The following is a 230,686-nucleotide window of genomic DNA, read 5'->3' as shown; positions in this document are numbered from 1 at the left end:
GGGTGAGGGCACCGGAACCTTCCCACCGCTTGGCAGTTTGCCTGTCACTCAAAAGGGAGCCGTCATGAGCCGCAACACACTGATCGCTGTCATCATCATTCTTCTGATCATCTTCGGTGGTTGGTCGTTCATGGGCGTCTGACGCCTACCCTCGCCCGTTCACCATCATCTCGGATCGCGTGTTCGGCTCGATTGTACTGTTTTCGGCCTTTGGCTATTGAGATGAACGGCCGCGTATTCCACGTGGCCGTTGGGGCACTGTGCCGCCTGGGGAACACTGCAATGAAGTCCGCCGTCCTGTCCGTAGCCGCTTTCGCGTCTTTGGCATTGGCAACCACCGCATCAGCCGAAGATCTGGTCTTCACGCTGAACAACAACACCGATTTCACCTTGATGGAATTCTACGCCTCCCCCACCGATGTATCGAACTGGGAAGAGGATATTCTCGGCGCGGATGTCCTCTCTTCCGGACAGAGCGTCCAGATCACCATCGCAGACGGCCGGTCCGCCTGTGACTACGATTTGCGCATGGTCTTCGATGACGGCGACGTCGTGGAAGATGCCGCTGATCTTTGCGAGACGGGCAGCTACACGGTCGAATGACCCGCCGAGTCGGCCAAGTGTCATTGGCTGCTTATTGAGCTTCCGATAAACTAAAAAGGCAACGAGTCGCTGATCGTGACCCGCCGGGCCGTCTGACGGTCCGGCTTTGCCGCAACCTTTCCCATGGAAGTTCGTTGCGTCCGCAGAATTGGTGTCCATGGTTGTTCCTGGTGAGCGGCCAAACGGCCTCTCATCGCTCAACCAAGGTTATCCGCCCGTGAGACGTCTCGATATCATTGATGGAATGCGAGGCTACTTCCTCGTTTTCATGCTGATCAACCACCTCGTCTTCATTGGTGGGTATTGGCTGGTCGAGATCAACCATCGCCAACTGGCGTTTGTCGAAGACGCTCAGGGTTTTGTGTTTCTGTCGGGTCTGCTGATCGGCCTGGTCTATGCCCGCAAGATGCTGAAATACGGCAAGGATGAAGGATCGCGCAAAGTCTATTCGCGCGCGTTCGAACTCTACCGCTACGCCATGGGGCTCATTCTTGCCGTGCTGCTCGTGCGGATGGTGCTGCCAGGTGGCCACGAAGCCTGGTGGAACTGGCTGGGCGATACCGATTTCAGCGATCCGCTTCGGCTGGCCGCCATAGCGACGTTCATCTTCCAGCCGACTTTCATGGACATCCTGCCGCAATACACGGTCTATCTCCTCTTCGCGCCCACCCTCATCTGGCTGACGCTCAAGGGACAGTGGCGCACCGTGATGGTCGGCTCCTTCCTGGTCTGGTTTGCCGCACAGCTCGGCGTTCACCGCCTGGTCACGGTACCGCTCGATACGTTGGTCGAAGGCTCGGACGAACAGGGCGTGCGCGTCAGCTTCAACATGATGGGCTGGCAGATCGTCTTCTTCACAGCGCTGGTGCTCGGCACGCTCACAGCGCAGAAGAAGATCGATTGGACGTCGATTTTCGCCCCGGAAAAGACCTTTTGGCCCAAAGTCGCTCTGATCACCGTGCTGTTCTTCCTGCCGCTGCGTGTCGCTACAGCACACGGCTTCATGCCGGACTTCATGATCGGCAAGTTCGCCTCGCTCGAAGTGCGCGCCGATTTCGGCCCGGTTTATCTCGTCAACTTTATCGCCGTCGCCTTCGGTATGGCGTGGCTCCTGATTGCGGGCCCGCGTCACTCCAATGCTGTGGTGCGTGCTGTGGCCGATGGCCTGATCTGGGTCTTCACCCTTCGCTTCCTGCAACTGCTCGGCCGTCACTCCCTGCAGGTCTATGTCTGGCACGTCGTGATCGTCTACGCAGTCTATTATGTGGACCAGCGGACGCCGGAGTTGTCGCAACTCACGAAGACGGTGATCGCGGTCGTCTCGATCGGTCTGCTCGCCTTGCCGGCGATCTGGCGGGAGCGCGACAAGTTCTTCGGTGCAGGCGAGGCCGTGGCGGTCGGCAATACCATGGGAGCGACACCAGCCTCTGCGACCACGAAAGCAAGTGCGAGGATTTCGCCGAAATAGCCTGTGGCGTGCGATCCCTGCCGATATTCATGTCAATGAAAATCGCGTGACTTCGGTATGATCCGCACATTGCGCGGGTGGCGCCCGCCCTCGCCCTGGCGGGTATAAGTTGGGTGGGTAACCTCGTCGGCGCGTGACAATTCGATGCTGGCGGAATGGACATCGGACAGCATCGCGAGATCCCCCGTGCGGTCATGCACGGCAGTGACCATGAGATGCACCACGCCTTCCTTGCTTCTTTGGATCTGAGCTTCGACCACGACGAGCTTTGCGCTCATCACGGCGCGTCGATACCTGTCGAAAAGCCGCGACCATAAAAGCGTATTGGCGACGCCTGTCTCGTCCTCAAGCGTCATGAAGATCGCGTTGCCCTTGCCGGGCCGCTGGCGCACCAGAACCACCCCCGCAACCTTGACGAACGCACGGTCCGGCATCTCCCCTGACTGAGCGCAGGAGATGATGCCTTCGCTGCGAAATCGCTCGCGCAGAAAAGCGATTGGATGCGCCTTGAGCGAGAGTTTAACAGTCTGATAATCGGCAACGACTTGTTCGGCGAGCGGCATGGGTGGCAGGCGGGAGGGTTGTTCAAGCCCGAGTTCCTGCTGCGCGGCCGCGGCAAAGAGCGGCAGCGGCCGATCTTCCGGCAACCGCCGCACGGCCCACAGCGCATCACGCCGGTCGACGCCAATCGACCGAAATGCATCGGCATCGGCCAGGCCTTTCAGCGCGCGGTGTTCGAGCTCGACCCCATGCCACAGGGCTTCGATGCTCGCATAGCCACGGCCACGCCGGGAAACGAGCGCTTGCGACCAGTCCTCGCGAAACCCATCCATCTGCCGAAAGCCGATGCGCAGGGCGAGTTTACCATTCGCCGCCCGCTCCAGCGTGTTGTCGTGGTGGCTGTAATTCACGTCCACCGGCCGCACTTCCACCCCGTGCTCACGCGCATCGCGCACGATCTGCGCTGGAGCGTAAAAGCCCATGGGCTGGGAATTGAGAAGCCCACAGGCAAAGACCGCCGGATAATGGTGCTTGATCCAAGCCGAGACATAGACGAGGCGTGCGAAGGAAGCCGCGTGGCTTTCGGGAAACCCATACTCACCAAAACCCTTGATCTGCGCAAAGCAGCGCTGGGCAAAATCCCGGTCGTAGCCGCGCCGCGCCATGCCATCCACCATCATTTCCTCGAAACGGCCGATCGTGCCGTTGTGGCGGAAGGTTGCCATCGCCTTGCGGAGCCCGTTCGCTTGGTCCGGCGTAAATTCCGCCGCCGTGATCGCCAGCTGCATTGCCTGTTCCTGGAAAAGCGGCACTCCCAATGTGCGGGAAAGAACATGCTTGAGCTCGTCCGGATCATGTGGCGGGGCGGGCGAAGGAAAATGCACCTCCTCAAGCCCATCGCGCCGCCGCAGATAGGGATGAACCATGTCGCCCTGGATCGGCCCGGGCCGCACGATCGCCACCTGGATGACGAGATCGTAGAACTCTTTCGGCTTGAGGCGCGGCAGCATGTTGATCTGCGCCCGGCTTTCCACCTGGAAGACGCCGATGGAATCGCCCTTCTGAAGCATGCGATAGACATCGTCATCGTGCTTGATGGCAGCAAGATCGAGGTCCCTGCCCTCGTGCAGCCGGATCAGGTCGAAGCATTTGCGAATGCAGGTCAGCATGCCGAGCGCCAGAACGTCGACCTTCATCAGCCCCAGTTCGTCGATATCGTCCTTGTCCCACTCGATGAAGGTGCGGTCCTCCATCGCCGCATTGCCGATCGGCACCGTCTCGTCGAGCCGCCCGTTGGTCAGCACGAAGCCGCCCACATGCTGCGAGAGGTGGCGCGGAAAAGTGAGAAGCTGGCGGGCGAAATCGAGCGCGCGGGCGATGACGGGATTGTGCGGATCGAGCCCAGCCTGGCGCACATGGCTTTCCGGAATGCTGTCGCCGAAACTCCCCCACACCATGCCGCCGAGACGCGCCGTCACGTCGTCGGTCAGCCCGAACACCTTGCCGACTTCGCGGATGGCGCTGCGCGGCCGATAGCGGATGACGGTTGCGGCGATACCAGCGCGTAGCCGTCCATAGCGCTCATAAAGGTGCTGGATGACCTCTTCGCGCCGCTCATGCTCGAAGTCGACATCGATATCCGGCGGCTCGCGACGCTCCTCCGACAGAAAGCGCGCAAAGAGAAGATTGCTGGTCGCGGGATCGACCGAGGTAATGCCGAGCACGAAACAGACCGCCGAATTGGCGGCGGATCCACGGCCCTGGCACAAAATGCCCCGGTTGCGCGCAAACTGCACGATATCGTGGATCGTCAGGAAATAGCGCGCATAATCGAGCTTCGCGATCAGCGCGAATTCCTGCTTCAGAAGCGCATCCACCTTGGGCGGAACGCCATCGGGGTAGACCCAGCCGGCATGTTTCCAGGTGAGTTCCTCCAGCCAGCCCTGCGGCGTCTTGCCGGGCGGCACCGGTTCGTCCGGATACTCGTATTTCAACTGATCGAGCGAAAAATCGATGCGGGCGAGGAAGTCCGTCGTTTCGCCGATGGCCTCCGAGCAGTCGCGAAAGAGCCGCTGCATCTCGTGCGGTGGCTTCAGATAGCGCTCGGCATTTTCCTGAAGCAGGCGGCCTGCCGCCTCGATCGTCGTCTTCTCGCGAATGCAGGTGAGCACATCCTGCAGGGGCCGGCGTTCATGTGCGTGATAAAGCACATCGTTGAGCGCCATCAGCGGCACGCGCGCCGCATCGGCCAGGGACTTCAGGGCGACGAGGCGGCGCCGGTCATCCCCTCGACGACCCATGGCCGCGCCGAGCCAGACGGAGCCGGGTGCCGTGCGTGAAAGCCGCGCAAGCGTGGCTTCCACCTGGTCAAGCTGATCGGGCGGCATGACGATGAACAGAAGATCGGCCGAAAGCGACAGGAGATCGGCGAAGCTCAGGATGCAATCGCCCTTCTTCGTGTCGCCCATCTTGCCCTTCGTCAAAAGTCGGCAAAGCCTGCCCCAACCGGCCCGGTTTTCCGGATAGGCGAGAATGTCGGGCGTGCCGTCGGCGAAGACGAGCCGGGCGCCGACGACCAGCTTGAAATCGAGCCTGGCACCCTTTCCATACTGAGCGGCGTAATCGGAATTCAGCTCGTTGAGAGCGCTATAGGCGCGGACGACGCCCGCCACCGTGTTGCAATCGGCGATGCCGATGCCCGCATAGCCGAGTTCCAGCGCGCGGGTGATGAACTCATGCGGATGGGAGGCCCCGCGCAGAAAGGAGAAATTGGTGGAGACCGCAAGTTCGCCGTACCGCATCATGCGAAGATCCCATGCAGGAACCAGCGCGGATTGGTGACTTCCATCCCGTAGAGCCCTTCGCGATAGACCCAGAACCGGCGCCCAGCGGTATCCTCGAGCCGGAAATAATCGCGTGTCATCGCCTGTCCGGCATCGCGCCACCACTCCTGCGCAATGCGTTCCGGACCTTCCGCCTTGACGATCGCATGCTCGACCCGGCGCCAGAAGAAGCGATGCGGCGGGCCATCCGGAACCGAGGCGGTGACATCGATCGCATGGGGCGGCGTGAAGAGAAAAAGCGGACGCAAGGGCGGCTCACCACTGTCCTGCACCACCCATGTGATCGCCGACTGCTCCGATGACAATGCCGGAATGGCTTCGGCGGCACGTTCGGGAATATGCGTATCGCGCGAAACGAAGCGCACCACCTGCTCGGGCGAAAACCGGGCACTCAGGCGCTCCACCAACTCGCTCGCCTCTTCGGTCGGAACGCCTTTCGACGAAAGCTCCTGCGCCTCGGGAACGAGCGTTTCGCTGAAGATGACGGACAGGCGGATCAGATCGAAGCCGAAGCCAGGATCCAGCGGATCGGCAAGCCCCTCGAGCTTGGCATCGTAAAGGCGCATCAGCGCAGCTGGATCGCGCGAAGGCCGTGCCGTTTCCACCGGAATGCGCGTCACCTTGCCGTCGGCCCGGAAGAAAGCCGCCTCGAAAAGCCGGCCGCCCTTGCCGCGCTGCTGCAAAAGTTCTCCCGCCTGCCCCGCAAGGTGGCGCAGGCACGCCCGAATGTCCTCCTCGTAGCCGATCGGCTCGCCGAACCGCTTTTCCACGATGATGTCACCGACCGTGCGACGCGGCGTGATCGATGAGCGGCGCCGCCCCATCACGAGATCGAGCCGGTAGGCAAGTTCCGGCCCGAAGCGCGCGACAAGAGGTCCGCGCGGACGCGCCGCGACATCACCGATGCTCCTGAGCCCGGCGCGGGCGAGCCCGTTTTCGATCTCCGCGCCAAGACCAAGGGCGGCCACGGGCAAGGGCCGCACCGCCTGCTCTTCACTGCCTTCAGCCACGATACCGCCTGACCCGAACTGCGCCATGGCGCGCGCCGTATCCGGCGCCGAGGCGATCGCGGCGAAGGTCTTGAAGCCTGCCGTTTCGAACTTGTCTGCGATATCCTTCAGCATGGCCGCCTCGCCGCCGAAAAGATGAACGCAGCCGGCGATGTCCAGCATGAGCCCTCCCGTGCCATCGAAACCGACGAGCGGCGTGAAGCGGTCGCAGGCATCGGCGAGCCGTTCCAGCATACGCCGGTCTGCTTCCGGCGCCGTCTCGCACACCTCGATATCGGGCACGCGCGCCCGCGCATCGGCAAGCGTGAGCCCCGGCGACAGGCCGAGCGCTCGTGCCGCCGGGTCGGCGGCGGCAAGATGCAAGGCGCCCTTCACCTTCTCGACGATGACGAGAGGCTTCGACAGGCTGCTGCTTTTCTCTTTCGGCGCGTCTTCAGCCTGTCTTGCGGAAGGGCTTCTGGTCTTCTGGCGATGCAGCCGGTCGGTCGACAGGAAGGGAAACCACAGAGCCAGGAAGCGGCTTTGCGGCGCTTCGCTTGGGTGTTGCGAGGGGCTCGTCGAAACGGGCAGGCTGTGCTGCGGAGAGATCGAAGCTTTTGCGGTCACGGTTCCACTCCAAATGCCAGCGCCCGCCCGCAATGCCGGCGCGATGACGGTCCAAAAGAATATCGAAGACAGGATTGGACGGTGCCCCGGCCGCAAGCCCCACCGAGGGTGCCGCCCTTACCTGCCATCGGGTGAGTGAAGAACTGGGCTGCGGCTGCCCCGCCGCCCGAAGGACGAACCCCGTCACGCCGGAACGTGAGGCCGCCAGCATCATGCGGCGGCTGGCTGTCAGGTCGAGAAACCCTGCCTTGCCCCAGATTTCCAGGAGAACGGCGCCAAGAGCCGGGGACCGCAAGGCCTCAAGCCCCGCCCGTAGAACCATCGTCTCGCTTTTTGCCGAAATCAGCAAAACCCGGTCCGGATCGATGCCGAACTGCGCAAGGCCGGGCGCATAGAGATCGCCCTGCTCCAGCACCGCAAATGCATGCCGCACCCAGACGATGTGCCGCCCCTCTCCGGCGGCGCGCAGGGCAAGCGCAAGCGCAAACCCGGCGCTTGCACCCGCATCGCCCACTTCATGGGCAAAAACCTCGTGCAGGCATCCCCGCGGAAGCCCACAGCCCAAGGCTGCGTCGACCTGATCGACACCCAGAGTAAAGCCTTTCTCCCCCGGCGATCGCGCCGGTTCCAGTGCAGCCAGTTGCTGCTTTAGCTGGGAAAGGGTGGAGGACATGGAGATCAGGCTCGATCGTCGGTTGGAGGTTAATTTCAATGTTCATGATATGTTCTATTTAGGACTCAGCTTCAGCAAAGAGTCAACAACCACGCCGGCCATGTTTCAGACAGTTGCGCGCGGACGACGTTTACGTCAAAGTCAGATCAATTAGCGCGGACGGTGCGGGTGTCACACCCGGCAAATCCTGCTAGCTTCACAAACCAGCGTGGGACGGCGCCGAGGTTTGAGAGGAATTGCCAAAAAGACCACAAGATACCGGGAGGGCATCGTGGAACCAAATATCAGGACAACCGACCAGAACTCCGCCAAGCTCTGGCTGAATTCCTATCCGCCGGGGACACCAGCCGACATCGGGCCATTGGCCTACGCCTCTATCGGCGAATTGATCGAAACCGCCTGCAAGCGTTTTGCCGAGCGACCGGCCTTCACCTGCATGGGCAAGTCCATCAGCTATGCGGATCTTGACACCCATTCCGCCGCGCTCGGTGCCTGGCTGCAAGGCAAGGGCCTGAAGCAGGGTGACCGCGTTGCCGTGATGATGCCGAACATCCTGCAGAACCCGGTTGCGATCGCAGCCGTGCTGCGCGCGGGCTTCGTCGTCGTCAACGTCAATCCGCTCTACACGCCGCGCGAATTGCAGCATCAGCTGAAGGATTCCGGCGCCAAGGCGATCATCATCCTCGAAAACTTCGCCCACACGCTGCAGGAAGTGGTCGCCAAAACCGACGTCAAGCATGTCTGCGTCGCAACCATGGGCGACATGATGGGCCTCAAGGGCCACATCGTGAACCTCGTGGTCCGCAAGGTGAAGAAGATGGTGCCGGCATGGAGCCTGCCCGGCCACATTCCCTTCAAGACTGCACTTGCCGAAGGGCGCGGCAAGGCGTTCACGCCTGCCAAGGTCAAGCCGGATGATATCGCCTTCCTGCAATATACCGGCGGCACGACGGGCGTTTCCAAGGGCGCGGTTCTCAGCCATTCGAACGTGTTGTCGAACGGTGCCCAGATCAATCTCTGGCTGCAGGCAGCCTTCCTCAACAAGGAGCGGCCGGATCGGCTGGTCTTCGTTTGCGCGCTGCCGCTCTACCACATCTTCGCGCTGACGGTGAATGCCATCATGGGCATCGACCAGGGCGCGCAGAACATCCTGATCCCCAATCCGCGTGACATTCCGGGCTTCGTCAAGGAGCTTGCGAAATATGAGGTCCACATCTTCCCCGGCCTTAACACGCTCTTCAATGCGCTGCTCAACAACGATGATTTCAAGAAGCTCGACTTCAGCAACCTCATCCTGACGCTTGGCGGCGGCATGGCTGTGCAGCGTCCGGTGGCCGAGCGCTGGCACCAGCTGACCAACTGCCCGATCTCGGAAGGTTACGGGCTTTCCGAAACCTCGCCGGTCGCCACCGCAAACCGCTTCGACCGCGCCGAATTCACCGGCACGATCGGCCTGCCCCTGCCCTCCACGGAGATCGCGATCCGCGACGAGGACGGCAAGGATCTCGGCATCGGCGACGTCGGCGAGATCTGCATCCGCGGCCCTCAGGTCATGAAGGGCTATTGGCAGCGCGACGACGAGACGGCCAAGGTGATGACGTCGGATGGCTTCTTCCGCTCCGGCGACATGGGCTACATGGACGAGGACGGCTACACCAAGATCGTCGACCGGAAGAAGGACATGATCCTCGTCTCCGGCTTCAACGTCTATCCGAACGAGGTCGAGGAAGTGGCCGTGTCCCATCCGGGCATCGTCGAAGCGGCAGCCATCGGCCTGCCCGATGAGCACTCCGGCGAAGTCGTGAAGCTTTACGTCGTCAAGAAGGATCCGTCCCTCACCGAAGACGACGTGAAGAAGCACTGCGCCGAAGGCCTGACGAACTACAAGCGCCCGAAATACGTGGAGTTCCGCGACGAACTGCCGAAGACCAACGTTGGCAAGATCCTGCGCCGCAAACTGCGCGACGAGTAAACTCAAATAGCGAGGCAGGCGAACCGCCCTGCCTCGCTATTTCCCGCTGCTATCAGAGATGATCAGGCTGAAGCCCGGTTTGCTTGGCAATTCGGATCATCATTCGAGGACCGATTTCTTCGCCATCGTGGAATGCGAAGACCACATCGGACCAACCTTCTCGTTCGAGCACCTTATGAGAACCGCTCTGACGCTTGACGGACCATCCGATCCGCTGAAGAGCCACCAGAACGCGACGAGCAGGATGAGAGCCGAAACGGCTCATGCAGCAACGATGAACAGTCGGCCGAGTTCGGGGATGACTTCTCCGTGCTCAAGGCGATCGGCCAGGACCCGGAGAGCGAGCGCTTCGACTTTGCCTTCAGCTTCCGCCTGGCTCTCTCCATAAGCCATGACACCAGGGAGATCGATGACTTCGGCAAGCCAGCGCCCGTCATCTTCCTGCTCAACTTCGATGCGCAGCATGCCGATCTCCCTGCCGATGCAACCTTCTACAGCAAAATCCACCGTCGCGGCAATTTTTGCCAAGCCTCATCACCCTTGAACAGCCCTCTCAGACCGCGCATAGAACAGTCCAGCCCCCAAGCGAAGACAGGCACGCACCATGACCGCAGATGCTCGCAAGACCACCCTCGACGCCCTGAAATCGCATGCGAAAACTGCGGCCCCGGCCGATATGCGTGCGGCGTTTGAGGCGGACCCGTCGCGCTTTACGCGTTTTTCGGCTCGGCTCGACGATCTGGTGCTCGACTATTCCAAATGCCGCATCGACGATGCGACCATCGCGCTTCTCGAACAGCTCGCCATCGACAGCAACGTCGAGGCCAGGCGGGACGCGATGTTTTCCGGCGAGGCGATCAACACGACGGAAGGCCGTGCAGTGCTGCATACGGCGCTACGCAATCGTTCCGGCAAGCCGATCATGGTCGACGGCAAGGATGTCATGGGCGACGTGCAGGCCGTGCTGCAAGCGATGGGAGACTTCGCCGAGGCGATCCGCAGCGGCGCGGCCAGCGGCGCGACCGGCAAGAAGATCACCGACATCGTCAATATCGGCATCGGCGGATCGGACCTCGGCCCGGCCATGGCGACGCTGGCGCTCGCGCCCTATCATGATGGGCCAAAGGCGCATTTCGTCTCGAATGTCGACGGCGCGCACATCGCCGACACGCTGAAGCCGCTCGATCCCGAGACGACGCTCGTCATCATCGCATCGAAGACCTTTACGACCATCGAGACCATCACCAACGCCCAGACCGCGCGCCGCTGGCTGGTGGACGCGCTCGGCGAAGCGGCCGTCGGCAATCACTTCTGCGCAGTTTCGACCGCGCTCGACAAGGTCTCAGCCTTCGGGATCAGCGAGAACCGCACCTTCGGCTTCTGGGACTGGGTGGGCGGGCGCTATTCGATCTGGTCGGCCATCGGCCTGCCGCTGATGATCGCCGTCGGCGCGGAGAATTTCGGCCGCTTCCTTGATGGCGCCCACGGGATGGATCGCCATTTCGCAGAGACACCGATCCGTCAGAACCTGCCGATGCTGCTCGGCCTAATCGGCTTCTATCATCGCGTTGCCTGCGGCTACGTCTCGCGCGCGATCATCCCCTACGACCAGCGTCTTTCCCGTTTTGCCGCCTATCTGCAGCAACTGGACATGGAATCGAACGGCAAGGGCGTCACGATCGACGGCACTGCTGTCGATACGCCAACCGGTCCCATCGTCTGGGGCGAGCCGGGCACCAACGGTCAGCATGCGTTCTTCCAGCTGCTGCATCAGGGCACCGACATCATCCCGGTGGAATTCATGATCGCGGCGAACGGTCACGAGCCCGATCTTGCGCATCAGCACCAATTGCTGATCGCCAACTGCCTGGCGCAATCGGAAGCGCTGATGCGCGGCCGCACGCTCGCCGAAGCGCGCCAGCAGCTGAAGGACAAGGGCGCATCCGATGCAGACGCCGACCGTATCGCGCCGCACCGGGTGTTCACCGGCAACCGCCCATCCATCACCCTCGTCTATGACAGGCTGACGCCCGAAGCGCTCGGCCGCCTCATCGCGCTTTATGAGCACCGTGTCTTCGTCGAAGCGCAGATCTTCGGCATCAACGCCTTCGACCAGTGGGGCGTGGAACTCGGCAAGGAGCTCGCAACCGGCCTGCTGCCCGTCGTCGAAGGCAAGGATGCCGGCGAAGGCCACGATGCCTCGACACTCGGGCTCGTGAAAACGATCCGGGACCTGCGCGGCGCCTGACGCTCAGGGCGTATTACTCAGAATCCGATTTCGTGCGCCCAGGGCGGGTTGGCGCCCGGGCGCGACACGGTCACCGACGCGGCCTTTGCGCCGAGCGACAGCGCATCTGCAATTGCATCTTCGCCGAGGTCGGCAATGGCAGCCTTCGTCAAAAGAGATGCACGGTCGAGCGAGGCCAAAATGCCCGCGTTGAATGTATCACCGGCCCCGACCGTATCGGCCACATCAACAGGATTACCCGGCACGCTGACGCGGTGGCGGATCGAAAGCCCGACTGCGCCTTCGGCCCCTTTCGTGACGACGACCAGCGACGGGCCAATTTTCAACCATTGCGCGGCTGCCGCCTCGGGCGTATCGAAACCGAACCAGGCCAGATCTTCATCCGACAGCTTCACGATGTCGCTCATGGCGATCATCCGGTTCATCCGCTCCAGATGCGCCTGCCGGTCGCGAATGAAGCCCGGGCGAATGTTGGGGTCGAGCGAGATCACGCGGCGTGCCGCCTCGCGCTTCATCAACGCCTCGTAGGTCGAGCCGCACGGCTCCGAGATCAGGCTGATCGCCCCGAAATGCAGCGCCGTCACATCCGGCCCGAACGTGGGCAGGTCGGCATCGGTGATCATCCGTCCGGCAGTGTTCTCATCGAAGAACGCGTAGCTCGCATGACCGTTGGTGAGCTTCACGAAGGCGAGCGTCGTCGGCTGGTCGAGGGATGCGCAATGGGAATGGTCTACATGCGAACTGTCGAGCGTCGCCCGCAGCACATCGCCGAACATGTCGGAGGATAGCCCCGTGAAGAACCCGGTGGGAATACCGAGCCGCCCGAGCGCGATGGCTGTGTTGAACACCGCCCCTCCGGCATAGGGTGCGAAAGCGTCCTCGCCGGTGACCCACTTGCGCGGCAGCATGTCGATCAAGGCTTCACCACAGCAAACGATCATCGCACCCCTCCCAAGAATTCAATCGATTTAATCAATTCGGCCGTTCGTGGCTAGCCCAGTCGCTGCTCGAAATCTTCGTAGCCGAATGTCTTGACGATCTCGACGGCATCCGTGCGAGCATCCCAAGTGGCGATGGAAGGCAGCGGCGTTCCGTTGAAGGTCGTGTTCTTGACCATCGTGTAATAGGCGAGATCGAGAAAGACGAGACGGTCGCCGATCGTTGGCCGGGTGGCGAAGCGGTAGGTACCGATCACGTCGCCGGCCAGGCACGTCGGCCCGCCGAGACGCATTGTCAGATCGTCCGCCTCGGACGCTGCCAGGTTGCGCGGCAGAGCCTGTGCGCCGATGAGCTCCGGCGTGAACGGCGCTTCGATCACATCGGGCATGTGGCACGTCGCCGAAGCATCGAGAATGCCGATGGCGGCCCCGTTCTCCGCGATGTCGAGCACTTCCGCGACCAGCGCGCCCGCATGCAGCGCCACCGCCGTGCCGGGCTCGAGATAGACCTTGAGGCCCGTGCGGGCGCGGAAGGCCTTCAGGCGCTCCACCAGCGTGTCGATCGGAAAGCCACCCTCGGTGATCAGCAGCCCGCCACCGAGATTGATCCAGCGCACCGCACCGAAGAGATGCGCGCATCGCTCTTCGACAGCGCTCAGCAGTCGGTCGAACGCATCGAAATCATGATCGCAAAGCGCATGGACATGCAGACCACCGAAAGGCGCCAAGTCCTCAACAGTGATCGCGTCAGCCGGTACGCCGAGCCGCGACCACGGTGCACACGGATCGTAAAGCGGTTGCGCCACTTCCGAATGCCCCGGGTTGATGCGCAAACCGAAATCAACGCCCGATGCGGCTTGAAGCTGCCCTTGGAAACGCTGCCACTGATGGAGCGAGTTCAGGATGACATGATCGGAATGTTCGAGAATACCTTCAATGTTCGCGGCCGAAAGCCCGGGTGCGTAGGTGTGGACCGCGCCGCCGAACCGCTCGCGCCCGAGACGTGCCTCGTAAAGCCCGCTCGCCGCTGTACCCGACAGATATCGACCGATCAGGTCACCAGCGCCGGGAAAGGAGAATGCCTTGAGCGCGAGCAGGATCTCGACGCCTGCGCGCTCGCCGACGGATTGCAGAAGCTTCAGATTGTCCTCGAGCTTGACGAGATCGATGACATAGCAGGGGCTGGATACACGGCTGGGATCGAAGCGCTCGAAATTGCCCGCCATCAGGCCGCACCCGGCTTTGCGAACGGCCAGGAGCCATCGAGCGGCAGTTCTGTCTCGTGCCAGTCGATGCCGGTTTCCGGCATCAGCTTCAGGAACGGATCGGGATCCAGTTCCTCCATATGGGTCATGGTCTCAGGGTTCCACGTGCCGTTCGCCATCAGCCGGATCGCGGTGATGACGGGAACGCCGGTCGAATAGGAAATCGACTGGCTGCCGACCTCCTCGTAGTTTTCCGCATGGTCGCAATTCGACCAGATGAAGAGCCGCTTCTCCTGACCATCCTTCACGCCGCGAATGTCGCAGCCGATGCAGATCTTGCCTTCGTAGTCCGGTGCGAGCGACGACGGATCCGGCAGGAGCGCCTTCACGAGACGGTTCGGTGCAACCTCGACCCCATCGACTTCCACCGGAATCGAAGACGTGAGCCCCAGATTGTCGAGGACGTTGAACACTTTGAGATAGTGCTCGCCAAAGCCCATCCAGAAGGTGATGCGCTCAGTGCCTGGAAAGGTGTAGGCCAGCGACTGCAGCTCGTCGTGCCCCATGGAATAGACGCGGTGCGAGCCAACCTGCGGCAGGGTGACGTCCATCCATTCGGAATGGTGCGGGATGGTCTTCCACGCACCGCTTTCCCAGGTGATCACGTCTTCCTTCACCTCGCGCAGATTGACGTCCGCATCGAAATTGGTCGCGAAATATTTGCCGTGGCTGCCGGCATTTACGTCGATGATGTCGATCGAGGAAATGCTGTCGAAATGGTGCTTGCGCGCATGGGCGCAGAAGATGTTCACGACGCCTGGGTCAAAACCCATGCCGAGAAATGCGTTCAGCTTCTTCTCGGCGAACTTTTCGCGGCGTGGCCACTCCACATAGGAATACCAGGGCGCCTTGATGTCCTCGACATGCTCGTCCTCGCCAAGCGCGGTGTCGAGATAATGCGTGCCCGTGGCCAAGCAGGCGTCGAGGAGCGTCTCGTTGCAATAGGGCGACGCGACATTGATCAGGATCTGCGCGCCCATCTCCGAGATCACGCGTTTCACATCCTCGAGGTTGCGCGCGTCGATGACCGTCGTCTCGATTAGGGCACCCTCGCCCGGCGCAGCCCAACGCTCCTGCACCTCTTGCGCGATCGCGGCGAGCTTATCCGCATTGCGTGCTGCGAGAACAATCCCGCCGAACTCGGCGCGGAACTGGGCTGCCTTGTGAACTGTCACCTGGCCGACGCCACCGGCACCGACGATCAAGAGCTTCGGCTTCGTCACGGCCTGTCTCCCTCGTTGAATGTTTGAGCTAAGAAAAGAAAATCAGGATTGCGGCAGTTCGGAAATACCGCCATTGCGCGCCGACCATGCAAGCGGCGCATTGAGAAAGGCTTCCACCTCCGACAACGTCTGCTCGTCGAAGAGTTTCTGTTCGCGCGCAACGGCCAGCACATTGCGCCAGGTGGAGACATAGTGGAGCCGCACATTGCCGTTTTCGAAGCGCTGCTCGGCTTCGGGAAAGATGCCGTAGAAGAAGAGCGCGATACCGTGATCGACGACCCCGCCAGCCGCGCGGATCGCGTCGATGAACTTGAACATGCTGCCACCGGCTGTCGTCAGGTCCTCGATGACGAGCACACGCGCACCTTCCGGCATGTGCCCCTCGATCTGCGCATTGCGGCCGTGGCCCTTCGGCGCCTTGCGCACATAGATCATCGGCAGCCCGAGCCGATCGGCAAGCAAGGCCGCGAATGGGATACCGGCCGTCTCGCCGCCGGCAATGCAGTCGAACTGCTCGAAACCTGCATTGCGCAACAGCGTACCAGCGGCAAAATCGATGACGGCAGAACGCACGCGCGGGTAGGACAAGAGCTTGCGGCAGTCGATATAGACGGGGCTGCGCATGCCCGACGCGAGCTTGTAGGGCTCGTCCGCCTTGAAATGCACAGCCTTGATCTCAAGCAGCATTTTCGCGACGAGTTCGGCGGCCACATCCTTGTCGGGGAAGCTGTTGGCGAACATCGGCGGATCCTTGACTGTCTGATCGGGCGGGCGGGAAGACCGGGCGCCGGTTGATTAGCAGCAAGCGATGCGCGGCGCTACCCGTCAGACGACATCCCAGTGAACCGGGAACATCGGGTCGAAGAGCGTGACTGGCCCGGCGCCCGTTTCGATCTTTGCTGGGTAAGCGACCGGCTCGGCGCGCTTGCTCAGCGTCATCGTGCCCGTGTTGACCGGAAGGCCGTACCAGGCCGGCCCGTTGAGCGAAGTAAACGCCTCCAGCCGGTGCAGCGCGCCCTCCTCCTCGAACACGTGCGCAAGCAGCGGCATCGTGTTCGTGGCGGTGAAGATGCCGGCACAACCGCAGCCGCATTCCTTCGTGGCATCCACGTGCGGTGCAGAATCCGTGCCGAGGAAGAACCGCGCGTCGCCCGACGTCGCGGCAGCGCGCAGCGCTAGGCGATGCGTCTCGCGCTTTGCGACCGGAAGGCAGTAATAATGCGGGCGGATACCACCTGCGAGGATCGCATTGCGGTTGATGATCAGGTGGTGGGTGGTGATCGATCCGGCGAGATTGCTGGAGGACGATTTGATGTAATCCACGCCATCCTTCGTCGTGACGTGCTCCATCGTGATCTTCAGTTCCGGCAGCCTCGCGCGCAGCGGCGCCAGCACCCGCTCGATGAAGACCGCTTCCCGGTCGAAGATGTCGATCGCAGGATCCGTGACCTCACCATGGACACAAAGAGGAAGCCCGATCGATGCCATGCGCTCCAGGATCGGCATGACCTTGTCGATGTCGCGCACGCCGCTTGCCGAATTGGTGGTGGCGCCGGCCGGATAAAGCTTCACCGCAGTGACGAGGCCGCTGGCATGGGCGTCCGCCAGATCATCGGCGTCGGTCGTTTCCGTCAGATAGAGCGTCATGAGCGGCTCGAAATCGGACCCTTCCGGCCGCGCTACCAAAATACGTTCGCGATAGGCGCGCGCATCGGCTGCGGTGACGACCGGCGGAACAAGGTTCGGCATGATGATCGCGCGTGCGAAATGCGCCGTCGTGTGCGGCAGCACGCCCTCCAGCATCGCCCCGTCGCGCAGATGCAGATGCCAGTCGTCGGGGCGGCGGATGGTCAGTTCGGTCATGAAGCGTGTCTCGCGAGGCTTGGATGTCGCCCTTCGTTAGCAGAGCGGGTCGGCCGAGAACAATCGCCGCAGTGCTTGTTGTTCACGGCGCACCGCGGCTATATCGAGGCCGCAACGATGACAAGGGAGAGCATCATGGATCTCGGATTGACCGGCAAACGCGCGCTCGTGCTTGCCTCCACGCGGGGCCTCGGTCTCGGCATCGGCACCAAGCTCGCCGAAGAAGGCGCACATGTGCTGCTGTCCGGCCGCTCCCGCGACAAGCTTGAACACGCCGTCACCATGATCCGCGAAGCCGGTGGCAAGGCCGATTTCGTCGAAGCCGATCTCACCGATCCGGGCGTCGTGGACACACTCGCCGCAGCAGTTGCCGAGAGGCTTGGCGGCATCGACATCCTCGTCAACAACACCGGCGGCCCGCCCCCCGGCGCAATGACCGACGCCTCGCTCGAGGTTCTCGCCAAGCAGTTCGACACGATGGTGCTGCGCGTGATGGCGATCACGCAGCGCTTCCTGCCTGCGATGAAGGAGCAAGGGTTTGGCCGCGTCCTCACCGTCGCATCCTCCGGCGTCATCCAGCCGATTCCCAATCTCGGCCTTTCCAATGCGCTCCGCTCCGCACTGGTCGGCTGGTCGAAATCGATGGCAAATGAGAACGCCGGTGCCGGCGTCACCTTCAACATGCTCCTGCCCGGCCGCATCCAGACCGAGAGGGTCGATGAGCTCGACGAAGCCAATTCCAAGCGCACCGGCAAGCCGATCGAAGACATTCGCGAAACCGCTCGCGCCTCTATTCCTGCTGGCCGCTACGGCACCGTCGAAGAATTCGCCTCCGTCGCCGCGTTCCTCGTGTCGGTGCCCGCAAGCTACGTGACCGGCGGCCTGATCCGCTGCGACGGCGGCGCGATCAAGTCGGTGTGAGAGAGCAGTGGGGGCGCCGGCGTTGACAGAAATCAGCCCGCCGCCCCATATCTCTTCCATGAGCGCAGCGGTGCGAGGTACCGCGAAAGGATCCGGTGATGCGACCCGAGCATGAATTCTTTGTCGCTGTCGAATGGGATGAGGAAGCACAGGTCTGGTACGTCGCCGATAGCGATGTTCCCGGCCTTGCCACTGAGGCGCCATCCATGGATCAGATGATCGCCAAGCTGAAAGTGATGGTGCCTGAGCTTCTCGAGGAGAACGGCGTCATCGAGGCTGTCCACGCAGAGGTGCCGTTTGCGCTGATGGCGAACGTCGCCGGCATTGCATCGCGCGCCTGACGCCGACGGATGCCGGGCTACACCAAAGCGGTCAAAGACATCCTTCGCGAGAACGGTTGCGCATTCTTCCGCCACGGCAAGGGCGATCACGATATCTGGTGGAATCCGACGACCGGCAAGAAATTCCCAGTCGATAGCGACATCAAATCGCGCCACACCGCCAACCAGATCATGAAGCAAGCCGGCATCGACCACAAATTCTGATCGACTCACCGGCTCACCTTGTCCGCCAGCCGCTCCAGCATCCCAAGGCACTGGTCGAGTTGGTCGAGACTGATGAATTCGTCCGGCTTGTGGGCCTGCGCGATCGAACCGGGTCCGCAGACGACGGCCGAAATGCCGGCCTTCTGAAAGAGGCCGGCCTCGGTACCGAAGGAAACGACGTCGGCCTCGTTGCGGCCCGTCAGTTCGCGCGCGATGGCAAGCGCTTCGGAATGGCTCGCCGGCTCCAACCCTTCGACCTCGCCGATCACGTGGGTCACGATATCGGTTGCTGGGTCGACCGCATGCATCGCCGGCCTCAGCACCTGATCGACGAAGGCACGCATCTCCGCCTTGACGAAATCAGCGTCGGCGGAGGTCACCGGCCGCATTTCCCAGTCGACGCGGCAGTCGCTCGCCACCACGTTGCGTGCCGGACCGCCGACGATGGCGCCGGCCTGAAGCGTCGTCCACGGTGGCGTGAACGGGCTGCCTTCAGGCGACCGCGCCTTCAGCGGCTCGCGCAATTCGAGCAGGCGCGTGATGTAGCTGACGGCGTATTCGATGGCATTCACGCCCGCATCGGGGATGGAGGCATGGCCGCCCGAGCCGGTGAAATGCGTCGTGTACTCGAAGCACCCCTTGTGGCCTTCGATGATGCGCATCTCTGTCGGCTCGCCGATGATGACGGCCGACGGCCGAATGCCTGCTTCGGCGAGATCGGCAATCAGCGCCCGCGCGCCGAGGCAGCCGACCTCCTCGTCATAGGTGAAGGCGAAATGCACGGGGCGGGCGAGATTGCATGCGGCGAAGACCGGTGCCATGGCAAGACATGCAGCGATAAAGCCCTTCATGTCGCAGGTGCCGCGCCCGTAGAGCAGGCCGTCGGCTTCCCGAAGCGCGAACGGATCGCTCGTCCAGTCCTGCCCCTCGACGGGCACGACATCGGAATGGCCCGAAAGCACGATGCCGCCATCCCCGCCGGGCCCGAGCGAAGCGAAGAGGTTCGCCTTGCCGCCGTCGGGATCCTGCGAGATCCGGACTTCCGCGCCGGATTGCTTCAGCAGGTCCGCGGCATACGCAATCAGATCCACATTGCTATCCGACGACACCGTCGGATAGGCGATGAGATCGGCAAGGATCGCGCGGGTCCGCTCCAGCAACATGAAGCCCGTTAATCCTTCACATACATTTTGCGGGGACGGTTGCAGAGGCATTCGGCCGCCGCGCCGTCGCGGATCAGGATGCTCTCGGTGATCTCGAGCCCCCAATCCTTCATCCAGAGCCCCGGCATGAAATGGAACGTCATGCCGGCTTCAAGGATCGTGTCGTCGTTCTCGCGGAACGAGATGGTCCGCTCGCCCCAGTCTGGCGGATAGGAAATGCCGATCGGATAGCCACAGCGTGCGCCGCGATCGATGCCGATCTTCTCGAGCTCGTAATGGAAGGCCCGCGCCACGTCGCCGGCCCGCGCGCCGGGACGCGCCGTTTCGAGCCCAGCTTCAAGGCCGAGCACCACGGCCATTTCCGCATCGAGCAGGTATTGCGGCGGCTTGCCGAGAAACACCGTCCGGCAGAACGGCACGTGATAGCGGCGGTAGCATCCGGCGATCTCGAAGAAAGTCGCCTCGCCCTGTTTGAACGGCTGCGCGCTCCAGGTGAGGTGCGGCGCCGCTGCATCCGATCCGCTTGGCAACAGCGGCACGATGGCCGGATAGTCACCCCAGATGCCCTCTTCCGTTCCGTCATCGAGACCACGGATCGTGTCCGCATAGATCTCGGCCACGACCTCGTTCTTCTTCATGCCCGGCTCGACGCGCTCCACGATTCCATCGACGACCTTCTCCGCGATTAGCGCCGCCTTGCGCATGAAGGCGAGTTCCTCGTTCGACTTGACCGTGCGCTGCCAGTTCACCAGCCCTGTCGCATCGCTGAAGGTTGCGTTCGGCAGCTCGTATTCGAGCACGAGGTAGGCTTTGGCGGAGAAGTAATAATTGTCGAGCTCGAGCCCGATGCGCGACGACGAATGGCCTTTGTCGCGGATCAGCGCGGCCAGCGTCTGCATCGGATGAATTTCGCGCGACTGCACATAGTGGTCGGCATAGGGAACGCAGCGCGCGTCCTCCATGTAGACGGTGCGCACCGCCCCATTGGCATCCTGCCCGCGGCCCCACCAGATCGGGTCTTCATCGTGGAAGATGAGCACGCCCTGGTGAACGTAGAACGACCAGCCGTCATAGCCGGTCAGCCATGCCATGTTCGAAGGATCCTCGACGAACAGGACGTCGATCTCCTGTTGCCGCATGGATTGGCGCACCAGACGCAGGCGGCGCTCATATTCGGCGTGGCTGAAAGGCAATGCAATGGCAGGCATCAGCAGACTTCCCGATCTAAAACGACATTTTTAGGCACCGTCACACTATGCCTACACTACAAGCAGCACGGGCAACAGCCTGTCTGAATGCGACGTCCGGATGCCGCGACGAGCCAGGCTCTTGGAGCCTTAAACGGGGCGAACTTGACAGCGCCGACGCCGCCGTGGTCGGCTTGCGGCTTCCAGAACCCATGAAATCGCGGAAATTACCGGAGAACGCTCCGTGTTGACCTCCCCAAGCATCAGCGACATCGAGCAGGCACAAGCGAACATTGCAGGCCATGTGCTCCGCACACCCCTCGTCGAAGCCACGGCATTGTCCCGTCTCCTTGGCACCGAGCTTCTCCTGAAGCTGGAATCGCTGCAGCCCATCGGTGCGTTCAAGCTGCGCGGGGCCGTCAACGCGATCATGCAGCTTCCCGCCGATGTTGCCGGTGTCACCTGTTGCTCGACCGGCAATCATGGTCGCGCAGTCGCCCATGCCGCCAAATCCCGTGGCATTCGTGCGGTTGTCTGCATGTCATCGCTCGTACCGAAGACCAAGGTGGACGGCATCCGGGCGCTTGGCGCGGAGGTGCGGATCGTGGGAGTTAGCCAGGATGATGCGCAGGAGGAAGCGGCGCGCCTGGTGGCCGAGGAAGGCCTGGTGGATATCCCGCCCTTCGACCATCCGCATGTCATCGCCGGACAAGGTACGATCACGCTGGAGATGCTGGAAGACCGGCCCGACATCGAAACGCTGGTGATCCCGCTTTCCGGCGGTGGGCTCGCCGCGGGCATGGCACTTGCCGCCAAGCACATAAAGCCCTCGATCCGGTTTGTGGGCATCTCGATGGACCGCGGCGCGGCAATGCACGAAAGCATCCGCGCCGGCCGTCCCGTCGCTGTCACCGAAGTCGCGAGCCTCGCCGATTCACTCGGCGGCGGCATCGGGCTCCAGAACCAACACTCGTTCGAGCTCTGCCGGAACTTCTTGGATGAAACCATCCTCGTCACCGAAGACGAGATCTACCGGGCGATGCAGGCCCTGTTCTACGAGGAGCGCATCGTGGCCGAGGGCGCCTGCGTGGTGGGCATCGCCGCGATCATGGCTGGAAAGCTCAAAGAGCTTGAAGGTCCAGTCGCGACCGTCATCACCGGACGCAACGTCGATATGGGCGTCTTCAACCGCATCATGGCGGGAGACGACATCGTCCTTGGCGACGTCACCGTAGAAGGAAGGACCTACGACCATGGCTGAGCCACGCGACGTTCTCATCCTCACCGAGCGCGACCTTCGCGAACTCGTCCATTTGGACCATGCAGCCATCGACGTCGTGGAAAAAGCATTCGCGGCTTTGGCAAGCGGCAAGGTCGTGATGCCGCCGATCCTGTCCATGGCGATCCCCGAGGCGCATGGCGAGGTGGACGTGAAGACCGCCTACATCCCCGGCTTCGGAGGCTTTGCCATCAAGGTGAGCCCCGGCTTCTTCGACAATCCGAAGCTCGGCCTGCCGAGCCTGAACGGCCTGATGATCCTCTTTTCAGCACGCACGGGCCTCGTCGAGGCACTGCTGATGGACAATGGCTACCTCACCGACATCCGCACGGCAGCAGCCGGCGCGGTCGCCGCGAAACATCTCGCGCCGCAGACGGTCGATACGGCTGCTGTCTTCGGCACCGGCGTCCAGGCGCGGCTGCAGATGAAGGCGGCGCATCTCGTCCGGCCGTTCCGCAAGCTCATCGTCTGGGGCCGCGATCGGGCGAAGACGGAAGCCTGCGCCGCCGATCTTGCCGCAGAGCTTGGCATCGAGGTCGTCGCCGAACCGGATGGCGAAAAGGCCGTCGCCGAAAGCCAGCTCGTCGTGACGACGACGCCTGCCCGCGAACCGATCCTGAAGGCTGAATGGCTGCATCCGGGCCTCCACATCACCGCAATGGGTTCCGACAGCCCTGAGAAGAACGAAATCGAACCAGAGGCCCTCGCCCGCGCCGATCTCTACGTCGCCGATCGTGCAAGCCAGTGCGAAACGCTCGGTGAACTGCGGACCGCAATGGAAGCCGGGCTTTGGGGAGCAGGTCAGCCGGTCGAATTGGGTGACATCGTTGCGGGCAAGGTCGAAGGTCGCATGTCCGAGGATGCGATCACCATGTGCGATCTGACTGGCACCGGCGCGCAGGACACCGCCATTGCGACCTTTGCCCTCGGGGTTGCCAAGGCGGGGGGTAAAGGTTCAAAAGTGGCCCTATAGGCCCGCACCTCCGATTTTTGCCGCAAAATGCGCCATGGAGGGGCCCGAAGGCCCGGCCGCTGCATCGAATTGCCGGCAAGAGGGCGCTGGAAACCAAGAGACCACCCGACGGAGTAACCATGCTCAGGAACGACCAGCTCGACCAGTGGGACCGCGAGAATTTCTTCCACCCCTCCACGCATATGGGCCAGCACGAACGCGGTGAAAGCGCCAACCGCGTCATCACCGGCGGCTCGGGCGTCTATATCGAAGACCGCAACGGCAACCGTCTCCTGGATGGCTTTGCCGGCCTCTACTGCGTGAATGTCGGCTATGGCCGCCAGGAAATCGCCGATGCGATCGCCGCCCAGGCCAAGGAACTGTCCTACTATCACGCCTATGTCGGCCACGGCACGGAAGCCTCCATCACGCTTGCGAAAATGGTGATGGACCGCATGCCCGAGCACATGTCGAAGGTCTATTTCGGCCTTGGCGGATCGGACGCGAACGAGACCAACATCAAGCTCGTCTGGTACTACAACAACATCCTCGGCCGTCCCGAGAAGAAGAAGATCATCTCGCGCTGGCGCGGCTATCACGGCTCGGGCCTGATGACCGGATCGCTGACCGGCCTGACGCCCTTCCACAACAAGTTCGACCTGCCGCTCAGCCAAGTGCTGCACACCGAAACGCCGTCCTATTTCCGCCGGCCCGATCTCGACATGAGCGAAGCCGACTTCGTCACCCATTGCGTCGACAAGCTCGAAGAGATGATCGCGGCGGAAGGCGCCGACACCATTGCAGCCTTCATCGGTGAGCCGATGCTCGGCACGGGCGGCATCGTTCCCCCGCCGGCCGGTTACTGGGATGCCATCCAGGCGGTGCTCGACAAGCATGACATCCTGCTCATCGCCGACGAAGTGGTCACCGGTTTCGGCCGTCTCGGCACCATGACGGGCTCGGCGCATTACGGCCTGAAGCCCGACATCATCACCATCGCCAAGGGCCTGACCTCGGCCTATGCGCCGCTGTCCGGGTCGGTCATTTCGGACAAGGTCTGGCAGGTTCTGGTGAAGGGTTCCGACGAGATGGGGCCGATCGGCCACGGCTGGACCTATTCGGCGCACCCGATCGGCGCGGCCGCCGGCGTCGCGAACCTCAAACTCGTCGACGACCTCGGTCTCGTCGAGAATGCGGGAACGGTCGGCGCCTATCTGAACGAAAAGATGAAGGACGCCGTCGCCGATCACCCCCAAGTCGGTGATGTCCGCGGCGAAGGCATGCTCTGTGCGGTGGAATTCGTCGACGACAAGGCGAGCCGGAAATTCTACGACCCCTCCCGCAAGATCGGCCCGGCCGTCTCAGCGGCTGTCCTGAAGCAGGGCGTCATCGGCCGTGCGATGCCGCAAGGCGACATCCTGGGCTTCGCCCCACCGCTTTGCCTGACGCGCGAGGAAGCCGACAAGATCGTCGACGCCACGCGCACCGCATTGATCGAAGTCTTCGGCTGATCGTCGCCAAAGGGCTGGTCACCAAAATCGTGCCCAGCCCTCATGGTTCGACAGGCTCACCATGAAGGCTGGATGCGCGCTCAGGCTTCGCGCATCAATGTGTGCTGGTCGATCAGATATTTGTCGAAGAGCGGCAGGCTGGCTGCGCCAAGCGCCCGCGCGATGGAGCCGATGGAGCCGGCCTCGACATTGGGCGTATCAATGCCCTGCAGATCCATCGCGGCGATGGCCGCCCGGGTTTCGATCACGAGCGCCGCGCGCACGGCCTGCGGCATCCCGCCATCGATGATGACCGTTTCGAAATCGATGATCGAGACGGATGCCACGATGGCATAGGCGAGACCGGTGGCGACGGTTGCGATCCAGCGGTCCACAGACGGACCGAATTGCGACCAGTCCTCCGGTGTCTGCCAGAGCGGCGAGGGATCGATGCCGTTGGCGACCAGCATCTTTTCCAGCACCATGATGGAGGCCTGGTCGATCAATTGCTCCGTCCCACCGCTGCGGCCCGGAACAGGCATGGAGCCGAGCGCGCCGGCATTGCCGCTGCGCCCCGCATAGAGACTGCCGTTCAGCACGATGCCGCCGCCGATGAAGGTGCCGACATAGAAATAGATGAAATCCTGGCGGCTGGCGCGCTCGCCGAAGATAAGCTCTGCCGCGCAGGCCGCCGTCGCATCGTTCTGAAGATAGACAGGAAAGTTGCAGATCGCATCGATCTCGCGCTTTAGGTCGAAATGCCGCCACCGGTCCATCTGCGCCTGTGGCGCACCCACCTCATCGTGCCAGTTCCAGAGCTGAAACGGCATGGCGATGCCGAGCCCGGCGATGCGGCTTTGCTGGTCGGCACCGAGCGCCGCGATCATCTCCGCCAGACCCTCGCGCACGAAGGCCAAAATGGCATCGGGATCCGGATAGGCGTAGCCCGCATGCCGGCTTGCGACCGGCTGGCCGAGGAAGTTGATGACGATGAGATCGGCGCTGCGCCGGCCGACTTTCAGGCCGATGAAGAAGGCACCTTCCGGATTGATCGACAGCGGCACCGAAGGTTGCCCCACCTTGCCGCGAATGGGCTCGCCGCGCACCAGCAGCCCGTCGGCTTCGAGTTCGCGCATGATGACGGAGATGGTTTGAGCGGAAAGGCCGGTCATGCGGGCGATCTCGGTCTTCACCAGCACGGCATGGCGACGAACGAGGCTCAGCACGAGCCGTTCGTTGTAGGCGCGCATCCCGCTCTGGTTCGAGCCGCGCAATTGCTGGCCGCCGGCCTCTTGCAGCCCGCCCGTCAGCGCCATTGATGTCCTCCCTGCCGATGCCAGACGTCCTTCGCAGGTCTCCCCGGCAGAGACAAGATGAGCGCGACATGGGCAACGTGTCAATAACTAAATAAGAGTGATTTATTTATTGACACGCGTCGACGCTTGGTGTTTCGTTTGCTCAGCGCCGGACAGGGAGTGGTCCGGATCGTCATTCTGGGAGGAACATCATGACACGCTACGCCATTCTCGCGTCGACTGCCCTTGCCGCCGTCACCGCCGGCTTCATTATGGCCACGCCCGCCAAAGCGCAGGATACGGTCAGCGCCTGCCTTATCACAAAGACCGACATCAACCCCTTCTTCGTCAAGATGAAGGAAGGCGCCACCGCCAAGGCCGAAGAACTCGGTGTCGAGCTGTCCACCTATGCCGGCCGTGTCGATGGTGACCACGAAACCCAGGTCCAGGCGGTCGAATCCTGCATCGCCTCTGGCGCAAAGGGCATCCTGATCACGGCGTCCGACACCAAGGCGATCGTAGACGTCCTCAAGACTGCCCGGGACAACGGCGTGCTCGTCATCGCCCTCGACACGCCGCTCGAGCCCATCGACGCCGCCGACGCCACCTTCGCGACCGACAACTTCAAGGCCGGCGAACTGATCGGCCAGTGGGCGGCAGCCCAGCTCGGCGACGAAGCCGCCAACGCCAAGATCGCGATGCTGGACCTTTCGCCCAGCCAGCCTTCCGTCGACGTGCTGCGCAATCAGGGCTTCCTATCCGGCTTCGGCATCGAGCTCGGCGATGAGAACATGATCGGCGACGAGGAAGACGAACGCATCGTCGGCAACGACGTGACCGCCGGCAATGAGGAAGGAGGCCGCCGCGCCATGGAAAACCTTCTTCAGGTCGATCCGGAAATCAACGTCGTCTACACGATCAACGAACCGGCAGCGGCAGGCGCCTATGAAACACTGCGCTCCTTCGGTCGCGAGAACGACGTGATCATCGTGTCCGTCGATGGCGGCTGCCCAGGTGTCCAGAACGTGCAGGAAGGCATCATCGGCGCAACCTCACAGCAATATCCGCTGGAGATGGCGGCGCTTGGCATCGAGGCCATCGCGAAATTCGCCGAAACGGGCGAGAAGCCCGAGCCGACCCCGGGCCTCGACTTCTACGATACCGGCGTGCAGCTCGTGACCGATCAGGCGGTCGACGGCGTCGAGTCGATCAGCGTCCAGGAAGGCCTGGAGCTCTGCTGGGGCTGACAGCTTTCTGCCGGGCGGAAGACAGGAGCTGTTTTCCGCCCGGATCCGCCATCTGGCGTGATCAACAGGCCACTTCGTCCAAGCCATTGTGCACCGCAGATTGATTGGCGGTCCATTCCGCTTCACGCTCTTCGTCGCGAACGATGGGAGGTTCCACCATGACCACGACAGACCAGCCCTCGGCTGCGGTGCGAAGCCGGCAATCCTTCGAGGAAACCCTGGAGGCGAGCGACCGCAGGGTCGCTGAATTCGAAGCGCGCAATCAGACTGTCATCGAGCGGTTGCAGCACTTCCTGCATGGCAATCCGACCATGGTGCCGGTCATCGTGCTGCTGGTGTCGGTCATTGCCTTCGGGTTTGTAGCTGGCGACCGGTTCTTTTCCGCATTCAACCTTTCGCTGATCATGCAGCAAGTTTCCATCATCGGCATCCTCGCCGCAGCTCAGAGCCTTGTCATCCTGACGGCCGGCATCGACCTGTCCGTCGCAGCCATCATGGTGCTGATGTCGGTTATCATGGGCAATCTCGCCGTATCCATGGGCGTGCCGGCGCCAATCGCCATACTGGTCGGTTTTGTCGGTGGCACTGCAGCCGGCGCAATGAACGGCCTGCTCGTGACGCGGTTAAAACTGCCGCCCTTCATCACGACGCTCGGCACCTGGAACATCTTTTTCGCGCTCAATCTCTGGCTCTCCGGAGCCCAGTCGATCCGCAGCCAAGACATCGATGCCGAGGCGCCGATCCTCAAGCTTTTCGGCCAGAATTTCGGCATGTTCGGCGCGCAATTCTCCTATGGGTCCGTGCTGATGGTGCTGATCTTCGCCGCGCTCTGGTACATGCTGAACCGCACCGCCTGGGGCCGGCATGTCTATGCGGTCGGCGACGACCGGGAAGCAGCCGATCTCGCCGGCATCCGCACAAATCGAATTCTCGTTTCCGTCTATGCGTTGGCAGGCCTCGTCTGCGCGCTCGGCGCCTGGGCCTCCATTGGCCGCGTCGGCTCGGTCTCCCCCCAGAGCTTCTATGAAGGCAATCTGCAGTCCATCACGGCTGTCGTCATTGGTGGCATCTCTCTCTTTGGCGGCCGTGGATCCATCATGGGCCCATTGATCGGCGCCCTGATCGTGGGTGTCTTCCAGTCCGGCCTTCGCCTCGTCGGTGTCGATGTTCTCTGGCAGGTCTTCGCCATTGGCTGGCTCATCATCATCGCGGTCGCGATCGACCAGTGGATCAGAAAGGTTTCGGCATGAGCACGGTTTCAGAAAATGCGTCTCGCCCGATCCTGAAGGCACGCGGTCTCGTGAAACGCTATGGCCGCGTAACTGCTCTCGACAACGCCGATTTCGATCTCTATCCGGGCGAGATCCTCGCGGTCATCGGCGACAATGGGGCGGGCAAGTCCTCGCTGATTAAAGCGCTATCCGGCGCCGTCACGATCGACGATGGTGAGATGGAGCTCGAAGGCAAGCCGATGCGCTTCTCCTCGCCCATGCAGGCGCGCGAGGCTGGCATCGAAACCGTCTACCAGACGCTGGCGCTTTCCCCCGCGCTCTCGATTGCCGACAACATGTTTCTCGGCCGCGAAATCCGTAAGCCAGGTCCGCTCGGCTCCATCTTCAAGATGCTGGACAGGAGCGCCATGGAGCGCATCGCCCGTGAGAAGCTCTCCGAACTCGGCCTCATGACGATCCAGAACATCGCCCAGCCGGTCGAGACCCTGTCGGGCGGCCAGCGCCAGGGCGTCGCGGTTGCGCGCGCTGCAGCGTTCGGTTCCAAGGTCATCATCATGGACGAACCGACAGCGGCGCTCGGCGTCAAGGAATCCCGTCGCGTGCTCGAACTGATCCTGGATGTGCGCAAGCGCGGCATTCCGATCGTGCTCATCTCACACAACATGCCCCATGTCTTTGAAGTGGCCGATCGCATCCACATTCACCGGCTCGGGCGAAGGCTGTGCGTCGTCCGGCCGGGCGATCATTCCATGTCCGATGCCGTCGCCTTCATGACGGGGGCAAAATCTCCGCCTGAGGATGTTCTGGCCGCATGAACCCAAGCGTCGAGGTCCTCGCGCAACAGGTCGCAGAACGTGCATCCGGTCGCGACCGCTTCGTCGTTGCCCTGGCGGGTCCGCCCGGTGCCGGCAAGTCGACCGTGGCGGAGCGGCTGGTCAAAGCGTTGAACCAAAGAAGCGAAATCGCAGCCTTACTGCCGATGGACGGGTTTCACCTCGATAACATCGTGCTCGAGGCACGGGGCCTGACGCATCGCAAAGGAGCCCCCGAGACCTTCGACGCGCAAGGCTACGTGTCCCTCCTCCAGCGCGTTCGCGCCGTTCCCGCTGCCGAGATAGCCGTCCCCTTATTCGACAGGATGCTCGATCTCGCCCGTGCCGGAGGCGCGATCGTCGCACCGCATCACCGGATCATTGTGACGGAAGGCAATTATCTCTTGGTGGACCGGTTCCCATGGGCGGACCTCTCCTCCCAGTTCGACCTGACGATCTGGCTCGATGTGGATGACGACACGCTCCAAGAGCGCCTCATCCGCCGCTGGCTTCACCACGGACTGTCGAGGGAAGCCGCCATCAGCCGTGCCCTCGACAACGACATGCAGAATGTCTCTTGGGTGAAACGCCTCTCCGGACCGGCGGACATCACGCTGCGATAGTCATCCCCGCAGCCGCGATCAGGCCGCTGCCTTGAGCTCCACGGCGGCCTCACCTTCGACCAGGGTGCGATGCAGGCTCTTTACCGCGACATCCATCGCCTCCTGCGCCACGACGATCTGGACATCGACGCCACGGCCCGTTTCATGCGCACCGAGCGGCTCGATGCCGGCATCCTTGAGCGCGATCAGAGAGTTCAGCATCACGTCGAGACCGCGCAGTTCGCGACCGATGGCTGATACGATCGCCACCTTGCGGACCTTGATCTCGGCGGAGGGATAGAGAGCGGCAAGGTCATGCTCGACCCGCCGAATGCTCTTGAGCGACCCCTCCAGATAATGCGTGATCGTGTTCGCATTGGAGGTTTTCGAGACGATCCACACGCGATGACGCTTCAGCGCATCGAGAATGGCCGCGTCGTAACCCTTCACACCCACCATGTCCTGCTCGAACAGCTCGAGTGCGATGACCGGCAGACCGGTGATGATCTCGACGCGAGGTTCGCTCGCCGGCTCGGCATCGATCAAGGTGCCGGGATCGTGCGGCTCGAATGCATTGGCGACCCGAAGCGGAATTCCCGCCTGGCGCAGGGTCTTCGCGGCCTTGGGGTGGATGGCTTCCATGCCCATGTTCGACAGTTGATCGGCGACATCGTAATTGGTGCGCCCGATCTTCTTGACCGCATCGACACCGACGAGCTTCGGATCGGCGCTCGACAGATGGAATTCCTTATGGATCACCGCTTCGCGTGCCTTGGTCAGGGCAGCGATGCGGGCAAATGTCACTTCGGAATAACCGCGGTCGAATTCCCGCATCAGGCCTTCGCGGCACTGTGCGTAACCGGTCGCGATCGGCAGTTCCTGCGCAAGATCGATGTCGGCAAAAGCCGTTTCGATGCGAACGTTGAGATCCGGATGGCTTTCGTCGCGCCAGCCGGTGAGGTCCACGAAGCGCGCATTGACGCCGTGGCGACGCAGAAGCAGCACGGTCGTGAAGGCCGAATGTGCCTCGCCGAGGCCCGACAGCAGCTCACGGGTCGTCATCATGTGCTCTTCCAGCCGGAAATGGCCGTAAGAGCAGAGGCGCTGCAGGTCGAACAGACAGGTGCGGGCACCTTCTATGCGCTCGCGAACGAAATCGTCGGCCACCTTTCGGTCACCGGCATCGCTCAGGATCTCGGCGTTCTTTTCCCGCATCATGATGCCGACACGGTTCAACTGATCCATCCAGCCATGATCGTTGTCGGCATTGGAGAACAGGGCATAGACGCCGGGCTCGTCGGTCTTCTTGTGCTCCAGAAGAGCGTTGGTCATGCCGGCATAGGCCGAAACCACGAAGACGCGGTTGTAGAGATCGCTGCCCTCGCGATCTCCGATCCAGATGCTGTCGATGAGTTCGCGCGAGCGGCTGATCGACGTGCCACCGATCTTCTCGACCGTGTGGACACCGCGCGTCTCGTTCATGCTGTCGGTCATACTCATTCCACTCTCCGTGCCGCTGGTGGCGGCATCTTGTCTGTGTCCAGGGCTTGAGGCGACGGCAGGGATCAGCCCGCGGCCGCCTGCTGGTGCTCGTCGGCGCTCGCATAGGAACCATCCGCCCGGTGAACCTCGTTCCCCGTCACCGGCGGATTGAATACACAGGCCATGACCATCTCGGTCTTGCCGCGCAGGATATGCCTGTCGTGTTCATTGAGCGCGTACATGACGCCCGGGCGAATTTCGTGCACCTCGCCCGTTGCCAGATCCTCGATCGAGCCTTCACCTGAGATGCAATAGACGCTTTCGAAATGGTTCTTGTAATGAAACTGCAGCTCACCGCCCGCGTAAATCGTGGTGATGTGGAAGCTGAAGCCCATATTGTCGCCGGCAAGCAGAAGACGAACCGAGTTCCAGCCCTCTGAATCCACGCGGCGCTCGGTGTTCTTTGCAGTGTGCAGATCTCTGACGATCATGTGATAGTCCTTTTTTAAGTCTTCTTGGGAAGATGCGCTGGGACGGCGGCTATTCAGCCGCCATCTTGTGCGCCGAGAACTTCTCGGCAACCGCAGCTTCCAGAATATCGAGGCCCTTGGCCAGCAGCTCCTGCTCGATCGTCAGCGGCGCGAGTATCTTCACGACCTCGTCGTGTGCGCCGGACGTTTCGATGATGAGACCCTGCTGGAAACAGCGTTTGCAGATATCACCAGCAACCTCGCCGGTTCCAACATCCACACCGCGCATCATGCCACGTCCCTTGAGGCGGGCACCCGGTACCATGTCGGCGATGGCCTCAAGGCGTTCCTTGAGATAATCGCCCTTTACCTGGACATCCTGCTGGAAGGCGTCGCTCTTCCAGAATTTCTCCAGAGCGACACGTGCCGTGACGAAGGCATGGTTGTTGCCGCGGAACGTGCCGTTGTGCTCGGCCGGGCCCCAGATATCGTGCTCCGGCTTGATCAGCACGGCCGCAAACGGCAGTCCAAACCCGGAAAATGATTTCGCCATGGTGACGATGTCGGGCGACACACCCATTTCCTCGAACGAGAAGAACGTACCTGTCCGGCCGCAACCGGCTTGGATGTCGTCGATGATCAGCAACGCGCCATGCGCGCGAGCGATTTCTTCGATGCGCTTCACCCACTCAGCCGAAGCGGCGTTGAGGCCACCCTCGCCCTGAACGGTCTCGAGCATGATCGCGGCGGGTGTATCGATGCCGCTGGACGGATCGTCGAGCATCTTTTCCAGCATCTGCGCCGTGTCAATCTCGTCGCCATGATAGGCATCGAATGGCACGCGCTGCACGTTCGAGAGCGGTGCCGAGGCGCCGCCGCGGTGGTAGCCGTTGCCCGTCGCAGCCAGTGCACCCATGGTCACGCCATGGAAGCCATTGGTAAAGGAGATGATGTTCGTGCGGCCGGTCACCTTGCGGGCAAGCTTCATGGCTGCCTCAACGGCATTGGCACCGGTTGGGCCCGTGAACTGCACCTTGTAGTCGAGGCCACGCGGTTCGAGAATGATCTCTTCAAAGGCTTTCAGGAAAGCCGACTTCGAAGACGTGTGCATGTCGAGGCCATGAGTCACGCCATCGCTCGTAATGTAATCGACCAGCGCGGCCTTCATGTCAGGATCGTTGTGGCCGTAATTCAGCGAGGAGCAGCCGGCGAGAAAGTCGATGTAGTCGCGGCCACTCTCGTCGCGCAGCACCGCGTTGCGGGCCGATGAAAAGACGTTCGGGAAGCTGCGGCAGTAGCTGCGCGCTTCGGATTCGCGACGTTCATAAATGGTTTTATCAGTCATGGTCATAGTCGTCATGGTGCCACTCCAGTGTCTGGATTGGTGAAAGTCTCGAAGGGTGAAATGGAGAACTGATCAGGCAGCGAAAGCGATGCGTACGCTATCTTCGAAGGTGATCGTCACCATATGCTCGGTGTCGTGTTCGCCGTCGAAATGCTCGTCTTCGCGAAAGTATGGCCGATCCTGAAGCTCGGCGCCTGACTGTTTGGCAAACGAGCGGAACAGCGCCCAGCTTGCGTCATTGTCCTTGGTAATCGTCGTCTGCACGCGCTCGATCTCGGCGCATTCCTTGCGGCGCATCAGTTCGGCCAGCATGCGCTTGGCAATCCCCCGCCCCCGGGCCTTTTCCGATACCGCAACCTGCCAGACGAAGAATGTTTTCGACGCATCAGGTTGGATATAACCCGAAATCCAGCCGACGATTTCGCCGTTCAGTTCCGCAATGATGCAGGTGTCCGCGAAATGGTCGCACTGCAGGAGATTGCAGTACATGGAATTCTCATCGAGCTTACAGGTGCCCGCGATCAGTCGCCAAACGTCGGCGCCATCGCTCTTTTTCGGCTTGCGAAAGCTGACGCCGTCAACCGGCCGCTTGCGGTGCCCCGAAAGTTCGATCGTCTGATGTGTCATTGTCCCGTCCGCCTTGGTCTTATTTATTTGATAGCCGAAATATACAGCACCCACAGATCGATTCAACGATCACGCCGCATTTCAGGCATTTTTTACAGGAGAGCCGGGGTTCCAAGGAATAATGATCTTTTTTACCGGATGATTGAGTGTCTTGGCGAATGGCATTCTACAAAAGCCGATCCTGAATTCGTTCGATGGACGAAATTCATTGCACGCTTTAAAGACAAACGATGTTGGAAGACCCCTTCGAAAGGCTAAGGAAATGCACGAGCGAACGCATGCGAGCCTCGTAGCGCTGCGGCGCATTCTCAAGGCAACGGATCAGCATGCCCGGGCACTGTCGCGCAGTACCGGACTGACTGCCGCGCAACGAGTCTTGATGCAGATTATTGGGGAGGCCGGCGAGACGACGCCGAAGGAGATTGCGGCACGGGCTCGGATCAGCCAGGCGACCGTGACGTCTTTGATCGACAAACTGGAACGGCGCGGCTTCGCGACACGCATTCGGGGTGAAAGCGACCGGCGACAGATCTGGATCAGCCTGACACCTGAAGGCCGCCAGACGATGGAGACGGCTCCCGATGCGCTCCAGGAATTATTTTCTCAGCGCTTCGAGGCCTTGGAAAACTGGGAACAGGCGATGATCGTCTCATCGCTCGAGCGCGTCGCAACGATGCTGAACGCTCATGCGATCGATGCCTCCCCGCTATTGGACGGGGCGGCGATCGATCGCTGAGAGAGAAGACGTCGAGCTTATTGAATGCGGCCGAACGTGTAGGTGAGGCCAACGCCGCCACGGAACTGGTTTTCCGAAGCGGTGATCGAGCTGTCGGCCGCATCTCCGATGAGGCGTGAATAGCCGACGCTGCCCGTGAACGTCGCGCGCTCGGTCAGGCGGTAGTCGAAGGCAAGATCGAGCGCCACATTCTTGAAACCGCCATCGGCATCATAAGGTGCAAGCCCCGCAACAGATGAAGCCGCCTGCGCTGGAGTCACCGAGAAGTAGGTGTCCATGTAGTCGTCCGACGCGTAGGCCGTGGAGAGCGTCGCTGTCATGTCCAGCCGGTCGGTGATCGTGTGATCGACGCCTGCCGCAACCTTGATCTGGTACCCGGCGTCATCCTGGCCGGTCACCTGCTTGGCGAAGGCGGCATCGATGAAGAACGGTTCGAACTTGTAGCCGGCATAACCGCCGACGATGAGGCCGCCATCGACATCGCCGATACCGTTGATGAGATCGGCGTCATCCTGGTCGCGACCAAACGTATAGCCGGCGAGCGGGCCGAATTCGAAGCCCTGATGCTGGATGACAGCGAAGCGGACATCGTCGAGTCCACGGAGCGTGAAGCGGTCACCGAGACCAGGTCCATCGCCATAAAAGCGCGGATAGACGATCGGGAAACCGACGACGCGATATTCATCCGAGCCTTCGTAGACCGGCGAAATGAATGCATAGCCACCGGCAACGATGCCGAAGGGCAAACCGCCGCTTTCCTGGATCACGGGATCCTGTCCCATCGGGACCGCGCCCATGGTCGCATCGGCCGCAAGAGCAATCGATGCCGAAAGGCCGGAAAAAGCAGTGGCAAGCGCAACAGCAAGTTTCATCGTCATAAAATGGTCGTTCCTCTGAATGGGCAGGAAGCCCCCGCGCTGCCGAGACAGCGCTTTCCCTCGTCTTTTGCTAGTCAGCGCGTCGGATACGGTCAACGCCGAATATCGGTTCACCGCTCACGCGGCATGCGATTGTGCGTGAGGGTTGCGATTGAGCACCGATCGGTTCAGCGCGGCTGCGATCGAAACCCAAACGAGATAGGGCACGAAGAGAAGGGATGCAGTTGAAGACACAGACCATGAGGTAACGATGAAGCCTGCGATCGCGAGCCAGAGCACACTGACCTCCATCAGCGCCAGATTCATGCGCCGTCGGCCGAAGAACAGCCAGGACCAGGCCGCATTCAAGATGAGCTGCGCGCCCCAGAGAACAGTCGGCAGCGACCAGCCGGCCTCACGCCAGACCAGCCAGCCTGCCGCCGCAATCATGACGTAAAGGATCGACCAGACAATCGGAAAGGCGATGTTCGGCGGCGTCCAGGAAGGCTTGTCGAGCCGCTCGTACCAGGGGCCGGGCTTGAAGATCGCCCCGGTGGAAGCGGCGGCAAGGACGAAAATGACGAAAACTGCGAGTGCCATGGACCTGACTGGCTCCGGATGAAGGCGGTTCTTGCACCCAATGGTGCGCGATGTCGGAAGTTCCGATCGCTCTCGTGCGTGACGATCCGACGGCAGTCATCATACCCCACCGGCTATCGGAATCTGGCCCAAAGATCGGTCAGGTGACTGACAAAAGCGAGTGTCAGAAGCACGAGGACTGCGACGTCCAACCCGGCGACCGCCACCCGGTAGACGGCGAGAATGAGAAAGATACCCGAGAGCGAGGTCGCGACATAGCCGATCCCCGCCTTTCGGCCAGAGCGAAAGGCTGGTCGGACAAGCAACACCGTTTCCGCAGAAAGGATGGCCAGGGCGAGGAGCGCCACGCCGCCTCCCTCCAGGAGCCAGGCCATCATGCCTTGGCGATGCCCATCAGATGCGACATGTCCTTGAGAAAGACGCGCAAATGCGCCATCGGCTCGCGCCGCACGATCTTTTTGTCGAGATAGGATTCCCAAGTCAGCTTCTGGACGTCGGGATCGCGGCACATGGACACGAAGCGCTCGCGGCGGCCATCGCTCGAGTACCAGAAATACTGCATCATGCGCAGGATGAAAAAAGTCCGCCCATGCATGCGGGAGAATTCGTGCCGGACGCTTTTCAGCGCGCGGACATCGTTGGTCCGCAGCGTTTCCTGAGCGGAACGGCCCGCCAGTTCGCCGCTGCACATGGCGTAATAAATCCCCTCGCCGGAAGACGGCGCCACGACGCCGGCGGCATCGCCTATCAGGAGAACGCCGCGGCCGTTGTCGAAGCGCTTCAATGGATAGAGCGGCAGCGGCGCACCTTCCCGCCGCACGATGTCAGCATCTCCAAGGCCGGACCTGCGGCGCAATTCGCTGGTCGCAGCTTTCAGATCGAAGCCCTTTTTAGCACTGCCGACGCCCACGCTGGTGACCGGCCCGTGCGGAAACACCCAGCCGTAGAAATCCGGCGAAATGGCACCGTCATAAACGACGTCGCACCGCGATTTGTCGAAGTCTCCGCTTTCGGGCGAACGAACGATCTCGTGATAGGCAAATACATAAGGCGGCCGCGCAGCGGGTGAAAACATCTGCCGCCGCACGGCTGAATTCGCCCCATCAGCGCCGATGACGAGACGCGACCGACACGAAACCCGCGCACCATGGACGTCGCGGTAGTCGAGCGCAAAGCCGCCACCATCTCGTTCTTCCACGTGTTCGAACGTGCCTCGCTTCAAATCGGCGCCGGCATCCTCAGCACGCTGTCTCAACCAGCGATCGAATTTCTCGCGATCGACCATGCCGACATAGGATGTGCCAGCACGGCGGCGATGGCCGTCGATCGTCATTTCGACCGCTTGCGACTTGGGCGATATGATCCGCGCCGTGGCGACCCGCGCCACGATCTGCTCCGGCGGAACCTCGAAATCCTCGATCAGCCGGGGCGGCACGGCGCCACCACAGGGCTTGGGCCGCCCTTCCCGATCAAGCAGCAGAACGCTGGCGCCGGACTTGGCGAGCTCATACGCGGCAGTCGCTCCTGCCGGGCCTCCACCGATAATGGCAACGTCGTATTCGGCAGGGCTCATGGCTTACTCCGCGGGTTGCAGAACATCTGGTGAGGGCGAGGTCGTCGCGCGTGGCCTTGCCGCGGACGGCATGGCGATCGCGAGAGCGACGGCGGCGGCAATCAGAAAGAGACCGGCTTCGATCATGAACACCAGCGCGTAAGCCTCTTCGACGGGAAGAACGGCACGCGCGATGTCGACGACGATCGTGCCCGCAAATCCGCCGAGCCCGAAGGCAATCGCCTGCGCCGCGCCCCAGAGGCCCATGCGCATGCCTTCGCGCGGCCGTTCGCCCGGCCGGTTGGCAGCACCGGCAAGCGCCATCATGGAGCCGATCGCAGCAACCGCGAAGACGCCATTGGCAAAACCAAGCGCGAACACATTGGCTGTGAGCGGCCATACGCCAGCGCTCTGAGAGGATGCCCCGAGAAGAGCAAGCGCCATGGCCGAAGCGATACAGCCAGTGACCGTGAAGATCTTCAAAACGCCTGGGCGCGTGCGCCCAAGGCTGCTGCCGAGAAGGCCCACCAGAAGCATGCCGATGAAGACACCGCCGCTCTGAATGCCGGAAAGCGTCGTGGTTTCACCGGGCGTCATGGCGAAGACGAGGCCAGCATAGGGCTCCAGGATGAGATCCTGCGCACTGAAGGCGAGCATCGACAAAAAGACAAAGATGGTGAAGCGACGCGCCTGCCGGTCGGCCCATGCATCGGCCAGGCTTTCACGGAACGACACCTTTGCCACCACCTGCTCGGGTGCAAGCTGGGAAGTGCGACGCAATCTGCCTTCGATGCCGGCAAGCGACAGGCCAGCCAGCGCCAGCGCGGCGACACTGACGATCGCGGTGACGACGACGAGCCGCCCCGGCGTGAAGGGATCGAGAAAGGCGCCCGCAGCAATGGACGTAATCGCCATTCCTGCAATCATCATCAGCCAGACGAGGGTGGCGGCTCCCGCGCGGCGAAGTGCTGCCGTATTCGTGGCCAAAAGCGCCAGCAGCGAGGTGCCGGCAGCACCGATGCCGATCCCGATCAAAATGAAGTCGACCACCGCGAGTGCCATGCCCAGCGCGAAGTTCGTCACCATCACAGCGCTTGCAGCGGCCGCACCTACACTGCCGAGACCAGCAAGCGCGAGGCCGCCGAGAATCCACGATGTGCGCCGACCGCCGATATCGGATCCATGGCCCCAAAGCGGCCGCGTGATCTGCACGCCATAATGAAGCGTCACCAGGATCCCGGGCACCATGGCGGCCAGCGCCAGCTCAACGACCATCACCCGGTTCAGCGTCGACGTTGAAAGCACTGCAATGGCGCCGAGCGAGGCCTGCACCAGGCCCAGCCGGACGATATCGATCCAGCCAAGGGCGCTAAGGGCATTGCTCTGCTTCGCGCCGCCCATCGTCAAAGCCCGCCCTGAACGCCGCGAAGCGCAAATGCCGCAGCGAGCATGCCGAGAACGTAGAGCGTCGTGCCGGTTGCGTTGTACCAGGCTGCACGTCCTTCCGGATCGGCGAGAAGCCGGCGCATGAGGCCAAGCTGCACCACGATCAGGGCCGCAACGATGGCGGCATGCACTGGCGCGCCCCAAACAATGAGCAGAGCCACCACGGCAAATTGCGCCGCAGCCATGAAGAAACAGGCGACCCGGCAGGCTCGATCGGTTCCGAGCGTCACCGGCAGGGACGCGAGCCCCATCCGCCGATCACCCTCGACAGCCTTGAAATCGTTGAGCGTCATGATCCCGTGCGCGCCGATGCTGTAGAGCAGCGCGATGATCAGCGTCTTGTGGCCCGGATAGCCGCCAATCGCCGCAGCCGCGGCCGTGAACCAGGGCAAGCCTTCGTAGCAGAGCCCGACGGCGGCGGCGCCGAGCCAGCCATTGCGCTTCAAGCGCAGCGGCGGGGCGCTGTAGATCCAGGCAAGAACAAGGCCCACCACGGTAGCGCCAAGCACCCAGGGGCCCAGCAGATAGCCAATCCAGAGCGAAATGACGCTCGCCATGGCGGCAATGTAAAACGCCCAGCGTCCCGGCATGCGGCCGGACGGTACCACCCGGTGCGGCTCGTTGATCGCATCGACGAACCGATCGTACCAATCATTCGCCGCCTGGCTTGCGCCACAGACGAGCGGACCGGCGAGGAGGATGCCGAGAACGATGGCGACCCAGCGCTCCTGGAGCGGCACGCCGGATGCCACAACCCCGCAGCCGAACGCCCACATGGGCGCGAACCACGTGATTGGCTTCAACAGCGCGATCGTCGCCGAAAGCGTTGGGTAGGCAGGATTCGGATGCGCGGTCGCAAATTGGGCCATAGCAAAAGCTACGACTGACGTCTTATACTGTCAATTTAAATTGACATCATTCCTCGCCGGTGAAGTCAGCGAGATTATAGCGACGCAGCTTGATGTAGAGGCTCTGGCGGCTCAAGCCCAGCATTTCGGCAGCCGATGCGCGATTGTTGCCCGTGAGACGAAGCGCGGATTCGATGCACATTTTCTCAATGATATCGGACGTGTCCCGAACGAGATCCTTGAGGGGAACGCGCCCGACCAAGTCCGCAAATTGCTCCACCTGATAGGGCAAGCCGCCCTCGCCGGCTGTGCGCACGACATCGGCAGCAGCAGCCGCAACCTCCCTGATCGAAAACCCGAACGTGCCGCCAGCCTCGTCGATCTGTCCAGCCGACAATTCGACATCGTGCCGCCCGCCAAAACCGTCGCGCAGGATCGTCTGAAACCTGCTGACGACCCGGTGCTCACGCAGGTTGGACAGAATAATCTGCACGTCCACGCCCGTAACGCCGAGCCAGTTGTCGAGCGACTTTCCCACCACCCTTTCCGGGCTCAGCACCCGAATGAGATCGAGAAAGGCGGGATTGGCCTCCAGCACGACGCCCTGCCGATCGGTCACCACATGGCCATCGGGCAAACCGCTGAAGAAGTCCTTGCCATAGGCCTCGCCGGCCAATGGGCTTCCACTCGGCTTGATACGAATTAGAAGCTCCACCGCCCCGGCAAGGCGAAACGGAATGATGGAGAGAGTGAGAGCACCGATACCATCGGCGGCATCGACGACGATCTGCTCAGAAACCCCACGCGCACGCACGTCGGCAAGCGTCGCCGCCAGTTCGGCGGGCTCGCTTGCAGCCAGCAGCTGAACGGAAGACATGCCGATGAGCTTCGCAACCGGGCGCCCGAAAAGCCGACCCGCAGCTTCATTGGCATCGATGATGCGCAGGCTTGTGCCGTCGAGGGCGACCAGCCCTTCATCTTCCGCCTGGAACAGCACGCGATACCGGGCTTCCGCATCTCGCAGCCGGCGATAGTCGCGCTCCATCTCGATCTGAGCCGCCACCAGTCTTTGCTGCATTTGCGCGACGCCGCGCAGATCCGAGCCGAGAGCGAGATGGACTTTCTGATCCGGGAAGCTCAGAAGCGCATAGGACACCGGCAGATCGGGAAACCCGGGAGCCGGATGATTGACCTGCCGCGCTCGTGTGCGTGAATTGCGTGCGGCATCGGCGAGCAGCGCCTCGACCTTTTCGAGGCTTTCGAGCGTCACAGTCTCTGCGAAAAGCCGGCCGACCCAGGATTCCGGCCTGTATCTCGACAGATCTCGGTCGCGATAGGCGACGTCGATGACGGTGCCATCGGCGTTCAGCACGAGCGTGATGTCGGATGCGGTCTGAGCGATCGCCAAGATAGCAGCCGGGCCGAGATCACCCAGCAGGGATTGCTGGCTCGCAAAGGAGCGACTGAATTCGTCGGCAGGTTGATGGTCCATCAAGGCCGTCCAGTTCCTTTACCTACCGCGCCAAAGCTTGCTCCCGCCCCACATGCGATCCCAATCGCAGCTGCGCAAGAAAAACCGCCGTGTCGGGATCCGTCGCCAAGAAGTCCGCACCGACACCAACGGCGTACTCTGGGCGACTGACGAACGCATTACCTCCGACGAGGAATAAAACGTCCCGGGTCTTCTCCCTGTTACGCACGTTCCCGATAAACAATGTCAACCTGTCGAGCAAGCATTCGGCAGATAGAGACAGCCCTACCAGATCGTATCTGTGCATAACCAGTGCCGTCATGAGTTCGGCCTCGTCGGCTCCGGTGCGCAGGTCGACGGCATAACCGGCACGCTCGAATGCCAGCGCCACGTAATGAAGGCCGAAATCATGCGTCTCACCCGGCGCCGCGGAAAGCAGGATGGAGCGGGCACCGACCTGAGGCGGTCGATGGCGCTGCCGAACTTCCTGCACGAGAAGACGCTTCAGCCTTGAGACAGCGACCGTAACGTCGAGAAACGACCAGGCATCGCTGGACCAGTAGGCGCCCGCAAGCCGTGCGGCCGGCGCAAACACTGCATCCTGAATGGTTTGTCGCCGTTGCAACCTGTCGCGCAAAATGTCCACCGCACGCTCGCACGCCCAAAAGCCGGGCGCCCGCAACGTTTCGGTAAAAGCCGCAATCATCATGTCATCGATAGGCAGCAGCGGCGCAAATGGGCGTTGCGCACCGATCTGCCGCAGGTAATCGGCAGGCCGACCGTTCAAGCCGACCGCTTGGATACGATGTGCAGTATCGCTCATGGGCCACCTCGCTCGACGACCCCATCGCCATGACTGGTGTTGATCGGGCACCAAAGAAGGGCGTCGGTCGCTCCGGCGCCGGCACATCATCAGTGTCATTGGAGCATGACCCAATTGCAGCCCATTGTAAATCTAGATGTACGTCATGTTTAGTTGACACATGCCTTTGCGCGGCGGTACTCTCCATTCAACAGCTGCAGTTCAGTGCAGCAGGAGGCAAGGCGCATGGCGGGATCGAGTATCAGGCAGTGCGTAGCGCTTTATACGGTTGAAGAGCGCGCCCGCCGGGACCGGACCGTGTGGACCCTGGTTCAGGGGATCCTTGCGCCGATACAGTTCCTTGCCTTCGTCGTCTCCGCCCTCTTGATTGCGCGCTATCTCGCAACCGGTGAGGGGGCGACGGCTGCGCACACATCCATCGTAGTCAAGACCTTGCTTCTCTATGCGATCATGATCACCGGCTCGATCTGGGAGAAGGTCGTGTTCGGACGCTACCTTTTCGCACCCGCCTTCTTGTGGGAAGACATGTTCTCGATGGTGGTGCTGGCGCTTCATACCGCCTATCTCGCGGCGCTTCTTTCAGGCGCCCTGGAGACCACACAGCTTCTCTGGTTGGCGGTGGCCGCCTACGCAACCTATGTCATCAACGCCGCCCAGTTCATCGTGAAGCTGCGGCAGGCCCGGCTTTCACGCAGTGACGACGCGACCGCTGCCTCCTATGCAGGAGGCGCAGCGTCATGACCACCGTGCTCGACCGGACAACCTCACCCGCAACGCCTTCTACCTCGCCTGCGCCCCTATTGCGCGAACGCGGTCAGCGCGAAGTCTTCTGTGGCCTCACCTCCATCATCTGGCTGCACCGCAAGCTGCAGGACGCATTCTTCCTGATCGTCGGATCACGGACATGCGCCCATCTCATGCAGTCTGCCGCCGGCGTGATGATCTTCGCGGAACCCCGTTTCGCGACCGCCATCATTGAAGACCGCGACCTTGCCGGCATGGCGGACCTGCACGACGAACTGGACCGCATCGTCGCCCGCGTCGTGGCAAGACGGCCGGAAATCCGGATGATCGTGCTCGTCGGCTCCTGCCCGTCGGAAGTGATCAAGCTCGATCTTTCCAAGGCGGCCGAACGGCTGCAGGCCCGCGGCCAGCACGCTGGCGTTCGCTTCCTCACCTATACCGGAAGCGGCATAGAGACGACGTTCACCGAAGGCGAAGACCGGTTTTTGGCAAGCCTCGTGACGGCCCTGCCCGCGCAGGAGCAGAACGCCAAGCCGCGCCTGCTCGTTGCCGGCTGTCTGGCAGACGTGGTGGAAGACCAGTTCCGCCGCATCTTCACCGCGCTTGGGATTGAGCAGGTCGATTTTCTGCCGATGCGCGAAAGCACGGTCATGCCGTCCGTTGGCCCGTCGACCACGGTGCTTCTGGCGCAGCCCTATCTCACCGAAACCGCCCGTCTCCTGCAGTCTCGCGGTTGTCAGCTGCTGCATCCGCTGTTTCCGCTCGGCGAAGAAGGCACGACTGCCTGGCTTCGGGCTGCGGCAGACGCATTCGGCGTCGACCCCGGCCGGTTCGAAGCCATAACCCGGCCCGGACGAGACCGCGCCCGCATCGCCATGACGCGCGCCCGCTCCGAACTTGAGGGCAAGTCGCTCTTTCTGTTCCCCGATTCCCAGCTGGAGCCGGCCCTGGCCCGCGTGCTGTCGCGCGAAGCAGGCATGGTGCCGATCGAAGTTGGCACACCTTTCCTCAACCGGCAGCACCTGTCTGCCGAACTCGCCCTGCTGCCGAGCGATATCACGCTCAGCGAAGGCCAGGATGTCGACAGCCAGCTCGACCGGCTGCGCGATGCTGCGCCTGACCTTACCGTCTGCGGCATGGGCCTTGCCAATCCGCTCGAGGCGGAAGGGTTCGCGACCAAATGGTCGATCGAGCTCGTCTTCACCCCCATCCAGGGCTATGACCAGGCCGGCGATCTCGCCGAGCTGTTCATGCGCCCCTTGCGCCGTCGCGCGCTTCTTCAGACCGGGAGAGCGTGATGCAGCTTGCGATGTGGACATATGAAGGGCCACCCCATGTCGGCGCGATGCGGATCGCAACCGCCATGCGCGGGCTTCATTACGTGCTGCACGCACCGCAGGGCGACACCTACGCCGATCTGCTGTTCACGATGATCGAGCGCGATGCCAAACGTCCGCCGGTTACATACACCACCTTCCAGGCGCGCGATCTCGGTGCCGACACCGCAGCGATCTTCAAGACCGCGTGCGCCGACGCCGAAGCGCGCTTCAAGCCGGACGCCATGATCGTCGGCGCCTCCTGCACGGCAGAACTTCTGCAGGACGATCCGGGCGGGCTTGCCGCGGCCCTCGGCCTTTCAATTCCCGTCGTGGCGCTGGAACTGCCTTCCTACCAGAAGAAGGAAAACTGGGGCGCGTCGGAAACCTTCTATCGCCTCGTCCGCAGCTTCGCTGCCGGCCCGACGCCCGAGGGCCGCAACCCGGCCAGCTGCAATATCCTTGGCCCTACCGCACTCGGCTTCCGCCATCGCGACGACGTCGAGGAAATCTGCCGGCTGCTGGTCTCGATCGGCGTAACGGTCAATGTGGTCGCCCCGCTCGGCGCCTCCGTGCACGATTTGACCCGGCTTCCGCAGGCTGCCTTCAACGTCGTGCTCTACCCCGAGATCGCCGCGACGAGCGCCAATTTTCTGAAAGAGCGTCACGGTCAGCCTTTTACCAGGACGGTTCCCATCGGCAGCGGCGCTTGCCGCGATTTCGTTGCAGAAGTGGCGCAACTGGCAGGTCTCGATGTCGAGGCGGCGCTCGCCACGATCAAATCGCGGGCACCGTGGTACGCTGCCTCGATCGATAGCAATTATCTCACCGGCAAGCGCGTCTTCATCTTCGGCGATGCGACCCATGCCATCGCCGCCGCTCGGATCGCGCGCGACGAGCTCGGCTTCAACGTTTGCGGTCTCGGCACCTACACGCGCGAATTCGCCCGCGACGTTCGAGCAGCTGCGAAGACTTACGGCCTCGACGCACTGATCACCGACGATCATCTGGAAGTCGAGGATGCCATCATCGCGGCCCAGCCGGAACTCGTGCTCGGCACGCAGATGGAGCGTCATGTGGCCAAGCGGCTGCATGTTCCCTGCGCGGTCATTTCCGCGCCGGTTCACGTGCAGGATTTCCCGGCGCGTTACTCGCCGCAGATGGGACCCGAAGGCGCAAACGTCATTTTCGACAGCTGGGTCCACCCGCTGATGATGGGCCTGGAAGAACATCTCCTCGGCATGTTCCGCGACGACTTCGAGTTTCACGACGGCGCCAACCCTTCGCACCTTGCTCCCGCAAGCCAGAAAACCAGCGAGCCTGAAGCACCGCAGATCGTCGCCCAGAGTGCTCCCAATTGGGCTCAGGAAGCCGAAAGCGAACTGAAAAAGATCCCCTTTTTCGTCCGCGGAAAGGCCCGCCGCAACACAGAACGTTTCGCCGCAGACCACGGTCTGTCCACCATCACAATCGAGACGCTCTACGATGCAAAAGCGCATTACAGCCGGTGAGACGACGCCGATCGCCGTGACCATCGTGACGCTCGACAGTCACATGGCTAGCGCGGTCGAGCGTGCGGGAAGGCTTCTAGCGCCGGAGCTACCGGGGCTTCGCCTCACACTACATTCCATGGCCGAATGGGGCGACGATCCGCTCGCTGCCGATCGTTGCCGCGACGACATCGCATCCGCCGATATCGTCATCGCCAACATGATCTTCATGGAAGAACACATCCGCACCGTCATGCCGTGGCTGAAGGCGCGGCGGGATGCGTGCGATGCCATCATCGGCTGCCTCTCGGCCGGTGAAGTGGTGAAGATCACGCGGCTTGGCGATTTCGCCATGAACAACCCGACCGGTGGCATCATCGGCCTGCTCAAGCGTTTGCGGGGCGCCGCCAAGCCAGGTCAGCAGGCGGGCCGCCAACAGGTTCGCATGCTGAAGCAGCTTCCGCGCATCCTGCGCTTCATTCCGGGCAAGGCGCAGGACCTGCGCGCCTACTTCCTCACGCTGCAGTACATGCTCGCCGGTTCGGACGAGAATATCGCCAACATGGTCCGCTACCTTGTCGGCCGATACGCATCGGGCAATCGCGCCGGCCTGCGCGCGGTCGTCGATGCCAAGGCACCGAACGAGTATCCGGAAGTCGGCGTCTATCACGCGAACCTGACGGCCCGTGTGAGCGATCGCGCTGAGGTGTTGCCGCGCCGGGCTGGGCACGGCGGTACCGTCGGCCTCATCATCATGCGGTCCTACGTGCTCGCCGGAAACACGGCCCATTACGACGCCGTCATCCAGGCAATGGAAGCGCGCGGCCTGAACGTCGTGCCCGCCTTCGCAGCGGGCCTCGATGCCGGCCAGGCCGTGGAGAGATTTTTCCTTGGTGACGACCGGCCGCGGGTCGATGCCGTGGTCTCCCTCACCGGTTTTTCCCTGATCGGGGGACCCGCCTACAACGACTCGCACGCCGCACAGACGCTTCTTGCCCGCCTCGACGTGCCGTATCTCTCAGCCTGTGCCATCGAGTTCCAGGGTCTGGACCAATGGCACCGCTCGGGCGAGGGCCTGACACCGGTGGAAACAACCATGATGGTCGCTCTTCCGGAAATCGACGGCGCGGGTGGCCACATGATCTATGGCGGCCGAGCCGGCTCCGCTGGCGGACGCGACATGCAGCCGGAGCCTGAGCGCGTTGCGATGCTGGCTGCAAGGGTCGAGCGTCTCGTCCATCTGCGCCGTTCGCAGCGCGCCGATCGCAAGGTGGCGATCGTACTCTTCAATTTTCCGCCAAATGCCGGCGCCACGGGCACGGCTGCCTATCTCTCCGTCTTCCGCTCGCTCTTCAACACGATGAAGCGCATGCAGGCGGAAGGTTATGACGTCGCTCTTCCCGAAAACGCCGACGCGCTGCGCAAGGCTGTGCTCGAAGGAAATGCTGCACGGTTCGGTACACCGGCCAACGTCACCGCACGCATTTCGGCCGAAGACCATGTGCGGCGCGAACCGCATCTGGAAGAGATCGAGCGGCAGTGGGGCCCGGCGCCGGGCCGCGATCTGACCGATGGCCAGAACATCCAGATCCTCGGCGAGCGCTTCGGCAATGTGCTGATCGCCATCCAGCCGGGGTTTGGCTACGAGGGCGACCCGATGCGGCTGCTGTTTGAGCGCAGCTTCGCACCGACACACGCGTTTTCCGCCTTCTATCGCTATTTGCGCGAGGATTTTGCGTCGGATGCCATCCTGCATTTCGGCACCCACGGCGCGCTCGAATTCATGCCGGGCAAACAAGCCGGGCTTTCCGGCGATTGCTGGCCGGATCGTCTCATCGGCAGCGCACCGAACATCTATTTCTATGCCGCGAACAACCCGTCGGAAGGCACACTCGCCAAGCGCCGCTCCGGCGCAACGCTCGTCAGCTACCTGACCCCACCCGTCACGAAAGCCGGCCTCTATCGCGGCATGGTCGATCTGAAATCGGCGATCGATCGCTGGCGTGCCACCCCGCCAGCCGCGCATCGCGAACGTGTCGCGTTGGCCCAGTTGATCCGCACGCAGGCAGCCGCACTCGATCTCGTCCCCGAAGATGCCGTGTTCGACGGGGCTGGCAGCGATGAAATCGCGGCACTGATGCGCGATCTCGCTGAGCTGGAAGCAACGCTCATCCCGCACGGCATGCATGTAGCCGGCGAGCCGATCACCGCATCCGAGCGCGTGGATCTTCTCAAGGCAATCGCCGAGGCCGATCAGCAGGCTGCGCTGCCACCCGAAGTGATCGACATGATCGCGAATGGCGCCGATCCCTCTCTTGCTCTCAAGGAGCACGGCATCGCTCCAACCGGCGCGGTATTCATTCTCGCCGAACGCCTGGCCACGGCGAACGGGCATCTTTCGACCGACAGCGAGCTCACCGGCCTGATCGCAGCGCTCGACGCCCGCTTCATCCGCCCGGTTGCCGGTGGCGATATCGTTCGCACGCCTGAAATTTTACCGACCGGCCGCAACATTCATGGCTTCGATCCCTTCCGGCTCCCGAGCGCCTTTGCCTGCGCCGATGGCCGCGAACAGGCGGAGAAGCTGCTGGCCCGCCATGTGGCCGATACAGGCCGACTGCCGGAATCCATCGCGCTCGTTCTCTGGGGCACCGACAACATCAAGAGCGAAGGCGGCCCGATCGGTCAGGCACTGGCTTTGATCGGCGCAGCGCCCCGCTTCGATGGCTATGGCCGACTTGCAGGGGCCGATCTCATCCCGCTCGATCAGCTCGGTCGGCCTCGTATCGACGTGGTCATGACGTTGTCGGGCATCTTCCGCGACCTGCTTCCGCTTCAGACCAAGCTTCTGGCAGAAGCATGCCAATTGGCTGCCGCCGCGGATGAACCTCTCGACATGAATTTCGTCCGCAAGCATGCCACCCGCTACGCGGAGCAATCCGGCTGCACGCTCGAAACAGCCGCATTGCGGGTGTTCTCAAACGCCGCCGGCACCTATGGCTCCAACGTCAATCAGCTGATCGACAGCGGAGCCTGGGACGGCGAGGACGAACTGGCCGAAGCCTATCAGCGCCGCAAATGTTTCGCCTACGGCGTGGACGGCAAGCCGGTGCGCCAGGCGGAACTTCTCGGTGATATCTTGGCCAATGTCGATGCCGCCTATCAGAACCTGGAATCGGTCGAACTCGGCGTCACCACGGTCGACCACTATTTCGATACACTCGGCGGCATCAGCCGTGCGGTGAAGCGTGCAAGCGGCACGGACGTTCCGGTCTATGTGGGCGACCAGACCCGCGGCGCCGGCAAGGTGCGCACGCTCGCAGAGCAGGTCGCAATCGAGACCCGCACCCGCACGCTGAACCCCAAATTCTACGAGGCGCTGCTCGATCACGGCTACGAAGGCGTGCGCCAGATCGAGAGCCACGTGACGAACACGCTCGGCTGGTCGGCCACAACCGGCCAGGTCGCGCCCTGGATCTACCAGAACATCACAGAGACATTCGTGCTGGATGAGGCCATGCGTCGCCGCATGGCCGAACTCAACCCGCAGGCTTCCGCGCGTCTCGCCGGTCGCCTGATCGAGGCCCATGAGCGCCGTTATTGGCAGCCGGACGCCGAAACACTCGACGCCTTGCTCGAGGCGAATGACGAACTCGAGGACCGTCTCGAAGGCATATCGGTGGAGGCCGCAGCATGAACGTCTATACACGACCAGACCTCAAGGGCCGCGGGGACGGAGAAGGCAGCGTCCAGGTTCACCTCGATCCCGACCTGAAGATCGAAACCGCAAAGGTTTTCGCGATCTATGGAAAGGGCGGCATCGGCAAGTCGACGACCTCGTCGAACCTGTCGGTGGCTTTCTCGCTGCTCGGCAAGCGCGTTCTGCAGATCGGTTGCGATCCCAAGCACGATTCGACGTTCACCCTCACGAAGTCGCTGATCCCGACCGTCATCGACATCCTCGAAGAGGTGGATTTTCACACCGAGGAATTGCGGCCGGAAGACTTCGTCTTCGAAGGCTATAACGGCGTGCGCTGCATCGAGGCAGGTGGTCCGCCCGCCGGCACGGGCTGCGGCGGCTATGTCGTCGGCCAGACGGTGAAACTCCTGAAAGAGCATCATCTCCTGGAAAATACCGACATCGTCATTTTCGACGTTCTCGGTGACGTCGTCTGCGGCGGCTTTGCATCGCCTCTGCAACATGCGGAGCGCGCGCTTGTCGTGGCCGCCAACGACTTCGACTCCATATTCGCGATGAACCGCATCATCGCGGCAATCAAGGCGAAGTCCAAGAACTACAATGTGCGTCTGGGTGGCGTGATCGCCAATCGGTCCCACGCGACCGACGAGATCGATCGTTTCAACGCGGCTGTCGGCCTGGAACGGCTAGCGCACATCCCGGATCTCGACGCCGTCAGACGCTCGCGCCTGAAGAAGTCGACGCTGTTCGAAATGGACCTGACGCCGGAAGTGGAGCGCGCCCGCGCCGAATACATGGCGCTCGCCCGCACGCTTCTTTCCGACAACCGGGAGTTCGATGCGCAGCCGATGAAGGATCGGGACATCTTCGATTTCCTGGGGTTCGAGTGATGGAGAGCCCGACCTACAAAGCCCGGCGCGACGAGGTCCGCACCTATTTCGACTCGACCGCGCTCGATGCCTGGAAGCGTTTCGCAGGGGGCTCGCCGCTTGGCCGCATTCGCGACAGCGTGCGCGCGGGCCGCAGCCAGATGCGGGAGACGATCCTGTCGCGCCTGCCTTCCGACTTGCAGGGCTGGCGCATCCTTGATGCAGGCTGCGGCACCGGCGCAATCAGCGTCGCTCTGGCGCGGCGCGGCGCAAGCGTGGTCGGCGTCGACCTTTCGCCCGAAACGATCGCCTATGCGCAAGAGAACCTGCCTGCCGATTGTCGCGACGGCGCAATCGAGTTCCGACATGGCGACATGCTGGACAGCGGGCTCGGTCCGTTCGACGCCGTGGTGGCGATGGATTCGCTCATTCACTACAGCACCCCGGATGCCGTGGAGGCACTGGCACGGCTCGGCGCCCGCACACGCCACACACTGCTCTTCACCTATGTACCGCGCACGCCGCTCCTGGCCGCGATGCACCTGACCGGCCGGCTTTTCCCCAAGCGCAGCCGCGCACCGTCCGTCACGCCGACATCACCCGAAGCCATAGCGGCGCAGATCGCGGAGTCTCCGGCGCTGATCGACTGGCAGGCCTATGATCGCAGCCGCGTCAGCCACGGCTTCTACACCTCCGAACTTCTGGAGTTGATGCGGCGATGAGCACTGCGCGCAGCCAGAAAACGGGCATGGCGTTGCTTTGGCGCTCGGTGGGAACGCGCTTCCTGCCGTTTGCCGATGCCGCGAGCCCCGGGCTGCCGCTTGCACGCCTGCTTCGCCTGTCGCTCTTCCAGGTTTCCGTCGGCATGGCCATGGTGCTGCTGACCGGCACCTTGAACCGCGTCATGATCGTCGAGCTCAACGTGCCGGCCGCATTGGTCGCGCTGATGGTGGCGCTGCCGATCGTGGCGGCCCCGTTGCGCGCGCTCATCGGCCACCGCTCCGATACCTATAGCTCCTATCTCGGTTGGCGCCGGGTCCCCTTCATCTGGATGGGCACACTGCTTCAGTTCGGCGGCCTCGCTATCATGCCCTTCGCGCTCCTGCTGCTTTCGGGTGATGGCCACTACGGGCCGCTGGGCGGGCAGATCGGCGCCGCGCTCGCGTTCCTGCTGGTTGGCGCCGGCATGCACATGACGCAGACCGCCGGCCTCGCACTCGCCTGCGATCTCGCAGAGCCGAAAAACCGGCCGCGCGTCGTCGCGCTGCTTTATGTTTTCCTCTTGGTCGGCATGCTCATCTCCGCGATCGTCTTCTCCGCCCTGCTCGCCGACTATTCGCATCTCCGGCTGATCCAAGTCGTGCAGGGCGCCGCGATGGTCACGATGGCGCTGAACGTGATCGCGCTCTGGAAGCAGGAAAGCCGTGATCCGGTACGCACGCGCCATGACCGCCCCCGCCCGGCCTTTGCCGAAGCCTGGGCGTCGTACATGGCGTCTGGCCGCTCGGGACGACTTCTCGCTGCGCTGGCTTTGGGAACGGCCGCATTTTCCATGCAGGATGTGCTGCTCGAGCCCTATGGCGGGCAGGTGCTGGCCTTGCCGGTCGGCGCCACGACGATGCTCACGGCCATTCTCGCAACCGGTACGCTGCTCGGTCTCGCCATCGCTGCGCGTCTTCTGTCATCGGGCTTCAACGCCTATCGCCTTGCAGCCATCGGCGCGCTGGTCGGTGTTCCGGCCTTCTCGCTCGTCATCATCGCGTCACCGCTGGAATCCGCCCTGATCTTCCGTCTCGGCACGGCATTGATCGGGCTCGGTGGCGGCCTTTTTGCGGTCAGCATGCTGACCGCAGCCATGGACCTTTCCGACAATGGCGACAGTGGTATTGCGCTTGGCGCTTGGGGCGCGGTGCAGGCCACTTCCATGGGGCTCGGTATCGCGGCTGGCGGCCTTATCCGCGACGGCGTCACGCACCTTGCCGCGCAAGGCTCGGTCTTCGACCAGGTCTCGGCCGGCTACGGCGTCGTCTACCACATCGAAATTGGACTGCTCTTCGCCACGCTCATCGCGATCGGCCCGCTTGCCCGATACCCGGGCCCACGGACCGGCACCCCGCGCGAACGCTTCGGCATGATGGAATTCCCCAACTAGCTCGGGGATTGAGGAAGGACATGGCAATGGAAATCGGCGCAATCACAGGCTACATGGACGTTGCTCAGCTGGCGCTTTACGCCTTCTGGCTCTTCTTCGCCGGCCTCATCTTCTACATCCGTCGCGAAGATCGTCGCGAGGGCTATCCGCTCGAGCGTGATCCCACCGGAGAGATCCATCGACCAAATGAATTGTTGATGGCGGAGCCGAAGACCTTCTTCCGCCCCCACGGTGCCGGCACCTATACCGTACCCAACAACAAGCGTGACAACCGCCCGATCGCCGCAGCCCGACTGGCGCCCTGGCCCGGCGCGCCTTTGACGCCAACCGGCAATCCTCTCGTCGACGGCGTCGGCCCGGCCGCCTGGGCGGAGCGTGATGATCGCCCCGACATGACGCATGATGGCCGCCTGCGCATCGTGCCCTGGTCGAGCGACACGCATTTCATGATCGCGACGGGGGATTTCGATCCCCGTGGCCTGCCAGTGATTGCCGTTGACCGCCGACAAGTGGCCACCGTCACCGATCTCTGGGTCGATCGGGCCGAGCACATGGTCCGCTATCTCGAGGTGGAACTGACGGGCGGGCGCCACGTGCTCGTTCCGCACAATCTCGCACGCATCAAGAAAACGCAGGTCGACGTGAAGTCGCTGACATCTGCCCAATTCGCAGACGTGCCGGGTCTCAAAGCAATGGACCGGATCACGCTGCTCGAGGAAGACAAGATCATGGCGTATTTCGCGGGAGGCCATCTCTACGCGATACCCGAGCGTCTGGAGCCACTGATATGAGCGCTGTCTCCCACGACGATTTCGCGTTCGACCACGCCCCTGGACTGCCCGAAGCCTTGCCCCAGAACGAGGCGCTTCTCTGGCAGGGCTCGCCGGACTGGCGCACGCTTGCAAGGGAAGCCTTTCACCTGCGCGCCGTGGCGATCTACTTCGGGCTTCTGCTTGCCTGGCGCTTCGTGACGGCACTCTATGATGGTCTTGGCGTCACAGCCGCCCTGGTCCATGCCGCCTGGATGGTGCCGGTGGCGCTCGCCGGCATCGGCATCCTGCTCGGTCTCGGCTATGCCTATGCGCGGACCACGATCTACACACTGACGAGCAAGCGCCTGCTGATCCGCTCGGGCCTCGCGCTTCCCGTCACGCTCAACATTCCCTTCGCGCGCATCGAGAGTGCCGCTGTGCGGCCACTGACGAAATCCGGCGCAGGCAATATCGCCTTGAGGGTCGCGCGTCCGGATCGGATCGCCTGGCTCCTCCTCTGGCCGCATGTGCGCCCGTTGTCGCTGCGCGATCCCCAGCCGATGCTGCGTGCCGTTGCAGATGCGGATGTCGTGGCCAAGCACGTTGCCCGTGCGCTGGCCGCCGACGCCGGCCAGGTTCAGCCGCGCTTCACCGTTGTCTCGAACGTAGAGCGGCCTGCCCAACAGGTAGCGCAGCCCGCACCGGCAAGGGGATAATCTGATGGCGCCGATCAACATCATGTCAAAGCCCGGCCAGCAGCGCATCTATGCGAGCCCGCTCGCCTGGATGGTCGCGGTCATGGTGTTGTCGATCGGCTTCGCTGCGGTCGGCGGGTTCGGCCTGGGCGCAATCGATCGGCCGGCCCACACGGTCGCCGCGGTACAGCTTTCTTTTGCGGATCGCTCCAACGGCGCTGTTGATGTGATCGATGCCCGCACCGGCCATGTGCTGCAGCGCGTAAAGCCCGGCGAAGGCGGCTTCCTGCGCGCCACGATGCGCGGGCTTGCCAACGAGCGCAAACGCCGCGACATCTCTGACGACCTCCCCTTCGCGCTTGAGCGCACGCAGGACGGCCATGTGCTCCTCTCCGATCCGGCAACCGGCCGGCTCGTCGCGCTGGATGCCTTCGGCCAGACGAACCGGGCCTCCTTCGAGCGCTTCCTGGACGACCGAAAACTCGCCGCGGCACTGCCGAACACTTCTCAGGGAGAACGACCATGATGATGGAAAAGCTCACGCTCACGCGCACCCGGATCGACCTGCCCTGCCGCATCGAGGTGTGCCACACTTTCGAAAGCCTACACGCGCACATGGAATTGTCCGGTGACATCGAAATCGAGCCAGGCGACAGCGTGCATGTCCACGGCCCGGAGATCGCCGTGCCCTATGGTGAAACGGCCATCTTCAACCGCATGGCAACGGTGACCAAGGCATCCTCCCCGGAGAAGCTTTGGGTGCGCATGACCGGCGACTTCGAATTTATGGAACTCTTGGAATTCAGCTTCTCGTCAGGAGAACGGCTATGACCATCGAAACACTCTCTCTCCAGTCGCGCGACACGACGGGCATGGCGACCGAAACCACCATGCTCTCGCCGCGCTTCTACACGACCGATTTCGCGGAGCTCGACCGCACCAATGTCGAGCCCGTGCGCCGCGAGTGGGATGCCCTCATCGCCGAAATGGAAGCCGATCCCAACAAGGGCCATTTCAAGCGCGACGAGAACTGGGACAAGATCGATTTCGAAGCGCTGCCGGAAGGTCTCCGCAACGAGTTCGTGGATTTTCTCGTCTCTTCGCTGACGGCAGAATTTTCAGGCTGCGTGCTCTACAAGGAGATGAAGAAGCGCGGTCAGAACCCGGACATCGTCAAGCTGTTCGGCCTGATGAGCCGCGACGAGGCCCGCCATGCCGGGTTCATTAACGATGCGCTCAAGGAATTCGGCATCGGCGTCAATCTCGGCTTCCTGACGAAGGCGAAGAAATACACCTTCTTCCGGCCGAAATTCATCTTCTACGCCACCTACCTGTCCGAAAAGATCGGTTACGCGCGCTACATCACCATCTACCGGCACCTCGAGCGTCACCCGGAGCGCCGCTTCCACCCGATCTTCAAATGGTTCGAGAAGTGGTGCAACGACGAGTTCCGGCACGGTGAAGCCTTCGCTTTGCTGATGCGGGCCAATCCCGATTATCTGGCCGGCACCAACAAGCTCTGGGTGCGCTTTTTCCTGCTCGCAGTATTCGCCACGATGTATGTCCGCGATCAGGCACGCCCGGAATTCCACAAAGCGCTCGGCATCGATCCGGTCGAGTACGACTACCGCGTCTTCCACCTGACGAGCGAGATCACGCGCCAGGTGTTCCCGCTGGTGCTCGACATCGACAATCCGAAATTCGCGCGCGGCCTGGAGAAGCTCAGCGTCATCAACGCCAAGCTGAACGACCTCAACGGCAAGCAGGGCGTGAGGGCGAAAGCTTCGCGCGCCATGCTGATTGCACGCGCCGGGGCGATCTTCGTCCGCCTCTACGCTTTGCCGGTGAAGGAAAATGCACTGCCGGAGGCAAGCCGCCTCCAGCCGGTCTGGTAAGCAAAAAGCTGTGAGCGCCTATCTCGCACCCATCGCCTACGCCCTGTTCCTCTGGTGGTTCGCCACAGGAGCGATCCTTTTCCTGGATGGGCTACCCCGGCGCACATACGGTTTCAGTATGGCCGGGGCGACGGTGATGTTGGTTGCGGGTCTTGTCGGTATCGCCTGGACCGGAACGCAAGCGGGCGTTTCGGCGGTCTATGGCGCTTTCACCAGCGCACTGGCCATCTGGGCCTTCGTCGAGATGAGTTTCCTCATGGGCTTCGTGACGGGGACGCGGACGCGACCCTGCCACGCCCATTGCAGCGGGCTCGCCCATATGGGGCACGCCATCGGCGCGATCATCTGGCACGAACTGTTGATCGTCGCGGCGGCGGCAGTCATCGCATTGCTGACCTGGGGCGCAGGAAACCAGGTGGGCTTCTGGACCTTCATGATCCTTTGGGGCATGCGCGCCAGTGCCAAGCTCAATCTACATTTCGGCGTGCGCAATCTCGGCGAAAGCCTGCTGCCGCCGCACCTCGCCTATCTGAAAAGCTTTCTACGCAAGCGTTCGATGAACGCTTTCTTCCCGGTTTCGATCACCATCTCGACAACCATCGCGACAGCGATGGGCCTTGCCCTCGTCGAGGCAACCGATGCCGCGGAGATCGCCGGCACGATGCTGCTTCTGACGCTTCTGGTCCTGGCCATTGTCGAGCACTGGTTCCTCGTCCTGCCGCTGCCGGTGGACGCGATCTGGAACTGGAGCCGTTTTGGAGTCGGTGCGACGCAACTGGGCGCGAAGGCGCCTGTCGCACCCGTTAAAATTCATGTCGAGTAGGGGAGGGAAAACGCGATGATGGATTTCGAGAATTTCTTTGCAGGCCAATTGGAGGACCTCCGCAAAGAAGGCAACTACCGCGTCTTCGCCGACATCGAACGACAGAACGGTGCATTCCCGAAGGCAGTCCGCCATGTGGAAGGCAAGACCCACACGGTAACCGTCTGGTGCTCGAACGACTATCTCGGCATGGGCCAGCACCCGAAAGTGGTCGAGGCCATGAAGGAAGCGATCGACCGCTGTGGCGCAGGCGCAGGCGGCACTCGCAACATTTCCGGCACCAACCATTATCACGTGCTGCTCGAGCAGGAGCTCGCCGATCTTCATGGCAAGGAAGCTGCACTCCTCTTCACCTCGGGCTATGTCTCCAACTGGGCTGCCCTCGGCACGCTCGCCTCGAAGATCCCCGGCTGCATTGTCTTTTCCGATGCGCTGAACCACGCCTCCATGATCGAAGGCATCCGCCACTCGAAAGCCGAACGCGTCATCTGGAAGCACAATGACGTCGCCGATCTGCGTGCCAAGCTCGCAGCTGCCGATCCGAAGGCGCCGAAGCTGATCGCGTTCGAAAGCGTCTACTCGATGGATGGCGACATCGCGCCGATCAAGGAGATCTGTGACGTCGCCGACGAGTTCGGCGCAATGACCTATCTCGACGAAGTGCACGGCGTCGGCCTCTATGGCCCGCGCGGCGGCGGCATCGCGGAGCGTGAAGGCCTGATGGACCGCCTGACGGTGATCGAAGGCACGCTTGGCAAGGCGTTCGGCGTGATGGGCGGCTACATCGCCGCCTCCACCGCGCTCTGCGACTTCGTGCGCTCCTTCGCGTCCGGCTTCATCTTCACCACCGCACTGCCGCCGGCGCTTGCCGCCGGCGCGCTGGCTTCGATCCAGCACCTGAAGCAGAGCCAGTTCGAGCGCCTGCGCCACCAGGATCGCGTAGCGAAGTTCCGCCAGGGGCTCGATGCCATCGGGGTGCCCTACATGCCCAACCCAAGCCACATCGTGCCGGTGATGGTCGGCGATCCGACAAAGTGCAAGTGGCTGTCGGACCTGCTGCTCGACAATTACGGCATCTACGTTCAGCCGATCAATTACCCGACCGTGCCGAAGAAAGCGGAACGCTTGCGCATCACGCCATCCCCGGTGCATGACGATGGGGCGATGGCCGAAATGCTGCATGCGCTGAGCGATCTCTGGTCACACTGCGCCTTGTCGCGCGCTGTCGCCTGAAGCAAGACACGCAGTCGCCATGAGCTGAGGGGAGAGCATATGCCTTCGCCGTTGATGCGCTCCCCGGACACGACTCGCTGTGGGGACGATCGGATCATCGCTGCGATCGACGATGATGGCGCGCTCTACCCTGTCGAGAAGCTCGATGCGCATCGGCGCGGCATCAAGCATCTGGCAATCTCGGCTTTCGTCTTCAGTGGAAACCGGCTGCTCGTCCAGCGGCGCGCCGGCGGCAAATATCACAGCCCAGGCCAGTGGGCGAACACCTGCTGCACCCATCCCGACTGGCAGGAAGACCCTTCAGACTGCGCGACCCGCCGGTTGTGGGAAGAGCTCGGCCTGGAAATCGATCTCGAGCCGCGCGCGGTGATCGAGTACATGGCCGATGTCGGTCAAGGGCTGACGGAGCACGAGCGGGTTCACGTGTTCGAAGGCACTGTCGAAGATCCCGACGCTGTTATCCCGTTCGATCCGACGGAAGTCGACAAGGTACGCTGGGTGGAAATCGCTGAGCTGCAACGCGAAGCGCGGCTGAACCCGGAGACAATTACGCCCTGGTTCCGAATCTATCTGCAGCGCTGGTCGGAATTGGGACTGTCGCCCGCCTGACGCGACGGACGACAAAGAACTGGATTATCGCAATCGCTGTCGTTTAAGCGGCAGCCGCCAGATGGCTGACGCGCCGGACTTCGTCGTCGGTCAACAGCCCACCGGCACGAAGCAGCGCCGCAAAGCGTCCGCTCGACGCAGCAAGTTCGCCGAACGATCCAGCTTCCACGAGACGCCCCTGGTCGAGGAACATCACGAAGTCGGCGTCCTTCACTGTCGAAAGGCGGTGCGCGATGATGAACGTCGTGCGGTCGCGCCGCAGTTCGTCGATCGCTTCCTTGACGCGCTGTTCCGTTTCGACGTCGAGCGCGCTGGTTGCCTCATCGAGAACGAGGATCGGCGCATCCTTCAGCACGGCCCGGGCAATGGCGATACGTTGGCGCTCGCCACCGGAAAGCTGACCGCCGCGCTCGCCTACCAACGTCGCAAAGCCTTGAGCCTTGCCGTGGATGAAACCATCGGCCGCCGCCGCCTGTGCAGCACGCAAAACCTCGTCATCGCCGGCTTCCGACCGACCGAGGCGAATGTTTTCCTCAATCGAGCGGTTGAGCAGCCCGGCATCCTGGAAGACGGTGGCGATGTTGTCGCGCAGCGAGCGGCGCGTTGCCGTCCGCACATCGATGCCGTCGATGAGAATGCGACCTTCTGCCGGATCGTTGACCCGCTGAAGCATGTTGATCAGCGTCGTCTTGCCGGCACCCGTCGGTCCGACGATCGCGACCGTCTTGCCGGCAGGAATCTCGAACGACAGATCGAAAATGCCATGGCCGGAATTCGGGAACGAGAACGAGACGTTCTCGAAGCGGACGTGACCTTCGACGCGACCGATGTCACGGCCCTGCTCTGCCTCGTCCAGCGCGGGAGCGGCATCTTCGAGCGCATAGAAATCGACGAGCTTGGCGCGTGCCTCGAACACCTGGTTCACGAACTGCATGATCTGGTCGAGACGGCCGATCAAGAGATTGGCGAAACCGACAAATGCCACCACGTCGCCGACACGCAATTCGCCTGCAGACACCAACATGGCGCCGATCAGTAGGATGACGATCATCGAGATCGTCGACGCCATGCGATGCAGGCCGCTGGCGAGAGCCCACCAGTCGAGAACCGGGAACTGTGCATTGATCAGGCGGGACGTGTGGATGCGCAGCTGGCGCACTTCGCTGTCCATGCGGTTGTAGCTCTGCAGCACGGAAACGTTCGAGATGCAGTCGCTCACATGGCCAAAGACATCGTGATGGTAGCGCTCGACGGCCGCCTGACCTTCCTTGGTGCGCTTCATCACGAAGCGGCCGATCATGAAATAAAGCGCGCCGAGAACGAACAGCACCATTGTGAGGCGCAGATCCATGACCAGCGCAGTCGGGACCAGCAGCACCAGCGCAACCGCCGTCGTCAAATGCGTGCGCATGAACTCGAGCCACAGGCCGAACAGCGTATCGACCGCGCGCAGCATGGTGTGCAATGCGTTCGAGGTGCCCTTCTCATGGTGCCAGGACAGCGGCATGCGGATGACGCGCTCGAAGGAATCGCCGAGAACCTGAACCCGGCGCTGATGGGCCAGGCGGTCGGCGCTGCGGGCGACGATGACGAAAGCGACGATGTTGAAGACGCCGAAACCGGCCCAAAGGCCAAGCGTGGCGAAGATGCCCTGCTTTTCGGCGATGGCATCGATGACGCGACCGAAAAGAATGGGCTCGGCAATCGTTACCACCGCCAGAACGATATTGGCCGCGCAGACGAACAGAACGCCCGTGCGCTGGTGCCCAAGGTAACGCAGGGCCCGCCAATAAATCTCAGTCAAAGACATCACACCACTCCGAACGCGACTTTTGTGCGCCGCACCAATCGGCAGCAGCGTTATCGGGTAATTTAGGAAACACAATGGGATTTCAGAGGGATGGTTGCGTCCGTGCCTGCAACATTTTCGCTTTCACTGTAACATGCCGTGAAGGCTACTTCGCAGATGCAAAAAATTTGTTCAGTCGCAACGTATTCCAGCCAGCCCGGATTCGATAACTGGGCTTCGAAACAGTTTTGGCAAGGTAATGGTTCCAGGAACCGCAAAGTATAAAGTCCCAATTTTATGCGTGACGAATGCGTCGAGCCGATTTAAGGGGTCTGGATGCCACGCTTTCTGATTGTCGACGATCATCCGCTCTTCCGAGAAGCACTCACCAGCGCTCTTGCTCTGGCGGGGCCGGAAATACAGACCGTGGACGCTGCGGATTTCCAAAGTGCGCTGACGATCCTCAACGAGCACAAGACGTTCGACCTCGTTCTGCTCGACCTGGCCATCCCGGGCGTGACGGGCTTCGAGGGATTGCTCGCCATCCGTTCCCAGTTTCCGCGTGTGCCGGTCGTGGTCATTTCAGGCCACGAGGATTCGCGGATCATTTCCGAAGCGCTGTCCTACGGCGCTGCCGGTTACATCCCGAAATCCGTACGCAAACAGGAACTGACCATCGCTGTTCAGCGCGTGATGGCGGGTGCAGTCTACGTACCGGAGTTTTACGAACCTCCGAGCGATCATGTGGACAACAGCGGGCGCAAGGCCATGATCAGCAGGGTCGCAACGCTGACACCTCAGCAATTGCGCGTGCTTCAAATGCTCCGCGAGGGGCTTTTGAACAAGCAGATCGCCTACGAACTCGGCGTGGGCGAAACCACAATCAAGGCCCATGTCTCCGAGATCCTGCGAAAGCTGAACGTGTACAGCCGCACCCAGGCCGTCATCGAGATGACGAAGCTCGATATCGCCGACCTGAACGCGTTTGCGCGGGATAATTCCTGAGCTCTTGTCGCCAGACCACGCTCACTCCGCCCTTCCCGCCGCAAGCAGATGCTCGACCAAGGCACGGAACTCGGCTGGTTTCAGTGGCTTGTACATGACCTCGATCTCTCGGGTCCTGCAGCGCGCTTCGAGGCCGGCCGATGGGTCGGCGGTCACGATGAGAGCCGGAAGCTGCCGGCGAAGATAATAGCGGATGTGTTCGATGGTGACGGAGCCCAGGTCTCCGTGGTCCAGATGCTGGTCGGCAATCACGATGTCCGGCCGCCAGGCCGGATCGGCAAGCAGCCCGATCGCCTCGCTGCTGTGGCTCGCGATCCTGACCGAACAGTGCCAGCTTTCCAGAAGCGTCAGCATCGCTTCCATGACCGAACGATCGTTCTCGATCAGAAGCACATTGGCGCCGAAGAGATGGTTGGAGATCGGTAGCCTTGGCGCATACTCGCGGGTCTGTCCGCGCACGAGATCGGGCTGGCCAAACGGTACGTAAAGGTGAAATGCCGTGCCGTGGCCAGGCCGCGAGGTGAAGGTGATGTGGTGACCGAGTGCCGACACCATGCGCTGCACGATCGACAGTCCCAGCCCAAGCCCCGGCGTGCCGCCGAGTTCACCGCCTGCCGGCATCGTGCCGCGATGGAACTCCTCGAAGATCGCCTCGTATTGGTCCTCGGCAATCCCAATGCCGGTATCGACGATGTCGATGCGCAGCAATGCCCCGCGCTTGCGGGCACCGATCAGCACCCCGCCCCGGCTGGTATAGTGGATGGCGTTGGAAATGATGTTCTGCAGCACCCGACGCAGCATTCCGCGGTCCGAACGCACGATCGCATCGGTCGGACGAAAGCGGATATGCAGGCCCTTGGCGGCGGCGATCTGCTGAAAGTCGCTGCTCAGGCTGCCGAGCAGCGCGTCGAGTGGCAGGTTCATGATGTCCGGCTTCATCACGCCGCTGTCGAGCTTGGCGATATCGAGCAGCGTGCGCAAAAGTTCGTTCATGGTGTCGAGCGATTGCTCGACCTGTCGGGCAAGCTTCTTGCCCTGATCGCTCGTTTGCAGGTCTGCCAGCGCGGAAATCGACAGATGCGCGGCATTGAGAGGCTGCAACACGTCGTGGCTTGCAGCCGCAATAAAGCGCGTCTTGGAAATATTGGCCGCTTCGGCCGCTTCCTTGGCGGCGTTCAGAGCGCGGTTGGTCTGTTCGATCCGTCGCAATGCGCTCGTCAACTCATCGGTACGCTGCCGCACCTGCGCTTCGAGACCGATCGCGGTCTGAAACAGTGAAAACGCATTGCCCTGCTGATCCATGGACCGCTCGACGCGCTCGATGAGGGCTATGTTGATCTTGCGTAGCTTCTCGACATCATCGATCCCGAGCGTATCGCGCATCCGTTTTCACTCCGATGCCTCCGAGCTCGCCGCGAAGGCGATCCCGGTGAATGTCTGGTTGAGGTGCATCGACCGATATTGCTCGCCGTAAGTTCCAAATCCGATGATGTTGTTCTCACGATAGAGCGACGAGATCGCGGCGAGACTTTGCCGGTTCTGCGCGTCGAGACGCCGCAGGACGCAATCGAAGCCGAGCACGACATCGATCCCACCGAGCCCCGCCGCCACGTCGTGCAGTTTTGCCCGCGTGGACTCCACCATGCCCATGGGCTCGGCGAGTGTCAGAACGATCCCGTTATCGATCGCACAGAAGAAGGTCAGCGATCCGTCTTCGTTTGCCTTCTGGATCGAGCGACAGAAATACTCTCCGCCGACCCGCACGACGAGAGGATAGGACGCAAAGCTCATCGGCGTCAGCGACCCCGCATCGAGGCCGATGGCCTGGGCATAGGCCGCAGCAGCCGGTTCGGCATTGATCTCATGGACGGTGCGCGTATCCGGATCGGACGCGGTGACGACGAGTTTCCGGCTCGTCGGATTGAAGTTCTCCGTCTTGAAGACATCGAACGGCACTGCGCTGTGCACCAGCATCAGGATCGCGCAGTCGGACACCACATTGCCGTTGTGAATGAGCGTCGTTTTCTCAAAGCGCAGATTGTCGCCGGCTGAACCGCCCACCAACGGGATCTCGTCGAGGCTCCAGTAAAGCGCCGATGTCACCGCCTCTTCGGCGCGCGACAGCCCATCGATCAGCACGACCCCGAAGGTGCGCCCGCCGGCGAACCGCTTCGGCTCGAAGCTTCGACGCAGTTCCCGCACATCCTTGACCACGCTCTCCATGCGGGCGGTGGAGATGTCGCGGATCAGGCAGGCGGAAGCGCTGAACTTGTCGGAGGGAAACAGCATGGCGATGATCGACCCTTCGCCGTAACCGTCCGGTGTGATTTCGCCTGCTGTCGAGCAGCCCACATAGCGCAGACCCGGCGCGTGTTCGGCCATGTTCGCTGCGATCTGGTGCGCATCGATGGCATCTTGGGAGAAAAAGAGCGAAGCGAGTTCGGCACCGGCAACCTTGGCCTGGACGGCGAGCGTGCCTACGAATTCATCAAGCCCCAGACCGCTGCCGTGGATGGCAACGATGCCGCACGCATAGGTCGTGATATGGCAGGTCATCCAGCCATTGCCTCTCGCCTCTTCCCGCCACCACTATTCTCCAGGGATAGCACGTGGATCAAGCGCAGCGCCGCGCATGGCGGACCTTCCAAAGTACAATGTCCTTTTCTTCAAGCCGTGCCATTGTTCGCCACGCTCATGCACGATGGCTGAAGGAGCCGGAAGGTGCGGGAGGAAGAGAAGGTCACCGACGATCATGGTCCGCCGTCGACCTTGCATAACGATCCCTTCCGCGCAAACTATCGCTGCGGGGCGTCGTCTGCAGGATAGATGTTGAGGGCGCCTGACGTTCGGTCGACGAATGACAGCGAGTTCAAGGGGAGGAACCCGAATGACCAAAGTTGCGATGAAGGTGAATGGCCGTCAGGTCTCAGGCGAGGTCGAGGGACGCACCCTTCTCGTTCATTTCCTTCGTGAGAATCTCGGCCTCACAGGCACGCATGTCGGTTGTGACACGACGCAGTGCGGGGCCTGCACCATCCACATGAACGGTCAGGCGGTGAAGGCCTGCACGATCCTTGCAGCACAGGCCGAGGGCACCGACATCGTCACCATCGAAGGCATTGCCACGGGTGGCGAACTGCATCCGATGCAGGCTGCATTCAAGCAGCATCATGGCCTGCAGTGCGGCTTCTGTACGCCAGGCATGATCATGGCCTCGATCGACATCGTCAATCGCCATGGCTCGGACCTCGACGAGCAGACCGTCCGCCATGAGCTTGAGGGCAACATCTGCCGCTGCACCGGCTATCACAACATCGTGAAAGCAGTTCTGGCCGCCGCCGGCGCGCAAGAGCAGCGCCAGGCCGCAGAGTAAGATCAGCGGCGCGGGCCAGGCTTTGGGCGGCGCCGTTGGGGCGCGCCTTAACCAAGCTTCGCCGGCGTCTTCTCGGAGGAACAGGCCGGTCTCCGGCCCCCGGATATTGAGGAGGAATTGATGGGTATCGAAGGTATTGGCGCGAGCGTTCTGCGCAAGGAAGACAAGCGTTTCATCACAGGCAAGGGCCGCTACACGGACGACATGGTCGTTCCCGGCATGAAGCACGCCGTTTTCGTGCGTTCGCCCTATGCCCACGCCAAGATCGTCAGCATCGACACGAGCGAAGCCGAAGCGATGCCGGGCGTGATCGGCATCCTCAACGGCAAGCAACTGACGGAAGACGGGATCGGCAATCTGATCTGCGGCTGGATGGTCCACTCCAAGGACGGCTCGCCGATGAACATGGGCGCATGGCGCCCGCTGGCGCAGGACACCGTTCGCTACGTGGGCGATGCCGTCGCGATCGTCGTGGCCGACACCCGTGCCCAGGCCCGTGACGCCGCCGACCTCGTCAACGTGGAATATGAAGAACTGCCGGTGGTGACCGGCGTTGAAGATGCCCTCGCCGATGGGGCGCCGCAGATCCACCCCGAGGCCAAGAACAACCTGATCTTCGACTGGGTGCTCGGCGACGAACAGGCGACCGCCGACGCATTCTCCAAGGCGGCGCATGTCGTCAAGATGGACATCGTCAACAACCGCCTCGTGCCGAACGCCATGGAGCCGCGCGCGGCTCTCGGCGTCTACGATGCAGCGGAAGATCATTACACCTGCTGGACGACGTCGCAGAACCCGCACGTCGCCCGCCTGGTCATGAGCGCGTTCTACAACGTCGCGCCCGAAAACAAGCTGCGCGTCATCGCACCCGATGTCGGCGGCGGCTTCGGCTCGAAGATCTACATCTATCCGGAAGAGATCGTCTGCCTGTGGGCCTCCAAGCGCACCGGCGTACCGGTCAAGTGGAACTGCGATCGCACGGAAGCCTTCCTGACCGACGCCCATGGCCGTGACCACGTGACCCATGCGGAGATGGCGTTCGACGCCGACCACCACATTCTCGGCCTCAAGGTCGAGACCAAGGCCAATCTCGGCGCTTACATGTCGCTCTTCTCGTCGGCGACGCCGACCTATCTCTACGCGACCCTCCTGTCGGGCCAGTACAACATCCCGGCGATCCACGCGAATGTAAAGGCGATCTACACCAACACGGCGCCGGTCGACGCCTATCGCGGTGCGGGTCGCCCGGAAGCGACCTACGTGATGGAACGCATGATGGAGACGGCAGCGCGCCAGTTGGGCGTCTCGCCTCCCGAGCTACGCCGCAAGAACTTCATCCGCTCCTTCCCGCACCAGACCCCCGTCATCATGACCTACGACACGGGCGACTTCGAAGCATCGCTCAACGCGGCGATGCAGGAAATCGACTATAACGGTTTCGCCGCACGTCGCGCCGATTCCGAAAGCCGCGGCAAGAAGCGCGGCATCGGCATGAGCTGCTACATCGAGGCTTGCGGCATCGCGCCGTCCGCCGCGGTCGGTTCGCTCGGCGCCGGTGTCGGCCTGTGGGAGTCGGCTGAAGTGCGCGTCAACGCGGTCGGCACGATCGAAATCCTGACCGGTTCGCATAGCCACGGCCAGGGCCACGAAACGACCTTCGCGCAGCTCGTGGCGGAACGCTTCGGCGTCGGCATCGACTCGGTCAACATCGTTCATGGCGATACCGACAAGGTGCAGATGGGCATGGGCACCTACGGCTCGCGCTCCGGCGCCGTCGGCATGAGCGCGATCGTCAAGGCGCTCGACAAGGTCGAGGCCAAGGCCAAGAAGATCGCGGCCCATTTGATGGAAGCGGACGAGGGCGACATCGTCATCGAGAACGGCGAACTGAAAGTGGCCGGTACCGACAAGACCCTGCCCTGGTTCCAGATGGCGCTTGCGGCCTACACGGCGCACAATCTGCCGTCCGGCATGGAGCCCGGCCTGAAGGAAGGCGCCTTCTACGACCCGTCCAACTTCACCTTCCCGGCCGGCTGCTACATCTGCGAGGTCGAAGTCGATCCCGACACGGGCAAGACGGAAATCCTCAATTTCGTAGCGGCCGACGATTTCGGCAACATCATCAATCCGATGATTGTCGAAGGCCAGGTCCATGGCGGCCTCGCGCAGGGCATCGGCCAGGCGCTGCTCGAAGGGTGTCATTACGATCCGCAGACCGGCCAGCTGATCACGGCAAGCTACATGGACTACACCATGCCGCGCGCCGACGATCTGCCGTCGTTCCAGATCTCGCACCAGACGACGCCATGCCCGGGCAATCCGCTTGGCATCAAGGGCTGCGGCGAGGCCGGTGCGATCGGGTCGCCGCCGGCGGTGATCAACGCCATCACGGACGCAATCGGCACCAATGGGCTCAGCATGCCGGCCTCTCCGCAGAAGGTCTGGGCCGCCCTGCACAACGCCTGACACCGCTATCATAAAGCAGAGGATTGAAGAGCAAGCGGCGCCGCAGCGACTGAAATCTGCAAGCCCTTGCCCTTCGTCTTCAGGGAGACATCCAATGTACGAAACGAATTACCATCGCCCAAGCTCGGTCGAAGAAGCCGTCAGCCTCGTGGGTTCCACCGAATCGGGCAAGTTCCTGTCGGGTGGCATGTCGCTTCTGCCGGCCATGAAGCAGCGTCTCGCCGCACCGTCCGATCTCGTCGACCTGCGTCACGTCGAGGAAATGAAGGGCATCACGGTCAATGGCCGCGACGTCCGCATCGGCGGCGCCGTCACCCATTTCGAGATCAAGAATTCCGATGAGATCAAGTCGGTCTGCTACGGCCTGCACCACATGGCGAGCGTGCTCGGCGATCCGCAGGTGCGCTATATGGGCACGATCGGCGGTTCGGTCGCCAACAACGATCCCGCTGCCGACTATCCGGCCGCGATGATCGCGCTCGATGCTACGATCCACACCAGCAAGCGGGCCGTCAAAGCCTCGGAATTCTTCGTCAGCCTCCTGGAGACCGTGCTCGAAGACGATGAGATCGTGACCGCCGTCTCGTTCACCGCGCCAGAGATTTCCGGCTACGAGAAGTTCCGCAATCCCGCCTCACGCTATGCGATGTGCGGCGTCTTCGTGGCGAAAACCGGCTCGACCGTCCGTGTCGGCGTCACGGGGGCCGGCGCAGACGGTGTCTTCCACTGGGATGAAGCAGCGCAGGCTTTGTCGGCGAACTTTGCGCCCGATGCCGTTGCCAATCTCTCGGTCGATCCAGGCGGCATGCTCTCCGACCTGCACGGATCATCCGAATACCGCGCCAATCTGGTGAAGGTGATGGCCAAGCGGGCAGTGGCTTCAGCCAAATAATTGTAGGAACGACGAGAACGCGAGGGGCCGGAGCGCAAGCTCTCGGCCCTTTGTCTTGCCGCGAAGACCGGACCATCGTCCTGCCGCTCACGCCAATGCTTGGACCTTCGCCCCTCGCCCCCATGCGCGCAGCACTTTAGAACCGTTGTCGGAGATTAAGGCTTGCGCAATCGTGCGGCGGGTCGTCGCAATTGATCGGTTTAAGGCTGCAAATGGCGCCGTTTTGCTATGAATTTGCCCCTACAACCTTGACTTAGAACGGTTCCAAACCGAAAACGGGTTGCAGTCAGCGGAGCGTATGAAATGGACTTCGACGGATTTTTCCAGAACGCATTGGACGGCCTTCGTGAAGAAGGGCGCTACCGTGTGTTCGCAGACCTTGCACGGCGCAAGGGCGAATTTCCGCACGCGACCCGCTACACGGAAAATGGCGAGCAGAGCGTCACCGTCTGGTGCTCGAACGACTATCTCGGCATGGGCCAGCACCCGAAGGTGGTCGCGGCCATGAAGGAAGCGATCGACCGCTGTGGCGCAGGCGCCGGCGGCACCCGCAACATTTCCGGCACCAACCATTATCACGTGCTCCTGGAGCAGGAGCTCGCCGATCTTCACGGCAAGGAATCCGCACTTCTCTTCACCTCTGGCTATGTGTCCAACTGGGCTGCCCTCGGCACGCTCGCCTCGAAGATCCCCGGCTGCATCGTCTTTTCCGACGCGCTGAACCATGCCTCCATGATCGAGGGCATTCGTCATTCGAAAGCCGCACGCGTCATCTGGAAGCACAACGACGTCGCCGATCTGCGCGCCAAGCTCGCAGCTGCCGATCCTAAGGCGCCGAAGCTGATCGCCTTCGAAAGCGTCTACTCGATGGATGGCGACATTGCGCCGATCAAGGAGATTTGTGACGTCGCCGACGAGTTCGGCGCCATGACCTATCTCGACGAAGTGCACGGCGTCGGCCTCTACGGCCCGCGCGGCGGCGGCATTGCCGAACGCGAAGGCCTGATGCACCGCCTGACGGTGATCGAAGGCACGCTCGGCAAGGCGTTCGGCGTGATGGGCGGCTATATCGCCGCCTCCACGGCGCTTTGCGACTTCGTGCGCTCCTTCGCCTCCGGCTTCATCTTCACCACAGCACTGCCGCCGGCTCTCGCCGCTGGAGCACTCGCCTCGATCAAGCACCTGAAGCAGAGCCAGTTCGAGCGCATGCAGCACCAGGATCGCGTTGCTCGCGTACGCGCCCGCCTCGATGCCATCGGCATCCCTTACATGCCGAACCCGAGCCACATCGTGCCGGTGATGGTCGGCGATGCGGCCAAGTGCAAGTGGATTTCCGACCTGCTGCTCGACAATTACGGCATCTACGTTCAGCCGATCAACTATCCGACGGTCCCGAAGAAGACGGAGCGCTTGCGCATCACGCCGTCGCCGCTTCACAGCGATGCCGATATCGATCATCTCGTTTCGGCTCTGTCATCGCTCTGGTCGCGCTGCGCCCTATCGCGCGCCGTCGCCTGATATTCAGGAAAGCGGCTTGAGCATGCCTCAAGCCGCTAAGTCAGCTCAGGCTGCCCGGCGCAAACCGACGATTTCTTCAGCAGCGATGACGCGCGCTTCCGCGTCGGCCGCATAAACGGCCTCGATCCCCGTTGCGGCGCCTGCATCGGCCATCCGCGCCATTGTGCGTTCCACGACATCCGCCATCTGCAGGAAGCCGATCTCCTTGGCGAGAAAAGCGTCGAGCGCGCGTTCCTTGGCACCGTTCAGCACCGCACCGGCAAGCCCGCCGCGCTCCATCGCTTCGCGTGCAAGCCTGACCGCCGGGAAGCGCGCTTCGTCCGGCACCTGGAAGTCCAGCCGCGACAATTGCGTGAAATCGAGCCGCTCGACCGGAAGATTCCGCCGCTCGGGATAGGCGAGTGCATAGCCGATCGCCGTGCGCATATCCGGTGCGCCGAGCTGCGCCAGCATCGATCCATCCGCATAGCCGACCATGGAATGGATGATGGACTGCGGGTGAATCACCACTTCCACCTGATCCGGCAGGAGATCGAAAAGGTGCTGCGCCTCGATCATTTCGAGCGCCTTGTTGAACATCGACGCACTGTCGATGGAAATCTTGCGCCCCATGCTCCAATTCGGGTGAGCGGCAGCGTCGTCCGCGCTCACCTGCGCCATCTGTTCAAGCGTGTGGTTGCGGAAAGGCCCGCCCGAGGCCGTCAGGACGATGCGCTCGAGGGCCTGGTTGCCCCCGGCGGCGAGGCATTGGTGAATGGCGTTGTGCTCGCTGTCGACCGGCAGCAAACGCCCGCCGCCCGCAGCCATTTCCGCTTTGAACAACTGCCCGGCCGAAACCAGGCACTCCTTGTTGGCAAGCGCGATATCGGCGCCCCGCCTTGCGGCTGCAAGCGTTGGTGCCAGCCCGGCGACGCCGACGATCGCCGCCATCACGATATCCGCCTCACGCTCGCCGGCTTCAATCAAAGCGTCGGCCCCTGCTCCGCAGGCGATGCCCGTTCCTGAAAGCGCCGCGCAAAGGGCCCCATACCGATCCTCATCCGCCGTCGCCACGAAATCGGCGCCAAGCGCGATCGCCTCCCGCGCGAGAACCTCGATGTTGTCGCGCCCGGTCAGCGCCGTGATCTTGAAGGCATCCTTGCCGCCCAAATGGCGCACCACATCCAGCGTGCTCGCCCCGATCGATCCTGTCGCGCCCAGAACCGTGAGGCGCCGACGTTCTTGAGAAGTCTGTGTCATTTGCCGACTATCCGGTTTGGCCAGCGCTTCGTAAAGCCCTGCCGATTATCGAAGTCCAGGTGCCGCACAGCAGTTTAACGGTTTCTTCGCACTCCAAAATCAAGGGTTAACGCTTGCGATAAGAATTTATGAACTGTATTCAGCCTATTGAGGTCGCTTGATCAGTGACCGCGGGGATGACCGCATGGCGATTCGGGCAGGGTGGGCAGCCAATATGCGCTGGCATCGACTTCTTGTGGTTTCGGGGCTGTGCCTCACATTGGCGGCGTGCAACAGCGGCGATACGCTGTCGGGCGTCTCGAACAAGGTCGAACATCCGTTGCCGACGAAGGTCGTCAACCGCATGAAGGCCTACGACATGACCGAGGCCTCTCCGATCATGATGCGCATCTTCAAGGAAGAAAGCGTTCTTGAAGTTTGGAAGGCCAAGGCCAACGGCCGCTACGAAAAGATCGCCGAATACGAAATCTGCAAATGGTCGGGTGAACTGGGTCCGAAGCGCGCCGAAGGCGATCGCCAGGCGCCGGAAGGCTTCTATACCGTCAACCGCCACCAGATGAACCCCAATTCCAGCTACTACCTCTCGTTCAACCTCGGCTACCCGAACCGGTTCGATCGGGCCCATGGCCGCACCGGCACGAATCTCATGGTGCATGGCGCCTGCTCGTCCGCCGGCTGCTACTCGATGACGGACGAACAGGTGCTGGAAATCTATGCCTTCGCGCGCGAAGCGTTCAAGGGCGGTCAGGAAAGCTTCCAGGTCCAGGCATTGCCGTTTCGCATGACGGCAGAAAACATGGCGCGTCACCGCGACAATCCAAATTACGAATTCTGGGAAATGTTGAAGGTCGGCTACGACCACTTCGAGCTGACCAAGACGCCACCGAAGGTTGACGTCTGCAACAAGGAATACGTCTTCAACCAGGTGCCGACCGAGCCGAACGCCGTCTTCGACGCCTCCGCCGCTTGCCCTGCGACATCGACGCCTGAAAGCCTGCAGGTCGCCTACCAAACCTATGTTCAGGACTACGAGGCAGCCTTCCAGGAAGCGCTTCAGAAACAGTTGGGCCAGAAGCCTGGCCGCTCCGGCGCGCTGTCGCGCCTCCTGCCGGCAAATCAGTCGACCCCGGGTTCTGCTGCTGCGGCATCGGCTGCTGCCGTAACGGCCGTGCCTGCCGTCGCTGCACCGCCCGTCGTCGCGCCTGCAGCCGCGAGTGCGCCTGTGGCAGCCGAGGCTGCACAGCCCGCTTCGATTACCGTGCCTGCCGAGGCAAGCGCACCGGCCGCGGCAACGCCGGTTTCGACGACGGCCCTGCCCGTTCCGGCTGCCAATCCGCTTCATACCTCGACGTCGCTCTACGCAGCGCCTCCGCAGGCACCTGCTGAGCAGGTCGCGGAACGTCCGCGCTGGTCGCTTTGGGGTCGGAATTGACGTCTGGATCAGGCGAAACGATCACCTACGACCTCAAAGGCCTGAAATGCCCTTTGCCCGTGCTGAAGACGCGCAAGCGGATGGCCGCGCTCCCGTTGGGCACACGCGTCGTCGTGGAAACGACAGACCCGATGGCGGTCATCGACATTCCGCACTTCTGTCAGGAAAGCGGCAATAAACTCATCTCCACCGAAACGGTCGAGAGCGGCCACCGCTTCTGCATCGAAAAAGCCTGAACGCTGGGCTTGAGCGCGAGATCCGGTTTCCTAGAACCGGTGACCCGGCACGACGAGCGGGTTCGATTCCAGCGCAACGCGATCGGCCCGATCCGCAGCCGGTTGCCCGGCGAAAGCGCCGAAAAGGTCCCGGACGAAGTCTTCACCCAGATCGCGCGTGATCACGACGATGCGCGTGCGGCGATCGTTATCCGGCCATGACGGCAATCGTGCCGGCGGATGGAAGGTACCCTGGACGCCATGAATGACGAGCGGGCGCTCCGGATTGTCCGAGAGCCCGACGATCCCCTTCATCCGCAGCACGCGTTCGCTGTGCGCCGAGCGCAGGAGATCGATGAACATCGCGATGGCATCGCGATCGACCAGGCCATCATGTACGAGCGTGAAGGCGCGGATGCGTGCATCGTGGCGGTTCACATCGTGATGATGGTGGTGATGGTGATGGGCCGCCGCAATCGCCTCGTCGCGCAGCCAGCGTTGAACGTCCGCTGTCTTGGTCTCGGGATCGTAGAGCCCGCAATCGAAAAGCGCCGCATAGCCTGTTTGCGCTTCCTGGGCATCGAGAAGCGGCGCCCCCGGGTTCAGGGCGCCGATGCGCGCGCACAGCGTATCAAGCGATGCATCACCGGCCAGATCCGTCTTGGTCAGCACGATCCGGTCGGCGACCGCCACCTGTTTGACGGCTTCCTCATGCCGGTCAAGCGTGCCCATCGCATTCAGCGCGTCGAGCGTCGTGATGACGCCGTCAAGCCGCAGGCCATCGGCGAGCACGGGATGGCCCATGACCGCCTGCAGCACCGGCGCCGGGTCGGCAAGACCGGTCGTCTCGATCACGATGCGGCGCAGGCGCTCGATGCGGCCCGTCTGCAGCCTGTCGACGAGCTCCGCCAGCGTATCCACCAGCTCCCCGCGCACAGTGCAGCAGAGGCAGCCATCCGATAGCTCGATCACGCCATCGCTCGATTGCTCGACGAGCAGATGATCGATGCCGACATCGCCGAATTCGTTGACGATCACGGCCGTATCAGTGAGTTGCGGATCCTTCAGCAGGCGGTTGAGCAGCGTCGTCTTGCCCGAGCCGAGGAAGCCGGTGAGGACCGTCACGGGAATGGGATCGTGGCGCTTCATGGACGCGGCCTCGGCAGGGGCAGCGGCACATCGAGCGAAGGCCGCAGCCCGTCGGTCGACGCCTCGCCTTCCGGCGCGGATGTCGCAAGTGAGGCCTCCATGGGCGCTGAATCCTCCTCAAGCTCGACCAGACGCGGCCGCGGCGTGGGAATCGGCACATCAACCTGGATCGCAGCGACGCGCCCGCCCGTTCCACCCAGCGCAACCGCCACCGGCTCCAATTCGCGTTCGAGCGGCCGGATGAACGCCGAGCTCAGGATCAGCTCGCCATTGTCGTCGCGGCCTTCGGACCGCTGCGCAGCCGCTTCGGGCGAACAGATCTGCGGGCGCAGGTCGGCCACCTCGGCGTTGCCCTCGCCATAGGGCTGCAATTGCATGATCGGCGTCGCGCTGGCGGGTATCGCTTCGGTCAGCCCCTCCTCCAGCAACCGCGCGGATTCTTCCGCCCGGTCAGCCAGGCTTTCGGCCCCGAAGACGACGGCGACCACCGAGCGGCCGTTGCGGCTTGCGGACGACACCTGGTTGAAGCCCGAGGAGCAGATGAACCCTGTCTTCATGCCATCGGCGCCCGGATAGCGCCCGATCAGCATGTTGAAGTTGGGATAGATGTCGTTGCCCGCCTGGATGGCCTCGATGCTGAAATAATCGGAATACTGCGGAAAATCGCGTTTGATCGCGAGCGCCAGCAAGGCCATGTCGCGGGCCGTCGTATACTGGCCTTCGCCCGGCAGGCCATTGGCGTTGATGAAGCGGGTCGAAGTCATGCCGAGCCGTTCCGCCTCGGCGTTCATGCGAGCCACGAAGTTCCTGTCCGTGCCGGCAAGCGACTCCCCGATCGCCATCGCCACGTCGTTCGCCGACTTGACCATGATGATCTTGATGGCGTTGTCGAGGGTCATGGTGGCGCCTTCGCCATAGTACATCTTGCTCGGCGGCTGTGCGGCAGCCCGCGCGCTGAGCGTGACCGGCGACGTCAAATCCGCCTCACCGCTTTCGATCGCACGCAGCGCGATATAGGTGGTCATCAGCTTCGTCAGCGAAGCGGGGTACCAGCGCTTGAACGCATCCTCGTGCTCGATCACCCTGCCAGTTTCGACATCCACCAGCATGCGGGGAGCGGCTTCCGCAGCCGACAGCCCAACCATCGAAGCAAGAAGGCCTCCCGAAAGAAGGATGGCGGCGGACAGATGTGTAGCGCGGCTTTGCAGCACGTCATGCATTCCTTGGACAGTGGCGGCGAAGCCGAAGGCCGTACTTAATCTATATGGCGCCACCGTGGCAAAAAGATCGTTGATCCGGACGCTCCCGAGGTCCACATATTGGCGACCGAACCGGCTGCCATCTCGTGGCCTTGCACAAAAAATCAAGGATCGTTCATGCCCATCCTCAACCGCGCCGCCGAATTGCAGGAAGAAGTCGCGGGATGGCGCCGTCATCTGCACCAGCATCCGGAAATCCTTTTCGCCGTGCATGAGACGGCCGCCTTCGTCGCAAGCAAGCTCAGGGAATTCGGCTGCGACGAAGTGGTAACGGGGCTCGGCCGCACGGGCGTCGTCGGCATCATCCGTGGCCGCAACGGCGAGGGCCGGACGATTGGCCTCAGGGCCGATATGGATGCGCTGCCGATCACCGAGCAGACGGGCAAGGACTGGGCGTCGCGTTCGCCCGGAAAGATGCATGCCTGCGGCCATGACGGCCACACCGCCATGCTTCTCGGCGCCGCAAAGTATCTCGCAGACACCCGCAATTTCCAGGGCTCCGTGGCAGTCATCTTCCAGCCCGCGGAGGAAGGCGGCGGCGGCGGCAATGAGATGGTGAAAGACGGCATGATGGAGCGCTTCCAGATCGCCGAAGTCTACGGCATGCACAATCTGCCGGGCCTTCCCGTTGGCGCGTTCGCGACCCGCAAGGGCCCGATCATGGCGGCGACGGACGAGTTCCGCGTGACGGTGAAGGGGCGCGGCGGCCATGCGGCCATGCCCCACGAGACCATCGATCCGATCGTCATCGCCGCGCAGATGGTGCAGGCGTTGCAGATGATCGCTTCGCGCAATGCCGATCCGGTCGATGCGATCGTCGTGTCCGTCACGCAGTTCAAGGCGGGGTTCGCGCACAATGTGATCCCGGAAGAGGCCGTCTTCTCCGGCACCGTGCGGTCCCTTTCCGATCACAACCGCGATCTCGGCGAAGCGCGCATCCGCCAAGTTACCGAAGGCATCGCAGCCGCCCATGGCGCGACGGTCTCCATCTGGTACGACCGCAACTATCCCGTCACCTTCAACCATGCCGAGGAGACAGATCACGCCATCCAGGCGGCGGCGACGATCGCCGGCGACGACAATGTCGACGGCGACGTGGCACCCACGCTTGGCGGCGAGGATTTCTCCTACATGCTGAACGCCCGGCCGGGCGCCTTCATCTTCATCGGCAATGGCGACACCGCCGGCCTTCACCACCCCCGCTACGATTTCAACGACGAGGCGATCCCCCACGGCATCTCCTATTGGGTCCGCCTCGCCGAGACCCGCCTGGCCGCCTGAACCCCTTGGCGAACGCCGCCGTCTCGATTATGGAAAGACCCGCGTGGTCCCGTAGCTCAGGGGATAGAGCACAGGATTCCTAATCCTGGTGTCGCAGGTTCGAATCCTGCCGGGATCACCAAACTCGGAACTTTGCAGCCCGGAGACGTCGGTAATACTTTTGCACCTCGGACATGGAGGACAATCGCATACCGACCAGCGGGTAACTTCCGCATGGCCAGACCCAAGGCAATAGTGCCGGTCACCCCAGCGCCACGATCACGTTATCCGGGTGGAGCGGACGGTTCATCCAGATGCGCACCCTTGTCCGCGTGCTAGGAACGTCCATAAAAAGAATTTCCGGGATGTTCGCGTCGAAGAGGTCCACGCGATAGTCAGGCGTATTGAGCGTACCGTCAAATCTCGGCGGAACAGCCTGTGGCTGCAGTTCTTCGAAACGGGCAAGCGTTACAGTCGTCTCCCCTTCGTTCCAGGGAAGAGCGCTGACATTTATGCAATCTTCAGTAGACACAACCCCGCGTAAGTCGTGATCGAGGGGAATCCTCACTCCATCGATACCAGAGATGTAGAAGCTGCAATAATCGAGTAAGACAGATGCCTTCTTGACCGTCATTCAATGATCCTCCGACGCGACAGGTGGCATGATCGAGGACCGTGCAGCGCAGATACAGATGTCATCATTGCCTGTGGCGGTGCACAATCTCCGAAATGCCACAGAGCAACGTCATATGCAGCGACGATTGGCCTGCCTGATGCGGTTGGCCCGCTGGGCGGAGCGGTGAGATGCCCTCAATGATCAAACTCGGACATTGGCGAGGCGCATTTGCCGTCGTGTCTGTCGCTATGCTTTTCCTCCCGGCGCTGGCCATGACGGTATCGACCGACATCGTCTGGGGAGTGGAGGATTTCCTGGCCGCAGCCGCAATCCTGGCCTTCGTGTGGTTGGCGATCGAGATGTCGGTGAGGCTATTGCCTGGGACGAGAGCGCGCGTTGCGGCAAGCGCCGCCGCGATCCTGGTCGCGCTCACGATTTGGGCACATCTGGCCGTCGGCGTTTTCTGACTTCCCTACGCGGATCAAACGGCTTATTCCCGCAGCCGATGCAACCGCACGATTTCCGGCTGGCGCTCGATCGTGCCGAGGCCGATGGCGGCTTCGGCCGCGGCGAGGATGGCGGTGCGATCGAGTTCGGCTTCCGCATACATCGCCTCCGGCTTGTCCTGCTGAATGAAACGATCGGGCAAGGTCAGCGTGCGGATGCGACAGCCGCGGTCGAGGATGCCACGCTCCGCAAGCAGATGCAGCACATGCGCACCGAACCCGCCGCGTGCGCCCTCCTCGATCGTGATCAACACCGCGTGTTCGCGCGCCAGCGACAGGATCAGTGCTTCGTCGAGCGGCTTGGCGAAGCGTGCATCGGCAACCGTCGTGGAAAGACCCATCGCGTCGAGCCGTTCGGCCGCTGCCAGGCATTCCTGCAGGCGGGTGCCGAGCGACAGAAGCGCGATCTGCGTGCCCTCCTTGACGATCCGCCCCCGTCCGATCTCGAGCACTTGGCCGACGGCCGGCATGTCGACGCCGGTGCCCTCTCCGCGCGGATAGCGCACCGCCGAGGGCCCGTCCGATAGGGAAGCCGCTGTTGCAACCATGTGCACCAGTTCCGCCTCGTCACTTGCCGCCATCACCGTGAAATCCGGCAGGTTGCACAGATAGCCGAGATCGAACGATCCCGCATGGGTCGGGCCATCGGCGCCCACGAGCCCCGCGCGATCGATGGCGAAGCGCACCGGCAGGCGCTGCAAGGCAACGTCGTGCACGATCTGGTCGTAACCACGCTGCAGGAAGGTCGAATAGATTGCGCAGAACGGCTTCATGCCGGATGCGGCGAGACCGGCGCAGAAGGTCACCGCATGCTGCTCGGCAATGCCCACGTCGAACATGCGCGACGGAAAGCGCTTGGCAAAGCGGTCGAGACCGGTGCCATCCGGCATGGCGGCCGTGACCGCGACAATGGACGCATCGCGCTCCGCTTCCTGGATCAGCGCATCGGCGAACACCTTCGTGTAGGACGGCGCCTTGGCCACGCTCTTGACCTGAGTTCCGCTGGCGACGTCGAAAGTGGAAACGCCATGGTACTTGTCAGCTGCTTCCTCGGCCGGCCGGTAGCCCTTGCCCTTGCGGGTGATGGCGTGGAGGAGAACGGGGCCGTCGGATCGCTCCTTCACGGTCCTGAGGATGGGGAGAATCTGCGAAAGATCATGTCCGTCGAACGGGCCGACATAGGAAAAGCCGAGTTCCTCGAACAGCGTCGCTCCCGGAACCAGCCCTTTGACAAGCGTGCGGGCGCGTCGGGCCCCTTCCCTGAGCGGCGGCGGCAGGTGGTCGACGGCGTTGCGCGCAGCCGACTTCAGGTCCTGCAAAGGCCGCGCGGCATAGAGCCGGGCAAGGTATTTCGACATCGCACCGACAGGCGGCGCGATCGACATGGCATTGTCGTTCAGGATCACGATCAGCCGGCTGCCGAGCGCGCCGGCATTGTTGAGAGCCTCATAGGCCATTCCGGCCGACATGGCGCCATCGCCGATGACACAGATGACGTGGTCGTCGCTGCCCTGGAAATCGCGGCCCACGGCAAAGCCGAGCCCGGCTGAAATGGATGTCGAGGAATGCGCGGCGCCGAACGGGTCATAGGGGCTCTCAGCGCGCTTGGTGAAACCGGAGAGGCCGTCGCCCTTGCGCAACGTCCGGATCCGATCGCGCCGGCCTGTCAGGATCTTGTGCGGATAGCATTGGTGTCCGACATCGAAGATCAGCCGGTCTTTCGGCGTGTCGAACACCGCGTGGATCGCAACCGTCAGCTCTACGACACCCAACCCTGCACCGAGATGGCCGCCCGTCACCGATACCGCGTCGATGGTTTCGCGCCGGAGTTCATCGGCCAGCTGGCGCAACTGCCTGTCACTCAGCCGCTTCATATCGCGGGGTTCGGACACCTGATCGAGAAGCGGCGTGCGTGAAGGCGTCTTCCTGCTGCTCATCATGGCTCTCCCGGCCTCATGACCTCCGACAATCTGTGATAGCCGAAGAACGATTGGGTATGTCAATTAAGATTGACATATAATACAGTCACTGTCGACATACAGTTGGACCTTCGAAAAGAGAGACGCGGATGCCGCAGACCTATCCTTTCAGCGCCATTGTCGGTCAGTATGAAATGAAGCGCGCGCTGCTCCTCGCAGCGATCGATCCAGCGATCGGCGGCGTGCTGGTCCTCGGCGATCGGGGGACCGGCAAATCCACGGCCGTGCGCGCACTTGCAGCTCTTTTGCCCGCGATCAGGACAGTGCTCGGCTGCCGTTTCAATTGCGACCCGGCGGCACCGACGGTCGATTGTCCGGACTGCCAGCGCAATTCGAACGCACGCCTCAAGATCGACAAGCGACCTATTCCGGTCATTGATCTTCCTCTCGGCGCGAGCGAAGACCGCGTTGCGGGCGCGCTCGATATCGAGGCAGCGCTGACCCAGGGGAAAAAGACGTTCCAGCCGGGACTGCTGGCGGCGGCGCACCGCGGCTTCCTTTACGTGGACGAAGTCAACCTGCTCGAAGATCACCTGGTCGACCTGTTGCTGGATGTCGCCGCATCGGGCGTCAATCTCGTCGAGCGTGACGGGCTCAGCCTGCGCCACCCGGCGCGTTTCGTGCTGGTCGGCAGCGGTAATCCCGAAGAGGGCGAATTGCGGCCGCAACTCCTCGACCGCTTCGGCCTGTCGCTTGACGTGACATCGCCCACCGATATCGCGGAGCGCATCGAGGTGGTGAAGCGCCGGGATGCCTTCGAGCGCGATCCGGCGCAATTTCTCGACAGCTGGGCGCGCAAAGACGCAGCGCTTGCCAAGCGCATCCTCAAGGCCCGCGCGGAACTGAACGAAATCGCGGTCGGCGACGAAATCCTCGAAATCGCGGCTGGCCTGGCAATCAAACTCGGCATCGATGGCTCGCGCGGCGAGTTGACCATGATGCGGGCAGCCCGTGCGCTTGCAGCCTACGAACAGCGCGAACGTGTCACGCCCGAACTTCTGCTGGCCGTTGCACCATCCTGCCTGCGGCACCGTCTCCGCCGCGATCCGATGGACGAAAGCGGCTCGTCGATCCGTGTCGAACGCGCCATCGCCGCCATATCGGTTGCGGTGGCATGACCACGCAGACCCGCGATCTCCAGATGGCGCCACGGCCGGATGCACCAGACATCGGCGATGCCATCGCGAGGATTGCGGATGTTTTCGCCACCGATCCGCTGCTGCTCGGCGGGATACGGCTGAAGTCACAGGCCGGCCCGGTGCGGGACCTTGCCATCGAATTGCTGAGATCGCGCATTCCCAGGCACCTGCCCTGGCTGCGCATGACGCCATCGATCGCCGACGATCATCTCGTCGATGGATACGACCTTGCCGCGACACTGGCGCAACGCGAACTGGTCGCTCGCTCGGGGATCCTGTCGTGCGCGAAAAGCGGCATTCTCGTCATCGCCATGGCGGAAAGGCTGACAGCGTTACAGGCCGCATTGATCGCAGCGGCGCTGGATAGGCGCGACTTCGCGGCCTTGCTCCTCGACGAAGGCCTGGCGGATGAGGCTGTTCATCCCTGCCTGCTCGATCGCGTCGCGCTGACGCTGGATCTCTCCAAGGGACGCTTGCCTCTCGAACCGGGTGATACCGCCTCGGCGCTGCCAGCACGTCAGGAAACCGCGCGCGATGTCGAAGTGCCGGAGCCGGTGACGGAGGCTTGCTGCGCGTTGGCCCTCGCGCTCGACCGATCCTCCATGCGCGCGCCATCGCATCTTCTGAACGTGACCCGCATCCTCGCGCATTTGGATGGGGAAGCTACCGCCAGCACCGAAGCACTGCGTGAAGCAGTCGGCCTTGTTTTCGGTCTCACCCCCATCGCCGCCGAAGACGACAGTGGTGAAAACCCGGAGTCACCGGACATTCCACAACCCGACGACACGGCAGCCGAATCTCAACCCGAGCGCAATCAAGCCGAAAACCTGCCGCACGATCTGGAAGATTCGGAGCATGCCGGCGCCGACGAAACAATCGCGGTCGACATCCTCGACGCCTATCTGCCGGAAGATGTGCTTCAAGCCGCTGCCGCAGCATGGGGCGCACGCGGCGGAGCATCCTCCGGCAAGCGCGGACCGAGCCAACGGTCCGTAAGCCGAGGCCGGCGTTTGGCTGCCCGGCCGCGGCCTGAAAATGGTCGCAGCGCATTGGATATAGTTGCAACATTGCGCGCTGCGGTTCCCTGGCAGACGATCCGACGGACAGCGACCTCTTCGGATGCTGCGACCGATCGGCCGATCGCGATCCGGCGCGAGGACTTTCGCTATACCCGCTTTTCCGCGCCCTCGGAAACGCTCGCGATTTTCGCTGTCGATGCGTCAGGGTCATCTGCCCACGCACGGCTCGGCGAGGCGAAAGGCGCGATCGAGACGCTCCTTGGCCAGTGCTACGCCCGGCGCGACGCCGTGGCGTTGATCGTCTTCAGGGGCGCGCAAGCCGAGATCGTTCTGCCCCCCACCCGCTCGCTGCTGCGCGCACGGCGCGCGCTCGTCGCCATGGCTGGCGGCGGCCCGACGCCGCTTGCGGGCGGCCTCGCTCTTGCTCGTCTCCTTGCCGGCAAGGCTGCGGAGCGAGGTCAGAACGCGATCACCATCCTGATGACCGACGGCCGTGCCAATATTGCGCTCGATGGCACCGCCGGGCGCGAGCGCGCCGAGGCAGACACGCGCCGCATGGCCGCCGCGTTCCGGCTTGCCGGCCTCTCGAGCGTTCTGGTCGATACGGCACGGCGCCCGCGCGAACATGCAGCCGATCTTGCACGGGCCATGGGCGGCGAGTATCTGCCGCTTCCCGCCGGCCGCGCGCAGGATCTGAGCCTTGCCGTGCGCAGCCGAATTAATCGGCAATCCTCCAATACCAGGCCGCATTGAACGGCCATGAACGCGCTCTCCATCCACCGCTATCCGGACTGGAACGTGCTCGGCAAAGACTGGCCGAACCGGGAGCACAGCCGGTTCGTGCGGTCCAGCGCGCTCACCTGGCACGTGCAGATTGCAGGCAGCGGTCCTCCGCTGCTGCTCATCCATGGCACGGGCGCGGCAAGCCACAGCTTTCGCCACATGCTGCCCGACCTCGCGCGTGATTTCACGGTGATCGTGCCAGACTTGCCCGGCCACGGTTTTACACACGGTGCCGGCCAGCACGATCTCACACTGTCCGGAATGGCGCGCGCGCTCATGGCACTGATTGGCGAGCTCAAGCTTGCTATCGTCGGTGCGGCCGGCCACTCGGCAGGCGCGGCGATCCTGCTGCGCATGGCGATCGACGGGCGACTGCCGCAATGCAAGCTCATCGTCGGCTTCAATGCCGCCACCCGCCCGATCGCCGGCTCCGGCATTTATGGGCCGCTGGCGCGGTTGCTGTTCATCAATCCGCTGGCGCCCAAGCTTTTTGCCTGGCGGGCGGAAAGCATGGATGCCACCCGACGGCTGCTCGCCGGCACGGGCTCGACGATCGAACCGGAAGGCGTTGCGCTGTATCGTGCGCTCTTCCGCCATTCCGGCCACGTGGCGGGCACGCTCGGCATGATGGCCAACTGGGATCTGGAAAGCCTCAACACCGACCTTGCCAAGCTCACGACGACGACCATGCTGGTCGCGACGAAAGGCGACAAGGCTGTGCCCTACGCCGACAGCCAGTCGGTCACCGCGCTGTCTCCGGCAATCACGGCGCTCATCCTCGATGAGGGCGGCCATCTCTATCACGAGGAACATCCCGACGAAGCGGCGCGCCTGCTCCGGCATCTCGCACGCGATGCCGGCATCGCAACGGGTGCAGCGCGAACGGGCAGACCCGAACCGAGCGAGGATCGATAGATGCTGACCGTCGTGGACAATCAACGCCCCCAGCTCGCCGCTGACGACAAGCGTCCCCACGCCATCGTCATCGGCAGCGGTTTCGGTGGCATTGCCGCGGCGGTTCGCATGGGGGCACGCGGCTACCGCGTAACCGTGCTCGAGCGGCTCGACGAGTTCGGCGGCCGCGCCGGCGTCATCCATCAGGACGGCTTCACCTTCGATCGCGGTCCGACGATCGTCACGGCGCCGCATCTTTTCGAGGAACTGTGGACGCTCTGCGGCAAGCGCATGCAGGACGATGTGGAGATGCTTCGCCTGAAGCCGTTTTACAAGCTTCGCTTCGACGACGGCGACATGATCGCCTGCTCCGATGATAGCGATGCCATGGAAGCGGAAGTACGGCGCGTGAATGCCGACGACCTGCCCGGCTATCGCCGCTTCATGAAGCTCAGTGATGAGATCATGGCGCTCGGCTTTGAGCAGCTTGCCGACCAGCCGTTTTCGACCGTGACGGACATGCTGCGCATCGCTCCGGATCTGCTGCGGCTCCAGGGCTACAGGTCGGTGTTCGGCCTCGTCTCGGCGCATGTAAAGCACCCTAAGCTGCGCACCATGCTGAGCTTTCACCCGCTACTCATCGGCGGCAACCCCTTGAGCGCGCCGGCGATCTACTGCCTGATCCCATCGCTCGAACGCCGTTGGGGCGTGCATTATCCGCAAGGCGGTGTCAGCCAGATCGTCGATGGACTGGTGAAGCTCATCCGAGGACAGGGCAATCTCGCGGTCACGCGCAGCGAAGTCGCAGCGATCACGATGACGGACGGCAAAGTTTCCGGCGTCCGGCTGTCCGACGGCACGCGGCTCGATGCCGATATCGTCATCTCAAATGCCGATCCCGCCGTGACGAGCGCCCTCCTTCCCAATGGCCAACGCCAGGCGAAACGACTGGTTAAGTCGCGCTATTCCATGGGCCTCGTCGTTTTCTACTTCGGCACCAAGCGGCGCTATGACGATGTCGGCCACCACACCATCCTGCTCGGGCCGCGCTATGAAGGCCTGCTCAACGACATCTTCAAGCGCCGTCCGTTGACCGAGGATTTCAGCCTCTATCTGCACCGCCCGAGCGCCAGCGATCCTTCCGTTGCGCCTTCGGGATGCGACGCCTTCTATGCCCTGACGCCCGTGCCCCATCTCGGCGCCAATATCGACTGGGCGGAAGCAACGGCAAAACGCCGCGACGCCATCATCGAACGTCTGTCATCGACCCTGCTGCCTGGCCTGCGGGACGAGATCGTAACCGAGGCGATTGCCGTTCCCGATGACTTTGCCGAGCGCTATCTCTCGCCCTATGGCTCCGGCTTCTCGCTCGAGCCCATCCTGACCCAGAGCGCCTGGTTTCGCCCGCACAATCGCAGCGACGCCGCTGAACACCTCTACCTCGTCGGTGCTGGCACGCATCCAGGCGCCGGCCTGCCCGGCGTCATCTCCTCTGCCCGCATGCTCGACAGGATGGTGCCCGATGCCGTTGCCTTCAAACGCTAGATCGCCCCTGACGCCGCGCGACTGTGCCCAGTGCCGGCAGTCGATCCGCCAGGGCTCGCACTCCTTCTTCATCGCGTCGCTGCTGCTGCCGGTCGAAGTGCGTGAACCGGCCTATGCCATCTACGCGTTCTGCCGCATGGCCGACGACATGATCGATCAGGCAGGTGGCGGCCCGGAGGCAATCGCTGAGCTTACCGCGCGGCTCGACAACATCTATCGCGGGCGACCCGCAAACCATTTCGTCGACCGCAGTTTCGCCGAAACCGTCGCTCGTTTCGCCATCCCGCAAGCGATCCCAGCCGCGCTTATCGAAGGTCTAGCCTGGGATGCCGCCGGCCGCACCTACGACACGCTTGGCGACCTCGAGAACTACGCTGCCCGTGTCGCCGGCACGGTGGGCGTGATGATGACGCTGGTCATGGCAAGGCGAGATCCGTTCGTGCTCGCCCGTGCAGCCGATCTCGGCGTGGCGATGCAGCTGACCAACATCGCCCGCGACATCGGCGAGGACGCACGTGCCGGCCGGAACTACCTGCCGGAGGAATGGCTGCGCCGCGAAGGGCTCTCGAAAATCGCCGTTGCCAACCCGGACGACGCGCAGTCGGATGTGGTGCGGCGGATGACGCTTCGGCTGCTCGACCGCGCCGAATTCCTCTACGATCGCGCGCTGCCGGGCATCGCCGAACTGCCCGCAGATTGCCGACGCGGCATCCAGGCTTCGCGCCTTCTCTATCACGCGATCGGTGACGAAATTCGCGCCGGCGTCGACCCGGTCCATGAGCGCGCCATCATCTCGAAACGCCGTAAAGTTGCGCTCGCCTTGAAAGCGGCCGCGATGCCGCCGCCAACTCTCGACGGTCTGAGCAGACCGGCGTTGACGGCGACCCGGTTTCTCGTCGATGCGGTCGAAGCCGAAGTCCTCGCTCCGCGTGTCGATACGCTTCCGCCATGGTGGCGCTATGACGCTCGTGTCGTGCGCATGCTGCAATTGCTGGGCGCCTTCAAGGCTCGTCGAGAACCCGACGGCGTAGCGCAACTGGAAGGGTAGCGGGGATGTCGCCGGGCTGGATCATCTTCGCGGAACTGACACTGGTGCTTGGCCTTGCTCTGTTCTTCGGTTTTCGGGAGCTGCGCAATCTGCGCCGCTACGACCGCGAACGTGCGGAGGCCGCAAAGAAGCAGTCAACCGAACCGCGGCATGCGGAAGGGGAGCATGGCCTGGACGACAGGTGAGACGAAGCGGCGCAGATCGACGCTTTCATGCACCATCAAGCCGCGTCGCCCACCGATGGAAGCATCGATCAGCGAGCGTGTATAAAAGGGCGCATCCTCAAGCGCTGTCACCAGCGTGGGTTTGATGCCGGGATCGCAGCGCGTCCAGCGCTCCATACCCCAGAGGCCCCGGCGAAGGCTGACGGTGCTTTCCACACCTGGCGCCTCGTAGGGCACGATCTCGCCGTCGACCGCATCGACCGCCACGCAATGGGATCGCCCGTCACGCTCGGTCACATCGTAGAGCAGCCGCGTCCGGTCGCTAAGATGCATGCGCGACCAGGACCATCTGGAAAACGCCGCTTCAAGCGGCTCCGAGCCGTAATTCATGTCGAGATAGCCGTCACCGCTCCAATGCAGATCCGGATGGCCGAATGCAAGGTCGACCCGCAGTCGTGGCGCAAGCGGCCGCCAGCTGTGCTTTCCCTGACGATCGAGCGGGAATGCAACCGGCGAAGCCTCCTCGAAACGCACCTTGATCGAGCCCTTCAACGCCCTCGGCACGGGCATGCAACGCTCATCGATGCGAAACTCAAGCCCCCATGGCGTCCGCTCCACACTGCTCGCTGCAACCGAGAAACGCGTTGCATGACGGCTGAGGGAAGACACACTGCGCTCCGTCATTGCCCACCGGTTCGCGCCCTTGCCGTAAAGCGCGACATTGAACGCCACATGGTTTTCCGGATCGGCCGCACCGTTCCTCCGCGCGAAGCGATAATAGGGCGAGAAGACGCTGCCGACGAAGGCGATGACGGTCAGCGCATACTGGCCATCGTCGCTGGTTGCGTCGAGATACCACCAGCAATAGCCGTTTTCGCCAACGTGGACGTCGAAGCGAGGTCCATCCTGGCCGCCCGCGCTGCATTGATTCCCGATAACGCCACCATCGGCAGGCCCGGCCCGGGGTGGATCGCCCCGCCCGCTTGGTAGAGAAAGGGCACCGCCGTCCGCACCTTCGGACGTCGAAAGGATGACATGGCTCCGTTCGGCGCCGCGCCGTAAAGCGCTCCGCCCGATCCCGGAAACAGCGCCTCGAAATCCGATGGCATCGTCACCCTGCACGTCACCTCGCGCAGCGTCAGCCCCATCCCCGCCAAGCGCTTCAAGATCGTGGCTTGCCATTGCTGGCGCTCCCTATCGTCAGAGATATGATCGTCGCCATTGGCTGGCGCATTGGCGAGGACAAAGAGGCGCTCCGGTTGTCCGGGCGTGGGCAAGCCATCGTCGTCCCGGTCCTGCGCGCACACATAGAGCGTCGGCTCGTCCGGCATCTCGCGCCGGTCGAACAGCGTGGAAAACTCGCGGCGAGCGTCACTCGAAAAGAAGACGTTGTGGCGAACGAGATCGACGCCTTCCGCGATAGCCGTAAGCGACAGTGTGAGAGCCGACAGGGACCGTTCCTTCGGCGGACATACGGCGGCAGCAGTGTCTCTGCTACGTCCGGTGATCGACAGCTTCGACGGGTCGCCATTGTGAATGACAGCATGAGCGTTGAGCGCGCGGCCGTCGCCGAGATGGAGCCGATAACCGCTTGCAGGATCGGGCTCGATCTGCTCGACCCGGCTTCCCATCAGAAATCGGACACCGCGATCCCGGCACGCTTGCGCAAGCCCCTCGGCAAGCCGCACCATGCCGCCGTCGACGAGGTAGACACCGGCGCGCTCCACATGGGCGATCGTCATCAACGGCCCCGGGGCTAGATAGGGCGAACCGCCGCAATAGGTGGCGTAGCGCCCAAAAAGCTGCCTCAGCCGCCTGTCCTTAAAGTGATCGCCGATGACCGCGTCGAGCGAGCGAAACGGCGCGATCTTGAACATGGCGCCGATGCCGCCGCTCAGTGTCAGTGAAGCCGCGCTGGGCGCCGGTGCAGCCATGAAGCTGTCCTTGAGCGCGAGATATGCATCTTCGGCCCGGCGGCTGAAATCGATGTAGCCGCGCGCTTCACGGGCGCTCGCAAAGTCAGCGACAGCAGCTGCACTCTCCTGCAGGTCGGCAAAAAGATCGAGTTGGCTTCCGTCTGGCCAGAAATGCCGTGCGAGGCAGTGCGATGGCCGGACCGTCACATAGTCGGACAGTCTCAATCCGGCCTGATCGAACAGATCTTCGAACACATCCAGCATCGTCAGCACGGTCGGGCCGGAGTCTATGTCGGCTCCGGCGACATCCAGGCTTCTCAGCTTACCGCCTGCATAGTCTTGCGCTTCCACCACCGTGACGCGCGCACCCGTTCCCGCCAGGGACAGGGCAGCGCTCAAGCCGCCGACCCCAGCGCCGACCACCACGATTTCGGCTCCTTCAATGTCCGACGCTGATGCCAACCAAGGCTCCTTGTGTAAATTTGAATTTACATGCAAGATGATCATGACACTTTACACCGGTGGAGGGAAGCATGCGAGCGATCGACCCCGGACAGGATCCCGGCATCCGGATTGAAGAGGCGTTGGCGGAAGCACTGGCCCGCGCCTGCACCGGTCACGAGCCCCCCCTGCTTGCCGCCGCCTACCACCATGCCGTGTTCCCAGGCGGTGCACGGATCAGGCCACGCCTTACGCTTTCAGTCGCTGCCGCCTGCGGCGACGACCGCCCGGCGTTGGCCAATGCGGCAGCAGCAGCCATCGAGCTTCTTCATTGCGCGTCGCTGGTTCATGATGACATGCCCTGTTTCGACGATGCCGACATGCGCCGCGGAAGAGCCTCCGTGCACCTCGCCTTCGGCGAACCGCTCGCGCTTCTCGCGGGCGATGGCCTGATCATTCTCGGCTTCCAGACATTGGCGATGGCCGGAGTGCTGAGCGCTGAGCGGGCCTTGCAGCTGACCATGATCCTCGCCCGCGCCACCGGCATGCCGGGTGGCATCGTCGCGGGCCAAGCTTGGGAAAGCGAACCTGAAATCGACCTCGTGCTCTACCAGCAGGCCAAGACCGGCTCGCTTTTTGCGGGTGCCGCCATGGCCGGCGCCGCGGCCGCAGGGCAGCCGCACGAACAATGGGCAGGGCTCGGATACCGGCTTGGCGAAGCGTTTCAAGTCGCCGACGACATCCGCGACGTCTGCGCCACACAGGAAGAAATCGGCAAGCCAATCGGCAAGGACGATGCGTTGGGCCGCCCGAATGCGGTCAAGGCACTGGGGCTGAAGGGCGCGGTTCGCCGCCTTACCTCGCTTATCGACGAAACGATCGAAGCCGTGCCGGATTGTCCCGGAAGGGACGCGCTGCGCCGTCAGATCCAGCGCGAATCCGCGCGGTTTCTCCCGGCATCCAGCGCGCTCCTCCCCGCATGATATGGTGGACCAACCCTATTCCGCGGGCTCGCCGCTGCGCCGCTTGCTGTCGGCCTTCCATGCATTCCGCAGCCGGCAGGTCGCGCGCCGGGAGTTTCGGGACTTTGCCGCGCGTTTCCCGCTGACCCGGCCAATCGCGCGCCACAATGCGTCTCGCCTCTTCGATCTGACCGCCGGCTTCGTCTACAGCCAGGCCCTGTCGGCCGCTGTAGAGCTCGATCTTTTCGATCAGATGGCGCGCCATTCCCAATCGACCGCAGACATTGCCGAAATCGGGAGCATGCCGGTCGCATCCGCGCACACATTGATGCGCGCGCTCGCGTCCCTGGACTTGGCTCACCAACAGTTCGACGGCCGCTATGCCTTGGGCACACTCGGTGCGGCGCTGGTCGACAATCCCGGCGTCTTGGCCATGATCCGCCACCACAGCCTGCTCTACCGCGATCTGGCCGATCCGCTGGCGCTCCTGCGCACCCCGAAATCCGACACGGAACTTCGGCGGTTCTGGAACTATCGCGATGCGGAAGGCAGCGAGGACGACGCGGCCGGACGCTACAGCGATCTGATGGCCGCCTCGCAATCCTTCGTCTCGGCGGAAATCTTCTCCGCCTACCCCATCCAAAGCCATTCGGTGGTGCTGGATGTCGGCGGCGGCGACGGCAGCTTTCTTCTGGCTGTCGCGGGGCGGACCGCAAAAGCAACACTCGTACTTTTCGACCTGCCCGCCGTCGCCACGGTCGCACGTCGGCGTCTGGCCGCACATCCACTCGGCCACCGCATCGACGTGCACGGCGGCAGTGCCTTCTGCGACGCTCTCCCGGTCGACGCCGACCTCGTGACGTTGAACCGCGTCCTGCATGACCACGACGATGGCGACGCACAGCGATTGCTCGCCAATCTCCACCAATCCATGAGCCCGGGCAGCCGGCTTTTGTTGAGCGAGCCCATGTCGGAAACGGACGGCACGAGCGCTATGGCCGATGCCTATTTCGGCTTCTATCTGCTCGCGATGGGACAGGGACGGCCCCGCTCCGCGGATGAAATCCAGGCGATGCTGCGGGCAGCCGGCTTCGAAACGATCCGCGCGCTGCCGGCGCGCCAACCGCTGCTTTCACGCAGCATTCTGGCGATCCGCTAGACATCTCGTTGCCACAGTATGTACAAAAGATTTGACAAACTAATGTGTCAATATATGCTGACACTTGGTCGCTGGGAGTGTTGTCTGCCACGGCCGCCAGGAGCAGGTCATGAATTCGCATGCCGTAGTCCTTCACGAGCCCAAACGTCTGTCGCTGGTCGATCTCGCGCTCAAGAGCCGGGAAGACGACGACGTGGTCGTGGCCGTGCACTACAGCGGCGTCTCCACCGGCACCGAGAAGCTTTTCTGGAGCGGTACGATGCCGCCCTTCCCAGGCATGGGCTATCCGTTAGTTCCCGGTTACGAAACGGTCGGTGAAGTCGTGGAAGCCGGGCCGACATCCGGCCGAAAGCCGGGAGATTTCGTCTTCGTTCCGGGCGCGTCCTGCTACCGCGATATGCGCGGTCTCTTCGGTGGCGCCTCCTCGCGCATCGTCACGCCCGGCAACCGGACAACGATCGCGCCGCGCAATGCGCAGTCCGTGCTCATGGCGCTTGCCGCGACCGCTTACCATGCGCTGCAGACCTGCCCCAGCAAGATGCCCGATCTCATCATCGGTCACGGCGTTCTCGGCAGGCTCATCGCGCGTCTTGCCATCGCCTGTGGCGCGCCCGCGCCGACCGTCTGGGAAACCGACCCGGAACGCAGAACCGGTGCGCAAGGCTACACGGTCGTCGATCCGGCCGAAGACGAGCGGCGCGACTACGGTTGCATCTGCGATGCAAGCGGCGACAGCGCCATCCTCGATCCGGCGATCCGCCATCTTTCGCGCGGCGGCACGGTCGTTCTCGCCGGGTTTTACGATCAGCGGGTCGCCTTCGCCTTTGCCCCTGCCTTCATCAAGGAATGCGCGATCCGCATTGCCGCCGAATGGCGGCCCGAGGATCTCGCAGCCGTCAGCACGCTCGTGGAAGAGGCTCGCCTCCCGCTTGACGGCCTGATCACCCATCGCAGCCATCCGGAACACGCCGACAACGCCTACCAGACCGCATTTTTCGATCGCAACTGCCTCAAAATGATCCTCGACTGGAGAGACATCCAATGAATTCTCACGTGAAGATCGGCGCGAGCGAACCGAAATCGGGCGCGATGGACGAACTCCACGCCGCATTGCGCGCGGAAGCCTCCGAACCCATTGCGACGCCGGAAACCGGCGAAGCGAAGAAGACCACGCAGATCATCGCGATTTACGGCAAGGGCGGCATCGGCAAGTCGTTTACGCTCGCCAATCTGTCCCACATGATGGCGCAGCAGGGCAAACGCGTGCTGCTGATCGGTTGCGACCCGAAGAGCGACACGACATCGCTTCTGTTCGGTGGGCGCGCCTGCCCAACGATCATCGAGACATCGTCCAAGAAGAAGGCAGCCGGCGAAGAAGTCGAGATCGGCGACGTCTGCTTCAAGAAGGGCGGCGTATTCGCCATGGAGCTCGGCGGGCCGGAAGTCGGTCGCGGCTGCGGCGGACGCGGCATCATCCACGGCTTCGAACTGCTCGAGAAACTGGGCTTCCACGAATGGGGCTTCGACTACGTGCTGCTCGATTTCCTGGGCGACGTGGTCTGCGGCGGCTTCGGCCTGCCGATCGCCCGCGACATGTGCCAGAAGGTCATCGTCGTCGGCTCCAACGACCTGCAATCGCTCTACGTCGCAAACAATGTCTGCTCGGCGGTCGATTACTTCCGCAAGCTCGGCGGCAATGTCGGCGTCGCGGGCATGGTGATCAACAAGGACGACGGGACGGGCGAAGCGGCCGCATTTGCGGAATCGGTCGGCATTCCGATCCTCGCCGCCATCCCCGCCGACGAGGACATTCGCCGCAAGAGCGCCAATTACGAGATCATCGGCCTGCCCGGTGGCCGCTGGGGATCGCTGTTCGAAACGCTCGCCATGAACGTGGCGGAAGCACAACCGGTGCGCCCCAATCCGCTGGAGCATGACGGTCTGCTCGCGCTCTTCAAGGGCAGCGACGTCGGTGCGCATGTGGTGCTCGACCCTGCGACACAGGCCGACATGCGCGGCGGCATCGTGGTCGAGAAGCAGTCCCTCGAAGTCGTTTACGACGTGGTTTGAGCACGATCATGGATGACCGCCCGAGCCAACTGGATCAAAGATCGCCGCTCTCGGGAGAGAGCGACAACGACGCCGCGACTGCCGGACGCGGTGACGATATCGGCTCGCCAGTATTCGATTCCGTCGTCAATGATCGGCCGGTTTCGGCCAAGGGTTCCTGCCATGGCGGCAAGGCCGAGATGGACCGGGCAGCGCGCGCCAACGGCAAGAGCGAGATGCTCGACCAGCTGAAATCGGACTACCCGACGGGCCCGCACGACCAGCCGCAATCCATGTGCCCCGCATTCGGGTCTCTCCGCGTGGGGTTGCGTATGCGTCGCACGGCAACGGTACTCTCGGGATCCGCCTGCTGTGTCTACGGCCTGACCTTCACCTCCCATTTCTACGGCGCCAAGCGCTCGGTCGGCTACGTCCCGTTCAATTCCGAAACGCTCGTGACCGGCAAGCTTTACGAGGACATCCGTGACGCCGTCCACACGCTGGCGGATCCGGAACTCTACGACACGATCGTCGTCACCAATCTCTGTGTCCCGACCGCATCAGGCGTGCCGCTCCGCGCATTGCCCAAGGAAATAAACGGCGTGCGCATCATCGGCATCGACGTGCCGGGCTTCGGTGTGCCGACCCATGCGGAAGCCAAGGACGTGCTGGCCGGCGCCATGCTCGCCTATGCCCGCCGCGAAGCCGAACAGGGCCCTGTTGCAGCGCCGAGCACTGCCGTCACCGACAAGCCGACCGTCGCGCTGATCGGCGAGATGTTCCCAGCCGACCCGGTCAGCATCTCCCGCCTCATCGAACCGCTCGGCCTTGCCGCGGGACCTGTCGTGCCGACACGCGAATGGCGCGAACTCTATAGCGCCCTCGACTGCGCGGTCGCAGCAGCCATCCATCCCTTCTACACCGCCAGCGTTCGCGAGTTCGAGGCTGCCGGCCGTCCCGTCATCGGTTCTGCACCCGTCGGATTGTCAGGCACGGCTGCCTGGCTCGACGCTGTCGGCAAGGCAGCTGGCGTCGCGCCCGCGATCATCAATGCCGCAAAAGGCCTGGTGCTGAACCCGATCGCTGCCGCATTGAAGGCAGCGCCGATAAACGCCCGCATCACGCTGTCGGGCTACGAAGGCTCCGAACTGCTGGTCGGCCGGCTCCTGAAGGAATCCGGCGCGGACCTGCGCTATGTCGGCACCGCATGCCCGAAGACGCGCTGGTCGCAGGAAGATGCGGCTTGGCTCGAGGCCCACGGCGTCATGGTGAAGTTCCGCGCTTCGCTGGAAGACGACATCGCCGCCTTCGAGGAATTCTCGCCTGATCTCGCGATAGGCACCACACCGGTCGTGCAGCATGTGAAGCAGCGCTCGGTCCCGGCGCTCTATTTTACCAACCTCATATCCGCCCGTCCGCTGATGGGGATCGCCGGCGCCGGTTCGCTGGCAACCGTCATCAACGCGGCCATTGCCGGCAAGGCGCGCTTCGATCGCATGTCGGACTTCTTCGAAGGGGTCGGCACCGGTGCGACCTCCGGCGTCTGGCCGCAAGTCGGAGGGCCGGTCTGATGCTGGTCCTCGATCACGATCGTGCCGGTGGGTATTGGGGCGCCGTTTACGTTTTCACCGCACTCAAGGGCTTGCAGGTCATCATCGACGGGCCCGTGGGGTGCGAAAACCTTCCGGTGACCTCGGTCCTGCATTACACCGACGCCCTGCCGCCGCACGAATTGCCGATCGTCGTCACGGGCCTCGGCGAAGAGGAACTCGGCCAGATCGGCACCGAACAGGCGATGAAGCGCGCCCATTCGACGCTTGACCCGGCTGTCCCCTCCGTTGTCGTGACGGGCTCCATCGCCGAGATGATTGGCGGCGGCGTCACACCGGAAGGCATGAACATCCAGCGCTTCCTGCCGCGCACGATCGACGAGGATCAATGGCAGAGCGCCGACCGCGCGCTCGCCTGGCTTTGGAAGACCTTTGGTCCGAAAAACAAGGCAAAGGCGCTGGAAAAAGCCAAGGCAGCCGCCGAAAAGCGCGGGGGCAAGCCGCGCGTCAACATCATCGGGCCCGCTTACGGCATGTTCAACATGCCCTCCGACGTCGCCGAGATTCGCCGCCTCGTCGAGGGCATCGGCGCCGAGATCAATCTCATTTTCCCGCTCGGTTCGGATCTCGCGGACGTTCCGCGCCTGATCGATGCCGACGTCAATGTCTGCATGTACCGCGAGTTCGGGCGCAAGCTCTGCGAGGACCTCGATCGCCCCTATCTACAGGCGCCGATCGGCCTTCACTCGACCACGCTTTTCCTGCGCAAGCTCGGCGAGCTCACCGGCCTCGATCCCGAACCGTTCATCGCTGCCGAAAAGCACACGACGATCAAGCCGATCTGGGACCTCTGGCGCTCCGTCACCCAGGATTTCTATGCGACGGCAAGCTTTGGCATCGTGGCGGGCGAAACCTATACGCGCGGCATTCGGCATTTCCTCGAAGAGGACATGGGCCTGCCCTGTAACTTCGCATTTGCGCGCGTGGCCGGTGCGAAGACCGACAACGACGCTGTGCGTGCAGCGATCAAGGCGACGCCGCCTCTGGTGCTTTTCGGCTCCTTCAACGAGCGCATGTATGCCGCCGAGCTCGGCGCGATGCGTGGACCAAGACCTGCCTTCATCGCAGCCTCGTTTCCGGGCGCCATCATCCGCAGGCACACGGGCACGCCTTTCATGGGTTACGCCGGGGCGACCTATCTCGTCCAGGAAGTCTGCAACGCGCTCTTCGATGCGCTCTTCCACATCCTGCCGCTCGGCACCGATCTCGACCGTGTCGAAGCGACGCCGGCTCGACCCGAGCGCGCGCTCGGCTGGAACGAGGCGGCACGCGCGCTGCTGGACGAGGCGATCGAGGCCCATCCCGTCTTGACCCGCATCTCCGCTGCCAAACGGCTGCGCGACGCTGCGGAACGGCAGGCTCGCAATGCGGGCGAAGAGGAAGTCGGCATCGGGCGCATGCGCTCGGTGCTGAATGGAGAATTGGAGCCGGCGTGATGCCGGGGCGGCTTTGCCGCAGGAGGGACTGCACATGGCTGTCATCGATATCGCCAGGCCCGAACACGACCGTCGCGAGCGCCGCGCGGAGTATCGGGAATACCGTCTCACCTATTTCGGTGTCTTCGCCTTCTTCCTGATCGTCGCGGTCGGGCTGCAGCTCGCGCCGCGCCGGATGCGCGCATCGGTTCCCGCCCTGAGCGGCCAGCGATCGATCCTCACCGAGGCTCGGGTCGCAGCAAGCAGCTGCATACCGTTCGCCTATCGCTGAACGGGGACAGATCCCCTGCGGTCCGCCGCAAGGGAAACGCCGAGGAAGCCTTTGGGCTGAGACGGCAGCGAAGACCCAGCCGGCACGATCCCGTGCCGTCGGGGACCATGGCCGAAGGGCCAAAACCTAGGAGGAAGACCATGGCTGAGAGAATCGACGGCGCGCTGTCGGGGCTTTCCGAAGCAGAAGCCAGGGAATTCCACTCCGTCTTCATGAGTAGCTTTATCGGCTTCGTCATCGTCGCGGTCATCGCTCACATCCTGGTTTGGATGTGGCGCCCGTGGCTGCCGGGACCAGAAGGCTACGTCTCGCTCAACGACGGCATCCAGCCGGCGCTCAGCGCTCTTCAGACACTCGTCGGCTGAGGGAGAGAAGACCATGTGGAGAATCTGGCTGCTTTTCGATCCGCGTCGTGCACTCGTCGCGCTTTTCACGTTCCTGTTCGCACTTGCTCTGTTGATCCATTTCATCCTGCTCAGCACGGAACGGTTCAACTGGCTGGAAGGCGCGCCGCAAGCCGCCCCCGCCGCCGCATCGATCGAACAGATCGTTCCGAACCCGTCCGAGCATCAACTCGGATAGGGCCGGTTCAAGACCGGTGCGGGCGCCGGCGGCCAGTCCGCCACGCCCGCGTCCATCCGCGCAAAATAGGCTGCGAAGTCCGCCCTCGTCGGGAGCGCGGCAACGGGTCCTTCTGGGAAGGGAGATGGCGCCATGGCAATGCTCAGTTTCGAACGGAAATATCGCGTGCGTGGCGGCACGCTGCTCGGCGGCGACCTCTTCGATTTCTGGGTCGGCCCATTCTATGTGGGCTTCTTCGGCGTCACGACGATCTTCTTCTCGTTCCTCGGGACGGCGCTCATCATTTATGGCGCGGCGATCGGCCCGACCTGGAACCTGTGGCAGATTTCGATTGCCCCGCCTGACCTTTCCTACGGTCTCGGCCTCGCACCCCTCAAGGAAGGTGGGCTCTGGCAGATCATCACCATCTGCGCCATCGGCGCCTTCTGTTCCTGGGCTCTGCGGCAGGCGGAAATCTCGCGCAAGCTCGGCATGGGGCTTCACATCCCCTTTGCGTTTTCCTTTGCGATCTTCGCCTACATCTCGCTCGTCGTCATCCGCCCGGTCCTGCTCGGCGCCTGGGGCCATGGTTTCCCCTACGGCATCATGAGCCACCTCGATTGGGTGTCGAATGTCGGCTACCAGTATCTGCACTTCCACTACAATCCGGCGCACATGATCGCGATCACGTTCTTCTTCACGAACGCGCTCGCGCTTTCCATGCATGGCGGCCTGATCCTGTCGGCCACCAACCCGCCAAAGGGTGAGGAAGTCAAAGGACCGGAGCACGAAGACACCTTCTTCCGTGACACCATCGGCTATTCGATTGGCACGCTCGGCATCCACCGGCTCGGCCTGTTCCTGTCCGTTTCCGCCGCGTTCTGGAGCGCGGTCTGCATCATCATCTCCGGTCCCTTCTGGTCACGTGGCTGGCCGGAATGGTGGACCTGGTGGCTCAACCTGCCGATCTGGTCGTGAGGAGGCGATACCATGTTCGAATATCAAAACATCTTCACGCGTGTTCAGGTCAGATCCGAACCCGATATGGGCGTTCCGATGCGCACGGGTGCCTGGGGGCGTGAGCCTCATGCCGGCTTCTCCTACTGGCTCGGCAAGATCGGCAACGCTCAGGTCGGCCCCATCTATCTGGGTTGGACCGGCATCGTCTCGCTCATGTGCGGTGTCATCGCTTTCGAGATCATCGGTCTCAACATGTGGGCCTCGGTCAACTGGGACCCCATCCAGTTCGTGCGCCAGTTGCCATGGCTCGCGCTTGAGCCGCCGCGGCCTGAATATGGCCTGACGATCCCCCCCATGTCCGAAGGCGGCTGGTGGCTGATGGCAGGTTTCTTCCTGACGACGTCCATTCTTCTGTGGTGGGTGCGCGTCTATACGAGAGCACGCGCTCTCGGCATGGGCACCCATGTCGCCTGGGCCTTCGCCTCCGCCATCTTCCTCTATCTGGTGCTCGGCTTCATTCGCCCGCTCCTGATGGGCAGCTGGTCGGAAGCGGTTCCCTTCGGCATCTTCCCGCATCTGGATTGGACCGCTGCCTTTTCTCTCAGATACGGCAACCTGTTCTACAACCCGTTCCACATGCTCTCGATCGCCTTCCTCTACGGGTCGGCTGTTCTCTTCGCCATGCACGCCGCTACCATCCTTGCGGTGTCGCGTGTCGGCGGCGAGCGCGAGATCGAGCAGATCACCGACCGCGGCACAGCCTCGGAACGTGCAGCACTCGTCTGGCGCTGGACCATGGGCTTCAACGCCACGATGGAATCGGTCCACCGCTGGGCGTGGTGGTTCGCCGTGCTGGTCACGCTGACCGGCGGCATCGGTATTCTGCTTACGGGCACCGTCGTCGACAACTGGTACCTCTGGGCCGTCAAGCATGGCGTCGCGCCGATGTATCCCGAAACATGGGCACCGCTGCCGGATCCGGCAGCAGCGCTCGCCATCGAGTAGGAGGGCGCCATGAGAATCGCACTGTCGTTGATCGGCATCGTCGCTGCCGCCTTGCTGACGATCGCCATGATGCTGACCTGGGAACGACCTCCGATGGAGGTCACCCAGATCGGCTATCGCGGCACCGGGATGGAACAGGTGACCAACCCTCGTATCCAGGCCGCAGCCATCGCCATCCCCGAGCCGCTTTATCCGCCGGAGTCGCCGGAAGGCACCCGCGCTTCGGAAGTCTATGAGAACGTCCAGGTGCTGGGCGATCTCTCCGACGCGCAGTTCAATCGCCTGATGGCTCACATCACCGAATGGGTCGCGCCTCAGGAAGGCTGCGGCTACTGCCATAACCTGGAGAACATGGCGTCCGACGAAATCTACACCAAGGTCGTCGCCCGCTCGATGATCCAGATGACCTGGGACATCAACCAGAACTGGGATGACCACGTCGCCGAAACCGGCGTCACCTGCTACACCTGCCATCTCGGCCAGCCGGTGCCGCAGTCGGTCTGGTACCAGAACGAGGACCTGCCGGGTGCCGGTGGAATGGCGGGCGACCGCAACGGGCAGAACGTCGCCACCGAGGTCGCGGCCTACTCCTCGCTGCCCTACGACGCGTTGACCGACTACCTCGTCGACCGCCAGGTCATCCGTGTGGTGCCGACCAATGCCCTGCCGCTCGAAGATAAGCCACTCATGCCCATCCAGTCGGCTGAAAATACCTACGGCCTGATGATGCACATGTCGGATGCGCTGGGCGTGAACTGCACCTTCTGCCACAACACCCGCTCCTTCGCGAGCTGGGAGACGAGCCCGACGCAGCGCACGACGGCTTGGTACGGCATCAACATGGTCCGGGACATCAACCAGGATTACATTCTGCCCCTGACCGGCGTTTTCCCGCCTAATCGTCTCGGCCCGCAAGGCGACGTGCCGAAGGCCGTCTGCTCCACCTGCCACAACGGCGTGAACAAGCCGCTTGGTGGGATCAGCATGCTGCAGGACCATCCGGAACTGGCCGGCCCTCCAGAGATGGCGAGCGGCATGCCCGCTGCAGAAGGCAACGACGGCGACACCATGGAGGCTCCGCTCGACACTGCTCCCGCCGAGGCACCGGCGGATGACGCCGCTGTGCCGGATGCCGAGGATGCGGTTCCGGGTGATCCGGCTCCGGCTGATGCCGGAACGCCGGATGATGCGGCGACGGATCCAGCTTCGGTGCCCGACGAATCCGGCACGGAGCCACCGGCGACTAACCAGAGCCAGCAGCCCGTCGCCCCCGCAGTCGGAACGGACGCGCCTGCTGAGGACCCCTCAGCACCTGCTGCGACCGAAGAAGCCGTGCCACCGGCCGCCGAGGAGCCAACTCCTCCAGCGCAATAGGCACATCCGAAAACGGGCGACGGGGCTCCCCGTCGTCCGCAACCCAATGCGCAAATTGGCGGCCTCGGCGGTGAGACGGTTTTCCTCCCGAACCCAGATCCCTGCCGACGCCATTCGAAGCGGCCCCGGATCAAAACCGGGGCCGTTTTGCATGTGAGAAGCTGCCTGTCGGGATGCGCTCAGGTACCCCTCGGGGCTGCGCGCATACTCGGCCGCTTTTGTCCTCAAGCAGGGATCTGCTGCTCTGCCGTCGGCGTCGTCTGCGTGATCCCTCGGGCAGGAACAACAGGCGGCACGCTTGGGCCCTGCACGGTCCTGACGCGTGTCTTCTGGCCTTTCAGAAGCCGTGCTTCCCATTCCAGGTAGTAGGCGAGCAGGAATTGCAGCGCGATACCGGCACTCAAGATCGCCGTGTCGAGCAGGAAGCCCGTTTCCGTGACCTGGCTAACGACCTGACCGGCCATGGAGAGGATGGTTCCCGCAACGAAGACCGGTAGTCCGTGACGCCCCATGACCGCCAGTGGATTGCTGTGAGCGAGGCGCGTGAACCTGGAGAAGATCGGGAAAGCGAGGAAAACGTAGGCCAGCGCCAGCACATGCAGAAGCCGCGGCAGCGTCAGGAACGTCTTGTTGAAATCACCGAGCACGAAAGGCAACGGCACGGCCTTTTCCAGCCCCCAGAGCGGCAGCTTCACCCATGCGAGGCTGACCAGAAGATAGACGATCGAAGCACCCACCAGACCAGGATGGATGGCGATGCGCCCACCGCGCTTCACATGCATGACGCCGGCCATGCCGATCGCGAACAGGAACTGCCAGGAGAGCGGGTTCAGGAACCAGATGCCGCCACCCGGAAAGTGGGGCGGGCCGATGCGGTACAGTCCTGCCAGCAGCCAGAGCGTTGCGGAGACGGCAAGCATGAGCCGCAGGCTGCGCGTGCCGATCAGCAGCAGAACCGGCACCATGACGAGGACGGCCGCGTACATGGTGAGAATGTTGTTGTAGCCGAGCTGGTGGCCGAGAGTGACGATGCCGAAGAGCGCCATGGGCGTGTCTTCGAAGACCGCCTTGAGATTAATGCGGGCAAGCAGATCCGGTGCCGAGAAATAGATTGCCCCGGCAGAAAAGATCGCGATCGTCACCATCGTGGCCATGATGTGCGCGACATAGAGCGTGAACGCCCGGCGCCAGGCTCGGATCGTGCTGGCGAGCCGCTGCCCCGCTTGAAACCTCGATCCATAAGCCAGCCCCACGGCGATGCCGGAGATCAGCACGAAGGCCTCCGTAGCATCCGAAAAGCCGAAGTTCCGGCTGGTGAATATCTCGTAGGGATTGCCCGGCACGTGGTTGATGAAGATTGTGATCAACGCCAACGCACGCAGCACATCAAGCCGGCTGTCACGGCTGTCAGGCAATGGCGCAGCCAGTGGCAAGGACTGCGCGTTCTGTCTTGCAAAGAAAGTCATCGGGTCTTTAAGCCTGTCCAAGCTTCGCCGCCCCGCGACGCTCGATGGCTGTCGCAAGGTGGACACCGTTTAAGGCACGCGCGCACCCACTGGCCCGCGCCCTACCGGCAAAAAATGTCCCTTGAAACCTACACCGGCCGATTGGTGATCTTGTTCTTCTTCTTGATCGGCCGGACGAACTCAAACGCCACGAGCGGCGTTTGGTTGCAAGCTATAGTGCGATACCGGCCTTCACATTCTCCACCAAGACGTCATTGACGGTGATGCGCAGGTCCGACCCATCGCGGTTGACCCCAATCCTGTAGGTCTTGCCCTCGAGACGCAACTGCGCGGAGAAACCGGGCCAGCTTAGGGGCAAGCTGGGATCGACGATAAGGCGATCGCCCTGTCGCCGGATACCGAGAATGGCCTCCACCGCTGCGCGATAGAGCCAGCCGCCGGAGCCGGTGTACCAAGTCCATCCCCCACGTCCGTCACGTGGACCGCCGGAATAGATGTCGGCGGCCACGACATAGGGCTCCACGCGGTAGCGGTCGGCTGCAGACCGATCGAGCGCATGGTTCACGGGGTTGAGCATCGCAAACGCACGGTGCGCCTCGTCGCCACGGCCCATCGCTGCCAGGGCATAGACCACCCAGGTCGCGGCATGGGTGTACTGGCCGCCGTTTTCACGCACCCCCGGTGGATATCCCTTGATATAGCCGGGCTCCTTGTCGGAGTTTTCGAAAGGCGGCGTGAAGAGCCGGATGATCTGCGCATTGTCATCGACGAGATGATCGATGACCGCATTCATCGCCTGCTCGGACCGTGCCGGATCGCCGAGACCCGAAAGCACGCTCCAGGATTGGGCGATGGAGTCGATCCGGCATTCGTCGCTGACATGCGAGCCAAGCGGCGATCCGTCGTCGAAATAACCGCGGCGATAGTAGTCGCCATCCCAACCGGGTCCAGCAAGCGCCGCGCTGAGCTTGTCTATATGGGCGCGCCAAGCGTTCGCCCGCTCCGTTTCACTGCGCTCCAGCGCAATCGGCTCGAAGCGATCAAGCACATGGATCAGGAACCAGCCGAGCCACACGCTTTCACCGCGCCCGCCTTCGCCGACCCGGTTCATGCCGTCGTTCCAGTCACCGCCGAGGATCAGCGGCAGACCGTTCGGGCCCGTGCGTTCGACGGCAAGATCGAGAGCGCGCGCGCAGTGCTCGTAGAGCGGCGCGGTGTCTTCCGAAAGCTGCGGCTGGAAGAAGCTGTCATGCTGACCTTCCGCAAGAGCGGGACCTTCCAGGAATGGCAATGGTTCTTCGAGGATCGCTCGGTCCCCGGTCACCTGAAGATATTCCGCCGTTCCGTAGCCGAGCCACACGACGTCGTCCGAGATCATCGTGCGGACGCCGGCGCCCGTGGCAGGCAGCCACCAATGCTGAACATCGCCTTCGCGGAACTGCCGCCCCGCCGCATTCAGGATCTGCGCCCGCGCGAGCGATGGGTCATGCAGCATCAGCGACAGCGTATCCTGCAGCTGGTCGCGGAACCCATAGGCACCGCTGGCCTGATAGAACGCGGACCGCGCCCGGATACGGCAGGCCAGCGATTGATAGGGCAGCCAGCGATTGACCATGAAGTCCATCGCCCGGTCAGGCGTCTCGATGGTGAGCGTCGAGAGGAAACCGTTCCATTCGGCGTTGATGGCGGTGAGCGCCTGATCGAAATGCGCAGGCGATGCGAGGGCGGCGATGCGCTCGGCCTCTGCCATGCTGTCCGTATCGCCGAGAGCGAAGATCACCGTGCAGCTTTCGCCCGGTGCGAGATCGATATCCTTGGCGAGTGCGGTGCACGGATCGCCATCGGGCTCCAGCGTACCGTCGAGCGGGAACAGGCCATAGACGGCCTCCGGCCGATAGATTGAGCCGCCGCTGCCGATGAACGAACGCCGGCTGGTGGTGAAGCTGTCGGCACCGTCAAGCGCCAGAAATGCGGTGCGGCCGGCATAATCGATGCTGTACGGGTTGGTGGCCGTCAGCACGTTCTCCGACGGCCGCTCAGATTTCACGAAGGGCGCAGTTCGGCCGCGATTGCCGCCAAGAACCCATTCCACGTAACCATAGACCCTGAGCTGCCGGCTGATCTCGCCATCGTTGCGAATGGTGAGACGCGAGAGCTTGATCGGGTTTTCTGGGTCGACGATCTGTGTGAGCTCGAGCGCGAGACCGCCGCGTGCGGTCGTGAACGTGCTGAACCCCTGCCCGTGCCGCACTTCATAGACCTCTGGCCCATCCTCGGCGAATGCCGCAAACGGCGTCATCACGCGACCGGATTGACGGTCGGCAACGAAGAAGGCTTCGCCCGGCCGGTTCTCGACCGGGTCGTTGGTCCATGGCGTCAGCTGATAGTCCCGTGAATTCAGGCTCCACGTGAACGCCGAACCTTCTGCCGCGATGTGCCCGCCGAACGTGCCGTTGGACAAAACGTTGATCCAGGGCTGGGGCGTCGCTTCGCCGGCACGCAGGCGCATCACATAATTCGCGCCGTTTTCGGCAAATCCGCCATAGCCGTTGAAGAACTCCAGATCGCTGCCGTCCACCGCTGCGGAACCGAGCGGCGCCTTGACGGCACGGCCCGGCACCAAAGGCGATGTTACCGATGGCGCCGTCAGCATCTGCCGGTCGTCATCCACCTGCGCGGGACGGCCCTTCGACTTGCGTTCTGCCTCCGCGGAGGCGCGGGCAGCCGCCGCGGCACGATCGATCTGCGTCGACAATTTGCCGTTGCGGGCATGGAGCACGATCCGCGAGGCAGCGAGCAGTTGCTCGTAAGTCGCCTGGTCCATCAGGTCGCGCCGCACGGCAAAGATGTGCTGGCGCGGACCGTCGGCCGTGCCGCGCAGGCGCGCATTCTCGCACATGGATTCGATCGCGTTCTGCAGATCCTGCGCGTAGGAACTCGCCTTCTCGTTGATCACGACGAGGTCGGCAACGAGACCGCGTGCGCGCAGATATTCTTGGCCCAGAAGCGCCTTGCGCACGATTTCGAGGTCGGTGTCGTCGTTGATGCGAAGTGCGCAAATCGGATAGTCGCCCGAAATGCTGAGCGGCCAAAGAGCCGACTGCCGCGTGAGACCTGACGTGAAGGATTCCGTCCCGCTGCGAAGCTCGAGATCCGGATAGACGAGGTATCGCGCAAGCCGCTGGAAATCGGCGGCTTCCTGCGAGCTGACACCCACATGGCGCGTCTGCACCTGTGACCGGGTCCAGGCTTGCATCAGCTCGTGATTGAAGCTTTCCGCATGGCGATAGCGCGCCACGGCTTCCTCGAGCTCCGAGCGGCTCGGTGCCGCGATCGTCCAGAAGATCACCCGCGTCTTCTTGCCGGCAGGAACGCGCACGGTGCGCCTCAGCGACAGGCAAGGGTCCATCGTGAAGCCCTGGCTGCCGGACAAGGCGTCGCGCCCGTCAAAGGCCTGCGCCTCGCTGAGCGTGCGGCCGCGCCCGATGAAGGCACGACGGTCCGTTTCCACCTGCGTTTCGCGGCTGGTGTTGGAGCTGTCGACGATCAGGTGCGCCACCTGCATGTCCGGATCACCGGGCGACCGCTTCTTGCGCTCGGCAAAGATCGCGTCGCCCTGCCGGGCAATCTCGGTCTTGACGAACATCTTCGAGAAGGCCGGATGCGCCATGTCGGCATCATCGGCCCCGATCACCAGTTCGGCGAACGACGTGACCTCGATGAACCGGTCCTCTTTCGACGTGTTGAAGATCGTGAGGCGCTTGCCCTCGGCGTCGCTTTCCACGCCGACGATGCATTCGAGTTCGGTGCGGATATCGCCGACCGTCTTGTAGAACTCGGCCTTGTCGTCGGCAAAGATCGCCGTCGCCTTCTCGCCCGGAGCCTGTTTCGGCTCGACCGTTGCCGACCACCAGTCACCCGATCGCGTATCGCGCAGGAAGATGTATGATCCCCAGCGGTCTTCGGTCGGGTCCGGCCGCCAGCGCGAAACGGCAAGGCCGTTCCAGCGCTGATAGCCCGAACCGGTTGCTGTCAGCATCGTTGAAAAATGGCCATTTGAAAGCAGAACTACGGTGCGGTCTGCGACCTTCGGGTTTTCCACGATCCGCAATGCGGGCCGTCGCAGGTCTGTCGTCCCCTTGTCCGCCAGCTTTTCCTCGTGCTTGACGGTGATCACCGGCACGTCGCGCGGCGCCTTTTCCTGCAGCAGCAGTTCCGCCGCTTCGATCACCGGATCGCTGTGGAACAGATCTCTGAGGCGACCCGAGAAGACGACATTGGCGATGGCTGTAATCGACATGCCGTGATGGTGGGCCATGTAGTTCTTGACCACCGCGTATTTCTGCTTCTCCGGCACGCGGCTCGGCGTGAAGTCGACCGCGTCATAATAGCCATAGCGCCCCATAGCACCCAGATTGCGCAGGCGCTTGAGGTTGTCGACCGCGTCGCGCGGGCGGTACTGGCTGGCAAGGATCGTCGCATAGGGCGCGACGACGGCATTCTCACCCAGCCCACGCTTCAGGCCGAGCGAGGGCACGCCAAAGTTTGTGTACTGATAGGTCATCTCCGGGTCGCGTGCATTGAATGCCGCTTCCGATATGCCCCACGGAATACCAAGGCTTGCGCCATATTCCATCTGGCGCTTGACGATGAGATTGTTGGTCTGGTTGAGGATGCCGCCCTGGCGCTCCTGCATGACGAGCGGCGGCATCAGATATTCGAACATCGATCCCGACCACGACATCAGCGCGCCATGGGCACCCACGGGCACAATCGGCCGGCCGAGACGGAACCAGTGCTCGGTGGGCAGGTCGCCCTTGGCAATGCCGAACAGGCTGGTGAGCCGCGCTTCGGATGCCAGAAGATCGTAGCAGCTTTCGTCCAGTTCGTTCTCGACGACCCGGTAGCCGATCGACAGAAGACGGCGCTCGGCCCGCAGCAGGAAGCGGAAATCCATCGAAAACGCGATGTCGCGTGTGCGATCGCGCAACGCTTCAAGGCGCGAGCGCAGCCCGCTGATCTGCTGCGGCTCGAACACCGCATCTGCCACATGCGCCTCGCAGGCGGAGATCAGGCTGCGCGACCAGGCGACCAGTTGCTCGGTCTCCGCCGAGCCGATCTCCCCATGAAGATCGTCGGCGAGCTTTTCAATTTCGCGGGCAAGAACGGAGAGGTTGATGGTGCGGATCGAAGCGAATTCCGGCTCGTGCTTCAGACGTGCGAGCGCACGGCGGAAGCCTTCGATGCGTTCCGATATGCGCTTGCGCAGCGGCCGAACCGTACGCCGGTCGTCCGCAACCTGGTTGAAGGTCTCCTCCAGAATACCAGCGACATCGTCGATGCCGTCGATCGATCCTTGCAGGAACGCCGCAGGCGCATCGGCCCAGTCGCGGCAGGCCGACGAAACGGCGATCAGGTGACCGGCGAGGTTTCCGCTGTCGACGGCGGACACGTATTTCGGCAGCAGCGGCTGCAGCGTGCGGGTATCGTACCAGTTCAGGAGATGGCCGCGATGCTTCTCCATGCGGTCGAGAGTGCGCACGCACTGCTCCAGACGGCGCACCGATTCCTCAAGGCTGATCCAGCCGAAGTCTCGGGCCGAGACAATGGAGAGCAGATAGATGCCGATATTGGTGGGCGATGTGCGGCCTGCCACGACGGGCGCCGGCGATTCCTGGAAATTGTCCGGCGGAATATGGTTGTGCTCTTCGTTGACGAAGGTTTCGAAGTAGCTCCAAGTGCGGCGCGCGACGCGTCGCAGTTCGTCGCGATCGGCATCGCTGACAACGAGCCGATCCTCTGTCTCGGCCGATTGGCTCACGAACCAAGCGATCGCCGGCGACAGAACCCACAGGAGGGCAAACGGCACGGCGACCAGCTCGCCGCCATTGCCGATCGACAGGAAGGGGATCAGAAACGCCAGGAGGCCGATGGCGACCGCTTGCCACATCGATCTGTAATAGGACGCGATGTCGCCGCTCGCGCTGGAATGTGCCTGCGCGGCCGTGCGCCATTCCAGCATCTTCGCGTGGCTGACGAACAGGCGATAAAGGCTTCGGCCGAGCGCGTCAGTCATGATCCAGGCGGTGTGCGCCATGAAGATGACGCGCAGCACAACCTGCGCCGTGGCGGAAGCGAATTCCTCGATCACGGACTGAAGATGCGCGCGCGGAATGATATCGGTTCGCCGCGGGATCGCGCCGGACAGAAGTCCGATGGTCGGAGCGACGAACAGGCTGACGATCATGATCATCTGCCACAAGAGGGCGGCATTAATCGGTAGGATCGTCCAGCCGGCCACCGATCCGAGCACCCAGGCAATCGGCGTCAGCGAGCGGCGGAGATTGTCGATCATCTTCCAGCGGCCAAGCGCGGTCACGCCACTGTTTGCCTTGCAGATGAACGGAAGAAGCTGCCAGTCGCCCCGTGCCCAGCGATGCTGCCGCGATGCTTCCACCTGATAGCGGACAGGAAAATCCTCGACCAGCTCGACGTCCGTCACCAACGCACTGCGGGCGAAAGAGCCCTCCAGCAGATCGTGGCTCAAAACCGCATTTTCGGGGATCCGCCCGCTGAGAGCGGCCTCGAATGCATCGATGTCGTAGAGGCCCTTGCCCGTGAAAGACCCTTCCTCGCCGATATCCTGGTAGACGTCCGATACGGTGAAGACGTACGGGTCGAGACCGCGATTGACCGAGAAGATGCGTTGGAACGCGGACGCCTCGTGTCCGGTCGTCAGCGACGGCGTCACGCGCGGCTGAAGAATGCCGTAACCCTTCGTCACGCGTCCCGTCTCGGCATCGAACACCGGCCGGTTCATCGGATGCGCCATCTTGCCGGCGAGTTTGGTGACGGCGTCACGCGTGAGGCGCGTGTCGGAATCGAGCGTCATCACATATCGGATGGCGGATGGAAGCGGTGTTTCCGGCTCGAGATAGGTGGTGTCCTTGTCGCCCCGCAAAAGCAGGTTCAGCTCGTGCAGCTTGCCGCGCTTGCGCTCCCAGCCCATCCAGGCGCCCTCGGCAGGATTATAAAGCCGCCGGCGATGCAGCAGGTAAAAGCGCGTGCGGCCGTCGAAGGCATAGCGCGCGCTGAGCTCCCTGATCTGCTGGTTGGCATAATCGAGGATTTCGAGATCCTTGGGGCTCTCCTCGACATCGCTGTCGGTCCAGTCGGACAAAATCGCGAAATAGATTTCGCCCGCAGTATTGGCGAGATAATGGACTTCCAGATTGCGGATCAGCTCATCGACACCGTCTCGCGATCCGATCAGCGAGGGCACCACGAGCAGCGTGCGCTGGTCCTCCGGGATGCCCTCCTTGAACTCGTACCCAATCAGCCTGGTTGGCCGAACGGTGAGCGAGACCAGCGTGTTGTAGAGACCCGTCGCCGCTTCGGTGGCAGGCAGCAGGAAAAACGCCAGCAACAGGATGGCCGGCCCGGTTGGAACACCGAGCGAGGAGAGCAGCCACCACGCAAGCGCCATGAAGATGGGCACGAGCGCGAGGTTCGGAACCGCGATGGACAGCCAGCCAAAGCGCTTCGCGCGCTGCCAGATCTGGTCACGAATCGACGGACGGTACCCGATGGCCTTTTCGAGCTTGGCTCGGTGATCGCCCACAACGAACGGTCCGATATCGAGCTCCTCATCCGGCAAGGCCGCATCGGAGGCCATGGCCAGGGCCGTCTCGGCAACGAACACCTCTTCCTTCTTGGCTCGGCGGGCGAGGCGCTCGATCGCGTCGCGGTAGATGTCGCGCGATTGGAAGTCGAGCCGAGAGAATGTCGACCGCTCTCTCAGGATATTGTCGACGCGGCTGACGGTTTCGAACCAGACCGTCCAGTCCGTGTCGTCGATCTTGCGCAGCGAGCGAATGATGGCGCCCATGGTGGCATTGCCGAAGGAAAGACGGCTGTGCTCGCGCACCAGCACCTCTTCGGCATCCATGCCGCGCTCTTCAAGCCGCGCCTCAAGCCATGATATCGCTTCCTCGGCGACGGCCGAACCGTCGCGCAGCCGATAGAGCATCTGCGCAGCAAACGCGTTGTCTTCGGTGTGCTTGGCGTTCTCCGACAGCACACCGCGGCAGCTCTGGCCTGGCTCGAGCTTCTGGATCCGGTCGGCCACCTCGTTGGCAAGCCTACGCATGTTGCGCGCATGCTCGACGCGCACCGAAATACGGCTGAGATTTTCGATCAGCACGAAGCGCAAGATCGAGGGCAGCGCCCAAACTTCACCGATCCTCAGAACTTTTCTCGACTGGTAGCCATCCACCATCGCAGTCAGGCTCTGCATCGTCAGCGCGCTGTGCGTATGGGCGATGTACATCCAGGCGATGCTGAGCACGCGCGGTAAAGCGCCGACACCCGGCATATCGATCTTTGGCAGCTGCCGATAGAATTTGAGCGGCAGATCCTGGCGCACCTGCCGGATGTTTTGCTCGACCAGATAGTGGTTATCGAGCAACCACTCCGCAGCCGGCGTGATCATCTCGCCGCTTTCGTTTGCCTCGCGGGTCGAGCGATAGGCCTTGAGGATCGCGGCCTCGTTTTCCTTTTGGCGCGCCACGAGATCGAAGGCGCGAAACTCGGGCAGCGTGTGCACTTCGCCCGTGGCAAGCCGCGCACCGAGCTGTTTGAGGTCCGCATCGGACAAATAGTTCGCGCGGATCGAATCGTTTTTGTTCATACGCTTCAGGACTTTGGTCACGGCCGCGCGGCTGGATGCACCGCTGCTGGATCGTCGTGGATCCCGAGGCTCTGCCGAACCTGCGGTCGACGCACCATCATCGAGGGACTTGTCCTGAAAATTCATCGGCGTTCGTTGCCCGCATATGTTGAGAGGTCGTCAAGCGGCTTGAGTGATCTGAGTGACGGTGCTTTCAAACACCGCATTCGCGCTCAACGGTTCTGTTAATCTGTTTCTTATAGACGCGTTCCATCCCGCTTTGTCATAATTTTGAATTTCCCCCTGTATCGTGTTCGGAACTTTCAGCGCCCCATCACGTATATGAGAAGCCGAGAACCGTCGTCTCGGCGCCGGGACCCCGCCTCGATACAAATCCGCTCTGGGCTGTCGGTCGTAGTGCATGGCAAATGCGATGCGGCGGCATCCGCAAGAGGCGATTCTCAACGTGAACATCAGCGTGGACATGGATTCATTGAAGACTGCGAAATCTGACCAGATCGTGGTGGTCGGTCAGTTGGGCCAGACCCTCGACGGGCGTATCGCCTGCGCCAATGGCGCGTCCAAGTACATCAATGGCTCCGATGCGCTCGATCACCTGCACGCCCTGCGCGCTGATGCGGATGCCATCATCGTCGGTGTGGGGACCGTTGTGGCGGACGATCCGCAATTGACGGTCCGTCGCTGCAATGGCTCGTCGCCGCGCGCCGTGGTGATCGACCCTGGCCGTCGCACACCGCCCGATGCCCGCCTGTTCGGAGCTCACACGGAAAAGCCGCTCTTCATCCGTCGCGAAGACGACGTCCAGCACGAAGATGAGATCGGCGTTGCGATGCTTCCGCCCGGCGAAGGCGAAGACAGGCCGATGCTTGATCCCGTATCGGTGGTGAATGCACTCGCCGCACGCGGCTATCGCCGCATTCTCGTGGAAGGCGGAGCCTCCACCCTCTCCCATTTCATCAATCACCGAGCGATCGACAAGCTTCACATCCTGATGGCGCCGATCATCCTCGGTTCGGGCGTCAGTGGCTTGAACCTGACGCCGATCGACAGCCTCAACGGCGCCATTCGCCCCGATGTCCGCTTGATCCAGTTTGACGATGGCGACGTGCTATATGAGTGCACGATGCAAAGCGTGTGGTCGGCGGACTGAAGTCTTGCCGTGACCTCACCCCTATTTGGAGGTCGCAGCCGATGATCCGCAGGACCTATCATCCCACACAGCGCTTCTTGCACTGGACCATCTTCCTCCTGATCCTGATCGGCTTCCCGCTCGGGCTCATCATGGTCGAGCGGGATTACAACCCGGTCACCGACGTCATGTACACGCTGCACTGGTCGATCGGGCTCACCGTGCTGGCCCTCATGATCGCAAGGGTAGCATCCCGCTTCGCCTTCACGGCTCCCAAGCCTGCCGCGGTTTTGACCGGCTGGCAGCGCACGCTTTCGCATCTCGTGCATGTTGGACTTTATGTCATGTTGTTCGTCGTTCCGATCCTGGGCTGGCTCGGCAAATCGGCCTACGGAGCGGGCGCGCAAGGCATCAACGTCTTTTACCTCTTTCACGTCCCCGTCCTGCTCGAAAAGGACGAGGACCTCGCGGAGACCCTGCTCTTTGCGCATGAGATCGCATCAAAAGTGTTTCTTGTGCTGCTGATTCTGCACGTCGCCGGGGCGCTCTACCACGCCTTCGTCAAGCGCGACGGGGTGGTCGGACGCATGGGCATCGGCAAGCGGGTGGCAGAACCGGAAGCGTAGGCCACCACCCGAGACATTCGCCCGAGCAAATCAGATCGGGCGCGCGAAAATGTCTTCGTGCCCGACGACGACCGTCTCGGCGATCTTGCGCGACCTGAGCCATTCTTCGCGCGCGTCAGCCGTCGGTTCAGGATGCGCCGCGATACCTTCGGCGATCCCTGCTGCAAGGGCCTCGATGAGTGCTTGATCAGCTCGCCCCAGACGCCAGTCGCTTGTTCCGCGAGTCACGGTGAAGGCGTCACTGAGCTTTTGCGCGAGATAGTCGGTCGCATCGGGTCCAAGCGCACGGCCGAACCCCTTGTCGCGCCGCTGGTCCGCCAAAAACGCAGCGAGCACGGCCTGGTCTGTCGCATGGGGCGGCGACCAGGTCTCGGTGCCCGAATAATTCAGCGCGAACAGAAGCGCCGTCCGGTGCTCGGCGGCAGCCTGCGCCGCCCCGTCGAGCCATTCGGCCGAAACCAGGTCGATCAGCGCCGAGCCGGTGACCACATCGGCGCGCGCCATGTAGCCGTCCAGCGCCGAGCGGTCGGCAAGATCGGCCTGTTCGAAATCGACGCCGATGCCTTGGTCTATGAGACCTGCCAGCTCCTGACGCGCGCGGTCGATGAGCTGGCTGTCGGCATCGACGAGGACCCAGCTTTGGTGCAGGCCTGGATTGGCCTTGGCAATCGCCGGTGCAAGGGCGCGCGCGGTCGATCCCGTGCCAGCGCCCATATCGACGATCACCGCTTCGCCTGTAAGTTCGGCCATGTGGGCAAGAAAGGCTGCCTGAACCTCTTTATTGCGCGAGGCGTGATCGGCGGGCTCACGCAACGCCAGCCAGTCGGCAGCAAAACCCCTGATTTCGGACGTTTTTGTCATGCTCAAGCTTTCTGCCGCACGGTGTCGTTGATGAGTGCCGCCGTCTCCGGCCAATCCGGCAGGGATTGCCCCACGCGATATGCGCCATCGGCGACTTGCTCGCGATGGGCACCGTCACGGATCAATGCCCCCAGCGCTTCTGTCAGCGCATCGAGATCGCCTGGGGCGCCAAGCGTGCCCGCTTCGGATGGAACCAGATCCGGCACGGCGCCTGCGCGATAGCCGACGATGGGCAACCCCGCCGCCATCGCTTCGGCAAACGCCATCCCGTATCCCTCGTAATAGGAAGCGAGTGCAAAGATCGAGGCCCGCGCAAACAAGCCGTCGAGCTCCTCGCCGCCGAGTGCGCCTGGAACATGAATGCGCTCTTCGAGGCCCTTGGCTGCGATCGCCTGGCGGATGTCGTTGGCGGTTTGCGGAGACGCCGACGCGGAACCGACAATGTGCGCAGTCCAATCGTGCTCCTTGAGCCGTGCCAATGCCGCAATGAGATCGAGGTGCCCCTTGCGCGGCGTCAACGATCCGAGCGACAGGATCATCGGCGTTGAACCGGCAATCGCCCGCGGCCGCCGCTTGGTCCCTGGAACGGCCACTGTCACCGCGCTCTCTGCCACATCGAACAGGTCAACGACCGTCCGCGCCGTCTCCGCACTCGTCACGACCACATGCGCGCAAGCCGCGACGGCAGTTTTCTCGCTCTCGATCAGCGCCTTCGCCTGGGTCTCGTCCAGCCCTGTCTCAAGGCCAAGAGGATGATGAAGGAGAACGACGAAGCGGCGCTGAAGGCGATCGATCAGAGCCCGGGGCATGGCGCCATAGGCGAGGCCATCGATCAGGATCGGCTGATCCGGACCGATGAGCGCGATCGTCCGCTCGGTCTCTTCCAGGGAAGCGGTCGACGGGAACGGGTAATCGCCCGGCAGAACGATGTGCTCGAAGGGCACGCCCGCAGCGCGCCAAGCGGCCATCACTGCGCGGGCGTAGCCATAGCCGCCCGAAAGGGTCTCGATGTCGCCCGGCACGACAAACGCAATCGGCTTCGTCACCGAAGCCTCACCGCCTGCCATGATCAGAGGGTCCCGTTGTAGCCGGCGCGGGCGAAGTGGGATTCGTGGAGATAGACGCGGATCTGCTTGATGTTTTCCGACCCCTCGCCCAGGCCGCCGCTTCGCGCCGTCTTGGCCAGTTCGTCGAAGATGTGCCGGGCCAGGAACTCGGTCGTGGTGATCTGGCCCTTGAAGGCAGGGATTTCGTCGAGATTCTGATAGTTCAGCGGCTTCAGCGTCGACGAAAGCGCCTCCATCGCCTTGCCGATATCGACGACGACGTTCTTGTCGGTCAGGCGATCAGCGACGAACTGCACATCGACCGTAAAGGTCGCACCGTGCATGCCCTGAGCCGGGCCGAAGAACGGATCGGGCAGCGAGTGGGCGATCATGATGGAGTCACGCAGTTCGACGAAATATTCCGACAATGCTCAGTCCTCGTGAAGGAAGGGGAAGTGTTGAACGGTCAAAGATAGGACACGGCCGTCGCCAGACCATCCGCTTTCGGATCAAGAATGTCCCCGATGCGTTGCGGAAGGTCGACAAAGGCGACATCACCGGTGATCAGGCGATCATATTTGTCATCGAGCAGAAGCCGCATCGCCATCTCCAGACGCCGCTTGTACGTCCAGCGCACGCGACGCGAAGGCGATACCATCCCCACTTGCGACGACTTTAAGACGAGCCGGCGGCTGTGGAAGGCGCCACCCAGCGGGACGCTGGGCGTGGCCGCTCCAAACCAGCTGGCCTCGACGATAGTGGCTTCCGTGCCGGCCAATGACAATGCGGTTGCAAGACCCGCTTCGCTCGCGCTCGTGTGAATGACCACATCGCGATCCGCAGCCGCCCTGTCCGGTGTTGCGAAGCCGGCGCCAAGCGCCTGGGCGACCGTTTCTCGTCCCCCGTCGATATCGACGATCTCCACATCGGTACCGGCAATATCGGACACCACCCCGGCGACCAGCAGCCCGAGAACACCGCCTCCGACGACGGAAATCCTGTCGCCCGGCCCCGCGCCGCTATCCCAGGCGATGTTCAGCGCTGTTTCCATGTTGGCGGTGAGCACGGCGCGGCGGGGATCGAGGCCCTCCGGCAGCGCCGTCAGCGCCTCTCGTGGAACCTCTACGTGATTTTGATGCGGGAACAGGCCGAAATAGGAATGCGCGCCATCGCCGACGATGTGCCCCACCCAGGAATAGCCATAGCCGACAGGAAACGGGAAATTGCCATGCTGGAAGGGCCCACGCATGCGCTCATGCTCGCTCGGCGGAACCTTGCCGTTGAAGACGAGCCGTTCCGTGCCGCGGCTGATCCCGGAATACTGGGCCTGCAGCGCGACGAGATCGTCCCCGTCGCCGAGGCGGAGCGGCGCTGAGCGCAGTTCGACCTGCCCCGGTGCGACATAGGTGAGACAGGACGCCACGGCGCCCCCGACGACCGTTTCTTCTCGCATCAGGTCGGCCCAACGCTTCGAGTGCCGGCAACCCCGTCATTCACTGTGCCTGGTGGCGAACTCAGCGTCTCGACGACACGCCCGCGAAAAACGCTCATGCGTTCCGCTACCGCATCGTCCGGTGGCGTCATGCCTGCCGTGAAGCCGAGCGCTGCAGCCAGATCCGAAACAATCTGCGCATCGTCGGAAATGATATGAATGGGCACGTCGCGATTGTCCGTTTCGCCGGTGATGATGCGGGCAGGTTGATGGTCCCCGAGAATGATCAGAACGAACTCGTCGGCAAGCCGTTCCGCGATGTAGGAATCGAGATTCGCCAAAGCATATTCGATCGACAGGCGGAACTGTGTGCGAACCCGTTCCGGATCGGCCCAGACCTCCTGCGGCGTCGCGCCGTCCCGTGCCTGTTCGGAGAAGATCGAACCATCGCCGACGGCATCCCAGTCGATCACGCGCGGAATGGGCGTCCACGGCGCGTGGCTGGAAATGAGGGCCACCTCCGCAAAGAGGGGCTGATCTCGATCTGCCAGCCGCTCGAACCGGTCGAGCGCCGAAAGCGTATACTGATCGGGCATCGTCACCCAATTGAACGGCAGACCTTCATAACCGAGGTTGCGCTCGTCATAGACCATGTCGTAGCCGAGTGCCGTTCCCTCCGGCCAAGCCATCGTGATCGCGGGCATCACCGCCACCGTGCGATAACCGGCGCGATTGAAATCGTCGATGAGCGTCTGCCTGTTCTTGACCAGCATCGAATTGTAGCGGCGCTGATTGTCGACCCAGAGTCCGGCAAGCGTGGAAGCATGACCGAGCCAACTTTGGCCACCTGACACTGGCGATGTGAGGAAGCCGCTTGCCGCATGCAGGCCCTGGTCATCGACCGTCTGGTCCAACTGCGCCAGAAGCGGCCGGATGGACGGCGCGTAGAGCGGATTGTCGAGCACGGTCCGGCCATAGGATTCGACGAAGAACAAGAGCACGTCGCGGCCGCCAAGCCGCGACATCAGCATATCGTCTTCAATATCGGCCGCCGGATCATTGCTGGCTTCGCGATCGAATTCCTCGAGATCCTTGAGGCTTGCGGCGAGCGAGGTCGCGTGCCGCTGCATGAGCCCGGAGGTCGACGCAGTGAGGAAATGCAGGCCCTGAAACGCGGGATAGAGCTTGGGCATCTGCCAGCCGATCAGAAGCAACGCTCCTGCAACAATCACGGCAGCAAGGCGATGACGCCTGACGCCCGACGCAGTGATTCCGACCAAAAAGCCCGAGAGCACGATGATCGACACAAGCAGGAGAACGACTGAGATGGTCAGCCCGACAGCGGCGGCTTGTCCGAGCGTCCCGACCGCCAGATCCCAGACCGCGTTCAGGAGATGCGCGTCGAGAACCGGATTGAACGGCCGCGCCATGGCTTCGAACGCCGCCATGTCCGCAAGCTTCACGATGAGAACGATCGCAAGAAGGATCGCCGCGCCCCATCGGATGAGAGGCCGCAGAACGCCAGGCACGACCGCAAGCGCGATGATCAGGACGAGCAGCTCGATGGGAACGGCGGCAAACGCATCAGCTCCCAGGCGGGATCGGTCGTTGGGCAACAGAAGTGCCGCGGCAATGGCAAGAACCGCCGCAATCAGCAACAAAATCCCGAAGGGCCGCCGGCGGCCAGACCGCATGGGCTTTTCATTGTGCGAGGGAAATCTATCTGCCATCACTTGGACGATCCGAATTGAGGAACGATGACCTTCTGTGGGTCGCGGGGCGATAATTCCGGCTTCCGGCCGAAAAGATCCAAGAACAGGCGAGCCTTACGTTTCTCACCATGCCAGATCGTCATAAACTTGTCATACGGCTGGTGGCCGTGGTTGGACTTCTTGTCGCGGTCGCTTTTGCCGTCGATCTGGACGCGGCGATCACAAGCCTGCTCGATGCCGATCTCGCGCTGACCATCCTCGCCATCATCCTCGTGCAAGGTCAGATCGTCCTTTCGGCCTATCGGTGGCATTTCACCACGCAGCGCCTTGGGCGCCCTCTGCCGATCGGTCGCGCCATCTCGGAATATTACCTGGCAAGCCTCCTCAACATGGTCCTCCCCGGTGGGGTCGGCGGTGATGCCGTGCGCGCCACGCGGGAAGGCAAGGCCCGCGAAGGTGCAGCCGACAAGGCTTATGGCGTTGCAGCAAGCGCCGTCATCCTGGAGCGACTGGCCGGCCAGGTGGCGTTTTTCATGGTCGCCGCCGTCGGCATTGCCTGCTGGCCTCTGCTGTTGGAAGACACGTTGCCGGTCGGAACCGGATGGCTGCTTGCCGCACCGCCTCTGATCCTCGGCGCGCTCGCGCTGCTTGCCTGGGTCGGCACGCGACTGGCACCGCGCCCACTTGCGAACTGGCTGAAAACACTCGGCCCATCCATCAGAAAGGCGTGGCTGACGGATGGAGCGTGGCTCATCCAAGGCGCGCTGAGCTTTGCGATCGCGCTTCTCTATATCGCCGTTTTCGCGCTCGCCTCGGCCGCCATCGGCGCGCCGCTCGGCCTGCTCGCGGCTGCCGCACTCATTCCGCTAGTGCTTTTGACGATGCTGGTGCCAATTTCGATCGGCGGCTTCGGTCTGCGCGAAGGTGCCGCCGCCGCGTTGTGGCCACTCGCCGGATTTGCGGGATCAGATGGATTGGCGGCAGCGCTGCTTTACGGCGTGGTCAGTATCGTGGGCGCCCTGCCCGGCGCGCTCGTGCTGCTCAAGCGATCGTCGGCAGCCTCCAGCCGGGCGTAGATATCGCCGGACCCGCTTGCAGATGCACGCTTCAGCGCGACCTGCATGTCGGCGGCCGAAAGCCAATGCGGCTCAGCAAACTTGTGGCGTTCGCCAACAACCCAGTTGAAGCGGTAACGACCAAGCGCTTCGAGCCTGTCGATGCAGGCACGCGCACCATCGAGCGCCTCTGGAATATATTCGAACGCGACGATCGGGATAGGCTGGCTGAGCCCGGCGAGGATATCGGGCTCGAGACCCTCAACGTCGATCTTGCAAAAGCGCGGCAGGCCATGGGCTTCGATCAGCGCATCGAGCGTCGTCACCGGCACTTCGACCGCCTCATCCCAGTCGACGGAGGAGAACGCTTTGGTCTTTCCAACGGTATCGATCCAGTCGCGAGACATGGTCGTGACCGTGGGATGGCGTTTTGAAATGTGAAGCGTCAGCCGTCCGCTTTCGGAGCCCGCCGCAGCGCCGACGATCTCGATGTCGGGTGATCGGACGAAGCGGCGCAGAAAATCGAGGAAGGCCGGCTGCGGCTCAAGCGCGACGACCCTCGCGCCCGCCTTCACCATCGCCCGCGAGCGACTGCCGACATGGGCCCCGACGTCGAAGCACAGATCGCCCGGCGTCAGGAGCTCGCCGTAAAAGGCAGCGAGCCGTCGCTGCTTCCAAGGCTGGCCGCGGTAGATGACAAGCGAGCGGACAAGGCCGGCCAATGTGCGGATATCCATCAGGCCGTGCCCTCCTGCGGTCCGCCCACGTGCCGGCGATGCTTGAACAGCCAGACGATATCGACGGCGAACGAAGCGATGATGGCGGCAACCGCGAAGCCGGCGACGCCCGTGGCGGCCACGCCTGCAACCGGGGGCATCGCGAGCAGGCAAAGCGCCGCGCCCTGGATAACGCACACGGTCTTGCGGCGCATCGACGGCGGCAACGGACCATCGAGCCATGGCAGCAGGTAGGACGCGCCGACAAAGAGATAGCGCATTGCGCCGATCAGCAGCACCCAGCCTCCGACTTTATCGAGCACCAACGCCAGCACCGACAGGATGAGGATAAGGAGTGCGTCGCTTTCCATGTCGAAACGCGCGCCGAAGTCGGATCGGGGACCGAAACGCCGCGCCAGCCAGCCATCGACACCGTCGAGCACGACGGCGAGTGTGGCGATGCCAGCGAAGAACCAGGCAAGCTGCGGGCTCGGCTGCAGCGTCCACAGCGAAATTTCTGCGGTGTAGCCGGCAACAAGTGCCGCGAGCACCGTCCGCCCCAGCGTCACCGTATTGGGCCAGCCGAAAACGCGATACGGATGATGCGCGAGAATGCGGGAAAGGACAATCGCCCCCACCGTGACGTAAATTGCGAGAGACGTCATGGCGCTGATGAGCCCGAGCGTCGCCCAACTGGACACGAACGCATTGGTGACCACCAGCGCAACGCCGGCACCCACCAGGGCGACGACGGTCTGACGATAAAGATTGCGGGTAGGCAGTTCTGACGATACGGCGGTTTTGACGCCCGGATTCTTCTTTTTCATATGTGCCTTTACGCAACTGTCACAATTGCCGGATCACTTGGCGCAAATATCTGATTCGATCGGCGTTCGCACAAGCTCCCGGCTGGTTCTCCGGAACCGCATTCGTGCCCATGTGTTTTAGCGTTTCATTACCTGCAAGAGTTGGCCGTGATCACGGTCTACTCCGGCTGCGACTCTCAAATCCCAACCGATCCGGAGCAACGCGATGGCGAAGAGCGTGAAGTACGATGGCGACCTTTTCGCGACCCATCCCGACGGGATGGATTTCACTCCCGGACACAAGGTAGAGCCGCTTATCGGCGGCATGGAAACGTATGCGGCGCTTGAAGAAGCGATCGATGGGGCGAAATCATCTGTCCACATGGCCTATTGGACGCTGGAGCCATCCATCAAGACCACCGGCAAGGTGAAGGCCAAAACACTCAGCGGCCTCCTGCAGGATGTCGTGGAACGTGGCGTCGACCTGCGCATCGTGGTGGCTGATTTCGATCCCGTAATCGGCACCGTTTATCATCTCGATGCGTGGAGAGCCTACCGGAAGCTGCATGCCGTCGCCGACGCGCTGCCGGAAGATAAGAAGCGCCATCTCTCAATCATGTGCTCGCGCCACGACACGCGCTGGGGCCCGGCAGCCCGAACCGCGGCCCAGCCTATCCTGCGCTGGAAGCTCGCGGAGAAGATCAACACCATCAATGCCTTCAAGACCAAGAAGGAAAAGGTAGCCTATCTCGAAGCGGCACCTGGCCTGTGGCCTTTCGTCAATTTCGACGGAAAGACATGTTCGATCAAACCGACGGCATTCCCCGGATTCTATCCGGCGGCCCATCACGAAAAATTGTGCGTCATCGACGACGAGATCGTCTTTCTCGGCGGCCTGGATATCACCACCAAGCGCAAGGACGACTGGGAACACGACAACGCCTTTCCGTGGCATGACGTGGCCTGCAGACTGGAAGGTCCGGTCGCGACCTTTTTCGCCCGCCATTTCCGCAGCCGCTGGAATGAGGAACGTGAAGACAGCATCGCGTTCCTGAAATCGCTGAAGGCGCCGGAAGGCATCAAGGAAATGCCGAACGGCATCACGATTCCCGAACTCGCAACGGACGTTCCGGAAACGAAACCGATCAAGGGCGGTGTCGAGGTCAAGCCGATGCGCACGATCTCCAAGCAGAGCAGGTCGTGGCTCTCGCGATCGCCGACCACCCAGATCACCGAGATCAGGGAAACCTATCTCGACATCATTTCGAAGGCCGAGGACTTCATCTACATCGAGAACCAGTACATCCGCTCAACGGCGATCGCCGAGGCGCTGTCCAAGCGTGCCAAACAGAAGAAGCAGCTCGAGCTGCTGATGGTGTTGCCCCTCATTCCCGAAGATGCCTTCGTCGAAGACGAGCCCAACATCGCAACGCGCCATGGGCAGTATCTGCGCGAGAAGAACACCGACATGCTCTACGACGCCTTCGGTGATCGGCTGGGCATCTACTGCATGCAGATGCCGCGAGACGACAAGCTTCCGGATCCGGAAGAGGACGATCCCGACGAGATCATCAAGAACACGATCTACATTCATGCCAAGACAATGGTCTGCGACGACAAGATCGCGATCATCGGCTCTGCCAACCTGAATGACCGCAGCCTCGTGACGGACACGGAAACCGCGATCGCATGGCGCGGCGGGGATTCCGTGAAGAAGTTCCGCGTGCGGCTTTGGGAGCACGCTCTGGACATGGACACGTCGAAATGGACGTCCGAGCATCTCAAGCGCTGGAATGGCATCGCATTGAAGAATGCCAAGGGCACGGCCGAGGAACGTCAGGGTTTCATCGTCCCGCTGCCACGCCATCACCTCGACGCGCACGCCAAGAAGTCTTGGCTGGTGCCTGACGAACTCGTCTGAGGTCAAAAAAAAGAGCGGCCACCAAGGCCGCTCTTTCAATCTTCAGTGTGCCGAAGGCTTACTCGGCAGCGATCTGACGCTCGTGACGGCCTTCTTCGATCTCCTCGACGATCTTGGCGTTGAACGCCGGCAGGTCCTTCGGGTTGCGCGAGGTGATCACGGCCTCGTCGGTCACCACTTCCTGATCGCTCCAGTTTGCTCCGGCATTGATCAAGTCCGTCTTGATCGAGCCGTAGGACGTGACGTTGCGGCCACGCACTACGTCAGCTTCCACCAGAAGCCATGGGCCGTGGCAGATCGCAGCGAGCGTCTTGCCGGATTCGGCGAATTCGCGAACGAATTTGACGGCTTTCTCTTCCACGCGCAGCAAGTCGGGATTGATCTGGCCGCCCGGAAGAATGAGCGCGTCGTAGTCGCTGACACTCACCTCGTCGAGGGTCTTGTCCACGGTGACACTGTCACCCCAGTTGTCTTCGTCCCAGCTCTTGATCTCCCCGGACTTCAACGAAACGACATCGACCTTGGCACCCTTGGACTTCAGGAAGTCCAGCGGCTCGCGCAGTTCTGAACGTTCGTAGCCGTCGGTTGCCAGGATCGCGATTTTTGCAGATTCGATTTTGGGCATGCTCGTCTCCTTTGATTGTGAGCCTCCCCCCGTCTCCCCTGTCAAACGCATCGCCTGCGATGACCGTTCCGCTCTGTTTCGAAGAAATCCGGCCGGTCTTGCGCCTGCAACCTGCGCGACATGCGCACATCGTCGAACATCCAAAATGCATCGTCTCGTTGCATCATGCAGCGAATCCCATAAGTTTGTGGGGCGCCCTGGGCGCCTCGCCGAGAACCCTTCATTCTCTCGACTTTCAAGGAGCTCCCAGGTGACTGTCAGCGCCGTTCTTGCCGCCATCGATCGAACCGACAATGCCGAGACGTCGGAGGAAGTGACGGAAATCCTGCAGCAGGCGCTCGCATCCTATGGTGTGGCCTATCACGGCCTGGTCCGCGCCCAGTTGCCACACGAGCCGTTGGGCGATGCTCTGCTCTCGGGCATCCTGCCCGACGGGTGGGCGGAAACCTATGTGAAGCGTAAGTACCTGCTGATCGACCCCGTGGTGCGCCATCTCGGCCAATCACGCTCCGGCTTTCGCTGGCAGACCGCAGCCGAACTCCATGCGAACGGCAAGCACGGAAAGCGGATGGACCGGATGATGGCGGATGCCAGCAAGGCCGGTCTGAAGGATGGCTACAGCTTCCCGGTGCATGGACGCCGGGGGCTTCTGGCGCATCTCAGCATCGGCGGAGACCCCGTCGATCTTCAAAGTGCCGATCTTGCGCTGGTCGGAGCTTTGGCAAGCAAAGCCTATTGGCGAATGGCTGATCTGAAAGGCCTGGGTCAGACGCACCCGCTCGATGCTCTCGATGACATCAAGCTGACCCATCGAGAAATGGAGTCGTTGCATTATCTCGCCGACGGCATGACATCCCCGGAGATCGCTGCAGTTCTCGAAATCTCCAACCACACGGTCGATTGGTACATGAATGGCATTCAGCAGAAACTGAAAGCCAAGAACCGCCACCATGCGGTCGCGCTCGCCTTTCGGCTCGGACTTGTTTCCTGAGCTTTCAATCGGTTTGCACCGCAGCAATTCTGCGCTAGACATTCCGAAGTGAGGACCGGCACGGGCCTGTGCCGTAAAGGAGTGTTGCGCTGTGCCGATTTCGAAGATTCTCGTTGCCAACCGTTCCGAAATCGCTATCCGCGTCTTCCGCGCCGCCAACGAGCTCGGCATCAAGACTGTCGCCATCTGGGCGGAAGAGGACAAGCTCGCCCTTCACCGCTTCAAGGCCGATGAGAGCTACCAGGTCGGGCGCGGTCCGCATCTGGAGCGTGATCTCGGACCCATCGAGAGCTATCTGTCGATCGACGAGGTAATCCGCGTCGCAAAGCTCTCAGGCGCCGATGCAATCCACCCGGGCTACGGCCTGCTGTCCGAAAGCCCGGAATTTGCCGACGCGTGCGCCGAGCACGGCATCATCTTCATCGGTCCAAGCCCCGATACGATGCGTCGCTTGGGCAACAAGGTTGCCGCCCGCAATCTCGCCATCGAGGTCGGGGTGCCGGTCGTGCCCGCCACCGAGCCTTTGCCGGACGACCTGGACGAAGTGGCCAGAATGGCGGACGCCATCGGCTACCCGCTCATGCTGAAGGCGTCCTGGGGTGGTGGCGGCCGCGGCATGCGCGTTATCCGCCAGGCCTCAGATCTTGCGCGTGAGGTGACGGAAGCCAAGCGCGAGGCGAAAGCCGCTTTCGGCAAGGACGAAGTCTATCTTGAAAAGCTCGTCGAGCGCGCCCGCCACGTCGAAAGCCAGATTCTTGGCGACACCCATGGCACCGTCGTCGATCTCTTCGAGCGCGACTGCTCCATCCAGCGCCGCAACCAGAAGGTCGTGGAGCGCGCGCCAGCGCCTTATCTATCGAGCGAAAAGCGCGCTGAAATCGCCAGTTACGCGCGCAAAATCGCGGAAGCCACGTCTTATGTCGGCGCCGGCACCGTGGAATTCCTGATGGACGCCGACACGCAGGAATTCTACTTCATCGAGGTCAATCCGCGCATTCAGGTGGAGCATACGGTCACCGAGGAAGTGACCGGCATCGACATCGTCAAGGCGCAGATCCGCATTCTCGAAGGCAAGAAGATCGGCACGCCGGAATCGGGCGTTCCGCGCCAGGAAGACATCAAGCTCAACGGCCACGCGCTTCAGTGCCGCATTACGACCGAGGACCCGGAGCAGAACTTCATTCCCGACTACGGCCGCATCACCGCCTATCGCGGCGCGACCGGCTTCGGCATCCGCCTCGATGGCGGCACAGCGTATTCGGGCGCCGTCATCACGCGGTTTTATGATCCGCTTTTGGAAAAAGTCACCGCCTGGGCGCCGACAGCGGAAGAAGCGATCCTGCGCATGGACCGGGCACTGCGAGAATTCCGTATCCGCGGCATCGCCACCAATCTGACATTCCTCGAAGCGATCATCGGCCACCCGAATTTCCGCGACAACAGCTACACGACCCGTTTCATCGATGAGACGCCGGAATTGTTCGCACAGGTCGGCCGCCAGGACCGCGCCACCAAGCTTCTGACCTACCTCGCCGATGTGACCGTCAACGGCCACCCCGAAGTGAAGGGTCGTCCGGTGCCGGCGGAAGCGGCGGCGCCGCGCATTCCCCATGTCGGCAAGAAGGAGATTCCGGACGGTACCAAGCAGCGCCTCGATGCGCTCGGCCCGGAAAAATTCGCAGAATGGATGCGCGGTGAGACCCGCGTGCTCTTGACCGACACGACCATGCGCGATGGCCACCAGTCGCTTCTGGCGACCCGGATGCGCACCTACGACATCGCGCGCATCTCCGACACCTACGCCCGCGCGCTCCCCGAGCTCTTCTCGCTGGAATGCTGGGGCGGCGCGACATTCGACGTGTCCATGCGCTTCCTGACGGAAGACCCCTGGGAGCGCCTCGACCTCGTGCGCAAGGGCGCGCCGAATATCCTGCTGCAGATGCTTCTGCGCGGCGCCAACGGCGTCGGCTACAAGAACTATCCCGACAACGTCGTGCGCCATTTCGTCGAACAGGCGGCAAAGGGCGGGATCGACGTCTTCCGTGTCTTCGACTGCCTGAACTGGGTCGACAACATGCGCGTCGCCATGGATGCGGTGCGCGAGACCGGTCGCCTTTGCGAAGCTGCGATCTGCTACACCGGCAACATTCTCGATCCGGAGCGGGCCAAATACGATCTCGCCTATTACACCAACCTTGCAAAGGAACTTGAAGCCGCCGGCGCCAACATCATCGCGCTGAAGGACATGGCGGGGCTCCTGAAGCCTGCCGCCGCTCGCGTGCTCTTCAAGGCGCTGCGTGACACGACCGATCTGCCGATCCACTTCCACACACACGACACGTCGGGCATCGCGGGCGCCACGGTGCTTGCAGCCGTCGATGCCGGCGTGGACGTCATCGATGCGGCGATGGATGCGCTGTCCGGCAACACCTCCCAGCCCTGCCTCGGCTCGATCGTGGAAGCCTTGCGCAACACCGAGCGCGATCCCGGTCTCGACCCGGAATGGATCCGCCGGATTTCCTTCTACTGGGAAGCCGTGCGCAACCAGTATGCGGCTTTTGAAAGCGACCTGCGCGGGCCTGCCTCGGAGGTGTACCTGCACGAAATGCCGGGCGGCCAGTTCACCAACCTCAAGGAACAGGCCCGCTCGCTCGGGCTTGAGACCCGCTGGCACGAAGTCGCCCAGGCCTATGCGGACGCCAACCGCATGTTCGGTGATATCGTGAAGGTGACGCCGTCCTCCAAGGTGGTCGGCGACATGGCGCTGATGATGGTTTCGCAGGATCTGTCGGTCGCCGATGTGGAGAACCCGGCAAAGGACATCTCCTTCCCGGAATCCGTCGTATCGATGATGCGCGGCGATCTCGGGCAGCCGCCGTCTGGCTGGCCTGCGGCCCTGCAGAAGAAAATACTGAAGGACGAGAAGCCGTTTACCGAACGCCCAGGCGCGCTTCTGGAACCCGCCGATCTCGCCGCTGAACGCAAGTCGATCGAAGAGACGCTGGAACGTGAGGTCGACGAGTTCGAGTTCGCCTCATACCTCATGTATCCCAAGGTTTTCACGGATTTTGCACTTGCCGCGGAAACTTATGGCCCGGTCAGCGTGCTGCCGACACCGGCCTATTTCTACGGCCTCGATGTCGGCGAAGAGCTGTTCGTCGATCTCGAAAAAGGCAAGACGCTGGTCGTGCGCAATCAGGCGATCGGCGAGACCAACGACAAGGGCATGATCACCGTCTTCTTCGAGCTCAATGGCCAGCCGCGCCGCGTCAAAGTGCCCGACCGCGCCCGCGGAGCCGGTGCCAGCGGCGCCAAGCGCAAGGCGGAAGCCGGCAACGACCACCACATCGGCGCGCCGATGCCGGGCGTCGTGTCGACCATCGCTGTCTCCGCCGGCCAGAAGGTGGCGTCCGGCGACGTGATCCTCTCCATCGAGGCCATGAAGATGGAGACGGCAATCCACGCCGACCGCGATGGTGTCATCGGCGAAGTGCTGGTGAAAGCCGGCGACCAGATCGACGCCAAGGATCTTCTCGCAACCTACACAGCGGAATGATCTGCCATCAATCGTGAAGCCGGGGCATGCGAAAACGCGCGCCTGCCCCGTTTTCAACGTGATCAAATCGATTTAATGGAACCCCCAGAGCTCCGGCCCGGGATATGTGACATGCACGGCACGACAGGACACTCAAGCGCCGCGACCGGCTTTTTTCCAAGCCAGCGCGCGGCCATCTCCGCTCTCTTCTTCGCCAATGGGTTCATTGTCGGAAGCTGGGCCCCGAAGATCCCGGATTTTGCCGGACGCCTGGGCCTGAGCGAAAGCCAGCTAGGCCTAATGATCCTCGTTTTCGGCCTCGGTTCGCTCGTGATGATGCCAGTCGGCGGCGCCATGGTTGCGCGTCTCGGATCCGCTTTCGTCACGCGCATCACCGCGATCGCCTGCATCCCGGCCCTACTTCTTCTGACGCTGGCGCCAACGGTTCCCGCAGCCGTCGTCGTCATCTTTTTCTTTGGCGGCCTCCTCGGCGCAATGGACGTTGCGATGAACGCAAACGCCGTTCATGTCGAAAAGTCCATGCGACGCGCGATTATGTCATCCTGCCATGGCTTCTGGAGCCTGGGCGGTCTCGTCGGCGCAGCGCTCGGTGGCGTGTTGATCGCAGCGGTTGGCACGATGAACCACGTCATCATCGTCACGCTCGTGCTTGCAGCCGTCGTCTTTATCGCACTGCGCTTCGTCAGCGGCGATGCCCAGCCGGAAACTGCGGAAAAGCAGCCGCTCCGCCTGCCGAAAAGCGTGCTGCCCTACCTCATCGGCATCATGGCACTCTTCTCCATGACCCCCGAAGGCGCGATTCTCGATTGGGGCGCACTCTATCTGCGCCAGGAACTCGACGCGACGCTGGCTCTCTCGGGCATGGCGTTTGGCGCCTTCTCGGCAGCCATGGCCGTCATGCGATTTGCCGGCGATCCGATCCGTGACCGGCTTGGCGCGGTGCTGACGCTGCGCATCTGCACGATGTTCGCCATTGTGGGCATGCTCGTCGCCGGTCAGGCACCCAATGCGACGGTCGCCATCATCGGCTTCGCCATTGCCGGCATCGGCATTTCCAACATGGTGCCGATCGCCTTCTCGGCAGCCGGCAACTTGCCGGGCTTCGCCCAGGGCATCGCGCTGTCGGTCGTCACCTTTATGGGTTACTCGGGCATCCTGGTGGCGCCGTCGGTCATCGGCTTCATCGCCGAGTACACTGGCTTTGCCACCGTGTTCACCGCTCTGCCAATCCTGTTCATCGTCGTGCTGGCGCTGTCATCGCTCGCCCGCCACGGAGACATGCAGAAGGACTGACGCGGACGCTGGCCCGGTCAGCCCGAGTCAGTAAGGCAGGCCGACATAATTCTCCGCAAGCGAGGCGGATGCAGCTTGCGAATGCACGAGATAGTCGAGCTCGGCCTCCTGAATGCGCTGGCCGAACGGACCCGTATCGTCGAAGCGGTGCATCATCGTCGTCATCCACCAGGAGAACCGTACGGCCTTCCAGACGCGGGCGAGCGCCCGGGTCGAATAGGCATCGAGCGCGGCTTCTGATTTTTCCAGATAGTGCTCGCGCAGCCCCTCCATCACGTAGTGCACGTCCGACACGGCGAGGTTCAGGCCCTTTGCCCCCGTCGGCGGAACGATGTGCGCGGCATCGCCGACCAGGAACAGTCGCCCGAAGCGCATCGGCTCGGCGACGAAGGAGCGCAGCGGCGCGATCGATTTCTCGAATGAAGGCCCCGTCGTCAGCCCATCCGCAACCTCCTGCGGCAGCCGGCGGCGCAGTTCGTCCCAGAAGCGCTCGTCCGACCAGTCTTCCACCTTGTCGTCGAGCGAACACTGCACGTAGTAGCGGCTGCGCGTCAGCGATCGCATGGAGCAGAGCGCGAAGCCGCGCGGATGGTTCGCATAGATCAGCTCGTGGCTGACCGGCTTCACATCGGCCAGGATGCCGAGCCAGCCGAACGGATAGACCTTCTCGAAAAGCTTGATCGCATTCTCCGGTACCGCCTTGCGGCTTGGCCCGTGATAGCCATCGCACCCGATGATGAAGTCGCAGTCGATCCGATGCGTCACGCCGTCCGTGCGGTAGGTGACATAGGGTTTCTCGCCATCGAAATCATGCGGCTGCACGTCCTCGGCGTTATAGATCGAGGTCGCGCCATCTCGCGCGCGCTGGTCGAGAAGATCGTGCGTCACCTCGGTCTGGCCGTAGACCATGACCTTTTTGCCGCCGGTCAGGCTCTCGAGATCGATGCGGTGGCGCCGCCCGTCGAAGGTGAGGTCGAAGCCCGAATGCGGCAGGCCTTCGCGGTGCATGCGCTCGGCAACGCCCGCTTCCTCCAGCATCCGTACAGTGCCCTCTTCCAGGACACCGGCCCGGACGCGCTCGAGGATGTAGGCCGCATCGACGCGATCGAGGATGATGCTGTCGATGCCCGCCTGGGTGAGCAGCCGGCCAAGCAGCAACCCTGACGGTCCCGAGCCGATAATCGCGACCTGCGTGCGGATGACGGACACCGAGTGCTCCTCCCATTCGATCTGTATCTCGCTGCAAAATGTCTTTTGCGCCTCTCGCGGCAAATGGACGGAGCTGGCATTGATGTGGACTTTTCCGCCATCTCGATCCAAGTAGGCCCATGCGCATCATCCCGACTTATGATCTCTATGGCGAGAACCGATCGGACCAATCCTCCGGCGCACCGGAGTTTCTGTTGCATTGCGAGGATATCTACGAGCGCTCGCGCATGCATGGCTGGGAGATCAAGCCGCACCGGCACCGCAGCTACTTTCAAATTCTGCACATTCGATCCGGTACTGCTGAACTCAGCGACGGGCACTCGCATCACCGGCTGGCACTGCCATGCCTCGTCATGGTACCGGTCGGCACCGTGCACGGCTTTCGCTTCTCGAACGACGTCGAGGGCTTCGTGCTCACCATAGCCGCATCACGGCTCGCGACATTGCTCGCCGTGGATCTCTTGCCGGCAGTGAGCACCCCGTCCGTTCAGGTCGAGGCGCTGGACGACGTTTCGCCCACGCACGCCGCCATTCATACCATGCTTCTGGAAATCCAGGCGGAATACGCGGCTCGGCGGCCGGGCTATGCTGCGCTCATCGAAAGTCTTCTCACGGCATCGCTGATCCGCACAATACGGCAGCGCACGACGGATACAGACGCCCCGGAACAGCGCGACAAGGATCGCGTGCGGCTTGATCGGCTGACGCAACTGGTCGAGCGCCATTATCGCGAACACCGCCCGGTCGGCTTCTACGCCCGTGAGCTTGGCCTTTCGCCGACACATCTCAACCGCATTTTGAAAAGTGCGGAAAACCGCACCGTGCAGCGGCTGCTGGCAGGCCGGCTGATCGACGACGCCAAGCGAAGCCTCATCTTTAGCGTTCAGCCGATCAAGACAATCGCTCTAGGGCTAGGCTTCACCGACACGGCCTATTTTACCCGCTTTTTCCAGCGCGAAACGGGACTTCAGCCGACCGCCTATCGGCTGAAGAATCAGGACCGGCAACCTCAGTAGAGAAGCCGCACCAAAGCGAGCGTGATCCCTGGAAAGATCACGAGAATCGCCGTGCGGATGATGTCCGAGGCGACGAAGGGCATGACTGCGGCGTAGGTCGCCGAAATGCGTGTTTCCTTGGACATTGAGTTGATGACGAAGAGGTTCATTCCCACGGGAGGCGTGATCAGCCCCACCTCCACGACGATCAGGATGAGGATGCCGAACCACAGCGCGAATTCCTCAGCCGTGAGGCCGAAATCCAGCACCGAAACGATCGGGAAGAAGATCGGCACGGTCAAAAGGATCATGGAGAGCGAATCCATGAAGCAGCCCATGACGAGGTAAAGAACGAGGATGATCGTCAGGACCATCCAGGGGCTGAACCCCTGTTCGGTCACGAAGGCGGCCATTGTCTGCGGCAGTTGCGAAAGCGCGAGGAAGCTGTTGAAGACCGCGGCACCCAGCACGATGAAGAAGATCATGCCCGTGGCGCCGGCAGTCGAGACGATCGCCTCTTTCAGCGTCGTCCAGTTGAGACCGCGATTGATGAGCGCGATCACGCCCGTGCCAAACGCGCCCACGGCCGCAGCCTCCGTTGGTGTGAAGACGCCGGTATAGATGCCGCCGATCACCGCAATGAAGACGATGAGAACAGGCCAGATGCCGAGAAGCGCACGGAACCGCTCCGAATAGGGCGCCCGTTCGCGCTTGCCCACCGCCTCGGGCTTCACCCGTGCATAGATGGCGATGACGATGATATAGCCGATCGCGGCGAGGATGCCGGGAATGAACGCAGCAGCAAATAGCTTCGCAATGTTCTGCTCAGTCAGGATGGCGTAGATCACCAGGATGACCGATGGCGGAATGAGAATGCCGAGCGTCCCGCCTGCGGCAAGCGTTGCGGTGGAGATACCGCCCGCATAGCCGTAGCGCTTGAGTTCCGGCAGCGCGACCTTGCCCATGGTGGCAGCAGTCGCCAGCGACGATCCACAGATGGCCCCGAAGCCGGCGCAGGCGCCGATGGCAGCCATAGCGACACCACCCTTGCGGTGGCCGAGCCACGTTTCCGCCGCCCGGAAGAGGGCCTGTGACATGCCGCCAAGCGCCGCGAACTGCCCCATGAGCAGAAACAGCGGAATGATCGACAGCGAGTAGGAGGAGAACGTGCCGTAGGTCAGGTTCTTCAGCTGCGCCATGATCATCAGGAACGAGCCGTTGATCGCAAAGCTGCCGCCAATCCCGACGAGCAGCATCGCGAGGCCGATCGGAATTCTGAGGAAGATCAGGACCAGCAGGACCGGGAACGACCAGAGGCCGATTTCGAAATTCGTCACGCGATCGGACCTTGTGACTGCGAAATAGCGGAAGGCGCATCATCAGGCCGCACAAGCGCCCTTATGCTGGCGATGAGGCAATAGGCGGCAACGATGACAAAGCCGATGGCGCCAACGAGCCCCAGCGCATAGGCCCACCACACGGGATAGCGCAGGATGAAGGATGTCTCGCCATAGGCGAGCTTGTCGAGCGTACCGAGCCAGTGCTGATAGGTGAGGACGCCGGCGACGAGCAGCATCAACGCATCGACCAATACATCGATGACGCGATTGAGGACCGGAGGGAAACGCATCGTCAGAATTTCGACGGAGGCATGCTCGCGGTTGAGCTGACACCAGGCGAGGAAGCTGAACACCGCAAAGCCGGTGGCCGCTTCGACAAGCTCAAAGTCGCCCGGGACCGGCCGGAGACCAACGGAAACCAACGCCCGACCTGAAATCGAGACGATGGTCATCAAGGTTATGAAAATCAGGGCCAGTCCGCCGGCGATCGCAAGCGTCAGCGCCAGATATCGCACGGCTTTCTCAAGCGTCGCCATCCTGTGCAGATCCTCCTACCGTCACCATCCACCCTGGTGTCTGCGGCCCTATCTATTGCGACGCAACGAGAAAGGGCAAGTCCGGCGATGTGCCAGACTTGCCCGTTTCGGATGGATTATTTCACCACAGAGCTCGAAAATGCGCGCCCCGGAGCCCGATCAGACGAAGAACTGACCGCCATTGGCGGAAATGGTGGAGCCGTTGAGGAAACCAGCTTGGTCCGATGCCAGGAAGACGACGCAGCGCGCAATCTCCTCAGGCTCGCCGAGCCTGCCCGCCGGGATCTGCGCGATGATTGAGTCCCGCACCTTTTCCGGCACGGCCATGACCATTTCGGTGGCGATATAGCCGGGGCAGATGGCGTTGACCGTGATGCCGGCGCGCGCGCCCTCCTGCGCAAGGGCCTTGGTGAAGCCGAGATCGCCGGCCTTCGCTGCGGAATAATTCGCCTGGCCCATCTGGCCCTTCTGGCCGTTGATCGACGAGATGTTGATCACGCGGCCGAACTTGCGGTCGCGCATGCCCGTCCAAACTGGATGGGTCATGTTGAACAGGCCGGTCAGGTTGGTGTTGATCACCTCGTTCCACATGTCAGGCGTCATCTTGTGGAACATGGCATCACGGGTGATGCCGGCATTGTTGACGAGCACGTCGATTGGGCCCACTTCGGCCTCGACCTTGGCGATGCCTTCCTTGCAAGCGTCGTAGCTCGATACGTCCCACTTGAAGACGGCAATGCCAGTCTCTTCCTTGAAGGCCGCAGCCTTCTCGTCATTGCCGGCATAGGTCGCGGCGACCGTATAGCCCGCATCCTTCAATGCCTTGGAAATCGCCGCGCCGATTCCGCGCGAACCACCCGTCACCAATGCTACTCGTGCCATTCTCTGCCATCCTCCCGATGCACTGAAAATTCATGGGAGCCGGGGGCTCTGTCGGCCCCCTCGCTCAGGTCAAACTTGCTGTATCAGAGGCGCTCGAGGCACATGGCGACACCCATGCCGCCGCCGATGCAGAGCGTGGCGAGGCCCTTCTTTGCGTCGCGCCGTGCCATCTCGAACAGCAGCGTGTTGAGGATGCGTGCGCCCGATGCCCCGACCGGGTGACCGATGGCGATCGCACCGCCATTGACGTTGACGATTTCCGGGTTCCAGCCAAGGTCCTTGTTGACCGCGCAGGCCTGGGCAGCGAAAGCCTCGTTGGCTTCCACGAGATCGAGATCGTCGATCTTCCAGCCGGCACGTTCCAGCGCCTTGCGGGAAGCGGGGATCGGGCCGGTGCCCATGATCTGCGGATCGACGCCGGCCGTGGCCCAGGAAACAATCCGCGCCATCGGCGTAATGCCGCGGCGGGACGCCTCGCCTTCGCTCATCAGCACGGCAGCGGCAGCGCCATCATTGATGCCGGACGCGTTGCCGGCGGTGACCGTGCCTTCCTTGTCGAAGGCGGGCTTCAGCTTCTGCATGCCTTCGAGCGTCGCGCCGGCGCGGATATACTCGTCCTGATCGACGACGGTATCACCCTTGCGGCCCTTGACGGTGAACGGCACGATCTCGTCCTTGAAGCGGCCGGCCTGCTGCGCAGCTTCCGCCTTGTTCTGCGACGCGACGGCAAAGGCATCCTGGTCGTCGCGCGAAAGTTGCCACTGGCGGGCGACGTTCTCGGCCGTATTGCCCATGTGGTAGCCGTAGAAGGCATCCATCAGGCCGTCCTTGATCATGGTGTCGACCATCTTGAAGTCGCCCATCTTCACGCCACCGCGCAAATGCGCGCAATGCGGTGCCATCGACATGGATTCCTGCCCGCCGGCAACGATGATGTCGGCATCGCCGGTGGCGATCTGCTGCATGCCGATTGCAACGGCGCGCAAGCCGGATCCGCACAGCTGGTTGAGGCCCCAGGCGGTCGCCTCCTGCGGGATGCCGGCGCCCATGGCGGCCTGGCGAGCCGGGTTCTGGCCCTGCCCCGCCGTCAGGATCTGGCCGAGGATGACCTCATTCACTTCTTTGGGATCGACGCCCGCGCGTTCCAGCGCGCCCTTGATGGCAACCGCACCCAGTTCATGTGCAGGCACCGAGGCGAATGAACCATTGAAAGAGCCGACTGCCGTGCGCGCGGCGCTGGCGATGACGATCGATTGTGCGGAAGCCATGATGATGAAAATCCCGTTTTGCGAGTGCTTTTCTTTGCCGCGCAGCCAATGGAGCTGCCGCAGCGTCCTTTGCCAGAGAAACTGACCGACCTACCGCCTCAAGTCAAATCCGTCTTGGCCTCTCTTGGCCCGCATATAAGACCACGAGGCACACCGTGCTGCGGCGCAGCAGAAGAAGGTTCGCCGCATCGCACAAAGCATTTGTCAACGGCGCGGCATATCGCCTACAGTTTGCATCCAGCAGTATGGCTGCCGGTTCGATTTTGGTTGTAAGGGGAGAGCATGGCCAAAAAAGACGGTGACATCATCATCAAGAAATATGCGAACCGGCGTCTCTACAACACCGGCACGAGCACCTATGTCACTCTCGATGATCTCGCGGTCATGGTGAAGAATGGCGAGGACTTCATCGTCCAGGACGCCAAATCCGGCGACGACATCACCCATTCGGTCCTTACGCAAATCATCTTCGAACAGGAATCGAAGACCGGAAACACCTTGCTTCCCGTCTCTTTCCTGCGCCAGCTCATCGGGTTTTACGGCGATCAGATGCAGATGGTCGTGCCGACCTATCTCGAGCAGACCATGCAGGCCTTCACGTCGCAGCAGGGCCAGATGCGCGAGCAGATGACGAAGGCGTTCGGCGACAATCCGATGGCGCGCAACATGCAGATCCCCATGCAGATGGCCGAGGAGCAGGTTCGCCGCAATACCGAGATCTTCCAGCAGGCAATGCGCATGTTCTCGCCCTTCAACGCCACGGCGAAGGAAGCGAGCGCAGAAGGCGAACGCAAGAAGACCGGCGACAATCGTGACTTGAACGAGCTCAAGGATCAGCTGCGCGCCCTTCAGGAGAAGCTCGACCGCATGGGCGAGTGAGCCGCTTTAGCGCTTCATGGAACAACTGTTTCGCCTGCGGAAGGCTTGGCATCCCGTGTGCTCTGGCATCCACTGAGGCAAACCCAATTGAAATGAAAGTGAACACTTACCGATGACCGACCTACCGCTGGCCAAGGCCAATCGCATCATCACCGGCGCGCTCGCACAGGCCAAGGAAATGGGACTGAAGCCGCTCGGCGTCGTGGTTCTGGATGCGGGCGGACATGTGAAGGCGTTTCAGCGCCAGGACGGCGCGTCGATGCTGCGTTTCGACATGGGTGCCGGCAAGGCCTATGGCGCGCTGTCGGTCGGCTCGGGCTCGCGCTGGCTGCATGACCAGGCCGCGACCCGGCCCCACTTCCTGACGGGCATGGTCGGCATCTCCGACGGCAAGATCCTGCCGGTGCCTGGTGGCGTGCTGATCAAGGACAAGAAAGGCACCATCCTCGGCGCAGTCGGGATCTCCGGCGATACCGCCGACAACGACGAGACGGTAGCCGTTGCCGGCATCGAGGCCGCGGGCCTCGTCGCGCAGAAGGACTAGCGCGCCAAGATCGCCTCTTCGGCCGCTGGTCAGTCTAGCGGCCGAGACCGATCGATACGTCGCGCGATGCGCTGCGCAGCGCGACAGTGAAGCCGGCCGCCACGTCGACGAACGCGATCGCGGTCAGGATGAAGAACACATCCGTCGCAGCGCTCTGAAACAGCAGAAATTCGATCAGGAAAACGAGAAAGACGACCAGCGACAGGAGATGGTCGACGATCTGGAACGGTCCGGTGCGCGTTGCCTTGACGATTTCGGCAAACAGCATCACCAGCGCGATGATGATGATCAGATCGCCGAAGCTGAGCGTCCAGATCGCACCTGACACCATTTGCAGGCTCGTCACCTCGCTTGCCAGCCATTCCGGCCCTCCAAAGCCGACGATGCCGAACATCGCGATGTTGTAGAGGACAAATGGAACGATCATCAGGGGGAATGCGGTTAGCACGGCGGTCTCCGTCCAAGTCTATCGGCAGGCGCTCCTGCGCCTCGGCAGCGGATTCGTCACCTCATGATGAGCGCGATACACGCATCCGCAACAGAAAAAGGCCGGCGCAAGCCAGCCTTTCGCAAAAACTGATCGAAACGGCGATCCGTTGTGACCGCCGGACAAGCGCTTATGCGCTTTCCTTCGGCGTCAGAACCTGGCGACCGCGGTACATGCCGGTCTTGAGGTCGACGTGGTGCGGGCGGCGCAGTTCGCCGGAATTCTTGTCCTCGACATAGGTCGGGGCCTTGATAGCATCTGCCGAACGACGCATGCCGCGCTTGGACGGCGTCGTTTTTCTTTTAGGTACAGCCATGGTTCACTCCATTCGCGGGCGACAAGAAACGCCTGATTGCTCGACTGATCGTCGAAGACAGACGTTGCCGAATTCGGAAATTTGGCGGGTTCATACAGTGTCGGCAGCCGTTTGACCAGCGGCCACGGCATTTTTTTGACGAAACGCCTCAGTGTTCTTCTTCTGCCACCACCCACGGCTCTTGGCGGCTCGCATCCGCCCACTCCTGGTAGGGAGGCAGCGCCTTCATCCGCTCCATATAGGCCAGAATTTCGGCATTCTCGGTCAATGCATACACGTCGAAGCGGTTGACCACCGGCGCGAACATCGCGTCTGCCGCAGAAAATTCCCCGTAGAGAAAAGGCCCCCGGGATTGCGCCAGCGCCGAAGTCCAAATGTCGGTGATGCGCGCGACATCTGCTTGCGCCGCCGCGCTGATGGGAATGGCGCGCTGCGGACGCCGCATGTTCATTGGGCATTCGTTGCGCAGCGCCTGGAAACCCGCATGCATCTCCGAGGAAATAGCCCGTGCCCGGGCGCGAGCTGACGTGTCCGCAGGCCAGAGCGCCGAGTGCGTTTCCGCCAGATATTCGAGGATCGCCAAAGTTTCCCAGATGACGAGGTCGCCGTCACGCAACACAGGCACCTTCCCTGTGGGAGAGAATGCCCGAAACGCCGGGTTGGTGCCGCCGTCGCTGAATGGGACCAGTTCCTCGTCGAACTCGATCCCGGCCATACGCATCGCAAGCCATGGGCGAAACGACCAGGATGAATAGGTCTTGTTGGCGATGAACAGGGTGAGGCGGGACATGGGGGCTCTCCGACGACTGGCGGCGAACCTATAGCGTCGAGGTTCGGTCGCACCAGTCAGATCGCGTCATCTATCCATAAAGACAGGTGATATAGGCGCCGGACTGCCGCGCGCGCCCTTCGATGTTGCCGGCCAGTCGCCGCAATCCATCGCCCGGAGAACCGGCATTGCGCTGGTGGGGATTGGGCAGCGATACGGCCAGGAGCGCGGATTGGCTGGCGTTCAGATTGGCAGCCGATACGCCGAAATGATGCTGTGCCGCCGCCTCGATGCCATAAACACCCGGCGCCCATTCGGCGATGTTGAGATAGATTTCCATCATTCGCTGCTTCGGCCAGATGTAATCCGAAGCCATGGCGAGCGGCACTTCGAGCGCCTTGCGCACGAAGGACCGACCCGGCCACAGGAAGAGGTTCTTCGCAGTCTGCATCGGGATCGTGCTCGCGCCGCGGGTCGATTCCCCTTCCAGCGCGCCGTCGATCACCTTGTTCAGCGCCTCCCAGTCGATGCCGTCATGGGCGCAGAACTGGCCGTCTTCCGACATCATCACCGATTGAACGAGCACCGGCGCCACATCTTCGAAGGGAACCCAAGTGCGCTCGACGCCCTGGCCCGTGACGAGGCCATAGGCCATCAGCGTCGACCAGGGTCGAACGATCTCTATGCGGTAAAGCAGGATCAGGAGATAGGGGAGGATGAGAAGGAAGACGCCAAGGAGGAACAGCCTCCCGATCCAGCGGCCGATGCCCGCCCGTTTGCGGCGGCCGCGTGGTTTCGTTTCAAAGTTCTCACCGAAATGCCGGTGCCGCTGCGACAAGGCCGCCTATCCTTCTGCCGTCTCGATGTCTCCATAGCTTCGCAGCCGGAGCATTGCCACTGCTTTCAGGAAATCGTTGCCGATGAGGCCCGGCCCATGCCAAGAGGGCGCCATGGATCTGCCCTTCGATTTCGAAAGCCAACTGGCCGCCCGCGCAACGCTCGTCGAGCGACGACTGGCCGATCGGCTGGACGGAACGCCGCGCCCGGGAGAGATCGTGCTGCCACCGCGCATCCTCTCGGCCATGCGCTATGCGCTGCTTGGTGGTGGAAAGCGCATCCGGCCGTTCCTCGTCATGGAAGCGGCCGCTCTCTTCATGCCCGATACAGACACCGAGGCGGCTGCGCTCGACGTGGCGGCGGCGCTCGAGTGCATCCACACCTATTCGCTCGTGCATGACGACCTGCCCGCCATGGACGACGATGCGCTGCGACGTGGACGACCCACGCTTCACATCGCCTATGACGAGGCGACCGCGATCCTCGCCGGCGATGCGCTGCTGACGCTTGCCTTCGACATGGTCACGGACCCGTCGACCAACCTTGCACCCGAACGGAGCGTGGCGCTTGTCAGCGCGCTTTCCCGAGCGGCCGGCTTCGGCGGCATGGTCGGCGGACAGATGATCGATCTCGCATCAGAGAACAGACACCTTTCGGAAGAAGAGATCGTCACGCTCCAGGCCATGAAGACCGGTGCGTTGCTGCGCTTCGCCTGCGAGGCCGGCGCCATCGTGTGCGGAGCCACGCCGGACGACCGCGAACGGCTGTCGCGGTTCGGGGAAGCGATCGGGCTTGCCTTCCAGCTCGCCGACGATCTTCTCGACCTGACGGCCGACGAAGCCGTCATGGGCAAGGCAACGGGCAAGGACGCCGATCGGGGCAAGGCGACGCTCGTCAGCCTGCATGGCGCGGAATGGGCACATACCCAGCTCCGGGGTCTTGTCGACGCGGCGGTGGAACTGCTGGAACCCTTCGGCGACCGCGCCGAGCTGCTGCGCCAGGCGGCCGGTTTTATCGCCAACCGCCGGAACTGAGACCATCGCGTTCCGGCCTGCCTCCGGGCAACGCACGCTTTCTTAACCCTGACCGACGATGTTTGCTGCGGGGCAACAACGGGCTGGGCACAAAGACATCAATGGCGAAGATCAGTTCGATCGGCATCTTCGGAAGCAACCGCTGGGCCTGGAGCCTGCGGTGCTGCTACGTCCTGTCCCTGGTGCTGATCGGCGTCATCTGCTTCTATTTCTTTCTGCAGCAGCGCGAGCAGGTGATCGACATCAACCGCATCGGGGCGCTCGGCGAACAATTCGCCCAGCTCGATGTGGAGATGGCAGATCTTGCCACCTATTCCGAGACCGTCGCGCAGCGCTTTCCGTCCGAACGCCCCCGCCTGTCACCCGCGCTTCGGGCCATGACGCTTGCCGAGCGACGCGAACGACTGGCCGCACAGCCGGTCGATCCCGATGTCCAGCCGGTGAAGGCTGCGTTGCGCTTTCGGCTCGACAAGGCCGAGGCTGAAATGCGTGGCCTGGAAGCCTATTGGAGTGCTGCGCCAGCTACCCTGCAGACGCGGATCATCAACGCATCACCCTATATGTCGGCCCGCGATCCCTTTCAGCACTACCGGCTGATGCTGGACCGCACGCGGGTCGAGAGCGCCCGTTCGAAATTCGACATGCACTGGACCGCGCGCGAAATCTTCTCGCTCTACGACAACAATGTCTCCGTCACCAATCTGAAGGCGCAGATCGAAGTCCGCTCCTATCTCGAGCGACTGTCGCGCCATCAGGGCAATACGCTGCAGCAATTCCTGTTGATCACCATCGCGGCGCTGCTGGCTCTGCTGTTCCTCGTCTTCATCCCGATGGATTTTGCCGTGCAGCGCATCGTCAAGCGGCTTTCGGCGAAGCAGAAGGAAACCGATCGCGCCATGGTCCAGGCGCTTGCCGCAGACCGCGCGAAGTCGGAGTTTCTCGCCAATATGAGCCACGAAATTCGCACGCCGATGAACGGCGTTCTCGGGATGGCGGAGCTTCTGGCTAAGACGGACCTCACGGCGAAGCAACGCACCTTCACCGATGTCATCGTCAAATCCGGCAACGCATTGCTGACGATCATCAACGACATTCTGGATTTCTCGAAAATCGACGCGAACCAGATCGAGCTCGACCCTGCGCCCTTCAGCCTGGCCGAGACGGTCGAAGACGTGGCGACGCTGGTTTCCGGCCGCGTTTCCGAAAAAGACCTCGAATTGATCGTGCGGGTGCAGCCCGATCTTCCGGCCATGCTTGTCGGCGATGTCGGCCGTCTGCGTCAGGTGCTGACCAACCTCGTCGGCAATGCTGTCAAGTTCACCGAAGCGGGCCATGTCCTCGTCGACGTCTCCGGCACGGTGAGTGAAGGCAATGTCAAAATCGCCTTCACGATCGAAGATACGGGCATCGGCATCCCAGCCGACAAGCTCGACACGATCTTCGACAAGTTCAGTCAAGTCGACGCATCCTCGACGCGCCGGCACGAAGGCACGGGCCTCGGCCTCGCGATCGCGCGCCGCCTTATCAACCTCATGGGCGGCGACATTGCGGTGGCGTCCACCTACGGCCGTGGATCGAGCTTCTCCTTTGCCATCGAGTTACCGATCCACGAAGCGGAGGGCGCCAAGCCGCAGCGCATCCTGCCCACGGACCTGAGCGGCGCGGGCGTTTTGATCATCGAGGACAACGCGATCAACCGGGACATCCTGATCGAGCAGTTCCAGAGCTGGCATTTCGACTGCGTGGCGGTCGAAAGCGGCCCGGCCGGTATCGCGTTCCTGCAGGAGGCCCGATCGCTCGGTGCCAAGGTCGACCTGATCGTGCTCGACTATCAGATGCCTGAGATGAATGGTGGCGATGTCGCCCGCCGCCTGCGGGGCGACACGCATTTGGCCGATATTCCTATCCTCGTGCTCTCGTCTGTGGACCAGCACACGCAGATGCGTTTCGTGCGCGAACTCGGCATCGAGGCGCATCTGAACAAGCCGACCCGCTCCTCGCTGCTGCTCGAAACGGCGACCAGCGTCATCCAGGCCGCGCGCAGCGGCGTTGCCAGGCCAACGCCCGTGGTGTGCGAGAGACAGGCACAAGTCGAGCCCAAGATACCGGCACCGAAACCCGTGCAACAAGTTTCACAGTCCATGCCGGAGACGCGGCAGAAAGCCCCGCGTACCAACACGGACCAAATCGATATTCTCGTCGCCGAAGACAACGAGGTGAACCAGATCGTCTTCACGCAGGCGCTGCAGGAATTGCCCTACGCCTTCAAAATCGTGGGCAACGGCCGCCTGGCGCTGATGCAGTGGGAAGCGCTGCGTCCCTCGCTGATCCTGATGGATGTATCCATGCCGGAAATGAACGGCCACGAGGCGACCGCAGCAATCCGCCGACGTGAATTGCAGCTTGGCCTCTCGCGCACGCCGATCGTCGGCATCACGGCGCATGCGCTGAAGGGGGACCGGGAGAAGTGCCTGGAAGTTGGCATGGACGACTACATGTCGAAGCCGATTTCACCGGACATGCTGGCCACCAAGGTCAATCACTGGCTCGCAGAGCTGAGCGAACTGCGGCGCGCCTGATCAGCCGCTCTCGACTAAGCCGAGATAACGTGCTCAGGCTGAACGGCCGAAGCGCTGCTCGATATAATCTGCGACCAACGCCTGGAAATCCTGGGCGATGTTCGGACCGCGCAGCGTCTTGGCCTTCTTGCCGTCGATGAAGACCGGCGCAGCGGGGCTTTCGCCCGTTCCCGGCAAGGAGATGCCGATGTCGGCGTGCTTGGACTCACCCGGGCCGTTGACGATGCACCCCATGACCGCGACTTGCAGGTTCTCGACCCCCGGATAACGGTCGCGCCAGACCGGCATGTTGCGTCTGAGATCGCCCTCGATCGTCTGGGCAAGCTCCTGGAAGACGGTCGATGTCGTACGCCCGCAGCCCGGGCATGCGGCGACCACCGGCAGGAACTGGCGGAAGCCCATGGTCTGCAGCAGTTCCTGCGCAACGATCACCTCGCGCGTGCGATCGCCATTCGGCTCCGGCGTCAGCGAAATGCGGATCGTGTCGCCGACACCCTGCTGAAGCACGATGCCCATGGCCGCCGCCGAGGCGACGATGCCCTTGGATCCCATGCCTGCTTCGGTCAGGCCGAGATGCAGCGCGTGGTTCGTGCGCAGGGCAAGCTCGAGATTGACGGCGATCAGATCCTGCACCTGGCTGACCTTTGCCGACAGGATGATGCGGTTGCGCGGCAGGCCGATTTCCTCGGCGAGCTCGGCCGACAAAAGTGCCGACTGGATGATCGCCTCGCGCGTCACCTCGCGCGCCGTCATGGGCGAGCCCTTGACCTGGTTCTCGTCCATCAGGCGCGTCAGCAGTTCCTGATCGAGCGAGCCCCAGTTCACACCGATGCGAACCGGCTTGTCGTAACGGATCGCCTGCTCGATGATCTGCGTGAACTGCCGGTCGCGCTTGTCCTTGAAACCGACATTGCCGGGATTGATGCGATATTTGGCGAGCGCCGCGGCGCAATCGGGATGATCGGCGAGAAGCGTGTGGCCGATATAATGGAAGTCGCCGACGAGCGGCACGTCGATGCCGAGGCGATCGAGACGCTCGCGAATGCGCGGCACGGCGGCAGCACTTTCCGGCCGGTCGACCGTGATTCGAACGATCTCCGATCCCGCGCGGTTCAGCGCGGCGACTTGGGCGACCGTTGCGTCGATATCGGCCGTATCGGTGTTCGTCATGGACTGGACAACCACCGGCGCGCCGCCACCGACGATGACGCCGCCGACATCCACCGCGATCGAAGCGCGCCGGGAGAGCGGGGCCGTCAGGTAGGATTGAGCCGAATTCGGGCTGCGATCGAGCATGGCGCGTCCTTCAAACGATGGACCGATAGGCGAGCCCACCGGCTGGCTTCAGGTGATATAGCACCGCTTCATTGTCAACGTCACTTCGCGCTGGAAAGCCGCACTTGCCTTGTGAACGTAACGACCCGACGTTACCTGTGACAAGGCTTCAAGCCGCGACGGAGAACTCCCATGGAATTGACGGTCAACGGCCAACGCCATTCGCTCGACATCGAAGGCGACATGCCGCTGCTCTGGGTGCTGCGCGATGAACTGGGCATGATGGGCCCGAAATTCGGCTGCGGCATCGGCGCCTGCGGCGCCTGTACGGTGCTGATCGATGGCGTGCCGGAACGGTCCTGCGCCCTGCCTGTGCAATATGTCGAAGGCGCAGTCACGACCATCGACGGGCTTTCGGGTGACGGCGTCCTGACGGCCGTGCAGGAAGCCTGGATCGCAGAGCAGGTCGCACAATGCGGCTATTGCCAGGCCGGGCAGATCATGTCGGCCACAGCGCTGCTCGCGTCCAATCCCGCGCCGAGTGATGCGGACATCGACGAAGCGATGTCCGGCAACCTCTGCCGCTGCGGCACCTATCCGCGCATACGGGCCGCCATCAAGCGAGCGGCATCCACACAGTCAGCGCGGAGCTGAGCCCATGGCATCGGTCGGCAAGATCGCACGGCGCACTTTCCTCATCGGCACGGCCGCGATCGCCGGCGGGCTCGCGGTCGGCGCATACGCCTACCGGCGCCCGCCCGACAATCCGCTGGCGGCGCGCGCCGATGACGGAGAAGCCGTCTTCAATCCCTATCTGACGATCGCCCCTAACGAGACGATCACGATCTTCGTGCCACGCGCGGAGATGGGCCAGGGCGTCAGCACCACGCTTGCCGCGCTGGTGGCCGAAGAACTCGACGTGTCTCTGGAGAGTGTCGTTGTCGAGCATGGGCCAGCGTCCGAGGCCTATGCCAATATCGCGATGCTGGAAGACGGCCTGCCATTCCCGACCTATGACGAGTCGACGATCGCGACCATCGCCCGCTCCGGCGTCGGGATTGCCGGCAAGTTCCTGGCGCTTCACGTGACGGGCGGCTCGTCATCCACCGTCGATGCGTTCGAGAAGATGCGCCAAGGCGGCGCCACCGCGCGTGAGGCTTTGAAACAGGCTGCAGCGACCCGCTGGGGCGTCCAGCCGGCGGATCTCGAGACGGATGCCGGATCGGTACGCAATCCCGCCAATGGCGAAACCTTGTCCTACGGCGCACTCGCCGCTGAAGCAGCTGAGGCACCTGTCTCGCGCAACATCGCGCTTCGCGCGCCTGAGGACTGGAAACTGCTCGGCAAGTCGCAGCCGCGCACGGATATGCGCGCCAAGGTCACCGGCGCGCCGATATTTGGCGTCGATGTCGCCCAGCCCGACATGCTTCACGCCACGGTGCGGATCAATCCGCATTTCGGCGGCGGCGTGCTTGCGCTCGACACCGAGGCTGCCCGGCAGATGCGCGGCGTCCATTCTATTATCGAGATTGATCACCGACTCGGACGCGGTTTCGCAGTGATTGCCGACAATACCTGGCGCGCCTTCATGGCGGCCGATGCCGTTGCGGTGGAATGGGAAAAGCCGAACTCGACCCTGGATGATGCGGCTGTCAGCGAACTTCTGGCGGCGGCCGTCGGCACCGGATCACGCGATGTGATGCGCGACGATGGCGATACGGACATTGTGTTCGCCGACCATGCCCGCGACCGCATCGTCGAGGCGGAATACCATGTGCCCTATCTCGCCCATGCCGCCATGGAGCCCATGAATGCCACAGCGCGCTTTGCGGACGGCAAGCTCGACCTCGGGCTTCCGAACCAGGCGCCCAACCTCATTCAGGCCGTCGCAGCCGCAGCGCTCGGCATCCCGACAGCCGACTGCACGGTCAACACGACCTCGCTCGGAGGGGGCTTCGGCCGCCGCGTCGAGCCGGATGTCGCCGTCTACGCGGCCCTTATTGCGCGCGAAACAGGCGACCGGCCGGTCAAAGTGATCTGGACGCGCGAGGAAGACATCGCCCACGACTATTATCGCCCGGCCGCGACCGGACGGCTGCGCGCGGCACTCGGCGCCGATGGTCTGCCGGAGGCCTTGGACATCGTGGTGGCCGCCCCGCCGATCTTTTCGCCCATGGCATCACGCTTCTATCCGTCGATCAGCTTGCCTGGACCGGACAAGAGCATTGTCGACGGAGCCTTTAACCAGCCCTATGCCATCGCCAATTACCGCGTCGCCGGCGTCAAGGCCGATATCGGCGTCCCGGTGGGCATCTGGCGTTCGGTCGGCAATTCCATCAACGGCTTTTTCCATGAGTGCTTCATGGACGAACTGGCAGCCTCAAGCGGCATGGATCCGCTCGAATACCGCTTGAAGCTAATGGCGCCCTACCCGGTCGCGACCGCGCTTCTCGAGAAGGTCGCCGACATGTCCGATTGGCGATCGCAGCCGGCGGAAGGACGGGCGCGCGGCCTCGCCTTCACGCTGTCCTTCGGCACCTGGGTCGCCGAGGTGGTTGAAATCTCGCGCGATGATCGCGGCATCCGCGTTGAGAATGTCTGGTGCGCGGCAGACCCGGGCACGGTCCTGGATCCAGGCATCTTCGAAGCGCAGATGATGTCCGGCATCGTCTTCGGCCTATCAGCCGCGCTCGGCCAGGAAATCACGCTCAGCGAAGGCCGCGTGCAGCAGAGCAACTTCCACGATTTCGATGCGCTGCGCATTGATCGCTGCCCGGCCATTCATGTCGAGATCCTGCAGAACGCCCCGCGCATGGGAGGCGCAGGCGAACCGAGCACACCACCCGTGACCGCCGCACTGGGCAACGCCATCTTTGCGCTGACGGGTGAGCGCCTTCGACGCATGCCCTTCACACATGACGTGACATTCGTCTGAGAAGACAAGATGGCGCATTTCGGCGCATGCCGGCTCATACACGACATCAAGGGCTGACATCCCGGGGCGTTACACCTAGATATAGTTCAGGATGAAAAAGCTCAGAAACGTTATCGCCGGCTCCGCAGTAGCCATAGCCGTGGTCGCCGGATCGGCAATCGCTTCCGGCCCCGCACTGGCCACTGAAGCGGCTTGGGTGCGCCTGTCCAATGGCGGGTACACGATCTTGCTCCAGCATGCGCAGACGCTTGGCGGAGACGCCTCCGAAGTCGATCCTCAGGATTGCGCAACGCAGGCGGTTTTGTCCGACCGCGGCCGCACCCAGGCGCGGCGTCAGGGAACGCGCTTCGCCGCCCGCGCCGTGACGATCAACGGCATCTATAGCAGCGAGTACTGCCGCACCCAGGAGACCGCCGATCTCGCCTTCGGCTCATACAGCGTCGAGGTGCTCGAGGAACTGGATCCTCTGGGCCAGACCGAGATGAGCGAAGAAGAGCAGCTTGATGCCATCATCGCTCGCATCAACGGTTTCAGGGGTCCCGGAAATCAGCTCTTCATCACCCATGGCGGCGTCGTGCAGGCCCTGACGGGCACTACCCCGCGCGACGGCGAGGCAGTGATCGTCGGTCCGGTTCCCGAAGGGTCGGACAGGCCGGCCGTGGTAGGACGCATTCTTCTGAACTGACGCTTTCCGCTCCTAGAAGCCGAGACCGCCCAGGCAGACATACTTGCTCTCGAGGTATTCCTCGATCCCCTGATGACCGCCCTCCTTGCCGAGACCCGACTGCTTGACCCCGCCGAAGGGCGCTTCCACCGCAGTGATGACGCCCTCGTTGACGCCGACGAGGCCGTATTCCAGCCCCTCCATAACGCGAAACGCGCGGCCGAGATCCTGCGTGTAAAAATATGCGGCGAGGCCGAAGATCGTGTCGTTGGCCAGAGCGACGCCTTCCTCCTCCGTCTCGAACTTGTAGACCGGTGCGACGGGGCCAAAGATCTCTTCCTTGGTGAAGCGCATTTCCTTTGTCGCGCCTGAAATCACGGTCGGCTTGTAGAAATTACCGCCGAGTTCATGGCGTTCGCCACCGGTCAGGATCTTGCCGCCCTTTTCCCTGGCGTCGGCAACGAACTTTTCGACCGTTTCGAGCTGGTCCTTGTCGATCAACGGTCCTTGGGTGGTGCCGTCATCGAGACCGTTGCCGACCTTCAGCGCAGCCGCCTTCTCCGCCAGCTTCTCGACGAAGCGGTCATGGATGCCCGACTGGACGATGAAGCGATTGGTGCACACGCAGGTCTGGCCCGTGTTTCGGAACTTCGCCGCGATGGCGCCGTCGACAGCACGGTCGAGATCGGCATCGTCGAAGACGAGGAACGGCGCGTTGCCGCCAAGCTCCATCGACACCTTCTTCACCGTTTCCGCCGATTGCGCGAGCAGCTTGCGGCCGACTTCGGTCGAGCCGGTGAACGTGATCTTGCGCACCTTCTCGTTCGACGTCAGCTCGCCACCGATATCGCCCGAACCGCCGGTGACCACGTTGATCACGCCTTTCGGGAAGCCGGCCTCTTCGGCGAGAACGCCCCAGGCGATGCCCGAATAGGGGGTGGCGGTTGCCGGCTTGACGACGCTCGTGCAACCGGTTGCCAAGGCCGGGCCGATCTTGCGGGCGAGCATCGAGGACGGGAAGTTCCACGGCGTGATGGCCGCAACGACACCGACCGGCTGCTTGATCACCATCATGCGACGGTCGGCCCATGAGGAAGGAACCGTGTCGCCATAGACCCGGCGCGCCTCTTCCGCGTACCAGAGAATGTAGCTGGCCGACATGCCGACCTCGCCCTTGGCCTCGGCCAGTGGCTTGCCTTGCTCCATGGTGAGCAGTTCGGCGAGCGCATCCTGGTTGTCCATGATGGCATCGTGAAGCGCGCGCATCAGCTTGGCGCGTTCGGCAGCCGAGGTCTTGCGGTATTCGAGAAACGCCGTATGCGCAGCGTCGATGGCGCGGCGCGTTTCAGCCTTGCCCGATTTCGGCACCGAACCGATCCGCTGGCCTGTCGCCGGATTGACCACATCGATGGTTTCGCCGCTGTCGGCACCGACCCACGCGCCATCGATGAGATTGGCTTCTTTCAGATACTGGCTCGTGCGTGTCAGCATGACGCTCTCCCTGTCCGTTCTTGAGTGGATTTTCGGTGATGGCTGTTATCCTTTAAACGGGCATCACAGCAGGCACGTTCCGTCGAGCAAACGACTTTAGGCTCAGCGCGTCAATTCCCGCGTTGCCGCTTCGAGCCCGCCAAGCGTCAAGGGAAACATGCGATCGTTGACGATCTGCCGGATCAGCCCGATCGACTGGGTATAACCCCAATGCGCCTGCGGGGTGGGGTTTAACCATGCAGCCTTCGGGAAATGGGCAAGCACCCGCTCCAGCCAGACCTGCCCGGCTTCCTTGTTCCAGTGCTCGACCGACCCGCCCGGATAGACGATCTCGTAGGGGCTCATCGCCGCATCGCCAACGAAGATCACCCGGTAGTCGGAACCATAGGTGCGGATGAGATCGTAGGTGGGCAGCACGGCCTCGTGGCGCCGGCGATTGTCCTTCCACACACCTTCATAGAGGCAGTTGTGAAAGTAGAAGTAATCCATGTGCCGAAACTCGGCGCGCGCGGCGGAGAAAAGCTCTTCGACGGTCTTGATGTGATCGTCCATCGAACCGCCGACATCAAAGAACATCAAGAGCTTGATCGCATTGCGCCGTTCTGGCCGCGTTCGCACATCGAGATAGCCGTGTTCGGCGGTCGACTTGATGGTGCCACCGAGATCGAGTTCCTCGGCCGCGCCTGCCCGCACCCAGCGGCGCAGGCGCTTGAGCGCGATCTTGATGTTTCGCGTGCCGAGCTCCACCCGGTCGTCGAGATCGCGAAAATCGCGCTTGTCCCAAACCTTGACCGCGCGACGGTGCCGGCTGCCATCCTGCCCGATACGCACACCTTCGGGGTTATAGCCATAGGCGCCAAAGGGTGAGGTGCCGGCGGTGCCGATCCATTTCGAGCCGCCCTGGTGACGGCCCTTCTGCTCTTCGAGCCGCTGCTTCAGCGTCTCCATCAGCTTTTCAAAACCACCCAGCGCCCCGACGAGCTTCTTCTCGTCTTCGCTCAGATGATTTTCGGCGAGCCGCCGCAGCCACTCCTCGGGCAAGGCGACGCTTGAAGGCCCTTCCTCGCCCGCGACCGCCTCGACCCCGCGAAACGAGTGGGCAAACACCCGGTCGAACCGATCGATGAACCGCTCGTCCTTCACCAGCGTCGCCCGGGCAAGGTAGTAGAAGCCCTCGACGTCATAGGTGACGAGCTCCGCCTCCAGCCCTTCGAGCAGCGCAAGATACTCGCGCAGCGAAACCGGCACACCCTCCGCTTTCAGTTCGAGGAAGAAGGGGAGGAACATGGCCGGGCGCTAACCCTGACGCCGCGCCATGAAGGCGAGGCGTTCGAAGAGGTGGACGTCCTGCTCGTTCTTGAGGAGCGCGCCGTGCAGGCGCGGAAGTGCGTTCTTGGCGTCGCCGCGCAAATCTTCCGGTGCCACGTCGTCGGCAACCAGCAGACGGATCCAATCGAGCGCTTCCGATGTGGACGGCTTCTTCTTCAGGCCTGGAACGTCGCGGATCTCGTAGAACTGCGTCAGCGCCGCGCGCACCAGATTTTGCTTGATTCCCGGATAATGGACCTCGACGATCCGATGCAGCGTCTCGATGTCGGGAAAGCGGATGAAGTGGAAGAAGCAACGCCGCAGGAAGGCGTCCGGCAATTCCTTCTCGTTGTTGGACGTGATGATGACGATCGGACGATGGCGCGCGCGGATCGTCTCTCCCGTTTCATAGACGTGGAACTCCATCCGGTCGAGTTCCTGAAGAAGGTCGTTCGGAAACTCGATATCGGCCTTGTCGATCTCGTCGATCAGAAGCACGACGCGCTTGTCGGCATCGAAGGCATCCCACAGCTTGCCTCGACGAATATAATTGCCGATGTCGTTGAAGCGGTCGTCGCCGAGCTGGCTATCGCGCAGCCGCGATACGGCGTCGTACTCGTAAAGCCCCTGCTGGGCCTTTGTGGTCGACTTCACATGCCATTCGAGGAGATCGAGACCGAGTGCGGAGGCCAGTTGGCGGGCGAGTTCGGTTTTTCCGGTGCCCGGCTCGCCTTTTACCAGCAGCGGCTTCTGCAGAGCGATCGCCGCATTGACAGCGACCGTCAGATCCTTTTCCGCAATATAGGCGTCCGTGCCGTCAAACCGCATCGCAAGTCCACTCCATGGCTCGTTCAAGGGCCGGTAAGTGCCCCGGCGGCAGCCACGACGTCAAGCTTGCCGCCGCGATTGCGTCGGGAGACCTGCGGACGAAACGCCTGCCTTCAAGCCTGAAGTGCGGGCAACTGGTGGGACAAAGCCTGACGCAGCTTTTCGAGCGCACGGCTTTCGATCTGCCGCACGCGCTCCTTGGAAATGCCGAGTTCTGAGCCGAGCGACTCCAATGTCGCCCCCTCTTCCGCCAGCCGCCTCTCGCGGATGATGCGCAATTCGCGCGCGTTGAGCGTCGTCAGCGCGCTTTTCAGCCAAGCCGAGCGGCGTTCGTCGTCGATCGACTGCAAGACCTGCTCGTCCGGCAGCGGCGCGTCGCAGCGCAGAAAATCCACACGATCGGCGCTGCCGGAATCGCCGTCGCCGACGGGTGCGTTGAGCGACGTATCGGAGCCCGAAAGGCGGGCATCCATGACCGCGACGTCTTTGACCTGAACGCCGAGTGCCGTCGCGATCTCCTGGTGTATCGCGCTCTCGGTCAACATTTCGCTGCCCTGGGACAGCCGCGCGCGTAGACGTCGAAGATTGAAGAAGAGTGCCTTCTGGGCAGAGCTGGTACCGCCGCGCACGATCGACCAGTTGCGGAGGATATAGTCCTGAATGGACGCACGGATCCACCAGGTCGCGTAGGTGGAGAAGCGGACCTCACGGTCCGGCTCGAACCGCGCCGCAGCCTCCAAAAGGCCCACATGCCCTTCCTGGATCAGGTCGCCCATGGGCAGGCCGAAATTGCGGAACTTGGATGCCATCGAGATGACGAGCCGCATATGGGCGGTCGTGATGCGATGCAACGCATCCTGGTCTTGCTGCTCTTTCCATCGAACGGCAAGCTGGTGTTCTTCGTCACGTTCGAGATAAGGCGCGGCCATAGCCGCCTTCACCATATGCCTGCGGGCTGCACTATCCATCAGCGGACCCTCTTTGTCGGCTTATCTGCAAACAATACGCAGAGCCAAAGGTTGCGGATCATTCAAATGTTTCGTGCGATTTGATCGAATGCGACAAAAAAAGCCCGGGCCGCAGCCCGAGCTTTTTTTGAAATCTAATAAACGATGGAGCCGATCAGGCTGCTTCGTCCTGGGAAGCCTCGTCCGGAGCCTCGTCCTCGTCGACGGCCTTGCCGCGCTTTGGACCCTTGTTGAGGTTGACCTCGATCAAGCGCACGGCTTCGGTGTCGGACATCTTGTTGACGGCGCCGATCTCGCGGGCCATCCGGTCGAGTGCCGCTTCATAAAGCTGGCGCTCCGAATAAGACTGCTCGGGCTGGTTCTCGGCACGATAAAGATCGCGAACGACCTCAGCGATCGAGATCAGATCACCGGAGTTGATCTTCGCATCGTATTCCTGCGCACGGCGCGACCACATGGTGCGCTTGACGCGCGCACGGCCCTGCACGACCTTGAGAGCGCGCTCGACGAAATCTGTTTCCGACAGCTTGCGCATTCCGATGCTCATGGCCTTGGCGACCGGCACCTTCAGGCGCATCTTGTCCTTCTCGAAGTCGATGACGAAAAGCTCGAGCTTGTGACCGGCTACTTCCTGCTCTTCGATAGCGACGATCGTACCGACGCCATGAGCGGGATAGACGATGGCTTCGCCTGTCTTGAAGCCCTGACGCTGATTGGATTTCTTATTCTGCATTGTCATTCGTTCTCGAGACTCCCTGTTACGCGCCCCGGCCTGGCCGGGACAAGCATGAGGCCCGGTCGAGCCGGACAGTGAAATGGACGATCATGTCCATCCCGTTTCATTCCGTCGTGAGTACCTGCGAGACGCAGCCACGCCGCGAAACAAGGTTGGCACTGGCCAACTCGGGGTCGCCATCTTATACAGCTGAAAAGACAGGGAACGTTCTTTCGTGGTGTCGTTGCGGTCGACGCATTGCCGCCACATGACGACAATTGTGCTTATCTAACACAAAAATCACCCGAAATCAAATATTTGCTCGGTCGGTCATGCACGACAGATCGTTCGGCGCGCCAACACCGAATCGCCGATAGGGGCGAATCGCCATCCACAGCCCATATGCGCGGCAGATTGTCTCAGTCGCCCTCGCCAGGCGCTTCGGAGAAGTATTTCTCGAATTTGCCTTCCACGCCGTCGAACTCGGCAGCATCGGCGGGCGAGTCGCGCTTGACCGTGATGTTCGGCCATTTCTCGGCGAATTCCGTGTTCACCTGAAGCCACTTGTCGAGACCCGGCTCGGTGTCCGGCTTGATGGCATCAGCCGGGCATTCCGGCTCGCAGACGCCGCAATCGATGCACTCGTCCGGATGGATGACGAGCATGTTCTCGCCCTCGTAGAAACAGTCCACGGGGCAGACTTCCACGCAATCCATATATTTGCATTTGATGCAGTTGTCGGTGACCAGATACGTCATGCGTGCTCCACGCCGTCCTTCGTGAGTGGTGGTGGGGTAGCGGCTTTGAAGCCCCATTGCAAGATGCCGCTTTGCCGCGCGGCCACCATTGCAAGCGTGGCGTTACGACAGGTCCGAGATGAGCAAAATCATGCTCTTGGGCGCCGTCCATGCAAAAGCATATACCCGCTCCCAACCGGCGCCGTCGCCTGCATTACTGGGTGATGAGCTTGACCCGCATGCCTGGCGCCACCTGACCGGTCGGTCCAAGCGCGTTGATCAGGCGGAACAGTTCCTCGCGGCGCTCGTCGCCTTCCATGCGTGCGGAGAGCGACGCGACCGTATCGGAAGCGCCAGCTGTCACGACGCGCAAGCGGAGTGGCTGCAGGGCAACCGCCTCCCCGGCCGTCATGCGGCGGAACGTCGTTTTAAGCACGTTCGCGGCACTGTCCAACTCCCGGCTGCCGCGGGGCGCCGCCGTCAGGAAACGATAGATCTGGTCGTCGACCTTGACGATCGTGACGTCGAACGACCAGCGATCCGCAGCTGCCCGCGCGCTGAGCGCCTCCAATCCGTTGATCGTGAGCGGTCGAAGCGACGCTTCGTCGAGGCCGGTGACCCAGCCGCTGCGCATGTAGTCGGCAAGCGGCGTGCCGGGATCGTCCACGCCATCGAAGCGAATCGCAAGATCGTTCGGTCCCGTGGCCAGCACTGCTTCAGCCGTGTTGTCGATTTCGAATCCCTGTGGGACGTCGAAACGAATACGCAGGTTCGGATGCAGGAAGCTTCGCCCACGGACATAGCCTTCCTCCGGACTATCGCCGAAGAGAAGACCGGAAATGCCATCGAGAAACAGATCGCGGTCCGCCGTACCGACGCCTTCTGGACCGAATGCGCGCGCGTGACGACGGGCGAGTTCGATGCGCTGGGGCGCCGTGGGGTGGCTCGCCAGGAAGTCCATTTGCGGGTCGTCGTTCGGTTCCGCCGAGCGGAAACGCGAATAGGACGCCATGGATTCCAGGAAACGTGCCGCCGCGTACGGATCGTAGCCGGCCTCACCGAGCATCCGAATACCGATCACGTCCGCCTGGAGTTCCTGGTTGCGGGAAAAGGCTGCCAGCCGCAACTGGCCGCGCGCAAGTGCCTGGCGCCCGGCAATATCCCCCGACAACACTTCCGAGACCACGCGGCCTGCAATCGCCTCGGCCTCTTCGCGTTGCTGCCGCTCGATGCCATGATTGGCCGTCACATGCGCCATCTCGTGCGACAAAACGGCCGCAACTTCGGCCGCATCGTTGGCAAGAGCCAGAAGCCCGCGCGTGATGTAAAGATAGCCGCCCGGAAGGGCGAAGGCGTTGATCGCCGGCGAATTCAGCACCGTGATCCGATAGGTCTGGCTCGGATTTTCGGAGACTTCGGTCAGTTTCCCGACGATTCGTGCCAGCAGAAGTTCAGTGCGTTGGTCGCGATATTCGCCACCATAGCTCGCGACGATACGTGGATGCTCACGCGCACCCAGCTGCGCCCGCGGATCATTGCGCGCGAGGCGCTCCACGGTCTGCGGGTTCTGAGAAGGCGCAAGAACGACGGTATCCTGCTCGCTGATGACGCTTTGGCATCCCGACAGCACGACCAGTCCGGCAAGCAGCATCACCGCCGCAACGGCCTTGCCGCTCGCAGTCGTTACACCCCGCCGACGCGGTCCCCAGCCATGTGCAATCGATTGAAACAGGTTCGTCGCCCCGCAGGATGCCAGCCGATGACTGGAGCATTACAACAGCAAAAGGTCGGTTCAAAGGCCGATCTTGCCCACCTTGGCTCCATCGCAAGGACGCGGGTCGACCTGTGACATTTTTGTCCGGATCGGCGATCGCACCCCTTAATTTGTACCAAGATAGTCCCGCCATCCGGCGAGATCAGCGCGTCTGAACATCGATTCAGTCGGTTCGTTCGCTCGGATCGAGCCTTGTTCGACATAGAGAATGCGGTCGCAGATGGTGCGCGCATCCTCCGGTTGATGGGTGATGATCAGCGTCGTCAACGCATTCTGGACGTGAAGATTCGCGATCAGCGCCCGCATATCCTCGCGCAGACCGGGTCCGAGCGCGGCAAAAGGTTCGTCCAGCAACAGCACAGGCTTTGCTCGGACCAGTGCACGCGCCATCGCGACGCGCTGCCGCTCGCCACCCGAAAGAGACGCAGGCCGCCGCCGCTCGAACCCACCGAGGCCGACGCGCGCCAGCGCATCGGACACCTGCTCCTTGCCGGCAGTGCTTTTGGCCTCGCGTGCGCCCTGTCCGAGCGCGATGTTCGCGGCGACGTCGAGATGTGCAAAGAGATTGTTGTCTTGAAACACCACGGAAATCGGCCGTTCGGCCGGCGCCAGCCGCGTGACATCGATAGTCCCGATGCGGATTTCACCCCGCTGCGGCTGCTCGAACCCTGCCAGAAGCGCAAACAGGGTGGACTTGCCCGATCCGGACGGACCCATGACGGCCGTGATGCTGCCCGCCGGGATCATCGTATCGAAAGCCATCTCCAGCGCGCCCCGGTCGTAGCGGAAGCGGACATCGTCGAATTCGATCGCCGGTGACGTCATTCCGCTCATGCTCATCTTTCCCGCACACTGCCGCCGCCATAGCGGGTCCCGGCGATCATGAACAGCAGGCAAAGAAAACCGAGAATGAGCGCCAGCCCGGCCGCATCATCGGTGCGATAACTGCCCATCCGTTGCAGCAGCAGATAGGGCAGCGTAACCAGATCCTGGCTTCCGAAGAGCGCGATCGCGCCGAGATCGCCGAGCGACAGGGCCATGGAAAACGCAAACGCTGCGCCGATGGTCGGGGCCAGCGCCGGTAGGTCGACCCGCAACAGCCGGCGCATTCTCGAAAGCCCCAGCGAGAGACTGAGCCGCTCCGTCCGCACCATGTGGCCGGCATAGGCCGGCTCCAGGAGCCTGAGCGCGAAGGGCAGCGCCATCAATGCGTTGACGACCACCACGATGACCGGCGCCGCAGCGAGCGGATCGACATGATCCCGCAAGACGAGAAACCAGCCGGCGCCCAGCACGACCGGCGGCACTAAAAGGATCAGCGATCCCGCCCCGGCAAGCGACGTTCGGAGCCCGCGGGCCGCCAAGTGGTGGCGACGGGCGCCGCCGGCGGCGTGGCGCGCCCGGGCAATCATGCCGGCCATCACCACAGACAGACATGCGGCAGCGCCCGCTATGAGGAGACTCGTCACCAGCGCGCGCTGGACCAAGGCTTCACGCAGAAGCGCGATCAGATCGGCAGCAATCCCAGAAATAAGAGTTGCGGCGAGCGGTGCCGCGACGAAGACGAGGCCAAGACCGATCACCAGCACGTCGAGAGCCAGCGCACGTGGTGATCTCGCATCGAACCTGCGCGGCAAGGCGCCATCGCCGCGCCCCTCCTCGGGCCGGGGCAGAAGCGCGAGCACGCCGAGAAGGGCACCGGTCAGCGCGATCTGGATCAGCGCCAGGGTAACCGCGCGCGGAGGATCGAAGTCGAACCGCAGCGCCTGGTAGATCGCGACCTCGATCGTCGTCGCTGCCGGTCCGCCACCCAGCAGAAGCACCAGCGTGAAGCTCGTGGCGCACAGCATGAAGACGAGGCCCGCGATGCCCGGGATGACCCGCGCCATGGCCGGCCACTCGATCAATCTGAACACCGTGCCCGCTGAAAGGCCCAATTGCGCGGCATTGCGCCAATATTCCGCCGGCACGCGCTCCAGCGCTGCAAGCAGCAATCTCGTGGCGAGCGGCATGTTGAAGAACACATGGGCGATCAGAATACCGGGGAGCCCGTAGACGGAAATCGGCTGCTCCGCTCCCAGCCAGCGATAGGCGTCATTGACGACCCCCTGGCGTCCCCAGATGGCGATGATGCCAAGGGCCGCGACGATGGCCGGCAGGCCGAGCGGCACGGCGAAGAGCCGCAGGATCCAGGCACGGCCGGTAAAATGCGGTCGCCGCGCCAGCGCCCGCGCCAATGGCAAGGCAAAAGCCAGCGAGAGAAGCGTCGAAAGTCCCGCCTGCCACAGCGTGAAGCGTACGACGCGCACCGTATAGGCATCGAATGCCGTCGACCGCGACGCATCGGTCCCTGCCGCCACCAGAAGTCCGGCGACGGCAAAGGCAACGATGCCGAGAATGATGGCAAGAGCCGCGATGCCGAAAGCGATATCCAGAGGATCGGCCCTGTAGGCACGCATCGCGGCTGCTCTTTGACTATTCGGCCATCACCGACAACCACTCATCGACCCAGGCGCGACGGTTGGCGGCAACCTCTTCCGGCGAGAAGAGCAGGCTTTCTTTCGGCTGAACCAGGCGCGAGAATGCTTCCGGCAGGTCTTCACTGGTGGGGCCCGCAGGCATCATCCAGTTGTAGGTCGGAATGGCATCCTGGAACCCTTCGCCGGTCGTGAAGCTCATGAATTCGCGCGCAAGCTCGATATCGGGGGCAGAGGCGAGCACGCCGGCGACTTCGATCTGCAGATAATGCCCTTCGGAGAACGCAGCCGCCTGATAGCGGTCCGTATCCTCCGAAACCATGTGGTAGGCCGGCGACGTCGTATAGGAGAGCACCATCGGCGCCTCGCCATCGGTGAAGAGGCCATAGGATTCCGACCAACCCGGCGCAACCGTCAGAACGCGGTCCTTGAGCTCGGCCCAGGCTGCAGGCGCATCGTCGCCGTAAACCGACTTGATCCAGAGCAGAAGCCCAAGCCCCGGCGTCGATGTGCGCGGGTCCTGGATGACGATCTTCTGGTTCGGATCACCCTCGACCAGGTCCTTCAGGCTCGTCGGGGGCGTGTCGATCGCTTCGGTGTCGTAGACCACGGCGAAGTGGCCGTAATCATAGGGCACGAAGACGTCGTCCTCGAAGCCGCCGGGCACGTCGATCGCACTCGTATCGATGTCATGAGGGGCGAAAAGGCCCGTCTCCTTGGCTTCCGCGACAAGATTGGTGTCGAGCCCAAGCACAACGCCCGCTTCCGCCCGGTCGCCCTCCAGCCGCAGCCGGTTCAGAAGCGCCACACCGTCCGCTGCGCCGACCCAGATGAGATCGCAGTCGCATATCGCCTCGAACGCTTCTTCGATCAGCGGGCCTGGGCCCCATTCGGCGACGAAGCTGTCGTAGGTGTAGACGGTGAGCGACCGCGTCGCCTCCTGCGCTCCGGCCGACACGGGCGCCAGGAAACTTGTAGCAAGCAAGATGGGAAAGAATGTCTTCAGCGTCATCAACGCCTCCTCCGTTTTTGCAATGTCAGGGGAATAGGCGTTTTGTGACGCGTCTAATCCCTCCGCCGGTATGAGCCGGATCAGGTTCTTCGGGTTGGCATGCGCCTCTCAGCCGTCCGTTTCCGGACAACACCCCGTTAGAGCAACTGCATGTGTAATCGCCGCCGGCAGCACTGGCAAGGCGCGTGAAAGCTGCTAGAGCAGCGGGCGATGCAGGCCACACCGACCCCGACCGACGCAAATGCCCATTTTGCCGTTCTCCTGAGCGGTGAGGTGACCGTGACGGAACGGCTGACGTCTCAGATTCACGGTGCCCGCGTGATCGCAGCCGACAGCGGCATGCGCCATGCAGCGGCACTCGGCGTCATGCCCGAACTTTGGGTCGGCGACTTCGATTCGGCCGATGCGCGCCTGATCGAAAGCTGGCCGGATGTCAGGCGGGAGCCCTACCCACCGGCAAAGAACGCGACCGATGGCGAGATCGCGATCGAGACGGCGATCGAGCGCGGGGCGCGCCGCATCCTACTCGTCGGCGCGCTGGGCGGCGAACGATCCGACCACGCCTTCGCGCACATGGCGCTGGCGGTAAAACTCAAGGAACGCGGCATCGATGTCACGCTGACATCAGGCGAGGAGGAAGGGTATCCCCTTCCCGGCGCCCCGCTGACCTTCGACCTGCCGAAAGGCAGCCTCTTCTCGGTGCTGGCGTTTGCCGATATCGCACGCCTGACGATCGAGGGCGCGCGCTATCCGCTCCACGATTTCGACTGCACATTCGGCACGACACGCACCATATCCAACGTGGCGGAAGGGCCGGTGACGATCCGGCATACGGGCGGCCCGGCCCTGCTGCTTGCCCGCCCGAACGACTTTTCTGGAGCCTGACCCCTTGGCATCACCACCCATCCTGAAGCTCGACGACATCCACCTGACCTTTGGCGGGACGCCGCTGCTGAATGGCGCCGACCTGCAGGTCGAGCCCGGCGACCGCATCTGCCTCGTGGGCCGCAACGGATCGGGCAAGTCGACACTGATGAAGATCGCCGCCGGCCTCGCCGAGCCGCAATCGGGCGAGGTGTTTCGCCATCCTTCGACCACGATCCGCTATCTCTTCCAGGCTCCGGATTTCGGCGGCTTTGCGGATGTGCGGTCCTATGCCGAGGCAGGCCTTGCACCGGGCGACGATCCCCATCGCGTGACCTATTTGCTCGAGCATCTCGGCCTGACCGGCGAAGAAGAGCCGGCCCGCCTTTCAGGCGGCGAGGCCAGGCGCGCGGCGCTCGCCCGTGTACTGGCTCCCGCGCCCGATCTCCTGCTTCTGGATGAGCCGACCAACCATCTGGACCTGCCGACCATCGAGTGGCTGGAATCGGAGCTCTCCGGTTTCCGCGGCGCCATAATCACGATCTCGCACGACCGCCGGTTCCTGGAAAAGGTTTCGCGCGCCACCGTCTGGCTCGATCGCGGCACGACCCGCCGGCTCGACCGCGGCTTTGCCCATTTCGAGGACTGGCGCGACCAGGTGATGGAGGAGGAAGAGCGCAACCTCCACAAGCTCGGCCGCGCGATCGAGCGTGAAGAGCACTGGCTGCGCTACGGCGTGACGGCGAGGCGCAAGCGCAATGTGCGAAGGCTCGGCGAACTCCAGTCGATGCGCCAGGAATATCGCACGCATCGCGGGCCGACCGGCCGTGTCGAGGCCCAGGCAAGCGACGTCGCCCAATCGGGCAAGCTCGTCATCGAGGCCGAAGCCATCGGCAAGTCCTATGGCGAAACGCCAGCCGTCGCCAACTTTTCTCTGCGGGTCCATCGCGGTGATCGCATCGGTCTCGTCGGCCCGAACGGCGCGGGCAAGACCACGCTGCTCAACATGCTGACGGGACGGCTCGAACCCGACGCGGGCTTCGTGCGCCTCGGCACAAATCTCGACATCGCGGTTCTCGACCAGCGCCGCGACGATCTCGACGAGAACGACACGCTTGCCCACTATTTGACCGACGGACGGGGCGACACGCTCCTCGTCAACGGCGTGCAGAAGCACGTGACCGGCTACATGAAGGACTTTTTGTTCCAGCCGGAACAGTCGCGCACGCCGATCCGCGAATTGTCGGGCGGCGAGCGCGCGCGCCTCATGCTGGCGCGCATCCTCTCGCGGCCGTCGAACCTGCTGGTCCTCGACGAGCCCACCAACGACCTCGACATGGAAACGCTCGATCTGCTGCAGGAACTCGTCGCGGGCTATGAAGGCACGGTGATCCTCGTCAGCCACGATCGCGATTTTCTGGATCGCACTGTGTCATCGGTGATCGCGCCGGCCGATCTTTCCGCACCGGATGGCCGCTGGACGGTCTTTGCCGGCGGCTTCTCCGACATGGTGGCGCAGCGCAAACTGTCCGCGGACGCGGTAAAGAGGGCGACTGCCGACAAGAAAGCGGCTTCCGCAGGCAACCGGGACAAGGCGCAGCCCGTAGCAGTGTCCAGCCGGAAGCTCTCCTACAAGCAGAAGTTCGCACTCGAAACACTGCCGAAGGAAATCGAGAAAAAACAGGCCGAGATCGCGGCGATCGAGGCGCGCATGGCAAAGCCCGATTACTTTACCAAGCAGGCCGAAGCTTTTGCCCGCGATGCCAAGGCGCTTGAAACATTGCGCGGCGATGTCGATCGTATGGAAGAGGAATGGCTGGAGCTCGAAGTTCTGCGCGAGGAAATCGAGGGCTAGGCCTCTCGTCTTGGCTCTGTGCTTAGCCTCGAATGCCAGAGAAGGATGAGCGGCACTGCGACGAGTTCGAGGCCGAGACCGACCAGATGCCCGGCCGTTGGCGCGCCGACGAGGATGAGCGAATAAAGGCGCGCCAATCCGCCAACGAATGTAGCAGCGCCCAGCAACCTGATCCGCTCGGTCTTCGTCTCGATATGCGGAATACAGCTCCACCACGCCAGGCCCAGCACGAGAAAGACGCCGGACAGAAAGCGGACGTGACTGTCGAGATCGTCCGACCAGGGCGGCGTCGTCGCCAGGAAGGCCGGTCCGGTGAGGACGCCTGCCAGACCAGCGCCGATCGGCACGAGCGCAAGCACCGCGATAATCAGCTGCAGGAGACGCCGTTGTGTCACCTCGTCTCCTGATGAGTGCTCAGTTGGATATCAGAACCGCTCGAAGTGCTTCCGCACGCGCTCGATGAAGCCATTGAGCTCGGGCGCTTCGTTGTTGTTCATGTCGTAGAGCGCAAGATAGTCCGGGGGACGCTTGCCACGGAAGGTGGCCCACGCCCAGCGGCGCGCCATCTTGCGCGGCGGATCCCCCATCAACATGGCACGCCAGCGGTCGCCGCCATAGGTCGCCACGAACACGACCTTCTGGATATGGGTGAGGTTCGGCACCAGCCGACCCCGATCGGCCCCAGCCGACATGGTGAAGGAGACGCCCGGCACGAAGATGCGGTCGAAATAGCCCTTGAGGATGGCCGGATAGCCGAAATTCCATACGGGATGGACGAAAACCATCGCGTCGGCAGCGTTGAGCCGCTCCACATAGGGCCGGATCGTGTCCGTCACGTTTCCCGGCACGTCATGGTAGTTCAGCCGCTCTTCGCGCGAGAGCGCAGCCTCGAAACCTTCGTCATAGAGGCTGAGCGGGTCCACCTCGTGGCCGGCACCCCGCAATGTTTCACAAACGGTATTGAACAGCGTCCGGTTGAAGCTCGTCTCGACCGGATGGGCATGCACGACATGAACGCGCATCAGGCAGCGCCTCGCGCCTGTTCTGCCAATCCGGCAAAAAGCCACACGCGGCCGGAATCGAAATCGAAATCCGGGTCGTCCCAGGCGATCATCTTGCCGGGATTGAGAAGACCTTTCGGATCGGCCTCCTTCTTGAAGGCAAGTTGGGCGCGATCCGTTTGCTTCATTCCGCCTTCTTCCAGCGTGTAACGATGCGGATTGAAGACGAGACAACCGTTCTCCTCATGCAGGCGGATGATTTCCTCCAGCCGCTCTTCGCCCGTGTAGCGCACGATCGGCAGGCCGGAGAAGACGATGCGCCCGTCGAAGCGCGTCATCTCGATATGCATCGGCATCTCGTCGCCGAGCATCCGATGGATCTTCTCAAGATGCTCGAGCGTCGGATACTGCGTCTGGAGATAAGTGATCGTCGGGTCGATCTTCAGGCCGCGCAGTGTCGTGTGGTTCCAGGTGAACTCGTAGATCGGCGGCAGCTTGCGCCCGGCCGCATCGAGATCGTTCACATCGCTGCGGTGCAGGATCTCGCCGCCATGGTGAGAGGTAAAGAGGGTCAGCGCATCGACAGAATTCGGCGCGACCATGATCAGCACCACCGACTGGTCCTGCCTGAGAAAATCCCGGTAGCGGCCGAAATAGTCGTAGGGCACCGGCGCGGCGACCGGCGAGATTTCCTTGAGCAGGATGCCGTCCTGCCCGGCAAGCGCTTCGGCATAGCGGCAGGAATCGAGGAACTCGTCGAAGCCGACGACGACTTCCACCCAGTCATAGGCAGGTGCCAGCGGCATCTCCGCTTCGACGATGATGCCGTTGGTGCCGTAGGCATGGGCAAGCTTCATGATGTCCGCGCCGGCAATGTCCAGCACGCGCGGAGTTTCCTCGCAGGTGACGATCTTCAGGCCAAGGATGTTTCCGAGATTGCGCAGGCCGCCCCAGCGCACCGATCCGATGCCGCCCGAGCCGCCCGCGATGAATCCGCCGATCGTCGCCATGCGATAGGTGGAAGGGTGGAACCGCAGCTCGGCCCCAACGGCAGCCTTCGTCTCCTCGTCCATCTTCACCATGATCGCACCGGCTTCAGCCCGCACGCGATCCGGCTTGATCTCCAGCACCTTGTCCATGTTTTTGAGATCGAGCATGGCCCCGCCGGCAAGCGGCATGGCCTGGCCGTAATTGCCGGTGCCGGCGCCCCGCGGCGTGATCGGAACGTCGAACTTGTAGGCAGCGGCAAGGATCGTCACGACATCCTCGACACTGCGCGGCATGACGACGAGATCGGCTGTCACCTGATCGAGCTGCGCCTTCAGGATCGGTGAATACCAATAGTGATCGCGGCTCTTCTGCTGCACGAGCTTCGGGTGATCTTCGATCGGGATATCGCCAAGCGCCGCGAGAAAGCCGTTCAGGTCCATGATGTGTCTCCCATGAGATCGTCGAGGTCGCGGTAGTCTGGCAGTTTTGCATCGATGATACGGCCGGCCCGCATGATCTTCCGGTCGGACTGCGGGCGCGCCATCATCTCCGACCAGCTGCGCGCGGAAAGAAGCACGAGATCGGCCGGTGCGCCGACGATGACTTCGGCGCGCGTCGCCATGCCGGCGAAACGGGCGGGCCAAGCCCCCATGCTCTGGGTCCAGGCCCAGGCTTCATCGGCCGGATGATCGAAATGGAGGATGCGCGCGCCCTCCCGCAGCACCTCGATGCCGTCCAGGTCGCCATAGGCATAGAACGGGTCGCGCGTGTTGTCGGAGGCGATAGCGACGGGCACGCCGGCTTCCGCCAGCTCCCGCAAAGGCGCGACACCGCGCCAGCGGGGCGTCTTGCGCGCGCCGCTTTCGCCCCGATCCTGGAGATACATGTTGCACATCGGCAGCGAGATCACCGCGACCCCGGCCTCTGCCACGCGCTCGACGGTTTTCTTGAACTTCGTCTCGTCCTGCACGGCGAGCGCGCAGCAGTGACCTGCGGCGACACGGCCCCTGTAGCCCAGTTCGATCACCGCATCGGCCAACCAGTAAAGCGCGGACGCGTCCGGGTTACCGGTCTCGTCGCAATGGATGTCCAGATCGAGCCCTGCCTCGCCGGCCGCTTCCACGACGTTGCGCATCGCCTGACGCGTCTCGGGATGATCGGCGATCGCGCCGCCCAGAACGCCTCCGCCGGCTTTGGTGCGGCGGGCAACCTCCGCCACGATAGCCTTGTCGAGCAGATGGTCCGGCCCGAGCAGCGACACACCCTGCAGCTCGATGCGGTCGGCCCAGCGCTCGCGCACCTTCTCGAACACGTCCCAGGTGATGCCGTGCTGCGGCGGGGCGCTATCGAGATGGGTTCGGATCGCCGCGGTGCCATGCGCGTAAGCCGCGGCGAGCGAGAATTCCATGCGCCGCTCGACATCGGACGCAGACCAGTGCCGCTCGCGATCTTCGGCGACCGAAAGCAGCGCGTTCATCCATGTCCCATCGGGGTTTGGCTTGCGGGGCCAGATATGGCCCTTGTCGAGATGCGTGTGGATGTCGACGAAAGCAGGCAGCACGAGCCCGTCGCGCATGTCGTGGATTTCGGCGCCCGCTTCATTAAGCCCGTCGGCACCATCCTTTGGCGAGGGCTCGATGGCAGTGACAAGACCACCCGCGATGGTGATGTCGACGCGCGGCACTGCGCCGGATGTCGGTTTTCCGGCAAGCGCATCCGGCAGACGCGCGTTTCTCAGGACAAGACGGCTTGCCCCGGTTGCAGTCGTGGCGGTCATCAATTCTCCCGGCGGATTGCACTCTCGTGCCAACGCCGTAGCGAGAGCCAGGAGATGAAGGAGGTCAAGGCAAAAATCGCGACGCCCGTGGCCGTCAATAGGACAAGCGCAGCAAAGAGGCGCGGAATATTGAGGCGATACTGGCTTTCAAGCAGCCGGAAGGCGAGCCCGGAACCGGCACCGGCGGAGCCGGCTGCAAATTCGGCAACAACGGCGGCGATCAGCGCCAGCCCACCACCAATGCGCAGGCCCGCCATGAAATAGGGCAGAGATGCCGGGATCTTCAAATGGATCAATGTCTGCCAGCGGCTGGCGCCATAGAGCTCGAAGAGGTTGATCAGGTTGTGGTCGACGCTCTTCAGCCCCTGCACCATGTTCGACAGGATCGGGAAGAAGGCGACGAGGAAGGCACAGATGAGCAAGGCCGTCTGCGTGTCCGACGCATAGATCAAGAGCAGCGGCGCGATCGCGACGATCGGCGTAACCTGGAGAATGACCGCAAAGGGAAAGAGGGCAAGCTCGATCCAGCGCGACTGGACGAGAAGGATCGCAAGCCCCACCCCGCCGACGAGCGCCAGAAAAAGCGCCGTGAAGGTGATCTTGATGGTGACGAACAGAGCCGGAGCAAGCGTGCCCCAGTCGTTCCACAGAGCCTGCGCCACGAGCACGGGGCTCGGCAGGATGTAGTGCGGCACTTCGTTGATGGTGACGTAGAGATGCCAGGCAAGGATCGCGAGGCAGAACATGCCGAGCGGCACGACGATGCGCAGAACCTTGTCCGGAACACCCGAAGGGCGCACCGGAACGGGCGCCGTTGCAGCTTCGTCGGCAAGCGGCGGCGCCGCTGCGAGATTGCGGTCGACGGCATCAGCCATGGTGCACGCCTCCACCCTTCACGATCGCCGCCTGCAGCGCATCGGACACCTCCGCGCAGATGGCGCGATACGTCTCAGACGTCCGAAAATGATCGTCACGCTCAAGCGGCGGATCGAGCGCGATATCAGCGAAGACCTGGCCAGGCCTCGCCTTCATCACGACGATGCGGCTGGAAAGATAGGCGGACTCGAAAACCGAGTGCGTCACGAAGATGACGGTCAGGCCCGACTGTGCCCAAAGCTTGAGCACGTCGTCGTTCAGTTTCTGCCGCGTGATCTCGTCGAGCGCCGCGAAGGGCTCGTCCATCAAAAGAAGCTTCGGCTTGGTGACCAGTGCGCGCGCGATCGAGACGCGCATCTTCATTCCGCCGGACAGCTCGCGCGGATAGGCATCGGCAAAATCCTGAAGGCCGACGAGCGCCAGCGTCTCCATGATCTGGTCCTTCACCGCATTCTTCGGCTTTCCGCGCAGCTTCAGCGGTAGATAGACATTGCCGAACACCGTCTGCCACGGCATCAGCGTCGGCTCCTGGAACACGAACCCGACATCGCCCTGAGGCAGGCCGCGGCTGTCGATCTGCGACGACGGCCAGTCGATCGTTCCGCTGCTCGGCGCCCCGAGGCCAGCGATGATGCGGAGCGCCGTCGACTTTCCGCAGCCCGAAGGGCCGAGCAGGCTGACGAACTCGCCGGGACGCACGGACATCGTCATGTTCGACAATGCCATCGTCCCGTTCGAAAACACCTTGGACACATTGGTGAGAGCGACCACCGGGCGCGAAGCCGCACGCCCGGTAGCAACCTGTTCCGAAGGTGTCTTCAACGCCAAACTCACGGCACCCGCCTCTTCGCTCACCCGCAGGCCTGGACCTACTGGTCCATCAGATCGACGCCGACGCCCTGGCAGACATATTCGGTCGTGTAGGCCTGGCTGATATCGATCCCGGCCTCGAACACGCCGGCCTCGACCATGTTGTCGTAGAAGTTCTGCCAGCGCGCGTCGGTCATGCAGCCGATGCCCTGTTCCTCGGCCTCACCGGAAACGACGATACCGTATTCCTTCATCTTCTCCAGCGAGTAGGCGAGCTGCTCATCCGTCATTTCAGGATTGTCCGCCTTGATGAGTTCGTTCGCGGCCGTGTTGTCGCCATAGAGGTAGTTGGCCCAACCGATCGCAGTCGCTTCGACGAAGCGCTTGGCGACATCCGGGTTCGCGTCGACGAAAGGCTTCATCGCCTCGATCGTCGTGGAATAGGGATCGAAGCCTTCGTCCGCGAGCAGATAGACGACCGGTTCGAAGCCCGCCTGACGCTCGATCTCGAACGGCTCCGATGTCAGATAGCCCTGCTGCACCGCTTTCGGGTCCGCGATGAACGGCGCCGGGTTGAAAGTATAGGGCGTATACATTTCGTCCGAGAAGCCTTCGAAATTCGACTTCATCCATTCGAAATAGGTGGTGAACCCTTCCTGGCCCATGATCAGCTGGCTGGCGCCGGAAAGGTCGGCGAAGGTGTCGAAGCCCTGGTCGGGATGCGCGATCAGAACCTGCGGGTCCTTCTGGAAGATCGCCGCGAGCGTGATCGTCGGAATGCCTTCCTTGACCGCGTTGATCGCAGAGGTTGCCCCACCCATGTAGAAATCGATCTGACCACCCACGAGCAGCGCCCGGTTCGCGCCCTGAGGCCCGCCCTGACGGATGGTGACGTTGAGGCCGTATTCCTCATAGGTGCCGTCGGCGACCGCCTGATAGAAGCCCCCATGCTCGGCCTGCGCCAGCCAGTTGGTGCCATAGCTGACGTCGATCAGCTCGGCGTCCTGCGCGGCGGCAGGCAGCGTCAGCATCGTCGATGCAACGAGCGCGGCGGCAAGAGAACCCTTCAACGAAAGCGACCTCACAAACACTGGCATCATGCGTCCCCTTTTTTGGCATGCCGCTTACGATGAGAGCATTCATGCTCGCCCGTCCGGCTTGCCGCTGAGACTATCGAAACGCCAACAGGTGTTAAGCCCAAAGATTCATCAAACACCGCTTTGCCTGCACATTAATCAGTCGACATTCTTTTCCCGATTGCATGGTGACACGGCACGATTATTGTCCGCTGCATGAAGCGCCTCCACCCCACCGACATCTACCCACCGTTTTCCGCCTACAGCCACGGCGTCGTCGTGCCTGAGGGTCACCGCATCGTGTTCTGTTCCGGCCAGTTGGGCATCGCGCCCGATGGAACGATCCCCAGCGATTGCGCCGGCCAGACTCGGCTGTGCTTTTCAAACGCAGAGGCAATCCTCAGGGAAGGCGGTCTGTCCCTGGCGGACGTCGTCAGGATCAATGCCTACGTCACAGATCGCAGTTACCTGCCGGACTATATGAGCGTTCGAAACACACTGTTCGCTGCGCCCTATCCCGCCTCGACGTTGATGATCGTCTCCGGTTTCGCCCGCGCGGAATTCGTCGTGGAGATCGAACTCGTCGCGGCCGGCAAAGCCTGAAGGAGACACCGCATGGCCCGCAAGATCTGGTGGACCGACTTTCTCGCCAGCGATTTCGACCATTGCGATCCGATGGCGACGATCGCGCTCGTGCCGATTGCAGCCATCGAACAGCATGGCCCGCATCTGCCCGTCGGCACCGACACGATCATCAACCAGGGTCTGCTCGACGAACTGATCGCCGCGACACCGGAGACGCTCGATCTGCGTATTCTGCCGGTGCAGTCCGTCGGCAAGTCGAACGAGCATCTTTTCGCCAAGGGCACCGTGACGAAGACGGCGAAGACTCTGATCGACGCGTGGACGGAGATCGGCGACAGCGTGGCACGCGCCGGAATCCGCAAGCTCGTTTTCGTCAATTCCCATGGCGGCAATGTCGACATCATGAGCATCGTCGCGCGCGAATTGCGCGTGCGCCACGGCATGTTCGCAGTGAAAACGGGCTGGAGCTTCGGCTATCCGGACGGGCTGATCGATCACGACGAGCAGCGCCATGGCATCCATGGCGGCGATGTCGAGACATCGCTGGTGCTGCATTTCAAGCCGCACCTCATCGACATGCAGCGGGCGGAGAATTTCACCTCTGTTGCCGTTGCCGATGAGGCGCACTACAAGCATCTTCGCCCGACCGGCATGCCCTCTTACGCCTGGATCGCGACCGACGTGCAGTCATCCGGTGCGGTAGGCAATGCCGCTGCAGCGACGGCCGAAAAGGGCAGGCAGATCGCTGCCCATCAGGTGCGGGGGATGCTGGACCTTCTCGATGAGGTTCGGCGCAGGCCCCTACCCACGGCCCCATCGGGCCATTGAGCAAAGCACGTTGCTGGATGAGCGGCCGTCAGCCGCGGCGGCAGTAGCCATCGCGGATAGTCTTGGCAATCGAGATGCCATTCAAGGTCTGGCGATGGGTGGCAACGGCCAGGCGTCCGCGCACCGTGTCGGGCGCAAGTGCCAGATCCGCCATCGGCATCGTGTCGTTCCAGAAGCCACCGATGATGTGGTCCTGGATACCGGTCGCCGAATCCATCTGCTCCCAGCGCTTGTCCTCGTAGAACGCCTTGATGACGAAGTATTCCAGGAGCAGGCCGGGACTGAACCGCTTGTAACTCTCGTCATAAGCGCATTTCGGCGTGAAATTCGTGGCGCCGCTGGCCATGTTGATGCTGACCGCAATCGGCTTGCCATCGAGCAGCAGGCTGTCGATCACGCTCAGCCCGGCCGTGCCGCCATAGGCAAGCCGCGCAAATGCCGCATGGCGCGAATTGGCGAGAAACGACGTGCCGCGCGCACCCTTCCAGCCGGAATGCTCGATGCGCAGGAACTCTTCAAGCCGCCGGTCGACAGCCTCGGGGCAATCCACGCGTTCGAAGCTGACTGTCCCGATTTCCTTCAATCGGCGCAGATTGCGCTGCAGGTCCTTGGCGCGGCTGCGGCTGAGCACGGTGTCGATATGGCTGTCGAAACCACCCTCCATACGGGTCAGCTTCGGGCGATCGTAGCGATGGGTTTCCTCCACGATCAGGCCGGCGCGGCGCGCCTCCTGCATCAGGCTCGTAGCGAAGACCGAACTCATGTCGATGTGGCGAAGAATGAAAAGCGGTGCGATGCGCCCGGCCGCAAGCAGGTCCACGAACTGCGCGATCACGCGCGCCCCGTGGCGGCGGTGAATGAGTGGCGCTCCACTCGCCTGATAAATATTGGCCGCACCGCGCGCCACGTTGAAGGGTGCGATGCCGAAATTGCGAAACGGAAAGAGCCCGACGATACCGGCGCCGGGCGATCGCATGACGAGCGCCCGCTTGCCGGCCTTCCGCTCCACGCGACCGAGACCCGCCAGCAGGTAGGACCGTGCGTAAAACGGGTTCTCCACGAGGCTCTCTTCGGACAGATGATCCCATTCCTGCGCATCGAGCTGGAGCAGCGCGCGCGCATCGCCGATCGACCAGTCGAACTCATGGGCGCGACGTTTGTTGGTGAGCGTTGCGCTGCCGCCGAGGACCTGCGTCTGGCTCATGACGGATTTCCTTTCAAGGCTGCAGTGCCAAAGCTGTCGGGGATACCGACCGGCAGAATGATGCCGAGCCGCCGGTAACTGAAATAGGCCATCAGGCCGCTGCGCATCGTGATCGACACCGCAGTGGCGATCGCCGCTCCGTAGAGACTGATCAGAGGTACGAGCGCAAAGCTCAGCGCGATGTTGAGGGCGAGCGCCATCATGAAACTGAGCGAGCAGGCGCGTTCTTCGCCAAGCATCGTCAGCACGTCCTCGCCGGGGCCGAGCAGGCAGCGGATGACCGTGCCGAGGCAAAGCAGCGGCACGACGAGCGCAGCGGCCTCGAAGCCGTCACCGAAGAGGCTGAGGAGTGGCGCGGCGAGGATGCTCAACGCCAGCGCGCCGATCGCCGTCAGCGTGCTGGAGATGACAGCGGCCTGGCGGACCATGGTCTGCAATCCAGCCCGGTCACCCCTTGCGGACAAGGCGGCGAAACGCTGTGCCGTCACCGCCGAGACCCCATAGGGAACGTAACCCAGCACCTGCGCCAGACGAGTGGCGGCGAAATAGAATGCGACGAGCTCCGGCGGCAGGAAGAGACCGAGGATCAGAACGTCTGCATTGAGGAACAGCACCTCCGCCGCATCGACGAGCGCGATCGGCAAGGCGGCGCGGAGCCATTTGCGCCGTTCGCCGAAGGCAGGCGAAGCACTTTGCAGCGCCTCTTTCAGATGTGAGCGGATCAGGACGTACTGGAGGAGGCAACTCGCCGCGAGACCGGCGATCGTCAGCGTCATCACCGTAAAGGCATCGGCACTTTCGCCCATTGCCAGAAGACCGACAAGACCGACGATCAAGCCCAGATGCCGCATCACATAAGCAGGCGCAATTCCGAGCGTCGGCTTGTCCATGCCGCGCGCGATCGCCTCGAGATAATCCTGCAGGGTCAGAAGCGGCGCCGCCATGAAGGCGATCATGCCGAGCGCCACCATGGCGCCATCGAAACCGAACGGGTTGAGCCAAAGCATGCCGATCGCGCCGAGCGCCAGGCTGCCTGCAAGGCAGGCGACCACGCCGAAGACTGCGCGCAGAAGCCCTGCAGCCGCATGCCGCTCGCCTGCCTCGAGATACTGCGAGAGGAAGCGGCAGATAAGCTGGTTGGTGCCGACCGTTGCACCATGGCCCATCAGCAGCAACCAGACGAGCAGCAGGCTATACCGCCCGAAATCCTCCGGCCCGATCATGCGCGCCGCAAGGATCTGGGCGACGAGCGCAAGCCCTGCGCCGATAACGCGCACGCCGATGACCGTCAGCCCCTGTCGCCGGCGGGCGTCGAACAATCTCGCCAGAGTGTCGCTGCGCCTGGAAATGACCGTGCTCCTACTCGGCTGCCTGCAACATCGGTTCGGGCTGTCGGTCGAGCGGAACCAGAAAGCCCGGCTCGCGCGAATCCAGCTTGTAGCGCATCACGCGCTTGAAGCTCTGCCGCTTCTGCTGGCCCGCAAGACGCCATGCGACCGCAAGGCCGCATTTGGCATAGGCTGCAAGACCGTCGGTTGAAGCCGAACGCGGCGTATAGCCGTGCTGGCGCAGCAGTCCATTGCCGTATTGCACGCCGAAATGGCGGCGGATTGCCGGTGTCCAATGTTCGGTCGTAAGCGAGATGTTGAGGCAATCGGCATTTTCCACGCGGTGCGGCCCGTTCAGCGGCCAGTGCAGCATGTCGCCGGGCTTGAGGTCGTAGATGCGCGCATGCGCATCGAACCAGGGCTGGTACGGCACCTCTTCCTCGGTGCGCCCGCGGATAATGTTTTCGAGATCCTTCGGCTTCAGGAAGGGTTCGCCGTTTGGATAGATGTAGATCCGCTTCTCGCCGCGGATCTGCCAGAGTGACTGCCCTGGCACGTCGGCGTGGTAGAAGACCTGCGCATTGGGTGAGGAGATCAACAGGCCCATCGATTTGCGGATGACCTTCATCTCGGGCACCTGCGCGCCGATCTCGGCAAACATCTCGTCGAGCAGCGCGCCGAATTCCGGCACCACATTGTGGACCGAGGTGACGTTGATCCAGATGCGGCCCTGGCGCACGGCGTCGATCAGCTGCTTGCCGCTCAGATCGCCACGCTGACAATAGGACCAGGTCCGAACATCGTGACCGCCGCGGCCCATGGTGTTGATCGCCATCTGGTGCGGTTCGATCGCATCCAGAACGCGTCCGAGCTGTTCGTCACCGAACAGCGGACGTTCATGCAGCCGGTGCCGCAGCTTCACGTCGTGATGTCCCCAAAGCGCACGCGCTTCTGGTCCGAAATTCGCGAAAAGATCCGTCATCTGCCATCTCCCCAGCACAAGACATCGATCGGTTACGACGCATGGGATCGCATCGATGGCCGCAGTGGATGCCGTCAATCATCCGGGACGCTACGGGTCAGCGATTACCAGACATTGAAACCGGGGCGTGTGGATAGCGCAGCACCGCCGCAATTCGTCCTGATGCTTAACCGCTGCTTACGGCTGCGTGTGCTATTGTCGTCAATGGTCACAACATGAGCTTCGCGGAACTCGAAGCGGCCCTGATTGTTACGCGGCCACTGATGGGGACCCAAGCAATCATGTCGACACGCAACGGCAGTACGAAAGATGACCAGCACGACGAAGAAAAGCGCGCACCTTTGCGCGCCAAGGTCGTTGGCATCGGGCGTGCTTTCGGCGGCGCGCTGATCTTCTCGCTGCCGATGCTGATGACGATGGAGCTCTGGTGGCTGGGCTTCATGCTCGACCGTTTCCGCCTCGCGATGCTTGTCATCGTGACATTGCCACTGCTCGTCGGCCTCGCGCGGCGGATCGGCTTCGAAGATACCTGGGACTGGCAGGAGGACGTGCGCGATGCCTGCGTCGCCTTCGCCATCGGTCTTCTCACCGCCACGGTCGTGCTTTCCGTCTTCAAAGTGATCGGTCCTGGCATGTCGTTCGATGAGGTGATCGGTAAGATCGTGCTGCAGGCAATTCCTGCCAGTATCGGGGCACTGCTTGGTCGCAGCCAGCTCGGCAATGAGGGTGGCGAGTCGGACAAGGAGAACGCTGAAACTGCGTCCTCAACCACGCCCATGCGCGACTATGGCGGCGAGATGTTCCTCATGGCCGTAGGCGCCCTTTTCCTCAGTCTCAATGTGGCGCCGACCGACGAGATGCCGATGATCGCCCAGATGATGACGCCGACGCATGCCGTGCTGCTGCTGGCGCTTTCTCTTCTGGTCATGCACGGCTTCGTCTATGCCGTCGGCTTCAAGGGGAGTGCTCTGCCCACCAACGACGAGCCCTGGATCAGCGATTTCGTGCGCTTCACGCTCGTCGGCTACATGCTGGCCATTCTTATCAGCCTGTTCGTGCTGTGGAGCTTCGGCCGGCTGGACGGAGAGGCCTTCCTTCCGACCGTCATGACGACGATCGTTCTTGCGTTTCCAGCGGCCCTTGGCGCTGCTGCTGCACGCCTCATCCTGTAAGGGTACTCATGCGCGAAAAGTTCGAGAGAGCAACCGGCGCCGAGAAGCGGGCCGAGCAGGTCGAATGGGCCATCGGGATCGTGTCGGCGATCGTCATCATCGCAATCGTCGGATTTCTTGTCCACCGTGGAGCCACGGCAACCGGCGGAGCACCGAACCTCAGCGTGACGACCGAGCGGGCTGCCGATTTCGGCGAGACCGGCCAATTGCTCTTCAGCGTTCGCAACGATGGCACACGCGCCGCAGCCAATGTCATCGTCTCTGCTGCCTTCGATGACGGCTCAGGCGAGATGCGAAAGCGTTCGGTGCACCTCGACCATATCTCGGCCGGCTCGACCAAGACCGGCGGACTTTATCTGCCGCAGGACACCGTCGAATTCGAGGTATTTGTGGAAGGTTACGCGGACCCGTAGAGCGTCAGCGCACCTGCTGGCCAATATTGAGGTAGGCCGCATCGAAGTCACCGTGCTCCGCCAGCCGGTCCCAGTTGAGGATCGTGACCTCAGAGCCCTTCCACGACACGAGCTCGTGCTCACGAAGATCCCGAATGGTGCGATTCATGTGAACGGTCGAGAGCCCCAGCGCGTCGCTCAGTTCCACCTGGCTGATCGGGAAACTGAACCGGTTGCCATCCACCAGTTCTACCACCTGCAGCCGGAGGAAGATTTCGCAGAGCAGATGGGCGAGCTGCGCGCTGGCGGACAGACGTCCGGAGGTGACAAGCCAGCGCCGATGCACGGCGGCATCGATCAGCGTCGACAGCCACAACAGCCGGGAAAGATGCGGTTCGGTTTCCGTCAACTCGCGCAACATGCGGTGCGGCACGAGCGCAACCTGGCAATCGCTCAACGCTACCACACCATGATCCATTTCGTTTAGCAACAGGCTGTGCAGATCGACGAAATCGCCGGATACGTGGATGGCGCTGATCTGTCGCTTCCCGTTTGCGAGAAGGTGATAGCGCGCAGAAAACCCTGAGAGGACGAGACAGCTTTCGGTGGGGATATCGCCCTCACGCACGATGTCGTGTTTGGCAGGAACCAGCTTCTGCCGAGCTCCCATCTGATCGATGATCGCGCACTCGGCATCGGTCAACCTGTCGCGAGCAGAGAGATTGAGCTTGAGGCAATGCGGCATGCATCTTCCATTCAACGAGTTGTACTGACAGTGGCGCCTTCATGGCCGTCATCAAGAGACCGAGCAAGCGGGATGATCTAATCCGGCTGCAGCAGTTTTGCGAAAGGAAGATGAAGCACCAAACGTCCCTGCGCGTCAAACACGTGCAGGACCCACTGCGAGCGATCCAACCCCTCGTCTATCCCCTCATGCATAATATCGAGGGCGCTGCGAATTGCTTCCTGCTGGAGGACAGTTTCGTTGGCCAGAAAAATCCCGTCGACCGTTTCGGTGCCGTGCTGTTTGGTGAACTTGAACTGATAAACCGGCAAGACTGGCTCCAAGCGTTGTTGCAGGGACTATCGTCTCTCCTCGCCGGACGATCCCTTCGAGACCAAAAGCCACGCGCACTCTCGATGTTCCATCTTGCTTAGGCGAAGCGGCGGCTCAGATGGGGTGACCCCGACAGGCCGAAGCGCCAAGGGAGGTCCGCATTCTTGGTGATGCCGATGCGCGGCCCCACGAGTATTGGTTGGGACATCATCGACGGGACGTGAATCTGCAAATCACATCCATCGAACGGTTGCCCATCATCGGCCCGATCGATGCCCAAGGCTTGCCCGAGCCGCCCTGGCCCGGCGCACAAATCCTCAAGCTTGTCGCGTCCTCGCCGCACTCGCATTGCGTCCACGCCAAGGCCCGGCTCGATTGCTCGAAACAGCACGGCCTGCCCCCTGGCGCAGACCACATTGAGGCACCAATGGATGCCGTATGACCGGTAGACATAGGCGTGTCCCGGTGGCCCGAACATCGCACGGTTGCGCACGGTTTCACCGTTGAAACTGTGCGACGCAGCATCATCGTGTCGATAGGCTTCGGTCTCGACGACAAGTCCACCGACCCCACGCACGATCAGCGTGGCACCGATGAGGGCCCGCGCAAGGGCAACGGTATCACCATCGAAGAACGACGGCGGCACGAGGGAAGGGACTAGCAGTTGGTCGCTCGAGGTTCGCATTAAAGCGCGAAGCGACCCCTCACGCCGCTTCGCCGGAAGCCGCCCGCGCGGCCAGATCGATCTCTGCGATGATTGATCGGCACTGCTGGCGACACTGCTGGATCATGCTGGGATGGTCAGCCATCACGGCCAGCTGGAGATTGAGATAGGCATCGTTGAAGGTTCGTCGCATCCGACCGGCGGCCTCACTGTCGTCCAGCCGATCGGTCATCGTCTCGACCAGCGACCGTGTCTTCATGATGCGATCTTTGTCTGGAATGGCTGGATCGTCGATGATCGTGATCAATTCATGGGCGATGTCCATGGCGCTGTCCTTCCATTGGAACGGACCCGGACCATCATGTTTGCGTCCAGGCGTCGCAATAACAAAGGTTAATGGCTGCCAAATCCGCAGATTTGAGAGCAACCTAAGCTCGGCGCGCCTGAAAGGAACATATGTTAGTGCCGTCCTATGTGCTTGCACCTAGGGTCTTGGGCGCAACCGGAGGGAGCTTTGATGAATGACAACGACAGGATCGGCGCAGAAATTTCCCGAGTCATGAACGATGCCCGCAATGACAATGCACCCGTTCAGGTCAACGATCTCGTCGCTGCGCTGGCGCTCCGGTTCCAGCTCGATGCGCTTATCATCGAGCAGATGATCATCGACGAAGCGACGATCGGCGGAATTGCCTTGGAATTCGGAAACCGCCACAACTGACCCGATAGCCGTCCGCTTGGAGGCTACCCTTCAGTGCGAGCCGCTTCTCACGATGAGCGCGTTGTGGACGGCAGTTAGGCCGGGCAAGCCCTCAGCGATTTCCCCCGCCCTCTCGACTTCGCTCGCGGTCGCCACTTCCCCGGACAATTGCGCCACACCGTCAACGACATGGATGGAAACGTTCGACCCGTCCATCGCAGCATCCTCACCGATCAGAGTGCTGAGGCTGCGCTCCAGCTCCGCATCCGAATAGGGGGGAAGAGCCTCTGCCGGCTCGGTCGCTTCCTCACGCGGCGTATCCCCATGGGGATGGGGGCCGGATCGAAGGTTCGAAGATGTCTTACGTGCCATGGACTGTACTCCGTCAATGGCACCCAACGCATGACACAGGATGAAGTTCATCGGCCTTCAAAATAGAGCGCCCTGTGCGTCAGCAAAGCCTAATCGACTGCGACAGTGCTTGGCCGGCCAGACAAATTGGGTCAATAACACATGTTAATTCGCAGTAAAAAGAAAGATCTCCCTCAGCGTTATTCTTGTGGAACGACGATAATAACCACCCGTTGAGCGACCATGCTGGGGAGGCCACAAGCGTGGAGTGAAGGGACATGAACATGATTCCGACTATTTCGACCGGGGCGGCGACGAGTGCACCCATTCGCTTGCCGCGTGAAAAGGACACGGACCGCCAGATCGTCGCGATGATCGCGCCGCTGCGCGCTTTTGCGCGAACCTTCTGCCCAAACCCCAATGATGCCGATGACCTCGTGCAGGAAACACTCCTGAAAGGCATCGCGAACATCCATCAGTTCACACCCGGGACGAGCCTGAAGTCCTGGCTTTTCACCATCATGCGGAATACCTTCTACACGAAGGCACGTATTTATGCCCGCGAGAGCCCGGGAGTGGCCGACTGCGCGTCCGCCAAGCCGGTGATGAGCCCGACACAGGAATGGACCATGCGCGGCCATGAAATCACGCAGGCCATCCGCAAACTGCCTTACGAGCAGCGCGAAGTGCTTATTCTCATTTCGATGCTGGGCATCAGCTATATCGACGCCGCTCAAATCTGCGGCTGCGCCATCGGCACCATCAAAAGCCGGCTCAACCGCGCACGGCTTCATCTCATCGAGCTTTCAGGCGAAGCATCCGCTCAGGCTATGGTGAACGCCGGAGATCGTGAACAGCTGCTGCCCTCCTGAGAATGCCCGAGTTCCTGTCTCCGATGGCCCCGCATCCTGTCTGATCAAGATCAACGACAGCGTCGACGTTTCCGTCAATTTTACCCTCTCGCTGACCGTTCGGCGACTGTATTCGCCTCCACAGCCGACAGAGGTGCAGAGACCAACGAATTAAAGTTTGATCGCAAAGTCGGGCTAATGGACCCGACCTTCGTCCGCAGAAAGACCGAATAGTCGGTGCTACCATTATCAAGCTGCAGGTGATTTGCATTAGCAAACACGCGATTTCAGGCTTACCCGTTTAGCCCCAATTCAAGCCGTCATCGCCCGTTCCGAGGCACGCTTATGGGCCAAGAAATCGTCATACACGTGATCCATCCCGATGACGGGGTGCGGCATTCACTCAGCTTCATGTTGGCTCTCGCTGGGTATGCGGTGCGGTTTCATGGAAATCTCGGCCAGTTCCTGGCTGTTCCAAGAAGTCTGACACCGGGCTGTCTGGTCGTCGGACGAGACACGGGAACGCCTTCCGAGGCGCAGTGTCTGCACGAACTTCGAGCGGGTGGCACGCAGCTTCCGGTAATCTTCGTCGCTCAGCAAGGCGATGTTCAAACCGCCGTCGCGGCCATGAAAGCCGGCGCCGCTGATTTCCTGCAGATGCCGTTCGAACCGAACACACTTGTCGATGCGGTGCGCGCAGCGATTGCAAGCAATGCGATCAATGACACCGAGGAGCTTGATGAGATCGCCGACGTCCGAGCGCGCCTCTCGCGACTCACGCCGCGTGAAGTCAACGTTTTGCGTGGTGTGGTCGATGGGCTTCCCAACAAGTCGATCGCCCATGAACTGCGGATCAGCCCCCGCACGGTCGAGGTTCATCGTGCCAACGTGATGGCCAAGATGAATGCGCGCAACGTGGCCGAACTCGTGCGTCTTGCCATGATCGTCGAGGGTGATTTCGCTATCGATCCGACGCGGCACCGTCAACAGCGCAGCGCGTCGCATACGTATTGATACCTAGTAAAAACGCCGATTACGTCAATATTTTTCGATGTTATCATTATTAATATCACGTAAATACAAATTCTTAAATTACGTATGTAATATATATTGCAAATTAACGGCGGATTGGACACGTAAATCCAATCCAATAGGTGAACACAACATCGCTTTGCTGATCGTAAAAGCTGACCGCGCAACAGCTCGGTCGATTGCTGGCGCATGCCTACGAGGCTGGGAACATGGCAGATAACGGCCAAAGCGAAGAGCGCAATGTCGTGCCCGCAGCGACGGTACCATCCGTCGGACCTGCCGAAACTACCCATAGAGCCGGCCATATATTTTTCGACGGCTCCGGTCGCCGGGCGCTCTTCGCCAACGCCGTCATGCTTGCTTTGGTCTTCACCCTGTGCACCGGCCTTGCCGTGGTCGCCTACGGCATCGTTAATGCTCCAACGCTCCGCGAACTGGTTGGATTTCATCCAGAGCTGAAGGCCCGCGAGACCGGCAGACTGGTGCATGACAAAAACGAGCCCGCGCTGGCTGCGACCCGGAACCGCCGGGTCGGCGAAGCCGGACGCCAGGCGCTTCGCCTCGCGTTTCTGGCAGAAGAGGATACCGGCGCTTTCGTCTCGTTGATGCGCAATGCCGACCGGCTCGACGGCATCATCCCGGAATGGCTGGGCCTGCGAACGGCTGGCGGCCGGCCGGAGATCGTCAGCTCTTTGACGGAGATTCCGACACTGCCGTGGATCAAGCAGAACGCGCCGCATCTCGCGCTCTATCCGCTGCTGAAAGCAGAAGCCTCAACCAGCGACATGCTCCGCTACCTCGCCTCTGCGCGCACACGTCAGGACTTGGTCGAGCGCATCGGTGCCCAACTGGACACGCTCGGCGCTGCCGGTATCGCGCTCGACTTTTCCGAAGCCCTGCCGGCCGGCCATCGCGACACGCGCTTATTCATCGCCACGCTGCGGCAAGCGCTGCAGCCCACCGGCCGAAAGGTTATCTTCATTGCCCCGACGGGCGCATCGATGGCCGAAATCGCCAGCGTCTCGTCGGCGACCGACTATGTCTTGGTCCAGGCGCACGACAACACGGGTCAGCGCCATCGGTCCGGCCCCACGGCAAGCCAGGGATGGTTCGAAGATTACTTGGCGAAGGTAACGCGCGTGCTGCCGCGCGAGAAGTTGATCATGTCGATCGGCTCCTTCGCCTACGACTGGAAGGCCCACGGCACCAGCGAACTGGTGTCGGTACAAATGGCGTGGGATCGCATGGCGGCCAGCGGCGCGGCGCTACGCATGGATCCGGCTTCGCTGAACGCGACGTTTGATTATACGGATGCCCTTGGGACAGCGCGCTCCGTCTGGATGCTGGATGCCGCTACCGTCTTCAATCAGGCAAGCGTCGCTCTTGCCAGCGCCCCCGCCGGAATCGCGATCTGGCGGCTCGGCATGGAAGATCCAGGCGTGTGGCGCTTCCTTGCCAAAGGCCTGATTCCAAACGCCGAAACGCGCGCCGCGTTGGCCCCGACGGACGCGGGCTATGGCGCATTCGAGCAGGCCAAGGGCGTGCTTCTCTCGGCAGCGCCGGGAACGACCGGCACCCGCAGTCTCACCTTCAACGAAAGCCTCGGCCTGATCGTTGGTGAAACCATGCCCGATATCCCGCGCCAGACGGAATTCGCGGCCTGGTTCCCTGCAGATCCCAAAGCGATCGCCCTGACGTTCGATGATGGACCCGATGCGGTGTTCACGCCGCAGATTCTGGACATCCTGAAGGAACGCGGCGCCCGCGCCACCTTCTACATGATCGGCAGCAAGGTGATGAATGATCCCGCGATCGCGCGGCGCGCACTAGTCGAGGGCCACGATGTCGGCAACCACTCCTTCCTGCACCCCAATCTCTTCCAAAGCAGCGCCGAGCGCATCGCCGCCGAGTTGACCGCGACGCAGCGTGCGTTCGAATCCGAACTCGGCGTTCGATCGGTGCTTTTCCGCCCGCCTTATGCGATGACGGGTTACGATTACCTGGAAGGCGTTCCGGCTCTCTACAGTGAGGCAACACGGCTCGGATATCTCTTCGGCGGCCTCGACATCGATGCGTTCGACTACTTCGTCTGGACCGGCGATCAACTTGCACAGCGCGTGATCGACGACGTCAGAGACGGCAGCGGCCAGGTCGTGCTGCTGCACGATTCCGGCGGCGATCGACGCGGAACCATCGAAGCGCTGCCCAAGATCATCGATACGCTGACGGCCGAGGGCTACAGATTCGTGTCCACCCACGAGCTCGTCGGCGTTGCGCAAGAAGCGCTGATCCAGCCCTATGTACCTGAGACCTTCGCCAATCGTGCCGGCAGCCGTATCCGCGCAACCGCGATGGCAGTGGGTGCCCGGTTCGGCGGTGGCCTTGCATTGATTGCCATCACGGCTGCAGTCATCGGAACGGCCCGTCTCGCCTTCATCATTGCGGCCGCATTCCTCCAGCGCCGGCGCAGGCAATGCCAGATCATGCGGCCGCCCTTCGCCGGCAGCGTCGCGGTGCTCGTTCCCGCCTTCAACGAGGAAAAGGTCATTGCCAAGACGGTCGCAGGATTGCTGGCATCGACGCTTGGCGAGCGCCTGACCATCACCGTGATCGACGATGGCTCCAGCGACCGCACAAGCGACGTCGTGCGGGAGACCTTCGCCGGCAATTCCCGCGTGCGTGTCTTCCGCAAGGAGAATGGGGGCAAGGCGGCGGCCCTCAACTACGGCATCGCCATGTCCCGCGAAGACGTGCTTGTCGCCATCGATGGGGACACCGTGCTTCTGCCTGACGCTGTGGAGAAGCTGATCCGTCCATTCACCGATGGGCGGATCGGCGCGGTCGCGGGCAAGGTCGTGGTCGGCAACACGATCAATCTTCTCACGCGTTTCCAGGCACTCGAATATCTCATCGGCCAGGGACTGGAACGCTCCGCCTTCGAATATTTCGGTGCAATCGGCGTGGTGCCCGGCGCCATCGGGGCCTGGCGCCGCACGGCAATCGTGGAGGTGGGTGGCTACTCCACCGACACGCTCGCCGAGGATGGCGACCTGACCGTCGCTCTCCAGCGCAAGGGCTGGAAAATCGTCAATGCCCTCGATGCCGTGGCCCTAACCGAAGCGCCGGAGACCCTGCGCCCGTTCCTCAAGCAGCGGTTTCGCTGGCTCTTCGGAACGCTGCAGATCGCCTGGAAGCACAAGGGCGCCATGGCGGCGCGGCCAAGCGGCATATCGCTTGTCACACTGCCCAACATCATCCTGCAATTCCTGTTCACGCTGATGGCGCCGATCATGGATGCAGCGCTTCTCCTGCTGCTCGTCGCTACAGCCGTATCACTGACGCTGTCGGCGGAACCGATCGACGCGCCGACGCTTCAATTGCTTGCTGCCTTCTGGATCGGATTCCAGACGCTCGACCTGATCGCAGCCTCCATAGGGGTCCGTCTCGGCGGCGGGCGCGTCACGCTCGATACGGTGTTTCTGGTGCTGCTGCAGCGCATCACCTACCGCCAGCTTCTCTACGTCACCGCTATTCGGGCGCTGCTTGCAGCCCTCAAAGGCACCTTCGTCGGCTGGGGCAAGTTGGTGCGCACCGGTCGCGTCATGCAGCCCTTGACCTGAATGCTTCACGGCCACCGCGATACAAGGAATGAGACCTATGCATTCTCCAAAATCAAATCGCTTTTTTCAAAGGCCTCTGTCGCTCACACGGCTGCTCGCCGGGGCTGCCATGACATACCTGGCCCTTGCGCCAGCGCCTGCCATCTCGGCGGAAGACCTGGTGCTGCACTCCGCAATCGAGCAAGCCGCGCTTCCGCCATCGACCGTACAGGCCCGCACGGCTTTCGCGATCGGCGACACGCTGCGCATCACCTTTTTCGAGCGCTTCGGCGAGGATATGGCCGGCGTCGACGCCGGCGTTCTCTCTGCCCTCGTTGAACGTTCGGAGCTCACCGGCGAGTACATCATCCAGCAGGATGGCTTCATCTTCCTGCCGTTGATCGGACCCGTTCAGACCGCGATGCTGACGAGCCCGCAACTTGAAGACATGCTGAAGAAGCAGTTCAAGGAACTCTTCAACGGCGAGGTCGCGGTCGCAATCCAGCTGACCGCGCGCGAGCCGGTCTATGTGGCGGGCGCGATCCCGCAGCCGGGGCATTTTCCCTACGTTCCTGGCATGACGGTGCTGCACGCGCTTGCTCTTGCCGGAGCGAGCGACCGCATAGATGGCGACCAGTGGCGCCAGCTCGATCTGATGCGCGAACGGGAACGCGTGCGCCAGGCCGAATCCCGGCTCAAGGGTGTCCTGGCCCGCGCATCCGTACTGACCGACGAAACACACCGCAGCAGTTCTCGGCTCGTCGAACAGTTGCGCAATGTCGCCGGTCCCCGCGCCGCGGAAGATCTGCGGGCGGAAGCTTCCGCATTGCGGGATCTGGAGCGAAACGGCGTCGAGGCCCGCCGTGCGGCACGCGCCACCATGCTGACGTCACTCTCCGCCGAACGTGCGCTCATCGAGCAGAGCATCGCGGATGCCGAAGAGACCATGATGGAAAAGATCCAGCGGGTCGATGTGCTGAACGAATTGCGGCGACGTGGAGCGACAACCGACCAGAATGTGCATGTGGCACGGAGCGAACTGTCCAATGCTCGCGCGGCCTGGAACGAACTGCGCGCAGCGATGACGCGGCTCGAGCGCAACATCACCGAAGTCCAGCTCCAGGAGCGTGACGACGAGATCGCACAACAGATCGCGGTCGAGCGCGAACTGCAGACCTTGCGCGCAACCGTTGCCCAAGAGGAGGCGACGCGGTCAAGCCTCGCTCAGGTGCTCGCGCGCGTGGCGACGCTCGATACCGCCGCCTTTGAAGAGGGCGGCGGCCACATGCGCATGGAGATCGTACGGCGAACGCCGGAGGGCCTGGAGCACCTGCCGGCGCACAGCTTCACCGAAATGCATCCGGGCGACATGCTCAACATCATCAGCGCCAAGGACGAGCGCCAGACGGCAGGACTGTGACGATGGCGCGGCGGCGGCATCTCATCAGCATTATGGCAGCAAGCATGCTGCTCGCTGCGGCTTCGGCTGTCACGGCACGCGCGGAGGACTTCACCGTGGCCGGCTATCTGTCATGGTGGAGCGCTGCCGATCGACCCGAACTGTTCGATGACGTCGCTGCCGACAAGCTGACGCACATCATCTACGCGTTTGGCGCGATCGACGAGGATGGAGAGGCGGCACTGGCCGATCCCTGCTCGGAGATCGATGCTTGCGACGGCGAGCCGCAACCGATCGACGCATCAACGATCGGCATTCCGGTCGCAGGCACCTTTCAGCGCCTCCACGCTTTGAAACAGGCGCATCCGCACCTGAAGATCCTCGTGGCGTTTGGAGGCTGGACCGGATCGGCGCCCTTCAGCAGCCTGGCCTCCACGGCAGACGGCAGGGCGCGCTTTGCACAATCGATCCTCGACGTGTTCTTCCGTCCCTATCCCGGCCTCTTCGATGGTGTCGACATCGACTGGGAGTACCCCGTCGCCGGGGGTCTCGAGGAAGGAACGCCGGCCGATCGCGAAAACCTGTCCCTGCTGCTCGCTGACATTCGAGAAGCGCTGGATGGATTCAGCGATGGCGATGCGCTGGAACTCACCGTCGCCGTTGCGGCCTCCCCCGGCATGATCGCATCGACCTATCCGCAGGATCTCGCGGACCACGTCGACCGCATCAACGTCATGACCTACGACTATCACGCTGGCGCGACGGTCACCAATTTCAACGCGCCGCTTGCGCCGATCCCCGGCGATCCAAAGTCCGACGCGAACATCGCGGCCAGCATGGCAGCCTGGCAGGCAGCCGGGGTTGCCGCCTCCAAGCTTGCGGTTGGAATTCCGTTCTATGGGCGCGCATTCTCGCAGGTTTCGGGGTCAGGCGATGGCCTGCTCCGGCCCGGCGATCCTGCAGGCACCGACATCTGGAGCGGCGACGGCATTGCCTACAGAGACCTTGTCACCGCTCGACCGCTCCAACAGGGCTTCCAGGTGTTCTGGAACGAGCAGGCAGAGGTGCCTTACCTCTACAACGCCGTCGAGGGCGTTTGGATTTCCTACGACAACGCCCGCTCCGTCGCCGCGAAGACCGAGTTCGCCCGCCGTCAGGGTCATGCTGGTGTGATCCTGTGGGAACTTGGGTCGGATGACGGCACGCTGCTCGATGCGGTTGGAGGAACGCTCAGCAAGACACATTGATTTCACAGGACGCGAGGACAGACCCGTGCAAATCCATCTCAGAGACATAAAAAGGACGCCTGGACCGCCAAATCCGGCTGGGCTCGATCACGACATGAGCCCGCCGCCCCGGTTGCAGCAGGTCCCGGCGAGCCCTCTCTTGAGCGCATTTTCCGCGCATCGTTCGGAGACACTCTCAGCGGGTCGAGCACTGTTCGTGGAGGGCGATCCCGGCAGTGACATCCACCTTCTCGAAAGCGGGCTGATCGCGCTCTCCCACATCCAGCCGAACGGCAAGCGCATGATCGCAAGCTTCGTCGTCAGCAACGGCGTGTTCAGCCTCTCCCATGACGGCATGCGGCTCCTGACCGCCGAGGCCCTTCAGGAATGCCGGTTGCGCCGGGTGCACCGCGTGGAGCTTTCGCATCTGCCAGCCGACCAGGCCGAAGCGGTGAAGGCTGCGCTCGATCGGGAACCCTGGGACATCCAGGCCGAGACCCTAATGCATCTCCACAAGGATGCAGATGAAGGCATCAGCTATTTCCTGGTCAGGCTGGCAGGCAGGCTTAACGGCCCGATCAGCCGCGGCAGCAGGGTGCGGCTCGACATGTCACGCGTCGACATCGCGGATCATCTCGGCCTGACGGTCGAAACAGTGTGCCGGGGATTGAAACGCTTGCGGTCCGACCGCGTCATCGACGCCGCCGGGCCGCACAACGTCATCATTCTGGAACCTGATCAGCTGAAGCGCCGCGCTGGTCTCGGTCCCGATTTTGATTAGACGGGATTTTACCGACGAGCCGCAGAGGCTCCCTAGCGCGCCAGAAAGGTCGGCAGTTCAGGCGCGTCGAGCATCATGCTTGTGACGCCGCCAAACATGCGTTGGCGTAAACGCGAGTGCCCGTATGCGCCGAGAACCAGCATGTCGGCAGAGACGTCCCGGGCGTGTTGCATCAGGATGGCGCCCGCCATCTCGCCACCGCTTGGCAACCGCTCGACGGTGACCTTCGCGCCATGACGCGCCAGATAGGCGGCGATATCTGCCCCAGGCTCCGGCCCATTCGCTCGATCGGAGGTTTTAGGATCGACCAGCACCACCCGAACGTCATCGGCGCCATCGATCATGTCCAAGGCCTCGCGCACGGCACGTGCGGATTCGAGCGTCGAATTCCAGCCGATGACGATGCGCTTCGGGGAAAGCGTCACGGGCACGCCCGCCGGCATCAGGAGCAGGGGCCGCTGCGCGTGAAAGAGCACGCCGTTCGCAACACGATATTTGAGGTGGTGGGTTGCCAGAAGGTCTGGCCCCATGACCGCAACGTCGCAGTAGCGTGCGCGAAGCCCCACCACGTCGTCGGCGGCCGCCGTTTCCACATATTCCGAGCTGAGATCGGCAGAAACGCCGCGCACCGCCACGAGAGCCTCGATTTCCTCCGCGCGTTCGCCAAGCCGCTCCATATCCGCCTGGCGTTCCTCGAGCCACGCGTCAGAGATCACCGAAGCGTAGTCCCCGATCGGAGGCGGCGCGCCGATGCCCATCACCAGCAGGCTGAGATGGGCGTCGGCGCTCTCGCACAGGTCCATCGCAAGCTTTATGTCGCCGTCGCCCTGCTCGTGGCCGACGATGTTCAGCACTGTCTTGAAGGTCATGGTCGCATCTCCTTGGTCACAGCCGCGTATCGTGCATAGACCGGCCGGACCTGGGGCACCTTGCGCAAGATCAACTTCCGGCAACTTTCAATCGCCGGCGATGGCATCTTCCTGTCGGTTGTGCAGTTGAACGAGGACGACCAGGCGCTCGATCGCTCGCTGCGCGTCGCGAGCCAGCGACGGATCGGGCGCGCGCTCACCCAGGTCGCGGGTCATCATCGACAACAGACCTGCGATGCGCATGATCTCGCTATGCGCGTAACCGAGCGAGGTCAGCAGGGCAGCGTGATGCGGCGACGACAAGAGTGCCGGATATCGAACGCGATCGTCTTCACGCTCATGAACGAGGATGACGCGGTCGACGACCGCGCTTGCTTCTCCGATCAGCGCTGCAGCATCGCTGCCACTTGCGGTCTCAAGCCGATCGGCCAGCGCCTGCAATGTGGCGAGTGCCTGGCTGATCGATGCATGCGCGTGGGCGACCGCGCTCACATCGTCGCTTTCCATGCGCAGGAGCCGTCCGGGTGCTCCAGACAGCGCCCGAAGCGCGTTCGCAATGACGACGACGTCGATCGCTTCCTGGATCAGCGCACCGGCCACGGGCGGCAGATGGCCGAGTGCGGCAAAGCCCATCGCGATGACGGAAAGACCGAGCCCGCCGATGACGCTTTGCGAAGCGATCTGCCGGGTGCGCCGCGCGATCGCAATGGCCTCAGGCGCGCGATTCAGGTTTTCCACCAGAAGCACCACGTCGGCGGCCTCGGTCGAGGCATTTGCGCCGCGCGCACCCATGGCGATGCCGACATTGGCCGCCGCAAGCGCCGGAGCGTCGTTGATCCCATCGCCGATCATGGCAACCGAGCCTGTCGCCTGCCGCTGGCGAACCGCCTCGATCTTGTCGGCGGGCGTGCAATGTGCCTGGACGGCATCGAGCGGCAGACCCGAGGCCAGCATCGCCGCCGTATCCGGATCGTCGCCGGTCAACATGGTCAGCGGACGAATGCCAAGCGCCCGGAGGCTCGAAAGCGCTCCAGGCGCTTCGGTGCGCAATTCATCTGCCAGCAGCAAACAGCCACTCAGCTTGCCATCGACGGCCACAAAGACCGTGAGCGCGGACCGCCACCGGGCACGGCGCAGTGCGACTTCGGCCCATTGCGGAAGGTCTTCTTCGGCATGCACCATGGAGAGGCTGCCTGCCTTGACGGCAACATCGCCGACCACACCATCGAGACCGGATCCGCGGCTTTCCTTTACCTGATCGGGATGGACCAACGGCAATCCGCGCATGCGGGCCGTCTCCACGATCGTCTTTGCCAGACTGTGACGCGACGCCTGTTCGAGCGATGCAGCCAGCTGCAGAACGGCGTCAGGATCAACCCCCGGCGCCGTTTCGATCGCCACGATCCGCGCGCCGCCGAGCGTCAGCGTTCCGGTCTTGTCGAAGATTGCAGACTGCACGTCCGCCAGCGCTTCCACCACCGCGCCACCCTTGATGAGAATGCCGCGCCGCGCGGCCCGCGATATGCCGGCGACGAAGGCGACGGGCGCGGCGATGATCAGCGGGCATGGCGTGGCGACGACGAGAACCGCCAATGCGCGGACGGGATCCGACGAGATCGCCCAGGCGCCACCCGCCACGATCAGCGTGAAAGGCAGGAAAAGCACGGCATATCGGTCCGCCATTCGAATGAACGGCGCCCGGGCTTCACCGGCCGCGCGCACCATCCGCACAATGCCGGCGTAGGTGCTTTCTTCTGAAATGGCCGTCGCGCGAAACCCGAAAGCTTCCCCGGCATTGACCGTGCCGCTTCTGACGGCCTGCCCTGACGTCTTGGCAACCGCATAGGGCTCGCCCGTCACCGCCGCCTCGTCGACCAGGGCTTCGCCCTCCACGATACCATCGACCGGTACGATCTCTCCCGCGCGCACCCTCAGGAGATCGCCGACTGCGACAGAGCCGACCGGCACTGTCTCGACCTGTCCATCCACGACCCGATGCGCAACCCGTGGCGCCCGATCCTCCAGGCGCTTGAGATCCCGCTCGGCCCGGCCCGTCGCATAGGCTTCCAGAAGCGTACCGCCCGTATACATGATCGCGACGATCAGGCCCGCCAACGGCTCACCGAGAACGAGGGCTGCCCCCATGGCGATCAGCGCCACCCCGTCGACACCCACACGCCCTTCGAGGATCGAGCAAAGGATGACGAGGCCGAGCAGCGCGATCGCCGGGACTGTGCCAGCCATCCAGACTTGATGCGCAACGGTCTGTGCGTCGACGACCCAAAGTCCGAAGCCTGCTCCAAGCGACAACACGGCCAGCGCCGCGACGACGCGATGCACTTTCGGTGAGATGAGCTTGTCGATGAACTGCGGCGATCGCGAACGCACCGAATAGCCGTTCAATGGGCAAACAGGACCGGCAGATGTGCCGCCGCCAGCACCTCCCGCGTGCTGCCTCCGATGATCCATTCCACCAGCCGCGAATGGCCATACGCACCCATGACCAGCAGGTCGGCACCTTTTTCGCGGGCTTTGTCGAGCAGGACGAGGCCGGCATCCTGGCCCCGGGAATCGACAATCTCGACATCTGCGCGAATGTCATGATGCGCGAGATAGACGGCAATGTCGAAGCCCGGTTCTTCGCCATTCGCCCATTCGCGCGCAACGGGATCGATCATGCAGACAGTCACAGCCTCGGCACTCGCCAGCATGTCGAGCGATGCCGTCAGCGCCCGTGCAGCCGGGATCGAGCCATTCCAGCCGATGAGAACGCGTCTTGGTTTCAATGTCGCCGACGACGTTTCCGGCACCAGCAGAAAGGGCCGCCCGCTGCGGAAGATCAGCCCTTCCACAATCTCGCGGTGAAACCTGCTTGACGCCTTCGTCGGCGCTGCCGCGATGGTGATGTCTGCGTAGCGCGCGTAGAGGCCCGCCACATCGGCGATCGTGTTGCCCTCGATAATGAGATGCAGCACCTCGCCCTCCACGTCATGACGCTGCAACTGCGCCGAAACGCTGGCCACCCGATGTTCGAGCGCCGCCTTGACCTGCTTCTGGGCTTCTTTCCAGTGCTGCCACGTCTCCGCACGACGCGTCCCGATCGGCATCAAGGGTGCAGCTGCGACCACGACGCAGCGCACATGAAGACCGTCGTCCTGCCCCATGGCGATCGCGTTCTCCAGAAGCGCCGAAGGGCCATTTTCTTCGATGAAGCACAGGAGGACGCGGGATTTCATGAAAGTCGCCTGCTGGCTGACATGCAGTTTCAGCTGCACGCTAGCATTGCGCCGGACAGCGCCTCTTGATCACGATCAAGATTTGGCCTTTGCGCCGCCAGGCGACCGGCCGGCTTGCTCTTTATCAAGCTTGCGGGCGCGCATGCGCTAGTGTTTGACATCTGCTCCGCGGGGCGGCATCAGCGCTTCATACGGTCTCATCGCGTATGAAGCAGATGAAAGACCTGGACCAGAGGATGCCGATCATGCAGCGCGCAAAGCCCACACTTCTCATGATCCTCGATGGCTGGGGCGAGCGCGCCGAGACCACCGGCAACGCTGTCGCGCTGGCCAGCACACCGAATTTCGACAAGCTGCGCGCCACGTGCCCCCATGCGACGCTGACGACGTTCGGTCCGGCCGTCGGTCTCCCCGAAGGCCAGATGGGCAATTCCGAGGTCGGCCACCTCAATATCGGCGCCGGCCGCATCGTGATGCAGACCCTGCCCCGCATCGACACCGCGATCGCTGATGGAGAGCTTAAGCGGGCCGTCGTGGCGAGCGGCATTCTTGAGAAGATTGAGGCAGCCGGCGGGCGATGCCACCTCGCCGGCCTCGTTTCCGATGGCGGCGTCCATGCGCATATGCACCATGCCGTGGCGCTCGCCCGTATCCTTACCGAGGCGGGCCTCGAGGTTCTCATCCACGCCTTCACCGATGGCCGCGACACGGCACCGGCTTCGGCACGCGAATTTCTCGCGACATTCGAGGCTGAACTTCCGGCCGGCGCCCGGGTCGTGACCGTCAGCGGCCGATACTACGCCATGGACCGCGACCGCCGTTGGGAGCGCGTCGGGAAGGCCTATGGCGCCATGGTCGAAGCCGAAGGCGAACACGCGGTATCTGCCAGCGACGCCATCGAAGCGGCAACGGCTCGAGGCCTGACGGATGAGTTTATCCTGCCGACCGTAATCGGCGACTATGCCGGGATGCGCGACGGCGACGGGCTGATCTTCTTCAACTTCCGCGCCGATCGCGCGCGCCAGATCCTCAGCGCACTGACCGACCCGGATTTCGATGGCTTCGAGCGCAAGCGTCCCATCGCGTTCTCGTCGACCATCGGCATGGTGTCCTATGGCAGCGAACTCGATCCGCTGGTTCACCCGCTTTTTGCGCCGCAGACGCTGGAAGACGGCCTGGCCGAAACGGTCTCCAAGGCGGGTCTGCAGCAGCTGCACATGGCAGAGACCGAGAAGTACCCGCATGTCACTTATTTCCTGAACGGTGGTCTTGAGACGCCGTTCGAAGGCGAAGACCGGATCCTCGTCGCATCGCCGGCGGTCGCGACCTATGACAAGCAGCCTGAAATGTCGGCACATGAATTGACCGACCGGCTGGTGAGCGCGATCGACAGCAATCGCTTCGATGTCATCGTCATCAATTATGCCAACCCCGACATGGTCGGCCACACCGGCATCATCGACGCCGCCATCAAGGCCGTCGAGACAGTCGACCACGCGATCGGCCGTGTCTGCGCGGCGCTCGACCGGGTTGGTGGCCAGCTTTTGGTCATCGCCGATCACGGCAATTGCGAAGAGATGATCGACGCCGTCACCGGTCAGCCGCACACGGCGCACACGCTGAACCCGGTGCCGGTGATCGTGCGCATGCCCGGCAAATGCAGCATCCGAGACGGCATTCTCGCCGACGTCGCACCCACGCTCCTCGCCATGGCGGGCATTCCCCAGCCCGCCGCCATGACGGGCCAGTCGCTGATCACGCGGCAAGATTGAGCGAACGCGTGCGTCCTCGCCGAAAGCCGGGGTTGGAGCCAGCGCCATAGGTCGCTATCCAGAGCGTCGAAGCCGGGTGTGGGAGCATCCGTCCGACTGGAGGAGCATGCATGGACTTTCATTTGCCGCGCGAGATCGCCGATTACCGGGATCGCATCGCCCGCTTCGTCGAAACCCACATCCTGCCACTCGAGGCCGACCGGGCTTCCTATGACGCGCACGAGAACATCCGCATCGATCTTGCCGATGAACTTCGCGCGAAAGCCCGCACCGAAGGCCTCTGGTGCCTGCAGCTGAAGCAGGAGACCGGCGGCCGCGGCCTCGGCAAGGTCGGCATGGCGGTCTGCTACGAGGAGATGAACCGGTCGATCTTCGGGCCTGTCATCTTCAATTCGGCGGCCCCCGACGACGGCAACATGATGGTTCTCGAAGCCGTCGCGACGCCTGAGCAGAAGAAGCGCTGGCTCGATCCGATCGTCAGCGGCGCGGTTCGCTCTGCCTTCGCAATGACCGAGCCCGCGCCCGGCAGCGGGTCCGACCCATCGATGATGCTGACCAAAGCGGAGAAGAAGGGCGATCGCTACGTCATTTCCGGCCGCAAATGGTACATCACGGGCGCTGCCGAGGCGAGCCACTTCATCCTGATGGCGCGCACCTCCGACGACCCGCGCCGTGGCCTGACGGCGTTCATGTTCCACAAGGATCAACCGGGCTGGCGGATCGAGCGCCGCATCGACATCATGGGGCCGGAAGAACATGGCGGCCACTGCGAACTGGTCTTCGACGGCCTGGAAGTGCCGGTCGAAGACGTTATCATGGGCGAAGGGGACGGTTTGAAGGTCACGCAGATCCGGCTTGGACCCGCACGGCTGACCCATTGCATGCGCTGGCTCGGCCTTTCGAAGCGCTGCGTGGAGATCGCCCGCGCCTACGCCTCCGAACGCCACGCCTTCGGCGAGCTTCTGGCAAAGCGCGAAAGCGTGCAGATGATGCTGGGCGACCTCGCCATGCGCATTGAAATCGGCAGGCTTCTCGTGATGAAAGCCGCTTGGGAACTCGATCAGGGGAGCTACGCCCGCAAGGAGGTTTCCATGGCGAAGGTGCACGTCGCCAATCTCCTGCATGATGCCGCCGACGCCGCAATCCAGATCAACGGCGCGCGTGGCTATTCCAAGGACACGGTTCTGGAATGGATCTACCGCTACGCCCGCCAGGCGCGGCTGGTCGATGGTGCCGACGAGGTCCACAAGATGGTGCTGAGCCGCTTCCTGGAGAAAGAGGAGCGGACCTTCTGGCAGTGGCCGGACGAACAGTTGCAAAATTCGTAAGCCAAGGCGAACACAAGGAGGAGGGCGGCGTGGAGGAAGCGCGGTACGACGGCCAGTTCGATTACATCATCGCCGGCGCGGGCTCGGCCGGCTGCGTGCTTGCGAACAGGCTTTCGGCCGATCCGCGCAACCGCGTGCTGTTGCTTGAGGGCGGCGGCCGCGACAACTGGATCTGGTTTCACATCCCCGTCGGCTACCTCTTCGCCATCGGCAATCCCCGCGCGGACTGGCTGTTCAAGACAGCGGCCGAGCCAGGGTTGAACGGACGCAGCCTCGCCTATCCGCGCGGCAAGGTGCTCGGCGGCTCGTCGGCCATCAATGCCATGATCTACATGCGCGGCCAGGCGCGCGACTACGATGGCTGGCGCCAGATGGGCCTCACCGGCTGGGGCTGGGACGACGTGCTGCCCTATTTCATGAAGCATGAAGACCACGAGGCGCCGCCGAACCGCTATCACGCGCAGGGCGGCGAATGGCGCGTGGAAAAGCCCCGCATCAGCTGGCCGATCCTCGACCGCCTGCGCGACGCCGCAGAACAGGCGGGCATCGCCAAGATTGACGACTTCAATTCCGGCGACAATTCCGGCTCGTCCTATTTCCAGGTGAACCAGAAGCGCGGCCGCCGCTGGAGTGCTTCCCGCGGCTTTCTGCGCCCTGCGCTCAAGCGGCAGAACCTGATCGTCGAAACCGGCGCACTGGTGGAGAAGGTCGGCATCGAGAACGGCCGTGCGGCGACGATCTCCTATATCCAAAACGGACGCCGGGTGATCGCCCGCGCGACCGGCGAAATCATTCTCTCCGCCGGTGCCGTCGCTTCTCCCGGCATCCTGGAACGATCGGGCATCGGATCGGGCGCGGTGCTCAGCGCGCACGGGATCGAGCCGGTTGCGGATCTGCCGGGCGTCGGCGCCAATCTGCAGGACCATCTGCAGATCCGCCCGGTCTACAAGGTCACCGGCATCCGCACCTTGAACGGCGATTATGCACGGCTCTTCCGCCGTGCGCTGATGGGCGTGGACTACGCGCTGCGCCGCCGCGGGCCGCTCACCATGGCGCCGTCGCAAATGGGGGCTTTCGTGCGCTCGACCCCCGAATACGAGACGGCCAATCTCGAATTCCATTTCCAACCGCTGTCGCTGGATGTTTGGGGCGAGGGCCTGCATGCCTTCGACGCGTTCACAGCAAGTGTGTGCAATCTGCGTCCTTCGAGCAGGGGCTCCATCCATATCTCCGGACCGGAAGCATCGGATACGCCCGACATCCGCCCCAACTACCTCTCGACCGAGGAAGATCGCCGCGTCGCGGTGGATTCGCTCAAATGGGCGCGCCGCATCGTCGGCCAACCGGCCATGGCGCCCTATAGGCCCGAAGAGCACAAGCCGGGTGCGCATATCGAATCCGAGGAAGACATGCTCGTGGCAGCGGGCAACCTCGGCACGACGATCTTCCACCCCGTCGGCACCGCCCGCATGGGCCTTGCGGACGATCCGCAAGCCGTTGTCGATGAGCGCCTGCGGGTGCGCGGGATCGATCGCCTACGCGTCATCGACGCCTCCATCATGCCGACGATCACCTCCGGCAACACCAACTCGCCGACGATCATGATCGCCGAAAAGGGCGCCGCCATGATCCTCGAGGATCGCCGCTGACGCGCGCAGTGAGCAGTAGTCTCACTGCATCAACTATCCGTTAGTGTGCTTGTCGCGTGCACCGCGCTGTGCCAGCATCCCGGCCGGGAGGATAGGCCATGGTGTCGACGCTGTCGCACATCAAGGAGATTGAGCGCGTGGCTCTTGGCGGCCAGGCGAGCGGCCGCGATACGCCGGTCGTCCAGTCATGGCTGCGGTGCGTCCACGATTACCAGCTCGATCCCGCAAGCGCCCAGGAAGCCTACATCGTTCCCGAAACGACGCTGAAGGAACACCGCGAGCAGGCGGAAGAACTGATCCGCATCGGCCGCTCGGGACTCGAAACATTGTTCAACCAGATCGCGGAGCAGCATTACGTGCTTCTCCTGTCCGATGCGCGCGGCGTCACCGTCGATTTCATGGGCGACCCGACCTTCGACAACCAGCTGCGCAAGGCCGGCCTTTATCTGGGCTCGGAATGGTCGGAAAGCCGGGCCGGCACCTGCGCGGTTGGGGCCTGCATCGTCTCCGGCGAACCGGTGATCATCCATCAGGACGATCATTTCGACACGAGCCACATCGGCCTCACCTGCACCGCAGCGCCGATCTTCGACACGCTGGGCGACCTGACGGCCGTGCTCGATATCTCGCAACTGCGCTCACCCACGGCAAAAGCGAGCCAGCAGCTTGCGCTGCATCTCGTTGCGGCCACGGCCCGGCGCATCGAGTTCGCCAACCTCATGGCCCGCACGCGCAACGACTGGGTTTTGCGCCTCTCCCGCTCGCCGGATTTCCTCGATGTCGATCCCGATGCGGCCATCGCGCTTGACGGCGCTGGCCGCGTGACGGGACTGACCCATGGCGGTTTCAACGCACTCGCGCGCACCATGAAGCTCACCGGCTTTTCGGCGAGCGACCTGATCGGCGAAAAGATCGACAGCTTCTTCGAGATGGAGATCGATGATCTGCCCCGCTTCATGCGCGGCAAGACGGGTGGCGAGCGCATGCTGCGCGCCCATGACGGTGCTGTGTTCTTCGCAAGCTCGCTTGCGCCCGTCGTCACCTCGCGCCAAGCGGGCGGGATACTCTCGAAAGCACAAGAACCGGTACCGCGCGCGTTGCGCGACCTCTCGTTGGGCGATCCCACCATGGAAGCGGTGCAGGCAAAGGCCGCCAAGCTTGCCGGTCGAGACATCGCCATCCTGATCCAGGGCGAGACCGGCACCGGCAAGGAATATCTCGCACGTGCACTCCATGACAGCCGCAGCGATGGCGGCCCGTTCGTTGCGGTAAACTGCGCGGCCATCCCCGAACACCTGATCGAATCCGAGCTCTTCGGCTATGCGCCGGGCGCATTCACCGGCGCTGCCCCGAAAGGCAAGACCGGCCTGGTCGAAGCCGCGAATGGCGGGACGCTCTTCCTCGACGAGATCGGCGACATGCCGCTTGCGCTGCAGAGCCGGTTCCTGCGCGTGCTTTCGGAGGGCGAAGTGGTGCCAGTCGGCGCCCTCAAGCCACGCCCGGTGCGCTTCAAGCTCGTGTCCGCTTCCCACCAGCCGCTGCAGTCGTTGATCGATGCGGGCCGCTTCCGCGCCGACCTCTTCTACCGCATCAACGCGGCGACGCTGCGGCTGCCACCCTTGAAGGAGCGCCAGGATTTCGCGGCCCTCGTCGACCAGATTCTGATGCGCATCGGCCGCGATAATGCCGAGACCTACCGTCTCCAGCCGGCGGCCCTTGACGCCCTTCGCCGCCACGATTGGCCAGGAAATCTGCGCGAACTCACCAACACGCTGAAGGTCGCTGCCGCCCTCTCCGATGGCGGAGCGATCGGGCCGGACTGCCTTCCCGACCACTTGCAGCCGGATCGACCGCCACATTCAGCAGAGACATCCGACGCCGACGCACTGCGCGCCGCGCTGCAGGCATGCGACAACAACATTTCCGCGCTCGCCCGCAAGCTCGGCGTCAACCGATCCACGATCCACCGTCGTCTGAACCGCTGAGTGCAACAGCTGCAACACCTGTTGCAGCTTCCCTGTTGCATCGGCTCACGCCTGCGCGTCGCTGAAGGCAGCGAAGGCACCGTTTCGCGGGCAATCGAGCGGTATATGCCTCTTGGCATGGTGTTTGCTCACACCTCTTCGGGAGCAAGTGAGGAGGAAAGACATGCAGGACAGCCTGAAAGACCGTTCCATCATCGTCACCGGATCCGGCCGTGGCATCGGCGAGGCCATGGTGCGTGGTCTGGCGGATGCCGGCGCTCGCGTGGTCGTGGCGGATATTCAGCACGATCTAGCCGGCAAGGTCGCGGACAGCATCAATGGCGCAGGTGGCAAGGCCGTTGCACTTGAGGTTGATGTGACAAGCCGAGAGAGCGTGCGCGCGATGATTGCCGCGACGGTCGAACAGTACGGCCGGCTCGACGTCATGTTCAACAATGCCGGCATCGCGCAGGTGAAGCCGTTTCTCGATATCACCGAAGACGATTGGCACAAGGTCATGGACGTCAACGGCCTCGGTGTGCTGATCGGCATGCAGGAAGCCGTTCGCCAGATGAAGAGCCAGGGCGGCGGCGGCAAGATCGTCAACACCGCCTCCATTGCCGGCAAGCAGGGCTACGAACCCCTCGCCCATTACTGCGCAAGCAAGTTTGCTGTTGTCGCCTTGACGCAGGCGGCCGCCCGCGCATTTGGTGGCGACGGCATCTGCGTCAACGCGATCTGTCCCGGCGTGGTCGCCACCGACATGTGGAAACTGATCGACAAGGGCTTCAAGGATGAAGGCCTGACCAGCAGGGACAACGAGGCCTTCGAGAACTTCTCCTCCGGCATTCTGCTGGGCCGGCCGTCTCATTCCGACGATCTGGTCGGCGTCAGCCGTTTCCTTTCATCCTCTGCCTCCGATTACATGACCGGCCAGTCGCTTGTCGTGGACGGCGGCATGGTGCTGGTCTGAGCGTCCGGGAGAAGAACCATGCAAGCACTGCGTTTCCACGCCGCGAAGGATCTTCGGATCGAGGACGTTCCATTGCCGTCCGATCCGGCCCCTGATCAGGTGATCATCGAGAACAGGTTCTGCGGCATTTGCGGGACCGATCTGCATGAATATGCCTACGGCCCGATCTTCATTCCGAAGGAGCCGCACCCCTTCACCAAGGCGAGTGGCCCGCAGGTGCTCGGGCACGAGTTCGGCGGCGTCGTGAAGGCCGTCGGGTCCGATGTGCGCCATGTGAAACCGGGCGACCGGGTGTCGGTCCAGCCGCTGATCATGCCCCGCGTCGGCGATTATTATGCCGAGCGTGGGCTGTTTCACCTGAGCAGCCAGCTCGCTTTGGCCGGCCTTTCCTGGAATTCGGGCGGAATGGCCGAGGCCGCACTGCTGTACGACTACAATGTCCAGCCCATCCCGGACGATCTGTCGGATGAGGAGGCAGCCCTGATCGAGCCGACCGCAGTGGCGGTCTATGCCTGCGACCGTGCCGGCGTCACCGCCGGGGCAAGCGTGCTCGTCACGGGCGCAGGACCCATCGGCATGCTGACCCTGATGGCTGCACGGGCCGCCGGTGCCACCCAGCTCGTCGTTTCCGACGTCAACGACACACGGCTGGACATGGCCCGCCAGACCATCCCGGACCTCATCACGATCAACCCGAAAGGACAGTCGGTCGGCGATGTCGTTCGCGCCCATACCGAAGGCGGCGTCGGCTGCGATGTCGCGATCGAGTGCGTGGGCAACGAACACGCTCTGAAGGCCTGCGCAGATGCAGTCCGCAAACAGGGTGTGGTCGTTCAGACGGGCCTGCATCCCGGCGAGAACCCGCTCAACTGGTTCGATGTCACCTTCAAGGACATCGATATTCGAGGCTCCTGGGCATACCCGACGCATTATTGGCCGCGCGTCGCCCGCCTGATTGCCAGCGGTCAGATACCGGCCAAGAAGATCGTCACCAAATTCATCAGCCTATCGGAGGCCGTTGCGGAAGGATTCGATCAACTGCTCGACCCGGCCGGCCGGCACCTGAAGATCATGATCGACCTGTCACGCTAGGACGATCGATCCATCCGGGCGGCGGAGGAGCCGTCCGATACACTTGAGAGCAGAGGGAGAGAGAAATGCTCGACAAGACACCCAGCACGCGCATGCAGGCTTTTCTGGACAAGTTCGGCAAGGCGCTCGAGGCCGGCCAGATCGACGAGGCGGTCGGCATGTTCGCCGACCAGTGCTACTGGCGCGACCTCGTCGCCTTCACCTGGAACATCAAAACGATGGAAGGCCACGACCAGGTCAACGACATGCTTAAGGCACGCCTCGCCGAGGTGAAGCCCAGGAACTGGCAGATTGCCGAGGGCGAGGACGCCACCGACAGTGACGGCCTGATGGAAAGCTGGATTTCCTTCGAAACGGACGTCGCCCGCGGCTACGGTCTGATCCGAGTGAAGAACGGCCAGATATGGACGCTCTTGACGACGATGGTCGAACTCAAGGGCCACGAGGAGAAATCCGGTTTCACCCGTCCACTCGGCGCCAAGCACGGTCAGGATGTTGGCACCAAGAACTGGATCGAGGAGCGCGAGGAAGAACTGCGCACGCTCGGCTACGAGAAGCAGCCCTATGTCGTCATCATCGGCGGCGGCCAGGGCGGTATTGCGCTCGGTGCCCGGCTGCGCCAATTGGGCGTTCCCACGATCATCATCGAGAAGAACGAACGTGCCGGTGACTCGTGGCGCAAGCGCTACAAGTCGCTCTGCCTGCACGATCCGGTCTGGTACGACCACCTGCCCTATCTCGACTTCCCGAAGAACTGGCCGGTCTTCTCGCCAAAAGACAAGATCGGCGACTGGCTGGAAATGTACACAAAGGTCATGGAGCTGAATTACTGGACCAGCACCACGGCCAAATCGGCGAAGTACGATGAAACGACCAAGGAATGGACGGTCGTCGTCGAGCGCGATGGCAAGGAGATCACGCTTAAGCCGAAGCAACTGGTCTTTGCCACCGGCATGTCGGGCAAGGCCAACATCCCGAACTTCAAGGGCCGGGATCGCTTCAAGGGCGAGCAGCACCATTCCTCCCAGCACCCGGGACCCGACGGCTACAAGGGCAAGAAGGTGGCCGTCATCGGCTCCAACAACTCGGCGCACGACATCTGCGCTGCGCTCTACGAAGCCGGCGTCGATGTCACGATGATCCAGCGCTCCACGACCCATATCGTGAAATCCGACAGCCTGATGGAAATCGGCCTTGGCGATCTTTATTCCGAGCGCGCGGTTCAAGGCGGCATGACGACGGCGAAGGCCGATCTCATCTTCGCCTCTCTGCCCTATGCCATCATGCACGAATTCCAGAAGCCGGTTTACGACAAGATCCGCGAGGTCGATGCGAAGTTCTACGAGGATCTGGAGAAGGCCGGCTTCCGGCTCGATTTCGGCGCCGACGATTCAGGTCTCTTCATGAAGTATCTGCGCCGCGGCTCGGGCTACTACATCGACATCGGCGCCTCGCAGCTGATCATCGACGGCAAGATCAAGCTCGTCGCTGGCCAGGTGGAAGAAATCACCGAGAACGGCGTGAAGCTCGACAACGGGCAGGAGATACCGGCCGACGTGATCGTCTACGCCACCGGCTACGGATCCATGAATGGCTGGGTCGCCGATCTCATCGACCAGGAGACGGCCGACAAGGTTGGCAAGTGCTGGGGCCTCGGTTCGGGAACGCCAAAGGATCCGGGCCCGTGGGAAGGCGAGCAGCGCAACATGTGGAAGCCGACGCAACAGGAAGCGCTCTGGTTCCACGGCGGAAATCTCCACCAGTCGCGCCACTATTCGCAGTTCCTGTCGCTGCAGCTGAAGGCGCGGATGGAAGGCATTCCCACCCCGGTCTACGGACTGCAGGAAAGCCACCACAAGGGTTGAGCCGAGAGCCTTGAACGACAACGGGGGCCACTGGCCCCGGTTTTGTTTCATCGAGCACCGTTGGTCAGGCGATGCGGTTGCGCCTGCGCTTCACCGCGCTCCAGACCGGCAGGATCAGTGCGAAAGCAACAACGACCAGAAGCACCGCCGAGATCGGCCGTTCGACGAAAATCATCGGGCTGCCGAAGGAAAGCAGCAGCGACTGCCTGAGCGACGTTTCCAAAAGCGGAGCAAGCACCAGCGCAAGAACCAGCGGCGGCCGCGGAATGTCGAACTTCATCATCAGCCAGCCGAGCAGGCCGAAGAAGATACACATCCACACCGTGCCGAAATCGAGCGTCGCGGCATAGGCGCCGACGAGCGAGATCACGAGGATACCCGGTGCGAGATAGACATAGGGGATGCGCAGCAGCGAAGCGAAAAGCGGTGCCATCGGCAGGTTCATGATCAAGAGCATGACGTTGCCGATGAACATGCTGGCGATGAGCCCCCAGACGAGCGTCGCCTCCTGCGTCATCAGCATCGGCCCCGGCCGAACGCCATGCAGGATCAGCGCGGCAAGAAGCACCGCCGTGCTGGCATTGCCGGGAATGGCGAGCGACAGCATCGGGATCATCGCACCGTGCGAGGCGGAGTTGTTCGCAGCTTCTGCCGCTGCCACACCGTCGATCGCGCCCTTGCCGAACATTTCCGGATTGCGGCTGAAGCGGCGCTCGGTGAGATAGGCCAGCAGCGAGGCGATGGAGGCGCCGGCTCCGGGCATGATGCCGACGAAAAGGCCGATGAAGCCGCCGCGCACGATCGCCATCCGGCTTTGCGCCCACTCCGCCGATGTCAGCCACATATCCTTCAGCCGCGTACGGATCGGGTGCATGTCATGCGCACGTTCCAGCGAGGCGAGCACTTCGGCGATGCCGAAGACACCGATGGCGACGGGAATGAAATCGATGCCCTCGTAAAGCGCCGGCTGTCCGAATGTAAGCCGCGGCGTACCAGCGAGAGGATCGGTCCCGACAAGTGCGATCATCAGACCGAGCACGCCGGCCATTAGCGAGCGGATGGGAGTGGCGCCAAGGCTTGCCGTCGCGATGATGCCGAGAGCGGCAAGAAGAAAGTATTCCGGTGCGTTGAACCGAAGCGCGAAGCCCGACAGCGCCGGGGTGATGAAGGCAACCGCCGCAACCGCGCCGATGCCAGCGATGAACGAGCCGATGGCCGCAACGCTGAGCGCAGCCCCGCCGCGCCCCTTGCGGGCCATCTGGTGGCCGTCGACCGCCGTCATGACGCCGGATGCTTCGCCGGGCACGTTGATCAGCACCGAGGTAAGCGTGCCCCCATACTGGCCGCCATACATGATGCCGGCGAGCATCATGATCGCCGTTGCGGGCTCCAGGCCGAAGGTCAGCGGCAAGAGAAGTGCCATGCCGGCGGCAGGCCCCACGCCCGGCAGCGCGCCGATGACTTGCCCGAGCAGGACACCCAGAAAGATGAAAGCGAGATTGCTCGGCTGGAACGCAACCGCAAATCCCTGAAGCAGAAGATCGATCATGGCTTGTCCCGCCAGATGGTCGCGTCAAAAGCCGAGCGGTGCCGGAAGCGGAACCGAAAGCCCGTAAGCGAAAATGAATTTCAGGCCGAAGACGACGATGGCCGTCGTGATGAGGCTCGGAACGAGGCGCTGGCCGAGAACGGCAAGCAGCATGAACAGCATGAAGATCCCGGCGACCGGAACCATGCCGATCACCGGCGCCGCAACGACAAAGATCGCCATGGCGGAGAGCGCCAGAACCGCGCGCCGCAACCCGACGCGATCAGGCAGATCGAGAACCCCACCGTCCCCGCCTCGCCAAAGCGAGATGAAGAGCAGGATGCCGAGAAGACCGCCCGCTGCGGAAAGCCAGATCGGCAGGAAACGGGCACCTGGCGTGACATTATCCCAATATTTGAGGCCTGCGGTACCTATGAAGATGGCAAGCGACAAGGCCATCATCGCGATGGCCGGCATATAGTCGAGTGCCGTCACGCGGTAGCTCGGCGTGGCAGGCACCTCCGTTTCCGGAGATGCCGCCAGAGGGGCGAGTGGTTGGCTCATGATGTGCCCTCACTGGGTCTGGAGCGCATCACTGCGCTGCCAGACCGACCTGGGTCAGAACAGTGCGGAAGGTTTCCTGCTCCCTTGCGAAATACTCCCCGGCTTCTTCGAGACCGTAGAATTCGCCGAGTTGCATGTTGGCCGTGAGGCTTTCCTGCCAGCGTGCAGTCTGCGTCGCCTGCTCGAACTTGTCGGCCCACCACGCGGCGACGGCGGGATCGAGATCCGGCGGTCCGCCAACACCCCAGAATTGGGTGTAGACGACGTCGACGCCCTGCTCGCTCGCTGTCGGCACGTCGGCATAGCCTTCTTCCGTTCGGCGTTCTGCCGACAGGATCGCAAGCGCCTTGGCCTGGCCGGCATTGATCGCCTCGAGACCTTCCGCGAGCGTTGCGAAATGGCCCTCAACGTTGCCGCCGAGGAATGTCGCGCGTGCAGCCGACCCACTTTCGTGGGGGATATAGGTAAGCGTGATATCGGCGGCCTTCTCGACGAGGCCCGTCGCAACATGATCGTTGCCGCCCGATGCGCCACCTGCGATGCGGACGCGCCCCGGCTGTTCTTTTGCAGCCGCGACGAAATCCTGCAGCGAATTGTAGGGGCTGTCAGGCGTGGTGAGCAGCACGAGTTCCGACTGCACGAAGCCGGCGATCGGCGTGATCTGGTCGATGACGGAATCGGTGCCCTGAACGATCGGCGTGGTGAAGACCGGCGAGGCCAGCGTCAAAAGCGTCGATTCGTTACCAGGCAGACCGAGCACGTGGTTATAGGCGTTCGAATGCCCGCCACCCGAGCGGTTCTGAATAACGATCGGGTTCTCGACGATCCCCTCCTCGTTCATGATCTGGGCGATGGTGCGCATGATGATGTCGGGCGATCCGCCCGCACCGGCGCCGACGGTGAATTCGATCGGGCCTTCCGGCGCGCGCATCTCCTCTTGCGCAAAAGCGGCCGGGGTGCCGGCAAGCGTGGCGCACAGCGCCAGTGAAGCACTGAGTTTGAAAAAGCTCATTATTGGTCTCCTCCCAAGATAATGATTGATGTCTTCCGTCTGATCGGGCTCCGGCTGCTTTCGAATGGCCCTCCTTTCAGGTTTCGATGAGTGAAGAATGAAACAATTCGGACGCCGAAACACGGCGCGGCGCGAGATATTGCTCGACCGAATAGCGGCACATGGCCTCGACTTCGCGTTCCGCTCCGCGATAGCCATAAGGATAGTAATCGCGCCCCATCGTGGCGCGCAGGCGCTCCATCGATGCGTTCAGCCATGGCAGGCTGAGCCGGTTGGCAGAGCCGAGCCAGATCTCTTCAAGCCGCTGCAGAGCGAGATCGCGCGCCGTGGAGAACGCCTCGTAAAGCGCCATCGGCAGCTCCGGATGCTTCTCCGCAAGCGTGCGCCGCACCGCGACGACATGCATGATCGGGAAGAACCCGGTTTCGGCGTAATAGTCCTGCTCGACCCGTTCGAAATCGGGAAATATCCGCTCGATCCTCGGATCGCCCTCGGCGAAAGCCTTCGGGGGATTGGGCGCGAGCAGCGCGTCGATCTGACCATCGAGCAGCAGCGACTGCAGCGTCTCGCCCTCGCTGATCGGCGTGATCTTGAGATTTGGTGGCGGCGTCAGTTGCAGCCGCTCGTGCCGCACACCGGCATCGAGCGCGCCTGTGCGCCATTCGATATCGGTCGCCTCGACGCCGTACTGGTCCTTGAGGATGCCGCGCATCCAGAGCGCAGCGGTCATCTGGTATTCCGGAACACCGACGCGGCGACCCTTGAGGTCCGCCGGGGTCTCGATGCCGCTATTGGCGCGCCGGAAAAAGCCGTTATGGCGAAAAGCCCGCGAAATGAACGCCGGGATGGCGACATATGCCCCCTCGCCCCGCGCCACCTGCAGAATATGGCTCGACAGCGACAGTTCGGTCACGTCGAACCGTGCTTCCTGCACCGCAAGCGGAAACAGTTTCGACGTCGGCAGCACATGCGGCTCGATCTCGAAGCCTTCCACCGGCACGCGGCCGTCCATCACCGGCATCACCCGGTCGTGGTCGAAACAGGCAACCGTGATCCTCGGAAGCGTGCTCATGATGCGCGGAACAATCGATCTTCGACCGAACGCAGATGCGTCCGCATGGCATTGTGCGCGGCGTCCGCATCGCGCGCTTCGATGGCGTCGGTAATCGTGTCATGCTCGTTGAAGCTCGAATGGCTGCGCGGCGGCCGCGCGCCGGTGCGGGCGAGATTGCCCCAGGCGACCATGCGCCGAAGCGTGTTCAGTTGATCGAACAGCGCGAGAAGCACGACCGAACCGCTCGCCTCGGCGATCTGACGGTGGAAATCGTTGTCGAGCGCCTCATATTCCCGCCAGGTGCCGGCAAGATGGCTGCGCTCCATGGTCAGCCTGAGCGTCGCAATCGCCGACGCCGGGGCGTGGATTGCGGCTTCGCGCGCAAGCGCCGGCTCAAGGCTGAGGCGCGCGCGCATGACATCGACCGGACTGATGGTGCGCGCCAGAGCCGTGAGATCATTTTGGTCGGATTGATCGGTCGGGCGGGCCATGAAGGTGCCTTTGCCCACATGGCGCCAGAGCACGCCCTCGTCGACAAGCGTCTCCATCGCCTTGCGCAGCTCAAAGCGCCGCAGGCCGAGCTCGGGCCCGAGCACCCGCTCCGGCGGAAGCTTCTGCCCCCGCTGAAAACCAGCGTTCTGAATATAGGCGCGCAGTTGCACCAGTGCGGCACTGTCCGAGACGACCGCACTTTGGCGATCGCTCTCATCCTCACTGCCAGCGGTCGTCATGCCCGCATCTACATGCATCGCCGTCATCGGCATCGCATCGCTCCATCCCACGATGAAACGCTATATTGATCCGGATTGATCGGCAACAAGAATCTTCACGACTCCTGATTGAGCGATTGCTTGCAAATGCGCGCTGATAGATCGGCGATCAGATGATAGCGCGGCGGACCTTCGAAGAGACCCATTCCGCGACGATCACCGTCAGCAGAATGACGGCGAAGATCACCGAGACCTGGGACCAGGCGAGCGTGTTGAGCGACCCCTGGAGTTGCAGGCCGATGCCGCCGGCACCCACCAGTCCCAGGATGGTGGATTCACGGATGTTGATGTCCCAGCGGAAGATCGTCATGCCGACGAATGCGGGAAGAACCTGCGGCACGATGGCATAATCGATCAGCTGCAGCTGACCCGCTCCTGTCGCACGAACGGCCTCCACCTGCGTCTCGTCGATTTCCTCGATCGACTCGTAAAGCAGCTTGCCGACAAATCCGATGGAACGAAGCGCGATGGCGATGATCCCGGAGAGAATGCCCGGACCGATGATCGCGACGAGCAGCAGCGCCCAGATCAACGAATTGATCGACCGCGAAGCGACGATGATGAACAGCGCGACCGGCCGCAAGAAGAGCAGGCTCGGCGACGTGTTGCGCGCCGCCAAGAACGCCAGCGGCACTGCCATGGCCGTGCCCAGCAGCGTGCCGAGCGTCGCCATGTTCAATGTGTCCCAAAGCGGCTGCCACAGGTTTCCGAGATAATCCCAGCGCGGCGGCCAGGAGCGCGAGAGAAGGTCGGCACCCTGGCGCGGCGCATCCTCGACGAACGCCCAGATTGTGCGCTCGTTCATCACCTGCCAGGACAGGACGAAGACGACCGCAAGCGAAAACCAGCCGCCCCAGATCATCCACTCGCCCCGACGGGTGTGCTTCGACCAGGTCTTGTGGGCGGCATCTGGTCCAATCGACATTACTGCACCCTCTTGCGGATGTGGCTTGAGCCGTATTCGGCCAACATGACGAAGATAATGATCAGGATCAGGATCGCGCCTGCCGTATCGTAATCGTATCGTTCCATCGAGGTGTTGAGCGTGGCACCGATGCCGCCTGCACCGACGATGCCGATCACCGAACTTTCGCGGAAATTGATATCGACGCGATAGAGCGAAAGCCCGATCAGTCGCGGCATGACCTGCGGCTGGATCGCGTAGTTAACGATCTGCCACCAGCCGGCCCCGGTGGCGCGGATGGCTTCCGCTTGCGCCTCATCGACCTCCTCGATGTCGTCGGCAAGCAGTTTGGAGATGAAGCCGATCGTCGCGAAGGAGAGCGTCAGAAAGCCGGCGAATGGCCCGAACCCGAACATGGCCACGAACAGGATCGCGATGATGATTTCCTGAAACGCGCGAGAAATGGCGATGATGCTGCGGCAGACGGTATGAACGGGCCAGGGCGCGATGTTGCGCGCCGCGCCGATCCCGATCGGGATGGAAATGAGGATGCCGACAACGCTTGCACACACCGTCATGGTGATGCTTTCCACCATGCCCTGGCGAATGTCGCGCCAGCGGCTCGTGAAGTCCGGTGTCAGAAAGCCTTCGATGAAGCGGCGGCCGCGGTCGAGGCCTTGGACGATGCGCGTCCAGTCAAGGTCGATCGACCAGAGCGCCAGCACGAGATAGGCGAAAAAGCCGCCATAGATGGCAATGCGCCAGAACCGGCTCTTGATGAAGACCGGGGGTCGGCGCCAGCGGTGGGAAGCGGCGGGTGCAACTGCGCTGACCACTAGACCAGCTCCGCCAGACGCTCGGCTTCAAACGCCTTCGTCTCGCTTTCGTCAGCCGCATCTTCCTCGCGCGTCTTGCGCATCGCATGCCAGTCTTCTTCGCCGTAAATCTCGGTCAGCGCCGTGTCCATAAGATCCGTCGGCGGACCATCGAACACCACCGCGCCGGCGCGCAGGCCGATGATGCGATCGACGAACATCTGGGCCAGCACCACATCGTGAATGTTGATGATCGCCGGAAGGTCGCGCTCGCGGCAGACTTCGCAGATGAGACGCATGATCTGGCGCGATGTCTTCGGATCGAGCGACGCGGTCGGCTCGTCGACCAGCAGCAGTTCCGGGTCCTGCTCGAGCGCACGCGCGATGCCGACGCGCTGGCGCTGGCCGCCGGACAGCGCATCCGCGCGCTTGTCCACGTGATCCTGCAGCCCCACGCGATCTAGAAGCTGGAAGGCCTTGTCGACGTCTGCTTGCGGGAAGCGCCGGAAGAAGGAGCGCCAGAACGGCACATAACCGAGCCTGCCCGATAGCACGTTCTCCATGACGGTCAGACGCTCGACCAGCGCATATTCCTGGAAGATCATGCCGATGCGCCTGCGCGCCTGGCGCAAATTGCCGCCGGACAGCTTCGTGAGATCGAGCCCGTTCAGACGAATGGCGCCACCTGTCGGTTCCACCAGTCGGTTGATACAGCGGATGAGTGACGACTTACCCGCGCCCGAAGGCCCGATGAGACCGACGACCTGTCCCTTGGCAACCGTGAAAGAAACGCCGCGCAACGCCATGTCGCCCGTTTTGTAGCGCTTCTCGAGACTGTCCACCTCAAGCATGCCCGACCTCTCGCCTCTGCTTCAAATGCGAAGCGGGGACGCAGATACGAAGCTGCGTCCCCGCTTTGTGTTAGCCAGAGCTTACTGGCAGGAATACGAGACGCCGGTCGCCTCGTCGATCTGGCGAATGACTTCCCAGTCTTCCTGGAAGCTGATTTCGATGAACTGCTCTTCGCCCGACGCGTTGAACTCTTCGGCAAGCGCGGAGCCTTCCCACTCGAACGAGAAGAACGCATCGCGGATCTGCTGCTGAAGCTCGGGCGTCAGATTGTAGACCGTGCCGTAGCCCGTCGTCGGGAAGGTTGCCGACTGGTAGATCGAGCGGATCTGATCGGGGGACACGACTTCGCGGTCGATCATGCGGGTCATGACCGAGTTTGCGATGGCGGCAGCCGGGTAGTCGCCGTTGGCAACGCCCAGGATCGACGTGTCGTGCGAACCCGAGAAGACCGGCGTGAAGTCTTCGTTCGCAACCATGTCGAATTCGCTCGAAAGAATGGCGGACGGCGCCTTGAAGCCGGAATTCGACGTCTCCTGCGTAAAGGCGATCTCGCTGCCGCGCAGATCCTCGATCTCCTGCGCTTCGCTGTCGGCCGGTACGATGATTTCCATCTCGTAGCCGAACGAGCCGTCATTGGAAGCCATCATGGCGAAGGGACGGAAGCCGGCGCAGGCAACGGCAATCGGATTGCCACCGGTGTTGAAGCCGGCAATGTGCAGGCGGCCCGCACGCATCGCTTCAAGCTGCGCGGCGTTCGACTGAACCGGGAAGAACTCGACGTTCTTGCCCGTGGCTTCCGCAAGATGGTCCATAAAGCCCTGCCACACATCGGCGTAGACGGCCGGATCCTCAACGGGCGTGTAGGTGAAGATCAGCGTGTCCGGGTCGACCAGATCGGCAGCGTCGGTCGGGATGTCGGCGATCAGATCGCCATCGGCATCGGTGAAACGAGAGTCGAGCGCGAACTGGGCTTGAGCGGGAAGGATGAAGGCAGCCGAAAGGGCGAGTGCTGCGGCGAACAGTTTCATGGGCTTTTCCTCTTCGTGGCGGGTCGTCGAATGGCGGTGCTGCAGGCTTATTGACCGTGCCCATTACAGGTCCGTGACATATCGATGATGATTCCGTGACAGACTTGTCGGTGCCCCCGGTAAGCCCCGAAGCTCCCGTTCCCGATTGCGCGCCGCCGCGCGCGTAGATACGTAGAAGACATGTGCAATTGGCAGAACACGCACCGATGACGACACCCACCATGCGACTGGATGACGCCGCCCGCGCCGGCTGGCTTTATTACGTCGCCGGCAACACGCAGGACGACATCGCGCGCAAGCTGGGTGTTTCGCGGCAATCGGCGCAGCGTCTGGTTTCGCTTGCCGTGAAAGAAGGTCTCGTCAAGGTTCGGATCGACCATCCGATCGCGAGTTGTCTCGAACTTGCACAGCGGCTGAAGCAGCGCTTCGACCTGAAGCTGGTCGAAGTCGTGCCGAGCGATCCGGGTTCCCAATCCACCACGGTCGGCGTTGCCGAAGCCGCAGCCGCTGAATTGGAGCGACGCCTGTCCGCGCCGGAACCCGTGACGATCGCCATCGGAACGGGCCGCACGCTGAAGGCCGCGATCGAAAAACTGCCGAGCATGGATTGCCCGCAGCACAAGGTCGTGTCGCTGACGGGCAACATTGCGCCGGACGGCTCGGCAGCATTCTACAACGTCGTCTTCACCATGGCCGACAAGGTGAAGTGCCGGTCGTTTCCCATGCCGCTCCCTGTCATCGCTTCTTCGATGCATGAGCGTGAATTGCTGCACCAGCAGCCGATGATCCAGGCGACCCTCAAGCTGTCGGCAACGGCGGACATCACCTTCGTCGGCATCGGCGATCTCGGACCGGGTGCACCGCTCGTCATCGATGGTTTCATCAGCCCGGCCGAGCTCGAAGAATTGACCGCCGCAGGCGCCGTGGCCGAGATCGTCGGTTGGGCGATCGACCGCGAAGGGCACCAGATCGATGGCATCATCAACGACCGGGTCGCGAGTTCGCCCATCCCGTCGCGCGACACCTGCATCGTCGTCGGCATCGCCAAGGGACCGCTCAAGCTGCCCGGCATCGCCGCCGCCTTGAAAGGTCGGCTGATCAACGGCCTGATTACCGACGAAGACACGGCCACCGCCCTCCTCGCCTAAGCCAGCCGCCGCAATCGTCTCCTGCAGATGCTGCGCTGCAGCGACTAATCTGCGTTGACATCGCTCGCCAACATGTGAGTAATTGCTCACAGCATAGGCAATTGCTCAAGAAGCTCTTGCCGGCGACACTCATTTGGGAGGAACTCATGAGACACAGGTTTTCGCTTCTTGCCGCCTGCGCAGCCATGCTTGCCGGCACCAGCGTTGGCGCGTCCGCGCAGGAAACACTGACAATTGCGACCGTGAACAACGGCGACATGATCCGCATGCAGGGTCTGACCGACGCCTTCACCGAACAGCACCCGGACATCCAGCTGAATTGGGTGACGCTGGAAGAAAACGTGCTGCGCCAGCGCGTCACGACCGATATCGCCACCAATGGCGGCCAGTTCGACATCATGACGATCGGCACCTACGAAGTGCCGATTTGGGCCGAAAACGACTGGCTGCTTCCGCTCGATAATCTCGGCGACGATTACGACGTCGACGATCTGATCCCCGCAATCCGCGAAGCGCTCTCCAAGGATGGTACCCTCTACGCAGCACCGTTCTACGCCGAAAGCGCCATGACGCTCTATCGCACCGACCTGTTCGAGGCAGCCGGCATCGAGATGCCCGAGGCTCCGACATGGGATTTCATCGCTGACGCCGCACGCCAGATTTCCGAAGCAAATGACGACGTCTACGGCATCTGCCTGCGTGGCAAGCCGGGCTGGGGCGAGAACATGGCCTTCCTGGGTTCCATGGCCCGCTCTTACGGCGCCAATTATTTCGATGCCAGCTGGCAGCCGCAGTTCGACAGCGAAGGCTGGACGACGGCCGTCACCCAGTATGTCGACATGATGACGAATTACGGGCCTCCCGGCGCAGCCTCCAACGGCTTCAACGAAAACCTGACGCTCTTCAACCAGGGCCGTTGCGCCATGTGGATGGATGCGACCGTTGCGGCCTCCTTCGTGACCAACCCTGACGAAAGCCAGGTCGCCGAGAATGTCGGCTTCGCGCCGTTCCCCTGCGGCGTCGAAAACTGCCCGAACCAGGGCGCCAACTGGCTCTGGGCTTGGTCGCTCGCGATCCCTGCCGGCTCGCAGAAGGCCGAGGCTGCCGAGACCTTCATTTCCTGGGCAACCTCCAAGGCCTATCTCGAACTGGTGGCCGAGAACGAAGGCTGGTCGAACGTTCCGCCCGGCACGCGCACCTCGCTCTATGAAAACGAGCAGTACACGTCCGAGGCGCCCTTCGCCGAGCAGACGCTTGCCGCGATCAACAATGCCGACCCGTCGATCACCGACGACAAGCCCTATGTCGGCCTGCAGTTCGCAGCCATTCCCGAGTTCCAAGGTCTCGGTACCGCGGTTGGCCAGCAGATGGCCGCAGCCGTCTCCGGCAGCATGACGGTCGAACAGGCGCTTCAGTCTGCCCAACAGGCAGCGGTGCGCGAAATGACACGGGCCGGCTACATTCAGTAAGCCCGCCCGATCCCGCCCGACCAGATCCTCCGCCGGGCGGGATCCATCTTCGTCGGCAGCCACAATCTGCAGGCTTTCGACCTATCGCGTCTCGCAACGGTGAACCGGTTTCCATATCACCTCGAAACGCTCAAGCTTCGCGCAGCAATCGATAGCGATCCGCCAAGGACGGCCTTGCCATGGCAACCCTGCAGACGAAATCCGCCGCACGCCTGATGATGGCACCCGCCGTCATCGCGTTGCTGATCTGGATGATCGTGCCGCTGTCGCTGACGCTCTATTTCTCGACGCTCAACTACAATCTGTTCAATCCCGCCGACACGCCCTTCATCGGCCTGACCAACTACCGCTTCTTCCTGTCCGATCCGGCCTTCTTCACCGCGCTGCGCAACACGCTGACATTGGTGGTCGGCGTGCTCTTCATCACCGTCTGCGGTGGCATCCTTCTCGCGCTTCTGCTCGACCAGGTGTTCTACGGCGTCAACATCGTGCGCCTCTTGGTCATCGCGCCCTTCTTCGTCATGCCGACGGTGGCGGCACTCGTCTGGAAGAATATGATGATGAACCCGGTCTACGGGGTCATCGGTCAATTTCTCAACTGGATCGGTATCGGCGCGATCGACTGGTTCTCCAATGCACCTCTGACCGCCATCATCATCATCGTTGCCTGGCAATGGCTGCCCTTTGCGACACTCATCCTCTTGACCGCGCTGCAATCGCTTTCGGAAGAGCAGAAGGAAGCGGCCGAGATGGACGGCGCCGGCGCGTTGTCGATCTTCTGGTACATCACGCTGCCACACATGGCGCGCGCCATCACTGTCGTCATCCTGATCCAGACGATCTTCCTGCTCTCCATCTTCGCCGAGATCTACGTGACGACATCGGGCGGACCGGGCCTGCAGACGACGAATATTCCGTATCTCGTCTACAGCCAGGCGCTTCTCCAGTTCGATGTGGGCGGCGCATCCGCCGGCGGCATCGTGGCAGTTATCCTCGCCAACATCGTTGCCTTCTTCCTCGTCCGTATCATCGGCAAGAACCTCGACGCTTGAAGGGATTGAGATCATGGCCCGCGCAGTGTCCACCCGCCGCAAGATCACCTTCACCATCATCGGATGGACGGTCGGTCTGCTGATCTTCTTCCCGGTCCTCTGGACGATCCTCACCTCGTTCAAGACCGAACTCGACGCGATCTCCATTCCGCCGAAATGGATTTTCTTCGACTGGACACTGGAGAACTACGCCACGGTCCAGGAGCGCTCGAATTACTTCCGCTTCATGATGAATTCGGTCTATCTCGCGCTCGGCTCGACCGCGCTCGGCCTGATCTTCGCCATCCCCGCCGCCTGGGCCATGGCGTTCTCCCCGACGCCGCGCACCAAGGATGTGCTCCTGTGGATGCTCTCCACCAAAATGTTGCCGGCCGTTGGCGTGCTGATCCCGATCTACCTCATCTTCCGCGACTGGGGCCTGCTCGACAGCCGCGTCGGCCTGATCGTCGTCCTGTTCCTGATCAACCTGCCGATCATGGTGTGGATGCTCTACACCTACTTCAAGGAAATCCCCGGCGAGATCCTCGAAGCTGCGCGCATGGACGGCGCGTCGCTCTCGAAGGAGATTACCCATGTGCTGGCGCCGATGTCGGTGCCGGGCATTGCCTCCACCGTTCTCTTGAGCGTGATCCTCGCCTGGAACGAGGCCTTCTGGACGCTTAATCTGACGACGTCGAACGCCGCGCCGCTGACGACCTTCATCGCGTCCTATTCGAGCCCGCAGGGCAATTTCTACGCGAAGCTGTCAGCAGCCTCGACGCTCGCGATCGCACCGATCCTCATTCTCGGCTGGTTCTCGCAGAAGCAGCTCGTCCGCGGCCTCACCTTCGGCGCCGTGAAGTAGGGAAGACAGACATGGGAAACATCACGCTCAACAAGGTCACAAAATCCTTCGGCACGACCCATGTGATCAAGGACATCGATCTTGCAATCGACGACGGCGAGTTCGTCGTCTTTGTCGGCCCGTCCGGCTGCGGAAAATCCACCCTGCTGCGGCTGATCGCCGGGCTGGAGGACGTCTCCAGCGGCAGGATCATGATCGACGGAACGGACTCGACGGGCCTCGCACCCGCCAAGCGGCGCCTGTCGATGGTGTTCCAGTCCTATGCGCTCTATCCGCATATGAGCGTGCGCCAGAACATCGCCTTTCCGCTGAAGATGGCCGGCAATGACAAGGCGGTGATCGACAAGAAGGTCGGCGATGCCGCGCGCATCCTGAACCTCACCGACTATCTCGACCGCAAGCCGCGCCAGCTTTCCGGTGGCCAGCGCCAACGCGTCGCCATCGGCCGTGCGATCGTGCGCGAGCCGGAAGCCTTCCTCTTCGACGAGCCTTTGTCGAACCTCGATGCGGCGCTGCGTGTCAACATGCGGCTCGAAATCTCCGAACTGCACCAGCAGCTCAAGACGACGATGATCTACGTCACTCACGACCAGGTCGAGGCGATGACCATGGCCGACAAGATCGTCGTGCTGCAGGCCGGGCGCATCGAACAGGTCGGTTCGCCGCTCAATCTCTACAAGCACCCCGCAAATCGTTTCGTCGCGGGCTTCATCGGGTCGCCCAAGATGAATTTCGTCGAGGGCGCCGAAGCCAAGCGCCACGACGCGAGCGCCATCGGCGTGCGGCCGGAACATCTCGACATCTCGACGACGGACGGGTTGTGGAAGGGCAAGGTCGGCGTATCCGAGCATCTCGGCTCCGACACGTTCCTGCATGTCCACCGCGATGGTGCAGGACCCAATGACGAGACGATCACCGTGCGCGCCGGCGGCGAAGTGATGCTCGCCCATGGGGACACGGTCTATCTCACGCCGCAGGCCGACAAGATCCACAAATTCGATGCGCAGGGCCTGGCAATCAAATGAAGCGACTGGATGGAAAATCCGCACTGATCACCGGCTCGGCGCGCGGCATCGGCCGCACCTTTGCGGAAGCCTATATCCGCGAGGGCGCAACGGTCGCGATCGCCGATATAGATGTCGAGCGCGCTGAGAAAACCGCGGCGGAGATCGGTGACGGAGCCTATGCCGTCGCTCTCGACGTGACCGACCAGCACTCGATCGACGCGGCGATCTCAGCCGTGGAAGCACGGTGCGGCGGCCTCGACATTCTCGTCAACAATGCAGCGATCTTCGATCTTGCGCCGATCGTCGATATCACGCGCGAAAGCTTCGACCGCGTCTTCCGCATCAACGTCTCCGGCACGCTCTTCATGATGCAGGCGGCCGCGCGCTCGATGATCGCTCAGGATCGTCCCGGTCGCATCATCAACATGGCAAGCCAGGCCGGCCGCCGCGGCGAAGCGCTCGTCGCCGTCTATTGCGCATCGAAGGCCGCGGTCATCAGCCTCACCCAATCCGCCGGGCTGAACCTGATCCGCCACCGCATCAACGTCAACGCGATCGCCCCAGGCGTCGTCGATGGCGAGCATTGGGACGGCGTCGACGCGCTCTTTGCGCAATACGAGAACCGGCCGCGTGGCGAGAAGAAGCGCCTTGTGGGCGCGGAAGTGCCTTTCGGGCGCATGGGAACCGCCGAGGACCTCGTCGGCATGGCGATCTTCCTGGCCGGTCCCGAAAGCGAATACGTCGTTGCACAGACCTACAATGTCGATGGCGGCAACTGGATGAGCTGACGCGCCCTTGAAGGCTGCGTTTGAGGAATGAAAATAATGCTGACCAAACTATCGCTCGCCACGTTACCCGAACTCGAAGGCAAGGCCGCTCTTCCGGCCTATGACCGCGGCGCGCTGTCGCCTGGCATTCTCCATTTCGGCATCGGCAATTTCCACCGCGCCCACCAGGCGGTCTATCTCGACGAGCTCTTCAACCAGGGCCGTGATCTGGATTTCGCAATCGTCGGCGCAGGCATCCTTCCATCCGACAAGCCGCTGCGCGAAAAGCTCAGGCAACAGGACTACCTGACGACCGTAGTCGAACAGGAGGCCGATAAGTCGACCGCGCGCGTAACCGGCGCCATGATCGACTACATCCAGCCGGGAGATACGGCAGCGATCATCGAAAAGCTTGCCGATCCGGCGATCCGCATCGTCTCGCTCACCATCACCGAGGGTGGTTATTATATCGATCCCGCCTCCGGTCGCTTCGATCCCGACCATCCCGACATGCGCCACGATGCTGCCAATCCGGCCGCACCCAAGACGGTGTTCGGGCTGATGCTCGCGGGCCTCGCCGTACGGCGAAAGGCTGGCACCCCGGCCTTCACGGTCATGTCCTGCGACAACATCCCCGGCAACGGCCATGTCACCGAAAACGCCGTCGCGGGTCTTGCCGACCAGTTCGACCCGAAACTCGCCCAGTGGGTGCGCGCCAACGTCGCCTTCCCGAACGGCATGGTCGACCGCATCACGCCGGCGACGGGAGACCGCGAGATCGGCATCCTGGCCGGTGAGTTCGGCATCGAAGACGCATGGCCGGTCTTCTGCGAAGATTTCAAGCAATGGGTGCTGGAAGACAAGTTCCCGGCCGGGCGTCCTGCACTCGAGGATGTCGGTGTCACCTTCGTCGAGGATGTCGCTCCCTACGAGTTGATGAAGATCCGCATCCTCAATGGCGGGCATGCAACCATCGCGTATCCTGCTGCTTTGTTGGACATCCATTTCGTCCATGAGGCGATGGAAGACCCGTTGGTGCGAGGCTTCCTTGAAAAGGTCGAGAGCGAAGAGATCATTCCCTGCGTCCCCCCGGTGCCAGATACGGACCTGCAGGACTATTTCGCCCTCATCGAGCGCCGCTTCGCCAACCCGAAGATCGGCGACACCGTGGCGCGGCTCTGCCTCGACGGCTCCAACCGCCAGCCGAAATTCATCCTGCCTTCGACCGCAGACCGGCTGCAAGCGGGCAAGTCCGTCGATGGCCTTGCGCTCGTTTCGGCGCTCTGGTGCCGTTACTGCGCCGGAATGTCCGACAGCGGCCGCGTCATCCCGCCCAACGATGCCAGCCACGAACGCTTGAAAGCTGCCGCACTCGATGCCCGCGACGATCCGTCAAAGTTTCTGGCGCTTTCGGACATCTTCGGCACGGTCGGCACGAACCCGGTCTTCGCCAAGGCATTCGCGGATCATTTGACGGCACTCTGGCGGGACGGCACGAAAGCGACGCTGCAGAAATTCCTGAGCGATGGATAGGGAGCGAGGCCTTGGCGATCGAGATCAGCGCCCGTTTGAACGATCAGCCGGATCTTGTGATCTTCGACTGCGATGGCGTCCTCGTCGACAGCGAGCCGATCTCGATCGCCGTACTGATTGAGCTTGTCGCAGACATCGGCTTCGAACTTCCTGAGCAGGCCGCCTATGAGCGCTTTCTCGGGAAAAGCATGGCTAGCATCTGCACCGCGCTCGGCGAGGATCCGGGTATCGCCGTGACTGAGGCACATCTCGAAGCCATGCGAAGCGCGCTCTACGCGCGCTTCCGCCGCGACCTTCGACCCATCGAGGGGATTGCCGAGACGATCGGCAAACTGGCGATGCCGTGCTGCGTCGCCTCGTCCAGCCAGCCGGAACGGATCGCCCTTTCGCTCGAGGTTACCGGCCTTCTCGATCAGCTCGCGCCTCACATCTTTAGCGCCACGATGGTCGAAAACGGCAAGCCTGCGCCCGATCTCTTCCTGCACGCTGCGGCTGCAATGGGTGTCGACCCCGCAAATTGTCTTGTTGTCGAAGACAGCGCACCCGGCGTGGAAGCCGCCAAACGCGCGGGAATGCGGGTTTTCGCCTTCACGGGAGGCTCCCACGCGGCGCAATTCGACCTTCACGCCCGTGTCGCCGCCCTTGAGCCCGACTTGATATTCGATAACATGCGCCAACTCCCGGCGCTGCTGGGGACAAGAACCTGACGGGAAAGTTGTGTTGGTGAAGCGCGCATTCGTCGCTGCGGTCGATGTCGGGACCGGGAGTGCCCGCGCCGGCATTTTCGATGCGCAGGGCGACATCCTCGCGCGCACCGAGCATCCGATCGTCATGCACCGTCCGCTGCCCGGCCATGCCGAGCATGATTCCGAAGACATCTGGAATGCCGTCTGCCGCGCCGTCCGCGATGCCGTGACCGAAGCCGGCATCGCCGCCGAGGACGTTGCCGGCATCGGCTTCGATGCGACCTGTTCCATCGTGCTGCGCGGCAGGAACGGCGAGCCGGTCACCGTCTCAACTACCGGCGACGCACGCTGGGACACGATCGCCTGGCTTGATCACCGGGCGATCGCAGAAGCCGACGAGGCGACGGCGACAGGCCACCGCGTGGTCGACTATGCGGGCGGCACCATTTCGCCCGAGATGGCAACCCCGAAACTCGCCTGGATCAAGCGCAACCTTCCCGGAAGCTGGAGGGCGAGCGCCCTTTTTCTGGATCTGGTGGATTTCCTCACATGGAAGGCCTCGGGCTCCACCGCGCGCTCCCAATGCACGCTAACCTGCAAGTGGACGTTTCTCGCTCACGACCCATCGCCATGGGCGCATGATTATCTCGCGGCGATCGGCATCGAGGACATGACAACGAGGGGTGGCCTGCCGGCAAGAGCTGCCCCTGTCGGCGCTAATCTCGGCCCGCTCACCGCCGAAGCCGCGCAAGACCTTGGACTGACGGTCGATTGCCAGGTCGGCGTCGGCTTGATCGACGCCCATGCCGGTGCGCTGAGCGCATTGGGCGGCTATTCCGGTGACGCTTCCGAGATGACGCGCCGCGTCGCGCTGATTGCCGGAACCTCGAGCTGCGTCACCGCCCTCACGCAAAGCCCACGGCCCATCCACGGCATCTGGGGCCCGTATCTCGGCGCTGCCCTTCCCGATTTCTGGCTCTCCGAGGGCGGCCAGTCAGTGAGTGGCGGCCTGCTCGATCACATCATCGAAACGCATGGGAGCGGTCTCAAGCCCGACAAGGCCGCCCACCAGCGCATTTGTGCCCGCATCGCCGAGCTGCTCGTCACTGAAGGATCAGATCTCGGCGGACGCATCCACCTTCTGCCGGATTTCCACGGCAACCGCTCGCCGCTCGGCGACCCGCACGCGCTCGGCGTCGTCAGCGGCCTGTCGATCGACACATCGTTCGACAGCCTTTGTCGGCTCTATTGGCGTACCGCCGTTTCCATCGCGCTCGGCATTCGCCAGATCGTCGAGGCGATGAACGAAAACGGGCTGTCGATTGACACGTTACACGTGGTCGGCGGGCACACGCGCAACCCGGTGCTGATGGCGCTTTATGCGGACGCGACCGGCTGCAACACCGTGACGCCTGCCGCCGAAGACGCGATGCTGCTCGGCACCGCCATGACCGCCGCCTCCGCCGCGGGGTGGCACGATACGCTTGCCGCCTGCTGTAGCGCCATGGTCAAACCCGGTACCGTCCGCCACCCCGATCCCGCCATGACAAGCCGCTTCGACCGCGACTACGCGATTTTCAAGCTGATGCAGGCGCAACGGGCAGAGATCGAGCGCCTGTCGACATAAAGCCTGCTCCCCGCGCCGATCGTCGCAGAACGGGAGAGGCAGCATGGCGTCTTTTGCCGGACGCTGCTAACGGGCATCGACCACGAGGGCACAGCCCGAGCTGCCCCGCACACCAATTTCGCGCAAAGGCGCACCGATGCCCGCTGAACAATTCGATACCGTGATCCTCGGCGCCGGTGCCGCTGGCATGATGTGCGCGATCCAGGCTGCGTCCAGGGGTGGCCGGGTGCTCGTCGTCGACCATGCGAAAGCCCCCGGTGAAAAGATCCGCATCTCGGGCGGTGGGCGCTGCAACTTCACTAATCTTCATGCCAGTGCCGCGAACTTCATCTCGCAAAACAAGCATTTCGCGAAGTCCGCGCTCAGCCGTTACACCCAGCATGATTTCATCGCACTCGTGGAGCGACACGGCATCGCCTACCACGAGAAGACGCTCGGACAGCTCTTCTGCGACAATTCGGCGAAAGACATCATCGCGATGCTGCTGGCGGAGATGGATGCGGTGGCTTGCGAACTGCGCCTCACAACATCGATCGACAGCGTCGAGCGGCGCGAGACGGGGTTCGAAGTGCGGCTTGCCGGCTCGGATACGAGCACGGTCCACTGCCGCAATTTCGTCGTCGCCTGCGGCGGCAAGTCGATTCCGAAGATGGGCGCGACCGGCCGGGGCTATCAGCTCGCCGAGCAGTTCGGATTGCCTGTCGTGGAGACACGGCCGGCTCTCGTTCCGCTGACTTTCGGCGAGGACGTGCTGGTCGATTTCCGCGAGATGGCCGGGCTTGCCGTGGATGCGCGCATTTCCTGCGGCAAGACGCATTTCGACGAGGCGATGCTCTTCACCCATCGCGGCCTGTCCGGTCCGGCGGTCCTGCAGATTTCATCATACTGGCGCGAGACCCAACCGATCGAGATCGCGCTTCTCCCGTCGGAAGATATCTTCGATTCTCTTCGAGCGGCAAAGAAGGCCAACGGCAGGAGATCGATCACCACGGCGCTCAGTGAGATCCTCCCGAAGCGCCTTGCGGCCTACGCATCGCGCTTTGCCGGTTCGGACGGACAGTTGGCCGATATGAGCGACAAGGCGCTCGGTGTCCTGGCCGACAAGCTGAAACACTGGGAAATCTATCCCATCGGCTCGGAAGGATACCGAACCGCGGAAGTCACTCTGGGCGGGGTCGACACAGCCTCCTTGAACTCGAAGACCATGGAGGCCAAGACGGTCGGAGGCCTCTATTTCGTCGGGGAAGTCGTCGACGTCACGGGTTGGCTCGGCGGCTATAACTTCCAGTGGGCGTGGTCGTCCGGCTGGGCGGCGGGAACGGCCATCGCCACTGCTTGAAACGGGCATCGTGCAGCAAATCATCTGCCGCGCGATTCCATTGTTGACAAACATACTCATATTTACGTAGTGCGGAGTCCTGACCAATTGAGTGGGGGTTACCGTGGTACGTTTGTCGTCGATTGTTCACCTGAAGCGCGCGCTTCTCGCATCAGCCTTGATGTCCGTATCGGCTGGCGCTTTCGCGCAGGAAGCCACGGTGTTGGAAACGTTGACCGTGGAAGACGAAGCGGTCTCCGCAGACCAGGCCACGGGCGGGCCGAAGGGTGAAACGATCATCCGTCAGGTCAGCGTCGGCAAGAGCGACCGACCGATCGCCGAGACACCGCGCTCCGTCTCCGTCGTCAGTGAACAGCGTCTCTCCGACCAGGGCGTCGACGATGTCTCCGATGCCCTGCTCTACGTTCCCGGTGTCTATGCCGAAACCTTCGGTCCCGACACGCGCGTCGATTCTAAGACGATCCGTGGCATCTCCGCCCCGCAGTTTCTCGATGGCTTGCGCAACGATTTCTCGTTCTACAACAACAGCCGCATCGATCCCTACGCGCTCTCCGCCATCGAGGTCATCAAAGGTCCTGTCGGCGCGCTCTACGGTAGCGGCGCCCTTGGCGGCATCGTCAACCTGACGAGCAAGCTGCCGCAGGAAGCGCCGGCGCGCGAAGTCTTCGTCGAAGTCGGGACGCACGACCGTGCACGCATCGGCGTCGACCTCACCGGCCCGGTCACGGCGGATGGAAACCTCCTCTACCGCTTTGTCGGTGCGGGTCAAAAGAGCGGCACACAGGTGGATTTCGTCGACGATGACGGGCTCTTCATCAATCCCTCGATCACCTGGCAGCCGACCGACGACACCAAGCTGACGGTGATCGGCCTCTATCAGAACGACGACGGCGGTCTCACATCGCGCTTCGTCCCGATCGAAGGGTCGCTCCTCCCGACCGACAACGGCAACTTCGTCGACAAGGGCACCTTCCTCGGCGAGCCCGATTTCGATCGGTATGCCGCAGAGCGCGCCTCCATCACGGGTCTCTTCGAGCACGGTTTCAACGAGACGTTCAGCATGGATGTCGCGGCGCGCTACACCGACAGCAATGCCAAATACGATCAGGTCTACCCGTTCCCCTGGAACGTGACCGGAGACACGGTGCCGCGGCTTCTCTATTCGGCCCGCAACGAGGCGCAGAGCTTCGTCTCCGACGCCAGGCTCAATGCCGATTTCGACATTGGCGCCATCAATCACGCCATCTCCTTCGGGCTCGACTATCAGAACTCGACCACGCGCTCCGATGGCTATTCACAGGCCTTCAGCCCGATCGACATGATCAACCCGGTCTATGGAACGCCGATCCCAAGCTTTACGCGGGCACGCGGACCGGAACAGCAGACGGATCAAACCGGCATCTATGCCTTCGACAATCTGTCCTTTGACGACAGGCTGTTCGTGACGCTCGGCCTGCGCCATGATTGGTACAATGATGCCGCCGATGTCGAAACGCGTGCCTTCTCGGGCAATGCCGGCCTGCTCTACCGCTTCGACAACGGCATCGCGCCCTATGTCAGTTATGCGACCGCCTTCGAGCCACAGCCGGCGGACTCGCGCGGCTTCACCTATGATCCGGTCACGGGCCGCCAGATCGAAGCCGGCATCAAGTATCAGCCGGTCGGCACGCCCCATCTCTTCACCGCATCGGTCTTCGAGATCGACCAGACCGACCGCCGCCTGCCCAATCCTGTGGGCAGTCCGACGGGGCCAGAATTCGTTCAGAACGGCGAAACGACGATCCGCGGTTTCGAGCTGGAGGCGCAGACCCGCTACCGCGATATCGAACTTCTCGCGGGCTACAGCTATCTCGACACCGAAGACAAGGTAACCGGCTTCGAGCTTGCCTCCGTGCCGACGCATCAGGCATCCGCATGGGTCACGTACCGACCACAGGGCAACCAGCTCGAGGGCTGGTTCTTTGGCGGCGGACTGCGCTATGTCGGATCGAGCCTCGACGGCGCCGACAACCTCAAGACGCCATCCTTCGTGCTCGCCGACGCGCTCGTCGGTTACGAGACCGAGCGCTGGTCGGCGCAGCTCAACGTGCAGAACATCACCGACGAGGATTATCTGACGACCTGCCTCGCCCGCGGCGACTGCTTCTATGGCCAGGGCCGCACGGTGAATTTCAAGCTCGCAACGCGGTTCTGACGAGAAAAGGTCCGATGCCGTGAACGCCATGCTCCGACATCCTCGCACCTTGCAAATGGAAGCTTCGCCGGAGGGCGCAGCGAGCATGGACGCGTTGTTCGAGCTTGCCCGGCGTCAGACCCCCCTGCTTGACGGCAGGATAGAGCCTTGGTCGGTTGGCTATCTCGATGGCAGCGACGCCGACGCCGGTGTGATTGCCGCCCTCGTTCGCGTTACCGCCGAGGCGCATCAGACGGCCGGTCCTGCCTATTGGGCAGCCCGCGCCTGGTCTATGCTGATCTGGCAGCCATGCGTGCTCGCTGTCCTTGCAGTCCATGATCTCGATCGCGCCCTGGCGGTCGACCGCATGCAGCAGCGTGTCGACGGCACGCTCGTCGCCGGCTACCGGTTCTGCGATACGGCGATCGGCACCACAGACGATCCTCTGACCGCGACCGCGCAGGCCTTGAGCGGTTTGACCGACACGCTCTTCTGGCGCCTGAGCGGCATCATCAAGATCAAGCGGATCTACGCCGAACGGCTGCTGGCCGACCGTCTGCTCGGTGTCCTCCTCTCCCGTTCGTCCGTGGCCAACGGCCGCGACGCCGTGACCCTTCTCGCCAGCAAGGCCAGATGGCTGAGTGCCATGGGCCTCGAAGGCGCCAGCGACATCGCTCTCAAGATCTCCGAGGATGGTGAACCGCGACCGCAGCTCGTCCGCAAGGCCTGCTGCCTGCATTACCGCACAGAGCCCGGAGCGCTGTGCGCCTCATGCCCGAAACTGGCCGGCAAGGACATATCCGACGAGGCGTAACCGAGCCATGGATTGCTATGGCTCGACAGATCGTCGCAGAATGGGCCGAACCGCAGTGTCTCGGGGCCGCCATGGATCTCATGAACCTTCTACGATCTGCAGAGGCACTCCTCTACGAGATCGTATCCTGGCTCATCTTCTATCCGCTGACATTCTGGCGCTGCGTCAGGCACCCTGTCCGCATGATGATCTATGCGGAGCGGGAACTGACCGATCCGCCCGAAGAGCAGTTCGTCGACACAGTATCTCCTCCGCTCTTCCTTTTCCTGACGCTTGTAATCGCCCATCTGTTCCAGATGAATATCGGCGCCGCGCAGCCGGAACTAAGCGGTGTTCTGTCCGACGACCGCAATCTGCTCTTGTTCAGGGCCGTCATCTTCAGCCTGCTGCCCTTGCTGGTCGGTATCCAGCGCGTCCACCAGAAGAACCAGAAGCTGACCAGATCGACGCTGCGGCCGGCCTTTTATAGCCAATGCTATCTGGCGGCTCCGTTTACGCTCAGCCTCGATATGGCACTGATGATCGGTCAGCTGGACCACGCGTGGTCCAGCATCACCGCATGGACGCTCTTCCTCGCAGGGCTGATCTGGTATCTCGGCGCATTGACCGAATGGTTTGCCGTGCACGGACCGATGCGGCGGCTGCGCGGATTTGCTCTTTCTTTGGGCACTGTGCTTGTCGGTGGCCTGATCGCACTCGCGGTTCTCATTCCGGTGGCGCTGGTCACGGTTTCCACGCGGTGAGATCGGAAGCCCCGAGCGCCTAGAAGAGCGCGTGTTCCGAAATCAGCACGCCGTCCGCATCCATGTAGACCCACTGCCCGGGAATGAAATCGGCTTGGCCGAACGTCACGCGCAGATCGCGATGTCCGGCAGCGGTCTTGGTGCTCTTGATCGGCGACCGGCCCCGCGAGAACACGAGAAAATCCATGCCATCCAACGCCTCGCCATCACGGATGGCGCCATTGACGATGATGCCCGCCCAGCCGCTGGCACGACCGATCTCGGCGAGCACGTCGCCGACAAGCGCCGTGCGCGTCGATCCGCCGCCATCGACGACGAGGATTCGACCTTTGCCCGGCTCCGACAGAGTCTGCTTCACCAGCGCATTGTCTTCGAAGACTTTCAGCGTCGAAATCGGCCCGTAGGCTGAAGCGCGCCGACCGAACCGCTGCCATGTCGCATCGCAGAACCGGACCTTGTCTTCGTAATCGTCGACCAGGTCGGCCGTCTTGATGTCGCGCATATTAAAATCTCCTCAGGCTTTCGGCGCCGCAAGCACGCGCACGGGAGCACCCGCACGCCATGCGGCGATATCTTCGACGGCGTCGCGATAGAAGGCAGCGTAGGCGCCCTCCGTCACGTAGCCGAGATGGGGCGTCGTCACCGCGTTCGGCACATCGCGCAACGGATGATCTTCCGGCAGCGGCTCCTCGTTGTAGACATCGAGGCCGGCGCGGATGCGGCCTTCCGTCAGCGCCTCGATCAATGCTGCCTCATCCACAAGCCCGCCGCGCGAGGTGTTGATCAGCGCGGCGCCCGGCTTCATCAGCGCAAGGTCGGCGGCGCCGACGATGCCCTTCGAGCGTTCCGAAAGAATGAGATGCAGCGAGACGATATCGGCCTCGCGAAAAAGCGTATCCTTGTCCACGCGGCGAGCGCCCAGGCTCTCCGCATGTTCGTCGGTCAGGTTCTGGCTCCAGGCAATCACCTTCATGCCAAAGGCCTTCGCGATCGGAACCATGCGGCTGCCGAGCTTACCGAGCCCGACGAGACCGAGCGTCTTGTCGCCGATCGACATGCCGATCGTCTCCTGCCACCCACCATCACGAACACGCGCATGTTCCTGCGGTATCGAGCGCGCAACGGAAAGGATGAGCCCGAAGGCGAATTCCGGCGTCGCCATCGGCGATTCACCCGGATGCGTGTGGCAGATCGTGATGCCGCGTGTCGTCGCCGCGTCCATGTCGATCGTGCGCGTGCGGCCACCGGTGACGACAATGAGCTTGAGTGCTGGCAGCCGCGCGATTAGCGAGGCAGGCATCGCCATCCGCTCGCGCATCAGCACCAGCACGTCGAACTGGGCCAATTCTGCCGCAGCCTCGTCTTCGCTCGAAAGATTGCGCTTAAAGACTGTGATCGAAACGTCGCTGCCAAGCGAAGACCAGTCGGCAAGCGACAGCGCGACATTCTGGTAGTCGTCGAGGATCGCAATCTTCATGCCGCACTCCGCAATGCCAGATCGTCGGCAACGAAGGCGAGGCCTGCTCGACTAGCCTCGTTTTCCAGCATCGTGATGTCCTCGACCGAAACCGGCAGACCAATGCGCCGCCGTTCCGCTTCGCGGATCGATTCCGGCTCGCCCGGCATCAAGATCGGCTGATCCTCGTGCAGGCGAGGCTGTCCCTTGGCGCGGGAGACGAGCGCGCCCATGCGCGTGCGATAATCGCCCTCGCCGAGGAAGAGATCCGGCTTCAGCGCAACGAACATGTGGCCGACATCCTGCGGGTGTTCGAAATCGGCATATTGGTTGCCGACCTCGCCGCCGAAGGCCGAGCCGGACATGACGCCGGCGACCACTTCCATCATCAGCGACAGCCCCGAACCCTTCGGACCGCCGAGTGGCTGGATGATGCCCTCATAGGCTTTCTGCGCATCGGTCGTTTCGTTGCCGTCGGCATCGAGCGCCCAGCCAGCCGGGATCGGTTCGCCCTTCTGCGCGGCGCGGCGGATCTTGCCACGCGCCACGACCGACGTCGCCATGTCGAGGATCACCGGCGGCGTGCCGTCGCCGCCGGGGGCGCCGAACGCGAACGGGCTGGTACCGAGAAACGGCTTCCTGCCGCCCCAAATCGGCATTGCCGGCGAGGCGTTGGTGAACACGAAAGAGACGTAGCCCGCCTTGGCCGCATCGAACAGATAGGTCGCCGCCATGCCGAAATGGGTGCTGTTGTGCGCAGCCACGACGCCCACGCCATAGGTTCCGGCCCGCGTGCACGCCTCCGCCATTGCCTTCTTCGCGACGAGGAAACCCAGCCCGTTGTCGCCGTCGATCTTGGCGCAGGCGGCTGCGATCTCGTGAACGGCCAGCGTCGGCGCGGCGTTCACGAGCCCTTTGCGCAACCGCTCCAGATAGATCGGCATGCGGCTGACGCCGTGCGATCCGACACCGCGCAGGTCCGCCAGAACGAGACAGTCCGCGACCGTGTGCGCATCGTCCGTCGGCACACCCGCAGAGGCGAATATGCGGGCGACAAGCTGGGTCAGCCGGATGGGATCGACGTTCAAAGACACGTCTGAAGCGGGCATGCGGCATATCCTCCCCTGGTATCACGCAATGGGTCCTCGCTATCAGGGATTCCTCAATGTGTATACAGCCGCATGCAGTGAACGGCACTCACGATATGGCGGTCGGCCGATAGGTTTGCGTGCACAGGTCGAGGAAAGAGGCCATGGACCGCGAGACCGGTCCGGAACGACGATGCGCAACCAGCAGCTGGCGCTTGGCCCAGTCGTTTTCGAGGGGAGCGGCGACGACATCGGTCGGCGTCAGGAGATGCAGGCTGGTGGCTCGCAGAAACCCGATGCCGAAGCCGGCCTCGACCATTCTGACCAGCGAGGGAAAGCTCTCCACATTGACACGTTCGCCCAGCGTGCGGCCGACGCTTGCCGCTGCCTGGCTCAGCAGCCGGTCGAGCGCGCCCGAATGGTGGATGCCCACCACCTCGTGACCGGCAACCTCTTCGAAGGCGATCGGCTTGGCCGTTCGCAGCCGCTCGGCGACGGGGTGGTCCGGAGCGCTCAGCACATAGACCTGGTCGTCTTCGAAAATGCGCGTGTCGTAACGGCTGAAATCGTTGTTGTCGGCGACGATCGCCAGATCAGCCTGCCCATCGTCGATGGCAAGCAGAGCGCCGGCGGCATTCATCTCCTGGATGTCGAGCGCGATGGTCGGATAGCGCTGCGCGTAATCGGCCAAAAGCTCCGGCAGGCGCCCGGCTAGCGCGGAGCTCGTGCAGGCAAGCCGCAGATTGCCGCGGCGGCCCTCGGCGAAATCCGCCATTGCCGTATCGAGATCGGCGATTTCCCGTAATATCGTGCGAACGCCTTCGACATAGATGCGGCCGGCGGGCGTCAGTCGGACACCTTGCGTGGATCTATCGAAAAGCGACACGCCAAGCCGTGCCTCAAGATCGCTGATTCGCCGGCTCACGGCCGATGGCGCGATGTTCTGACGATCCGCTGCGCGGCCGATCGATCCGCTTTCGGCAAGCACGACCAAAAGCCGCGCCGTCACCGGGTCGAAGGTTTGCATGTCTATCCCGCCTTGCTGGGTCATCGATGTATCGGGCGCCGCTCATCATCGACCAGCACACCACGACATGACCCGGAACATAGACGGTTTCGTGCCGACTGCCACAAAGGCAGGCGATCCTTATCGCTTGACCTTCGAAGGCACGGCGTTGGGCAGGCCCCGCCACATGTCGCGGCGCGCGCCAACCAGCCGGTTCGTCTCGTACCGCCGCACACCTTCGAAATGGTCGCTGAGCGCGTCTATCGCGCGGGTGAAAAAGGAGGTGATCCGCATGGTCGTCTCCATCGCAGGCAATTGTTGATGGAGGGAAGATACGCTCAAGTGTTGGCGATCGGCAGCGCTGGTTAGGCAGGGGGCCATCGCGGTTCGACATGACCGGCTAACTTTGCATTAACCTCTGGCAATACGGCGCTTCTCCAGTCGCCGCACCCACAGCGGGATGAGAACCGGCGCGGTGATCAGGATCAGCACGACGCGCGCGAGATGATGAAGGCTCACAAAGGCCGGATCGGCATCAAGCGTGATGGCGATCAGGCTCATCTCGGGCAAACCTCCTGGCACGAGCGACAGAAGCCCAATGGCGAAAGGGACGCCAAGCAGTTGCTCGAAGGCGAATGCGAAGCCGCCGGCGAGCGCCATGGAAAAGACCGTGAGAAGCGCGCCTAGGAGCAGGCCCGTCAGAAGCACCCGGCGGGCGATCCCGGCGAAATGCTGGCCGATGACCGAGCCTATCACGATCTGTGCGGCAGCAAGCAAGGCGTCTGGGATGTGCGCGTCGGTGATGCCCGTGACATGAACGAGCGCGCTGAGGATGAGCGGTCCGGTCAGATTGCCGGCCGGCAGCCGGATCTTCTTGGCGATCAGGAAGCCGATCACCGCGCAGGCGGAAAGCAGCGCCACATCGAACAGACTGATGCTCGGAAACCATTGGATGACGCGACTGACACCATCCCCGGCACCGCTGCCGATCAGACCGAAGACCGCCAGCAAGGTCGGCGTCATCGCGATGAGAACCACGAGACGCGTGCCATGAACCAGGCTGACGGAGCGGACATCGGCTCCCATCGCGGGACCGATGATGACCATTTCGCTCAAGCCCCCCGGCATGCCCGCAAAGGCCGCCGTCGCCGGCGTCATGGCACCGAGGCGCCAGCAGACGGCGATGCTGACAAGTGCAACGATCACGACGTAGAGGAGCACGCCGAGAAGGCTCGGCCACCAGTCAGGTATGCGCGCCGCGACTTCCGGCGTGAACGCGCTGCCGACCATCAGGCCGATCACGGCGATCATCACCAGGCGCGGTTTGCGGAACGAGCGCATGTCGATCCCGGCGATCGACAGGGGGATCGTCGCGACCATCGCCCCCAGTAGCCAGCCGAGCGGAATGCCGAGCCGGTAGCCGCAATAACCACCGATCGTGCCAACGGCCAACGTGCGAAGGCGGATCAGGAAACCACGCATGCCTTCCAGCCCTGGGCGGTTCTTCTTCGGTGCCAACGGGTCAGGCGAAGCCGCCCGCTCTTCCGGGGACGCACCCGCTTCGTGCGTATTACCGTATTGGGTCATTGCCGATCGCATTCGAATTGTCGATTGATGATGGATGGCGGGACTTCAGAATCTTTTGTACACAGCCGCATACGAAATGGCCAACCGCGATGCGGCATCGCGGCAACTTTTCAGTGCGGGCGGGAAAGCCTAGGACGATGGCGCGATGACAGAGAACCGAACTGAAGATTTGAGCAAAACGCGCGGCCAGAATGCCTATCGAGCCATTCTGGCAGCGATCCGTGACGGGCATTACAAGCCCGGCGACCCATTGCGCGAAGAAGAAGTCGCGATGCGGATCGGTGTCAGCCGGACGCCCGTGCGTGAAGCGCTCGGCCGCCTCCAGGAAAAGGGCCTGCTGGAAGCAGCGCCCGGTCGCGGCGTCGCTGTTGCCGTTCTCTCCATGCAGCAGATCTTCGAGCTCTATGCGATGCGGCAGGAGATGGAAGGCCTCGTTGCCCGCTTTGCCGCACAGCATGCGACGGAAGCCGAGATCGCCAATCTGGAACGGCTGAACGAACAGTTTCTCAAGGCGGATCGCACGCCGAAAGTGGCCGCGCTGATCAACCGCCAGTTCCATGCCCGGCTCTACGATGCGGCGCGCAATAGGTACCTCCGCCAGGCGGTCGAGGATCTGCAGGAGACGATCGCACTTCTGCCGGAAACCACCTTCGTTCAGGAAGGCCGCACGGTGATCGCCCATGGCGAGCACAAGGAGCTGATCGATGCGATCCGCGCCCGCGATACGCTGAAAGCCGAGGCAGCCGGCATCAACCACATCCGCAAGGCGCTGGAGACGCGCCTTGCCATCACCGACCATGAGGAAGCCGTCGGCGTCTTCAGGCCGGCCAGATAGCGGGGTCGCTGCCAAGCGGCACGGGCGGGCGTCGGAACTCGGCCAGACGCCCGCCGATCTTCAAGGGCGGGCGCACCGCGCGCACGGTTCCGAACCTTGTCCCGTGCGTCGCGATCAGATCCGCGATGTCGCTCGAACTGGGGTTCGATGCCGGCACGGAACTGTCGTTACCGAGCCGGTTGCGCCATTCCCACATCCACTGCGCCGTCGTCGCGAGCGAAAGATCCACCGCAAAACTACCCCCTTCCTCTGCGCGCCGGATGAGCGCCGCCATTGCGCCGAAGGCGGCGAGATAGCCCGTCAGATAATCGAGCGGCTGGCAGGGCAGAAGGGTCGGTCGATCGGCCCCGGCCTCAAACGTCATGCCCATGGTGGCCTGGACAAGACTGTCATAGCCGCGCCGGAAGCTCCAAGGACCGGCATGCGAGAACGCCGAAAGTGACACATGCACGAGCTGAGGATTGCTCTGATGCAGCGTTGCCCGATCCAACCCGCGGCCACCAATCGCGCCCGGGCGATAGGCATCGAGCACCACGTCCGCGCTACCAGCAAGATGCGCCAGATCGGCGCGACCAGCGTCGCGAGCCAGATCGATCTCGCATGCATGCTTCCCGAAGCCGGTGTCGATCACGAGGGATTCGATCGACGGCAGACCCGGACCAGACACGAGAAGCACTGTGCCCCCGTGCTCTGCGAAGGTCCGCCCCGCCATCGGTCCGGCAATGACGCGCGACAGATCGATGATGCGCAGGCCCGAAAGCGGATTCTGTGCTGCATCTATACGACCGCCCGGCCATGCCGTCAGACCTGCCGGCGCCTGGCGTGTGACTTGCAACACCGGCAGCGCCCGAATGGCCGTTGCCTGCTCCGTCGCTTCCCACGCGCTGCGCTCACGAACCTTCGCCGCGCAGAGATTGCGGCTGATCGCTTCGGCCTCGAGTTCGGCGGCATCCCATTGCCGCACCGCTGAGCCTATGGCGTCCGAATCGTTTTCGGCACCGAGCAGGTCGAGCAGTCCTTGGCGCAGATGCGGGAAATTGCCGTGCAGGAACACCCACTCCCCATTGGCCGCCTCGTAGAGCCCGGTGAATGGATCGCGGAACTTGGCGTTCTTTCCCCCGACCTCCAGATAGCTGGAACTCGCCATGGCGATTTCGGCGGAGCGCGTGTCCATCTCCACCGACAGCTTTTCGCCGGTGCGCATTTCCTGGATATGTGACGCCGCAAGACCGACGGCCGCGAGCGTCGCCGTCGCAATCGGCGCGATCGGCCATGCGGTCGCAAGCACCTTGTCGTGCTCCGTGATCGTCAGGCGATCCAGCGGTAACCCCTCAAGACCCGCCAGGGCGAGCAGGTCTGCGAGGATAGCATGAGCATCATCGATCACGCCGCTCATCGCACCGCTCCTTGCGGCACCGCAACCTCGCCCTGCATCAGGCGCCGTGCCGTGCGAAACACCGTGGCATTCTCGGCATGCCAACCATCGTGGCGCTTCAAGACGCGCGCCCCGACGCTGACCAGACCGGACGGATTGCCGACGCGGATCT

Annotated in this window: 206 protein-coding genes, 1 tRNA gene and 1 riboswitch (2 of these 208 only partly in view); of the genes, 107 read left to right on the top strand and 100 right to left on the bottom strand. The window is 62.7% G+C overall.

From position 1 onward, the window contains the following. The 3 genes from PU133_RS05085 to PU133_RS05075 all read left to right on the top strand — a co-directional run. Window positions 1–6 carry the final stretch of a hypothetical protein gene (locus tag PU133_RS05085; protein WP_404863762.1) on the top strand. The gene continues 171 nt to the left of window position 1, outside the view, so only the last 6 of its 177 coding nucleotides appear in the window; its start codon lies off the left edge, out of view; its stop codon occupies window positions 4–6. A 276-nt stretch (window positions 7–282) separates the two neighbouring features. Continuing rightward, window positions 283–603: a hypothetical protein gene (locus PU133_RS05080; RefSeq protein ID WP_404863761.1), complete on the top strand. Its 321-nt coding sequence runs from the start codon at window positions 283–285 to the stop codon at window positions 601–603. Window positions 604–820: 217 nt separating this feature from the next. After that, window positions 821–2,071 (top strand): OpgC family protein, encoded by a 1,251-nt coding sequence (locus PU133_RS05075; protein ID WP_404863760.1) that lies wholly within the window; start codon window positions 821–823, stop codon window positions 2,069–2,071. Between the two features lie 32 nt (window positions 2,072–2,103). On the opposite strand, the gene PU133_RS05070 is transcribed toward PU133_RS05075, so the two are convergent. From PU133_RS05070 to PU133_RS05060, 3 genes are read right to left on the bottom strand one after another with little or no spacing between them, the layout of a single operon-like run. Further along, window positions 2,104–5,376 (bottom strand): error-prone DNA polymerase, encoded by a 3,273-nt coding sequence (locus PU133_RS05070; protein ID WP_404863759.1) that lies wholly within the window; start codon window positions 5,374–5,376, stop codon window positions 2,104–2,106. Beyond that, complete coding sequence (locus PU133_RS05065) at window positions 5,373–6,800, bottom strand: Y-family DNA polymerase (protein ID WP_404864449.1); 1,428 nt, start codon at window positions 6,798–6,800, stop codon at window positions 5,373–5,375. Before PU133_RS05065 ends, PU133_RS05070 begins: the two co-directional genes overlap by 4 nt. 58 nt (window positions 6,801–6,858) lie before the next feature. Beyond that, on the bottom strand, window positions 6,859–7,704 hold the full coding sequence (locus tag PU133_RS05060) for an ImuA family protein (protein WP_404863758.1): 846 nt from the start codon (window positions 7,702–7,704) through the stop codon (window positions 6,859–6,861). 268 nt (window positions 7,705–7,972) lie between these two features. Here PU133_RS05060 and PU133_RS05055 point away from each other — a divergent pair, with 268 nt between their 5' ends. Beyond that, complete coding sequence (locus PU133_RS05055; RefSeq protein ID WP_404864448.1) at window positions 7,973–9,676, top strand: long-chain fatty acid--CoA ligase; 1,704 nt, start codon at window positions 7,973–7,975, stop codon at window positions 9,674–9,676. 52 nt (window positions 9,677–9,728) lie between these two features. Here the strand turns inward: PU133_RS05055 and PU133_RS05050 are convergent, their stop codons facing one another. Both PU133_RS05050 and PU133_RS05045 read right to left on the bottom strand, forming a co-directional pair. Then, complete coding sequence (locus PU133_RS05050; RefSeq protein ID WP_404863757.1) at window positions 9,729–9,941, bottom strand: type II toxin-antitoxin system HicA family toxin; 213 nt, start codon at window positions 9,939–9,941, stop codon at window positions 9,729–9,731. Continuing rightward, a complete protein-coding gene (locus PU133_RS05045) occupies window positions 9,938–10,204 on the bottom strand; it encodes a type II toxin-antitoxin system HicB family antitoxin (protein ID WP_245451439.1) in 267 nt (88 codons plus the stop codon). Before PU133_RS05045 ends, PU133_RS05050 begins: the two co-directional genes overlap by 4 nt. A gap of 76 nt (window positions 10,205–10,280) precedes the next feature. Here PU133_RS05045 and pgi point away from each other — a divergent pair, with 76 nt between their 5' ends. After that, window positions 10,281–11,924, top strand: a complete 1,644-nt coding sequence (pgi, locus tag PU133_RS05040) for a glucose-6-phosphate isomerase (RefSeq protein ID WP_404863756.1) — start codon at window positions 10,281–10,283, stop codon at window positions 11,922–11,924. Between the two features lie 17 nt (window positions 11,925–11,941). Here pgi and PU133_RS05035 read toward each other — a convergent pair whose 3' ends face one another. From PU133_RS05035 to pyrC, 5 genes are all read right to left on the bottom strand, one after another. Continuing rightward, a complete protein-coding gene (locus PU133_RS05035; protein WP_404863755.1) occupies window positions 11,942–12,865 on the bottom strand; it encodes a carbohydrate kinase in 924 nt (307 codons plus the stop codon). 50 nt (window positions 12,866–12,915) lie between these two features. After that, window positions 12,916–14,088, bottom strand: coding sequence for a carboxynorspermidine decarboxylase (locus PU133_RS05030; protein ID WP_404863754.1), 1,173 nt, complete (start codon window positions 14,086–14,088; stop codon window positions 12,916–12,918). Then, a complete protein-coding gene (locus tag PU133_RS05025; protein ID WP_404863753.1) occupies window positions 14,088–15,350 on the bottom strand; it encodes a saccharopine dehydrogenase family protein in 1,263 nt (420 codons plus the stop codon). The genes PU133_RS05030 and PU133_RS05025 overlap by 1 nt, the downstream gene beginning before the upstream one ends. A 42-nt stretch (window positions 15,351–15,392) precedes the next feature. After that, a complete protein-coding gene (locus tag PU133_RS05020; protein ID WP_404863752.1) occupies window positions 15,393–16,091 on the bottom strand; it encodes an orotate phosphoribosyltransferase in 699 nt (232 codons plus the stop codon). Between the two features lie 84 nt (window positions 16,092–16,175). Then, entirely contained in the window at window positions 16,176–17,213 is a 1,038-nt protein-coding gene (gene pyrC, locus PU133_RS05015) for a dihydroorotase (RefSeq protein WP_404863751.1), read from the bottom strand. Between the two features lie 135 nt (window positions 17,214–17,348). On the opposite strand from pyrC, the gene PU133_RS05010 reads away from it, so the two are divergent. The 3 genes from PU133_RS05010 to PU133_RS05000 all read left to right on the top strand — a co-directional run bounded on the left by PU133_RS05010 (window position 17,349) and on the right by PU133_RS05000 (window position 18,679). Beyond that, window positions 17,349–18,134: an SDR family oxidoreductase gene (locus PU133_RS05010; RefSeq protein WP_404863750.1), complete on the top strand. Its 786-nt coding sequence runs from the start codon at window positions 17,349–17,351 to the stop codon at window positions 18,132–18,134. A gap of 98 nt (window positions 18,135–18,232) precedes the next feature. Beyond that, complete coding sequence (locus tag PU133_RS05005) at window positions 18,233–18,475, top strand: DUF1902 domain-containing protein (protein WP_404863749.1); 243 nt, start codon at window positions 18,233–18,235, stop codon at window positions 18,473–18,475. A 9-nt stretch (window positions 18,476–18,484) separates the two neighbouring features. Then, window positions 18,485–18,679 carry a type II toxin-antitoxin system HicA family toxin gene (locus PU133_RS05000; RefSeq protein WP_404863748.1) on the top strand — a complete coding sequence of 65 codons (195 nt, stop codon included), beginning with the start codon at window positions 18,485–18,487 and terminating at the stop codon, window positions 18,677–18,679. A gap of 5 nt (window positions 18,680–18,684) precedes the next feature. On the opposite strand, the gene argE is transcribed toward PU133_RS05000, so the two are convergent. Both argE and PU133_RS04990 read right to left on the bottom strand, forming a co-directional pair. Next, the gene (argE, locus tag PU133_RS04995; RefSeq protein ID WP_404863747.1) at window positions 18,685–19,842 is read right to left on the bottom strand and encodes an acetylornithine deacetylase; all 1,158 of its coding nucleotides are present in this window, start codon (window positions 19,840–19,842) and stop codon (window positions 18,685–18,687) included. An 8-nt stretch (window positions 19,843–19,850) separates the two neighbouring features. Then, window positions 19,851–21,050 (bottom strand): M24 family metallopeptidase, encoded by a 1,200-nt coding sequence (locus tag PU133_RS04990; RefSeq protein WP_404863746.1) that lies wholly within the window; start codon window positions 21,048–21,050, stop codon window positions 19,851–19,853. A 226-nt stretch (window positions 21,051–21,276) separates the two neighbouring features. Here PU133_RS04990 and eutB point away from each other — a divergent pair, with 226 nt between their 5' ends. The 3 genes from eutB to PU133_RS04975 all read left to right on the top strand — a co-directional run bounded on the left by eutB (window position 21,277) and on the right by PU133_RS04975 (window position 24,771). Continuing rightward, window positions 21,277–22,290 carry a hydroxyectoine utilization dehydratase EutB gene (gene eutB / locus PU133_RS04985; RefSeq protein WP_404864447.1) on the top strand — a complete coding sequence of 338 codons (1,014 nt, stop codon included), beginning with the start codon at window positions 21,277–21,279 and terminating at the stop codon, window positions 22,288–22,290. Continuing rightward, a complete protein-coding gene (locus PU133_RS04980; RefSeq protein WP_404863745.1) occupies window positions 22,283–23,281 on the top strand; it encodes a cyclodeaminase in 999 nt (332 codons plus the stop codon). The genes eutB and PU133_RS04980 overlap by 8 nt, the downstream gene beginning before the upstream one ends. A 119-nt stretch (window positions 23,282–23,400) precedes the next feature. Continuing rightward, on the top strand, window positions 23,401–24,771 hold the full coding sequence (locus PU133_RS04975; RefSeq protein ID WP_404863744.1) for an aspartate aminotransferase family protein: 1,371 nt from the start codon (window positions 23,401–23,403) through the stop codon (window positions 24,769–24,771). Window positions 24,772–24,851: 80 nt separating this feature from the next. On the opposite strand, the gene PU133_RS04970 is transcribed toward PU133_RS04975, so the two are convergent. Beyond that, window positions 24,852–26,066, bottom strand: a complete 1,215-nt coding sequence (locus tag PU133_RS04970; RefSeq protein WP_404863743.1) for an ROK family transcriptional regulator — start codon at window positions 26,064–26,066, stop codon at window positions 24,852–24,854. A 251-nt stretch (window positions 26,067–26,317) separates the two neighbouring features. Here PU133_RS04970 and PU133_RS04965 point away from each other — a divergent pair, with 251 nt between their 5' ends. The 4 genes from PU133_RS04965 (at window position 26,318) to PU133_RS04950 (ending at window position 29,959) form a co-directional block, all read left to right on the top strand. Continuing rightward, a complete protein-coding gene (locus PU133_RS04965) occupies window positions 26,318–27,292 on the top strand; it encodes a sugar ABC transporter substrate-binding protein (protein ID WP_404864446.1) in 975 nt (324 codons plus the stop codon). Between the two features lie 158 nt (window positions 27,293–27,450). Then, a complete protein-coding gene (locus PU133_RS04960; protein ID WP_404863742.1) occupies window positions 27,451–28,542 on the top strand; it encodes an ABC transporter permease in 1,092 nt (363 codons plus the stop codon). Then, a complete protein-coding gene (locus tag PU133_RS04955) occupies window positions 28,539–29,339 on the top strand; it encodes an ATP-binding cassette domain-containing protein (RefSeq protein WP_404863741.1) in 801 nt (266 codons plus the stop codon). The genes PU133_RS04960 and PU133_RS04955 overlap by 4 nt, the downstream gene beginning before the upstream one ends. Further along, a complete protein-coding gene (locus PU133_RS04950; RefSeq protein ID WP_404863740.1) occupies window positions 29,336–29,959 on the top strand; it encodes a nucleoside triphosphate hydrolase in 624 nt (207 codons plus the stop codon). The genes PU133_RS04955 and PU133_RS04950 overlap by 4 nt, the downstream gene beginning before the upstream one ends. An 18-nt stretch (window positions 29,960–29,977) precedes the next feature. Here PU133_RS04950 and PU133_RS04945 read toward each other — a convergent pair whose 3' ends face one another. The 4 genes from PU133_RS04945 to ectA form a co-directional block, all read right to left on the bottom strand. Beyond that, window positions 29,978–31,438 (bottom strand): aspartate kinase, encoded by a 1,461-nt coding sequence (locus PU133_RS04945; protein WP_404863739.1) that lies wholly within the window; start codon window positions 31,436–31,438, stop codon window positions 29,978–29,980. Between the two features lie 65 nt (window positions 31,439–31,503). Next, window positions 31,504–31,911, bottom strand: a complete 408-nt coding sequence (locus PU133_RS04940; RefSeq protein ID WP_404863738.1) for an ectoine synthase — start codon at window positions 31,909–31,911, stop codon at window positions 31,504–31,506. Between the two features lie 49 nt (window positions 31,912–31,960). Continuing rightward, entirely contained in the window at window positions 31,961–33,250 is a 1,290-nt protein-coding gene (gene ectB, locus PU133_RS04935) for a diaminobutyrate--2-oxoglutarate transaminase (protein ID WP_404863737.1), read from the bottom strand. A gap of 57 nt (window positions 33,251–33,307) precedes the next feature. Beyond that, complete coding sequence (gene ectA, locus PU133_RS04930; RefSeq protein ID WP_404863736.1) at window positions 33,308–33,928, bottom strand: diaminobutyrate acetyltransferase; 621 nt, start codon at window positions 33,926–33,928, stop codon at window positions 33,308–33,310. An 85-nt stretch (window positions 33,929–34,013) separates the two neighbouring features. Between ectA and PU133_RS04925 the strand changes: the two genes are divergently transcribed. Beyond that, window positions 34,014–34,598, top strand: coding sequence for a MarR family winged helix-turn-helix transcriptional regulator (locus PU133_RS04925; protein ID WP_404863735.1), 585 nt, complete (start codon window positions 34,014–34,016; stop codon window positions 34,596–34,598). A 17-nt stretch (window positions 34,599–34,615) separates the two neighbouring features. Here PU133_RS04925 and PU133_RS04920 read toward each other — a convergent pair whose 3' ends face one another. The 8 genes from PU133_RS04920 to PU133_RS04885 form a co-directional block, all read right to left on the bottom strand. Beyond that, entirely contained in the window at window positions 34,616–35,476 is an 861-nt protein-coding gene (locus tag PU133_RS04920) for a MipA/OmpV family protein (RefSeq protein ID WP_404863734.1), read from the bottom strand. A gap of 117 nt (window positions 35,477–35,593) precedes the next feature. After that, complete coding sequence (locus tag PU133_RS04915; protein ID WP_404863733.1) at window positions 35,594–36,055, bottom strand: TspO/MBR family protein; 462 nt, start codon at window positions 36,053–36,055, stop codon at window positions 35,594–35,596. Window positions 36,056–36,168: 113 nt separating this feature from the next. Continuing rightward, window positions 36,169–36,432 carry a hypothetical protein gene (locus PU133_RS04910; protein ID WP_404863732.1) on the bottom strand — a complete coding sequence of 88 codons (264 nt, stop codon included), beginning with the start codon at window positions 36,430–36,432 and terminating at the stop codon, window positions 36,169–36,171. Further along, window positions 36,429–37,628 carry a geranylgeranyl diphosphate reductase gene (locus PU133_RS04905; protein WP_404863731.1) on the bottom strand — a complete coding sequence of 400 codons (1,200 nt, stop codon included), beginning with the start codon at window positions 37,626–37,628 and terminating at the stop codon, window positions 36,429–36,431. Before PU133_RS04905 ends, PU133_RS04910 begins: the two co-directional genes overlap by 4 nt. A gap of 3 nt (window positions 37,629–37,631) precedes the next feature. After that, a complete protein-coding gene (locus PU133_RS04900; RefSeq protein WP_404863730.1) occupies window positions 37,632–39,008 on the bottom strand; it encodes a BCD family MFS transporter in 1,377 nt (458 codons plus the stop codon). A gap of 2 nt (window positions 39,009–39,010) precedes the next feature. After that, entirely contained in the window at window positions 39,011–39,922 is a 912-nt protein-coding gene (gene chlG / locus PU133_RS04895) for a chlorophyll synthase ChlG (RefSeq protein WP_404863729.1), read from the bottom strand. 46 nt (window positions 39,923–39,968) lie between these two features. Next, window positions 39,969–41,393: a transcriptional regulator PpsR gene (gene ppsR, locus PU133_RS04890; RefSeq protein WP_404863728.1), complete on the bottom strand. Its 1,425-nt coding sequence runs from the start codon at window positions 41,391–41,393 to the stop codon at window positions 39,969–39,971. 22 nt (window positions 41,394–41,415) lie between these two features. After that, window positions 41,416–42,195 carry a B12-binding domain-containing protein gene (locus PU133_RS04885; protein WP_404863727.1) on the bottom strand — a complete coding sequence of 260 codons (780 nt, stop codon included), beginning with the start codon at window positions 42,193–42,195 and terminating at the stop codon, window positions 41,416–41,418. Between the two features lie 225 nt (window positions 42,196–42,420). Here PU133_RS04885 and bchF point away from each other — a divergent pair, with 225 nt between their 5' ends. From bchF to PU133_RS04810, 15 genes are read left to right on the top strand one after another with little or no spacing between them, the layout of a single operon-like run. Then, entirely contained in the window at window positions 42,421–42,936 is a 516-nt protein-coding gene (gene bchF / locus PU133_RS04880) for a 2-vinyl bacteriochlorophyllide hydratase (RefSeq protein ID WP_404863726.1), read from the top strand. Further along, window positions 42,933–44,237 carry a ferredoxin:protochlorophyllide reductase (ATP-dependent) subunit N gene (locus PU133_RS04875; protein WP_404863725.1) on the top strand — a complete coding sequence of 435 codons (1,305 nt, stop codon included), beginning with the start codon at window positions 42,933–42,935 and terminating at the stop codon, window positions 44,235–44,237. The genes bchF and PU133_RS04875 overlap by 4 nt, the downstream gene beginning before the upstream one ends. After that, on the top strand, window positions 44,237–45,766 hold the full coding sequence (gene bchB, locus PU133_RS04870) for a ferredoxin:protochlorophyllide reductase (ATP-dependent) subunit B (protein ID WP_404863724.1): 1,530 nt from the start codon (window positions 44,237–44,239) through the stop codon (window positions 45,764–45,766). The genes PU133_RS04875 and bchB overlap by 1 nt, the downstream gene beginning before the upstream one ends. Next, on the top strand, window positions 45,741–49,442 hold the full coding sequence (locus PU133_RS04865) for a magnesium chelatase subunit H (RefSeq protein ID WP_404863723.1): 3,702 nt from the start codon (window positions 45,741–45,743) through the stop codon (window positions 49,440–49,442). The genes bchB and PU133_RS04865 overlap by 26 nt, the downstream gene beginning before the upstream one ends. Beyond that, window positions 49,439–50,335 (top strand): ferredoxin:protochlorophyllide reductase (ATP-dependent) iron-sulfur ATP-binding protein, encoded by an 897-nt coding sequence (gene bchL, locus PU133_RS04860; RefSeq protein WP_126008261.1) that lies wholly within the window; start codon window positions 49,439–49,441, stop codon window positions 50,333–50,335. The genes PU133_RS04865 and bchL overlap by 4 nt, the downstream gene beginning before the upstream one ends. Beyond that, on the top strand, window positions 50,335–51,036 hold the full coding sequence (gene bchM, locus PU133_RS04855; protein ID WP_404863722.1) for a magnesium protoporphyrin IX methyltransferase: 702 nt from the start codon (window positions 50,335–50,337) through the stop codon (window positions 51,034–51,036). The genes bchL and bchM overlap by 1 nt, the downstream gene beginning before the upstream one ends. Further along, window positions 51,033–52,466, top strand: a complete 1,434-nt coding sequence (locus PU133_RS04850; protein WP_404863721.1) for a BCD family MFS transporter — start codon at window positions 51,033–51,035, stop codon at window positions 52,464–52,466. The genes bchM and PU133_RS04850 overlap by 4 nt, the downstream gene beginning before the upstream one ends. A gap of 26 nt (window positions 52,467–52,492) precedes the next feature. After that, the gene (gene puhA, locus PU133_RS04845) at window positions 52,493–53,257 is read left to right on the top strand and encodes a photosynthetic reaction center subunit H (RefSeq protein ID WP_404863720.1); all 765 of its coding nucleotides are present in this window, start codon (window positions 52,493–52,495) and stop codon (window positions 53,255–53,257) included. Then, window positions 53,254–53,934, top strand: coding sequence for a photosynthetic complex putative assembly protein PuhB (gene puhB / locus PU133_RS04840; RefSeq protein ID WP_404863719.1), 681 nt, complete (start codon window positions 53,254–53,256; stop codon window positions 53,932–53,934). Before puhA ends, puhB begins: the two co-directional genes overlap by 4 nt. A 4-nt stretch (window positions 53,935–53,938) precedes the next feature. Beyond that, window positions 53,939–54,439 (top strand): photosynthetic complex assembly protein PuhC, encoded by a 501-nt coding sequence (puhC, locus tag PU133_RS04835; protein WP_404863718.1) that lies wholly within the window; start codon window positions 53,939–53,941, stop codon window positions 54,437–54,439. Beyond that, window positions 54,436–54,744 carry a hypothetical protein gene (locus PU133_RS04830; protein ID WP_342635458.1) on the top strand — a complete coding sequence of 103 codons (309 nt, stop codon included), beginning with the start codon at window positions 54,436–54,438 and terminating at the stop codon, window positions 54,742–54,744. Before puhC ends, PU133_RS04830 begins: the two co-directional genes overlap by 4 nt. After that, a complete protein-coding gene (gene acsF, locus PU133_RS04825; protein ID WP_126008248.1) occupies window positions 54,741–55,808 on the top strand; it encodes a magnesium-protoporphyrin IX monomethyl ester (oxidative) cyclase in 1,068 nt (355 codons plus the stop codon). Before PU133_RS04830 ends, acsF begins: the two co-directional genes overlap by 4 nt. A 10-nt stretch (window positions 55,809–55,818) precedes the next feature. Continuing rightward, a complete protein-coding gene (puhE, locus tag PU133_RS04820; RefSeq protein WP_404863717.1) occupies window positions 55,819–56,631 on the top strand; it encodes a putative photosynthetic complex assembly protein PuhE in 813 nt (270 codons plus the stop codon). A gap of 18 nt (window positions 56,632–56,649) precedes the next feature. Continuing rightward, a complete protein-coding gene (gene hemA / locus PU133_RS04815; protein WP_404864445.1) occupies window positions 56,650–57,864 on the top strand; it encodes a 5-aminolevulinate synthase in 1,215 nt (404 codons plus the stop codon). A 39-nt stretch (window positions 57,865–57,903) separates the two neighbouring features. After that, entirely contained in the window at window positions 57,904–58,473 is a 570-nt protein-coding gene (locus tag PU133_RS04810) for an isopentenyl-diphosphate Delta-isomerase (protein WP_404863716.1), read from the top strand. Between the two features lie 43 nt (window positions 58,474–58,516). Here PU133_RS04810 and PU133_RS04805 read toward each other — a convergent pair whose 3' ends face one another. After that, the gene (locus PU133_RS04805; protein WP_126008243.1) at window positions 58,517–60,283 is read right to left on the bottom strand and encodes a glucan ABC transporter ATP-binding protein/ permease; all 1,767 of its coding nucleotides are present in this window, start codon (window positions 60,281–60,283) and stop codon (window positions 58,517–58,519) included. 315 nt (window positions 60,284–60,598) lie between these two features. Here PU133_RS04805 and PU133_RS04800 point away from each other — a divergent pair, with 315 nt between their 5' ends. Further along, window positions 60,599–61,267, top strand: a complete 669-nt coding sequence (locus tag PU133_RS04800) for a response regulator transcription factor (RefSeq protein WP_404863715.1) — start codon at window positions 60,599–60,601, stop codon at window positions 61,265–61,267. Between the two features lie 21 nt (window positions 61,268–61,288). On the opposite strand, the gene PU133_RS04795 is transcribed toward PU133_RS04800, so the two are convergent. Both PU133_RS04795 and PU133_RS04790 read right to left on the bottom strand, forming a co-directional pair. Then, entirely contained in the window at window positions 61,289–62,650 is a 1,362-nt protein-coding gene (locus PU133_RS04795) for a hybrid sensor histidine kinase/response regulator (RefSeq protein ID WP_404863714.1), read from the bottom strand. Window positions 62,651–62,656: 6 nt separating this feature from the next. After that, a complete protein-coding gene (locus PU133_RS04790) occupies window positions 62,657–63,823 on the bottom strand; it encodes an FIST N-terminal domain-containing protein (RefSeq protein WP_404863713.1) in 1,167 nt (388 codons plus the stop codon). Window positions 63,824–64,154: 331 nt separating this feature from the next. Between PU133_RS04790 and PU133_RS04785 the strand changes: the two genes are divergently transcribed. The 4 genes from PU133_RS04785 (at window position 64,155) to hemA (PU133_RS04770) (ending at window position 69,516) form a co-directional block, all read left to right on the top strand. Further along, a complete protein-coding gene (locus PU133_RS04785; protein ID WP_126008234.1) occupies window positions 64,155–64,640 on the top strand; it encodes a (2Fe-2S)-binding protein in 486 nt (161 codons plus the stop codon). 120 nt (window positions 64,641–64,760) lie between these two features. Next, window positions 64,761–67,106, top strand: coding sequence for a xanthine dehydrogenase family protein molybdopterin-binding subunit (locus tag PU133_RS04780; RefSeq protein ID WP_404863712.1), 2,346 nt, complete (start codon window positions 64,761–64,763; stop codon window positions 67,104–67,106). 94 nt (window positions 67,107–67,200) lie between these two features. Further along, on the top strand, window positions 67,201–67,998 hold the full coding sequence (locus PU133_RS04775) for an FAD binding domain-containing protein (RefSeq protein WP_404863711.1): 798 nt from the start codon (window positions 67,201–67,203) through the stop codon (window positions 67,996–67,998). Window positions 67,999–68,301: 303 nt separating this feature from the next. Then, on the top strand, window positions 68,302–69,516 hold the full coding sequence (gene hemA / locus PU133_RS04770; protein ID WP_404863710.1) for a 5-aminolevulinate synthase: 1,215 nt from the start codon (window positions 68,302–68,304) through the stop codon (window positions 69,514–69,516). A gap of 45 nt (window positions 69,517–69,561) precedes the next feature. On the opposite strand, the gene dxr is transcribed toward hemA (PU133_RS04770), so the two are convergent. Then, complete coding sequence (dxr, locus tag PU133_RS04765; RefSeq protein ID WP_404863709.1) at window positions 69,562–70,755, bottom strand: 1-deoxy-D-xylulose-5-phosphate reductoisomerase; 1,194 nt, start codon at window positions 70,753–70,755, stop codon at window positions 69,562–69,564. Between the two features lie 184 nt (window positions 70,756–70,939). On the opposite strand from dxr, the gene PU133_RS04760 reads away from it, so the two are divergent. Together PU133_RS04760 and PU133_RS04755 are read left to right on the top strand one after the other, a co-directional pair. Beyond that, window positions 70,940–72,187: a L,D-transpeptidase family protein gene (locus tag PU133_RS04760; protein ID WP_404863708.1), complete on the top strand. Its 1,248-nt coding sequence runs from the start codon at window positions 70,940–70,942 to the stop codon at window positions 72,185–72,187. Beyond that, a complete protein-coding gene (locus PU133_RS04755; protein ID WP_205665515.1) occupies window positions 72,184–72,423 on the top strand; it encodes a sulfurtransferase TusA family protein in 240 nt (79 codons plus the stop codon). The genes PU133_RS04760 and PU133_RS04755 overlap by 4 nt, the downstream gene beginning before the upstream one ends. A gap of 30 nt (window positions 72,424–72,453) precedes the next feature. Here the strand turns inward: PU133_RS04755 and PU133_RS04750 are convergent, their stop codons facing one another. Beyond that, window positions 72,454–73,551, bottom strand: a complete 1,098-nt coding sequence (locus tag PU133_RS04750) for a CobW family GTP-binding protein (protein WP_404863707.1) — start codon at window positions 73,549–73,551, stop codon at window positions 72,454–72,456. Beyond that, the gene (locus tag PU133_RS04745; RefSeq protein ID WP_404864444.1) at window positions 73,548–74,771 is read right to left on the bottom strand and encodes a D-alanyl-D-alanine carboxypeptidase family protein; all 1,224 of its coding nucleotides are present in this window, start codon (window positions 74,769–74,771) and stop codon (window positions 73,548–73,550) included. Before PU133_RS04745 ends, PU133_RS04750 begins: the two co-directional genes overlap by 4 nt. Before the next feature lie 156 nt (window positions 74,772–74,927). On the opposite strand from PU133_RS04745, the gene PU133_RS04740 reads away from it, so the two are divergent. Both PU133_RS04740 and PU133_RS04735 read left to right on the top strand, forming a co-directional pair. Next, window positions 74,928–76,091, top strand: a complete 1,164-nt coding sequence (locus PU133_RS04740; RefSeq protein WP_404863706.1) for a M20 aminoacylase family protein — start codon at window positions 74,928–74,930, stop codon at window positions 76,089–76,091. Between the two features lie 45 nt (window positions 76,092–76,136). Beyond that, a tRNA-Arg gene (locus tag PU133_RS04735) sits at window positions 76,137–76,212 on the top strand. Window positions 76,213–76,332: 120 nt separating this feature from the next. Here the strand turns inward: PU133_RS04735 and PU133_RS04730 are convergent. Beyond that, entirely contained in the window at window positions 76,333–76,704 is a 372-nt protein-coding gene (locus PU133_RS04730; protein ID WP_126008219.1) for a hypothetical protein, read from the bottom strand. Window positions 76,705–76,883: 179 nt separating this feature from the next. Here PU133_RS04730 and PU133_RS04725 point away from each other — a divergent pair, with 179 nt between their 5' ends. After that, on the top strand, window positions 76,884–77,153 hold the full coding sequence (locus tag PU133_RS04725) for a hypothetical protein (protein WP_126008216.1): 270 nt from the start codon (window positions 76,884–76,886) through the stop codon (window positions 77,151–77,153). Window positions 77,154–77,176: 23 nt separating this feature from the next. On the opposite strand, the gene dxs is transcribed toward PU133_RS04725, so the two are convergent. Beyond that, the gene (gene dxs / locus PU133_RS04720; RefSeq protein ID WP_404864443.1) at window positions 77,177–79,129 is read right to left on the bottom strand and encodes a 1-deoxy-D-xylulose-5-phosphate synthase; all 1,953 of its coding nucleotides are present in this window, start codon (window positions 79,127–79,129) and stop codon (window positions 77,177–77,179) included. Window positions 79,130–79,260: 131 nt separating this feature from the next. Here dxs and bchI point away from each other — a divergent pair, with 131 nt between their 5' ends. From bchI to PU133_RS04695, 5 genes are read left to right on the top strand one after another with little or no spacing between them, the layout of a single operon-like run. Further along, a complete protein-coding gene (bchI, locus tag PU133_RS04715; protein WP_404863705.1) occupies window positions 79,261–80,289 on the top strand; it encodes a magnesium chelatase ATPase subunit I in 1,029 nt (342 codons plus the stop codon). Further along, window positions 80,286–82,082: a VWA domain-containing protein gene (locus PU133_RS04710; protein WP_404863704.1), complete on the top strand. Its 1,797-nt coding sequence runs from the start codon at window positions 80,286–80,288 to the stop codon at window positions 82,080–82,082. Before bchI ends, PU133_RS04710 begins: the two co-directional genes overlap by 4 nt. A gap of 6 nt (window positions 82,083–82,088) precedes the next feature. Then, entirely contained in the window at window positions 82,089–83,027 is a 939-nt protein-coding gene (gene bchO / locus PU133_RS04705) for an alpha/beta fold hydrolase BchO (protein WP_404863703.1), read from the top strand. After that, entirely contained in the window at window positions 83,028–84,551 is a 1,524-nt protein-coding gene (gene crtI / locus PU133_RS04700) for a phytoene desaturase family protein (protein ID WP_404863702.1), read from the top strand. After that, entirely contained in the window at window positions 84,529–85,599 is a 1,071-nt protein-coding gene (locus PU133_RS04695; protein ID WP_404863701.1) for a phytoene/squalene synthase family protein, read from the top strand. Before crtI ends, PU133_RS04695 begins: the two co-directional genes overlap by 23 nt. Before the next feature lie 134 nt (window positions 85,600–85,733). On the opposite strand, the gene PU133_RS04690 is transcribed toward PU133_RS04695, so the two are convergent. Together PU133_RS04690 and PU133_RS04685 are read right to left on the bottom strand one after the other, a co-directional pair. After that, a complete protein-coding gene (locus PU133_RS04690; protein ID WP_404863700.1) occupies window positions 85,734–86,495 on the bottom strand; it encodes a hypothetical protein in 762 nt (253 codons plus the stop codon). An 83-nt stretch (window positions 86,496–86,578) separates the two neighbouring features. Further along, window positions 86,579–88,141: a phytoene desaturase family protein gene (locus tag PU133_RS04685; RefSeq protein ID WP_404863699.1), complete on the bottom strand. Its 1,563-nt coding sequence runs from the start codon at window positions 88,139–88,141 to the stop codon at window positions 86,579–86,581. Between the two features lie 71 nt (window positions 88,142–88,212). Between PU133_RS04685 and PU133_RS04680 the strand changes: the two genes are divergently transcribed. The 12 genes from PU133_RS04680 (at window position 88,213) to pufC (ending at window position 99,507) form a co-directional block, all read left to right on the top strand. After that, complete coding sequence (locus PU133_RS04680; protein ID WP_404863698.1) at window positions 88,213–89,103, top strand: polyprenyl synthetase family protein; 891 nt, start codon at window positions 88,213–88,215, stop codon at window positions 89,101–89,103. A 1-nt stretch (window position 89,104) separates the two neighbouring features. Further along, window positions 89,105–90,241, top strand: a complete 1,137-nt coding sequence (locus tag PU133_RS04675) for a methyltransferase (RefSeq protein ID WP_404863697.1) — start codon at window positions 89,105–89,107, stop codon at window positions 90,239–90,241. A gap of 109 nt (window positions 90,242–90,350) precedes the next feature. After that, window positions 90,351–91,286 carry a chlorophyll synthesis pathway protein BchC gene (gene bchC / locus PU133_RS04670; RefSeq protein WP_404863696.1) on the top strand — a complete coding sequence of 312 codons (936 nt, stop codon included), beginning with the start codon at window positions 90,351–90,353 and terminating at the stop codon, window positions 91,284–91,286. A gap of 44 nt (window positions 91,287–91,330) precedes the next feature. After that, complete coding sequence (locus tag PU133_RS04665; RefSeq protein WP_404864442.1) at window positions 91,331–92,311, top strand: chlorophyllide a reductase iron protein subunit X; 981 nt, start codon at window positions 91,331–91,333, stop codon at window positions 92,309–92,311. Between the two features lie 8 nt (window positions 92,312–92,319). After that, window positions 92,320–93,861 carry a chlorophyllide a reductase subunit Y gene (gene bchY, locus PU133_RS04660; protein WP_404863695.1) on the top strand — a complete coding sequence of 514 codons (1,542 nt, stop codon included), beginning with the start codon at window positions 92,320–92,322 and terminating at the stop codon, window positions 93,859–93,861. Continuing rightward, window positions 93,861–95,336: a chlorophyllide a reductase subunit Z gene (bchZ, locus tag PU133_RS04655; RefSeq protein ID WP_404863694.1), complete on the top strand. Its 1,476-nt coding sequence runs from the start codon at window positions 93,861–93,863 to the stop codon at window positions 95,334–95,336. The genes bchY and bchZ overlap by 1 nt, the downstream gene beginning before the upstream one ends. A gap of 34 nt (window positions 95,337–95,370) precedes the next feature. Further along, entirely contained in the window at window positions 95,371–95,607 is a 237-nt protein-coding gene (locus PU133_RS04650) for a hypothetical protein (protein WP_404863693.1), read from the top strand. Between the two features lie 140 nt (window positions 95,608–95,747). Then, window positions 95,748–95,972 carry a light-harvesting antenna LH1, beta subunit gene (gene pufB / locus PU133_RS04645; RefSeq protein ID WP_126008185.1) on the top strand — a complete coding sequence of 75 codons (225 nt, stop codon included), beginning with the start codon at window positions 95,748–95,750 and terminating at the stop codon, window positions 95,970–95,972. A 13-nt stretch (window positions 95,973–95,985) separates the two neighbouring features. After that, entirely contained in the window at window positions 95,986–96,189 is a 204-nt protein-coding gene (pufA, locus tag PU133_RS04640; RefSeq protein ID WP_126008183.1) for a light-harvesting antenna LH1, alpha subunit, read from the top strand. 132 nt (window positions 96,190–96,321) lie between these two features. Continuing rightward, a complete protein-coding gene (gene pufL, locus PU133_RS04635; protein WP_126008180.1) occupies window positions 96,322–97,146 on the top strand; it encodes a photosynthetic reaction center subunit L in 825 nt (274 codons plus the stop codon). 12 nt (window positions 97,147–97,158) lie between these two features. After that, complete coding sequence (pufM, locus tag PU133_RS04630; protein WP_126008178.1) at window positions 97,159–98,133, top strand: photosynthetic reaction center subunit M; 975 nt, start codon at window positions 97,159–97,161, stop codon at window positions 98,131–98,133. 9 nt (window positions 98,134–98,142) lie between these two features. Beyond that, window positions 98,143–99,507, top strand: a complete 1,365-nt coding sequence (gene pufC, locus PU133_RS04625; protein WP_404863692.1) for a photosynthetic reaction center cytochrome PufC — start codon at window positions 98,143–98,145, stop codon at window positions 99,505–99,507. Between the two features lie 224 nt (window positions 99,508–99,731). On the opposite strand, the gene PU133_RS04620 is transcribed toward pufC, so the two are convergent. Beyond that, on the bottom strand, window positions 99,732–100,973 hold the full coding sequence (locus tag PU133_RS04620; protein WP_404863691.1) for an OpgC family protein: 1,242 nt from the start codon (window positions 100,971–100,973) through the stop codon (window positions 99,732–99,734). Between the two features lie 211 nt (window positions 100,974–101,184). Then, window positions 101,185–109,662, bottom strand: coding sequence for a GH36-type glycosyl hydrolase domain-containing protein (locus PU133_RS04615; protein ID WP_404863690.1), 8,478 nt, complete (start codon window positions 109,660–109,662; stop codon window positions 101,185–101,187). 445 nt (window positions 109,663–110,107) lie between these two features. On the opposite strand from PU133_RS04615, the gene PU133_RS04610 reads away from it, so the two are divergent. Next, the gene (locus PU133_RS04610; protein WP_404863689.1) at window positions 110,108–110,812 is read left to right on the top strand and encodes a RibD family protein; all 705 of its coding nucleotides are present in this window, start codon (window positions 110,108–110,110) and stop codon (window positions 110,810–110,812) included. A 41-nt stretch (window positions 110,813–110,853) separates the two neighbouring features. Next, window positions 110,854–111,417: a cytochrome b gene (locus tag PU133_RS04605; protein WP_404863688.1), complete on the top strand. Its 564-nt coding sequence runs from the start codon at window positions 110,854–110,856 to the stop codon at window positions 111,415–111,417. A gap of 30 nt (window positions 111,418–111,447) precedes the next feature. On the opposite strand, the gene PU133_RS04600 is transcribed toward PU133_RS04605, so the two are convergent. The 5 genes from PU133_RS04600 to PU133_RS04580 all read right to left on the bottom strand — a co-directional run bounded on the left by PU133_RS04600 (window position 111,448) and on the right by PU133_RS04580 (window position 116,450). Continuing rightward, window positions 111,448–112,278: a class I SAM-dependent methyltransferase gene (locus PU133_RS04600; protein ID WP_404863687.1), complete on the bottom strand. Its 831-nt coding sequence runs from the start codon at window positions 112,276–112,278 to the stop codon at window positions 111,448–111,450. 2 nt (window positions 112,279–112,280) lie between these two features. After that, a complete protein-coding gene (locus tag PU133_RS04595) occupies window positions 112,281–113,345 on the bottom strand; it encodes a glycosyltransferase family 4 protein (RefSeq protein WP_404863686.1) in 1,065 nt (354 codons plus the stop codon). 2 nt (window positions 113,346–113,347) lie between these two features. After that, window positions 113,348–113,716 carry a 6-pyruvoyl trahydropterin synthase family protein gene (locus tag PU133_RS04590; RefSeq protein WP_404864441.1) on the bottom strand — a complete coding sequence of 123 codons (369 nt, stop codon included), beginning with the start codon at window positions 113,714–113,716 and terminating at the stop codon, window positions 113,348–113,350. 74 nt (window positions 113,717–113,790) lie between these two features. Next, window positions 113,791–114,777, bottom strand: coding sequence for a zinc-binding alcohol dehydrogenase (locus tag PU133_RS04585; protein ID WP_404863685.1), 987 nt, complete (start codon window positions 114,775–114,777; stop codon window positions 113,791–113,793). After that, window positions 114,777–116,450: a sulfatase-like hydrolase/transferase gene (locus PU133_RS04580; RefSeq protein WP_404863684.1), complete on the bottom strand. Its 1,674-nt coding sequence runs from the start codon at window positions 116,448–116,450 to the stop codon at window positions 114,777–114,779. Before PU133_RS04580 ends, PU133_RS04585 begins: the two co-directional genes overlap by 1 nt. 185 nt (window positions 116,451–116,635) lie before the next feature. On the opposite strand from PU133_RS04580, the gene PU133_RS04575 reads away from it, so the two are divergent. Further along, entirely contained in the window at window positions 116,636–117,544 is a 909-nt protein-coding gene (locus PU133_RS04575; protein ID WP_404863683.1) for a YbhN family protein, read from the top strand. Here PU133_RS04575 and PU133_RS04570 read toward each other — a convergent pair. Together PU133_RS04570 and PU133_RS04565 are read right to left on the bottom strand one after the other, a co-directional pair. After that, a complete protein-coding gene (locus PU133_RS04570) occupies window positions 117,460–118,260 on the bottom strand; it encodes an FkbM family methyltransferase (RefSeq protein ID WP_404863682.1) in 801 nt (266 codons plus the stop codon). The genes PU133_RS04575 and PU133_RS04570 overlap by 85 nt on opposite strands. Beyond that, on the bottom strand, window positions 118,260–119,066 hold the full coding sequence (locus PU133_RS04565) for a CDP-alcohol phosphatidyltransferase family protein (RefSeq protein WP_404863681.1): 807 nt from the start codon (window positions 119,064–119,066) through the stop codon (window positions 118,260–118,262). Before PU133_RS04565 ends, PU133_RS04570 begins: the two co-directional genes overlap by 1 nt. A 205-nt stretch (window positions 119,067–119,271) precedes the next feature. Between PU133_RS04565 and PU133_RS04560 the strand changes: the two genes are divergently transcribed. Then, on the top strand, window positions 119,272–120,966 hold the full coding sequence (locus tag PU133_RS04560) for a phospholipase D-like domain-containing protein (RefSeq protein ID WP_404863680.1): 1,695 nt from the start codon (window positions 119,272–119,274) through the stop codon (window positions 120,964–120,966). A gap of 58 nt (window positions 120,967–121,024) precedes the next feature. On the opposite strand, the gene PU133_RS04555 is transcribed toward PU133_RS04560, so the two are convergent. Further along, complete coding sequence (locus PU133_RS04555) at window positions 121,025–121,591, bottom strand: type 1 glutamine amidotransferase domain-containing protein (protein WP_404863679.1); 567 nt, start codon at window positions 121,589–121,591, stop codon at window positions 121,025–121,027. Window positions 121,592–121,841: 250 nt separating this feature from the next. Here PU133_RS04555 and PU133_RS04550 point away from each other — a divergent pair, with 250 nt between their 5' ends. The 3 genes from PU133_RS04550 to PU133_RS04540 all read left to right on the top strand — a co-directional run bounded on the left by PU133_RS04550 (window position 121,842) and on the right by PU133_RS04540 (window position 127,431). After that, window positions 121,842–122,582 carry an autoinducer binding domain-containing protein gene (locus PU133_RS04550; RefSeq protein WP_404863678.1) on the top strand — a complete coding sequence of 247 codons (741 nt, stop codon included), beginning with the start codon at window positions 121,842–121,844 and terminating at the stop codon, window positions 122,580–122,582. A 91-nt stretch (window positions 122,583–122,673) separates the two neighbouring features. Further along, on the top strand, window positions 122,674–126,138 hold the full coding sequence (pyc, locus tag PU133_RS04545) for a pyruvate carboxylase (RefSeq protein WP_404863677.1): 3,465 nt from the start codon (window positions 122,674–122,676) through the stop codon (window positions 126,136–126,138). Window positions 126,139–126,249: 111 nt separating this feature from the next. Then, on the top strand, window positions 126,250–127,431 hold the full coding sequence (locus PU133_RS04540) for an MFS transporter (protein ID WP_404863676.1): 1,182 nt from the start codon (window positions 126,250–126,252) through the stop codon (window positions 127,429–127,431). A gap of 27 nt (window positions 127,432–127,458) precedes the next feature. On the opposite strand, the gene pobA is transcribed toward PU133_RS04540, so the two are convergent. After that, complete coding sequence (gene pobA, locus PU133_RS04535; protein ID WP_404864440.1) at window positions 127,459–128,631, bottom strand: 4-hydroxybenzoate 3-monooxygenase; 1,173 nt, start codon at window positions 128,629–128,631, stop codon at window positions 127,459–127,461. 128 nt (window positions 128,632–128,759) lie between these two features. Between pobA and PU133_RS04530 the strand changes: the two genes are divergently transcribed. Then, window positions 128,760–129,656: a helix-turn-helix domain-containing protein gene (locus tag PU133_RS04530; protein ID WP_404863675.1), complete on the top strand. Its 897-nt coding sequence runs from the start codon at window positions 128,760–128,762 to the stop codon at window positions 129,654–129,656. Here the strand turns inward: PU133_RS04530 and PU133_RS04525 are convergent. From PU133_RS04525 to PU133_RS04510, 4 genes are all read right to left on the bottom strand, one after another. Further along, window positions 129,650–130,972, bottom strand: coding sequence for a TRAP transporter large permease (locus tag PU133_RS04525; RefSeq protein ID WP_404863674.1), 1,323 nt, complete (start codon window positions 130,970–130,972; stop codon window positions 129,650–129,652). The genes PU133_RS04530 and PU133_RS04525 overlap by 7 nt on opposite strands. After that, window positions 130,969–131,511 (bottom strand): TRAP transporter small permease, encoded by a 543-nt coding sequence (locus PU133_RS04520; RefSeq protein WP_404863673.1) that lies wholly within the window; start codon window positions 131,509–131,511, stop codon window positions 130,969–130,971. The genes PU133_RS04525 and PU133_RS04520 overlap by 4 nt, the downstream gene beginning before the upstream one ends. 159 nt (window positions 131,512–131,670) lie before the next feature. Beyond that, window positions 131,671–132,393 carry a beta-ketoacyl-ACP reductase gene (locus PU133_RS04515; RefSeq protein WP_404863672.1) on the bottom strand — a complete coding sequence of 241 codons (723 nt, stop codon included), beginning with the start codon at window positions 132,391–132,393 and terminating at the stop codon, window positions 131,671–131,673. 83 nt (window positions 132,394–132,476) lie between these two features. Further along, window positions 132,477–133,661, bottom strand: coding sequence for an acetyl-CoA C-acetyltransferase (locus tag PU133_RS04510; RefSeq protein WP_404863671.1), 1,185 nt, complete (start codon window positions 133,659–133,661; stop codon window positions 132,477–132,479). Window positions 133,662–133,943: 282 nt separating this feature from the next. On the opposite strand from PU133_RS04510, the gene phaR reads away from it, so the two are divergent. Next, window positions 133,944–134,540, top strand: coding sequence for a polyhydroxyalkanoate synthesis repressor PhaR (gene phaR, locus PU133_RS04505; RefSeq protein WP_126008129.1), 597 nt, complete (start codon window positions 133,944–133,946; stop codon window positions 134,538–134,540). Window positions 134,541–134,652: 112 nt separating this feature from the next. Beyond that, on the top strand, window positions 134,653–135,084 hold the full coding sequence (locus PU133_RS04500) for a heme-binding protein (RefSeq protein WP_404863670.1): 432 nt from the start codon (window positions 134,653–134,655) through the stop codon (window positions 135,082–135,084). Window positions 135,085–135,118: 34 nt separating this feature from the next. On the opposite strand, the gene PU133_RS04495 is transcribed toward PU133_RS04500, so the two are convergent. The 4 genes from PU133_RS04495 to PU133_RS04480 all read right to left on the bottom strand — a co-directional run bounded on the left by PU133_RS04495 (window position 135,119) and on the right by PU133_RS04480 (window position 137,494). Beyond that, entirely contained in the window at window positions 135,119–135,532 is a 414-nt protein-coding gene (locus tag PU133_RS04495) for a hypothetical protein (RefSeq protein ID WP_404863669.1), read from the bottom strand. 169 nt (window positions 135,533–135,701) lie between these two features. Then, window positions 135,702–135,887: a 50S ribosomal protein L32 gene (gene rpmF, locus PU133_RS04490; RefSeq protein ID WP_126008123.1), complete on the bottom strand. Its 186-nt coding sequence runs from the start codon at window positions 135,885–135,887 to the stop codon at window positions 135,702–135,704. Window positions 135,888–136,035: 148 nt separating this feature from the next. After that, window positions 136,036–136,677, bottom strand: a complete 642-nt coding sequence (locus PU133_RS04485) for a glutathione S-transferase family protein (protein WP_404863668.1) — start codon at window positions 136,675–136,677, stop codon at window positions 136,036–136,038. 70 nt (window positions 136,678–136,747) lie between these two features. Further along, window positions 136,748–137,494 (bottom strand): biosynthetic peptidoglycan transglycosylase, encoded by a 747-nt coding sequence (locus tag PU133_RS04480; RefSeq protein WP_404863667.1) that lies wholly within the window; start codon window positions 137,492–137,494, stop codon window positions 136,748–136,750. Window positions 137,495–137,606: 112 nt separating this feature from the next. On the opposite strand from PU133_RS04480, the gene PU133_RS04475 reads away from it, so the two are divergent. Then, window positions 137,607–138,527, top strand: coding sequence for a polyprenyl synthetase family protein (locus PU133_RS04475; RefSeq protein WP_404863666.1), 921 nt, complete (start codon window positions 137,607–137,609; stop codon window positions 138,525–138,527). Window positions 138,528–138,628: 101 nt separating this feature from the next. Then, a complete protein-coding gene (locus PU133_RS04470) occupies window positions 138,629–141,106 on the top strand; it encodes a response regulator (protein ID WP_404863665.1) in 2,478 nt (825 codons plus the stop codon). A gap of 33 nt (window positions 141,107–141,139) precedes the next feature. Here PU133_RS04470 and ispG read toward each other — a convergent pair whose 3' ends face one another. After that, window positions 141,140–142,402 (bottom strand): flavodoxin-dependent (E)-4-hydroxy-3-methylbut-2-enyl-diphosphate synthase, encoded by a 1,263-nt coding sequence (gene ispG, locus PU133_RS04465; protein ID WP_404863664.1) that lies wholly within the window; start codon window positions 142,400–142,402, stop codon window positions 141,140–141,142. Between the two features lie 171 nt (window positions 142,403–142,573). On the opposite strand from ispG, the gene PU133_RS04460 reads away from it, so the two are divergent. From PU133_RS04460 to PU133_RS04450, 3 genes are all read left to right on the top strand, one after another. Further along, on the top strand, window positions 142,574–143,035 hold the full coding sequence (locus PU133_RS04460) for a (2Fe-2S)-binding protein (protein WP_404863663.1): 462 nt from the start codon (window positions 142,574–142,576) through the stop codon (window positions 143,033–143,035). A 4-nt stretch (window positions 143,036–143,039) separates the two neighbouring features. Beyond that, window positions 143,040–145,316, top strand: coding sequence for a molybdopterin cofactor-binding domain-containing protein (locus PU133_RS04455; protein WP_404863662.1), 2,277 nt, complete (start codon window positions 143,040–143,042; stop codon window positions 145,314–145,316). A 91-nt stretch (window positions 145,317–145,407) separates the two neighbouring features. Continuing rightward, complete coding sequence (locus PU133_RS04450) at window positions 145,408–146,001, top strand: histidine phosphatase family protein (protein WP_404863661.1); 594 nt, start codon at window positions 145,408–145,410, stop codon at window positions 145,999–146,001. Between the two features lie 12 nt (window positions 146,002–146,013). On the opposite strand, the gene PU133_RS04445 is transcribed toward PU133_RS04450, so the two are convergent. From PU133_RS04445 to thiB, 10 genes are all read right to left on the bottom strand, one after another. Then, window positions 146,014–147,471 (bottom strand): NAD-dependent succinate-semialdehyde dehydrogenase, encoded by a 1,458-nt coding sequence (locus tag PU133_RS04445; protein ID WP_404863660.1) that lies wholly within the window; start codon window positions 147,469–147,471, stop codon window positions 146,014–146,016. Between the two features lie 102 nt (window positions 147,472–147,573). Continuing rightward, window positions 147,574–148,758 carry a vWA domain-containing protein gene (locus PU133_RS04440; RefSeq protein WP_404863659.1) on the bottom strand — a complete coding sequence of 395 codons (1,185 nt, stop codon included), beginning with the start codon at window positions 148,756–148,758 and terminating at the stop codon, window positions 147,574–147,576. Window positions 148,759–148,767: 9 nt separating this feature from the next. Further along, complete coding sequence (locus tag PU133_RS04435; protein ID WP_404863658.1) at window positions 148,768–149,607, bottom strand: AAA family ATPase; 840 nt, start codon at window positions 149,605–149,607, stop codon at window positions 148,768–148,770. 113 nt (window positions 149,608–149,720) lie between these two features. Next, complete coding sequence (locus tag PU133_RS04430; protein ID WP_151984113.1) at window positions 149,721–150,575, bottom strand: RNA polymerase factor sigma-32; 855 nt, start codon at window positions 150,573–150,575, stop codon at window positions 149,721–149,723. Between the two features lie 154 nt (window positions 150,576–150,729). Then, window positions 150,730–151,314, bottom strand: a complete 585-nt coding sequence (locus PU133_RS04425) for a CarD family transcriptional regulator (protein ID WP_404863657.1) — start codon at window positions 151,312–151,314, stop codon at window positions 150,730–150,732. A 395-nt stretch (window positions 151,315–151,709) separates the two neighbouring features. Beyond that, window positions 151,710–152,048: a ferredoxin FdxA gene (gene fdxA, locus PU133_RS04420; protein WP_126008096.1), complete on the bottom strand. Its 339-nt coding sequence runs from the start codon at window positions 152,046–152,048 to the stop codon at window positions 151,710–151,712. A gap of 193 nt (window positions 152,049–152,241) precedes the next feature. Next, window positions 152,242–153,678: a M48 family metalloprotease gene (locus PU133_RS04415; RefSeq protein WP_404864439.1), complete on the bottom strand. Its 1,437-nt coding sequence runs from the start codon at window positions 153,676–153,678 to the stop codon at window positions 152,242–152,244. A gap of 228 nt (window positions 153,679–153,906) precedes the next feature. Then, on the bottom strand, window positions 153,907–154,626 hold the full coding sequence (locus PU133_RS04410; RefSeq protein ID WP_404864438.1) for an ATP-binding cassette domain-containing protein: 720 nt from the start codon (window positions 154,624–154,626) through the stop codon (window positions 153,907–153,909). Window positions 154,627–154,637: 11 nt separating this feature from the next. Further along, complete coding sequence (thiP, locus tag PU133_RS04405; RefSeq protein WP_404863656.1) at window positions 154,638–156,260, bottom strand: thiamine/thiamine pyrophosphate ABC transporter permease; 1,623 nt, start codon at window positions 156,258–156,260, stop codon at window positions 154,638–154,640. A gap of 16 nt (window positions 156,261–156,276) precedes the next feature. After that, window positions 156,277–157,290, bottom strand: a complete 1,014-nt coding sequence (thiB, locus tag PU133_RS04400) for a thiamine ABC transporter substrate binding subunit (protein ID WP_404863655.1) — start codon at window positions 157,288–157,290, stop codon at window positions 156,277–156,279. 40 nt (window positions 157,291–157,330) lie between these two features. Continuing rightward, a riboswitch (TPP riboswitch) is annotated at window positions 157,331–157,437 on the bottom strand. Window positions 157,438–157,500: 63 nt separating this feature from the next. Between thiB and PU133_RS04395 the strand changes: the two genes are divergently transcribed. Next, window positions 157,501–158,175, top strand: coding sequence for a thiamine diphosphokinase (locus PU133_RS04395; RefSeq protein ID WP_404863654.1), 675 nt, complete (start codon window positions 157,501–157,503; stop codon window positions 158,173–158,175). A 4-nt stretch (window positions 158,176–158,179) separates the two neighbouring features. After that, a complete protein-coding gene (locus tag PU133_RS04390) occupies window positions 158,180–160,009 on the top strand; it encodes an ABC-F family ATP-binding cassette domain-containing protein (protein WP_404863653.1) in 1,830 nt (609 codons plus the stop codon). Here the strand turns inward: PU133_RS04390 and PU133_RS04385 are convergent. The 7 genes from PU133_RS04385 to PU133_RS04355 all read right to left on the bottom strand — a co-directional run bounded on the left by PU133_RS04385 (window position 160,006) and on the right by PU133_RS04355 (window position 166,560). Then, window positions 160,006–160,404, bottom strand: coding sequence for a DUF4345 domain-containing protein (locus PU133_RS04385; RefSeq protein ID WP_404863652.1), 399 nt, complete (start codon window positions 160,402–160,404; stop codon window positions 160,006–160,008). The two genes, PU133_RS04390 and PU133_RS04385, sit on opposite strands and share 4 nt — an antisense overlap. Window positions 160,405–160,434: 30 nt before the next feature. Next, window positions 160,435–161,031: an NAD(P)H-dependent oxidoreductase gene (locus tag PU133_RS04380; protein WP_404863651.1), complete on the bottom strand. Its 597-nt coding sequence runs from the start codon at window positions 161,029–161,031 to the stop codon at window positions 160,435–160,437. Then, entirely contained in the window at window positions 161,031–162,440 is a 1,410-nt protein-coding gene (locus PU133_RS04375; protein ID WP_404863650.1) for an FAD-binding oxidoreductase, read from the bottom strand. The genes PU133_RS04380 and PU133_RS04375 overlap by 1 nt, the downstream gene beginning before the upstream one ends. Then, a complete protein-coding gene (locus PU133_RS04370) occupies window positions 162,431–163,777 on the bottom strand; it encodes a cytosine deaminase (RefSeq protein ID WP_404863649.1) in 1,347 nt (448 codons plus the stop codon). Before PU133_RS04370 ends, PU133_RS04375 begins: the two co-directional genes overlap by 10 nt. After that, a complete protein-coding gene (locus tag PU133_RS04365; protein WP_404863648.1) occupies window positions 163,777–164,652 on the bottom strand; it encodes an ABC transporter permease in 876 nt (291 codons plus the stop codon). Before PU133_RS04365 ends, PU133_RS04370 begins: the two co-directional genes overlap by 1 nt. Beyond that, on the bottom strand, window positions 164,645–165,424 hold the full coding sequence (locus PU133_RS04360; RefSeq protein WP_404864437.1) for an ABC transporter ATP-binding protein: 780 nt from the start codon (window positions 165,422–165,424) through the stop codon (window positions 164,645–164,647). Before PU133_RS04360 ends, PU133_RS04365 begins: the two co-directional genes overlap by 8 nt. A 98-nt stretch (window positions 165,425–165,522) precedes the next feature. Next, window positions 165,523–166,560 (bottom strand): ABC transporter substrate-binding protein, encoded by a 1,038-nt coding sequence (locus tag PU133_RS04355; protein ID WP_404864436.1) that lies wholly within the window; start codon window positions 166,558–166,560, stop codon window positions 165,523–165,525. 195 nt (window positions 166,561–166,755) lie between these two features. Between PU133_RS04355 and PU133_RS04350 the strand changes: the two genes are divergently transcribed. Both PU133_RS04350 and PU133_RS04345 read left to right on the top strand, forming a co-directional pair. Next, a complete protein-coding gene (locus tag PU133_RS04350; protein ID WP_404863647.1) occupies window positions 166,756–167,142 on the top strand; it encodes a RidA family protein in 387 nt (128 codons plus the stop codon). A gap of 12 nt (window positions 167,143–167,154) precedes the next feature. Further along, the gene (locus PU133_RS04345) at window positions 167,155–167,952 is read left to right on the top strand and encodes a creatininase family protein (protein ID WP_404863646.1); all 798 of its coding nucleotides are present in this window, start codon (window positions 167,155–167,157) and stop codon (window positions 167,950–167,952) included. Between the two features lie 28 nt (window positions 167,953–167,980). Here the strand turns inward: PU133_RS04345 and PU133_RS04340 are convergent, their stop codons facing one another. Genes PU133_RS04340 through PU133_RS04330 form a run of 3 tightly spaced genes read right to left on the bottom strand, consistent with a single transcriptional unit; the run spans window position 167,981 to window position 171,466 of the window. After that, window positions 167,981–169,156 (bottom strand): GNAT family N-acetyltransferase, encoded by a 1,176-nt coding sequence (locus tag PU133_RS04340; RefSeq protein WP_404863645.1) that lies wholly within the window; start codon window positions 169,154–169,156, stop codon window positions 167,981–167,983. After that, the gene (locus tag PU133_RS04335; RefSeq protein WP_404863644.1) at window positions 169,153–170,475 is read right to left on the bottom strand and encodes a lipopolysaccharide biosynthesis protein; all 1,323 of its coding nucleotides are present in this window, start codon (window positions 170,473–170,475) and stop codon (window positions 169,153–169,155) included. The genes PU133_RS04340 and PU133_RS04335 overlap by 4 nt, the downstream gene beginning before the upstream one ends. A 40-nt stretch (window positions 170,476–170,515) precedes the next feature. Beyond that, window positions 170,516–171,466, bottom strand: a complete 951-nt coding sequence (locus tag PU133_RS04330) for a hypothetical protein (protein WP_404863643.1) — start codon at window positions 171,464–171,466, stop codon at window positions 170,516–170,518. Between the two features lie 281 nt (window positions 171,467–171,747). On the opposite strand from PU133_RS04330, the gene PU133_RS04325 reads away from it, so the two are divergent. Beyond that, on the top strand, window positions 171,748–172,638 hold the full coding sequence (locus PU133_RS04325) for a TIGR02587 family membrane protein (protein WP_404863642.1): 891 nt from the start codon (window positions 171,748–171,750) through the stop codon (window positions 172,636–172,638). Between the two features lie 8 nt (window positions 172,639–172,646). Further along, the gene (locus PU133_RS04320; protein WP_404863641.1) at window positions 172,647–173,051 is read left to right on the top strand and encodes a hypothetical protein; all 405 of its coding nucleotides are present in this window, start codon (window positions 172,647–172,649) and stop codon (window positions 173,049–173,051) included. A gap of 4 nt (window positions 173,052–173,055) precedes the next feature. Here the strand turns inward: PU133_RS04320 and PU133_RS04315 are convergent, their stop codons facing one another. From PU133_RS04315 to PU133_RS04300, 4 genes are all read right to left on the bottom strand, one after another. Then, window positions 173,056–173,733 carry a Crp/Fnr family transcriptional regulator gene (locus PU133_RS04315; RefSeq protein WP_404863640.1) on the bottom strand — a complete coding sequence of 226 codons (678 nt, stop codon included), beginning with the start codon at window positions 173,731–173,733 and terminating at the stop codon, window positions 173,056–173,058. Between the two features lie 119 nt (window positions 173,734–173,852). Next, window positions 173,853–174,086 carry a DUF6894 family protein gene (locus PU133_RS04310; protein ID WP_126008051.1) on the bottom strand — a complete coding sequence of 78 codons (234 nt, stop codon included), beginning with the start codon at window positions 174,084–174,086 and terminating at the stop codon, window positions 173,853–173,855. A gap of 98 nt (window positions 174,087–174,184) precedes the next feature. Beyond that, window positions 174,185–174,772, bottom strand: a complete 588-nt coding sequence (locus PU133_RS04305; RefSeq protein ID WP_404863639.1) for a DNA-3-methyladenine glycosylase — start codon at window positions 174,770–174,772, stop codon at window positions 174,185–174,187. Window positions 174,773–174,791: 19 nt separating this feature from the next. Beyond that, window positions 174,792–175,076, bottom strand: coding sequence for a hypothetical protein (locus PU133_RS04300; protein WP_404863638.1), 285 nt, complete (start codon window positions 175,074–175,076; stop codon window positions 174,792–174,794). 192 nt (window positions 175,077–175,268) lie between these two features. Between PU133_RS04300 and PU133_RS04295 the strand changes: the two genes are divergently transcribed. Continuing rightward, window positions 175,269–175,472, top strand: coding sequence for a hypothetical protein (locus tag PU133_RS04295; protein ID WP_126008045.1), 204 nt, complete (start codon window positions 175,269–175,271; stop codon window positions 175,470–175,472). Between the two features lie 30 nt (window positions 175,473–175,502). Here PU133_RS04295 and PU133_RS04290 read toward each other — a convergent pair whose 3' ends face one another. Then, window positions 175,503–175,823 (bottom strand): BON domain-containing protein, encoded by a 321-nt coding sequence (locus PU133_RS04290; RefSeq protein WP_404863637.1) that lies wholly within the window; start codon window positions 175,821–175,823, stop codon window positions 175,503–175,505. Between the two features lie 350 nt (window positions 175,824–176,173). Between PU133_RS04290 and PU133_RS04285 the strand changes: the two genes are divergently transcribed. From PU133_RS04285 to PU133_RS04260, 6 genes are all read left to right on the top strand, one after another. Further along, entirely contained in the window at window positions 176,174–176,674 is a 501-nt protein-coding gene (locus PU133_RS04285) for a sigma-70 family RNA polymerase sigma factor (RefSeq protein WP_404863636.1), read from the top strand. Between the two features lie 324 nt (window positions 176,675–176,998). Continuing rightward, window positions 176,999–177,667 (top strand): response regulator transcription factor, encoded by a 669-nt coding sequence (locus PU133_RS04280; RefSeq protein WP_404863635.1) that lies wholly within the window; start codon window positions 176,999–177,001, stop codon window positions 177,665–177,667. Between the two features lie 227 nt (window positions 177,668–177,894). Then, the gene (locus tag PU133_RS04275; protein ID WP_404863634.1) at window positions 177,895–181,305 is read left to right on the top strand and encodes a polysaccharide deacetylase family protein; all 3,411 of its coding nucleotides are present in this window, start codon (window positions 177,895–177,897) and stop codon (window positions 181,303–181,305) included. Window positions 181,306–181,414: 109 nt separating this feature from the next. Further along, window positions 181,415–182,704, top strand: a complete 1,290-nt coding sequence (locus PU133_RS04270; protein WP_404863633.1) for a polysaccharide biosynthesis/export family protein — start codon at window positions 181,415–181,417, stop codon at window positions 182,702–182,704. 2 nt (window positions 182,705–182,706) lie between these two features. After that, window positions 182,707–183,930 (top strand): glycoside hydrolase family 18 protein, encoded by a 1,224-nt coding sequence (locus tag PU133_RS04265; RefSeq protein ID WP_404863632.1) that lies wholly within the window; start codon window positions 182,707–182,709, stop codon window positions 183,928–183,930. Between the two features lie 139 nt (window positions 183,931–184,069). Continuing rightward, entirely contained in the window at window positions 184,070–184,690 is a 621-nt protein-coding gene (locus tag PU133_RS04260) for a Crp/Fnr family transcriptional regulator (RefSeq protein ID WP_404863631.1), read from the top strand. Between the two features lie 32 nt (window positions 184,691–184,722). Here the strand turns inward: PU133_RS04260 and PU133_RS04255 are convergent, their stop codons facing one another. The 3 genes from PU133_RS04255 to PU133_RS04245 all read right to left on the bottom strand — a co-directional run bounded on the left by PU133_RS04255 (window position 184,723) and on the right by PU133_RS04245 (window position 188,795). Next, entirely contained in the window at window positions 184,723–185,559 is an 837-nt protein-coding gene (locus PU133_RS04255) for a universal stress protein (protein ID WP_404863630.1), read from the bottom strand. An 87-nt stretch (window positions 185,560–185,646) separates the two neighbouring features. After that, window positions 185,647–187,947, bottom strand: a complete 2,301-nt coding sequence (locus PU133_RS04250) for a heavy metal translocating P-type ATPase (RefSeq protein WP_404863629.1) — start codon at window positions 187,945–187,947, stop codon at window positions 185,647–185,649. Window positions 187,948–187,958: 11 nt separating this feature from the next. Further along, complete coding sequence (locus PU133_RS04245) at window positions 187,959–188,795, bottom strand: universal stress protein (RefSeq protein WP_126008023.1); 837 nt, start codon at window positions 188,793–188,795, stop codon at window positions 187,959–187,961. A 245-nt stretch (window positions 188,796–189,040) separates the two neighbouring features. Between PU133_RS04245 and gpmI the strand changes: the two genes are divergently transcribed. From gpmI to PU133_RS04210, 7 genes are all read left to right on the top strand, one after another. Next, entirely contained in the window at window positions 189,041–190,567 is a 1,527-nt protein-coding gene (gpmI, locus tag PU133_RS04240; RefSeq protein ID WP_404863628.1) for a 2,3-bisphosphoglycerate-independent phosphoglycerate mutase, read from the top strand. Between the two features lie 110 nt (window positions 190,568–190,677). After that, entirely contained in the window at window positions 190,678–191,895 is a 1,218-nt protein-coding gene (locus PU133_RS04235; protein ID WP_404863627.1) for an acyl-CoA dehydrogenase family protein, read from the top strand. A gap of 29 nt (window positions 191,896–191,924) precedes the next feature. Then, window positions 191,925–193,544: a GMC family oxidoreductase gene (locus PU133_RS04230; protein WP_404863626.1), complete on the top strand. Its 1,620-nt coding sequence runs from the start codon at window positions 191,925–191,927 to the stop codon at window positions 193,542–193,544. A 98-nt stretch (window positions 193,545–193,642) separates the two neighbouring features. Next, window positions 193,643–195,529: a sigma-54-dependent Fis family transcriptional regulator gene (locus PU133_RS04225; protein WP_404863625.1), complete on the top strand. Its 1,887-nt coding sequence runs from the start codon at window positions 193,643–193,645 to the stop codon at window positions 195,527–195,529. 163 nt (window positions 195,530–195,692) lie between these two features. Beyond that, a complete protein-coding gene (locus PU133_RS04220) occupies window positions 195,693–196,481 on the top strand; it encodes a glucose 1-dehydrogenase (RefSeq protein WP_404863624.1) in 789 nt (262 codons plus the stop codon). 18 nt (window positions 196,482–196,499) lie between these two features. Next, window positions 196,500–197,573, top strand: coding sequence for a 2,3-butanediol dehydrogenase (locus PU133_RS04215; protein WP_404863623.1), 1,074 nt, complete (start codon window positions 196,500–196,502; stop codon window positions 197,571–197,573). Window positions 197,574–197,638: 65 nt separating this feature from the next. After that, entirely contained in the window at window positions 197,639–199,438 is a 1,800-nt protein-coding gene (locus tag PU133_RS04210) for an NAD(P)-binding domain-containing protein (RefSeq protein ID WP_404863622.1), read from the top strand. A gap of 64 nt (window positions 199,439–199,502) precedes the next feature. Here PU133_RS04210 and PU133_RS04205 read toward each other — a convergent pair whose 3' ends face one another. From PU133_RS04205 to phnD, 9 genes are all read right to left on the bottom strand, one after another. Next, window positions 199,503–200,987 carry a tripartite tricarboxylate transporter permease gene (locus PU133_RS04205; protein WP_404863621.1) on the bottom strand — a complete coding sequence of 495 codons (1,485 nt, stop codon included), beginning with the start codon at window positions 200,985–200,987 and terminating at the stop codon, window positions 199,503–199,505. A gap of 24 nt (window positions 200,988–201,011) precedes the next feature. Next, window positions 201,012–201,530, bottom strand: coding sequence for a tripartite tricarboxylate transporter TctB family protein (locus PU133_RS04200; protein ID WP_404863620.1), 519 nt, complete (start codon window positions 201,528–201,530; stop codon window positions 201,012–201,014). 28 nt (window positions 201,531–201,558) lie between these two features. Continuing rightward, window positions 201,559–202,542, bottom strand: coding sequence for a Bug family tripartite tricarboxylate transporter substrate binding protein (locus PU133_RS04195; protein WP_404863619.1), 984 nt, complete (start codon window positions 202,540–202,542; stop codon window positions 201,559–201,561). Window positions 202,543–202,618: 76 nt separating this feature from the next. Then, window positions 202,619–203,614, bottom strand: a complete 996-nt coding sequence (locus PU133_RS04190) for an ABC transporter substrate-binding protein (protein WP_404863618.1) — start codon at window positions 203,612–203,614, stop codon at window positions 202,619–202,621. Next, window positions 203,611–204,360, bottom strand: a complete 750-nt coding sequence (locus tag PU133_RS04185; protein ID WP_404863617.1) for a FadR/GntR family transcriptional regulator — start codon at window positions 204,358–204,360, stop codon at window positions 203,611–203,613. The genes PU133_RS04190 and PU133_RS04185 overlap by 4 nt, the downstream gene beginning before the upstream one ends. A 115-nt stretch (window positions 204,361–204,475) precedes the next feature. After that, a complete protein-coding gene (gene phnE, locus PU133_RS04180; RefSeq protein WP_404863616.1) occupies window positions 204,476–205,291 on the bottom strand; it encodes a phosphonate ABC transporter, permease protein PhnE in 816 nt (271 codons plus the stop codon). Continuing rightward, window positions 205,291–206,106, bottom strand: a complete 816-nt coding sequence (gene phnE, locus PU133_RS04175) for a phosphonate ABC transporter, permease protein PhnE (protein ID WP_404863615.1) — start codon at window positions 206,104–206,106, stop codon at window positions 205,291–205,293. Before phnE (PU133_RS04175) ends, phnE (PU133_RS04180) begins: the two co-directional genes overlap by 1 nt. Continuing rightward, a complete protein-coding gene (phnC, locus tag PU133_RS04170) occupies window positions 206,106–206,936 on the bottom strand; it encodes a phosphonate ABC transporter ATP-binding protein (protein WP_404863614.1) in 831 nt (276 codons plus the stop codon). Before phnC ends, phnE (PU133_RS04175) begins: the two co-directional genes overlap by 1 nt. Window positions 206,937–207,017: 81 nt before the next feature. Next, window positions 207,018–207,965 (bottom strand): phosphate/phosphite/phosphonate ABC transporter substrate-binding protein, encoded by a 948-nt coding sequence (phnD, locus tag PU133_RS04165; RefSeq protein ID WP_126007995.1) that lies wholly within the window; start codon window positions 207,963–207,965, stop codon window positions 207,018–207,020. 206 nt (window positions 207,966–208,171) lie between these two features. On the opposite strand from phnD, the gene PU133_RS04160 reads away from it, so the two are divergent. From PU133_RS04160 to PU133_RS04100, 13 genes are all read left to right on the top strand, one after another. Beyond that, on the top strand, window positions 208,172–209,113 hold the full coding sequence (locus PU133_RS04160; RefSeq protein WP_126007993.1) for a sugar-binding transcriptional regulator: 942 nt from the start codon (window positions 208,172–208,174) through the stop codon (window positions 209,111–209,113). 146 nt (window positions 209,114–209,259) lie between these two features. Next, complete coding sequence (locus tag PU133_RS04155; RefSeq protein WP_126007990.1) at window positions 209,260–210,582, top strand: sugar ABC transporter substrate-binding protein; 1,323 nt, start codon at window positions 209,260–209,262, stop codon at window positions 210,580–210,582. Window positions 210,583–210,761: 179 nt separating this feature from the next. Then, complete coding sequence (locus PU133_RS04150) at window positions 210,762–211,634, top strand: carbohydrate ABC transporter permease (RefSeq protein WP_404863613.1); 873 nt, start codon at window positions 210,762–210,764, stop codon at window positions 211,632–211,634. Window positions 211,635–211,647: 13 nt separating this feature from the next. Then, complete coding sequence (locus PU133_RS04145) at window positions 211,648–212,478, top strand: carbohydrate ABC transporter permease (protein WP_404863612.1); 831 nt, start codon at window positions 211,648–211,650, stop codon at window positions 212,476–212,478. An 11-nt stretch (window positions 212,479–212,489) separates the two neighbouring features. Next, the gene (locus tag PU133_RS04140; protein ID WP_404863611.1) at window positions 212,490–213,503 is read left to right on the top strand and encodes an ABC transporter ATP-binding protein; all 1,014 of its coding nucleotides are present in this window, start codon (window positions 212,490–212,492) and stop codon (window positions 213,501–213,503) included. After that, window positions 213,500–214,273, top strand: coding sequence for an L-iditol 2-dehydrogenase (locus PU133_RS04135; RefSeq protein ID WP_404863610.1), 774 nt, complete (start codon window positions 213,500–213,502; stop codon window positions 214,271–214,273). Before PU133_RS04140 ends, PU133_RS04135 begins: the two co-directional genes overlap by 4 nt. Before the next feature lie 36 nt (window positions 214,274–214,309). Continuing rightward, complete coding sequence (locus tag PU133_RS04130) at window positions 214,310–215,785, top strand: mannitol dehydrogenase family protein (RefSeq protein ID WP_404863609.1); 1,476 nt, start codon at window positions 214,310–214,312, stop codon at window positions 215,783–215,785. 11 nt (window positions 215,786–215,796) lie between these two features. Next, on the top strand, window positions 215,797–216,492 hold the full coding sequence (locus PU133_RS04125; RefSeq protein ID WP_404863608.1) for an HAD family hydrolase: 696 nt from the start codon (window positions 215,797–215,799) through the stop codon (window positions 216,490–216,492). Window positions 216,493–216,508: 16 nt separating this feature from the next. Beyond that, window positions 216,509–218,098 carry an FGGY-family carbohydrate kinase gene (locus PU133_RS04120; RefSeq protein ID WP_404864435.1) on the top strand — a complete coding sequence of 530 codons (1,590 nt, stop codon included), beginning with the start codon at window positions 216,509–216,511 and terminating at the stop codon, window positions 218,096–218,098. Window positions 218,099–218,234: 136 nt separating this feature from the next. Further along, entirely contained in the window at window positions 218,235–219,437 is a 1,203-nt protein-coding gene (locus tag PU133_RS04115; protein WP_404863607.1) for an NAD(P)/FAD-dependent oxidoreductase, read from the top strand. 103 nt (window positions 219,438–219,540) lie between these two features. Beyond that, window positions 219,541–221,631 carry a TonB-dependent siderophore receptor gene (locus PU133_RS04110; RefSeq protein ID WP_404863606.1) on the top strand — a complete coding sequence of 697 codons (2,091 nt, stop codon included), beginning with the start codon at window positions 219,541–219,543 and terminating at the stop codon, window positions 221,629–221,631. An 85-nt stretch (window positions 221,632–221,716) separates the two neighbouring features. Continuing rightward, window positions 221,717–222,424, top strand: a complete 708-nt coding sequence (locus PU133_RS04105) for a siderophore ferric iron reductase (protein WP_404863605.1) — start codon at window positions 221,717–221,719, stop codon at window positions 222,422–222,424. Window positions 222,425–222,441: 17 nt separating this feature from the next. Then, window positions 222,442–223,167 carry a permease gene (locus tag PU133_RS04100; protein ID WP_404863604.1) on the top strand — a complete coding sequence of 242 codons (726 nt, stop codon included), beginning with the start codon at window positions 222,442–222,444 and terminating at the stop codon, window positions 223,165–223,167. Window positions 223,168–223,186: 19 nt separating this feature from the next. Here PU133_RS04100 and rraA read toward each other — a convergent pair whose 3' ends face one another. The 6 genes from rraA to PU133_RS04070 form a co-directional block, all read right to left on the bottom strand. Continuing rightward, window positions 223,187–223,669, bottom strand: coding sequence for a ribonuclease E activity regulator RraA (rraA, locus tag PU133_RS04095; RefSeq protein WP_404863603.1), 483 nt, complete (start codon window positions 223,667–223,669; stop codon window positions 223,187–223,189). Window positions 223,670–223,681: 12 nt separating this feature from the next. Continuing rightward, window positions 223,682–224,644, bottom strand: a complete 963-nt coding sequence (locus PU133_RS04090; RefSeq protein WP_404863602.1) for a D-2-hydroxyacid dehydrogenase family protein — start codon at window positions 224,642–224,644, stop codon at window positions 223,682–223,684. Beyond that, entirely contained in the window at window positions 224,641–225,732 is a 1,092-nt protein-coding gene (locus tag PU133_RS04085; RefSeq protein WP_404863601.1) for an Ldh family oxidoreductase, read from the bottom strand. The genes PU133_RS04090 and PU133_RS04085 overlap by 4 nt, the downstream gene beginning before the upstream one ends. Window positions 225,733–225,820: 88 nt before the next feature. After that, a complete protein-coding gene (locus PU133_RS04080; RefSeq protein WP_404863600.1) occupies window positions 225,821–226,738 on the bottom strand; it encodes a LysR family transcriptional regulator in 918 nt (305 codons plus the stop codon). Between the two features lie 120 nt (window positions 226,739–226,858). Beyond that, window positions 226,859–227,011, bottom strand: coding sequence for a hypothetical protein (locus PU133_RS04075; protein ID WP_164527789.1), 153 nt, complete (start codon window positions 227,009–227,011; stop codon window positions 226,859–226,861). Window positions 227,012–227,128: 117 nt separating this feature from the next. Next, window positions 227,129–228,304 carry an AbrB family transcriptional regulator gene (locus tag PU133_RS04070; protein ID WP_404863599.1) on the bottom strand — a complete coding sequence of 392 codons (1,176 nt, stop codon included), beginning with the start codon at window positions 228,302–228,304 and terminating at the stop codon, window positions 227,129–227,131. Between the two features lie 169 nt (window positions 228,305–228,473). Between PU133_RS04070 and PU133_RS04065 the strand changes: the two genes are divergently transcribed. Then, window positions 228,474–229,139, top strand: a complete 666-nt coding sequence (locus tag PU133_RS04065; protein WP_404863598.1) for a GntR family transcriptional regulator — start codon at window positions 228,474–228,476, stop codon at window positions 229,137–229,139. Here the strand turns inward: PU133_RS04065 and PU133_RS04060 are convergent. Together PU133_RS04060 and PU133_RS04055 are read right to left on the bottom strand one after the other, a co-directional pair. Further along, window positions 229,123–230,535, bottom strand: a complete 1,413-nt coding sequence (locus tag PU133_RS04060) for a CoA transferase (RefSeq protein ID WP_404863597.1) — start codon at window positions 230,533–230,535, stop codon at window positions 229,123–229,125. The genes PU133_RS04065 and PU133_RS04060 overlap by 17 nt on opposite strands. Further along, window positions 230,532–230,686: the end of a 2-methylaconitate cis-trans isomerase PrpF family protein gene (locus PU133_RS04055; RefSeq protein ID WP_404863596.1), read on the bottom strand. It continues 991 nt past the right edge of the window; the window shows 155 of its 1,146 coding nt (coding positions 992–1,146); the start codon falls outside the window, past its right edge; the stop codon is at window positions 230,532–230,534. The genes PU133_RS04060 and PU133_RS04055 overlap by 4 nt, the downstream gene beginning before the upstream one ends.

It is taken from the genome of Georhizobium sp. MAB10 (genome assembly GCF_045012825.1).
Lineage (GTDB): Bacteria > Pseudomonadota > Alphaproteobacteria > Rhizobiales > Rhizobiaceae > Georhizobium > Georhizobium profundi.
Note: the sequence above shows the minus strand (reverse complement) of the source record. Positions and strands in the feature narration are given on the sequence as shown.

Excerpts from the sequence above, each read along its gene's own strand:
- PU133_RS05080 (WP_404863761.1), top strand. The coding sequence starts at position 283 with ATGAAGTCCGCCGTCCTGTCCGTAGCCGCTTTCGCGTCTTTGGCATTG.
- PU133_RS05070 (WP_404863759.1), bottom strand. The coding sequence starts at position 5,376 with ATGATGCGGTACGGCGAACTTGCGGTCTCCACCAATTTCTCCTTTCTG.
- PU133_RS05060 (WP_404863758.1), bottom strand. The coding sequence starts at position 7,704 with ATGTCCTCCACCCTTTCCCAGCTAAAGCAGCAACTGGCTGCACTGGAA.
- PU133_RS05050 (WP_404863757.1), bottom strand. The coding sequence starts at position 9,941 with ATGAGCCGTTTCGGCTCTCATCCTGCTCGTCGCGTTCTGGTGGCTCTT.
- pgi (WP_404863756.1), top strand. The coding sequence starts at position 10,281 with ATGACCGCAGATGCTCGCAAGACCACCCTCGACGCCCTGAAATCGCAT.
- PU133_RS05035 (WP_404863755.1), bottom strand. The coding sequence starts at position 12,865 with ATGATCGTTTGCTGTGGTGAAGCCTTGATCGACATGCTGCCGCGCAAG.
- PU133_RS05030 (WP_404863754.1), bottom strand. The coding sequence starts at position 14,088 with ATGGCGGGCAATTTCGAGCGCTTCGATCCCAGCCGTGTATCCAGCCCC.
- PU133_RS05020 (WP_404863752.1), bottom strand. The coding sequence starts at position 16,091 with ATGTTCGCCAACAGCTTCCCCGACAAGGATGTGGCCGCCGAACTCGTC.
- pyrC (WP_404863751.1), bottom strand. The coding sequence starts at position 17,213 with ATGACCGAACTGACCATCCGCCGCCCCGACGACTGGCATCTGCATCTG.
- PU133_RS05010 (WP_404863750.1), top strand. The coding sequence starts at position 17,349 with ATGGATCTCGGATTGACCGGCAAACGCGCGCTCGTGCTTGCCTCCACG.
- PU133_RS05005 (WP_404863749.1), top strand. The coding sequence starts at position 18,233 with ATGCGACCCGAGCATGAATTCTTTGTCGCTGTCGAATGGGATGAGGAA.
- PU133_RS05000 (WP_404863748.1), top strand. The coding sequence starts at position 18,485 with ATGCCGGGCTACACCAAAGCGGTCAAAGACATCCTTCGCGAGAACGGT.
- argE (WP_404863747.1), bottom strand. The coding sequence starts at position 19,842 with ATGTTGCTGGAGCGGACCCGCGCGATCCTTGCCGATCTCATCGCCTAT.
- PU133_RS04990 (WP_404863746.1), bottom strand. The coding sequence starts at position 21,050 with ATGCCTGCCATTGCATTGCCTTTCAGCCACGCCGAATATGAGCGCCGC.
- PU133_RS04980 (WP_404863745.1), top strand. The coding sequence starts at position 22,283 with ATGGCTGAGCCACGCGACGTTCTCATCCTCACCGAGCGCGACCTTCGC.
- PU133_RS04975 (WP_404863744.1), top strand. The coding sequence starts at position 23,401 with ATGCTCAGGAACGACCAGCTCGACCAGTGGGACCGCGAGAATTTCTTC.
- PU133_RS04970 (WP_404863743.1), bottom strand. The coding sequence starts at position 26,066 with ATGGCGCTGACGGGCGGGCTGCAAGAGGCCGGCGGCCAGCAATTGCGC.
- PU133_RS04965 (WP_404864446.1), top strand. The coding sequence starts at position 26,318 with ATGGCCACGCCCGCCAAAGCGCAGGATACGGTCAGCGCCTGCCTTATC.
- PU133_RS04960 (WP_404863742.1), top strand. The coding sequence starts at position 27,451 with ATGACCACGACAGACCAGCCCTCGGCTGCGGTGCGAAGCCGGCAATCC.
- PU133_RS04955 (WP_404863741.1), top strand. The coding sequence starts at position 28,539 with ATGAGCACGGTTTCAGAAAATGCGTCTCGCCCGATCCTGAAGGCACGC.
- PU133_RS04950 (WP_404863740.1), top strand. The coding sequence starts at position 29,336 with ATGAACCCAAGCGTCGAGGTCCTCGCGCAACAGGTCGCAGAACGTGCA.
- PU133_RS04945 (WP_404863739.1), bottom strand. The coding sequence starts at position 31,438 with ATGAGTATGACCGACAGCATGAACGAGACGCGCGGTGTCCACACGGTC.
- PU133_RS04940 (WP_404863738.1), bottom strand. The coding sequence starts at position 31,911 with ATGATCGTCAGAGATCTGCACACTGCAAAGAACACCGAGCGCCGCGTG.
- ectB (WP_404863737.1), bottom strand. The coding sequence starts at position 33,250 with ATGACGACTATGACCATGACTGATAAAACCATTTATGAACGTCGCGAA.
- PU133_RS04920 (WP_404863734.1), bottom strand. The coding sequence starts at position 35,476 with ATGACGATGAAACTTGCTGTTGCGCTTGCCACTGCTTTTTCCGGCCTT.
- PU133_RS04915 (WP_404863733.1), bottom strand. The coding sequence starts at position 36,055 with ATGGCACTCGCAGTTTTCGTCATTTTCGTCCTTGCCGCCGCTTCCACC.
- PU133_RS04910 (WP_404863732.1), bottom strand. The coding sequence starts at position 36,432 with ATGATGGCCTGGCTCCTGGAGGGAGGCGGCGTGGCGCTCCTCGCCCTG.
- PU133_RS04905 (WP_404863731.1), bottom strand. The coding sequence starts at position 37,628 with ATGAGCCCTGCCGAATACGACGTTGCCATTATCGGTGGAGGCCCGGCA.
- PU133_RS04900 (WP_404863730.1), bottom strand. The coding sequence starts at position 39,008 with ATGGGCGGCGCGAAGCAGAGCAATGCCCTTAGCGCCCTTGGCTGGATC.
- chlG (WP_404863729.1), bottom strand. The coding sequence starts at position 39,922 with ATGGCCCAATTTGCGACCGCGCATCCGAATCCTGCCTACCCAACGCTT.
- ppsR (WP_404863728.1), bottom strand. The coding sequence starts at position 41,393 with ATGGACCATCAACCTGCCGACGAATTCAGTCGCTCCTTTGCGAGCCAG.
- PU133_RS04885 (WP_404863727.1), bottom strand. The coding sequence starts at position 42,195 with ATGAGCGATACTGCACATCGTATCCAAGCGGTCGGCTTGAACGGTCGG.
- bchF (WP_404863726.1), top strand. The coding sequence starts at position 42,421 with ATGGCGGGATCGAGTATCAGGCAGTGCGTAGCGCTTTATACGGTTGAA.
- PU133_RS04875 (WP_404863725.1), top strand. The coding sequence starts at position 42,933 with ATGACCACCGTGCTCGACCGGACAACCTCACCCGCAACGCCTTCTACC.
- bchB (WP_404863724.1), top strand. The coding sequence starts at position 44,237 with ATGCAGCTTGCGATGTGGACATATGAAGGGCCACCCCATGTCGGCGCG.
- PU133_RS04865 (WP_404863723.1), top strand. The coding sequence starts at position 45,741 with ATGCAAAAGCGCATTACAGCCGGTGAGACGACGCCGATCGCCGTGACC.
- bchL (WP_126008261.1), top strand. The coding sequence starts at position 49,439 with ATGAACGTCTATACACGACCAGACCTCAAGGGCCGCGGGGACGGAGAA.
- bchM (WP_404863722.1), top strand. The coding sequence starts at position 50,335 with ATGGAGAGCCCGACCTACAAAGCCCGGCGCGACGAGGTCCGCACCTAT.
- PU133_RS04850 (WP_404863721.1), top strand. The coding sequence starts at position 51,033 with ATGAGCACTGCGCGCAGCCAGAAAACGGGCATGGCGTTGCTTTGGCGC.
- puhA (WP_404863720.1), top strand. The coding sequence starts at position 52,493 with ATGGAAATCGGCGCAATCACAGGCTACATGGACGTTGCTCAGCTGGCG.
- puhB (WP_404863719.1), top strand. The coding sequence starts at position 53,254 with ATGAGCGCTGTCTCCCACGACGATTTCGCGTTCGACCACGCCCCTGGA.
- puhC (WP_404863718.1), top strand. The coding sequence starts at position 53,939 with ATGGCGCCGATCAACATCATGTCAAAGCCCGGCCAGCAGCGCATCTAT.
- PU133_RS04830 (WP_342635458.1), top strand. The coding sequence starts at position 54,436 with ATGATGATGGAAAAGCTCACGCTCACGCGCACCCGGATCGACCTGCCC.
- acsF (WP_126008248.1), top strand. The coding sequence starts at position 54,741 with ATGACCATCGAAACACTCTCTCTCCAGTCGCGCGACACGACGGGCATG.
- hemA (WP_404864445.1), top strand. The coding sequence starts at position 56,650 with ATGGATTTCGAGAATTTCTTTGCAGGCCAATTGGAGGACCTCCGCAAA.
- PU133_RS04810 (WP_404863716.1), top strand. The coding sequence starts at position 57,904 with ATGCCTTCGCCGTTGATGCGCTCCCCGGACACGACTCGCTGTGGGGAC.
- PU133_RS04805 (WP_126008243.1), bottom strand. The coding sequence starts at position 60,283 with ATGTCTTTGACTGAGATTTATTGGCGGGCCCTGCGTTACCTTGGGCAC.
- PU133_RS04800 (WP_404863715.1), top strand. The coding sequence starts at position 60,599 with ATGCCACGCTTTCTGATTGTCGACGATCATCCGCTCTTCCGAGAAGCA.
- PU133_RS04795 (WP_404863714.1), bottom strand. The coding sequence starts at position 62,650 with ATGCGCGATACGCTCGGGATCGATGATGTCGAGAAGCTACGCAAGATC.
- PU133_RS04790 (WP_404863713.1), bottom strand. The coding sequence starts at position 63,823 with ATGACCTGCCATATCACGACCTATGCGTGCGGCATCGTTGCCATCCAC.
- PU133_RS04785 (WP_126008234.1), top strand. The coding sequence starts at position 64,155 with ATGACCAAAGTTGCGATGAAGGTGAATGGCCGTCAGGTCTCAGGCGAG.
- PU133_RS04780 (WP_404863712.1), top strand. The coding sequence starts at position 64,761 with ATGGGTATCGAAGGTATTGGCGCGAGCGTTCTGCGCAAGGAAGACAAG.
- PU133_RS04775 (WP_404863711.1), top strand. The coding sequence starts at position 67,201 with ATGTACGAAACGAATTACCATCGCCCAAGCTCGGTCGAAGAAGCCGTC.
- hemA (WP_404863710.1), top strand. The coding sequence starts at position 68,302 with ATGGACTTCGACGGATTTTTCCAGAACGCATTGGACGGCCTTCGTGAA.
- dxr (WP_404863709.1), bottom strand. The coding sequence starts at position 70,755 with ATGACACAGACTTCTCAAGAACGTCGGCGCCTCACGGTTCTGGGCGCG.
- PU133_RS04760 (WP_404863708.1), top strand. The coding sequence starts at position 70,940 with ATGGCGATTCGGGCAGGGTGGGCAGCCAATATGCGCTGGCATCGACTT.
- PU133_RS04750 (WP_404863707.1), bottom strand. The coding sequence starts at position 73,551 with ATGAAGCGCCACGATCCCATTCCCGTGACGGTCCTCACCGGCTTCCTC.
- PU133_RS04745 (WP_404864444.1), bottom strand. The coding sequence starts at position 74,771 with ATGCATGACGTGCTGCAAAGCCGCGCTACACATCTGTCCGCCGCCATC.
- PU133_RS04740 (WP_404863706.1), top strand. The coding sequence starts at position 74,928 with ATGCCCATCCTCAACCGCGCCGCCGAATTGCAGGAAGAAGTCGCGGGA.
- PU133_RS04730 (WP_126008219.1), bottom strand. The coding sequence starts at position 76,704 with ATGACGGTCAAGAAGGCATCTGTCTTACTCGATTATTGCAGCTTCTAC.
- PU133_RS04725 (WP_126008216.1), top strand. The coding sequence starts at position 76,884 with ATGATCAAACTCGGACATTGGCGAGGCGCATTTGCCGTCGTGTCTGTC.
- dxs (WP_404864443.1), bottom strand. The coding sequence starts at position 79,129 with ATGAGCAGCAGGAAGACGCCTTCACGCACGCCGCTTCTCGATCAGGTG.
- bchI (WP_404863705.1), top strand. The coding sequence starts at position 79,261 with ATGCCGCAGACCTATCCTTTCAGCGCCATTGTCGGTCAGTATGAAATG.
- PU133_RS04710 (WP_404863704.1), top strand. The coding sequence starts at position 80,286 with ATGACCACGCAGACCCGCGATCTCCAGATGGCGCCACGGCCGGATGCA.
- bchO (WP_404863703.1), top strand. The coding sequence starts at position 82,089 with ATGAACGCGCTCTCCATCCACCGCTATCCGGACTGGAACGTGCTCGGC.
- crtI (WP_404863702.1), top strand. The coding sequence starts at position 83,028 with ATGCTGACCGTCGTGGACAATCAACGCCCCCAGCTCGCCGCTGACGAC.
- PU133_RS04695 (WP_404863701.1), top strand. The coding sequence starts at position 84,529 with ATGCCGTTGCCTTCAAACGCTAGATCGCCCCTGACGCCGCGCGACTGT.
- PU133_RS04680 (WP_404863698.1), top strand. The coding sequence starts at position 88,213 with ATGCGAGCGATCGACCCCGGACAGGATCCCGGCATCCGGATTGAAGAG.
- PU133_RS04675 (WP_404863697.1), top strand. The coding sequence starts at position 89,105 with ATGGTGGACCAACCCTATTCCGCGGGCTCGCCGCTGCGCCGCTTGCTG.
- bchC (WP_404863696.1), top strand. The coding sequence starts at position 90,351 with ATGAATTCGCATGCCGTAGTCCTTCACGAGCCCAAACGTCTGTCGCTG.
- PU133_RS04665 (WP_404864442.1), top strand. The coding sequence starts at position 91,331 with ATGGACGAACTCCACGCCGCATTGCGCGCGGAAGCCTCCGAACCCATT.
- bchY (WP_404863695.1), top strand. The coding sequence starts at position 92,320 with ATGGATGACCGCCCGAGCCAACTGGATCAAAGATCGCCGCTCTCGGGA.
- bchZ (WP_404863694.1), top strand. The coding sequence starts at position 93,861 with ATGCTGGTCCTCGATCACGATCGTGCCGGTGGGTATTGGGGCGCCGTT.
- PU133_RS04650 (WP_404863693.1), top strand. The coding sequence starts at position 95,371 with ATGGCTGTCATCGATATCGCCAGGCCCGAACACGACCGTCGCGAGCGC.
- pufB (WP_126008185.1), top strand. The coding sequence starts at position 95,748 with ATGGCTGAGAGAATCGACGGCGCGCTGTCGGGGCTTTCCGAAGCAGAA.
- pufA (WP_126008183.1), top strand. The coding sequence starts at position 95,986 with ATGTGGAGAATCTGGCTGCTTTTCGATCCGCGTCGTGCACTCGTCGCG.
- pufL (WP_126008180.1), top strand. The coding sequence starts at position 96,322 with ATGGCAATGCTCAGTTTCGAACGGAAATATCGCGTGCGTGGCGGCACG.
- pufM (WP_126008178.1), top strand. The coding sequence starts at position 97,159 with ATGTTCGAATATCAAAACATCTTCACGCGTGTTCAGGTCAGATCCGAA.
- pufC (WP_404863692.1), top strand. The coding sequence starts at position 98,143 with ATGAGAATCGCACTGTCGTTGATCGGCATCGTCGCTGCCGCCTTGCTG.
- PU133_RS04620 (WP_404863691.1), bottom strand. The coding sequence starts at position 100,973 with ATGACTTTCTTTGCAAGACAGAACGCGCAGTCCTTGCCACTGGCTGCG.
- PU133_RS04615 (WP_404863690.1), bottom strand. The coding sequence starts at position 109,662 with ATGAACAAAAACGATTCGATCCGCGCGAACTATTTGTCCGATGCGGAC.
- PU133_RS04605 (WP_404863688.1), top strand. The coding sequence starts at position 110,854 with ATGATCCGCAGGACCTATCATCCCACACAGCGCTTCTTGCACTGGACC.
- PU133_RS04600 (WP_404863687.1), bottom strand. The coding sequence starts at position 112,278 with ATGACAAAAACGTCCGAAATCAGGGGTTTTGCTGCCGACTGGCTGGCG.
- PU133_RS04595 (WP_404863686.1), bottom strand. The coding sequence starts at position 113,345 with ATGGCAGGCGGTGAGGCTTCGGTGACGAAGCCGATTGCGTTTGTCGTG.
- PU133_RS04590 (WP_404864441.1), bottom strand. The coding sequence starts at position 113,716 with ATGATCGCCCACTCGCTGCCCGATCCGTTCTTCGGCCCGGCTCAGGGC.
- PU133_RS04585 (WP_404863685.1), bottom strand. The coding sequence starts at position 114,777 with ATGCGAGAAGAAACGGTCGTCGGGGGCGCCGTGGCGTCCTGTCTCACC.
- PU133_RS04580 (WP_404863684.1), bottom strand. The coding sequence starts at position 116,450 with ATGCGGTCTGGCCGCCGGCGGCCCTTCGGGATTTTGTTGCTGATTGCG.
- PU133_RS04570 (WP_404863682.1), bottom strand. The coding sequence starts at position 118,260 with ATGGATATCCGCACATTGGCCGGCCTTGTCCGCTCGCTTGTCATCTAC.
- PU133_RS04565 (WP_404863681.1), bottom strand. The coding sequence starts at position 119,066 with ATGAAAAAGAAGAATCCGGGCGTCAAAACCGCCGTATCGTCAGAACTG.
- PU133_RS04560 (WP_404863680.1), top strand. The coding sequence starts at position 119,272 with ATGGCGAAGAGCGTGAAGTACGATGGCGACCTTTTCGCGACCCATCCC.
- PU133_RS04555 (WP_404863679.1), bottom strand. The coding sequence starts at position 121,591 with ATGCCCAAAATCGAATCTGCAAAAATCGCGATCCTGGCAACCGACGGC.
- PU133_RS04540 (WP_404863676.1), top strand. The coding sequence starts at position 126,250 with ATGCACGGCACGACAGGACACTCAAGCGCCGCGACCGGCTTTTTTCCA.
- PU133_RS04530 (WP_404863675.1), top strand. The coding sequence starts at position 128,760 with ATGCGCATCATCCCGACTTATGATCTCTATGGCGAGAACCGATCGGAC.
- PU133_RS04520 (WP_404863673.1), bottom strand. The coding sequence starts at position 131,511 with ATGGCGACGCTTGAGAAAGCCGTGCGATATCTGGCGCTGACGCTTGCG.
- PU133_RS04515 (WP_404863672.1), bottom strand. The coding sequence starts at position 132,393 with ATGGCACGAGTAGCATTGGTGACGGGTGGTTCGCGCGGAATCGGCGCG.
- PU133_RS04510 (WP_404863671.1), bottom strand. The coding sequence starts at position 133,661 with ATGGCTTCCGCACAATCGATCGTCATCGCCAGCGCCGCGCGCACGGCA.
- phaR (WP_126008129.1), top strand. The coding sequence starts at position 133,944 with ATGGCCAAAAAAGACGGTGACATCATCATCAAGAAATATGCGAACCGG.
- PU133_RS04500 (WP_404863670.1), top strand. The coding sequence starts at position 134,653 with ATGACCGACCTACCGCTGGCCAAGGCCAATCGCATCATCACCGGCGCG.
- rpmF (WP_126008123.1), bottom strand. The coding sequence starts at position 135,887 with ATGGCTGTACCTAAAAGAAAAACGACGCCGTCCAAGCGCGGCATGCGT.
- PU133_RS04485 (WP_404863668.1), bottom strand. The coding sequence starts at position 136,677 with ATGTCCCGCCTCACCCTGTTCATCGCCAACAAGACCTATTCATCCTGG.
- PU133_RS04475 (WP_404863666.1), top strand. The coding sequence starts at position 137,607 with ATGGATCTGCCCTTCGATTTCGAAAGCCAACTGGCCGCCCGCGCAACG.
- PU133_RS04470 (WP_404863665.1), top strand. The coding sequence starts at position 138,629 with ATGGCGAAGATCAGTTCGATCGGCATCTTCGGAAGCAACCGCTGGGCC.
- ispG (WP_404863664.1), bottom strand. The coding sequence starts at position 142,402 with ATGCTCGATCGCAGCCCGAATTCGGCTCAATCCTACCTGACGGCCCCG.
- PU133_RS04460 (WP_404863663.1), top strand. The coding sequence starts at position 142,574 with ATGGAATTGACGGTCAACGGCCAACGCCATTCGCTCGACATCGAAGGC.
- PU133_RS04455 (WP_404863662.1), top strand. The coding sequence starts at position 143,040 with ATGGCATCGGTCGGCAAGATCGCACGGCGCACTTTCCTCATCGGCACG.
- PU133_RS04450 (WP_404863661.1), top strand. The coding sequence starts at position 145,408 with ATGAAAAAGCTCAGAAACGTTATCGCCGGCTCCGCAGTAGCCATAGCC.
- PU133_RS04445 (WP_404863660.1), bottom strand. The coding sequence starts at position 147,471 with ATGCTGACACGCACGAGCCAGTATCTGAAAGAAGCCAATCTCATCGAT.
- PU133_RS04440 (WP_404863659.1), bottom strand. The coding sequence starts at position 148,758 with ATGTTCCTCCCCTTCTTCCTCGAACTGAAAGCGGAGGGTGTGCCGGTT.
- PU133_RS04435 (WP_404863658.1), bottom strand. The coding sequence starts at position 149,607 with ATGCGGTTTGACGGCACGGACGCCTATATTGCGGAAAAGGATCTGACG.
- PU133_RS04430 (WP_151984113.1), bottom strand. The coding sequence starts at position 150,575 with ATGGATAGTGCAGCCCGCAGGCATATGGTGAAGGCGGCTATGGCCGCG.
- PU133_RS04425 (WP_404863657.1), bottom strand. The coding sequence starts at position 151,314 with ATGACAATGCAGAATAAGAAATCCAATCAGCGTCAGGGCTTCAAGACA.
- fdxA (WP_126008096.1), bottom strand. The coding sequence starts at position 152,048 with ATGACGTATCTGGTCACCGACAACTGCATCAAATGCAAATATATGGAT.
- PU133_RS04415 (WP_404864439.1), bottom strand. The coding sequence starts at position 153,678 with ATGCTGCTTGCCGGACTGGTCGTGCTGTCGGGATGCCAAAGCGTCATC.
- PU133_RS04410 (WP_404864438.1), bottom strand. The coding sequence starts at position 154,626 with ATGACGTCACCGGCGATCGAATTCGACGATGTCCGCTTCCGCTACGAC.
- thiP (WP_404863656.1), bottom strand. The coding sequence starts at position 156,260 with ATGCGTGCCTACAGGGCCGATCCTCTGGATATCGCTTTCGGCATCGCG.
- thiB (WP_404863655.1), bottom strand. The coding sequence starts at position 157,290 with ATGACGCTGAAGACATTCTTTCCCATCTTGCTTGCTACAAGTTTCCTG.
- PU133_RS04395 (WP_404863654.1), top strand. The coding sequence starts at position 157,501 with ATGCAGGCCACACCGACCCCGACCGACGCAAATGCCCATTTTGCCGTT.
- PU133_RS04380 (WP_404863651.1), bottom strand. The coding sequence starts at position 161,031 with ATGCGCGTTCATGTCGTGCATGCCCATCCGGTCGAGACGAGCTTCAAC.
- PU133_RS04375 (WP_404863650.1), bottom strand. The coding sequence starts at position 162,440 with ATGGACCTGAACGGCTTTCTCGCGGCGCTTGGCGATATCCCGATCGAA.
- PU133_RS04370 (WP_404863649.1), bottom strand. The coding sequence starts at position 163,777 with ATGACCGCCACGACTGCAACCGGGGCAAGCCGTCTTGTCCTGAGAAAC.
- PU133_RS04365 (WP_404863648.1), bottom strand. The coding sequence starts at position 164,652 with ATGGCTGATGCCGTCGACCGCAATCTCGCAGCGGCGCCGCCGCTTGCC.
- PU133_RS04355 (WP_404864436.1), bottom strand. The coding sequence starts at position 166,560 with ATGCCAGTGTTTGTGAGGTCGCTTTCGTTGAAGGGTTCTCTTGCCGCC.
- PU133_RS04350 (WP_404863647.1), top strand. The coding sequence starts at position 166,756 with ATGAAGCGCCTCCACCCCACCGACATCTACCCACCGTTTTCCGCCTAC.
- PU133_RS04345 (WP_404863646.1), top strand. The coding sequence starts at position 167,155 with ATGGCCCGCAAGATCTGGTGGACCGACTTTCTCGCCAGCGATTTCGAC.
- PU133_RS04340 (WP_404863645.1), bottom strand. The coding sequence starts at position 169,156 with ATGAGCCAGACGCAGGTCCTCGGCGGCAGCGCAACGCTCACCAACAAA.
- PU133_RS04330 (WP_404863643.1), bottom strand. The coding sequence starts at position 171,466 with ATGACGGATCTTTTCGCGAATTTCGGACCAGAAGCGCGTGCGCTTTGG.
- PU133_RS04325 (WP_404863642.1), top strand. The coding sequence starts at position 171,748 with ATGTCGACACGCAACGGCAGTACGAAAGATGACCAGCACGACGAAGAA.
- PU133_RS04320 (WP_404863641.1), top strand. The coding sequence starts at position 172,647 with ATGCGCGAAAAGTTCGAGAGAGCAACCGGCGCCGAGAAGCGGGCCGAG.
- PU133_RS04305 (WP_404863639.1), bottom strand. The coding sequence starts at position 174,772 with ATGCGAACCTCGAGCGACCAACTGCTAGTCCCTTCCCTCGTGCCGCCG.
- PU133_RS04300 (WP_404863638.1), bottom strand. The coding sequence starts at position 175,076 with ATGGACATCGCCCATGAATTGATCACGATCATCGACGATCCAGCCATT.
- PU133_RS04295 (WP_126008045.1), top strand. The coding sequence starts at position 175,269 with ATGAATGACAACGACAGGATCGGCGCAGAAATTTCCCGAGTCATGAAC.
- PU133_RS04290 (WP_404863637.1), bottom strand. The coding sequence starts at position 175,823 with ATGGCACGTAAGACATCTTCGAACCTTCGATCCGGCCCCCATCCCCAT.
- PU133_RS04285 (WP_404863636.1), top strand. The coding sequence starts at position 176,174 with ATGATCGCGCCGCTGCGCGCTTTTGCGCGAACCTTCTGCCCAAACCCC.
- PU133_RS04280 (WP_404863635.1), top strand. The coding sequence starts at position 176,999 with ATGGGCCAAGAAATCGTCATACACGTGATCCATCCCGATGACGGGGTG.
- PU133_RS04275 (WP_404863634.1), top strand. The coding sequence starts at position 177,895 with ATGGCAGATAACGGCCAAAGCGAAGAGCGCAATGTCGTGCCCGCAGCG.
- PU133_RS04270 (WP_404863633.1), top strand. The coding sequence starts at position 181,415 with ATGACATACCTGGCCCTTGCGCCAGCGCCTGCCATCTCGGCGGAAGAC.
- PU133_RS04265 (WP_404863632.1), top strand. The coding sequence starts at position 182,707 with ATGGCGCGGCGGCGGCATCTCATCAGCATTATGGCAGCAAGCATGCTG.
- PU133_RS04255 (WP_404863630.1), bottom strand. The coding sequence starts at position 185,559 with ATGACCTTCAAGACAGTGCTGAACATCGTCGGCCACGAGCAGGGCGAC.
- PU133_RS04245 (WP_126008023.1), bottom strand. The coding sequence starts at position 188,795 with ATGAAATCCCGCGTCCTCCTGTGCTTCATCGAAGAAAATGGCCCTTCG.
- gpmI (WP_404863628.1), top strand. The coding sequence starts at position 189,041 with ATGCAGCGCGCAAAGCCCACACTTCTCATGATCCTCGATGGCTGGGGC.
- PU133_RS04235 (WP_404863627.1), top strand. The coding sequence starts at position 190,678 with ATGGACTTTCATTTGCCGCGCGAGATCGCCGATTACCGGGATCGCATC.
- PU133_RS04225 (WP_404863625.1), top strand. The coding sequence starts at position 193,643 with ATGGTGTCGACGCTGTCGCACATCAAGGAGATTGAGCGCGTGGCTCTT.
- PU133_RS04220 (WP_404863624.1), top strand. The coding sequence starts at position 195,693 with ATGCAGGACAGCCTGAAAGACCGTTCCATCATCGTCACCGGATCCGGC.
- PU133_RS04215 (WP_404863623.1), top strand. The coding sequence starts at position 196,500 with ATGCAAGCACTGCGTTTCCACGCCGCGAAGGATCTTCGGATCGAGGAC.
- PU133_RS04210 (WP_404863622.1), top strand. The coding sequence starts at position 197,639 with ATGCTCGACAAGACACCCAGCACGCGCATGCAGGCTTTTCTGGACAAG.
- PU133_RS04205 (WP_404863621.1), bottom strand. The coding sequence starts at position 200,987 with ATGATCGATCTTCTGCTTCAGGGATTTGCGGTTGCGTTCCAGCCGAGC.
- PU133_RS04200 (WP_404863620.1), bottom strand. The coding sequence starts at position 201,530 with ATGAGCCAACCACTCGCCCCTCTGGCGGCATCTCCGGAAACGGAGGTG.
- PU133_RS04195 (WP_404863619.1), bottom strand. The coding sequence starts at position 202,542 with ATGAGCTTTTTCAAACTCAGTGCTTCACTGGCGCTGTGCGCCACGCTT.
- PU133_RS04190 (WP_404863618.1), bottom strand. The coding sequence starts at position 203,614 with ATGAGCACGCTTCCGAGGATCACGGTTGCCTGTTTCGACCACGACCGG.
- PU133_RS04185 (WP_404863617.1), bottom strand. The coding sequence starts at position 204,360 with ATGCCGATGACGGCGATGCATGTAGATGCGGGCATGACGACCGCTGGC.
- phnE (WP_404863616.1), bottom strand. The coding sequence starts at position 205,291 with ATGTCGATTGGACCAGATGCCGCCCACAAGACCTGGTCGAAGCACACC.
- phnC (WP_404863614.1), bottom strand. The coding sequence starts at position 206,936 with ATGCTTGAGGTGGACAGTCTCGAGAAGCGCTACAAAACGGGCGACATG.
- phnD (WP_126007995.1), bottom strand. The coding sequence starts at position 207,965 with ATGAAACTGTTCGCCGCAGCACTCGCCCTTTCGGCTGCCTTCATCCTT.
- PU133_RS04160 (WP_126007993.1), top strand. The coding sequence starts at position 208,172 with ATGACGACACCCACCATGCGACTGGATGACGCCGCCCGCGCCGGCTGG.
- PU133_RS04155 (WP_126007990.1), top strand. The coding sequence starts at position 209,260 with ATGAGACACAGGTTTTCGCTTCTTGCCGCCTGCGCAGCCATGCTTGCC.
- PU133_RS04150 (WP_404863613.1), top strand. The coding sequence starts at position 210,762 with ATGGCAACCCTGCAGACGAAATCCGCCGCACGCCTGATGATGGCACCC.
- PU133_RS04145 (WP_404863612.1), top strand. The coding sequence starts at position 211,648 with ATGGCCCGCGCAGTGTCCACCCGCCGCAAGATCACCTTCACCATCATC.
- PU133_RS04140 (WP_404863611.1), top strand. The coding sequence starts at position 212,490 with ATGGGAAACATCACGCTCAACAAGGTCACAAAATCCTTCGGCACGACC.
- PU133_RS04135 (WP_404863610.1), top strand. The coding sequence starts at position 213,500 with ATGAAGCGACTGGATGGAAAATCCGCACTGATCACCGGCTCGGCGCGC.
- PU133_RS04130 (WP_404863609.1), top strand. The coding sequence starts at position 214,310 with ATGCTGACCAAACTATCGCTCGCCACGTTACCCGAACTCGAAGGCAAG.
- PU133_RS04115 (WP_404863607.1), top strand. The coding sequence starts at position 218,235 with ATGCCCGCTGAACAATTCGATACCGTGATCCTCGGCGCCGGTGCCGCT.
- PU133_RS04105 (WP_404863605.1), top strand. The coding sequence starts at position 221,717 with ATGGACGCGTTGTTCGAGCTTGCCCGGCGTCAGACCCCCCTGCTTGAC.
- PU133_RS04100 (WP_404863604.1), top strand. The coding sequence starts at position 222,442 with ATGGCTCGACAGATCGTCGCAGAATGGGCCGAACCGCAGTGTCTCGGG.
- rraA (WP_404863603.1), bottom strand. The coding sequence starts at position 223,669 with ATGCGCGACATCAAGACGGCCGACCTGGTCGACGATTACGAAGACAAG.
- PU133_RS04090 (WP_404863602.1), bottom strand. The coding sequence starts at position 224,644 with ATGAAGATTGCGATCCTCGACGACTACCAGAATGTCGCGCTGTCGCTT.
- PU133_RS04085 (WP_404863601.1), bottom strand. The coding sequence starts at position 225,732 with ATGCCCGCTTCAGACGTGTCTTTGAACGTCGATCCCATCCGGCTGACC.
- PU133_RS04080 (WP_404863600.1), bottom strand. The coding sequence starts at position 226,738 with ATGCAAACCTTCGACCCGGTGACGGCGCGGCTTTTGGTCGTGCTTGCC.
- PU133_RS04075 (WP_164527789.1), bottom strand. The coding sequence starts at position 227,011 with ATGCGGATCACCTCCTTTTTCACCCGCGCGATAGACGCGCTCAGCGAC.
- PU133_RS04070 (WP_404863599.1), bottom strand. The coding sequence starts at position 228,304 with ATGACCCAATACGGTAATACGCACGAAGCGGGTGCGTCCCCGGAAGAG.
- PU133_RS04060 (WP_404863597.1), bottom strand. The coding sequence starts at position 230,535 with ATGAGCGGCGTGATCGATGATGCTCATGCTATCCTCGCAGACCTGCTC.